General features: G+C 70.8%; 181 protein-coding genes, 7 tRNA genes and 1 pseudogene. 64 read left to right on the top strand and 125 right to left on the bottom strand.

Going from position 1 to position 195,518, the window contains the following annotated elements:
- The 3 genes and pseudogenes from AC067Z_RS10760 to AC067Z_RS10750 all read right to left on the bottom strand — a co-directional run.
- Positions 1–145, bottom strand: a pseudogene (locus tag AC067Z_RS10760) (vitamin K epoxide reductase family protein); the annotation flags it as partial.
- Positions 146–314: 169 nt separating this feature from the next.
- A complete protein-coding gene (gene hisS / locus AC067Z_RS10755; protein ID WP_478789126.1) occupies positions 315–1,577 on the bottom strand; it encodes a histidine--tRNA ligase in 1,263 nt (420 codons plus the stop codon).
- Between the two features lie 11 nt (positions 1,578–1,588).
- The gene (locus tag AC067Z_RS10750; RefSeq protein WP_478789125.1) at positions 1,589–2,296 is read right to left on the bottom strand and encodes an MBL fold metallo-hydrolase; all 708 of its coding nucleotides are present in this window, start codon (positions 2,294–2,296) and stop codon (positions 1,589–1,591) included.
- A 218-nt stretch (positions 2,297–2,514) separates the two neighbouring features.
- On the opposite strand from AC067Z_RS10750, the gene AC067Z_RS10745 reads away from it, so the two are divergent.
- Both AC067Z_RS10745 and AC067Z_RS10740 read left to right on the top strand, forming a co-directional pair.
- Complete coding sequence (locus AC067Z_RS10745; RefSeq protein ID WP_478789124.1) at positions 2,515–3,306, top strand: peptidylprolyl isomerase; 792 nt, start codon at positions 2,515–2,517, stop codon at positions 3,304–3,306.
- Positions 3,307–3,483: 177 nt separating this feature from the next.
- Positions 3,484–4,713, top strand: coding sequence for a DUF349 domain-containing protein (locus AC067Z_RS10740; RefSeq protein ID WP_478789123.1), 1,230 nt, complete (start codon positions 3,484–3,486; stop codon positions 4,711–4,713).
- Positions 4,714–4,856: 143 nt separating this feature from the next.
- On the opposite strand, the gene AC067Z_RS10735 is transcribed toward AC067Z_RS10740, so the two are convergent.
- The 15 genes from AC067Z_RS10735 to pgsA form a co-directional block, all read right to left on the bottom strand.
- Positions 4,857–7,340, bottom strand: coding sequence for a RelA/SpoT family protein (locus AC067Z_RS10735; RefSeq protein WP_478789122.1), 2,484 nt, complete (start codon positions 7,338–7,340; stop codon positions 4,857–4,859).
- 179 nt (positions 7,341–7,519) lie between these two features.
- Positions 7,520–8,062, bottom strand: a complete 543-nt coding sequence (locus AC067Z_RS10730; protein ID WP_478789121.1) for an adenine phosphoribosyltransferase — start codon at positions 8,060–8,062, stop codon at positions 7,520–7,522.
- Positions 8,059–9,159, bottom strand: coding sequence for a protein translocase subunit SecF (secF, locus tag AC067Z_RS10725; RefSeq protein ID WP_478789120.1), 1,101 nt, complete (start codon positions 9,157–9,159; stop codon positions 8,059–8,061). The genes AC067Z_RS10730 and secF overlap by 4 nt, the downstream gene beginning before the upstream one ends.
- Position 9,160: 1 nt before the next feature.
- Positions 9,161–10,930, bottom strand: coding sequence for a protein translocase subunit SecD (secD, locus tag AC067Z_RS10720; protein WP_478789119.1), 1,770 nt, complete (start codon positions 10,928–10,930; stop codon positions 9,161–9,163).
- A gap of 146 nt (positions 10,931–11,076) precedes the next feature.
- On the bottom strand, positions 11,077–11,550 hold the full coding sequence (gene yajC, locus AC067Z_RS10715) for a preprotein translocase subunit YajC (RefSeq protein ID WP_478789118.1): 474 nt from the start codon (positions 11,548–11,550) through the stop codon (positions 11,077–11,079).
- 165 nt (positions 11,551–11,715) lie between these two features.
- On the bottom strand, positions 11,716–12,798 hold the full coding sequence (gene ruvB, locus AC067Z_RS10710; RefSeq protein WP_478789117.1) for a Holliday junction branch migration DNA helicase RuvB: 1,083 nt from the start codon (positions 12,796–12,798) through the stop codon (positions 11,716–11,718).
- Between the two features lie 184 nt (positions 12,799–12,982).
- Positions 12,983–13,591 carry a Holliday junction branch migration protein RuvA gene (ruvA, locus tag AC067Z_RS10705; protein WP_478789116.1) on the bottom strand — a complete coding sequence of 203 codons (609 nt, stop codon included), beginning with the start codon at positions 13,589–13,591 and terminating at the stop codon, positions 12,983–12,985.
- Positions 13,588–14,121 (bottom strand): crossover junction endodeoxyribonuclease RuvC, encoded by a 534-nt coding sequence (gene ruvC / locus AC067Z_RS10700; protein WP_478789115.1) that lies wholly within the window; start codon positions 14,119–14,121, stop codon positions 13,588–13,590. The genes ruvA and ruvC overlap by 4 nt, the downstream gene beginning before the upstream one ends.
- Before the next feature lie 133 nt (positions 14,122–14,254).
- The gene (locus AC067Z_RS10695) at positions 14,255–15,007 is read right to left on the bottom strand and encodes a YebC/PmpR family DNA-binding transcriptional regulator (RefSeq protein ID WP_478789114.1); all 753 of its coding nucleotides are present in this window, start codon (positions 15,005–15,007) and stop codon (positions 14,255–14,257) included.
- A 62-nt stretch (positions 15,008–15,069) separates the two neighbouring features.
- The gene (gene pdxT / locus AC067Z_RS10690; RefSeq protein WP_478789113.1) at positions 15,070–15,660 is read right to left on the bottom strand and encodes a pyridoxal 5'-phosphate synthase glutaminase subunit PdxT; all 591 of its coding nucleotides are present in this window, start codon (positions 15,658–15,660) and stop codon (positions 15,070–15,072) included.
- Positions 15,660–16,568 carry a pyridoxal 5'-phosphate synthase lyase subunit PdxS gene (gene pdxS / locus AC067Z_RS10685; protein ID WP_478789112.1) on the bottom strand — a complete coding sequence of 303 codons (909 nt, stop codon included), beginning with the start codon at positions 16,566–16,568 and terminating at the stop codon, positions 15,660–15,662. Before pdxS ends, pdxT begins: the two co-directional genes overlap by 1 nt.
- Before the next feature lie 115 nt (positions 16,569–16,683).
- Entirely contained in the window at positions 16,684–17,178 is a 495-nt protein-coding gene (locus AC067Z_RS10680; protein WP_478789144.1) for a hypothetical protein, read from the bottom strand.
- A 139-nt stretch (positions 17,179–17,317) separates the two neighbouring features.
- Positions 17,318–18,481 (bottom strand): glycosyltransferase family 4 protein, encoded by a 1,164-nt coding sequence (locus AC067Z_RS10675; protein ID WP_478789111.1) that lies wholly within the window; start codon positions 18,479–18,481, stop codon positions 17,318–17,320.
- Entirely contained in the window at positions 18,478–19,374 is an 897-nt protein-coding gene (locus tag AC067Z_RS10670; protein WP_478789110.1) for a phosphatidylinositol mannoside acyltransferase, read from the bottom strand. The genes AC067Z_RS10675 and AC067Z_RS10670 overlap by 4 nt, the downstream gene beginning before the upstream one ends.
- The gene (pgsA, locus tag AC067Z_RS10665; protein ID WP_478789109.1) at positions 19,374–20,042 is read right to left on the bottom strand and encodes a phosphatidylinositol phosphate synthase; all 669 of its coding nucleotides are present in this window, start codon (positions 20,040–20,042) and stop codon (positions 19,374–19,376) included. Before pgsA ends, AC067Z_RS10670 begins: the two co-directional genes overlap by 1 nt.
- A 265-nt stretch (positions 20,043–20,307) precedes the next feature.
- Here pgsA and AC067Z_RS10660 point away from each other — a divergent pair, with 265 nt between their 5' ends.
- Together AC067Z_RS10660 and AC067Z_RS10655 are read left to right on the top strand one after the other, a co-directional pair.
- On the top strand, positions 20,308–22,518 hold the full coding sequence (locus AC067Z_RS10660) for an elongation factor G-like protein EF-G2 (RefSeq protein ID WP_478789108.1): 2,211 nt from the start codon (positions 20,308–20,310) through the stop codon (positions 22,516–22,518).
- Between the two features lie 176 nt (positions 22,519–22,694).
- Positions 22,695–24,359 carry a hypothetical protein gene (locus tag AC067Z_RS10655; protein ID WP_478789107.1) on the top strand — a complete coding sequence of 555 codons (1,665 nt, stop codon included), beginning with the start codon at positions 22,695–22,697 and terminating at the stop codon, positions 24,357–24,359.
- Positions 24,360–24,403: 44 nt separating this feature from the next.
- On the opposite strand, the gene AC067Z_RS10650 is transcribed toward AC067Z_RS10655, so the two are convergent.
- The 4 genes from AC067Z_RS10650 to AC067Z_RS10635 all read right to left on the bottom strand — a co-directional run bounded on the left by AC067Z_RS10650 (position 24,404) and on the right by AC067Z_RS10635 (position 28,965).
- Positions 24,404–24,961 (bottom strand): HIT family protein, encoded by a 558-nt coding sequence (locus AC067Z_RS10650; RefSeq protein ID WP_478789106.1) that lies wholly within the window; start codon positions 24,959–24,961, stop codon positions 24,404–24,406.
- A gap of 72 nt (positions 24,962–25,033) precedes the next feature.
- Positions 25,034–27,010 (bottom strand): threonine--tRNA ligase, encoded by a 1,977-nt coding sequence (thrS, locus tag AC067Z_RS10645; RefSeq protein ID WP_478789105.1) that lies wholly within the window; start codon positions 27,008–27,010, stop codon positions 25,034–25,036.
- A 105-nt stretch (positions 27,011–27,115) separates the two neighbouring features.
- A complete protein-coding gene (locus AC067Z_RS10640; protein ID WP_478789104.1) occupies positions 27,116–28,375 on the bottom strand; it encodes a hypothetical protein in 1,260 nt (419 codons plus the stop codon).
- Entirely contained in the window at positions 28,375–28,965 is a 591-nt protein-coding gene (locus AC067Z_RS10635; protein ID WP_478789103.1) for a DUF4365 domain-containing protein, read from the bottom strand. The genes AC067Z_RS10640 and AC067Z_RS10635 overlap by 1 nt, the downstream gene beginning before the upstream one ends.
- 121 nt (positions 28,966–29,086) lie before the next feature.
- Here AC067Z_RS10635 and AC067Z_RS10630 point away from each other — a divergent pair, with 121 nt between their 5' ends.
- Complete coding sequence (locus AC067Z_RS10630) at positions 29,087–29,812, top strand: exonuclease domain-containing protein (protein ID WP_478789102.1); 726 nt, start codon at positions 29,087–29,089, stop codon at positions 29,810–29,812.
- A 48-nt stretch (positions 29,813–29,860) separates the two neighbouring features.
- Here AC067Z_RS10630 and AC067Z_RS10625 read toward each other — a convergent pair whose 3' ends face one another.
- Positions 29,861–31,528, bottom strand: coding sequence for a carbohydrate binding domain-containing protein (locus AC067Z_RS10625; protein ID WP_478789101.1), 1,668 nt, complete (start codon positions 31,526–31,528; stop codon positions 29,861–29,863).
- Positions 31,529–31,897: 369 nt separating this feature from the next.
- Here AC067Z_RS10625 and AC067Z_RS10620 point away from each other — a divergent pair, with 369 nt between their 5' ends.
- Positions 31,898–34,180 carry a glycosyl hydrolase family 18 protein gene (locus AC067Z_RS10620; protein ID WP_478789143.1) on the top strand — a complete coding sequence of 761 codons (2,283 nt, stop codon included), beginning with the start codon at positions 31,898–31,900 and terminating at the stop codon, positions 34,178–34,180.
- A 55-nt stretch (positions 34,181–34,235) separates the two neighbouring features.
- On the opposite strand, the gene AC067Z_RS10615 is transcribed toward AC067Z_RS10620, so the two are convergent.
- Both AC067Z_RS10615 and AC067Z_RS10610 read right to left on the bottom strand, forming a co-directional pair.
- Positions 34,236–34,307, bottom strand: a tRNA-Val gene (locus tag AC067Z_RS10615).
- Between the two features lie 39 nt (positions 34,308–34,346).
- The gene (locus tag AC067Z_RS10610; RefSeq protein ID WP_478789100.1) at positions 34,347–34,793 is read right to left on the bottom strand and encodes an SRPBCC family protein; all 447 of its coding nucleotides are present in this window, start codon (positions 34,791–34,793) and stop codon (positions 34,347–34,349) included.
- A gap of 102 nt (positions 34,794–34,895) precedes the next feature.
- On the opposite strand from AC067Z_RS10610, the gene AC067Z_RS10605 reads away from it, so the two are divergent.
- The gene (locus AC067Z_RS10605) at positions 34,896–37,394 is read left to right on the top strand and encodes an SCO7613 C-terminal domain-containing membrane protein (protein ID WP_478789099.1); all 2,499 of its coding nucleotides are present in this window, start codon (positions 34,896–34,898) and stop codon (positions 37,392–37,394) included.
- 49 nt (positions 37,395–37,443) lie between these two features.
- Here the strand turns inward: AC067Z_RS10605 and AC067Z_RS10600 are convergent.
- Together AC067Z_RS10600 and AC067Z_RS10595 are read right to left on the bottom strand one after the other, a co-directional pair.
- Positions 37,444–37,515, bottom strand: a tRNA-Val gene (locus AC067Z_RS10600).
- A gap of 54 nt (positions 37,516–37,569) precedes the next feature.
- The gene (locus AC067Z_RS10595; RefSeq protein WP_478789098.1) at positions 37,570–38,058 is read right to left on the bottom strand and encodes a TIGR02611 family protein; all 489 of its coding nucleotides are present in this window, start codon (positions 38,056–38,058) and stop codon (positions 37,570–37,572) included.
- Positions 38,059–38,248: 190 nt separating this feature from the next.
- Between AC067Z_RS10595 and AC067Z_RS10590 the strand changes: the two genes are divergently transcribed.
- Positions 38,249–38,662, top strand: coding sequence for an SsgA family sporulation/cell division regulator (locus AC067Z_RS10590; protein ID WP_003959770.1), 414 nt, complete (start codon positions 38,249–38,251; stop codon positions 38,660–38,662).
- Positions 38,663–38,853: 191 nt separating this feature from the next.
- A complete protein-coding gene (locus AC067Z_RS10585) occupies positions 38,854–39,411 on the top strand; it encodes a CGNR zinc finger domain-containing protein (protein ID WP_478789097.1) in 558 nt (185 codons plus the stop codon).
- Between the two features lie 27 nt (positions 39,412–39,438).
- Here the strand turns inward: AC067Z_RS10585 and AC067Z_RS10580 are convergent, their stop codons facing one another.
- Together AC067Z_RS10580 and AC067Z_RS10575 are read right to left on the bottom strand one after the other, a co-directional pair.
- Entirely contained in the window at positions 39,439–39,591 is a 153-nt protein-coding gene (locus AC067Z_RS10580) for a hypothetical protein (protein ID WP_478789096.1), read from the bottom strand.
- Positions 39,592–39,689: 98 nt separating this feature from the next.
- On the bottom strand, positions 39,690–40,133 hold the full coding sequence (locus tag AC067Z_RS10575) for a hypothetical protein (RefSeq protein WP_478789095.1): 444 nt from the start codon (positions 40,131–40,133) through the stop codon (positions 39,690–39,692).
- A gap of 166 nt (positions 40,134–40,299) precedes the next feature.
- On the opposite strand from AC067Z_RS10575, the gene AC067Z_RS10570 reads away from it, so the two are divergent.
- The gene (locus tag AC067Z_RS10570; protein ID WP_478789094.1) at positions 40,300–40,815 is read left to right on the top strand and encodes a DsbA family protein; all 516 of its coding nucleotides are present in this window, start codon (positions 40,300–40,302) and stop codon (positions 40,813–40,815) included.
- Between the two features lie 3 nt (positions 40,816–40,818).
- On the opposite strand, the gene AC067Z_RS10565 is transcribed toward AC067Z_RS10570, so the two are convergent.
- The 3 genes from AC067Z_RS10565 to AC067Z_RS10555 are packed head-to-tail and all read right to left on the bottom strand — an operon-like array spanning position 40,819 to position 43,604.
- On the bottom strand, positions 40,819–41,658 hold the full coding sequence (locus AC067Z_RS10565; RefSeq protein ID WP_478789093.1) for a GNAT family N-acetyltransferase: 840 nt from the start codon (positions 41,656–41,658) through the stop codon (positions 40,819–40,821).
- Between the two features lie 59 nt (positions 41,659–41,717).
- Entirely contained in the window at positions 41,718–42,548 is an 831-nt protein-coding gene (locus AC067Z_RS10560; protein WP_478789092.1) for an aminotransferase class IV, read from the bottom strand.
- Positions 42,549–43,604, bottom strand: a complete 1,056-nt coding sequence (locus tag AC067Z_RS10555; protein ID WP_478789091.1) for a chorismate-binding protein — start codon at positions 43,602–43,604, stop codon at positions 42,549–42,551.
- 189 nt (positions 43,605–43,793) lie between these two features.
- Here AC067Z_RS10555 and AC067Z_RS10550 point away from each other — a divergent pair.
- The 5 genes from AC067Z_RS10550 (at position 43,794) to AC067Z_RS10530 (ending at position 44,236) form a co-directional block, all read left to right on the top strand.
- Positions 43,794–43,866 (top strand) — tRNA-Gly (locus AC067Z_RS10550).
- A gap of 37 nt (positions 43,867–43,903) precedes the next feature.
- Positions 43,904–43,977: transfer RNA gene (locus tag AC067Z_RS10545), tRNA-Cys, on the top strand.
- A gap of 1 nt (position 43,978) precedes the next feature.
- A tRNA-Val gene (locus AC067Z_RS10540) sits at positions 43,979–44,050 on the top strand.
- 18 nt (positions 44,051–44,068) lie between these two features.
- Positions 44,069–44,140, top strand: a tRNA-Val gene (locus tag AC067Z_RS10535).
- A 21-nt stretch (positions 44,141–44,161) separates the two neighbouring features.
- Positions 44,162–44,236, top strand: a tRNA-Val gene (locus AC067Z_RS10530).
- Between the two features lie 63 nt (positions 44,237–44,299).
- Here the strand turns inward: AC067Z_RS10530 and AC067Z_RS10525 are convergent.
- The 6 genes from AC067Z_RS10525 to AC067Z_RS10500 form a co-directional block, all read right to left on the bottom strand.
- Positions 44,300–44,416, bottom strand: coding sequence for an MFS transporter small subunit (locus AC067Z_RS10525; protein ID WP_478789090.1), 117 nt, complete (start codon positions 44,414–44,416; stop codon positions 44,300–44,302).
- Positions 44,397–45,758 (bottom strand): L-lactate MFS transporter, encoded by a 1,362-nt coding sequence (locus tag AC067Z_RS10520; protein WP_478789142.1) that lies wholly within the window; start codon positions 45,756–45,758, stop codon positions 44,397–44,399. Before AC067Z_RS10520 ends, AC067Z_RS10525 begins: the two co-directional genes overlap by 20 nt.
- A gap of 157 nt (positions 45,759–45,915) precedes the next feature.
- Positions 45,916–46,191: a TFIIB-type zinc ribbon-containing protein gene (locus tag AC067Z_RS10515; RefSeq protein WP_478789089.1), complete on the bottom strand. Its 276-nt coding sequence runs from the start codon at positions 46,189–46,191 to the stop codon at positions 45,916–45,918.
- A gap of 85 nt (positions 46,192–46,276) precedes the next feature.
- Complete coding sequence (locus AC067Z_RS10510) at positions 46,277–47,224, bottom strand: phosphotransferase (RefSeq protein ID WP_478789088.1); 948 nt, start codon at positions 47,222–47,224, stop codon at positions 46,277–46,279.
- Positions 47,225–47,463: 239 nt separating this feature from the next.
- Entirely contained in the window at positions 47,464–47,646 is a 183-nt protein-coding gene (locus AC067Z_RS10505; protein WP_215183029.1) for a hypothetical protein, read from the bottom strand.
- A 188-nt stretch (positions 47,647–47,834) separates the two neighbouring features.
- Positions 47,835–48,098 carry a hypothetical protein gene (locus AC067Z_RS10500; protein ID WP_478789087.1) on the bottom strand — a complete coding sequence of 88 codons (264 nt, stop codon included), beginning with the start codon at positions 48,096–48,098 and terminating at the stop codon, positions 47,835–47,837.
- A gap of 230 nt (positions 48,099–48,328) precedes the next feature.
- Between AC067Z_RS10500 and AC067Z_RS10495 the strand changes: the two genes are divergently transcribed.
- Positions 48,329–49,543, top strand: coding sequence for a serine/threonine-protein kinase (locus tag AC067Z_RS10495; protein ID WP_478789086.1), 1,215 nt, complete (start codon positions 48,329–48,331; stop codon positions 49,541–49,543).
- A 121-nt stretch (positions 49,544–49,664) separates the two neighbouring features.
- Here AC067Z_RS10495 and AC067Z_RS10490 read toward each other — a convergent pair whose 3' ends face one another.
- From AC067Z_RS10490 to AC067Z_RS10450, 9 genes are all read right to left on the bottom strand, one after another.
- The gene (locus tag AC067Z_RS10490; protein ID WP_478789085.1) at positions 49,665–50,477 is read right to left on the bottom strand and encodes a TrmH family RNA methyltransferase; all 813 of its coding nucleotides are present in this window, start codon (positions 50,475–50,477) and stop codon (positions 49,665–49,667) included.
- 92 nt (positions 50,478–50,569) lie between these two features.
- Positions 50,570–51,799, bottom strand: a complete 1,230-nt coding sequence (gene cobA, locus AC067Z_RS10485) for a uroporphyrinogen-III C-methyltransferase (RefSeq protein WP_478789084.1) — start codon at positions 51,797–51,799, stop codon at positions 50,570–50,572.
- 223 nt (positions 51,800–52,022) lie between these two features.
- A complete protein-coding gene (gene cobT / locus AC067Z_RS10480) occupies positions 52,023–55,676 on the bottom strand; it encodes a nicotinate-nucleotide--dimethylbenzimidazole phosphoribosyltransferase (RefSeq protein ID WP_478789083.1) in 3,654 nt (1,217 codons plus the stop codon).
- 319 nt (positions 55,677–55,995) lie between these two features.
- Positions 55,996–57,267: a precorrin-6y C5,15-methyltransferase (decarboxylating) subunit CbiE gene (gene cbiE / locus AC067Z_RS10475; protein WP_478789082.1), complete on the bottom strand. Its 1,272-nt coding sequence runs from the start codon at positions 57,265–57,267 to the stop codon at positions 55,996–55,998.
- A gap of 144 nt (positions 57,268–57,411) precedes the next feature.
- Positions 57,412–58,053, bottom strand: coding sequence for a GNAT family N-acetyltransferase (locus AC067Z_RS10470; RefSeq protein ID WP_478789081.1), 642 nt, complete (start codon positions 58,051–58,053; stop codon positions 57,412–57,414).
- 164 nt (positions 58,054–58,217) lie between these two features.
- Positions 58,218–59,078: a MetQ/NlpA family ABC transporter substrate-binding protein gene (locus AC067Z_RS10465; RefSeq protein ID WP_478789080.1), complete on the bottom strand. Its 861-nt coding sequence runs from the start codon at positions 59,076–59,078 to the stop codon at positions 58,218–58,220.
- Between the two features lie 74 nt (positions 59,079–59,152).
- Positions 59,153–59,824, bottom strand: a complete 672-nt coding sequence (locus AC067Z_RS10460) for a methionine ABC transporter permease (RefSeq protein ID WP_478789079.1) — start codon at positions 59,822–59,824, stop codon at positions 59,153–59,155.
- Complete coding sequence (locus tag AC067Z_RS10455; protein WP_478789078.1) at positions 59,821–60,879, bottom strand: methionine ABC transporter ATP-binding protein; 1,059 nt, start codon at positions 60,877–60,879, stop codon at positions 59,821–59,823. Before AC067Z_RS10455 ends, AC067Z_RS10460 begins: the two co-directional genes overlap by 4 nt.
- A gap of 388 nt (positions 60,880–61,267) precedes the next feature.
- Complete coding sequence (locus AC067Z_RS10450; RefSeq protein WP_478789077.1) at positions 61,268–61,915, bottom strand: HAD family hydrolase; 648 nt, start codon at positions 61,913–61,915, stop codon at positions 61,268–61,270.
- Positions 61,916–62,002: 87 nt separating this feature from the next.
- Here AC067Z_RS10450 and AC067Z_RS10445 point away from each other — a divergent pair, with 87 nt between their 5' ends.
- Both AC067Z_RS10445 and AC067Z_RS10440 read left to right on the top strand, forming a co-directional pair.
- Positions 62,003–62,362 carry a hypothetical protein gene (locus tag AC067Z_RS10445; protein ID WP_478789076.1) on the top strand — a complete coding sequence of 120 codons (360 nt, stop codon included), beginning with the start codon at positions 62,003–62,005 and terminating at the stop codon, positions 62,360–62,362.
- 2 nt (positions 62,363–62,364) lie between these two features.
- Positions 62,365–62,781 (top strand): hypothetical protein, encoded by a 417-nt coding sequence (locus AC067Z_RS10440; protein WP_478789075.1) that lies wholly within the window; start codon positions 62,365–62,367, stop codon positions 62,779–62,781.
- 36 nt (positions 62,782–62,817) lie between these two features.
- Here AC067Z_RS10440 and AC067Z_RS10435 read toward each other — a convergent pair whose 3' ends face one another.
- The 3 genes from AC067Z_RS10435 to AC067Z_RS10425 all read right to left on the bottom strand — a co-directional run bounded on the left by AC067Z_RS10435 (position 62,818) and on the right by AC067Z_RS10425 (position 65,207).
- On the bottom strand, positions 62,818–63,321 hold the full coding sequence (locus tag AC067Z_RS10435; protein ID WP_478789074.1) for a GNAT family N-acetyltransferase: 504 nt from the start codon (positions 63,319–63,321) through the stop codon (positions 62,818–62,820).
- A gap of 36 nt (positions 63,322–63,357) precedes the next feature.
- Positions 63,358–63,888, bottom strand: a complete 531-nt coding sequence (locus tag AC067Z_RS10430; RefSeq protein WP_478789073.1) for a sigma-70 RNA polymerase sigma factor region 4 domain-containing protein — start codon at positions 63,886–63,888, stop codon at positions 63,358–63,360.
- A 167-nt stretch (positions 63,889–64,055) separates the two neighbouring features.
- Complete coding sequence (locus tag AC067Z_RS10425; protein ID WP_478789072.1) at positions 64,056–65,207, bottom strand: glycerophosphodiester phosphodiesterase; 1,152 nt, start codon at positions 65,205–65,207, stop codon at positions 64,056–64,058.
- 239 nt (positions 65,208–65,446) lie between these two features.
- On the opposite strand from AC067Z_RS10425, the gene AC067Z_RS10420 reads away from it, so the two are divergent.
- A complete protein-coding gene (locus AC067Z_RS10420; protein ID WP_478789071.1) occupies positions 65,447–66,118 on the top strand; it encodes a lysophospholipid acyltransferase family protein in 672 nt (223 codons plus the stop codon).
- 105 nt (positions 66,119–66,223) lie between these two features.
- Here AC067Z_RS10420 and AC067Z_RS10415 read toward each other — a convergent pair whose 3' ends face one another.
- From AC067Z_RS10415 to AC067Z_RS10405, 3 genes are read right to left on the bottom strand one after another with little or no spacing between them, the layout of a single operon-like run.
- The gene (locus AC067Z_RS10415) at positions 66,224–67,768 is read right to left on the bottom strand and encodes an MFS transporter (RefSeq protein WP_478789070.1); all 1,545 of its coding nucleotides are present in this window, start codon (positions 67,766–67,768) and stop codon (positions 66,224–66,226) included.
- On the bottom strand, positions 67,765–68,316 hold the full coding sequence (locus AC067Z_RS10410) for a TetR/AcrR family transcriptional regulator (RefSeq protein WP_478789069.1): 552 nt from the start codon (positions 68,314–68,316) through the stop codon (positions 67,765–67,767). The genes AC067Z_RS10415 and AC067Z_RS10410 overlap by 4 nt, the downstream gene beginning before the upstream one ends.
- 38 nt (positions 68,317–68,354) lie before the next feature.
- Positions 68,355–69,590 (bottom strand): MFS transporter, encoded by a 1,236-nt coding sequence (locus AC067Z_RS10405; protein ID WP_478789068.1) that lies wholly within the window; start codon positions 69,588–69,590, stop codon positions 68,355–68,357.
- Between the two features lie 38 nt (positions 69,591–69,628).
- Here AC067Z_RS10405 and AC067Z_RS10400 point away from each other — a divergent pair, with 38 nt between their 5' ends.
- Both AC067Z_RS10400 and AC067Z_RS10395 read left to right on the top strand, forming a co-directional pair.
- Positions 69,629–70,168 (top strand): CGNR zinc finger domain-containing protein, encoded by a 540-nt coding sequence (locus AC067Z_RS10400; protein WP_478789067.1) that lies wholly within the window; start codon positions 69,629–69,631, stop codon positions 70,166–70,168.
- 71 nt (positions 70,169–70,239) lie between these two features.
- Positions 70,240–70,746 (top strand): HAD domain-containing protein, encoded by a 507-nt coding sequence (locus AC067Z_RS10395; RefSeq protein WP_478789066.1) that lies wholly within the window; start codon positions 70,240–70,242, stop codon positions 70,744–70,746.
- 10 nt (positions 70,747–70,756) lie between these two features.
- On the opposite strand, the gene argH is transcribed toward AC067Z_RS10395, so the two are convergent.
- Positions 70,757–72,184, bottom strand: coding sequence for an argininosuccinate lyase (gene argH / locus AC067Z_RS10390; RefSeq protein ID WP_478789065.1), 1,428 nt, complete (start codon positions 72,182–72,184; stop codon positions 70,757–70,759).
- A gap of 81 nt (positions 72,185–72,265) precedes the next feature.
- Positions 72,266–73,459 (bottom strand): argininosuccinate synthase, encoded by a 1,194-nt coding sequence (locus AC067Z_RS10385; protein ID WP_478789064.1) that lies wholly within the window; start codon positions 73,457–73,459, stop codon positions 72,266–72,268.
- A 141-nt stretch (positions 73,460–73,600) separates the two neighbouring features.
- Here AC067Z_RS10385 and AC067Z_RS10380 point away from each other — a divergent pair, with 141 nt between their 5' ends.
- The 6 genes from AC067Z_RS10380 to AC067Z_RS10355 all read left to right on the top strand — a co-directional run bounded on the left by AC067Z_RS10380 (position 73,601) and on the right by AC067Z_RS10355 (position 79,561).
- Positions 73,601–74,983, top strand: coding sequence for a HEAT repeat domain-containing protein (locus tag AC067Z_RS10380; protein WP_478789063.1), 1,383 nt, complete (start codon positions 73,601–73,603; stop codon positions 74,981–74,983).
- Between the two features lie 42 nt (positions 74,984–75,025).
- Entirely contained in the window at positions 75,026–75,613 is a 588-nt protein-coding gene (locus AC067Z_RS10375) for a pyridoxamine 5'-phosphate oxidase family protein (protein WP_478789062.1), read from the top strand.
- 57 nt (positions 75,614–75,670) lie between these two features.
- Positions 75,671–76,378, top strand: coding sequence for a L,D-transpeptidase family protein (locus AC067Z_RS10370; RefSeq protein ID WP_478789061.1), 708 nt, complete (start codon positions 75,671–75,673; stop codon positions 76,376–76,378).
- A gap of 107 nt (positions 76,379–76,485) precedes the next feature.
- Positions 76,486–77,853: a ferredoxin reductase family protein gene (locus AC067Z_RS10365; protein ID WP_478789060.1), complete on the top strand. Its 1,368-nt coding sequence runs from the start codon at positions 76,486–76,488 to the stop codon at positions 77,851–77,853.
- Positions 77,854–77,861: 8 nt separating this feature from the next.
- Positions 77,862–78,788, top strand: a complete 927-nt coding sequence (locus tag AC067Z_RS10360; protein ID WP_478789059.1) for an FMN-binding protein — start codon at positions 77,862–77,864, stop codon at positions 78,786–78,788.
- Complete coding sequence (locus tag AC067Z_RS10355; protein ID WP_478789058.1) at positions 78,788–79,561, top strand: FAD:protein FMN transferase; 774 nt, start codon at positions 78,788–78,790, stop codon at positions 79,559–79,561. Before AC067Z_RS10360 ends, AC067Z_RS10355 begins: the two co-directional genes overlap by 1 nt.
- Before the next feature lie 113 nt (positions 79,562–79,674).
- On the opposite strand, the gene AC067Z_RS10350 is transcribed toward AC067Z_RS10355, so the two are convergent.
- From AC067Z_RS10350 to AC067Z_RS10325, 6 genes are all read right to left on the bottom strand, one after another.
- Entirely contained in the window at positions 79,675–80,211 is a 537-nt protein-coding gene (locus tag AC067Z_RS10350) for an arginine repressor (RefSeq protein ID WP_478789057.1), read from the bottom strand.
- Positions 80,212–80,218: 7 nt separating this feature from the next.
- Positions 80,219–81,418 (bottom strand): acetylornithine transaminase, encoded by a 1,200-nt coding sequence (locus AC067Z_RS10345; RefSeq protein ID WP_478789056.1) that lies wholly within the window; start codon positions 81,416–81,418, stop codon positions 80,219–80,221.
- A complete protein-coding gene (gene argB, locus AC067Z_RS10340; protein ID WP_478789055.1) occupies positions 81,415–82,320 on the bottom strand; it encodes an acetylglutamate kinase in 906 nt (301 codons plus the stop codon). The genes AC067Z_RS10345 and argB overlap by 4 nt, the downstream gene beginning before the upstream one ends.
- Entirely contained in the window at positions 82,317–83,468 is a 1,152-nt protein-coding gene (gene argJ / locus AC067Z_RS10335; protein WP_478789054.1) for a bifunctional glutamate N-acetyltransferase/amino-acid acetyltransferase ArgJ, read from the bottom strand. Before argJ ends, argB begins: the two co-directional genes overlap by 4 nt.
- Positions 83,465–84,493 carry an N-acetyl-gamma-glutamyl-phosphate reductase gene (argC, locus tag AC067Z_RS10330; protein WP_478789053.1) on the bottom strand — a complete coding sequence of 343 codons (1,029 nt, stop codon included), beginning with the start codon at positions 84,491–84,493 and terminating at the stop codon, positions 83,465–83,467. The genes argJ and argC overlap by 4 nt, the downstream gene beginning before the upstream one ends.
- Positions 84,494–84,624: 131 nt before the next feature.
- Positions 84,625–85,323 (bottom strand): 2-phosphosulfolactate phosphatase, encoded by a 699-nt coding sequence (locus AC067Z_RS10325; RefSeq protein WP_478789052.1) that lies wholly within the window; start codon positions 85,321–85,323, stop codon positions 84,625–84,627.
- Between the two features lie 462 nt (positions 85,324–85,785).
- On the opposite strand from AC067Z_RS10325, the gene AC067Z_RS10320 reads away from it, so the two are divergent.
- Entirely contained in the window at positions 85,786–86,133 is a 348-nt protein-coding gene (locus AC067Z_RS10320) for a DoxX family protein (protein ID WP_478789051.1), read from the top strand.
- An 84-nt stretch (positions 86,134–86,217) separates the two neighbouring features.
- Here the strand turns inward: AC067Z_RS10320 and AC067Z_RS10315 are convergent, their stop codons facing one another.
- Positions 86,218–86,976 (bottom strand): LysR substrate-binding domain-containing protein, encoded by a 759-nt coding sequence (locus AC067Z_RS10315; protein WP_478789050.1) that lies wholly within the window; start codon positions 86,974–86,976, stop codon positions 86,218–86,220.
- Positions 86,977–87,034: 58 nt separating this feature from the next.
- Here AC067Z_RS10315 and AC067Z_RS10310 point away from each other — a divergent pair, with 58 nt between their 5' ends.
- The 3 genes from AC067Z_RS10310 to AC067Z_RS10300 all read left to right on the top strand — a co-directional run bounded on the left by AC067Z_RS10310 (position 87,035) and on the right by AC067Z_RS10300 (position 89,376).
- On the top strand, positions 87,035–87,439 hold the full coding sequence (locus AC067Z_RS10310; protein ID WP_478789049.1) for a DUF5997 family protein: 405 nt from the start codon (positions 87,035–87,037) through the stop codon (positions 87,437–87,439).
- Between the two features lie 312 nt (positions 87,440–87,751).
- Positions 87,752–88,111, top strand: a complete 360-nt coding sequence (locus tag AC067Z_RS10305) for a YciI family protein (RefSeq protein ID WP_478789048.1) — start codon at positions 87,752–87,754, stop codon at positions 88,109–88,111.
- Positions 88,108–89,376 (top strand): RNA polymerase sigma factor, encoded by a 1,269-nt coding sequence (locus AC067Z_RS10300; RefSeq protein ID WP_478789047.1) that lies wholly within the window; start codon positions 88,108–88,110, stop codon positions 89,374–89,376. Before AC067Z_RS10305 ends, AC067Z_RS10300 begins: the two co-directional genes overlap by 4 nt.
- 12 nt (positions 89,377–89,388) lie before the next feature.
- Here the strand turns inward: AC067Z_RS10300 and AC067Z_RS10295 are convergent, their stop codons facing one another.
- Positions 89,389–89,964 (bottom strand): histidine phosphatase family protein, encoded by a 576-nt coding sequence (locus AC067Z_RS10295; protein WP_478789046.1) that lies wholly within the window; start codon positions 89,962–89,964, stop codon positions 89,389–89,391.
- 103 nt (positions 89,965–90,067) lie between these two features.
- Positions 90,068–91,504 (bottom strand): aminotransferase-like domain-containing protein, encoded by a 1,437-nt coding sequence (locus AC067Z_RS10290; protein ID WP_478789045.1) that lies wholly within the window; start codon positions 91,502–91,504, stop codon positions 90,068–90,070.
- On the opposite strand from AC067Z_RS10290, the gene AC067Z_RS10285 reads away from it, so the two are divergent.
- Positions 91,503–92,399, top strand: coding sequence for a DMT family transporter (locus AC067Z_RS10285; RefSeq protein ID WP_478789044.1), 897 nt, complete (start codon positions 91,503–91,505; stop codon positions 92,397–92,399). The genes AC067Z_RS10290 and AC067Z_RS10285 overlap by 2 nt on opposite strands.
- Positions 92,400–92,497: 98 nt before the next feature.
- Positions 92,498–92,689 carry a DUF1918 domain-containing protein gene (locus tag AC067Z_RS10280; RefSeq protein WP_478789043.1) on the top strand — a complete coding sequence of 64 codons (192 nt, stop codon included), beginning with the start codon at positions 92,498–92,500 and terminating at the stop codon, positions 92,687–92,689.
- Positions 92,690–92,744: 55 nt separating this feature from the next.
- Here AC067Z_RS10280 and AC067Z_RS10275 read toward each other — a convergent pair whose 3' ends face one another.
- Entirely contained in the window at positions 92,745–93,998 is a 1,254-nt protein-coding gene (locus AC067Z_RS10275) for a glycoside hydrolase family 10-like protein (RefSeq protein ID WP_478789042.1), read from the bottom strand.
- A 173-nt stretch (positions 93,999–94,171) separates the two neighbouring features.
- On the opposite strand from AC067Z_RS10275, the gene AC067Z_RS10270 reads away from it, so the two are divergent.
- Both AC067Z_RS10270 and AC067Z_RS10265 read left to right on the top strand, forming a co-directional pair.
- Positions 94,172–95,032: a 3-hydroxybutyryl-CoA dehydrogenase gene (locus tag AC067Z_RS10270; RefSeq protein ID WP_478789041.1), complete on the top strand. Its 861-nt coding sequence runs from the start codon at positions 94,172–94,174 to the stop codon at positions 95,030–95,032.
- 186 nt (positions 95,033–95,218) lie between these two features.
- Complete coding sequence (locus tag AC067Z_RS10265) at positions 95,219–95,476, top strand: hypothetical protein (protein WP_478789040.1); 258 nt, start codon at positions 95,219–95,221, stop codon at positions 95,474–95,476.
- A gap of 28 nt (positions 95,477–95,504) precedes the next feature.
- On the opposite strand, the gene AC067Z_RS10260 is transcribed toward AC067Z_RS10265, so the two are convergent.
- From AC067Z_RS10260 to infC, 9 genes are all read right to left on the bottom strand, one after another.
- On the bottom strand, positions 95,505–96,035 hold the full coding sequence (locus AC067Z_RS10260; RefSeq protein ID WP_478789039.1) for an NUDIX hydrolase: 531 nt from the start codon (positions 96,033–96,035) through the stop codon (positions 95,505–95,507).
- Between the two features lie 51 nt (positions 96,036–96,086).
- A complete protein-coding gene (locus tag AC067Z_RS10255; protein WP_478789038.1) occupies positions 96,087–97,427 on the bottom strand; it encodes a transcriptional regulator in 1,341 nt (446 codons plus the stop codon).
- Positions 97,428–98,106: 679 nt separating this feature from the next.
- Positions 98,107–100,635 carry a phenylalanine--tRNA ligase subunit beta gene (gene pheT, locus AC067Z_RS10250; RefSeq protein WP_478789037.1) on the bottom strand — a complete coding sequence of 843 codons (2,529 nt, stop codon included), beginning with the start codon at positions 100,633–100,635 and terminating at the stop codon, positions 98,107–98,109.
- Positions 100,635–101,756: a phenylalanine--tRNA ligase subunit alpha gene (gene pheS / locus AC067Z_RS10245; protein WP_478789036.1), complete on the bottom strand. Its 1,122-nt coding sequence runs from the start codon at positions 101,754–101,756 to the stop codon at positions 100,635–100,637. Before pheS ends, pheT begins: the two co-directional genes overlap by 1 nt.
- Positions 101,757–101,892: 136 nt before the next feature.
- Positions 101,893–103,014: a sensor histidine kinase gene (locus AC067Z_RS10240; RefSeq protein ID WP_478789035.1), complete on the bottom strand. Its 1,122-nt coding sequence runs from the start codon at positions 103,012–103,014 to the stop codon at positions 101,893–101,895.
- Between the two features lie 108 nt (positions 103,015–103,122).
- On the bottom strand, positions 103,123–103,974 hold the full coding sequence (locus AC067Z_RS10235) for a TrmH family RNA methyltransferase (RefSeq protein WP_478789034.1): 852 nt from the start codon (positions 103,972–103,974) through the stop codon (positions 103,123–103,125).
- A 115-nt stretch (positions 103,975–104,089) separates the two neighbouring features.
- Positions 104,090–104,476: a 50S ribosomal protein L20 gene (gene rplT, locus AC067Z_RS10230; protein ID WP_356494212.1), complete on the bottom strand. Its 387-nt coding sequence runs from the start codon at positions 104,474–104,476 to the stop codon at positions 104,090–104,092.
- Between the two features lie 104 nt (positions 104,477–104,580).
- A complete protein-coding gene (gene rpmI, locus AC067Z_RS10225; RefSeq protein WP_018848956.1) occupies positions 104,581–104,775 on the bottom strand; it encodes a 50S ribosomal protein L35 in 195 nt (64 codons plus the stop codon).
- A 122-nt stretch (positions 104,776–104,897) separates the two neighbouring features.
- The gene (gene infC, locus AC067Z_RS10220; protein WP_478789141.1) at positions 104,898–105,545 is read right to left on the bottom strand and encodes a translation initiation factor IF-3; all 648 of its coding nucleotides are present in this window, start codon (positions 105,543–105,545) and stop codon (positions 104,898–104,900) included.
- 353 nt (positions 105,546–105,898) lie between these two features.
- On the opposite strand from infC, the gene AC067Z_RS10215 reads away from it, so the two are divergent.
- Positions 105,899–106,276: a DUF1844 domain-containing protein gene (locus AC067Z_RS10215; protein WP_478789033.1), complete on the top strand. Its 378-nt coding sequence runs from the start codon at positions 105,899–105,901 to the stop codon at positions 106,274–106,276.
- A 1-nt stretch (position 106,277) separates the two neighbouring features.
- On the opposite strand, the gene AC067Z_RS10210 is transcribed toward AC067Z_RS10215, so the two are convergent.
- Positions 106,278–107,015, bottom strand: coding sequence for an SseB family protein (locus AC067Z_RS10210; protein ID WP_478789032.1), 738 nt, complete (start codon positions 107,013–107,015; stop codon positions 106,278–106,280).
- A 23-nt stretch (positions 107,016–107,038) separates the two neighbouring features.
- Between AC067Z_RS10210 and AC067Z_RS10205 the strand changes: the two genes are divergently transcribed.
- Positions 107,039–107,641, top strand: a complete 603-nt coding sequence (locus AC067Z_RS10205) for a serine hydrolase (RefSeq protein WP_478789031.1) — start codon at positions 107,039–107,041, stop codon at positions 107,639–107,641.
- A 295-nt stretch (positions 107,642–107,936) separates the two neighbouring features.
- On the opposite strand, the gene mycP is transcribed toward AC067Z_RS10205, so the two are convergent.
- Both mycP and AC067Z_RS10195 read right to left on the bottom strand, forming a co-directional pair.
- Positions 107,937–109,121, bottom strand: coding sequence for a type VII secretion-associated serine protease mycosin (gene mycP, locus AC067Z_RS10200; protein ID WP_478789030.1), 1,185 nt, complete (start codon positions 109,119–109,121; stop codon positions 107,937–107,939).
- Complete coding sequence (locus AC067Z_RS10195; RefSeq protein ID WP_478789140.1) at positions 109,118–109,975, bottom strand: hypothetical protein; 858 nt, start codon at positions 109,973–109,975, stop codon at positions 109,118–109,120. The genes mycP and AC067Z_RS10195 overlap by 4 nt, the downstream gene beginning before the upstream one ends.
- A 777-nt stretch (positions 109,976–110,752) precedes the next feature.
- Here AC067Z_RS10195 and AC067Z_RS10190 point away from each other — a divergent pair.
- Positions 110,753–111,955: an amino acid deaminase/aldolase gene (locus tag AC067Z_RS10190; RefSeq protein ID WP_478789029.1), complete on the top strand. Its 1,203-nt coding sequence runs from the start codon at positions 110,753–110,755 to the stop codon at positions 111,953–111,955.
- Positions 111,956–111,999: 44 nt separating this feature from the next.
- On the opposite strand, the gene AC067Z_RS10185 is transcribed toward AC067Z_RS10190, so the two are convergent.
- Both AC067Z_RS10185 and AC067Z_RS10180 read right to left on the bottom strand, forming a co-directional pair.
- Entirely contained in the window at positions 112,000–112,641 is a 642-nt protein-coding gene (locus tag AC067Z_RS10185) for an NAD(P)-dependent oxidoreductase (protein ID WP_478789028.1), read from the bottom strand.
- Between the two features lie 2 nt (positions 112,642–112,643).
- Positions 112,644–113,579: an EamA family transporter gene (locus AC067Z_RS10180; RefSeq protein ID WP_478789027.1), complete on the bottom strand. Its 936-nt coding sequence runs from the start codon at positions 113,577–113,579 to the stop codon at positions 112,644–112,646.
- A 45-nt stretch (positions 113,580–113,624) separates the two neighbouring features.
- Between AC067Z_RS10180 and AC067Z_RS10175 the strand changes: the two genes are divergently transcribed.
- Positions 113,625–114,437, top strand: a complete 813-nt coding sequence (locus tag AC067Z_RS10175) for a MarR family transcriptional regulator (RefSeq protein ID WP_478789026.1) — start codon at positions 113,625–113,627, stop codon at positions 114,435–114,437.
- A 78-nt stretch (positions 114,438–114,515) separates the two neighbouring features.
- On the opposite strand, the gene AC067Z_RS10170 is transcribed toward AC067Z_RS10175, so the two are convergent.
- The 4 genes from AC067Z_RS10170 to AC067Z_RS10155 are packed head-to-tail and all read right to left on the bottom strand — an operon-like array spanning position 114,516 to position 119,079.
- Positions 114,516–115,484, bottom strand: a complete 969-nt coding sequence (locus AC067Z_RS10170) for a DUF2510 domain-containing protein (RefSeq protein ID WP_478789025.1) — start codon at positions 115,482–115,484, stop codon at positions 114,516–114,518.
- A 31-nt stretch (positions 115,485–115,515) separates the two neighbouring features.
- Positions 115,516–116,331, bottom strand: a complete 816-nt coding sequence (locus AC067Z_RS10165) for a 3-oxoacyl-ACP reductase (protein WP_478789024.1) — start codon at positions 116,329–116,331, stop codon at positions 115,516–115,518.
- A gap of 4 nt (positions 116,332–116,335) precedes the next feature.
- On the bottom strand, positions 116,336–117,700 hold the full coding sequence (locus AC067Z_RS10160; RefSeq protein WP_478789023.1) for an aldehyde dehydrogenase family protein: 1,365 nt from the start codon (positions 117,698–117,700) through the stop codon (positions 116,336–116,338).
- An 8-nt stretch (positions 117,701–117,708) separates the two neighbouring features.
- A complete protein-coding gene (locus AC067Z_RS10155; RefSeq protein ID WP_478789022.1) occupies positions 117,709–119,079 on the bottom strand; it encodes a glutamine synthetase family protein in 1,371 nt (456 codons plus the stop codon).
- A 77-nt stretch (positions 119,080–119,156) separates the two neighbouring features.
- On the opposite strand from AC067Z_RS10155, the gene AC067Z_RS10150 reads away from it, so the two are divergent.
- From AC067Z_RS10150 to AC067Z_RS10140, 3 genes are all read left to right on the top strand, one after another.
- Complete coding sequence (locus AC067Z_RS10150) at positions 119,157–119,897, top strand: FadR/GntR family transcriptional regulator (RefSeq protein WP_478789021.1); 741 nt, start codon at positions 119,157–119,159, stop codon at positions 119,895–119,897.
- Between the two features lie 176 nt (positions 119,898–120,073).
- Entirely contained in the window at positions 120,074–121,537 is a 1,464-nt protein-coding gene (gene eat / locus AC067Z_RS10145) for an ethanolamine permease (RefSeq protein WP_478789020.1), read from the top strand.
- Between the two features lie 35 nt (positions 121,538–121,572).
- Positions 121,573–122,298, top strand: coding sequence for a gamma-glutamyl-gamma-aminobutyrate hydrolase family protein (locus AC067Z_RS10140; RefSeq protein WP_478789019.1), 726 nt, complete (start codon positions 121,573–121,575; stop codon positions 122,296–122,298).
- Here AC067Z_RS10140 and AC067Z_RS10135 read toward each other — a convergent pair.
- Positions 122,295–123,215 carry a LysR family transcriptional regulator gene (locus AC067Z_RS10135; RefSeq protein ID WP_478789018.1) on the bottom strand — a complete coding sequence of 307 codons (921 nt, stop codon included), beginning with the start codon at positions 123,213–123,215 and terminating at the stop codon, positions 122,295–122,297. The genes AC067Z_RS10140 and AC067Z_RS10135 overlap by 4 nt on opposite strands.
- A 70-nt stretch (positions 123,216–123,285) precedes the next feature.
- Between AC067Z_RS10135 and AC067Z_RS10130 the strand changes: the two genes are divergently transcribed.
- Entirely contained in the window at positions 123,286–124,416 is a 1,131-nt protein-coding gene (locus tag AC067Z_RS10130; RefSeq protein WP_478789139.1) for a TDT family transporter, read from the top strand.
- Here AC067Z_RS10130 and AC067Z_RS10125 read toward each other — a convergent pair.
- The 4 genes from AC067Z_RS10125 to AC067Z_RS10110 form a co-directional block, all read right to left on the bottom strand.
- Entirely contained in the window at positions 124,367–125,101 is a 735-nt protein-coding gene (locus AC067Z_RS10125) for a helical backbone metal receptor (protein ID WP_478789017.1), read from the bottom strand. The two genes, AC067Z_RS10130 and AC067Z_RS10125, sit on opposite strands and share 50 nt — an antisense overlap.
- Before the next feature lie 5 nt (positions 125,102–125,106).
- Entirely contained in the window at positions 125,107–125,694 is a 588-nt protein-coding gene (locus tag AC067Z_RS10120; protein WP_478789016.1) for a helix-turn-helix domain-containing protein, read from the bottom strand.
- 163 nt (positions 125,695–125,857) lie between these two features.
- Positions 125,858–128,485: an ABC transporter permease/substrate binding protein gene (locus AC067Z_RS10115; RefSeq protein ID WP_478789015.1), complete on the bottom strand. Its 2,628-nt coding sequence runs from the start codon at positions 128,483–128,485 to the stop codon at positions 125,858–125,860.
- Positions 128,478–129,653 (bottom strand): quaternary amine ABC transporter ATP-binding protein, encoded by a 1,176-nt coding sequence (locus AC067Z_RS10110; RefSeq protein WP_478789014.1) that lies wholly within the window; start codon positions 129,651–129,653, stop codon positions 128,478–128,480. The genes AC067Z_RS10115 and AC067Z_RS10110 overlap by 8 nt, the downstream gene beginning before the upstream one ends.
- A gap of 336 nt (positions 129,654–129,989) precedes the next feature.
- Here AC067Z_RS10110 and AC067Z_RS10105 point away from each other — a divergent pair, with 336 nt between their 5' ends.
- Entirely contained in the window at positions 129,990–130,895 is a 906-nt protein-coding gene (locus AC067Z_RS10105) for a 5'-3' exonuclease (RefSeq protein WP_478789138.1), read from the top strand.
- A 64-nt stretch (positions 130,896–130,959) separates the two neighbouring features.
- A complete protein-coding gene (locus AC067Z_RS10100; protein WP_478789013.1) occupies positions 130,960–131,802 on the top strand; it encodes a siderophore-interacting protein in 843 nt (280 codons plus the stop codon).
- Between the two features lie 395 nt (positions 131,803–132,197).
- Here the strand turns inward: AC067Z_RS10100 and AC067Z_RS10095 are convergent, their stop codons facing one another.
- Positions 132,198–132,830, bottom strand: a complete 633-nt coding sequence (locus tag AC067Z_RS10095; protein ID WP_478789012.1) for a MerR family transcriptional regulator — start codon at positions 132,828–132,830, stop codon at positions 132,198–132,200.
- A gap of 107 nt (positions 132,831–132,937) precedes the next feature.
- Here AC067Z_RS10095 and AC067Z_RS10090 point away from each other — a divergent pair, with 107 nt between their 5' ends.
- From AC067Z_RS10090 to AC067Z_RS10070, 5 genes are all read left to right on the top strand, one after another.
- Positions 132,938–133,900, top strand: a complete 963-nt coding sequence (locus AC067Z_RS10090) for a hypothetical protein (protein ID WP_478789011.1) — start codon at positions 132,938–132,940, stop codon at positions 133,898–133,900.
- Positions 133,897–134,364, top strand: a complete 468-nt coding sequence (locus AC067Z_RS10085) for an ABA4-like family protein (protein WP_478789010.1) — start codon at positions 133,897–133,899, stop codon at positions 134,362–134,364. Before AC067Z_RS10090 ends, AC067Z_RS10085 begins: the two co-directional genes overlap by 4 nt.
- A 365-nt stretch (positions 134,365–134,729) precedes the next feature.
- Positions 134,730–136,100 carry a cryptochrome/photolyase family protein gene (locus tag AC067Z_RS10080; RefSeq protein WP_478789009.1) on the top strand — a complete coding sequence of 457 codons (1,371 nt, stop codon included), beginning with the start codon at positions 134,730–134,732 and terminating at the stop codon, positions 136,098–136,100.
- A 395-nt stretch (positions 136,101–136,495) separates the two neighbouring features.
- A complete protein-coding gene (locus tag AC067Z_RS10075) occupies positions 136,496–137,464 on the top strand; it encodes an ADP-ribosylglycohydrolase family protein (protein ID WP_478789008.1) in 969 nt (322 codons plus the stop codon).
- Between the two features lie 41 nt (positions 137,465–137,505).
- Positions 137,506–137,901, top strand: a complete 396-nt coding sequence (locus tag AC067Z_RS10070; RefSeq protein WP_478789007.1) for a nuclear transport factor 2 family protein — start codon at positions 137,506–137,508, stop codon at positions 137,899–137,901.
- A gap of 97 nt (positions 137,902–137,998) precedes the next feature.
- Here AC067Z_RS10070 and AC067Z_RS10065 read toward each other — a convergent pair whose 3' ends face one another.
- The 11 genes from AC067Z_RS10065 to AC067Z_RS10015 all read right to left on the bottom strand — a co-directional run bounded on the left by AC067Z_RS10065 (position 137,999) and on the right by AC067Z_RS10015 (position 149,358).
- Entirely contained in the window at positions 137,999–140,827 is a 2,829-nt protein-coding gene (locus AC067Z_RS10065) for a DEAD/DEAH box helicase (RefSeq protein ID WP_478789137.1), read from the bottom strand.
- Positions 140,828–140,998: 171 nt separating this feature from the next.
- A complete protein-coding gene (gene tatC, locus AC067Z_RS10060; RefSeq protein WP_478789006.1) occupies positions 140,999–141,949 on the bottom strand; it encodes a twin-arginine translocase subunit TatC in 951 nt (316 codons plus the stop codon).
- Between the two features lie 48 nt (positions 141,950–141,997).
- A complete protein-coding gene (tatA, locus tag AC067Z_RS10055; protein ID WP_478789005.1) occupies positions 141,998–142,288 on the bottom strand; it encodes a Sec-independent protein translocase subunit TatA in 291 nt (96 codons plus the stop codon).
- Positions 142,289–142,526: 238 nt separating this feature from the next.
- On the bottom strand, positions 142,527–142,724 hold the full coding sequence (locus AC067Z_RS10050; RefSeq protein ID WP_478789004.1) for a hypothetical protein: 198 nt from the start codon (positions 142,722–142,724) through the stop codon (positions 142,527–142,529).
- Between the two features lie 20 nt (positions 142,725–142,744).
- Entirely contained in the window at positions 142,745–142,999 is a 255-nt protein-coding gene (locus tag AC067Z_RS10045) for a hypothetical protein (RefSeq protein ID WP_478789003.1), read from the bottom strand.
- 15 nt (positions 143,000–143,014) lie between these two features.
- Entirely contained in the window at positions 143,015–143,995 is a 981-nt protein-coding gene (locus AC067Z_RS10040) for a helix-turn-helix transcriptional regulator (protein WP_478789002.1), read from the bottom strand.
- 16 nt (positions 143,996–144,011) lie between these two features.
- Entirely contained in the window at positions 144,012–144,968 is a 957-nt protein-coding gene (locus AC067Z_RS10035; protein ID WP_478789001.1) for a helix-turn-helix transcriptional regulator, read from the bottom strand.
- A 135-nt stretch (positions 144,969–145,103) separates the two neighbouring features.
- Positions 145,104–145,478 carry an FKBP-type peptidyl-prolyl cis-trans isomerase gene (locus AC067Z_RS10030; protein ID WP_478789000.1) on the bottom strand — a complete coding sequence of 125 codons (375 nt, stop codon included), beginning with the start codon at positions 145,476–145,478 and terminating at the stop codon, positions 145,104–145,106.
- Positions 145,479–145,535: 57 nt separating this feature from the next.
- On the bottom strand, positions 145,536–146,510 hold the full coding sequence (locus AC067Z_RS10025) for an FKBP-type peptidyl-prolyl cis-trans isomerase (RefSeq protein ID WP_478788999.1): 975 nt from the start codon (positions 146,508–146,510) through the stop codon (positions 145,536–145,538).
- Between the two features lie 205 nt (positions 146,511–146,715).
- A complete protein-coding gene (gene pafA / locus AC067Z_RS10020; RefSeq protein ID WP_478788998.1) occupies positions 146,716–148,077 on the bottom strand; it encodes a Pup--protein ligase in 1,362 nt (453 codons plus the stop codon).
- A gap of 9 nt (positions 148,078–148,086) precedes the next feature.
- Positions 148,087–149,358 (bottom strand): MFS transporter, encoded by a 1,272-nt coding sequence (locus tag AC067Z_RS10015; protein WP_478788997.1) that lies wholly within the window; start codon positions 149,356–149,358, stop codon positions 148,087–148,089.
- 144 nt (positions 149,359–149,502) lie between these two features.
- Between AC067Z_RS10015 and AC067Z_RS10010 the strand changes: the two genes are divergently transcribed.
- Both AC067Z_RS10010 and AC067Z_RS10005 read left to right on the top strand, forming a co-directional pair.
- Complete coding sequence (locus tag AC067Z_RS10010) at positions 149,503–150,552, top strand: LacI family DNA-binding transcriptional regulator (RefSeq protein ID WP_478788996.1); 1,050 nt, start codon at positions 149,503–149,505, stop codon at positions 150,550–150,552.
- A 126-nt stretch (positions 150,553–150,678) separates the two neighbouring features.
- Positions 150,679–151,710: a hypothetical protein gene (locus AC067Z_RS10005; protein WP_478788995.1), complete on the top strand. Its 1,032-nt coding sequence runs from the start codon at positions 150,679–150,681 to the stop codon at positions 151,708–151,710.
- A gap of 93 nt (positions 151,711–151,803) precedes the next feature.
- Here the strand turns inward: AC067Z_RS10005 and prcA are convergent, their stop codons facing one another.
- The 6 genes from prcA to arc all read right to left on the bottom strand — a co-directional run bounded on the left by prcA (position 151,804) and on the right by arc (position 157,887).
- Positions 151,804–152,568: a proteasome subunit alpha gene (gene prcA / locus AC067Z_RS10000; RefSeq protein WP_478788994.1), complete on the bottom strand. Its 765-nt coding sequence runs from the start codon at positions 152,566–152,568 to the stop codon at positions 151,804–151,806.
- Between the two features lie 35 nt (positions 152,569–152,603).
- Positions 152,604–153,449 carry a proteasome subunit beta gene (prcB, locus tag AC067Z_RS09995; protein ID WP_478788993.1) on the bottom strand — a complete coding sequence of 282 codons (846 nt, stop codon included), beginning with the start codon at positions 153,447–153,449 and terminating at the stop codon, positions 152,604–152,606.
- Complete coding sequence (locus AC067Z_RS09990) at positions 153,401–154,006, bottom strand: endonuclease VII domain-containing protein (protein WP_478788992.1); 606 nt, start codon at positions 154,004–154,006, stop codon at positions 153,401–153,403. The genes prcB and AC067Z_RS09990 overlap by 49 nt, the downstream gene beginning before the upstream one ends.
- Before the next feature lie 4 nt (positions 154,007–154,010).
- Entirely contained in the window at positions 154,011–154,229 is a 219-nt protein-coding gene (locus AC067Z_RS09985) for a ubiquitin-like protein Pup (protein ID WP_018848997.1), read from the bottom strand.
- Between the two features lie 119 nt (positions 154,230–154,348).
- Positions 154,349–155,860, bottom strand: coding sequence for a depupylase/deamidase Dop (gene dop / locus AC067Z_RS09980; protein WP_478788991.1), 1,512 nt, complete (start codon positions 155,858–155,860; stop codon positions 154,349–154,351).
- Between the two features lie 260 nt (positions 155,861–156,120).
- The gene (gene arc, locus AC067Z_RS09975; protein WP_478788990.1) at positions 156,121–157,887 is read right to left on the bottom strand and encodes a proteasome ATPase; all 1,767 of its coding nucleotides are present in this window, start codon (positions 157,885–157,887) and stop codon (positions 156,121–156,123) included.
- A 263-nt stretch (positions 157,888–158,150) separates the two neighbouring features.
- Between arc and AC067Z_RS09970 the strand changes: the two genes are divergently transcribed.
- Complete coding sequence (locus AC067Z_RS09970; RefSeq protein ID WP_478788989.1) at positions 158,151–158,462, top strand: ferredoxin; 312 nt, start codon at positions 158,151–158,153, stop codon at positions 158,460–158,462.
- A gap of 4 nt (positions 158,463–158,466) precedes the next feature.
- Here the strand turns inward: AC067Z_RS09970 and AC067Z_RS09965 are convergent, their stop codons facing one another.
- From AC067Z_RS09965 to AC067Z_RS09955, 3 genes are all read right to left on the bottom strand, one after another.
- Positions 158,467–159,039 carry a hypothetical protein gene (locus AC067Z_RS09965; RefSeq protein WP_478788988.1) on the bottom strand — a complete coding sequence of 191 codons (573 nt, stop codon included), beginning with the start codon at positions 159,037–159,039 and terminating at the stop codon, positions 158,467–158,469.
- Positions 159,040–159,282: 243 nt separating this feature from the next.
- Positions 159,283–160,170 carry a tRNA (adenine-N1)-methyltransferase gene (locus tag AC067Z_RS09960; RefSeq protein WP_403870958.1) on the bottom strand — a complete coding sequence of 296 codons (888 nt, stop codon included), beginning with the start codon at positions 160,168–160,170 and terminating at the stop codon, positions 159,283–159,285.
- 99 nt (positions 160,171–160,269) lie between these two features.
- Complete coding sequence (locus tag AC067Z_RS09955; RefSeq protein WP_478788987.1) at positions 160,270–161,517, bottom strand: site-2 protease family protein; 1,248 nt, start codon at positions 161,515–161,517, stop codon at positions 160,270–160,272.
- Positions 161,518–161,637: 120 nt separating this feature from the next.
- On the opposite strand from AC067Z_RS09955, the gene AC067Z_RS09950 reads away from it, so the two are divergent.
- Together AC067Z_RS09950 and AC067Z_RS09945 are read left to right on the top strand one after the other, a co-directional pair.
- On the top strand, positions 161,638–162,549 hold the full coding sequence (locus tag AC067Z_RS09950) for a RecB family exonuclease (RefSeq protein WP_478788986.1): 912 nt from the start codon (positions 161,638–161,640) through the stop codon (positions 162,547–162,549).
- Positions 162,550–162,562: 13 nt separating this feature from the next.
- On the top strand, positions 162,563–163,234 hold the full coding sequence (locus tag AC067Z_RS09945; RefSeq protein WP_478788985.1) for a response regulator: 672 nt from the start codon (positions 162,563–162,565) through the stop codon (positions 163,232–163,234).
- Positions 163,235–163,368: 134 nt separating this feature from the next.
- Here AC067Z_RS09945 and AC067Z_RS09940 read toward each other — a convergent pair whose 3' ends face one another.
- From AC067Z_RS09940 to metH, 3 genes are all read right to left on the bottom strand, one after another.
- Positions 163,369–164,970 carry an ABC transporter substrate-binding protein gene (locus tag AC067Z_RS09940; RefSeq protein ID WP_478788984.1) on the bottom strand — a complete coding sequence of 534 codons (1,602 nt, stop codon included), beginning with the start codon at positions 164,968–164,970 and terminating at the stop codon, positions 163,369–163,371.
- Between the two features lie 510 nt (positions 164,971–165,480).
- Positions 165,481–166,182: an HAD family hydrolase gene (locus tag AC067Z_RS09935; RefSeq protein ID WP_478788983.1), complete on the bottom strand. Its 702-nt coding sequence runs from the start codon at positions 166,180–166,182 to the stop codon at positions 165,481–165,483.
- 109 nt (positions 166,183–166,291) lie between these two features.
- Complete coding sequence (gene metH, locus AC067Z_RS09930) at positions 166,292–169,801, bottom strand: methionine synthase (RefSeq protein ID WP_478788982.1); 3,510 nt, start codon at positions 169,799–169,801, stop codon at positions 166,292–166,294.
- 251 nt (positions 169,802–170,052) lie between these two features.
- Between metH and AC067Z_RS09925 the strand changes: the two genes are divergently transcribed.
- The 5 genes from AC067Z_RS09925 (at position 170,053) to AC067Z_RS09905 (ending at position 175,945) form a co-directional block, all read left to right on the top strand.
- Positions 170,053–170,817, top strand: a complete 765-nt coding sequence (locus AC067Z_RS09925) for an IclR family transcriptional regulator (RefSeq protein ID WP_478788981.1) — start codon at positions 170,053–170,055, stop codon at positions 170,815–170,817.
- Positions 170,818–171,048: 231 nt separating this feature from the next.
- Positions 171,049–171,840 (top strand): MIP/aquaporin family protein, encoded by a 792-nt coding sequence (locus AC067Z_RS09920; RefSeq protein WP_478788980.1) that lies wholly within the window; start codon positions 171,049–171,051, stop codon positions 171,838–171,840.
- Between the two features lie 52 nt (positions 171,841–171,892).
- Positions 171,893–173,422 carry a glycerol kinase GlpK gene (glpK, locus tag AC067Z_RS09915; RefSeq protein WP_478788979.1) on the top strand — a complete coding sequence of 510 codons (1,530 nt, stop codon included), beginning with the start codon at positions 171,893–171,895 and terminating at the stop codon, positions 173,420–173,422.
- Between the two features lie 12 nt (positions 173,423–173,434).
- Positions 173,435–175,060, top strand: coding sequence for a glycerol-3-phosphate dehydrogenase/oxidase (locus tag AC067Z_RS09910; RefSeq protein ID WP_478788978.1), 1,626 nt, complete (start codon positions 173,435–173,437; stop codon positions 175,058–175,060).
- A 213-nt stretch (positions 175,061–175,273) separates the two neighbouring features.
- A complete protein-coding gene (locus AC067Z_RS09905; protein WP_478788977.1) occupies positions 175,274–175,945 on the top strand; it encodes a FadR/GntR family transcriptional regulator in 672 nt (223 codons plus the stop codon).
- A 351-nt stretch (positions 175,946–176,296) separates the two neighbouring features.
- Here AC067Z_RS09905 and AC067Z_RS09900 read toward each other — a convergent pair whose 3' ends face one another.
- The 5 genes from AC067Z_RS09900 to AC067Z_RS09880 are packed head-to-tail and all read right to left on the bottom strand — an operon-like array spanning position 176,297 to position 182,039.
- Positions 176,297–177,328, bottom strand: coding sequence for an ABC transporter permease (locus AC067Z_RS09900; protein WP_478788976.1), 1,032 nt, complete (start codon positions 177,326–177,328; stop codon positions 176,297–176,299).
- Positions 177,325–178,848, bottom strand: a complete 1,524-nt coding sequence (locus AC067Z_RS09895; protein ID WP_478788975.1) for a sugar ABC transporter ATP-binding protein — start codon at positions 178,846–178,848, stop codon at positions 177,325–177,327. Before AC067Z_RS09895 ends, AC067Z_RS09900 begins: the two co-directional genes overlap by 4 nt.
- Positions 178,849–178,850: 2 nt before the next feature.
- Positions 178,851–179,888, bottom strand: a complete 1,038-nt coding sequence (locus tag AC067Z_RS09890) for a sugar ABC transporter substrate-binding protein (protein ID WP_478788974.1) — start codon at positions 179,886–179,888, stop codon at positions 178,851–178,853.
- A 58-nt stretch (positions 179,889–179,946) separates the two neighbouring features.
- Positions 179,947–180,723, bottom strand: coding sequence for an SDR family NAD(P)-dependent oxidoreductase (locus AC067Z_RS09885; protein ID WP_478788973.1), 777 nt, complete (start codon positions 180,721–180,723; stop codon positions 179,947–179,949).
- Complete coding sequence (locus AC067Z_RS09880; RefSeq protein WP_478788972.1) at positions 180,720–182,039, bottom strand: enolase C-terminal domain-like protein; 1,320 nt, start codon at positions 182,037–182,039, stop codon at positions 180,720–180,722. The genes AC067Z_RS09885 and AC067Z_RS09880 overlap by 4 nt, the downstream gene beginning before the upstream one ends.
- A gap of 255 nt (positions 182,040–182,294) precedes the next feature.
- Here AC067Z_RS09880 and AC067Z_RS09875 point away from each other — a divergent pair, with 255 nt between their 5' ends.
- A complete protein-coding gene (locus AC067Z_RS09875) occupies positions 182,295–183,326 on the top strand; it encodes a PAC2 family protein (RefSeq protein WP_478788971.1) in 1,032 nt (343 codons plus the stop codon).
- A 69-nt stretch (positions 183,327–183,395) separates the two neighbouring features.
- Here AC067Z_RS09875 and AC067Z_RS09870 read toward each other — a convergent pair whose 3' ends face one another.
- The 6 genes from AC067Z_RS09870 to AC067Z_RS09845 all read right to left on the bottom strand — a co-directional run bounded on the left by AC067Z_RS09870 (position 183,396) and on the right by AC067Z_RS09845 (position 188,804).
- Positions 183,396–184,355, bottom strand: a complete 960-nt coding sequence (locus AC067Z_RS09870) for an SMP-30/gluconolactonase/LRE family protein (RefSeq protein ID WP_478788970.1) — start codon at positions 184,353–184,355, stop codon at positions 183,396–183,398.
- A gap of 177 nt (positions 184,356–184,532) precedes the next feature.
- Positions 184,533–185,762 (bottom strand): cysteine--1-D-myo-inosityl 2-amino-2-deoxy-alpha-D-glucopyranoside ligase, encoded by a 1,230-nt coding sequence (mshC, locus tag AC067Z_RS09865; protein ID WP_478788969.1) that lies wholly within the window; start codon positions 185,760–185,762, stop codon positions 184,533–184,535.
- Between the two features lie 104 nt (positions 185,763–185,866).
- Positions 185,867–186,694 carry an SCO1664 family protein gene (locus AC067Z_RS09860; RefSeq protein ID WP_478788968.1) on the bottom strand — a complete coding sequence of 276 codons (828 nt, stop codon included), beginning with the start codon at positions 186,692–186,694 and terminating at the stop codon, positions 185,867–185,869.
- The gene (locus tag AC067Z_RS09855) at positions 186,658–187,248 is read right to left on the bottom strand and encodes a DUF3090 domain-containing protein (RefSeq protein ID WP_478788967.1); all 591 of its coding nucleotides are present in this window, start codon (positions 187,246–187,248) and stop codon (positions 186,658–186,660) included. The genes AC067Z_RS09860 and AC067Z_RS09855 overlap by 37 nt, the downstream gene beginning before the upstream one ends.
- Positions 187,249–187,341: 93 nt before the next feature.
- The gene (locus tag AC067Z_RS09850) at positions 187,342–188,046 is read right to left on the bottom strand and encodes a histidine phosphatase family protein (RefSeq protein ID WP_478788966.1); all 705 of its coding nucleotides are present in this window, start codon (positions 188,044–188,046) and stop codon (positions 187,342–187,344) included.
- A gap of 185 nt (positions 188,047–188,231) precedes the next feature.
- Positions 188,232–188,804 carry a hypothetical protein gene (locus tag AC067Z_RS09845; protein WP_478788965.1) on the bottom strand — a complete coding sequence of 191 codons (573 nt, stop codon included), beginning with the start codon at positions 188,802–188,804 and terminating at the stop codon, positions 188,232–188,234.
- A gap of 297 nt (positions 188,805–189,101) precedes the next feature.
- Here AC067Z_RS09845 and AC067Z_RS09840 point away from each other — a divergent pair, with 297 nt between their 5' ends.
- Positions 189,102–190,088: a magnesium and cobalt transport protein CorA gene (locus AC067Z_RS09840; RefSeq protein WP_478788964.1), complete on the top strand. Its 987-nt coding sequence runs from the start codon at positions 189,102–189,104 to the stop codon at positions 190,086–190,088.
- 18 nt (positions 190,089–190,106) lie between these two features.
- Here the strand turns inward: AC067Z_RS09840 and AC067Z_RS09835 are convergent, their stop codons facing one another.
- Together AC067Z_RS09835 and AC067Z_RS09830 are read right to left on the bottom strand one after the other, a co-directional pair.
- Positions 190,107–190,892 carry a ferritin-like domain-containing protein gene (locus tag AC067Z_RS09835; RefSeq protein WP_478788963.1) on the bottom strand — a complete coding sequence of 262 codons (786 nt, stop codon included), beginning with the start codon at positions 190,890–190,892 and terminating at the stop codon, positions 190,107–190,109.
- A 204-nt stretch (positions 190,893–191,096) separates the two neighbouring features.
- Positions 191,097–192,146 (bottom strand): LLM class F420-dependent oxidoreductase, encoded by a 1,050-nt coding sequence (locus tag AC067Z_RS09830; protein WP_478788962.1) that lies wholly within the window; start codon positions 192,144–192,146, stop codon positions 191,097–191,099.
- A gap of 130 nt (positions 192,147–192,276) precedes the next feature.
- Here AC067Z_RS09830 and AC067Z_RS09825 point away from each other — a divergent pair, with 130 nt between their 5' ends.
- Positions 192,277–193,260 (top strand): aldo/keto reductase, encoded by a 984-nt coding sequence (locus tag AC067Z_RS09825; protein WP_478788961.1) that lies wholly within the window; start codon positions 192,277–192,279, stop codon positions 193,258–193,260.
- Positions 193,257–195,428 carry a helix-hairpin-helix domain-containing protein gene (locus AC067Z_RS09820; RefSeq protein WP_478788960.1) on the top strand — a complete coding sequence of 724 codons (2,172 nt, stop codon included), beginning with the start codon at positions 193,257–193,259 and terminating at the stop codon, positions 195,426–195,428. Before AC067Z_RS09825 ends, AC067Z_RS09820 begins: the two co-directional genes overlap by 4 nt.
- Positions 195,429–195,518: the final 90 nt, after the last annotated feature.

Raw genomic sequence — 195,518 nt, 5'->3', positions numbered from 1 at the left:
CGATCGTGATCACCCACGCCGCCAGCAGCCCGGCCGCACCCGTGATCACGAGCATCCAGGCGAAAGCGCGACTCGCGCCGACGGAGCCGTGGGCGTCGTCCCCACTGCTGCCGGAGGAGACGCCGTGGGCCGCTGCAGTCGTCATATCGCCGTTCCATCGTCTGCCGGTGTGCTGAAGCACCGCCATTCTGCCGTACCCCTCCCGGATTTCTCCGTTCGATCGGGATAAGGAACACCCGAAAGCGGTGGTCAGTCACACTGCAACGACCAAGGGGCCCGCGGCAGTTGATGCCCCGGGCCCCTTCGGGTCGCTGTCAGACCAGCTTCGCGCGGAGGTCCGTGACCACGGTGTCCAGGGCGACCGCCTGCTGTTCGCCGGACTCCATGTCCTTGAGCTGGACGACGCCTTCGGCCAGATCACGCTCACCGGCGACGAGGGCGTAGCGGGCGCCCGAACGGTTGGCGTTCTTCATCGCACCCTTCAGGCCGCGGCCGCCGAACGAGAAGTCAGCGGCGATGCCCGCCCTGCGCAGTTCGGTGACGACACCGAACAGCACCCGGCGGGCCTCCTCGCCGAGCGGGACGGCGTAGACGCTGGTGGACTCGGGCAGAACGAGCTCGATGCCCTCCGCCTCCAGCGCCAGGACCGTGCGGTCGACGCCGAGCGCCCAGCCGACGGACGGCAGCGCCGGCCCGCCGATCATCTCGGACAGACCGTCGTAGCGGCCGCCGCCGCCCACCGCGGACTGCGAACCGAGACCGTCGTGGACGAACTCGAACGTCGTGCGCGTGTAGTAGTCGAGGCCGCGCACCAGCTTCTCGTCGTCCTCGAACGCGACACCGGCTGTGGTCAGCAGCCCGCGCACCTCCTCGTGGTACGCCTTGCAGGCGTCACACAGGTAGTCACGCAGCATCGGCGCACCCACCAGCTGCTTCTGGACCTCGGCGCGCTTGTCGTCGAGGACCCGCAGCGGGTTGATCTCGACCCTGCGACGGGTGTCCTCGTCGAGGTCGAGGTCGCGCAGGAAGCCCTGGAGCGCCTCGCGGTAGACGGGTCGGCACTCCTTGTCGCCCAGGGAGTTCAGCAGGATGCGGAAGTTGCGCAGCCCGAGCGCGCGGTACGCCTGGTCGGCCAGGATGATCAGCTCGGCGTCCAGCGCCGGGTCCTCCGCGCCGATCGCCTCCGCGCCGACCTGCGAGAAGTGCCTGTAACGGCCCGCCTGCGGCTGCTCGTAGCGGTAGTAGGAGCCCGAGTACCAGAGTTTGACCGGCAGGTTTCCGACCCTGTGGAGGTTGGCCTCCAGTGCCGCCCGCAGCACCGACGCGGTGCCCTCGGGGCGCAGCGCGAGCCGGTCGCCGCCCTTGGTCTCGAAGGCGTACATCTCCTTCGAGACGATGTCGGTGGACTCACCGACACCGCGGGCGAACAGTTCGACGTTCTCGAAGCCCGGCGTCTCGATGTAGCCGTAGCCGGAGTTCTTCAGCGGGGTGGAGATCGCATCGCGCACGGCCAGGAACGTGGCGGAGCGCGGCGGGGTCAGGTCGTACGTGCCCTTGGGAGCCTGGAAAGTACTCACGAAAAGTCTCGTCACATTCCTCGTCGGGGAGCGTCCACGCTCCCGAGGCCGGCGGCCACGTCCCGCAGGTACGGGTTGGTGGCGCGCTCGCGGCCGATGGTCGTCTGGGGGCCGTGGCCGGACAGCACCACGGTCGAGTCGTCGAGCGGCAGGCACAGCCGGGCCAGCGACTCGAGCATCTCGTCCATGTCGCCGCCGGGCAGGTCCGTGCGTCCGATGGAGCCGGCGAACAGCAGGTCACCCGAGAAGAAGACGGACGGCACGTCCGCGGCCTCGGGCATCCGGAAGGTCACCGACCCCTTGGTATGGCCGGGCGCATGCGAGACGGAGAAGTCGAGACCGGCCAGGCTCAGAGCCGCTCCGTCGGTCAGCTCCTTGACGTCGTCGGGCTCCCCCACGGTCAGCTCGCCCATCAGCGGCATGCCGATGGAGCGGCCGAGCGCCTTCTCGGGGTCGCTCATCATGTAGCGGTCGGCGGGGTGGATCCACGCCGGGACGTCATGGGCGCCGCAGACGGGGACGACGGAGGCGACATGGTCGATGTGGCCGTGGGTGAGCACGACGGCGACGGGCTTGAGCCGATGCTTCCTGAGCGTCTCCTCGACACCCTGGGCGGCCTGGTGGCCGGGGTCGATGATCACGCACTCCTCGCCTGCGGCGGGGGCGACCAGGTAACAGTTGGTCCCCCAGGCCCCGGCGGGGAACCCGGCAATAAGCACGATCGTCCTCAGTTCGGTCGTCGAGAGGGCATGTGGCGGATCGGCGGGCGGTACTGCACGCGTCGATCACAGCAGTTCAGAGACTACCGGCGCTGCTCGTCCCACAGCCAACCCGTATACGGTACGGGGCAAGCTCAGCGGTCGGCATCACGCGACGTGCGCAGCCCCTCGACGAACACGACAACTTCGACGTTCACGACCGACAAGGAGAAGACCCGGTGGTCAGCAGCGATCAGCGGCGGCGGCAGCTCGCCAGGGAGAAGTTCGAGCGCCAGCAGCAGCGTCGGGAGCAGGCGCGGAAGAAGGCGAAGCAGCGCAACGCGATCATCGCCGCGGCGCTCGCCGTCGTCCTCGCCTCCGGCGGGGCCGTCTATGCCTCCGTGGCCCTGAGCGACGGCGACAAGGACGACAGCGCGTCGCAGACGGACAGCTCCCCCAGCGCGAGCCCCTCCGAGTCGGAGAGCAGCGCGCCCGCGCCCGCCATGTCGATCGACAAGAAGGCGAAGTACTCGTTCGCGCTCGAGACCAACGAGGGCGGGATCACGATCGCGATGGACGCGGCGAAGACGCCGCACACGGTGAACTCGTTCAAGTCGCTGGCGGACAAGGGCTACTTCAACGGCACCAAGTGTCACCGTCTGACCACGCAGAACATCTACGTCCTGCAGTGCGGCGACCCGAAGGGCGACGGCACCGGCGGTCCCGGCTACACGATCCCGGACGAGAACCTGACGGCGCTCGGCAAGGCCGGCGACGACGGCACCGTGACCTTCCCGGCGGGCACCGTCGCGATGGCGAACACCGGCCAGCCGAACTCGGGCGGCAGCCAGTTCTTCCTCGTCTACAAGGACACCAAACTGCCGCCCACCTACACACCGTTCGGCACCATGGACGACAAGAGCCTGAAGATCGTGGAAGCCGTGGGCAAGGCAGGAGTCGAGGGCGGCGCCGCCGACGGTGCTCCGAAGAAGCCCGTCACCATCGAGAAGGCCTCCGTCCCGAAGGTGTGAGCGGAGGAATTTCGGCCGCGCTGAGTGCGGACAGCCGGGCAGCCGGTCGCCTAGATTGGCGTTGTGCAGCGCGCGCGTGATGTCGCGCTGTGTAGGGGCGGGCGAGGCCCGTCCAGGAAACTGTGGACGATGCCCGGGGGACGAACTCCCTCGCGGGCATCAGGTTGAGGAGGCGCTGTGAGCAGCGACCCGTGGGGCCGCGTCGACGAGACGGGCACCGTGTACGTGCGTACTGCCGAGGGCGAGCAGGTCGTCGGATCGTGGCAGGCCGGCACTCCCGAGGAGGCGCTGGCCTATTTCGAGCGCAAGTACGAGGGCCTGGTGGTCGAGATCGGCCTCCTCGAGCGGCGGGTGAGGACCACCGACCTTTCTGCCAAGGACGCCCAGGTGGCGATCGACCATCTGCGTCAGCAGGTGGACGAGCACCACGCGGTGGGCGACCTCGCCGCGCTGCGCGTGCGTCTGGACGCACTCGTGGCGACGGTCGAGAAGCGCCGTGAGGAGCGCAAGGTCCAGCGCGCGAAGCAGAGCGACGAGGCGCGCCACGCCAAGGAGGCGCTGGTCACCGAGGCCGAGGAGCTGGCGCAGAGCGAGCAGTGGCGGGCCGCCGGTGAGCGGCTGCGGGCGCTGGTGGACACCTGGAAGGGCCTGCCGAGGCTGGACCGGAAGTCCGACGACGAGCTGTGGCACCGCTTCTCGCACGCACGCTCGGCGTTCTCGAAGCGGCGCAAGGCGCACTTCGCCTCGCTGGACGCGCAGCGCGAGGAGGCCCGTCAGACCAAGGAGCGGCTGGTCGTCGAGGCCGAGTCGCTGTCCGGTTCGACGGACTGGGGCCCCACCGCGGCCCGCTACCGCGACCTGATGGCGCAGTGGAAGGCGGCGGGCCGTGCGCAGCGCGAGGCCGAGGACGACCTGTGGAACCGCTTCCGCGGCGCCCAGGACATCTTCTTCGCCGCGCGCAGCGGGGTGTTCGCCGAGCGGGACGCCGAGCAGTCGGAGAACCTCAAGCTCAAGGAGGAGCTCGCGGTCGAGGCCGAGAAGCTGGTGCCCGTGACGGACCTCAAGGCGGCGCGTGCCGCGTTCCGGTCCATCAACGAGCGCTGGGAGGCCATCGGCCATGTGCCGCGCGACGCCCGGCCCAAGGTCGAGGGCCGGATGCACGCGGTGGAGCGGGCCCTTCAGGAGTCCGAGGAGAACGAGTGGCGCCGTACGAACCCTGAGGCGCGTGCGCGTGCCGAGGGTCTGACGGGTCAGCTGCAGGCGGCCGTGGACAAGCTGCGCGGGCAGATCGACGCGGCGCGCGCAGCGGGCAACAACGCCAAGGCGGACAAGCTCGGCAAGGAGCTCGAGGGCCGTCAGGCGCTGCTGGACCAGGCGCTGAAGGGCCTGGAGGAGTTCGGCGGCTGATCTTTCGCAGCCGCAGCGTACGGCGAAGGGCTCCCCGCCTCATGGCGGGGAGCCCTTCGCCGTACGGGCGCTCTCCGACACCACGAAAGCCCTGCGCATGACCCATGCGCAGGGCTTTCGACGGGCTACGGTCTCGCGGGCCGTCAGGGCCGCCGCGCCGACGTCACGCGGTACACGTCGTAGACACCCTCCACGCCCCGCACCGCCTTCAGTACATGGCCGAGGTGTTTCGGATCGCCCATCTCGAACGTGAAGCGCGAGGTGGCCACCCGGTCGCGGGAGGTCTGGACGGCCGCGGAAAGGATGTTGACGTGCTGGTCGGACAGGACACGGGTGACGTCCGACAGCAGCCGCGAGCGGTCCAGCGCCTCGACCTGAATCGCGACGAGGAAGACCGAGGACTGGGTGGGCGCCCACTCGACGTCGAGGATGCGCTCGGGCTGCTGCGAGAGCGAGTCGACGTTCACACAGTCCGCGCGGTGCACCGACACCCCGCTGCCGCGGGTGACGAAGCCGATGATCGGGTCGCCCGGGACCGGCGTACAACAGCGGGCGAGCTTGACCCACACGTCCTCGACACCCTTGACGACCACACCCGGGTCGGCGCTGTTGCGCCGCTTGGTGCGGCTGCGGGACGGCGGGGTGGACTCGGCGATGTCCTCGCTGGCGGCCTCCTCACCACCGAGGGCCTGCACCAGCTTCTGCACGACGCCCTGCGCCGCCACATGGCCTTCGCCGATGGCCGCGTAGAGCGAGGAGATGTCGGGGTAGCGCATCTCGTGGGCGAGGGTGACCAGCGAGTCGCCCGTGAGGATCCGCTGGATCGGCAGGTTCTGCTTGCGCATCGCCCGCACGATGGCGTCCTTGCCGTGCTCGATCGCCTCGTCGCGGCGCTCCTTGGAGAACCAGGCGCGGATCTTGTTCCGGGCCCGCGGCGATTTGACGAAGCCGAGCCAGTCGCGCGAGGGCCCTGCGCCTTCGGCCTTGGAGGTGAAGACCTCGACCAGGTCGCCGTTGTCGAGGGTCGACTCGAGCGGTACGAGACGCCCGTTGACCCGTGCTCCTATGGTGCGGTGGCCGACCTCGGTGTGGACGGCGTAGGCGAAGTCGACAGGGGTGGCACCTGCGGGGAGAGCTATGACGTCGCCCTTGGGCGTGAAGACGAAGACCTCGTTGCGCGAGAGGTCGAAGCGCAGCGACTCGAGGAACTCGCCGGGGTCCTCGGTCTCCTTCTGCCAGTCCAGCAACTGCCGCAGCCAGGCCATGTCGTTGACGGTGTCCTGGCCGGCGCTGCCCTTGGCGGCGCGGGGCACGTCGGTGCGGACCTTGGAGGTGCCGGCGACGGTCTCCTGCTTGTACTTCCAGTGCGCGGCGATGCCGTACTCGGCGCGGCGGTGCATGTCGAACGTGCGGATCTGCAGCTCGACCGGCTTGCCGTTGGGGCCGATGACCGTCGTGTGCAGCGACTGGTACATGTTGAACTTGGGCATCGCGATGTAGTCCTTGAACCGGCCGGGGACCGGGTTCCATCGCGCGTGCACGGTGCCGAGGGCGGCATAGCAGTCGCGGACCGTGTCGACGAGGACACGGATGCCCACCAGGTCGTAGATCTCCGCGAAGTCACGGCCGCGGACGATCATCTTCTGGTAGACGCTGTAGTAGTGCTTGGGGCGGCCGGTGACGGTCGCCTTGATGCGGGCGGCGCGCAGATCGGACTGGACCTCGTCGGTCACTATGGCGAGGTATTCGTCGCGCTTGGGCGCGCGCTCGGCGACGAGACGCACGATCTCGTCGTACATCTTGGGATAGAGGATCGCGAAGGCGAGGTCCTCCAGCTCCCACTTGATGGTGTTCATGCCCAGCCGGTGCGCCAGCGGGGCGTAGATCTCCAGCGTCTCGCGGGCCTTCTTCTCCTGCTTCTCCCGCTTGAGATAGCGCATGGTGCGCATGTTGTGCAGCCGGTCGGCGAGCTTGATGACCAGGACCCGGGGGTCCTTGGCCATGGCGACGACCATCTTGCGTACGGTCTCGGCCTGCGCCGCCTCGCCGAACTTGACCTTGTCCAGCTTGGTCACGCCGTCGACGAGCAGGGCGACCTGGTCGCCGAAGTCGCGGCGGAGCTGGTCCAGCCCGTACTCGGTGTCCTCGACCGTGTCGTGCAGCAGGCCCGCCATCAGCGTCGCCGGGTCCATGCCGAGTTCGGCGAGGATCGTGGTGACGGCGAGCGGGTGGGTGATGTACGGGTCGCCGCTCTTGCGCTTCTGACCGCGGTGCCAGCGCTCGGCGACCTGGTACGCCTTCTCGACCTGGCGCAGCGTGGACGTCTCGATCTTCGGGTCGTTGCTGCGCACGATCCGCAGCAACGGCTCGAGCACCGGGTTGTACGGCGAGGAGCGCTGCACTCCGAGGCGGGCGAGACGGGCGCGTACGCGGTTCGAGGAGCCGCCGGTGCGGGCCGTGGCGGGCGGCAGGGGCTTGGGCGCGGAAACGGGCACCGGGCTGACGCGCTCGGGCGCGGCGGGCTGCGGCTTCTCGGCCGGCTCGGCCTCGGGCGTGACAGGGGCTGCCGCGGCCTTTTCGGCCTGCTGGTCGGGCTGCGCGGCGGCGGGCTGGGCCTCGTCTGGCAAGGGCACTCCTCGTGCGGTTCCGGGTCCCCCGGTCAGGCCCGGAAAGGCCATGGTATCGACCCCGCTGTTCGGGTGCGCACGAGGCGGTGGGAGTGACCGTGCGCGCGAGACGACGACGGGTGCCCCGGAGGATTCCGGGGCACCCGTCGTATGCCGAGGCGCGGCGTCATGCCGCCGCGTCAGAGCGTGATCAGTGCCTCCAGCGGCGCACCGGCCAGGGCACCGTCGAGACGGGCACGGCCACCGAGGAAGCCGAGCTCCATCAGGACCGCGACACCCGCGACCTCCGCACCCGCCCGCCGGATCAGCCCCAGCGCGGCTTCTGCGGTGCCGCCGGTGGCGAGGACGTCGTCGATGACCATCACGCGGTCGCCCGCGTTCAGGTCCTCCGCGTGGATCTCGATCTCGGCGGTGCCGTACTCCAGCTCGTACGCCTGGGACAGCGTCGCGCCGGGGAGCTTGCCGGCCTTGCGGACCGGGATGAAGCCGATGCCCGCGCCGACGGCTACCGGTGCCGCGAGGATGAACCCGCGCGCCTCCAGGCCGACGATCTTCGTCGCCCCGTGGCGGACGCACAGCTCGGTGAGCGCGTCCGTCAGCGCCGTGAAGGCGACCGGATCGGCGAGCAGGGGCGTGATGTCCTTGAACATCACTCCCGGCTTCGGGTAGTCCGCGACATCACGGATGCGGCTGAGCAGCAGCTCCTGGGTCGAGGCGCTCACCGGCGACGGCCCGACGGACGGCTGCGGCCACGGCCGCGGGGACCGACGACGGCACCGGCGGCGGTCGTGTCACCGGGCTCGTCGGCAATGGAGCCCGAGTCGTCGCCCGGCTCCTGCTCGCCCTTGGCAGCGGCGGCCGCGCGCTTGGCCAGCACCCGCTTCTTCAGGGCCTTCATCTGCGGCTCGCGCTCCTTGAGGTCGGCGACCAGCGGAGTGGCGATGAAGATCGAGGAGTACGCACCGGCCGCGAGACCGACGAACAGGGAGAGCGAGATGTCGTTCAGCATGCCGGCGCCGAGGACGCCGCCACCGATGAACAGCAGGCCCGCGACCGGCAGCAGCGCCACGACCGTGGTGTTGATGGAACGCACCAGGGTGCTGTTGATGCTGCGGTTGGCAACCTCGCTGTAGGTCCAGCGGGTCTGCTTGGTGATGTCCTTCGAGCCCTCCTTGAGGGAGTCGAAGACCACGACCGTGTCGTACAGCGAGTAACCGAGGATGGTCAGCAGACCGATGACCGTGCCCGGCGTGACTTCGAAGCCCACCAGGGCATAGACGCCCACGGTGATGGTGATGTCGTGGATCAGCGCGACCAGGGCCGCGATCGCCATGCGCCATTCGAAGGCGATCGCCAGATAGATCACGACGAGGATCATGAAGATCCCGAGGCCGGTCCATGCCTTGTTGGCGATCTGCTCGCCCCAGCTGGGTCCGACCAGTTCGCCGTTGATCGTCTCCGCGTCGACCTTGAGGGTCTCGGCGAGCTCCGCCTCTACCTTGTCGGCCTGCTGGGTGTCCAGCTCGCTGACCTGGATGCGCAGACCGCCGTTGCCCAGCTCCTGCACGATCGCGGGGTGGCCGGAGGCCGCTTCCGCGGCCTCCTGGGCCTGTGCGACCGACGCGCTCGTCTTCGGCGTGGTGAAGACGGCACCGCCCTTGAACTCGATGCCCATGTTCAGACCCTGGACGACCAGGCCGAGGATGGCCGTGATGGTGATCAGGATCGAGACGCCGTACCAGATCTTTCGCTTGCCGACGAAGTCGTAACCGACCTCGCCCTGGTACAGCCTGGCACCGAGGTTGCCGAGTCGTGACATCTCACGCCTCCTTCGGGTCGGTCGGGGCGGAGACGCGACGGGAGCGGCGCAGCGGGGGCTTGGCGCCGAGCCGCTTCGGGTCCAGTCCGGACCACGGGTGGCCGTTCGCGAAGAACTTCTTGCGGGCGAGGAGCGTCATCACCGGCTTGGTGAACAGGAAGACGACGACGACGTCGAGCAGGGTCGTCAGACCGAGCGTGAACGCGAAGCCCTGGACCTTGCCGACCGTGACCACGAACAGCACGGCGGCGGCGAGGAACGACACGAAGTCGGACACCAGGATGGTGCGCCGGGCACGGGGCCAGGCACGCTCGACGGCCGGACGCAGAGTGCGTCCCTCGCGGATCTCGTCCCGGATGCGTTCGAAGTACACGATGAACGAGTCCGCGGTGATACCGATGGCGACGATGGCTCCGCAGACGGCAGGCAGGTTCAGCGCGAAGCCGATGCCCGGGCCGAGCAGGGCCATGAGCGTGTAGGTCAGGACCGCGGAGACCAGGAGGCTGAGGATCGCGATCAGGGACAGGCCGCGGTAGTAGACGACCAGGTAGATCACGACGAGCGCGAGACCGATGGCTCCGGCGATCAGACCCGCGTGGAGCTGCTCACCGCCGAGCGCGGCGGTAACGGTGGTGACGCTCTGCTCCTCGAAGGTCAGGGGCAGGGCACCGTAGGACAGGATGTTGCCGAGGTCCTGGGCGGATTCCTGAGTGAAGTCACCGGTGATCTCGGCGCTGCCGCTCAGCGTCTGGTTCACCTGCGGGGCCGAGACCACCTCGCCGTCGAGGACGATGGCGAACTGGTTCATCGGGGGCTGCTGCTGCGACAGGCGGCTGGTGATCGTCGAGAACTTCTTGGCGCCCTTGTCGGTGAACTCCATCGTGACCTTCCACAGGCCACGCTGCTGGTCGAGCTCACCCTTGGCGTCGTCGACGTCCTTGCCGTCCACCTCGGCGGGGCCGAGGATGTACTTCTCCCACTGGTCCGCGCTGTTCTTGCCACAGGCGATGGTGGTGTCGCTGGGCTTGACGTTGTCAGCGAGCTTGCCGCGCGCCTTGTCGTCCGTGCAGTCCAGAGCCGTGAACTTCTTCTCCAGTGCGGCGGAGGCCGGGTCGGAGGACGGCGTCGGCGTGGGGCTCTCGGAGGACTTCGGCTTGTCCGAGCCGGAGGGGGTCGGGGTCGGCGACGGGGCCTTGAGGCCCTCGGTCACCGCGCGGCCCTGGGTGGTCGGCGTCGCGGAGGGGGAACCGGAGGGAGCGTTCGCCTCGGGCTTGTCCGTCGCCTTGTCACTGGGCGTGGCGCTGGGCTTGCCGGAGGGCGAAGCACTCGGGCTGCCCGACGGCTCGGGGGCGGCGGGACCGCCGGCGGCCACCGTCAGCACGGGCCGGAAGAAGAGCTGGGCGGTGGTGCCGACCTGCTCCCGGGCCTGCTCGGAATTCGTCCCCTTGGGGATGTTGACGATGATGTTCCGCTCGCCCTGGGTCTGAACCTCGGCCTCGGAGACACCCAGACCATTGACACGGCGTTCGATGATGCCGACCGCGGTGTTCATGTTGGTCTCGTTGATGGCGTTCGCTGCGCCGGGCTGGTTCTTCGCCTCGAGCGTGATGGTCGTACCGCCCGCCAGGTCGATGCCCAGACGCGGCGTGAGCTGACCTGCCCAGAACATACCGCCCGTGAGCGCGACCATGGCGATCAGGATCAGAGCCAGGGCGCGCCCCGGCTTGCTCTGAGCCCCCGCGGGCCTTCGGCCCCTGTTCGGTGCTGCCACCTTCTCGTTTCTCCCTGTCCAACCGCCTGCGCCGGGTGTGCGCCGAGGCGGCCACGAAGTGTTGTGGGGACCTGCCCCCGAGATGCGTCGGCACAACCGGGGGACCGCCCGGCGCCTGTGTGCGCCGCCGCGGTCCCCGATCGTGGCTACTTCGCGTCGGCCTCGCCGTCGGACTTGCCGTCCTTGGTGTCGGCGTCCTTCGGCTCGGCGTCGTCCGCGTCGGCCTTCTTGCCGAGGTCGATCTTGTCGGCGTCCGAAGTGTCGTCGGCGGCGGAGTCACCGGTCAGCGAGGCGGCGTCGTCCGGGACGACGGTGGCGTCGTCGACCTTGACATCGTCGTCACCGTGGACGATGCGGTTGTACTCCTCGTCCGAGAGGACGGCACCGATGGAGTTCTTCGCGAACACCAGGTGCACGCCCGGCGCGGCCTCGAGGAGGACCGTGTCGTCGTTGACCTCCTTGACGGTCGCGTAAAGGCCACCGATGGTCCGCACGCCGGTACCGGGCTGCATCTGGTTGCGCATGTTCGCGGCAGCCTGCTGCTTCTTCTTGGCGGAGCGGGTCATCAGGAACATGGCCCCGATGAGCACGATGAAGGGGAGGAGGGTCAAGATATCCACGGCGGGGAATTCCTTCGCACGACCGCGCTGATGAACGGCCTGATCTACGGGGATGGGCACGCCGACCCGTACAGGGCGGCATCGGCGGAGTCTAAGCGAGTCCGCATCACTGGAACAACGCCCAGCATCCCACCCTGGTTCCTCAGCCGACCAGTCTCCTCGCCGTCACGCCCCGAACAACCCCTGTTGTCCGCTTGCGCCCGGCGCCTGCTGGGGCGCCGTGAGGCCCAGGTGTGCCCAGGCGGCGGGGGTGGCCACCCTGCCGCGCGGCGTACGGGCCAGCAGCCCCTCCCGTACGAGAAATGGCTCGGCGACCTCCTCGACCGTCTCGCGCTCCTCCCCCACCGCGACCGCCAGGGTCGACAGGCCGACCGGACCGCCGCCGAACAGCTTGAGCAGAGCGTGCAGCACGGCCCGGTCGAGGCGGTCGAGGCCGCGGCTGTCGACCTCGTAAACCCCGAGTGCGGCCGCGGCCACCTCACGGGTGATGAGCCCGTCCGCCTTGACCTGGGCGTAGTCGCGCACCCGGCGCAGCAGACGGTTGGCGATACGGGGCGTTCCGCGGGAGCGTCCGGCGATTTCGGCGGCCCCCTCCACCTCGACGTCGAGGTCGAGCAGCTGGGCGGAGCGGTGGATGACGCGCTCCAGCTCGGCGGGCTCGTAGAACTCCATGTGCGCGGTGAAGCCGAAGCGGTCGCGCAGCGGGGGCGGCAGCAGTCCTGCCCGGGTGGTGGCCCCGACGAGGGTGAAGGGCGGCAGATCCAGCGGGATGGCGGTGGCGCCCGGGCCCTTGCCGACGATCACATCGACGCGGAAGTCCTCCATCGCCATGTAGAGCATCTCCTCGGCAGGCCGGGACATGCGGTGGATCTCGTCGAGGAAGAGGACCTCGCCCTCCTGGAGGGAGGAGAGGATCGCGGCCAGGTCTCCTGCGTGCTGGATGGCGGGGCCGGAGGTGATGCGGATCGGCGCGTTCATCTCGGCGGCGATGATCATCGACAGCGTGGTCTTGCCGAGCCCTGGGGCGCCGGACAGCAGCACGTGGTCGGCGGTGGCGCCCCGCTGGCGGGCCGCCCTGAGGACGAGGTCGAGCTGCTGGCGGACCCTTTCCTGGCCGACGAACTCGTCGAGGGTCTTGGGGCGCAGGGCCGCCTCGACGGCACTGTCCTCGCCGTCGGCGTCGGCACCGACGAGCCGCGCGTCGTCGCCGACGGCATCGGTGGTGGTGGTCTCGTCGTCCCAGTTCACGTGACTGCCTTTTCGCTTCTCGGTGTGTGCGGGTGGGTGGGCGGGGCGGGCCTGCTTCCCCCGCCCCGACCTACGGCCCGGCGGCTGGGGGACGTGGTCCCTGACGGGCGGAGAAGATCAGCCCCGCCGGGTGATGAAGGCGTGGGGGCCCCACGCCCGCAGGGCACAGCAGGGGCCCCCCGTGTCACCGGGTCCGGTTGAGTGTCTGGAGCGCCGCACGCAGCAACGGGCCCACGTCCGGGGACGTCCCCAGGGACTCCGCCTGCGGCGTCACCGCCGTGACCGCCTCCTCCGCCTCGCGGGTCGCGTAGCCGAGGCCGATCAGCGCCGCATGCAGCTGGTCGCGCCAGGACTGGGTGACCGGGGTGCCGACGGCCGCCCGGATGCCGAGCGGTTCGCCGAGGCGGTCCCTCAGCTCCAGCAGCAGCTTCTGGGCGCCCTTCTTGCCGATGCCCGGCACCATGGTCAGCGCCTTCTCGTCACCGGACGAGACGGCGATCCGCAGGGCGTCCGGGCTGTGCACGGCAAGCATTGCCTGGGCGAGCCGGGGGCCGACGCCGCTCGCGGTCTGCAGCAGCTCGAAGACCTGGCGCTCGTCGTCGTCGGCGAAGCCGTACAGCGTCAGCGAGTCCTCGCGGACCACCAACGACGTGGCCAGTCTCGCCTCCTGACCGATCCTCAGCTCCGACAGTGTGTTCGGCGTGCACTGGACTGCCATGCCGACGCCGCCGACCTCGATCACGGCGGTCGTCGGGGCGAGTGCGGCGACAGGGCCGCTCACAAAGGCGATCATGTGGTCCGGCCTCTCGTTGCGTGGTGCGCGGCGACCGCCTGCTGGAGGCGGTTCTGCGCGGGGGCGCGCCAGATGTGGCAGATGGCGAGGGCGAGGGCGTCCGCCGCGTCTGCGGGTCTGGGCGGGGCGTCGAGCCGCAGCAGGCGGGTCACCATCGCGCCCACCTGCGCCTTGTCGGCCCTGCCACTGCCGGTGACGGCGGCCTTGACCTCGCTGGGCGTGTGCAGGGCGACGGGAATTCCGCGCCGGGACGCGCAGAGCATGGCAACGGCGCTGGCCTGGGCGGTGCCCATCACCGTCCGGACGTTGTGCTGGCTGAACACCCGCTCCACCGCGACGAATTCGGGCCGGTGTTCGTCGAGCCACTGCTCGATGCCCTGCTCGATGGCGACCAGTCGACTGCCCAGTTCGGCATCGGCCGGGGTCCGTACGACTCCGACGCCGCGCATCGTCAGCGGACGGCCGGCAACGCCCTCGACGACGCCGACACCGCACCGGGTCAGCCCCGGGTCCACCCCCAGAACGCGCACCGGCCCTCCCTTCGTCCTCTCCCGGTCACCGCCGGGAGGTACCCCCTGTTCGTGCAGGTTATCGGCTCGCGCCGACAATGCACCGACGGGCCGACGGGGGTGTCCCCGTCGGCCCGTCGTGGAAGGAGCCGGCTCAGGCGTCGACCTTCTCCATGACCTCGTCCGAGACGTCGAAGTTGGCGAAGACGTTCTGCACGTCGTCGCTGTCCTCCAGTGCGTCGATCAGCTTGAAGATCTTGCGTGCGCCTTCCTCGTCCAGCTCGACCTGCATGGTCGGGACGAAGTTGGCCTCGGCGGAGTCGTAGTCGATGCCGTTCTCCTGCAGGGCGCTGCGCACCGCGACCAGGTCGGTGGCCTCGCTGAGCACCTCGAAGGACTCGCCGAGGTCGTTGACCTCTTCGGCGCCCGCGTCCAGGACCGCCCCCAGGACGTCGTCCTCGGTCAGTTCGCCCTTGGGGACGATGACGACGCCCTTGCGGTTGAACAGGTACGACACCGAGCCCGGGTCGGCCATCGAACCGCCGTTGCGGGTCATGGCGACGCGGACGTCGGAGGCGGCGCGGTTGCGGTTGTCGGTGAGGCACTCGATGAGAACCGCAACACCGTTCGGGCCGTAACCCTCGTACATGATCGTCTCGTAGTCGACGCCGCCGGCCTCGAGGCCGCCGCCGCGCTTGACCGCGGAGTCGATGTTCTTGTTCGGGACGGAGCTCTTCTTCGCCTTCTGGATGGCGTCGAAGAGGGTCGGGTTGCCTTCGATGTCAGCGCCACCGGTGCGGGCCGCGACCTCGATGTTCTTGATGAGCTTCGCGAAGAGTTTGCCGCGCTTGGCGTCGATCACGGCCTTCTTGTGCTTCGTCGTAGCCCATTTAGAGTGGCCGGACATCTGCCTGTCTCCTTCGCGTAACCCTTTACTGAACGAACCCGAGAGATCCTACCGGGATCGCGTCACCCTCCCGCGCGCACACTGTCGACGAAGAGGGCGTGCACCCGGTGGTCGCCGGTCAGTTCGGGGTGGAAGGACGTCGCGAGGACGTTGCCCTGGCGTACGGCGACGATGTGGCCGTCGTGCTCGGCGAGCACCTCGGTCTCGGCGCCGACGGACTCCACCCAGGGGGCGCGGATGAAGACGCCCTCGACGGGGCCGCCTTCGACACCGCGGACCTCGACGGCCGCCTCGAAGGACTCGTTCTGCCGGCCGAACGCGTTGCGACGGACGATCATGTCGATGCCGCCGAACGTCTCCTGTCCGGAGCGCGGGTCGAGGATCTTGTCGGCGAGCATGATCAGTCCGGCGCAGGTGCCGTAGACGGGCATGCCCCGCGCGATGCGCTCACGCAGCGGCTCGGCCATGCCGAACAGCGCGGCGAGCTTGGACATGGTCGTCGACTCGCCGCCGGGTATCACCAGTCCGTCGACCTCGGCCAGTTCCTCGGGCCGCCTGACCGGCCTGGCCACGGCGTCGGCCGCGGCCAGGGCGATCAGATGCTCCCGTACGTCGCCCTGGAGCGCCAGGACACCGATCACGGGCGTGGTCATTACCAGCCCCGGTTGGCGTAGCGCTCGGTCTCGGGAAGGGTGTCGCAGTTGATGCCGACCATGGCCTCGCCCAGGTTGCGGGAGGCGTCGGCGATGACCTTCGGGTCGTCGTAGAAGGTGGTGGCCTTCACGATCGCGGCGGCGCGCTTGGCCGGGTCGCCGGACTTGAAGATCCCGGAGCCGACGAAGACGCCTTCGGCACCGAGCTGGCGCATCAGCGCGGCGTCGGCCGGGGTGGCCACACCGCCGGCGGAGAACAGCACGACCGGCAGCTTGCCGAGCTCGGAGACCTCCTTGACGAGCTCGTAGGGGGCGCGCAGCTCCTTGGCGGCGGCGTACAGCTCGTTGTTGTCGAAGCCGCGCAGCTTGGCGATCTCGTTCTTGATCTGGCGCAGGTGGCGGACGGCCTCGACGACGTTGCCCGTGCCGGCCTCGCCCTTGGAGCGGATCATGGCCGCACCCTCGGCGATGCGGCGCAGGGCCTCACCCAGGTTGGTGGCGCCGCAGACGAACGGCGTGGTGAACGCGAACTTGTCGCTGTGGTTGACCTCGTCGGCCGGGGTCAGCACCTCGGACTCGTCGATGTAGTCGACGCCGAGTGACTGGAGCACCTGGGCCTCGACGAAGTGGCCGATGCGGGACTTGGCCATCACGGGGATGGAGACCGCCTCGATGATCTCCTCGATCATGTTCGGGTCGGACATCCGGGCCACTCCGCCGTCCTTGCGGATGTCGGCGGGCACGCGCTCGAGGGCCATGACGGCGACGGCGCCGGCATCCTCGGCGATCTTCGCCTGCTCGGCGTTGACCACGTCCATGATCACGCCGCCCTTGAGCTGCTCGGCCATGCCGCGCTTCACGCGCGCGGTGCCGGTCGCGGGGGACTGCGGGGTGGGGGTGCTGGACACGGAGACCTCACTCGATGACGACGTTGTGATGCTCACCGATGGAACATCCAGGTACCAGTCCACATCAAGGGCCAATAAACAGGCGGTGGATCGTTTTCGCCGTGCCATGCAAGGTTCAGGCGGGCCGGTCCGCCAGTGCCACCGGCGGCTCGTCGTCCATTTCGAACGCCAGCGGGAACGGAGCGTGGCCCGCCAGCCGGAACCAGCGCACCTTCCGGTGCCGGCGCAGCGCGCGGGCGGCCCGCACCGCGTCGTTGTGGAACCGGCGCGCCATGGGCACGCGGCGCACCGCCTGCGCGAGCTCGCCCGCCGCGTCCTCGCCGCCCGGCACCTCTCGCAGCGCCTCGACCTGTGCGGCCTCCCCGAACACGGCCCGCAGTGCGGCACTCAGCTCGCTCTCGGCGACCTCTCGGTGCTCCTCCTCGGACTGACGGGCGGCATGCGCGGCCTCGTACAGAACGATCGAGGCGGCGGGATCGAGTACCCCGGAGGTCGCGAGCTCCTGGGCGACCGAGGCACGGCGCAGCAGCTGGGCGTCGAGCGCGGCGCGGGCGGCGTCGATACGGGCATGCAGCCGGTCGAGCCGCCCGGCGGTCCAGCTGAGGTACATACCGATGGCCACGAGCGCGACGACGATCCAGATCAGGGTGCTCACGGGCGGCAAGGCTACCGGGCCGTCGGACGGGCGGCGGACCTGGTCACCCTGCCGTGCCCGGCCCGCTCGTGCGCGTCACGTCGCCCCGGTGCCCTCAGTCCCGCGCCGCCAGTCCGAAGCGGGTGCGCAACCCCGTGCGCTCGTCCTCGGCCACCGATGCCGCGCCGTCCGTCACCGTCTCGTACACGGCGAGGATGTCGGCACCCACCGTGGACCAGTCGAAGCGCCGCACATGCGCGCTGCCCCGGGCGCGCAGTTCGGCGCGGCGCTGGGGGTCGCCCAGCAGCCGCACGGCAGCAGCCGCCAGGGCGTCCGCGTCCTCGTTGGCGAACAGCTCCCCCGCCGCGCCCTGGTCCAGTACCTGGGCGAAGGCGTCCAGGTCCGCGGCGAGCACCGGTGCGCCCGCCGACATCGCCTCGACGAGGATGATGCCGAAGCTCTCGCCGCCGGTGTTCGGCGCCACATAGACGTCGACGCTGCGCAGCAGCCGTGCCTTGTCCTCGTCGCTGACCATGCCGAGGAACTCGACGCGCGAGCGCATCTCCTTCGGCAGCGAGGCGACGGCTTCCTCCTCGTCGCCCCGGCCGGCGACCAGCAGCCTGGTGTCGGGGCACTCGGCGAGGATTGCCGGGAGCGCCTTCATCAGGACCGGCAGGCCCTTGCGGGGCTCGTCGATGCGGCCGATGAAGCCGATGGTGTCGCCCTGCCACTCCGCCTTCGGCTCTGCCTTCTCGAAGAAGCCGACGTCGACGCCGTTGGGGATGACGACCGCGTCGCCGCCGAGGTGCTCGACGAGCGTGCGCCGCGCGTACTCGCTCACGGCGATCCGGGCGCTGATCTTCTCCAGGGCGGGCTGGAGGATCGGGTACGCGGCGATCATGGCGCGCGAGCGCGGGTTGGACGTGTGGAACGTCGCCACGATCGGGCCCTGCGCGGCCCAGCACGACAGCAGCCCGAGCGACGGCGAGGCCGGCTCATGGATGTGGATGACGTCGAACGTGCCGTCGTGCAGCCACCGCCGCACCCGGGCGGCGGACAGGAAGCCGAAGTTGAGCCGTGCCACGGAACCGTTGTACGGCACGGGGACGGCACGGCCGGCGGAGACGACGTACGGCGGCAGCGGCGTCTCGTCGTCGGCCGGAGCGAGAACGGAGACGTCGTGGCCGAGGCGGATCAGGTGCTCGGCGAGATCCCTGATGTGGAACTGGACGCCACCGGGCACGTCCCACGAGTACGGACAGACGATGCCGATCTTCACGCGCGGCGCTCCTCGAGGTCGGCGAGCCAGAGCCGCTGCAGCATGTGCCAGTCCTCCGGGTGGTCTGCGATCCCACCGGCAAAGGCGTCGGCCATTGCCTGTGTCATCAAGGACGTCTTCTCCGCCCGCGTACCTGACTCGGGCACCTCGACGGGCGGATGGATGCAGCCCTTCATCACGGAGGTCTCGTCGTACCAGAGGGTCACCGGCAGCAGCAGCGCGCCGGTCTGCTGCGCGAGCAGCGCGGGGCCCGCGGGCATCCGGGCCTTGTCACCGAAGAAGTCCACCTCGACGCCGGAGGCGGACAGGTCCCGGTCGGCGACGAGGCAGACGAGACCGCCGTCGCGCAGCCGCCGGGCGAGCGTGCCGAACGCGGAACCGCCGGTGTGCGGGAGCACCTCCATGCCGAGGCTCTCGCGGTAGGCGACGAAGCGGTCGTACAGGGTCTCCGGCTTGAGTCGTTCGGCGACCGTGGTGAACGGGACACCGAGCCCGCGGGTGACCCAGATCCCGGCGACGTCCCAGTTGGCGAGGTGCGGCAGCGCGATGATGACGCCCTTGCCGGCGGCGAGGCCGTCCGTCACACGGTGGATGTCCTTGCCGTCGAAGCAGTGCTGTGCCCGCTCCAGGCTCCAGCTCGGGAGGCGGAAGGATTCCATCCAGTACCGCATGTACGACCGCATGCCGGCCCGGGACAGTTCGGCGAGACGCTCGGGGCCCGCGTCGGGCACGACGCGGGCGAGATTGGACTCCAGTCGCAGGACTCCCTTGCCGCGCCGCTTCCAGGCCGCGTCCGCGATGGTGCGGCCGAGTGCGGCGGCCATCGGTTCGGGCATCTTCTTGACGGCGCCCCAGCCCAGTCCGTAGAGCGCATCGGTCAGCCGGTCTCGCATCACGCGGCATCCGCTCCGCTCTGGTCGGCGGCCGCGGCCGCTTCCGCCTCCGCGGACTCGCGCCGCACGGTCACCACCCGCTGCCCCAGTGTCACGACGCTGCCGACGGCGACGATCCACAGCGCGATCGGCAGCAGGATGTCGATCCCGGGCACGCCGAAGCCGTGGAGTCCCGCGAGTCCGGCGGCCACCAGGGAGATGACCAGACGTTCGGCGCGCTCGACGAGGCCGTTGACGGCGACGGGCAGACCGATCGATTCTCCGCGTGCCTTGGTGTACGAGACGACCTGGCCGCTCGCGAGGCAGAAGATCGCCACGGCGCACATCATGTTGTTGTCGCCCTGGCCCGCGTACCAGAGGGCGAAGCCGCCGAAGATCGCGCCGTCGGCGACCCGGTCGAGCGTCGAGTCCAGGAACGCGCCCCAGCGGCTGGAGGTGCCCGCCTGCCGCGCCATGTTCCCGTCGACAAGATCCGAGAAGACGAACAGCGTGATGACGATGGTGCCCCAGAAGAACTCCCCTCGAGGGAAGAAGACCAGTGCTCCCGCCATCACTCCGGCCGTGCCGACGAGCGTCACGGCGTCGGGGCTCACCCCGCGGCGGAGCAGAAACGCGGCGAACGGTGTGAGGACACGCGTGAAAAATGCACGCGCGTACTTGTTCAGCATGGCCTTCCCGAGGGTCCGGTGGGCCGAGTGGCCCCTACGGCCACCGGCTGGCCCATCGTAGCCACGACCCGCGTGGCGTACGGCCGGGACCCGGGTAGGGGCTGCGGCGTCCGACGTATGGACGCACAGTGACGACAGTGGAAAGCTCGAAGGACCACCGCGGGCATCGCCGGAGCCTGACCCGGACGCCCGTTCCGGGTCCCACCCGGCTCCCCGCGCCCGCGGCTTTCCCTCCTCGCCGTGCAATCGATCGGGAGGCAAGATCATGGGCGACAAGTCGCACACCCACCCCGGAGCCGCCGGCAGAGCAGTAACGGCCGACCACCCCGCATCCGTACGGAATGTGGTGCTGGTCGGCCACAGCGGTTCGGGCAAGACGACGCTGGTCGAGGCCCTGGCACTGACCGCGGGAGCTGTCAACCGGGCCGGCCGCGTCGAAGACGGCGGAACGGTCTCGGACTACGACGAGATCGAGCACCGCCAGCAGCGCTCCGTACAGCTCTCCCTCGTCCCTCTCGAATGGGGCGGGTGCAAGATCAATCTGTTGGACACTCCCGGATACGCCGATTTCGTCGGCGAACTGAGGGCCGGTCTGCGAGCTGCGGACGCGGCCCTTTTCGTTGTGTCCGCCGCACAGGAGGCCGACGCCGTCGCCGGCGCGACCCGAGCGGTGTGGGAGGAGTGCGCGGCGGTCGGTATGCCGCGCGCCATCGTCGTGACCCACCTGGAGACCGCGCGCACCGGATTCGAGGATCTCACCGGCGTCTGCGGGCAGATCTTCGGCGGCGACGACCCCGATGCCGTGCTGCCGCTGTACCTGCCGCAGTACGGACCCCAGGGGCCCGACGGGCACGCACCGGTCACCGGCCTGGTCGGCCTGCTGACGCAGAAGATCTTCGACTACACGTCGGGCGAACGGAAGGAGACCCCGCCCGACCCCGCCCAGACGACGCTGATCGAGGAGGCCCGGAACCGGCTCATCGAGGGGATCATCGCCGAGAGCGAGGACGAGACCCTGATGGACCGCTACCTGGGCGGTGAGGAGATCGACCTCAAGACGATCATCGACGATCTGGAGAAGGCCGTCGCCCGCGGCACCTTCCACCCGGTCCTGGCGGCCGCCCCGGCGACCGACGGCGGCCGGCAGGGCCTCGGCACGGTCGAACTGCTGGAACTGATCACCGGCGGCTTCCCGACCCCGCTGGAACACCCGGCGCCCGCGGTGACCTCGCCCGAGGGCGCGGCCCGCCCGCAGATCACCTGCGATCCCGGCGGCCCTCTCGTCGCCGAGGTGGTCAAGACCGCCTCCGACCCGTACGTCGGCCGTATCTCGCTCGTCCGGGTCTTCTCGGGCACCCTGCGCCCCGACGAGACGGTGCATGTGTCCGGGCACGGACTGGCGGACCGCGGACACGAGGACCATGACGTCGACGAACGCGTCGGCGCCCTGTCAGCCCCCTTCGGCAAACAGCAGCGCCCGCTCCCCCACGCCATCGCCGGGGACCTCGCGTGCGTCGCCAAGCTCTCCCGCGCCGAGACCGGGGACACCCTGTCGGCCAAGGACGATCCGCTGCTCATGGAGCCGTGGACCATGCCCGATCCGCTGCTGCCGCTCGCCATCCGGGCCCACAGCAAGGCCGACGAGGACAAGCTGTCCCAGGGACTGACCCGGCTGGCCGCCGAGGACCCGACGATGCGTCTCGAACAGAACCAGGCCACCCACCAGGTCGTGCTGTGGTGCCTGGGCGAGGCACACGCCGATGTCGCCCTCGAACGCCTCCGCAACCGCTACGGCGTGCAGGTCGACGTCGTACCGCACAAGGTGCAGCTGCGCGAGACGTTCAGGGAGAGCGCCGGAGGACGCGGCCGCCATGTGAAACAGTCCGGCGGCCACGGCCAGTACGCGATCTGCGAGATCGACGTCGATCCCCTGCCGCCCGGCTCGGGCATCGAATTCGTCGACAAGGTCGTGGGCGGCGCGGTGCCGCGGCAGTTCATCCCGTCCGTGGAGAAGGGGGTGCGCGCACAGGCCGCCCGCGGCGTGGTCGCCGGTTACCCCCTCGTCGACGTGCGCATCACCCTGCGGGACGGCAAGGCGCACTCGGTGGACTCCTCCGACGCGGCCTTCCAGACGGCGGGCGCCCTCGCCCTGCGCGAGGCGGCGGCCGAGGCGCACATCAATCTGCTCGAACCGGTGGCGGAACTGCAGGTGCTGGTGTCGGACGAGTACGTGGGCCCGGTGATGAGCGATCTGTCCGGTCGGCGCGGCCGGGTCGTCGGCACCGAACAGGCAGGCGGTTCCCGCACGCTGGTGCGGGCCGAGGTGCCGGAGATCGAGATCGGCCGGTACGCCGTCGATCTCCGCTCCATTTCCCACGGCACGGGCCAGTTCAGCCGCACCTACGCCCGTCACGAGGCCATGCCCCAGCAGGTCGCCGACCGCATGCGCGAGCAGGGGGAGGCGGGAGCCGCGTAGTCCGGTGCCGCCCGCCGGTCCGCACAGCCGGCGGGCGGCACCCCGGTCCCCCACGCCTGTGCATGGCGATGTCCACTGCCGCGGACCGCCCGCCCCCGATACGCTGAGGTGCCCAGCTCACCAGGTGTGCGGGGCGCGGTAGTTGGGAACAGGCCGCAGTGCGAACGCTTGCGGCGATGGGGGCGGCAGTGACAGACGGATTCGATTTCACACCCGGGGCTCAGGTCCCGCTCATGGGGTCGGCCGGCCAGACCGCGGCGACGCATGCGCTCGCCTCGGCGGCGTACCGCGACAGTCCGCTCGCCGAGGTGCTCAAGGCCAACAGCGAGTGGCACAAGTCCGAGGTGAAGAAGGGGAAGTTCACGCTCTTCGAGCCGAATCTGGGCGAGGCGTTCTCGCGCGCGGTCCAGGTACGGATGCTCGGCGGAGCCCGCAAGCCGCTGGTCCAGTCCTTCGGCACAGACCCGCAGTCGGTGGTCGAGCACTGTCTGGCGGCATCCCGTATCCGCAAGGAGCGGGACGCGAAGCTGACGGCGGTCATGGCCCTGTGCGGGCTGCTGTTCCTGCCCGGACTGCTGCTGTGGATGGGCGTGTTCCAGTTGCGCCGCACGATCGCCGGCGCGGCGAACAAGCGCGCCGGAGCCCTCGGGACGCTGCTACTGGTCGGCGTCGGGGGGCTGGCCGTCATCCTCCTGCTGCGGCTGCCGTTCGACGGAGTCTGGGGCCTCTACATCCGCGGCATGATCGTCGCCCCGGTCGTCGGCTGGCTGCTCGCCAAACGTATCTGCGAGTCCACCGCGAAGGACATGCGCGCCCGCTGGGACAGCCTGCTCGCGGGCGGCGGCATCGGCGCCAAGGTCCCCGAGGCCGTTCCCGGCAATCCCAACGAGACCGCCCGCGAACAGCTGCGCCAGGGTCTGCACAAGCTCACCGCCGAGCAGCAGTCCAACGTCGTCTTCTATGCCGGCCCCAAGGGCATACTCGGCATGGGCACCCGCTGGGGCAGCTGGCAGATGGCCGAGGAGCTCGTCTCCAAGGAACCGGGCAAGGACATCAACCAGTTCCGCAGCTGGGACGTCATACGGGCCATCGAGGGCAAGCTCAAGCTGCTGGAGCGCGGACCGCTCAACTCCGGCGGTTTCCCGACCCCGTCCGTGAAGAACTGGATCGTGTCCCCGGTCGGCGAGAACGCTGCGGCCGTCGCCCGGCCCGAGGGCCCGGACGTGGACACCTTCGTGGTCAGGCCCCACGAGATACAGCGCATCTGCAACCACCAGCAGTTCGGCGGCGGCAACCGGCACTACCTCGGTGTGCAGTTCACGCTGTGGGACGGCCAGTTGGTGATCACCATGATGATCACTGTCACGGTCCTGCACGAGACGCTGCGCGTCGAGGTGACCGGTCATGCCCTGGGCCCGGTGCACTCCCTGTTCACCACCAAGCCCGAGCCCAAGACGGTGACCGTGAGCAAGACGGTCAGGTTCTGGGAGACCGTCGACCGGGTGCTCCCGCTCGTGGACGCGCCCGAGGTCGTGCGGCTCGCGGTCCGCGCGCCCTTCACCTGGTACCCGCCGGTCCTGGACTTCCTCGGCGGCAAGCTGGTGCTGCCCGAGCCGTTCGGGCTGCGCCACGCCTGGGCCGAGAAGCCGTGGCGGCACCGGTTCATGGCCGACGACGCGATGCGCGCGGCCACGCCGGTGCTGCGTGCGGCGCACGCCGCCGCGCTCAAGGTCCTGGAGGAGAACGGCGTCGACACGGAGCGCTTCGGCAACCGCTCGATGATCGTCAGCGGTGCTGTCCAGGACCCGTCACCGGGCAGGGCCGACGTCTACGACGCGTGAGTGCCGCCTGGCCCGCCACCCGGCGGGCCAGGCCGCTGCGGGCGTCAGACGGGCCAGGAGTCCGCGAGCATCGTGCGGGTGTCGGCGAGCAGCTGCGGCAGCACCTTGGTGTGCCCGACGACGGGCATGAAGTTGGTGTCGCCACCCCACCTCGGCACGATGTGCTGGTGGAGATGGGCGGCGATGCCGGCACCGGCGGCGCTGCCCTGGTTGAGCCCGATGTTGAAGCCGTGGGCACCGGAGGCTGCGCGCAGGGCGTGCATGGCCTGCTTGGTCAGCTGCGCGAGCTCGGCGGTCTCCGCGTCGTCGAGCTCGGTGTAGTCCGCGACGTGGCGGTACGGGACGACCATGAGGTGCCCGCCGTTGTACGGATACAGGTTGAGCACCGCGTAGACCTTCGTGCCGCGGGCGATGATCAGGCCGTCCTCGTCGGACTTCGACGGGATCGAGCAGAACGGACAGCCGTCGTCGGCCCCCGGGCCGGTCGGCTTGTTCTCTCCCTGGATGTACGCCATCCGGTGAGGCGTCCACAGGCGCTGGAACGAGTCAGGCGCCCCGACTCCGATCTGCTGCTCCGGCTCAGTCGTCATGCGAGCCAGCATATTCGCCGCCGGTGGCTGCATGAGGCGAGGGGCGGCCCCTGACGGGACCGCCCCTCGCAGCTGTGTTCCGGATCAGACCTGGACGCGGCGCTCCACCACGTCGGCGAGCTTCGCGAGGGCCTCCTCGCGCGGGACGCCGTTCTCCTGCGAGCCGTCCCGGTAGCGGAAGGAGACCGTGCCGGCGTTCATGTCGTCGTCACCGACGATGATCATGAACGGGACCTTCAGCTTCTGCTGGTTGCGGATCTTCTTCTGCATCCGGTCGGAGGAGGCGTCCACCTCGACCCGCAGGCCCTTCTTCTTCGCGTCCGCGGCGAACTGCTGCAGATACTCGACGTGCCCGTCACCGATCGGGATGCCGACCGCCTGCACCGGCGCCAGCCACGGCGGCATCGCACCCGCGTAGTGCTCGAGCAGCACCGCGAAGAACCGCTCGATGCTTCCGAACAGAGCGCGGTGGATCATCACCGGCCGCTGCTTGGTGCCGTCGGGGCCGGTGTACTCCAGGTCGAAGCGCTCCGGCAGGTTGAAGTCGAGCTGCACGGTCGACATCTGCCAGGTGCGGCCGATCGCGTCCTTCGCCTGAACGGAGATCTTCGGACCGTAGAACGCCGCGCCGCCCGGGTCCGGGACCAGCGGGAGGCCCTGCTTCTCGGCCACCTGCCGCAGCGTCTCGGTGGCCTCCTCCCAGACCTCGTCCGAGCCGACGAACTTCTCCGGGTCCTTGGTGGACAGTTCCAGGTAGAAGTCGGTCAGACCGTAGTCGCGCAGCAGGTTGAGCACGAAGGTGAGCGTCGAGTCGAGCTCGTCCGCCATCTGCTCCTTGGTGCAGTAGATGTGCGCGTCGTCCTGGGTGAAGCCCCGCGCACGGGTCAGGCCGTGCACGACGCCGGACTTCTCGTACCGGTACACGGTCCCGAACTCGAAGAGACGCAGCGGCAGTTCGCGGTAGGACCGGCCACGCGCGTCGAAGATCAGGTTGTGCATCGGGCAGTTCATGGGCTTGAGGTAGTAGTCCACGCCCTCGTCGAGCTGCATGGGCGGGTACATGCCCTCCGCGTACCAGTCCAGGTGGCCCGAGGTCTCGAAGAGCTTCCCCTTGGTGGCGTGCGGGGTGTAGACGAACTCGTAGCCCTCCTCCTCGTGCCGCTTGCGCGAGTAGTCCTCCATGACCCGGCGGATGATGCCGCCCTTGGGGTGGAAGACCGCGAGGCCGGAGCCGATCTGCTCCGGGACGGAGAACAGGTCGAGTTCGTTGCCCAGCTTGCGGTGGTCGCGCTTCTCGGCCTCGGCGAGGAAGTCGAGGTGCGCCTTCAGCTCGTCCTTGGACGGCCAGGCGGTGCCGTAGATGCGCTGCAGCATCGGGTTCTTCTCGCTGCCGCGCCAGTACGCCGCAGCATTGCGCATCAGCTTGAACGCGGGGATGAAGCGGGTGGTGGGCAGGTGGGGACCGCGGCAGAGGTCCTTCCAGCACAGCTCACCGGTCTTGGCGTCCAGGTTGTCGTAGATCGTCAGCTCGCCGGCGCCGACCTCGACGTCCGCGCCGTCATCGCTGGAGGCCGAGCCCTTGAGGCCGATCAGTTCCAGCTTGTAGGGCTCGTCCGCGAGCTCCTCGCGTGCGGCCTCGTCGGTGACGACGCGGCGCGAGAAGCGCTGGCCGCGCTTCTGGATCTCCTGCATCTTCTTCTCGATGGCCTTGAGGTCATCGGGGTGGAAGGGCTTCTCGACGTCGAAGTCGTAGTAGAAGCCGTCCTTGACCGGCGGGCCGATGCCGAGCTTGGCCTCGGGGTACAGCTCCTGCACGGCCTGGGCCATGACGTGCGCGGTGGAGTGGCGCAGGATGTTGAGGCCGTCCTCGGAGGAGATCTCGACGGGCTCGACCTCCTCGCCGTCCTTGATCTCGTAGGCGAGGTCCTTCAGCTCGCCGGCGATGCGGGCGGCCACGATGGTGCGCTCGCCGGCGAAGAGGTCGGCGGCCGTAGTCCCCGTCGTCACCACGCGCTCTTCCCGCTCGGAATCGCGTTGGATGATCACACGGACGTCTGACACCGGTCTCTCCTGACTGAAGGCGTACGCACGAGCCGGGTACAGCGCGTGCAATACGGAATCGTACCGAGCCGGAGGGACCGCTCGCGAAACACTTACCCGTGGCCGCTACTCCTCGTCCGGCTCGTCCCCGTCGCCCGCTTCCTCGAAGAAGTCCAGATTCTCCTGGAGCGACTTCAGCAGCCGGTCCCGCTCGGCGTCGTCGACCGGGACGGGCACCACGTGGGAGGCGTCGGCCAGTCTGCGGAAGCCGCCGCGGCTCTCCAGCCTGCCGACCACGCGGATCGGCAGCCCCTCCAGATGCGCATGGCCCGCGGTGCGGTAGGACTCCTCGTCCAGCGCGACCCGTACGTGCGGCACCTCCGCACCGGCCAGCACCCGCAGCCGTACGGTGCCGGCGCCGCGGGGTCCGGAGCGGCGCATCCGCACCACGGCGCCCGTCAGCCGCACGGGCACGGAGGGCTCGTCCTGGAGGTAGCGTGCCCCGGCGGCGCGGAGCGCCGGCAGGTCGCCCGCGGAGAATTCGACGGGCTCCATCCGGGCCGCGCACCCTTGGGGCACTCCCGCGGCCGGCGACCACTCCAGGGCAATGCGGGCTCCTTCCGAGCCTCGGACTAGTGCGATCACGGCCTCGGTCAGCTCTCGGCTCACCCCTGCCCGGACCGCCGCGTCGAACGCCTCCATCCCGCCCGCCGCCCGCTGGTAGTCGACGGCCTCGCGGGCGGCCTGCAGCGCGTGCGACAGCCGCACGGCGACCGCGCGGCCCGTCTGTACGGGGACGAAGGCGGTCAGCGTGCGCCCGCCGGGCGCCGGACCGACCAGCACACCCGCGAGCGATGCCTGCGCCTGCCTGCGGTGGCGCGCGCCGTAGTACCCGGCGCGTGCCCGGACGGCGAGCGCGCCGGCCAGCAGCATCTGGCGGGCCGCGGAGCGCAGCTGCTCCTGCGCGGTCCAGGAGGCGGTGCCGGACGGGCCCTGGGGCACATCGCGCCACCAACGGATCTCGTCGCTGGGCACGGTGAGACCGACGAGCACGTCGCGGGCGGAGGGGGCGGCGCTGCGGGCGAGCGCGGTGATGGCCTCGCCGAGCAGGTCCTCGCAGTCGGGGAAGGCGCGGCTCTCGGGCACGAGAAGGCTGGTGCCGCCGGCCGCCGGGCCGGGCGGTGTCCAGCGCGTGTATCTCCCGGCGGCCCCACCCCGCCGCCGCCAGCCGTGGCGGTCGAGCAGGGCGCCGAGGACGGCGGGGTCGACCTGGGCGGGGTCAGGGTCCGGCTGCCCGCCCCAGGGTCCGGGCGGATCGGCGGTGGGGCGGGGGCGGGTGCCCGGCAGCACGGCCGGGTGGGCGTACTCGTCGAAGGGCCTGTGCATCAGGGTCTGCCTCCCGCTCCGACGCGCGTCATGATCTCGCACAGCGCGCGGTCGTCGAAGATCCGCGTGGTCGGGATCCGCACGGTGGTGCGGCGCCTGCCCGTCACCGGCTGGCCCGCCAGATTGGTCCAGTAGCAGCAGTGCCGCAGGTCGAGCCGGTCGTGGCTGGCGCGCAGCCATTCGTCCTGCGTTCTCGGGACGAGCATCACGACCAGGATCTTGTGCACGGAGACCGGGGTGCGGGCCAGCTTCACCAGATGGTCGTTGTCGAGAGTGAAGGAGAACGCCGGTCCCGGTGGGTGCGGTGGGATCTGGTAGGTGCACTTGAGCTGCACCTTGATGGTCACTTCGTCGTCGACCGTGTGGCGTGCCGAACTGTGGCTGACGTGCCAGTCGATGCCGTTGTCCGGGAACGGCTGCGACAGGGAGCACCCCGCCGCGGCCGCGACCGCATGCAGATAGCCCACCTGAAGTGTCTCCATGCAGGCGGTGGTGGCGAGTGCTCCGCGCAGCGGAACTGTCCGCTGGGGCTGGGGGACCCTCCCGCTTGCAGGGGACAGCCCTCCCGGCTCGGGCTGGGCGAGCGCCATGGCAATGTCCTTCCCCGTCACCTGTGTTGTCACCGTCCGGCGTAGTGCGCAAACAGCCCGGGTATCACCGTTTCGGGCAGGGGTTGTCGCCATCTGCCAGGAACGTGCGAGGAGTTCGGGGATGACGCACTGGTTCGACGGCCCGCTGGCCGCATTTGACACGGAGACAACCGGAGTGGACGTCGAGGTGGACCGGATCGTGTCGGCCGCCGTGGTCGTCCAGGACACGCCGGGCGGACGGCCACGCGTGACGCGCTGGCTGGTGAATCCGGGGGTGCCCGTACCGCCGGGCGCCACCGAGGTCCACGGCCTGACGGATGATCACCTCCAGCGCAACGGCCGGTGGCCGGCGCCGGTGATGGAGGAGATAGCGAGGACGCTGGCGGAGCAGTGCGCGGTGTCCCGTCCGCTGGTGGTGATGAACGCACCGTTCGATCTGACCATCCTGGACCGGGAGTTGCGCAGGCACCGGGCGTCGTCACTGGCGCGCTACCTGGAGAGCGTGCCGCTGTGCGTGCTGGATCCCCGGGTACTGGACAAGCACCTGGACCGGTATCGCAAGGGCCGGCGCACGCTGACGGATCTGTGCGCCGAGTACGAGGTGGTGCTCGACGGGGCGCATGACGCGGCGGCCGACGCGCTGGCGGCGCTCGAGGTCGCACGGGCGGTGGGCAGGCGTTTCGCGGCACGCCTGGAGCGGCTGTCGGCGGCGGAGCTGCACACGCTGCAGGCGGTGTGGCATGCGGCGCAGGCGCGTGGCCTGCAGGCGTGGTTCGCCCGCAGCGGTGTGCCGGAGCCGGTCGATCCGGCGTGGCCGCTGCGCCCGGAGCTGCCGGCGGCCGCGTAGGACTGCCGGTCCGCGGCCGTGCGGTGGCGCACGGCCGCGGAGGCCGGCTCAGCCGGTGAACTGGGCGGTGATGGAGGTGAACTGCCAGTTGCTCTGGCTGATTCCGGAGCAGTTGCTGGTCACTCCGCCGCCGGGGCACGGCCGGTCGCGGTTGACCGACCAGAAGGCGAGCCGTGCGATGTGGTGGGAGTTGGCCCAGTCCTTGATCTGGGTCCAGGCCGCGGTGCTGGTGAGTTCCTGCTGGTCGCTGAGTCCGTTCATGCCGGAGATGCCGATGTGGGCGTAGGCGGTGGCGTCGTCCCAGCCGAACGTGGACTTCAGTTTGTTCTTGAGCCCTTCGGTGGCGTTCACGGTGTTGCCGTACATGTCGGCGCCACCGCCGAAGTCGAACGGCATGATCGTGAAGACGTCGATGTCCGCCTGGAGTGCCTGGGCCCGCTCGATGAGGCGGTTGCCCCACCAGGTGGGTCCGGTGGTGGAGGTGCCGAAGGTGATGACGGTCTTCAGGCCCGGGTTGTTCTGCTTGACGATCTTGAGTGCGTTGAGGATGCGGTCCTGCACGACCTCGTTCTCGAACTCGTCGGAGTTCTCGATGTCGACGTCGATGGCCTTGAGGCCGTAGGCGTCGATGACCCGCTGGTAGGCACCGGCGAGCGCTTCGGGGGTGGAGCAGTTGGGGCCGAGCTTGTTGCCGCTCCAGCCGCCGATGGAGGGCACGATGTCGCCTCCGGCCGCGCGGATGGCGTTGATGGTGGACTGGTCGGTTCCGCCGGTGAGCGGCCGGTTGCCGTCCCAGGCGGGGTTGCAGCCGCCGGAGGACAGGATGAACGCCATGGTGAACCACTTGATGCCGGTGGCGCTCATCACGGAGGTGACGCTCGGCGGGTCGCCCCAGCCGAGGTAGAGGTAGGGCGCGGCCTGCTTGAACCCGGTGCCGCCGCCTCCGCCGGGGTCCGTGGTGACGCCGACGGCGGCCGACGCGGGGGAGACGTTGCCGGCGGCGTCGCGAGCCCGGACGGTGAAGCTGTACGAGGTGTTCGCGGCGAGTCCGGTGACGGTCGCGGTGATTCCGCTGACGGTGGTCGCCAGGGTGCCGCCGCGGTAGACGTCGTAGCCGGTGACGCCGGTGTCGTCGGTGGCGGCGTTCCAGGCGAGCGTGGCGCTGGACGAGGTCTTGCCCGTGGAACGAAGGCTGGTCGGGGCGGTGGGCGCCTGGGTGTCGCCGCCTCCGCCGCCGGGGCCGTCGAGGCTGATGTCGTCCGCGTGGTAGGTGCCTTGGGCGTACCAGCCGTGGAGGTAGATCTGGGCGCTGCTCTGGTTGGCCGCGGTCGTGAACGAGACGGTGAGCTTGGTGTACGCGCCGGCGGACGGGGTCCAGGCGGACGGTCCGCCGGTGACGCCGAGGTGGACGTAGTTGCCGCGGACCCAGCCGGAGAGGGTGTAGGCAGTGTTGGGCTGCACCTGGACGGTCTGCGTGCACGTGGCGCTGTCGGCAGCGGTGACGGCTCCGGCGAGGGCCTTCGTACCACTGTGCACGGGGCTGCTGACGACGGAGCCGAGCCCGCCGCTGCACGACCAGCCCGAGAGGCTGCCGGTCTCGTATCCGGGGTTGGTGAGCAGGTTGGCGGCTTGGGCGGTGCCTGGCAGGCCGATGGCGGCGGCTGCTGCGAGCAACGCCGCGCTCAGGCCGGCCAGGAGGCGAAGTCTGGTACGCACGTGACCTCCCGGTGAAGGTGGGGACGGTATTGCGGACCTGTCGCGGCGCCACGATTGGTCTGGACCTGCGTGGCGGATTGAAGCGGAGCGCGAGTACCGCGTCAAGAGCGTCACGGCAAAGGGAGTTGCCCTCGACAGACCGAAGGACGGCATCGGTCAAGAGGAAGCAAAATCTCCCGGAATTGGTCTACGCCTTTCCAGGGGCCGGAGCGTGGGGGGAGTCCCCTGCGGCACTCCATTGGTACAGCCCACACGGCGGGCCGCGTCGTTGACGCACTCGCACCTACTCAGTTTCTTGAGAAGCGGAGACACGGGACGTCCCTCCCCACCCCCACCTCAAGGAGAGCCGTGTCCACAGGAATCAGGTCCATGCCGCCACCCCGCCGCAGACTTCTCGCCGTCCTCGTCGCGTTCCTGCTGGCACTGGCCGGGCTCACCGGTCTCGGCGCCGGACAAGCCCGGGCCGCGGGCCCGCTCACCGCCACGTTCACCAGTGCCGACAACGGTTCCTGGTGGAAGGGCACGTTCGTCGTCAGGAACAACTCCGGGGCTGCCGTGAACGGCTGGAGCCTGGAGTTCGACCTGCCGCCGGGTGTGACGATCAGCCAGCACCACAACGGCACCGCCGCCGTCAACGGATCGCATGTCACGGTGACTCCGGCGCACTACAACTCCGGTGTCCCGGCGAACGGCACCACCGAGCCGTACAGCTACTGGTTCGTCGCCTCGGGCCCGCTCACCGCACCGACCGGCTGTCTGATCAACGGCGACAAGTGCGACGGCAGCCCCGCCACGCCTCCGTCCGCGCCCGGCGGGTTGACCGTCACCGACACCACCGCCCGCACCGTGAACCTGAAGTGGAGTGCGGCCACGCCCGGCGACCACCCCGTTGCCTCCTACGAGGTGCTGCGCGGCTCCACCGTCGTCACCACCACCGCGACCACGACGGCGACCGTGCGCGATCTGACCCCGGCCACCTCCTACAGCTTCACCGTCCGCGCCAAGGACAGCCGCGGCAACCTCGGTCCGGGGAGCGCGCCCGTCACCGCGACGACGGTCGACCCGGCGAGCGACACCGTCCCACCGACCGCCCCGGGCACTCTGCGGAGCACCGGCAAGACCTCGTCCACCGTCTCCCTCGCCTGGAACGAGGCCACGGACAACAGCCGCGTCGCCGCCTACGACGTCCACCGCGGTACGACACTGGTGACGAGCGTCCCGGCGACCACCCTGAGCACCACGGTCACGGGGCTGACCCCCTCCACCACCTACCAGTTCACCGTCAAGGCACGCGACGCCGCCGACAACCCCTCCCCCGCCTCCAACACCCTGTCCGTCACGACCGACGAGGCGGTCGGCGGCGGCGGCCACGCCAAGGTCGGGTACTTCGTGCAGTGGGGGATCTACGGCCGCCAGTACTTCGTGAAGAACCTCGACACCTCCGGAGCCGCCGCCAAGCTCGATGTCATCAACTACGCCTTCGGCAACATCGACCCGGTCGATCTCACCTGCCTGCAGGGAGTCACCAAGGGAGTGTCCGGCAACCCGCAGGACCCGAACGAGGGCGACGGGGCGGGCGACGCCGAGGCGGACTACGGCCGCGCATTCGCAGCCTCCCAGTCCGTGGACGGTGTCGCGGACGACGGCTGGGGCAAGCTGCGCGGGAACTTCAACCAGCTGAAGAAGCTCAAGGCCAAGCACCCGCATCTGAAGTTCGTCATCTCGCTCGGCGGCTGGACCTTCTCCAAGTACTTCTCCGACGTCGCGGCCACCGACGCCTCCCGCAAGAAGTTCGTGAAGTCCTGCATCGACACCTACATCAAGGGCGATCTGCCCGTGTACAACGGCGCGGGCGGACCCGGCGTCGGGGCGGGGATCTTCGACGGCATCGATCTCGACTGGGAGTGGCCGGGTTCCCCCGACGGCCATCCGGGCAACCACTGGAGCACCGCGGACAAGGCCAACAACACCGCGCTCATCGCGGAGTTCCGCAAGCAGCTCGATGCGCTGGGCGGCGAGCGCAAACTGCTGACCGCCTTCACCCCGGCGGACCCGAAGAAGATCGACGCGGGCTGGGACCTGTCGAAGATCTTCGCCGACATGGACTACGCCAACGTCCAGGGATACGACTTCCACGGCGCGGGCAGCGACAACTCCTGGGAGCCGAACCGCACCGGACACCAGGCCAACCTGTACCCCGACACCCAGTCGCCGTACCCGAACGACTTCAGCATCGACGGTGCGGTGCAGAAGTATCTGAGCGCCGGGGTCTCCCCACGCAAGCTCACCATCGGCTTCCCCTTCTACGGGCGCGGCTGGAAGGAGGTCGCCGCCGGCGGCGTCAACGGTGAGTGGCAGAGCGCGAACGGCGCGGCACCGGGCCAGTTCCCGGAGGAGGCCGGCACCCGCGGCTACCAGAACCTCCTGGCCATGGTGCCGAACATGACGGTCCACCACGACACCCAGTCGGTGGCGACCTACGGGTACCAGGGCGCGAACGGCCAGTGGTGGTCGTTCGACGACACGTGGTCCATCGGGCAGAAGGCCGCCTACATCAAGTCCGAGAACCTGCTGGGCGCGATGATCTGGGAGATGTCCGGCGACACCCCGAGCGGCTCGTTGATGGGCGCCCTCGACAGCGGGCTGCAATAGCACCCGGGAAACGCAGTGAGGCCGGTCCGTCTGCTGACGGACCGGCCTCTCCCGGTGGGCGATACTGGTTTCGAACCAGTGACCTCTTCGGTGTGAACGAAGCGCTCTCCCACTGAGCTAATCGCCCGGGAACGCACTGAACCATACAGGGCGTCGCGCCCTTCCTTCAAACCGCTTCCAGGTACGCGGCCAGCCCCCGCCGCCCGCCGCGCATCATCAGTGCGTGGTTGGCCCGGAAGAAGGGGCGACACGGCACGGCCAGCCGCCTCATCAGCGGCTTGCGCACCTCCACCTCCTGCTCGTACAGCGCCCGCGTGCCGCCGCCGTGCGCACGCACCGTCCAGCGCGACCAGCCTTCGAGATCCCCGCCCAAGGCGATCTCGAGCACCCCGGCGGCCGGGTCACGGCGGTGCGCACGGGCGGTGACGCGAAGGTCGTACGGCAGGAGGGAACGGAAGCGGGCGGTGCCGGACTCCTCCCCGGTGGCGATCACTTCACGCACCTGCGGCCACCACCGCGGGTAGTCCTCCGCCCGCTCCAGCGCCTGGTACACGGCGTCGGGATCGGCGGGCAGGTCCCAGACACTGCGGAAGCGGTAACGGCACCAGTCCATGGCTCCAGTCTGCGCCAGGGCGGGGCGGCCGGAAGGTACTCAGGGCGTATCTGAGTACGCGCGCCCATGGCCGGGCGTTGTGGCCGCCGCCACACTGCCGCCATGGAGAACGTTCCGCCGCCCGCCGAGGAACTGGCGATCCTCGACCGCGAGCTTCAGCAACTCGACGCACGCCGGGCCCAGTTGCTGGCCCGCCGCACCTGGCTGCTCGCCGCGCTGCGGCCGCCCGCCGCCGCGCCGTCCTTTCCGCACGCGAGCGGTTGGCCCGTCGGCCCGAAGCCGCCCGCCGAAACCTCGCCGCCCAACGTGCAGAACGTCCTGCTCACGCTCGGCGGCATTCTGCTCAGCATCGCGGCGATCGCGTTCACTCTCGTCAGCTGGGGCCACATGGGCATCGGCGGCCGCTCGGCAGTGCTCGGCGCGGTGACGTTGGCGGCCCTGGGCACGCCGGTCGTACTGCTGCGCCGGAGCCTCGTCTCGACGGCCGAGTCCGTGGCAGTGCTCGGCATGGTGCTGACGGTGCTCGACGCGTACGCCCTGCACCGAGCCGTGCTGCCGGACACCGACGGCCTCGGGTACACGGCCTGCGCGTCCGCTCTGCTCGCCGCCGGGTGGTCGGCCTACGGTCTGTCCCTGCCCCGCCTGCGTTCCCCGCTGCCGACGGCAGTGGTGGCCGGACAACTGCCGCTCCCGCTGTGGGCGCTGACCGCGGGCGCGGGCGCGCCGCCGATGGAGTGGGCGCTACTGCTGACCGCGGTGCTCGACGTCGCGCTGGTGCTGTGGACGCGTCCGGCGGTGGTGCGCGGGTTCGCCTCGGTGGCCGCGGCCGTCACGGGCGGCTCCGCACTGCTGATCGGCGTCTGGCAGTCGCTGGACGCCGGGACGCCCGCGTCCGCCGCCGTCCCGGCGGTGCTGCTCCTCGCCGGGGCCGGGGTGGCGTTGTTCGCTGCCTGGCGTCTGCCGGCCGCTGCGGTCGCCACGTCGGTGGTGGCGGCTCTGGCCGCGGTCGCCGCGGTCGGCGGCGTGGTCCGTACCGCGGTGCCTGCCGGCTGGGCCGTGCTCGGGTATCTGCTGTGCGCCACGGCCCTGTTGGCCGTGGTCCGTGCCTCGCTGCCGCGCGGCGTGGTGCGCGGGCTCGCCGTCGCGGCGGGCGTGGTCCACGGAGCGGCGGCGTTGTCGGCGGTCCCGCTGACCCTGCTGTCCCTGGCCGGACCGGCGACGCTGCTCGGCGACATCTGGTCCTCGACTCCGGCGGGCACCCGTGAGGCGCTCGCCCTGGACCTCCCGCTGTCCACCCTGCCGGCGACCCCGGTGGTCCTGGTGCTCCTCGCGGCGTCGGCGGCGCTCGCGTCGCGCCGTCTGCCGGCCACGCCGGCCTCCGGCGAGGCGCCCACCGAAGCTGCGCCCGGCCCCGAGGTGCGCACGCCATGGTCTCCGGTCACACCGAAGGCCCCCCGGCCGGGGGCTCTGCACGCGGCCGCCGTCCGTGCCGCGCTCGTCCTCGGCTGGGCCGCGCTGCTCGTCGTGCCCGCCGTACTCGATCTCGGTTACGCGGCGGGGCTCGCGTGGCAGTCGGTGCTGACGGTGGCGCTCCTGGCGCTCGGCGTCCGTCGCGGCCCCGCGGGCGGTTCGCTGTCGGCCGTCGCGTCGACGGCCCTGCTGTGCGGACTGATCGCCTCGGTGAGCGTCGCCCTGCTGTCGCTGGCGACACGTCCGGCGACGTTCACCGTGCTCGGTGTGCTGTTCCTGGCTCTTGTCGCCGCCGCGTTCCGGGCGGCCGGTGCCGCTGTACAGGCGCTCCTGGCCTGCGCGGCAACGCTGGCCGCCACGGGCCTGGCGGGCGCCGGGGCGGCCGCGGCCGGCCTGCCGGCCCACCGGGCGGCTCTGGTGCTGCTGCTCGTGCCTGTCGCGGGCGCGCTCGCCGGCGCACGGCTCAGGCGCCACCCCGTCGCTCTGCCGGTGGAGGCCACCGCGGGGTCGGCGGGCCTCCTCGCCGTGCTGCTCGCCACCGGCGACAGCCCGTCGCTCGCGCTGGTCCTGGCGTTGTGCGGCGTGATCGCCGCGGCCACGGCCGTGCGGGCCGAGCGGCGCCCGGCAGCCGGGTATCTGGCCGCGGTGCTGTTCGTGCTGGCCACCTGGGTGCGGCTGTTCTCCTCCGACGTGGCCTCCCCGGAGGCGTACACGCTGCCGGTCACCGTCCCCGCGCTCGTGGTCGGCGTGCTGCGCCGGCGCCGCGACCCGCAGGCGTCGTCGTGGACGGCCTACGGGCCGGGTCTCGCGGCCACCCTGGTGCCCAGCCTCGTCGTCGCCTGGGGGGACGAGCACTGGCTGCGGCCGCTGCTGCTGGGCGTCGCGGCGCTGGCGGTCACGCTCGCCGGTGCACGCCTGCGGCTTCAGGCGCTGCTCGTGCTCGGCGGCACGGTCCTGGCCCTGGACGCCCTGCACGAGCTGGCGCCGTACGTGGTCCAGGTCGTCGGCGCCCTCCCCCGCTGGCTGCCGCCGGCCCTGGTGGGGCTCCTGCTGCTCGCGGTGGGGGCGACGTACGAGCAGCGGCTGCGGGACGCGCGCAGGCTCCGGGAGAGCCTGGGCAGGATGCGCTGAAAAGCCGAAGGCCCCGGAGACGCGGAGTCTCCGGGGCCTTCGGTCCGGGTGGGCGATACTGGGTTCGAACCAGTGACCTCTTCGGTGTGAACGAAGCGCTCTCCCACTGAGCTAATCGCCCGGGCGCACCGCAAACATTACCCCATGTCAGCGGGTCGCCAGGACCATGTGCGGGTCACTCGTCGATCTTCCACGGCATCGCGATCCCGAACTTCCAGAGGTAGATCCCGACCAGTACGGCGATGATCACCAGGCCGACGCTCGTGAGGATGATGTTCCGCTGCCGGACCTTCGGGTCGAGCGCCTTCTGTGCCGCCTCGGTCACCTTCCGCTTGGTCCAGCGGAGCACCAGCTGCGCCCAGACGAACTCCGTCGCCCAGATCGCCATGCCACCGAAGATCACGACCCAGCCGGGTCCGGGCAGGACGAGCATCGCGACGCCCGCGCCGACGACCGCGAGACCCACGATGAAGACGCCGACCTGCCAGCTGATGTGCAGCGTTCTGGACCGTTTGATGAAGTGTGGCGCCCGCGACCCGAGCTCCCGCTCCTCCTTGCCCCCGTCCGGGGCCGGCTCGGCCGCGCCCGTCGTCACGTCCCCCGTCGCGGAACCCGAGACCGTCGCTGCGACGCTCTCGCTCCGCTCGTCACTCTCCGCATTCATGGTCCCCAACTTACCGGATTGAACTTCATCACCGGAACGGCCGTATAACACAAGGAAATGCGCCGCCGTACGAGCGACATGAAGGATCACAAAACGGTCAGAGGGGTTTACAACGGCACCGTAGGTGGCATGTCGATTTCGCCGACGTGCGAATCCCCGAGCGCACACTGAGCGAAAGGCCCTGGCGCTTATGAACACCACGGTCAGCTGCGAGCTGCACCTGCGCCTCGTTGTATCGAGCGAGTCATCACTGCCTGTACCCGCGGGCCTGCGGTATGACACGGCCGATCCTTATGCCGTGCACGCCACCTTCCACACCGGAGCCGAAGAGACGGTCGAATGGGTTTTCGCCCGCGACCTCCTCGCGGAGGGGCTGCATCGCCCCACCGGTACGGGCGACGTACGAGTCTGGCCGTCCCGCAGCCACGGCCAGGGCGTTGTCTGCATCGCGCTGAGCTCCCCGGAGGGCGAAGCCCTGCTCGAGGCCCCGGCGCGGGCCCTGGAGTCGTTCCTGAAGCGAACGGACGCCGCGGTGCCACCAGGTACCGAGCATCGGCATTTCGATCTCGACACGGAGCTCTCGCACATCCTGGCCGAAAGCTGAGCCAGGCCAAGAGCCGCCCGGCGCCGTCCATCTCGGGGAGACGGCGCCGCGCGGACAATCCCATACGGCTGACACCGGCGCCGTCGTCACGGAATCCACCGTGGCGACGGCGCCGGTGCGCTCTCGGCACGAACCGCTAGAGTCGGCGCAATTCGGCGGGCACCGGCCCGCGGCAGGCCAGGGAGCGAATCGTGCTGATCCCCCACGACACCCGTATCGCGCTCGACGCGGTCGTCGATCTGGTGAACACCGCACCGGAGGGCGAGCAGGAGGACGGGCTCGCGGACGTCGCAGCACTCGAAGGCTTCGTGCGCAGCCACGACATCAGCGACGTGGGCGAGCTGGGACAACGCGACCTCAGAGCGCTGCAGGCGGTGCGGGCACGGTTCGCGGAGATCTTCGCCGCGCCGGACAGCCGCACCGCCGCGGATCTGATCAACCAGCTGGTCACTGCCGCGGGCACCACGCCGCAGCTGACCGACCACGACGGCTACGACTGGCATGTGCACTACTTCGCACCGGGCGCATCGGTCGCCGACCACCTCGCCGCCGACTGCGGGATGGCCCTGGCGTTCATCGTGGTCGCGGGCGAGCAGGAGCGGCTGCGCCGCTGCGAGGCGCCGGACTGCGGACGTGCCTTCGTCGACCTGTCCCGCAACCGTTCGCGCCGCTACTGCGACAGCCGCACCTGCGGCAACCGACTGCACGTCGCGGCCTACCGCGCCCGGCGCAAGGAGGCCGCCGGCTGACCGGCGGGGCTTCGCACACCGCGCGGATCACAGCAGGAACAGATCGTGCAGGGCGCCCATCAGCAGCAGCACGCCGATCACCGCGAGAAAGATCATCAGGGGCGGCTGGGAGAGCGCGAAGAGGCAGCCGCGCGGCTCAGGTGTGGGTGCGGGGGCCTGGCCCCGGGAGGTATCGAGCATCTCGGGGCCGATGATGACGCAGGCGGCGTCCGGGGACCGACCAACACGCCCCCGGGAGGGGGGTAGTTCATCACATCCCGTGCCCGGAGGGAGGCGTACTAGATACCGTGCTTCTTCAGGATTGCCTCGATGTCGCTGAAGTCATCGGCGGGTGCAGCCTTCTTCGGCTGGGAACGGGGCGCTGCCGACGGACGCGCCTGACCCAGTGACGGCGCGGAGGCGGCCGGCTCCACGGAGGCCCCGTGCCCGGCCGCCTCTGCGGCCTTGCGTTCCGCACGGGTGCCGCCCCTGCGGCGCTCGATCACCCGGGTGGTCATGAACAGCAGCCATGCGCCGCCGAGGAGGCCGAAGCCGAGCCAGGCCGACGGGCTGAACGCCGTGTCGACGACCCACTGCACCGCCCCCGTCAGCACCAGCCCCACGGGGATCAGGGAGTAGGCGGCGATCCGGGTCGCGGCGAGGAAACGCCGGCGGTACGCCGTGATCGCGGCGATGCCCAGGCCCGCCGCGGACACCGCGGAACAAATGGTCTCGGCAAGCATCCGGTCCTCCAGGCTTCGGCGGGCAAGAGGTGTTACGTCCCTTCCATCCTGCACCGTCCCCCTCCCCTCGGGCCATGTCCGAGGACGACCTCAGGGGGATATCGGGGGTGATCTCCTCCTCCGGTCCCGGTTGGGCCCTCGGGTGCCCGGCTGAAAGACTGGCGCCATGAGCGACTCCACCACCGCCCGCCCCGTCGTCCTCGACGTCTGGTGCGAGCTCCAGTGCCCCGACTGCCACGCCGCCCTGGAGGACCTGCGGGCCCTGCGCGCCCGCTACGGCGACCGGCTGGAGCTGCGGCTGCGGCACTTCCCCCTCGACAAGCACCGGCACGCCTTCACCGCCGCGCAGGCAGCGGAGGAGGCCGCCGAACAGGGCAAGGGCTGGCCGTACGTGGAGGCTGTGCTGGCGCGCACCGACGAGCTGGCGGCGAAGGGGGAGCCGGTTCTGCTGGACGTGGCACGCGAACTGGGCCTGGATGCCGAGGAGTTCGACACCGCACTGATCGACGGGCGGCACATTCTGATCGTCGACGCGGACCATGCCGAGGGCAAGGCGATCGGCGTGACCGGCACACCGACGTACGTCATCGACGGGCAGCGCCTGGACGGGGGCAAGAGCCAGGAGGGGCTGCGCGGCCGGATCGAGGAGATCGCCGACCGGCTGCTGACCGGCCGGCCGTGACGCCTACTGCAGTGGCTTGACGAAGTTGCGGTGGGTGGCGCGGTAGCCGAGGGACTCGTACAGGGCGCGTGCCCGGGTGTTGCCCTCGTGGACGAAGAGGGCGATCGGCCCCCCGCCGTCGGCCAGCGCGATCCGCTCGGCGAGGAGCATCAGCGCACGGCCGTGTCCCCGTCCGCGGTGCTCCTCGGCCACCTCGACGTCGTACACGTACCAGCCCGGTTCCCCTGGGCGCACCTCGCGCTGCGCGACCCAGACATGGCCGACCACGGTGCCCCGCGCGACCAGGTGCCGGAGCCGGACGCCGGGGGTGGCGAGACCTTCCGGGAGCAGGTTGCGGTGGAGGGTCTCGGACCTGGCGACGGCCTCGTCCCGCGGCACTCCCCGGCCGGTCCACTCCTTGGCGTACTCCTCGACGGCACGCGACCTCCAGCGGCCGAACTCCGGCTCGCTCATGGGCCGGCCCTCGGTCTCCGGTGGCAGGGCGGGCGCCCGGTCCGGAAGGTCCTTGACCATGCTGCGGCCGCGCTCGGTGTAACCGAGGACGGTGGCCAGCCGAAGGGCGGCGCCGGCATCGGCCGGAACGGAGGTGCGGACCTCCGTGCATCCCCAGCCGCGCAGCACCTCCTCGGCCGCGAGTGCGGCGACCGTGCCGCGCCCGCGGCGCTGGTCTGCCTCCTCGATGAGCAGGGAGCGGACGTAGCCGGCGGACGGACCTCTGCCGGGGTCCGTGGCGAGCTCGACGGCGCCGACGGGCCGGCCGTTGACGCACACGTCGTAGGCGCGTGAGGTGGCGCCGGTCCCGTCGCGCTGGATCGGCCCGGTGGGCCGCAGGGTTGTCGTCATCGGTGACTTTCTACCTGCCCCGCGGCCGTCCGACACCAGGTTTTCCAACGGCGCTGTTTCTAGTGCGACTTGGGGTCCGGGTCAGCGGCGGCACGCTCCTCGAAGACACGCATGGCCTTGGCCGTCACCGGCCCGGGAACCGCGGCGATGTCACGGCCGTCGACGCGCACGACGGCCTGGACGTCGCGGAGGGTGGAGGTCAGGAAGATCTCCTCGGCCCGGTCCAGTACGTCCAGCGGCAGGTCGGTCTCCTTGGCTCCCGTCCACTCCACGGCCAGGGCACGGGTGATTCCTGCGAGGCAGCCGGAGGACACCGGAGGGGTGTGGAGCTCGCCGTCGACGACGACGAAGACATTGGAGCCGGTGCCCTCGCACAGCTGTCCCACGGTGTTGGCGAACAGGGCCTCGGAGGCGCCCCGCTCATGGGCTCTGGCGAGCGCGACGACGTTCTCCGCGTACGAGGTGGTCTTCAGTCCGGTCAGCGCGCCGCGTTCGTTGCGCGTCCAGGGGACGGTGATCACCGCGGTGGTGTCGGGACGGCGGCCGCTCTCCCCGAGGGCGACGACCAGCGTCGGGCCGTCGGTGCCACGGTCGGATCCGAGCGGCGAGAGACCGCCGGTGTAGGTGATGCGCAGCCGGCCGAGCGGCATCGGGTTGGCGTCGATCACTGCGGCGCAGGCCCGTCGCACCTCGTCGTGGTCGGGCTCGGGAAGTCCGAGGCCGCGGGCGGAGCGGGTGAGCCGCTCCAGGTGCCGGGTGAGGGCGAAGGGCTGCCCGTGGACCGCCTTGACGGTCTCGAAGATGCCGTCGCCCACGGTCATGCCGTGGTCGAGCACGGACACCCGGGCGTCTTCGGCGTCCTTGAGTTCGCCGTTGACCCAAAGCTTCATCTAGCTGGTCCTTCCGATTGCCTCGTACGCGCCCGACGCTACCGCGAGCAGCCGGGAGGCCTTCAGTTCGGTCTCGGCCCACTCCCGGTCGGGATCCGATCCCCAGGTGATTCCGGCTCCGGTGCCGAAGCGCAGCTGCGGACCCTCCAGTGGGGTGCGGTCGATCCAGAAGGTGCGTATGCCCACGGCGAGCTCGCCGGTGCCCCGGTCCGCGTCGACCCAGCCGATGCCCCCGCAGTACGGGCCGCGGGGCGATGTCTCCAGCGCCTCAATGATCTTCAGAGCACTGGACTTGGGTGCCCCGGTGACCGAACCGGGTGGGAAGGTGGCGGCGAGCAGCTCGGGCCATCCGGCCGCGGGAGCGAGTTCGCCGCGCACGGTGGAGACGAGATGGACCAGTCCGGGGTGGGCCTCGACGGCGCACAGGGCGGGGACCTCGACGCTGCCCGTGGCGCAGACGCGGCCGAGGTCGTTGCGGACGAGGTCCACGATCATCACGTTCTCGGCGTGGTCCTTCTCGAGCAGATCGGCGGCGGTACGGCCGGTGCCCTTGATCGGGCCGGACTCGACGGTGCGGCCGGTGCGGCGCAGGTACAGCTCGGGGGATGCGGTGGCGATCTCCACTCCGTGCGCGGGAAGCCGGATCGTTCCTGCATAGGGCGCCGGGTTTCCCCGGGCCAGGAGGGCGGTGAGCTCGTCGACATCGGCGTCGTCCGGGTCCGGCAGCGGCGCCGACAGGACGCGGCAGAGGTTGGCCTGGTAGACCTCGCCGGCCGCGATGTGCTCACGGATGCGCCGCACACCGGCGGTGTAGGCGGCGCGGTCGAGCGACGAGGTCCAGTCCTCGGCGGCCGGTCCGCGCCAGCGGCCGGGGACCGGGTCTGGCACCGGCCGCGTGCGTACGTCGCCCCAGCGGGCACACGTCAGCCGCCCCTCGAAGTCTGCGGAGACGGCCCAGAACCCGGAGGATTCCAGGGCCGCGGGGTCGCTGGTGACGTCGCGGAGGTCGGTGGCTACAAGGGGGCCGAACCTGGCCAGAGGAGCGTGGTCGTGCACGTCTGTGAGTGTATGACCGGCACGGATCGGGTGCGGATGAGCCGCAGGTCGGTCGCCGGTCCTCCGCCGATGAGCTGCCGTGACGCGCACACACGTCAGCAAGCTGCACAAACGCGTTTTTGTGCTGGCCCAGGAATCCGCTAGAGTTCAACTCGTCGCCGGGACGCGCAAGCGGACCGGAAACGACAGGCGGACGTGGCTCAGTTGGTAGAGCATCACCTTGCCAAGGTGAGGGTCGCGAGTTCGAATCTCGTCGTCCGCTCGAGAATGGGGGATCTTTCCCGAACCCCTGCACTCCGGGTGGAGTGGCCGAGAGGCGAGGCAACGGCCTGCAAAGCCGTCTACACGGGTTCAAATCCCGTCTCCACCTCCATGGACGATTAGCTCAGCGGGAGAGCGCTTCCCTGACACGGAAGAGGTCACTGGTTCAATCCCAGTATCGTCCACTGGTCCGCAAGGATCCCGCGCGATTAGCTCAGCGGGAGAGCGCTTCCCTGACACGGAAGAGGTCACTGGTTCAATCCCAGTATCGCGCACGCAACACGCAGGTTCACCCTGCGCGATTAGCTCAGCGGGAGAGCGCTTCCCTGACACGGAAGAGGTCACTGGTTCAATCCCAGTATCGCGCACCATCCGAAGCCCCAGGTCGCCTCGACGGCCTGGGGCTTCGTCGTGTGCCGCCCGGGCGGCGGAGGTCACCTGGTGAAGAGCTGAGTGGCCTTGCGGATCAACTCGTACAGGCCGTAGCCGAACGGCACGGCCACCCAGAGCCAGGCCGCGGTTCCCAGCGCCCTATGACGGCTGCCGTTCATGGTCCCTCTCCTCCTCCTGGAGCGGCCGCGGTTCGTGGAACCGGGCATCGACGGGGCGTACGAGCTCGTTGGCGACGAACCCCACCACCAGCAGGCCGATCATGATGTAGAGCGAGGTGGTGTAGAGGCGGGGACCGGAGTGACCCGCGGCCTCCTGGGCATCCGCCACCCAGTTGACGATCAGCGGGCCGAGAACGCCTGCCGTCGACCAGGCGGTGAGCAGCCGCCCATGGATCGCGCCGACCTGGTACGTGCCGAACAGGTCCTTGAGATACGCCGGGATGGTGGCGAAGCCTCCGCCGTAGAACGAGAGGATCACCAGTGCGCAGACGACGAACAGAGGCTTCGAGTCGTTGCCGAGCTGGACGATCGCGAGATACATGAGAGCGCCGACGCCGAGGTAGACGCGGTAGATGTTCCTCCGGCCGATCAGGTCCGAGGTGGAGGACCACAGGATGCGGCCGGTCATGTTCGCGAGGGAGAGCAGTGCGACGAACCCCGCGGCGGCGGAGGCCGTCACGGCGGCACCGGTGTCCGCGAAGAAGTCGGTGATCATCGGGGCGGCCTTCTCCAGGATGCCGATCCCCGCGGTGACGTTCATGCAGAGAACCACCCACAGACACCAGAACTGCGGTGTGCGCAGGGCGTTCCGGGCCGAGACGTCGGCCGTGGTGACCAGGGCGCGCGTCTGCCGGGACGGCTTGAACCCAGCGGGCTGCCAGCCGTCGGCGGGGACCCGGACGAGCAGGACACCCAGGGACATGAAGACGGCGTAGGCCAGGCCGTGGACGAGGAACGCCGTCGCGATGCCGGCCCGGTCCGTGCCGAACGACTCGAGCATCCAGGTCGACCACGGGGAGGCGATCAGCGCGCCGCCGCCGAAGCCCATGATCGCGATGCCGGTCGCCATTCCGGGGCGGTCCGGGAACCACTTGATGAGCGTCGACACGGGCGAGATGTAGCCGATGCCGAGTCCGATGCCGCCGATGAATCCGTAGCCGAGGACGACGAGCCAGTACTGGCCGGCGGCAACGCCGAGGGCGGCGACCGGAAAGCCGGAGGAGAAGCAGAGGAGGGAGACGAACATCGCCCAGCGGGGCCCGTTGCGCTCGACGAGGGTGCCGCCGAAGGCCGCGGAGAGACCGAGCATGACGATGCCCAGCTGGAACGGGAGGGCGCTGGCAGTGCCGGAGAGGCCGAGTGACGACTCGAGCGCCGGTTTGAACACGCTCCAGGCGTAGGCCTGTCCGATCGAGAGATGGACGGAGAGCGCCGCGGGTGGGACGAGCCAGCGGCTCCAGCCAGGCGGGGCGACGGTGCCGGACCTGTCGAGGAAGGTCATGGCCGCACCATAGGGATTGGTCATGCCCATGCCTAGACTGCGGACCGAATCCCGTCGACGGTATGCAATTGGCCCTGCCCGAATGTGTGCCACAAGGCCCGCCGCACGGTCGGTGACCGCCCGGGCCCGGGGCGCCCCCGGACCCGGGCGGATCCTCTCAGGAGGAGAAGAGCATCCGGCCGAAACCGCGCTGGTGGTGCCTGCCGTGGTGGCCGTGCTGCGGGGCGCCCCAGGCGGGCGCGGCCGGGGCCGGGTACGCCTGCGGGGCCGGCGGCGCGGGCGGGGCCTGCTGCACCCACTGCGACTCGAGGCGGGTCAGGGACTCCAGCTCGCCGTAGTCGAGGAATATCCCGCGGCAGCCGCTGCACTGCTCGATCTGGACCCCGTTGCGGTTGTACGTGTGCATCGCTGCATGGCACTTCGGACACTGCATCGTCTGCTCAGCCTCTCGCCGATCGGTCGACGTCGCCGGATGCATGCCCGGCGACGAGGACTTCACCCTACGACGCGGACTCGAACTACAACTCGGGCGGGAGTGTGGCAATTCGGGTACAGATATCGATCACCGCGCCCTCGACGTCGTCCGGTTGCCTCTGCTCCGCAGCCGACTTGGCCAGCGCCAGCGCCGCGGTCTGAACGGTCAGCGCGCGGGCGGGCACGTCCAGTTGGGGCCAGGGGTCGGCAGCGTCCGGGACGGCGGGGCCGTTCGCCGCGGTGTACGCGCCGAGGAACCGCTGCCAGATCTCCGGTGGCAGCAGGCCCGCCGCGAACCAGGCGGCGGGACGGGCCAGATCCCAGGCCGGGTCGCCGAGACCGAGATCGTCGATGTCGATGAGCTGCCACCGGCCCGCGGGGACCGGGTGCCGGACGAGCTGGCCCAGGTGCAGATCACCGTGACACACGGTGCGGTGGTGGGGCGAGACCTCCTCGCCCCGCGCCCACGCGGGGAGCCGCTGCCAGGCTCGGCGGATCGCCGGGGCGGCCGGGTGGCCGGCCGCGGCCGTCTCCATACGGGCCACGGCGGCCGCCGCCTTGACCGGGCCGCGCATCAGGGGCAGTTGCACCGGGAGCACATCGGCTGCCACGCGATGCAGCCGCGCGAGGAGTACGGCTGCCTCCTCCCAGGGGGCCCCGTCGGGATCGGCGGGATCCACCGGAGCTCCGTAAGGCCACGCGGTGACCTGGCGCCCCTCGGTGCTCGTGTCACGGAGCGGGAGCGGCGGCAGCAGGATGCCGGTCAGCGCGGGGTGAGCGGCAAAGGCGAGGCGGGCGCGGTGCGCGTCCAGGTCCGTGTCGGGGGCGTGCGCCTTGGCGACGGCATCACCGTGTCGTACGACGACACCGTCGGGGCGGTGCGCGAGGGTCTCGCCGTCCGTCCCGCATTCGCGACAGACGGAGGCTGCGGAGCGGGCGTGGGCCGCGTCACGGGCGAGGCGCCCGAGGGCGCGGACAAGTGGTGCGGTCACGCGCTGGAGCGTACCCGGGCACGAAACGAGGAGCGCGGGGGCCGTCCCGGGGTACGACGCTCACGACCCGGCAACACTCGGCAACTCCCCCGTGAACGGCCCCGCCCATGAAATGCGCGATGGCCGGTCAGCTCCCCAGCTGACCGGCCAAACGCTGCCGTCCGCCGCACCCCCGTCCCCACGGGGCTGTTGGCCGGATGTCCCCGACCCGGACCGCTCTTCCGGGCCCGGGGCGCTTGTCAGCGCCCCAGCATCACGCCCACGGACGACGCCTGTGTGACCACTGCATCCCAGCCGCCGAAGACGACCACCAGCAGTGCCGCGAGGGGAAGGACCATGGCCGTGGCCACCAGCGGGTGGCGCGTGCCGGACGGACGGACGCCGAGCCCGGCGTATGCCTTGCGCGATGCCGTGTCCGCCATGATCCTTCTCCTGTCGTGGTTGGCAGCGGCGAGTGTCTGACCTCGGGGGACGAGTGCTGCACCCGCCGCTTGACATCAACATTAGGGAAGCGGGCGCCCCGGGACGTCATGCCCGCGTACCGATTACCGGGCCTCCCGGAGGATGAGCCCTCCCCCCGTCATGTACTCCCCTGGGTGGAGACGGAGGCCTAGGACTTGGGGACATCCCGGAGGGGACGGCCGTGCTCCGCGTCGTCCTCGCGAGGGACGGGCTGTTCCACCAGGGCCAGTACGCGGGTGGCCATGAAACGGGCCGTGCGCACCACGGAGCCGGACCTGGTGACTTCGCTCACTTCGACCACCCCACGGCGCACCGCTGTCTCGACCCGGCGACCCGCCCGGCTTGCCACCACTTCGTACGTCCGGGTCGTGTCCCCCGCGTCCACCACTATCTCCACGCGGTCACCCTTCATCGATCCAATCCCCCTTCTGCGATTGACCGTTGAGATCTCGCACGATCGTGGGGAGACGGATCCGGTCTCCCCTGACCACTCCTCAAGTTTCCCACCCGGCACTGACAATCGATGCGGACGCGAGGGCGCGGCCAATGAGCGCACCGGCGCGGCGGTACGTAAGCTGTGGCACGTCAAACGGACGACCGGGCAGCGGGGTGGGGCCTCCCACCGTAGGTAGGGGACGGACAATGGCGATGATGCGGCTCCGGCGCGAGGACCCGCGTGTCGTCGGCTCGTTCAGGCTGCACCGCAGGCTCGGCGCGGGCGGTATGGGTGTCGTCTATCTGGGGTCCGACCGGCGCGGGCAGCGCGTGGCCCTGAAGGTGATCCGGCCGGACCTCGCGGAGGACCAGGAGTTCAGGTCACGGTTCGCCCGTGAGGTGTCGGCGGCACGGCGCATCCGGGGCGGCTGCACGGCCCGGCTGGTGGCCGCGGATCTGGAGGCCGAGCGGCCCTGGTTCGCCACGCAGTACGTCCCCGGCCCGTCGCTGCACGACAAGGTGGCCGAGGAGGGCGCGCTGCGTGCGGCCGACGTCGCCGCGGTCGGCGCGGCGCTCTCGGAGGGGCTCGTCGCGGTCCACGAGGCCGGGGTGGTGCACCGGGATCTGAAGCCGTCCAACATCCTGCTGTCCCCCAAGGGGCCGCGGATCATCGACTTCGGTATCGCCTGGGCGACGGGCGCGAGCACGCTCACCCACGTCGGTACGGCGGTCGGTTCCCCGGGTTTCCTCGCTCCCGAGCAGGTGCGCGGTGCGGTCGTCACGCCGGCGACCGACGTGTTCGCGCTCGGAGCCACGCTGGCGTACGCGGCGATGGGCGACTCGCCCTTCGGGCACGGCAGTTCCGAGGTGATGCTGTACCGCGTGGTGCACGAGGAACCGCATCTGCACGGCGTGCACGACGCCCTCGCGCCGCTTGTCGCCGCGTGTCTGGCGAAGGACCCCGAGGAGCGCCCGAGCACATTGCAGCTGTCGATGCGGCTCAAGGAGATCGCGGCCAGGGAGGCGCAGGGGCTGCACGAGGCCCGTCCGCCCGTCCAGCGGGAGCGGATCGAGCTGAACCGGCCGACCTCGCGGTACACGGAGCGGCGGGAACACACCACGGAGCGGGGCGAACGCGGCGAGCACACGGAGCGCCTGGAGCGGCGCACGGGCGGCACCTCGCTGCCCCGGCCGCAGTCCGCACGCACCGGTGCCGGATCACGGCCGCAGCAGCCCCGCAGTACCGGCCGCCGCACCGGCCAGCGGACGAACGGCCGCCAGGGCGGCACCAGACCCGGTACGCGGACGACGTCGACCGGACGCCGGCCCGCCAATCCGCGGCTGCTGCGTCAGCGGATCGTCGTCTTCTTCGTGGTGACCCTGATCGTGGCGCTGGGCATCGCGGCGGCCCAGCAGCTGTAGCTGCCCCGGGTGCGGACGGGCGCGGCCCGCCGTGCGGCCGGCGACGACCTGCCGAGAGCGTCGCCGGACCTGGCGGACCGGCCGTCCTCACACATCAGGCCGGCCGCGCTGTCCCCGCACGTCAGGCCGGCCGCAGCCGCGTGGCGTAGAAGGCCACGGCGGAGGCCGCGGCGACGTTCAGCGAGTCGACCCCGGCGTCCATGGGGATACGGACGTGCTCGTCGGCGGCACGGAGCGACGCAGGGGTGAGCCCCTCTCCCTCGGTGCCGAAGATCAGGGCGAGCCTCTCGTACTTCCGTGCGGCGAGCTCGTCGAGGGTGATCGCCTGCTCGCTGAGGCAGAGAGCCGCGGTCGTGAAGCCTGCCGACCGGAGCAGTTCGGCCTCTCCCGGCCACGAAGCCAGGCGCGTCCACGGAACCTGGAGCACCGCCCCCATCGACACCTTCACCGCTCTGCGGTAGAGGGGGTCGGCACAGCGGGGAGTGAGCAGGACCGCGTCCACGCCGAGCGCGGCGGCGTTCCGGAAGGCCGCACCCAGGTTGGCGTGGTCGACGATGTCCTCGAACAGTGCCACGCGGCGGGCGCCGCCGAGCAGTTCGGCCGGCTCCGGCAGCGGCTTGCGCTGCATGGAGGCGAGCGCGCCGCGATGCACGTGGTAGCCGGTGACCCGTTCGGCGAGAGCGGGGTCGACCGCGTACACGGGGGCCGGGACCTCGTCGATGACGTCGCGCATGACGTCGATCCACTTCGCCGAGAGCAGCATCGACCGCATCTCGTAACCGGCCTGCCTGGCACGGCGGATGACCTTCTCGCCCTCCGCGATGAACAGGCCCTCCGCGGGCTCCCGCCTGCGCCGCAGTTCGACGTCGGTCAGGCCCGTGTAGTCGGCCAGGCACGGGTCGTCGGGGTCGTCGACGGTGATGAGATCAGCCACAGGGTGATACTGCCTTCTCGGTGATGCGGTGCCAACGGCTCGCGCGTGGTTCTGTTACCGCTGGTTACATGATCCGTTCGGAGTTCGACGGCTCAGGCGAGGGGCGGCACGCCGACGCCCACGACATCGCCGACGACGATGACGGCCGGCGGCCGTACGTCCTGCGTCCGCGCGGTCTCGCCGACGGTGGCAAGCGTCGCGTCGACGCGACGCTGGGTGGCGGTGGTGCCCTCCTGCACCAGGGCGACCGGCGTCCCGGGGTCCTTGCCGTGGGCGACGAGCGCCTCGGCGATGGCGCCGATCTTGTCGACACCCATCAGGATCACCAGGGTGCCGGTCAGCTTGGCGAGCGACTGCCAGTCGACGAGTGAACGCGGGTCGTCCGGCGCGACATGGCCGCTGACGACGGTGAACTCGTGCGCGACCCCGCGGTGCGTGACAGGGATCCCCGCGGCCGACGGCACCGAGATGGAGCTGGAGATTCCGGGCACCACGGTGCAGGGGATGCCCGCCTCGGCCAGCGCCTGCGCCTCTTCCATGCCACGGCCGAAGACGAACGGGTCGCCGCCCTTGAGCCGTACGACGGCCTTGCCCGCCTTGGCGTGCTCGATGAGCGCGTTGTTGATGGCCTCCTGGGCCATGAAGCGGCCGTAGGGGATCTTCGCCGCGTCGATCACCTCGACGTGCGGCGGCAGTTCGTCGAGGAGGTCCCGCGGGCCGAGCCGGTCGGCGATCACGACATCGGCCTCGGCGAGGAGTCGCCGGCCGCGCACAGTGATGAGGTCCGGGTCGCCCGGGCCGCCGCCGACGAGGGCGACGAACGGGGCGCGCGTGCGGTGGTGCGGTGCGGCGAGGCTGCCGTCGCGCAGGCCCTCGACGATCGCGTCCCGCACCGCGGCGGAGCGGCGCGGGTCCCGGCCGGTGAGCACGGCGACGGTGACACCCTCGCTGCGGCCCGTCGCCGGCGTCCACGCGGTGGCCGCCTCGGCGTCGTCGCTGCGTACGCACCAGGTCTTGGTGCGCTCGGCCTCTGCGGAGGCACGCGCGTTGGCGTCGGGGTCGCTGGTGGCGACGAGGGCGTACCAGGCCTCGGCGATGTCCCCCTCCTCGTAGCGCCGCCGGGTCCAGGTGATCTCGCCGGACTCGGCCATGGCCTCCACGGAGGGCGTCGCGGAGGGCGAGACGAGGGTGACGTCGGCACCGGCCGCGACGAGCGCGGGGAGGCGGCGCTGGGCGACCTGGCCGCCGCCGATGACGACGACGCGCCGCCCGGTCAGGCGCAGTCCGACAGGGTAGGCGGGGTGCTCGGCGGGCTCGGGCATGGCGGTGCGGCTCCTCGGGAGGACGGTGCGTGGTGCGGGCCGCTGCGGCGGTGAAGCGGCTGGTGGGGGCGCTGGGGACACTGCCCAGGACCAGAGTACGGTTCCGGGGCCTCGGGCGGTTGCCGGTGTCCGGGGGGCGGGCGGCCAGGAGCCGGAGGGGCCGTGGCGAAGGGCCACGGACGGGCCGGACCCGGGACGGTCACCGCCCCGGGCCCGGATCGCGCTACTTCTCCGTGACGCCGGCCGAGTCGAACGTGGCCACCTCGTGCATCGCCCTCGCCGCGCTCTGGACGACCGGCAGCGCCAGGAGCGCGCCGGTGCCCTCGCCGAGGCGGAGGTCGAGGTCGATCAAGGGGCGTAGACCGAGCTTGTTGAGTGCCGCGACGTGACCGGGCTCGGCGCTGCGGTGGCCCGCGATGCACGCTGCCAGCGCCTCGGGGGCGACGGCGCGGGCGACCAGCGCCGCGGCGCCCGCGCTGACGCCGTCGAGCACGACCGGCGTGCGCAGGGACGCGCCGCCGAGGATGAAGCCGACCAGCGCGGCGTGCTCCAGTCCGCCGACCGCCGACAGCACGCCGATCGGGTCGGCGGGGTCAGGCCGGTGGAGTTCGAGGGCGCGGCGGACGACGTCCACCTTGCGCGCGTGCATCTCGTCGTTGATGCCGGTGCCGCGGCCGGTGATCCCGGTCGGGTCGGCGCCGGTGTAGACGCAGATGAGCGCGGCCGACGTGGTGGTGTTGGCGATGCCCATCTCGCCGGTGAGCAGGGCCTTGTTGCCGGCCGCGACGAGGTCGCGGGCGGTCTCGATGCCGACCTCGATGGCGGCGAGCACGTCTTCGCGGCTGAGCGCCGGGCCTGTCGTGAAGTCGGCCGTGCCGGCCCGGACCTTGCGGGGCAGTAGTCCGGGAGTGGCCGGCAGATCGGAGGCCACACCCACGTCGATCACGCAGACCTCGGCGCCGACCTGGTTCGCGAAGGCGTTGCACACCGCTCCGCCGCCGAGGAAGTTGGCCACCATCTGGCCGGTGACCTCCTGCGGCCAGGCGGTGACGCCCTGGGCGTGCACGCCGTGGTCGCCCGCGAAGATCGCGACGGCCGCGGGCTCCGGGATCGGCGGCGGGCACATCCGGGACAGCCCGCTGAGCTGTGCGGAGATGATCTCCAGCATGCCGAGCGCACCGGCGGGCTTGGTCATCCGCTTCTGGCGTTCCCATGCCTCGCCGAGCGCCTTGGCATCGAGCGGGCGGATGTTGGTGACGGTTTCCTGCAGGAGATCGTGCGGCTCCTCCCCGGGCAGCGCACGACGGCCGTAGGTCTCCTCGTGGACGACCCAGGAGAGCGGGCGGCGCTTGGACCAGCCGGCCTGCATCAGCTCCGGCTCGTCGGGGAACTCGTCGACGTAACCCACGCAGAGGTAGGCGACGACTTCGAGGTGGTCGGGCAGGCCGAGCGTGCGGACCATCTCGCGCTCGTCGAAGAAGCTGACCCAGCCGACGCCGAGGCCTTCGGCACGGGCGGCGAGCCACAGGTTCTCGACGGCCAGAGCGGAGGAGTACGGCGCCATCTGCGGCTGGGTGTGCCGGCCGAGGGTGTGCCGGCCGCCGCGCGTGGGGTCGGCGGTGACGACGATGTTCACCGGGGTGTCGAGGATGGCCTCGATCTTCAGTTCCTTGAACTGCTTGGCGCGGCCCTTGGGCAGCGACTTCGCGTACGCCTCGCGCTGACGCTGGGCGAGTTCGTGCATGGTGCGGCGGGTCTCGGCCGACCGGATGACGACGAAGTCCCAGGGCTGCGAGTGACCGACGCTGGGCGCGGTGTGCGCCGCTTCGAGGACGCGCAGGAGGACCTCGTGCGGGATGGGGTCGCTGCGGAAGCCGTTGCGGATGTCGCGGCGTTCGCGCATGACGCGGAGAACAGCCTCGCGTTCGGCGTCGTCGTAGCCGGGGGCGGCCGGGGCGGCGGGCTCCGGTTCGGGGGCCTCGGTCTCGGCGGGCGCGTCGGCTGCCTGCTCGGCACCGGCCGGTACGGGCTCCGGCCCGGCACCGGGGTCGACGACTTCCCCGTCGGCGGCGGGCTCCACGGGGGGCCCGACCAGCTCGGGCCCGACCAGCTCGGGCCCGGCCTCGGGCTCGGGGGCTGCTTCGGCCGTGGGGGCGGTGTCGGCCTCGGGCGCGGTGTCGGGCTCGGGCGCGACGGCGGCGAAGGCCGGCTCCGGCTGCTCCACGGGCTCGGACGCCTCGTCGGCCCCCGGTGCGGATTCCGGTGCCGTGTCCGCGAAGGCGACGGCGTCGGCGAGGGGCTGCGCGTCGGGGGCCTGCGCGGACTCGGCCGAGAGGTCGACGGGGTGCGCCGCGAACTCCGCCTCCGCGTCGGGGGCCGTCGTCGCCTCTGCCGGGGCCGTCGCCACGCCGGCATCGGTCGGCGCGGCGGGCTCCTCGCCCACGGGTGCGTCGACGCCCTGCGCCGGCGCCGCCTGGCGCGGCTCGGAGCCGCCGACACGCGGTGCGGGCACGACGGCTTCCTGCGCCGTCACGGCCGTGGCCTCGGGGGGCACTTCGGCCGTCGCGGCCGGGTCCTCGGGCACGGCCGGCTCCGGCTGGGGGACGACCGTTTCTGCGGGCATGACGGGGGTGGCCACGGGCGTCTGCTCCTGTGGCGGCTGCGGGTCCCAGGGGGCTCCGGCCTGCGGCGGGATCTCACCGAGCTGCGGTCCCGGCAGCTCGGCGGCGGGCTCCTCGCGGGGTACGTCGAGATACTCGACGCCCGTGGCCGCTGCGGCCTGCGCCTGGGCGGTACGGACAACCATCGGGTGCGGCGGGGTCCCGGCGGGACCACGGTCGGCGAGCGAGCGCACCACGCCGCTGTTGGCCTCCGGCACCGGCGGCCCCATGTGGAGCGGACGGCGCGCGGGCGGCGGTGTCGGCATGGCGGAGGTGGCCGCCGCGGGCATGCGGACGCCGTTGAGGTCGACGGATCCCGAATCCCGCCCGCCCATTTCGTGGGCGCCGGTCTCGTGGGCCACGCGCACGGCCTCGGCCGGCTGCTGGGCATGGGCCTCGGTCGGCTGCTGGGCATGGGCCTCGGTCGTTGCGACGGCCACGGCCTCCTCCGGCCCGGCGTCGACCATGACGGCGGACTGCACGTCGACCGGGTGCGCTGCGTGGGCCGCGTCCGCGGGAGCCTCGGTGGCGGCGACCGGTTCGGCCGGTGCGATGCCCGGGACGACCGACATGGTGCCCTGCACCTGCGTCAGTGGTTCCTGCACGGCGTCCTCCTGGTACGGGGCGTCCGCGGGCGGCGCCTCCTCGTACCGGATGTCCTGCACCGGCTGGGGCTGCCCCATCGACGCGTCGATGCCGGGCTCCTCGGCGAGCGGCACCTGCGCCGGAGCGTCGTGCTGCTGCGGCTCCTGGGCGTAGTGCAACCCGTCCTCCGCCGGAGCGGGCCGGGTCACCTCGACGAACTCCGGTGCCGGCACGGCCGAGGCGTCCGGTGCGGGTTCGCCCGCCGGATGGCCGCCGCCGTGGACGGCCGGAGCGGCTTGGTAGTCGTACCCCGTCGGCTGGTACTCCACCTGGAACTGGCCGCTGCCGTACTGCGGTGCGGAATCCGGGTGGCCGATCGGCTGAACCGAAACCGGCGCGGCCGCGTACTGATCGATACCGGCCTGCGCCTGTGCGGCCTGGGCCGCCGCCATCTGCTGCGGGTCGCTCCAGGCGCCCTGGGCTCCCGGCATCAGCAGGAGGTCTTCGTCCTCGGGGGCGTGCTCGGAGGGTTCGAGGTAGGTGTACGCGCCGGGGGCGGGGACGCCCGGCTGCTCCACCATGCCTGCGTTCTCCGGCAGCCCCTCGCCCGGGATCTGGCCGGTGTCAGTCATGCGTACCCCTCGCCCATCGGTTTGCTCCTTCGCCCATCGCCCGGGACGTCCGACCGGCACACCTGACGCCCGTGAACAACAACGAGCGTGTGCGCCGCGCGGCACGATCGACCCCGGACCCCAAGCATTGTCGCCGTCGTTCGCAGCCACGGCAGCAAGATCCGCCGCCGTCCGCTGTGGGCTGCGCCACGTCGCGCGACCCCCCGGTTCCGGCGTACCACAAACGGGAGCCAAAGCGGCCCCCTTTTCCGGACATTGACAAATAAAACGACGAACGCCCGGCTGCGGTACAACGATCGGCCAGCCTACCCCGCACTCCTCACAGGAGGGGGCGTGGGCCTTCCTTTCGGGCGGCCTGGGAACGTGGCCGCGGCTGCCTCCCGCAGAGCAGGAAGACGACGGTGCGTTCTCGCTCCGTCCAGTCGGCGGTGTCCAGTTCGACGGCCTGGAGCAGGGCGCATTCGACCTCGTAGCCGCCCGCCGCGAGTGCGGCTCCGATCGCCTCGGCCTCGTCGCGGGTGGAGGCGTGCGTGACGATCCGCTGCGGCCTGCGGTCGGCCACGGCGGTGACGACGGGTACTCCCCCGCCGCCGATCCGTACGACATCGGGTTCCGGCAGCCGTTCGAGTACGTGCGGGGCACGGCCCTGGACGACCTGGAGCTGCACGCCGAGACGGCGTGCCTCCTGCTCGCTGCGCAGGCACGCGTCGGGGTCGGCGTCCACGGCGATGACGGCGGCGCCGAATCCGGCGGCCTCGGCGGCGAGTGCCCCGCCGCCGGAGCCGATGTCCCACACGAGGTCGCCGATGCGGGGGCCCAGTCGCGCCAGTTGCGCGGCGCGCAGTCCGGCGTACTCGCCCTCACCGGATGCGGCGGGCCGGTCGTCGGCGGGCGGCAGCGCCCAGCCGCGCGTTTCCTGCGGGTAGCCGGGGTCGCGGCCCGCGATCCAGCCGGAGCCGGACCGGGATGCCGCGGCACCTGTGGTGCCCGCGCCGCCGATGACGATGACGACGTTGGGGTCGCGCCACACATGGTCGGCGACCTTGTCGGAGGTGAGAACGGTGACCTGTTCGCGGTCGGTGCCCAGCTCCTCGCAGATGACGAAGGTGCGGTGGACCCCGTCGAGGAGCAGGGCGAGTTCGGCGGGCCCGGCGCCCGGGGAGGTGAGGACGGCGACCTTGGTGTGTGCCCGGCACACATTCACGGCACGGCGCAGGGTCCGGCGCTGTGCGACGACGATCTGGGCGTCGTCCCAGGGCATACCGGCCCGGGCGAATGCGGTGGCCACCGAGGAGACGGCGGGTACGACCTCGACCTCGAGCCCGTGTTCCGGCGCGCGCAGGGTACGCACGACACCGAAGAGGCCGGGGTCGCCGTCGGCGAGGACGACGGCGCTGCCCCGGTGACCGGCGATGCGCCGGGCGGCGAGATCGACACTGCCGAGACGGATGCGTTCGGCGCCGGGCGGGACCTCGGGCAGAGCCAGGTGGTGGGCGGCGCCGGCCACCAGGGTCGCGGCGGACAGCGCGGACCTGGCCGCCTGGGTGAGCGGCGAACCGTCCCAGCCGATCACCGTGACCCGGTCGGCCATCTCGTCAGTCTCCTGGAGTTGTTGCAGGTCGGGGGCATGCTCGCGGATGCGCGTCGCACCGTGAGGGTACCCGTAGCGCTCGGCGGCCGGTCGGGGTGCGTCCGGTGCCCGTGCACTGCGGCTGCCGGTTTCCGGCCGCCGGCGTCAGTTCCAGTCGGTGTAGGAGGCGTAGCCGGCCTCGGCCATGCGGTCGGCCTCGAGGTCCTCGGGCAGCAGGCTCCACACGATCAGGTCGGTGCGGATCTCGGCCCAGCCGCCGTCCTCCGTCTGCGTGCGCGCTATCCAGGCGTTGCGCAGGACGCCTTCGCTGATGCAGCCGATCTTCTGGGCGACCTGCTGGGAGGCGGTGTTGTCGGCGGCGGTCCGCAGCTCCAGCCGCTCGAAGCGGCGGTCGCGGAAGAGCCATTGGGCGACCGCGAGCACGGATTCCGTGGCGTATCCCTCGCCGCGGGCCCAGGGTGCGGTGAGGTAGGACACCTCGGTGGCGAGTGTGCGCCAGTCGGTGTTCTGCAGGTGGACGACGCCGACGAGCCGCTGGGTGAGGAATTCGGTGACGGCAAGGGCGATGCCCCGGCCGGTGGTGCGTTCAGCAGGAGCGATCCTGCGCACCCAGTCCTCGGAGTCCTGCGAGGTGTAGGGGTGCGGCGCCGAGGTCCAGGCCGTGATCATTTCGTCGTTCATCATCTCGGTGTGTGCCGGGATGTCGGCGTCCTCGAAGGGGCGCAGCACCAACCGCTCCGTGCTGATGGACACGTCCGGGAAGGTGTGAGTCATGCGCTGCTCCATGCCGGGACCGTCGAGAAAAGGTCATTGCCGTGTGTGCGTCGTAGCCGTAAAGGCACAGCATGCAACATCGGCTGCGGGCTGTGCATGGCCGGGTGCAGGTACGACGCGGCCCCGCGCACCTTCGTCGGTGCGCGGGGCCGTCGTCAAGTGGCTTTGTGCCGGACCTACTTGACGGCGCCGAAGGCGGGGACGATGCCACCGGCGTACGTGTCCTCGATGTACTTCTTCACCTCGGGGGAGTTCAGGAGCTTCGCGAGCTTCTGCACGCGCGGGTCGTCCTGGCTGCCCTCCTTGACGGCGAGGAAGTTGGCGTACGGGTTGCCCTCGGCCTTCTCCAGCGCCAGGGACTCCTTGGCAGGCTTGAAGTCGGCCTCGATGGCGTAGTTGCCGTTGATGACCGCGGCGTCGACGTCGTTCAGGGCGCGGGGCAGCGTGGCGGCCTCCAACTCCTTGAACTTCAGGCCCTTGGCGTCCTCGATGTCGGAGAGCTTGGCGTCGGTGCCGGCGCCGTCCTTGAGGGTGATCAGGCCGTTGTCGGCGAGCAGCTTGAGCGCGCGGCCCTCGTTGGTGGTGTCGTTGGGGACGGCGACGGTCTGCCCGGCCTTGATGTCCTTGATGTCCTTGGACTTCTTGGAGTACAGGCCGAGCGGCTCGAGGTGGACGTTGACGACGGGGACGATCGTCGTCTTGTTCTTCTTGTTGAAGTCGTCCAGGTACGGCTTGTGCTGGAAGAAGTTGGCGTCGACCTGGCCCTGCTGGGTGGCGGTGTTCGGCAGGACGTAGTCCGTGAACTCCTTGACCTCCAGCTTGAGGCCCTCCTTGGCCGCCAGGTTGTCCTTGACGTAGCCGAGGATGTCGGCGTGCGGCGTCGGGGACGCGGCCACGACGAGCGGCTTGGACGCGTCGGCCTTGGCTCCGGAGCCGGACGCGGCGCCGGGGTCGGAGGCGGTGCCGCAGGCGGTGAGGCCGAGGGCGAGGGCGGCGGTTGCGGCGGCAGCCGCGCTGAGCTTGATGTTCTTACGCACGAAAAGTGCCTCTTTCTGGTGGTGGAACAACGCCCGGACAAGGAGTGCGGGCTGTGTGGGGAGAAAGTTCTGGGTCAGCTCGCGGTACGTCCGCGGCGGGCGAGGAGCCGTACGACTCCGTCGCCGAGGAGCTGTACGACGGTCACGATGGCGATCAGGATCACGACCGTGATGAGCATGAACTGGGTCTCGAAGCGCTGGAATCCGTAGGTGACCGCCTTGGACCCGAGGCCCTCGCCGCCCACCGCTCCGGCCATCGCCGAATAGCCGACGAGGACGATCACCGTCGTGGTGACGGCGGAGACGATCGAGGGCAGGGCCTGCGGCAGCAGCACCTTGCGGACGATGGTGGGGATCGAGCCGCCCATGGACTGCACCGCTTCGACGAGCCCGTGGTCGACCTCGCGGATCGCCGTCTCGACGAGCCGGGCGAAGAAGGGGATCGCTCCGACGGCGAGCGGCACGATCATCGCGGACGGGCCGATGAAGGTGCCGACGACGAGGGTCGTGAACGGGATCAGCGCGATCAGCAGGATGATGAACGGCAGCGAGCGGCCGATGTTCACGATCACGCCGACGACCTTGTTCACCGGCGTGTTCTGCAGCAGTCCGCCCTTGTCGGTGAGGACCAGCAGCACGCCGAGCGGCAGTCCGCCGGCGACGGTGACGAGGGTGGACCACAGCACCATGTAGAGCGTGTCGACGGTGCCCTGGGTGAGCAGGGGCTGCATCTCGGACCAGGTCACTTGGCGGCCTCCTTGACGAGCACCGGGCCCTGGGCCGGGATCACGACGGGTTCGGCGTCGACGACGTCGACCTGGAGGCCCTGCTCGCGCAGGAAGCCGACGGGGACGACGTTCTCCTCGTAGCGGCCCGGCAGTTCGATGCGCATCCGGCCGATCTGCTTGCCGCCGACGGTGTCCATGGCGGCACCGAGGATCGAGATGTCGATGTTGTACGTGCGCGAGAGCTGCGAGATCACCGGCTGGGTGGCGGCCTCGCCGTGGAAAGTGACGTCGATGACGGTGCGGTCGGGGCCGGAGGCGTCACCGCCGACGGGGAACAGTTCCTGGGCGAGCTCGGAGCCGGGGGTCGCGAGCAGTTCGCTCACCGTGCCGGATTCGATGATCTTCCCCTTCTTCATCAGGGCGGCGGAGTCGCAGATGGTCTTGACGACGTCCATCTCGTGCGTGATGAGCAGCACCGTCAGTCCCAGCTGCTGGTTGAGGTCGCGCAGCAGCTGCAGGATCGAGCGGGTCGTCTCGGGGTCGAGGGCGCTTGTCGCCTCGTCGGACAACAGCACCTTGGGGTCGCCCGCCAGCGCCCGGGCGATGCCGACGCGCTGCTTCTGTCCGCCGGAGAGCTGGCCGGGGTACGCCTTGGCCTTGTCCGCGAGCCCGACGAGGTCGAGGAGTTCGAGGGCCTTGCGGGAGCGCTCGGCGCCCGAGACGCCGAGGATCTCCAGGGGCAGCTCGATGTTGTCCTTGACGCTGCGCGAGGACAGCAGGTTGAAGTGCTGGAAGACCATGCCGATGCGGCTGCGCGCCTCGCGCAGTTCCTTCGAGGCGCGCCGGCCGCGGCCGGCGAGTGCTGTCAGATCCTGGCCGGCGACGGTGACCGTGCCGGCGGTGGGACGCTCCAGGAGATTGACGCAGCGGATGAGGGAGGACTTTCCGGCGCCGCTCTGGCCGATGACTCCGAAGACCTCACCTTCGCGGACGTGCAGGTCGACGCCGTCCAGGGCGGTGACGTCGCGGCCTCGCGACGAGTAGACCTTGGTCAGGCCCGTAGTGGTGATCACAGGGTTTCCGTCACTGTCGAGTGCACGGCGCGGTGTCCGCCGGGCACGGGGCATTTCGGTTCAGACAGTCGTCTGCGGGCACGGCTGATTCGGCCGGCGGCCGGGGCAACGCGTGCGCGGGGCAGACTCGGTCCGATGCGTTCTCCGTGAACTCCGGGGACGATCGGACGCGGCGCGGCTGTCGGACTCGCTTCGGGGCGCGAGCCTCAGGCAGGGACCCTCAGAAGGCGCACATTCGACACATACAACGAGCACCGGGCGTCGTGATCGCCTCGGTCGCAAGGGTGCGGCTGCTCGTCGTGGTCATGGCTGCAAGTAAAGCAGAAAGGCGGATGAACGAATCAAGCGTGTCCGGTATACGGACTCGCTTGTCGCACTATGTGGACACCTAGGGTCGAGCAGTGATCATGACACCGTCCGCCGTCACCTGCACGGACACGGCGGAGAGGTCGGTGACGACCACGTCCGCGTCCAGCTCCTCGGCGCGGTGCGTTGTGGCCAAGGCCACGGTGCGCATACCCGCCGCGCGCCCGGAGGCGAGTCCCGCCGGGGCGTCCTCGAACACCACGCAACGGGCCGGGTCCACGCCGAGCCGCCGCGCGGCGAGGAGGTACGGCTCGGGGTCCGGCTTTCCGCGCGTGATGTCATCGGCGGCGATCGTCATCTTGGGCGTGATGCCGACCTCCTCGAGCCGGGCCTCGGCCAGCCGCCTGGTCGCGGAGGTCACGACGGCCCATCGCTCGGGCGGCAGCGCGGCCAGCAGGGCACGGGTCCCGGGCAGTGCCACCACTCCCCCGGCGACGTCCCCGACCTCCAGGTCCTCGATGCGGGCGAGCGCCTCGGGCACCACGTCGGCGGGCAGCAGATCGGCGGCTATCTCGACGGCGGGGCGACCGTGCAGGCCCACGCGGGCGAAGTCCTCCGCCGTGATTCCGTACTCGTGCGCCCACTTCGTCCAGCAGCGGTTCACCGACTCCATGGAGGAGACGAGGGTTCCGTCGTTGTCAAACAGCAGGGCTTCGGCGTGGATCTCCATGGCATCGACCATACGGGCCGAGCCGCGACGCCTGTGCCGCCGGGGGCGCGCGCATCGCGCCCTGTGGCCCGTAATACTCTCGAGTCCATGCTCGACGCCCTGACGATCGCGGTCGCCGTGACCGCGCTCGCCCTTGCCGCATGGTGCGGCTTCGCCGCCTTCCGCGATCAGCCGACCAAGGACTGGCACTTCATCGGCATGGCCGTGGTGTCCGTCCTGGCGTTGGCCCAGCTGATCGTCGGCATCGTCCAGCTGGCGCGCGGCGAGAAGGCCGACGAGGGCACCGCGATCTTCCTGTCGTATCTGATCGGCTCCGCGCTCGCCGTGCCGGCGGCCGGCTTCCTGTCACTGGCCGAGCGGACCCGCTGGGGTTCGGCGACCGTGGCGGCCGGCGCCGTGGTGCTCGCCGTGCTCGAAGTCCGGCTCTACGACATCTGGGGAGGCTGACGATGGCCGAGCCCACCACAAAGGCGGAGCGCACCAAGCTGGTCGCGGGCCCGGGTCTGCTGCTCGTCTGGCTCTACGGGGTGATGTCGGTCGGCGCCGTGTCGCGCTCGGTCTACCAGATCCTGACCGACTTCGACAGCGCGCCGTTGGCCCATGTGCTCTCCGCCGTCGCGGCCGTGGTCTACGCGTTCATCACGTACACCCTGGTGCGTGGGGGCGAGACGGCCCGCAAGGCGGCGCTGGTGTGCTGCGCCGCCGAGCTGGCGGGCGTGCTGGTCGTCGGGACCTGGACGGTGGTGGATCCGTCCGCGTTCCCCGACTCGACGGTGTGGTCCGACTACGGAATGGGCTACATCTTCATCCCGGTGCTGCTGCCCGTCACCGGAATGCTCTGGCTGCGGCGCTCGCGCACCGCCTGAGGGTTCGTCGGACGCCGACGGCTCAGGCGGCGCGCCTCACGCACTGGCGGCGAGCGCTCCCGGTGCCGTCTCCTTCTGCAGGGTGACCAGCGTGAGACGCGGGCCGAGCTGCTCGGTGGAGACGGGCACATATCCGCGGCTGCGGTAGAGACGCAGATTGCTCTCGCTGCGGTGACCGGTGAACAGCTGGAAGCGCTTGGTGCTCGCGTCGCCCGCGAACCGCGCCTCGATCGCGTCGAGCAGCCGGCCGCCGAGGCCGTGGCGCTGCATCCGCGGGTGGACGATGAGCTTGGCGATCCTGGCGGTACCGCTCTCGTCGACACGGCCGCGGACGGAGGCGACCACCTCGTCCCCGAGCCGGGCGACGAGCGCATGCCCCTGGGAGAGTTCGTCACGAAGGTCGGCCAGGGACTGGGTCAGGGGCTCGATCCCGTAGTCGCTGTAGAGCTCGGCCTCGGTCTGGTAGCACAGATACTGAAGCTTGAGGATGTGCTCCGCATCGTGCTCAGCCGCCGCTGAGATGGTCACGCTCATGCCCATGTGCGCATGCCTCCCGCTCACCTGTCCGCCGGTTGTCTACCGCTCCTTTCCCCGATGTTCAGGAGCCGCAACCTCTGCCGCGAGCATTCTGCGCAGGCATCCCAGGCATCGGGAACGTGTCGGCCCCAGACTCCCCTGTGAGATTCCCAACGTCCCTGCGATTTCTCGGTAGGTGGGGTCCTCCGGCGACAACATCGCAGTCAGCAGACGCGGGCAGTTCCCGGGGGTGCGGGCGACGGCGGCGTGCAGGGTGCGACGGCGCTCGGCCCTGAGCGCGGCGCGCTCGGGGCCGCCCGCCGGATCGGCGGGCTCGTTCCCGTAGGGCAGTTCCCGGGCGGCCGTGCGGCGGGCGCGACGGGCCTCGGCCCGCACCGCGGCCTTGACCCAGCGCGCCGCGTCCGGCGGCGGTCCGTCGTCGTCGAGGCGCTCCAGCAGCCGTACCCAGACGGCCTGTTCGAGGTCACCCGCCTCGACGGCGGTGCCGGGCGCCTCCGCGGTGGCCTCGGCGCTGACGAGGGCACCGAGCGTGCTGACGACATGGGCGGGGGTTTCATCGACAACGGTCATGCCCGGCCTGACGAACGGACGGCGGGCGGCGGTTTCCCCTCGCGGGTGCTGTCACCCGTACGGGCTTCGACAGCCGGTGCGCACCCCGTGCCGGCCGGTGTCCGCCGTCAACCGCCCCGGACGCGGTCCGCGGGGCCGGAGCGGGCCCCGCAGACATCCGGAGCGCCTCAGGCGTGGAAGTCCGCCACCGCCAGCAGGCCGGTGTCGGGATTGTCGGTGAAGATTCCGTCGATACCCGTCGCGAGGTACGCCTTGTACGCGCCGAAGACGTCGCCGTACGCGTTCGGGTCGGTCCCGCGGCGGAAGTCCGCGGGCAGGAAGGTGTTCTCGTTGCGCATCGTGTAGGGGTGCAGGATCAGGCCCTTGGCGTGGGCGTCCTTCACGAGCGTGGTCGGCTCGGTGAGCCGGCCGTCCGCGTCCTTGGGGATGACCAGGTCCAGGAGCGGGCCGATGCCCTGGGCGAATCCTGCGATCCACTTCAGGCCCTCGGGGGTGACCAGATCCGCGACCGTGCGCGGGTCGCCGGACTCGCGGAAGTCCCACGGGCGGTCGTCGGGGGTCCACAGCAGGACCACGCGCGGGGTGCCGACGAGGCGGGACATGCGCTGCATGCTGGTCGGCTCGAAGGACTGGAGGAACGTCGGGGAGTCGGCGCGGTGCCGGCCGTAACGGCGCAGCAGCTTCGCCAGGCGCTCCTCCAGGCCGAGCCCGATGCCGCGGAAGTACGTGGGGTGCTTGGTCTCGACGTGCAGCCACACCGGGTGGCCACGGCGTCGGCCCTCCTTGTCCGCCCAACGCAGCACCTCCTCGAAGGTGGGCACCGCCCAGCGGCCGTCGTAGAGGGTGTTCTCCTGGCGGGGGCCCGGGATGCGCTCCTTGGCGCGCAGTGTCTTCAGCTCCGCGAGCGTGAAGTCCTCGGTGAACCAGCCGGTGAGGCTGACGCCGTCGACCGACTTGGTCGTCCTGCGCGAGGCGAACTCGGGGTGCTCGGCGACATCGGTCGTGCCGGTGATGTCGTTCTCGTGACGGCATACGAGATGGCCGTCCTTGGTCGGCACCAAGTCCTGCTCGACGACGTGCGCGCCCATGTCGAGGGCGAACTGGTAGGCGCCGAGCGTGTGCTCGGGCCGGTAGCCGCTGGCGCCGCGGTGGGCGATCACGGTGGGCACGGGCAGACCCCTGTACGACGGGCCGCCGCCCTTGCCACCGGCGGCCTGCGCGGTACCGGCAGCAACGCCGACACCGAGGGCGGCCGTGCCGAGAACCGCTGCTCCCAAGACCTTCCGGCGCGCCGGACCGCTGCTCGCACCCTGTGTCATGAAACGTTCCTCCATGTGATGTCCCGCACCTGTCGAACGACGCCTGATCGTAGGCAGCTACGCCTTACCTACGGCAGACCCTGCACGAACGCAGTGAAAACACGGGTCAACACTGCGTATCTCCTGCGTGAACCCGATGTGCGATCAGGTGTGACCCGCGAGTATCGTCCTCACCTGCACAGACTCCTGAATGAACTGCACCGGCCATCACCGTCCCGTTCCCTGACACGGAGGACCCGTTGTCCCGCTTGACGCTCATCAAGGCAGTGCTCGGGCCGACCCTGCGCCTGATGTTCCGCCCCCGCGTGGAAGGCGCCGAGAGCATCCCGGGGACGGGACCGGTGATCCTCGCCGGGAACCACCTCACGTTCATCGACTCGATGATCCTTCCGCTGGTCACCGACCGGCCGGTGTTCTTCATCGGCAAGGACGAGTACGTCACCGGCAAGGGCATCAAGGGCCGCGCCATGGCCTGGTTCTTCACCGGCGTCGGCATGATCCCGGTCAACCGTGACGGCGCCAACGGCGGCGTGGCGGCGCTGATGACCGGCCAGGGGGTGCTGGAGGAGGGCAAGGTCTTCGGCATCTACCCCGAGGGCACCCGCTCCCCCGACGGCCGTCTCTACCGGGGCCGTACAGGCATCGCGCGCCTCACCCTGATGACGGGAGCGCCGGTGGTCCCGTTCGCGATGATCGGCACGGACAAGCTCCAGCCGGGCGGCGCGGGACTGCCGCGACCGGGCCGTGTGACGGTCCGCTTCGGCGAGCCGATGGAGTTCTCCCGCTACGAGGGCATGGACCGCGACCGCTATGTGCTGCGGGCGGTCACGGACTCGGTGATGGCGGAGGTCATGCGGCTGTCGGGACAGGAGTATGTGGACATGTACGCGACGAAGGCCAAGGCGGCGTGAGCAGCGCCGGGGCGCCGCCCCGGCAGCCTGGAACGCCGGACGGGCCGGCTTCCCCGCGGGGAAGCCGGCCCGTCCGGCGTTCGGGGCCACTCCCCTGGCGTCCCGTCAGTGCTCGATGCCGTCCGCCAGCTTCTGGCCGCGCAGCAGGAACCACGCCGCGACTGCCGTGGCCAGCAGCACCGACGCACCCACACCCGCAGCGAACTGCAGGCCGTCGGTGAACGCGTGCTGCGCCGCGGTCACCAGCGCCGCGCCCTGCTCCTGAGGCAGCCCGGCCGCCGCCTCCGCCGCGCCGCCCAGCGACTCGTGCGCGGCCGATGCCGTCTCGGCCGGGACGCCGGACGGGGTGGCGAAGCCCCGGTAGACGCCGGTCACGATGGAGCCGAGGAGCGCGATGCCGAGGGCCGCGCCCAGTTCGTACGCGGTCTCGGAGACCGCAGACGCCGCGCCGGCCTGCTCCTTCGGGACGCTGGAGAGGATCACGTCCGCGGTGACCGTGAACGAGAAGCCCGCACCCGCGCCGACGATCAGCAGGGCGGCACCGAGCAGCGGATAGCCGGTGGACCCGTCGATCAGCGTGAGTGTGGCGAGCGCCAGGCCGACTGCGGCGAGACCGCCGGCGACCACGGAACGCACCGAGAAGCGCCGGGCGAAGGAGCCCGCGACCAGACCGGTGGCCACCGCCCCGATCGCGGCGGGGAGTTCGGCGAGACCGGCCTCGAACGGCTGCATGCCCTGGACCAGTTGCAGGAACTGGGACAGGAAGAACACCAGCCCGGACAGGCCGAGGATGGTCAGCAGATCGGCGAGGACCGCTCCGGAGAACCCGCGGTGCCGGAACAGCCGCATGTCCAGCAGCGGCGCCTTCAGCGTGAGCTGCCTGCGCACGAATCCGTACAGCGCGACGGCGCCGATCAGTGCGGCGGCGCCCGCCTCCCAGCTCGGTCCGTGGCTCGCCGCCTCCTTGATGGCGTACACGACGCCGACCATGCCGACGAGCGACAAGACGACGCTGACGAGGTCCCACGGGCCGGCGACCGGGTTCTTCGACTCGGGCAGCAGTTTGATGCCGACGAGGACCAGGACCGCCATCACCGGCAGGTTGATCAGGAAGACGGAGCCCCACCAGAAGTGCTCGAGCAGGAAGCCGCCGACCACGGGCCCGACGGCGGCACCGGCGGACGCCATGGCACCCCAGATGCCGATGGCGAGGCTGCGCTCCTTGGGGTCGTGGAAGATGTTGCGGATCAGGGCGAGCGTGGACGGCATCAGGGTGGCACCCGCGACACCGAGCAGCGCCCTGGCGAGGATCATCATCTCTGGGGTGGTGGCGTACGCGTTGAGCACGGACACCGCGCCGAACGCGATGGCACCGACGAGCAGCAGCTTCTTGCGGCCGATGCGGTCGCCGAGGCTGCCCATCGACACGAGAAGGCCGGCGATGACGAACGAGTACACGTCGCCGATCCACAGCAGCTGGTTGCCGGTCGGCTCGAGGTCCTCGCTGAGGAACGGGGTCGCGAGGGCGAGCACGGTGGCGTCGACCGCGACCAGCAGAACGGCCAGGACCAGTACGGCGAGCGCCAGCCACCGCCCCGGGCGGTACACGGTCTCGTCCGCCCTGGTCACGGTCCGGATGGTGCTGCTCATTTCTCCACACTCCGTCGAGCGCCGCCGAGCAGCAGCTCGGCGGTCATGAACTGGAAGTCCTTCTTGGCGACCCGGCCGTCCATGACGGCCCAGGCGCAGGAACCGATCAGCGCGTACAGCGCCTCGGTCAGCCACACGGGGCTGAGGTCGATACGGAATTCGCCCTGGGTCTGGCCTCGCCGGAACAGATCGGAGACACGGGCGTCGAGCCGGGACCAGCCCACGTTGATCTGGTCGCCCTCGAACAGCTGGTTCTCCGTGTAGAGGAAGGCCAGCAGGTCGGCCGCGGGCTCCATCTCGGTGATCAGCCGGCGCAACGCCTCGTCCGCGCCGTCCTCTTCGAGGCGGGCCCGGTCCAGGGCGGCCTCGAACTCCTGGATGCCCAGCGCTTCGAGGGCCCGGACGAGCGCGTCCCGGCCCGCGAAGTGGCGGTGCAGGGTGGCGCGGCCGATGCCTGCGGCCCGGGCGACCTCGTCCATGGTGGCGGTCGACTTCCGGGACAGCAGGGCGGCGGCGGTGCGCAGCACCTGTTCACGATCCATGGCCATGAGACGAGCATAGCCCACATGAGACAGTGATGTCTCATTCAATGCATGGGCGTCCCACTCCGTGGGTCCGGCACGCTCTGCACCGCACCTCCCGTCGCGATCCTCCGCGGGCGCAGGGCAGCGCTGCTCAGGGCGGCGACGACCTCGATCGCCGCCGCCGTCAGGAGTGCGCCTGACAGCGAGTGGGCAGCGAGCGGCCCCGCGATTCCGGCGCCGAGCGCGAACCCGGTGAGCTTGAGACTTGCGCCCGTCGTGAAGACCTGCGCCCGCAGCCTCTCGGGCGCCTCCCTGTGGCGCACGGCGAACAGGGCGGTCAATCGGGGCCCTTCGCCGATGCCGACCAGCACGACGGCCACGGCGAGCGCGGCGGGATCTGCGGTGGCGGCGAGCACGAGGGCGAAGGCGAGGACGAGCGCACCCGCCCACAGGACGGTGTCCGGCCGCAGCGCAGCGGACCGCCGGGCGTACACGGCGTTGGCGGCGAGGGCAGTGACCGCGATGCCGGCGAGCAACAGGGGGCCGCGGTCCGTGTCCCCGAACGCCGCCGCGGCGAGGAGAGGCGTCGCGGCGACGAGCATGCCCTCGCCGACGCACGAGATCACCGAGGTGACGGTCGCCCGGGCCAGCGGCCGGATGCGGAACAGGGCGCCGAAGCCCGCGGCGAGGTCGGCCCGGACTGTGGGCCGCGGGGATCGCGCGTGCGCGGCGGGGCGGCCGACGCGGGGCAGGGCCCAGGCCGACGGCAGGGCGAGGCACACCAGCACGGCGGAGACGACGACCCCGGCGGGTGCACCCGCGGCTGCGGCGACGACCCCGGCCAGCGCGGGACCGGCCAGGCTCGCGGCGTTGAAGGTCATCGCATCGAAGGCGGTCGCACGGGCGAGCCGCTCCGCGGGGACCAGACGCGGCAACTGTGCCGTCCAGCCGCCGGACAGCGCGGGCCCCAGCAGCCCGGCGCCCGCGGCGACGACCCCGGTCGCCACGAGGGGCAGCCGCCCGAGGCTCAGGACGATCACGGCCAGACCCGCCCCGTACAGGGCGAGCGCGAGCGCGAGCAGCCTCCCGGGCGCCGGGGAACGGTCCAGCAGTACGCCGAAGAGCGGGCCGCCGACGGCAGCCGAGATCATCAGGGCCGCCAGCAGAGTCGATCCCACCGCCGCCGACCCTGTGACGGCGAGTCCCGCGAGCAGCAGCGCGGGGCCGGACATCTCGTCGCCGGTGCGGGCGACGGCGGCCCCGCAGACGTACCGCAGCAGTGCGTACCGGTTGTTCATCCGGCCGACGCTACGCAGGTAACTCAAAACCTCACCAGATGCGTTACATTCTCCCTGTGCTGTCGAACCGGGCCCAGCGCACGGCCGCGCTCGTCAACGCCCTGGACTCCGGGTCCGATCCGGATGCCCGGCACGTCGAGCGTGTGCTGCGCGAGTACGGCGAAACCGGCCGCATCGAGTTGTCGGCAACGGATCTCGCCGAGATGCGGGAGTCCGCACGCCTGCTGCGCGAGGTGTACGGAGCCGAGGACCTCGACCGCGCCGTGTCGGCTCTGAACCGCCTGCTGGCACTGAACGCAGGCACGCTGCGCCTCACCTCGCACGGCGGCACCACCGACATCCACCCCCACCTGGACCGCGACGACGACGCGCCCTGGGGCGAGTGGTTCCTCGCCTCGTCCTGCCTGGCCCTGACGGTCCTGATCTGGAACCGGCAACGCCCGCCGGGCGGAATCTGCGCCTCGTCGGGCTGCCGGAACGTCTTCACGGCGGTCGGCAGCGGCCCGAAGCAGCGCTACTGCTCACGCCGATGTGCGACCCGCGAACGCGTGGCGGCCCACCGGCGCGCCCGCGCCTGACCCGAGCACCCCTGACACCGAGCAAGCCTGAGACCGGGCAGATCTGACACCGTGCAAGGAGACAACGCCCCGTGAAACCCATGCTGTTGATCGACGTCGACGGCCCGCTCAACCCCTATGCCGCCAAAGCACAGCGCAGACCGGAGGGATACACCACGCACCGGATGCGCCCGACGGGCTGGACGGACGGCAAACCATTGCGCGTGTGGCTCAACCCCGGGCACGGCACCGAGCTGATGGCGCTCGCCGAGTGGTACGACCTGGTGTGGGCGACCACCTGGAAGGGTGAGGCGAACACCTGGATAGGCCCTCGACTGGGGCTTCCCGAGCTGCCGTTCATCGACTGGCCGCAGATGCACGGACGGGCGCCCCGCGGCACGTTCTGGAAGACGCAGTACATCCTCCGGTACGCGCCGGGGCGCCCGTTCGCGTGGATCGACGACGACATCACACCGTTCGACCACGAGTACGTGGAGCAGAACCACCTCGCCGCCGCTCTCCTCCTGCGCATCGACGAGCGGGTCGGGCTGACCCGGCCGGACTTCGACACGCTGGCGGACTGGGCGGCGGCGCTGTAGCCGCCGGTTCCTACCGCTTGGCCGTGGCCCAGGCGTGCTGTATCACCAGGTCCGCCTTGACCTCGTTGAGCTGGGTCGCGACCGCCGAAGGAGCCGTACCGCCGCGGCCGTTGCGGGACGCCAGCGCACCGGGGACGTTCAGCACCGTGCGGACCTCGGGCGTGAGGTGGGGGGAGATCTTCGCGAACTGCTCGTCCGTGAGCTGGTCCAGCTCGATGCCCTGCTGCTCGCACTCCTTGACGCACTCACCCGCCACCTCGTGCGCCACCCGGAACGGCACGCCCTGCTTGACCAGCCATTCGGCGATGTCCGTCGCGAGCGAGAAGCCGGCCGGGGCCAGTTCCTCCATCCGCTCCCGGTTGACGGTGAGCGTGGCCATCATGCCGGTGAACGCCGGGAGCAGGACCTCCAGTTGGTCACAGGAGTCGAAGACCGGCTCCTTGTCCTCCTGAAGGTCACGGTTGTAGGCGAGCGGGAGGGCCTTGAGGGTCGCCAGCAGCCCGGTGAGGTTGCCGATGAGCCGGCCCGACTTGCCACGCGCCAGCTCCGCGATGTCCGGGTTCTTCTTCTGCGGCATGATCGACGAGCCGGTGGAGAAGGCGTCGTGCAGCGTCACGAAGGAGAACTCCTTCGTGTTCCAGATGATGATCTCCTCGGCGATCCGCGAGAGGTTCACACCGATCATCGCGGTGATGAAGGCGAACTCCGCGACGAAGTCGCGGGAGGCCGTCCCGTCGATCGAGTTGCCCGCCGAGCCGCGCTCGAAGCCGAGGTCCTTGGCCACCGCCTCCGGGTCGAGCCCGAGCGACGAGCCCGCGAGAGCACCGGAGCCGTACGGGGAGACGGCGGTCCGGGTGTCCCACTGGCGCAACCGCTCGGCGTCCCGGGACAGCGACTGCACATGGGCGAGGACGTGGTGGGCGAAGAGCACGGGCTGGGCGTGCTGGAGGTGCGTACGACCCGGCATGGCGACGTCCGGGTGCGCTTCGGCGAGGCCGACCAGCGCGTCCTGCAGGTCGGCGATCAGGCCGCCGACGATCCGGGCGTGGTCACGCAGGTACATCCGGAAGAGGGTGGCGACCTGGTCGTTGCGGGACCGGCCCGCGCGGAGCTTGCCGCCGAGGTCGGGGCCGAGCCGCTCCAGCAGACCGCGCTCCAAAGCGGTGTGGACGTCCTCGTCGGCGATCGTGCCGACGAAGGAGCCGTCGGCGACGTCCGCCTCGAGCCGGTCGAGCCCGGCGAGCATGCGCGTCAGCTCGTCCTCGGTGAGCAGCCCCGCCTTGTGCAGCACACGGGCGTGGGCGCGGGAACCGGCGATGTCGTACGGCGCGAGGCGCCAGTCGAAGTGCACCGACGCCGACAGCTTCGCCAGGGCCTCGGCCGGGCCGTCGGCGAAACGGCCGCCCCAGAGCCGGACGTCACCGTTGTTGCTGCTCACAGCTGAAGCTCCTCAAGGGTGTGGATGTGCCGCCGCCTCCCCACCCCTGGGGTGAGGAGGCGGTTGTCGAACGATTCGTGCTTAGGCGAGGTCACGCTTCGCCGCGATCTTCGACGACAGGCCGAAGATCTCGATGAAGCCCTGCGCCTTCGACTGGTCGAACGTGTCGCCCGAGTCGTACGTCGCCAGGTTGAAGTCGTACAGCGACTGGTCGGACTTTCGGCCCGTGACGACGGCCCGGCCGCCCTGCAGGGTCATCCGGATGTCACCGGTGACGTGCTGGTTGGCCTCGTTGATGAAGCCGTCCAGGGCGCGCTTGAGCGGGGAGAACCACAGGCCGTCGTAGACCATCTCGCCCCAGCGCTGCTCGACCTGCCGCTTGTACCGGGCGAGCTCGCGCTCGACGGTGACGTTCTCCAGCTCCTGGTGGGCGGTGATCAGCGCGATCGCGCCGGGGGCCTCGTAGACCTCACGGGACTTGATGCCCACGAGCCGGTCCTCGACCATGTCGATCCGGCCGATGCCCTGGGCGCCGGCCCGCTCGTTGAGCTGCTGGATGGCCTGGAGGACGGTGACGGGCTTGCCGTCGATGGCGACCGGGACGCCCTCCTTGAAGGAGATGACGACCTCGTCGGCCTCGCGGGGCTCCGCCGGGTTCGAGGTGTACTCGTAGATGTCCTCGATCGGCGCGTTCCAGATGTCCTCCAGGAAGCCCGTCTCGACGGCCCGTCCGAAGACGTTCTGGTCGATGGAGTACGGCGACTTCTTGGTGGTGGCGATCGGGAGCTGCTTCTCCTCGCAGAAGGCGATCGCCTTGTCCCGGGTCATCGCGTAGTCACGGACCGGGGCGATGCACTTGAGCTCGGGCGCGAGGGCGACGATGCCGGCCTCGAAGCGGACCTGGTCGTTGCCCTTGCCGGTGCAGCCGTGGGCGACCGTGGTCGCGCCGTGCTTCTTCGCGGCGGCGACGAGGTGCTTGACGATCGTCGGACGCGAGAGCGCGGAGACCAGCGGGTAGCGGTCCATGTAGAGGGCGTTGGCCTTGATCGCGGGGAGGCAGTACTCCTCGGCGAACTCGTCCTTGGCGTCGGCCACCTCGGCCTCCACGGCACCGCAGGCGAGCGCGCGCTTGCGGATGACGTCCAGGTCCTCGCCGCCCTGGCCGACGTCCACGGCAACGGCGATGACCTCGGCGCCCGTCTCCTCGGCGATCCAGCCGATGGCGACGGAGGTGTCCAGGCCGCCCGAGTAGGCGAGTACGACGCGCTCGGTCACGGGTTTCTCCTTACGGTGCAAACGCTGATGGGTATAACTATGCAGTGCTCCGTATGTTTTGTCAAAGTCGGGGAAACTCGCTGGTGAGGCGTGACCCGGCACGCCTACGCTGCCGGGACGCACCGGCCGGGGAGGGCATGCATGGACGCACGAGGCGGTACGTGGAGGGACGCCGGACTGCGGCTGGCCCGGGGCGCCGCGGTGGCCGATGTGATGGATCCACGGGACCCCGCCGCATGGGCCGCGCTGGACCGGGCCGTCCGCAGCGCCTGGTGGTACGCGGGCGAACTGCAGGAACAGCTGAGGATCCGGCCCGAGACCGCGCTGTGCCACCCCGACGGACGGGTACGGGAGAACGCCCTCGCCCGAAGCAACGGCGATCCCGCCCTGCTGCCGCTCGTCGTGATCCGTTGCGCCGACTGGGTGGAGCCCGTACGGGAACAGGCACGCAGACAGCTCGCCCGTGCCCTGGAGAGCCCGTCCCAGGACACACTGCGCCTGCTCACCCCACTCGTCCTGCGGATCGGTCGGCGACGTGAGGGCGTGTGGGCACGGGAACAGTTCGAGAACTCGCTGCGCCGCGCCCCCGCTCCGCTGCTCACCGAGTTCCTCGACAGCCCCGACACGGCGACCCGGCGGCTCGCCGCCCGCATCTCCCTCGACAACGGAGTGCTCGGCGCCCGGGAGCTCGCACGGCGGGCCACCACCGGCCCGGACCCGGTGCTGTGGCGGATGTGGTCCGACGCGGCTCTCGCCGCGATGGCCGCCCAAGGGCCGGACGACGAGGCCGTCGACATTCTTCTCGGTGCGCGCGCACCATTCGTACGGTCCGCCGGTGTCACCGCACTTCGACGTGCGGGACGGGCCAGCGAAGCTTTCGGCCACCTCACCGACCGGTCCGCCCTGGTGCGCGCCTGCGCGCGCTGGCTCGTGCGGCAGGACGGCGGTGACCCGCACACGCGCTACGTCGAGCTGTGCACCGACCCGGACACCGTCGTTCCGGGCGCCGCGGTCGGTCTTGCCGAGTGCGGGGACCGCCAGGACGCGGAGCTGCTCCGTCCTCTGCTGGCACACCCCGTCGCCGGGGTGCGGGCGCAGGCCGCGGCGGGTCTCCGGCTTCTCGACTCCGCCGACGTCGATGCGATGCACCCCTTGCTCGACGACCCGTCGGCCGCCGTGGCACGCGAGGCATCCCTCGCACTGCTTCCATCGGCACACCGCCTGTCGGCGGACGAGCTCGCCGAGCGGCTGGCGCCGCAGCGGCCCCGGCACACCCGCCAGGCAGCGTTCCGGTTGTTGAAGGCCCGAGGCGGACGGGTCGAACTCCGCGCGGCGGTGGCCCTGCTGGCCGATCCCGATCCGCAGCTGCGGCGGAGCGCGGAGGCCGCCGTACAGGGCCGGGGCTGGCTGCAGGACCTGATGAAGGGCGACGGCGAGGTGGACGCCCTGCTGCGGCAGTGCACGCACCTGTTCAGCGCGTACGTCATGACCGGCATGCGCGACCGCCTCGGTCTCGGCGGATGAAACACCCCGCGGGGCGAGAGGAGGACGGTCGATAATTCGCCCATGGGGAAAACGTACGAACGCATTGAGGGCCGAATCCGCGAGTTCATCGAGCAGCAGCCGGTCTTCTTCACGGCCACCGCCCCGCTGGCCGGCGACGGGCACGTCAACGTCTCGCCCAAGGGGCGCAGCGGCACGCTCGTGGTCGTCGACGGCGAGACGCTCGCCTATCTCGACTTCGGCGGCAGCGGCGCCGAGACCATCGCCCACGTCCGCGAGGAGGGCAACGGGCGCATCACGCTGATGTGGTGCGCGTTCTCCGGGCCGCCGAAGGTGCTGCGCGTGCACGGCAAGGGCGAGGCCGTCTTCCGGGACGACCCGAACTGGGCCGAGTGGATCGGCCGTTTCTCGGACGTCGACGGCCCCGGTGCCCGCGCGGTCGTCGTCGTCCGGGCAGTCCGCATCAGCGACGCCTGCGGGTTCGCCGTGCCCTTCATGGACTACCGCGAGGAGCGCACCCAGCTCGCCGAGCATCTCGGCCGTAAGTCGGACCAGGAATTCGCCGCGTACTGCGAGCAGAAGGAGCACGTCGGCGTCAGTCTGGACGGGCTGCCCGCACTGCCGCTGCCGCTGCCCGCGCGCACGGACTGACCCGTTCGGCGCGCGCCCGGCGGCGGGCGCAGCGGAGCGGACATACGGTCGTTGACCATGCGCCCCCGTCTCGCACTCGGTACGGCTCTGCTGCTCCTCGCCGCCGGTTCCGTCGCCGCCGCACCCACCGCCCCCTCCCCGCTGCCCGCCCGTATGGCCGACACCGGGGGCGGCAGTCAGCTGATCACCGCGGAGGCCCCCACCACCGGCTCCACCACCGGCAAGGTGACCTGGTGGGACCGGCGGCCGGACGGCAGCTGGCGTGCGGCCGGGTCCGCCGCCGCCCGCTTCGGCGCGAACGGTCTCACCGAGGGCTCGGGCCGCAAGCAGGGCACGTCCACCACGCCCACCGGGCTGTTCGCTCTGCCGTACGCCTTCGGGATCAAGCCCCCGCCGGCCGGCACCGGGCACCGCTACCGCCGGGTCACGAACGACTCCTGGTGGTGCCAGGACACCGCATCGCGCGCGTACAACCGCTGGGTGGAGCGACTGCCGGCGGACTGCCGGGCCGCCGAGTCGGAGCACCTTGTGTCGTACCGCACCCAGTACGCCCACGCCCTGGTCATCGGCTTCAACTACGACCGTCCGGTGCGCGGACGCGGCGCCGGCATCTTTCTCCACGTCAACGGCAAGGGCGCGACTGCCGGTTGCGTGTCCGTACCGGTCGCCGCGATGCGCCGGATCCTGGCCTGGGCCGAGCCGGGCCGCTCCCCGCACATCGCCATCGGCACCACATCCGGACGCACGGCCCTGACACGGTACTGACCCGGGCGCCGTTCGCCGGGGACACAAAGACCGCGCCCCATTGAACTGTTGCAGGCTCCGCTCCGTATCCACCTCCGATACGGAGCAGCCGAGGAGCAGCCGTGGTGATGATGCAGAGCGGTCGGGCCGCCAGGCGGCAGACCATGCGCGCGATCCGGCCCCGGCGTTCGCCGGCGGCCGCGCTGCTGGCCGTCGCCTGGGCGGGCGCGGCCGGGGTGATGTGGCTGTGGTGGCAGAACACGGCCGTGGTGACGATGGACACCGCGCAGTGGCTGATCGGCGCGGGCCGGATCACCGGACTGCTCGGCGGGTACATGATCGCGCTCGTGGTGCTCCAGATGGCGCGCGTGCCCGCCCTGGAGCGGGGTGTCGGATCCGACCGGGCGACCCGCTGGCACGCGATGAGCGGCCGGTACGCGATCTCCCTCGTCGTCGCCCATGTCGTCATGACCATCTGGGGATACTCCGTCCAGGGCCGTACCGGCTTCGTGGAGCAGAGCGTCACCGTCGTCGTCGACTTCCCCGAAATGATCAAGGCGACGATCGGGACCGTTCTGCTGCTCGTCATCGGCGTCGTCTCGGCCGGTGCGGTACGGCGGCGGGTGCGCTACGAGACCTGGTACTACCTGCACCTCCTCACCTACGTGGCCGTGTACCTGACCTTCTGGCACCAGCTCGCCACCGGGGCCGAGTTCGTCGCGAACCCGACCGCACGCACCATCTGGTACGTGCTGTACGGCGCGGTCGGCGTGTTGCTCCTCCGCTACCGGATCCTGGCTCCCGTGCTGTTGAACCTCAACCACCGGATGCGGGTGGAGGCCGTGGTGGACGAGGCCCCCGGTGTGGTCTCCGTGCTGATCTCAGGGCGGCGGCTGCACCGGCTCGGGGCGGAGGCCGGCCACTTCTTCCGCTGGCGGTTCCTCGCCAAGGGGCTGCGCTGGAGCGCCAATCCGTACTCCCTCTCCGCCGCGCCCCGTCCGGATCTGCTGCGCATCACCGTCAAGGCCGTGGGCGGGCACAGCACGGCGCTCTCCCAGTTGGAGCCCGGCACCCGGGTATGGGCGGAGGGCCCGTACGGCGCCATGACCGCCGGCCGGCGCAGCCGCAGCAAGGTGCTGATGATCGCCGGCGGCGCCGGTATCACCCCGCTGAGGGCGCTGTTCGAGACCCTGCCCGGCGGCCCCGGGGACCTGACCCTGCTCTACCGGGCGGGCACGACCGAGGACCTGGCGCTGTGGAAGGAGCTGCAGCAGATCGCGCAGGTGCGCGGCGCGCGGCTGATGTACGCCGTGAACGGCCCGGACGGTTCGCGGCCCGAGATCACCACTGAACGCCTCAAGGAGGTGCTGCCGGACATCGATCAGCACGACGTCTATCTCTGCGGGCCACCGGGCCTGACCGAGATGTCGTTCCACGCGCTGCGCGAGGCGGGAGTCCCGTCCCGGCGTATCCACCACGAGTCGTTCGAGATGTGAGGCCGTCAGTGACCAGGAAACACCCACTGCGCCGGATCGTGCTGGGCATCGCCGGCACCGCGTCGGCCGTTGTACTGCTCCTCGCCCTGAAGCAGCCGGGCACCTCGGTGGCCGGAGCATCGTCCGAGGCCGGCGGAGCCGTGCCGCCCGCCGCCTCGGCAACGGGCGGCGGCGGGATCGAGACCGCGGGCGGCCGGACGGTGCTGGGGGACGTGTCCGAGACCCAGTACGGGCCGGTGCAGGTACGCCTCACCATGAGCGGTGGAAAGATCACGGCCGCCGAGGCGGTGAAGACGCCCTCCGCCGACGCCAACAGCCGCAAGATCGCGGCCGATGCCGTCCCCAAGCTCAACCAGGCCGCCGTCACCGCGCAGAACGCCCGGATCGACACCGTCTCCGGCGCGACGTACACGAGCGAGGGCTATATCGCGTCGCTGCAAAGCGCGCTGGACAGGGCAGGCGGCGGTGCCGGGGCCGGGGACAGCGGTGCGCAGGAGGAAGCCGCAACGGGTGGCAACGGGGGTGCGGAAGCCGGGGCGGGTGCCGGCGACGCCGGTTCCGGCGACTCGGACGCGGCATCCTCCGGAGCGGGAGCGGGAGCAGCAACGGGAGCGGGTGGCGCGGAAGCGGGTACGGGTGCGGGCTCGGACGCCGGGGCGCCGAAGACGGTGCTCGGCTCGGTGGCGAGCACCCAGTACGGCGACGTCCAGGTCAGCATCACCGTCAGCGGCGGAAAGATCACGGCCGCCGAGGCGGTGAAGACGCCCTCCGCCGACGCCAACAGCCGCAAGATCGCGGCCGATGCCGTCCCCAAGCTCAACCAGGCCGCCGTCACCGCACAGAACGCCCAGATCGACACCGTCTCCGGCGCGAGCTACACCAGCGAGGGCTACATCCAGTCCCTGCAGAGCGCGATCGACAAGGCGGGCCTGTGATGACGGACCGGGCGCGGCTGCGTCACGTCGAGCACGCGATGGGCACGGTGTTCTCGTTCGACATCAGGATGGCGGCCGACGGTGACACCGCCCGCGTGCGGGCCGGGCTCGCCGCCGCGGTGGCCGGTCTGCACAGCGCGGACGAGATCTTCTCGACCTACCGTCCGGACAGCCGGATCAGTCGGCTCGGCAGGGGTGAACTGGCCCTGTCGGACTGTGGGTTCGAGGTCGCCGAGGTGCTGCGCGGCTGCGAGGACGAGGAGCGTCTGAGCGGTGGCTGGTTCACCGCACACTATGCGGGCGTGCTGGACCCGACCGGTCTGGTCAAGGGCTGGGCGGTGGAACGCGCCGTCCGCATGCTCGCCTCCTCCGGCGCGGAGGCGGTCTGCCTGAACGGCGGCGGCGACGTCCAGCTGTACGGCGGCCCGTGGCGGGTCGGTATCTCCGACCCGCTGTGTCCCGGTGGGCTGGTCGCCGTCGTCGAGACCGACCGGACCCTCGGCGTCGCGACGTCGGGCCCGGCCGAGCGGGGCTGCCACATCGTCGATCCGCACACCCGGCGCCCGCCCGCGGACGGTCTCGCGTCCATGACCGTCGTCTGCCCGGGCCTCACCCAGGCGGACGCCCGGGCCACGGCCGCGTACGCCATGGGGTGGCGCGCCCGTGACTGGCTGGAGGAGCTCCCCGACACGGAGGGCTTCGCCGTCACCGCGGACGGGCTCACCTGGCAGACGAGTGGATTCGCCCGCCACTCGGCGAAGCTGACGGCCTGACACCGACCGCTCCGGCCCCGTCCCGGGCGCCACGTCAGCGTCTCCCCGGGCCCGAAGGCCCGGGGAGACGAAGTGCCGTGTCGGGGTCATGGCCCTGATGCGTCGTGCGCGCCCTAACGGTCGTTCTGGGCGAGCCGCAGCAGATGGTCCGCCAGTGCCTGGCCGCCCTGCGGATCGCGGCTGATCAGCATCAGGGTGTCGTCACCCGCGATCGTGCCCAGGATGTCGTGCAGTTCGGCCTGGTCGATGGCCGAGGCCAGGAACTGGGCCGCGCCCGGCGGTGTGCGCAGCACCACCAGGTTCGCCGACGCCTCCGCGGAGATCAGCAGCTCGCCGGAGAGGCGCCGCATGCGCTCCTCCTTCGCGGACTCGCCGAGCGGTGCGTGCGGGGTGCGGAAGCCGCCCTCGCTGGGCACCGCGTAGATCAGCTCGCCGCCGGTGTTGCGGATCTTCACCGCGCCCAGCTCGTCGAGGTCACGGGAGAGCGTCGCCTGCGTGACGCTCAGCCCGTTGTCCGCGAGGAGCTTCGCCAGCTGGCTCTGCGAGCGCACCGGCTGCCGGTTGAGGATGTCCACGATCCGGCGGTGGCGTGCCGTGCGGGTCTGCGGAACGGCGGGGCCGCCGTGCTCGGTGTCCTGGCCGTCGGTCATCGTCGTCTCATTCCCCGGATCGTCCTTCCCCGCTGCTCTCCTGAAGGATGCCGGGGAGCGCCTGGAGGAACGCGTCCACCTCGGCGTCACCGATGGTCAGGGCCGGCATGAGCCGTACGACATCGGGCGCAGGGGCGTTCACCAGGAAACCGGCACCCTGGGCCGCCTGCTGCACCTGAGGTGCGAGCGGTCCGGTGAGCACGATACCCAGCAGCAGGCCGCTGCCACGGACATGGGAGACCAACGGGTGTCCCAAGGCCTCGATTCCGTCCCGCAGTTTCTCACCGAGCCGCTTCACCTCGTCGAGCAGTCCGTCGGCTGCGAGGGTGTCGACGACGGCGATCCCGGCGGCGCAGGAGACCGGGTTCCCACCGAACGTCGAACCGTGGTGGCCGGGCTTGAGCAGCTCGGCCGCCTCGCCGAAGACGACGGTCGCGGCGAGGGGCAGACCGCCGCCGAGACCCTTGGCGAGCGTGACGACATCGGGCTCGACGCCTTGGTGCGCCTGGTACTCGAACCAGTGGCCGGTCCGGCCGATGCCGGTCTGGACCTCGTCGAGGACGAGGAGCGTGCCGGTGGCCCGGGTGATCTCGCGGGCGGCCTCCAGATAGCCCTTGGGCGGTACGACCACACCGTTCTCGCCCTGGATCGGCTCGATGATGACGAGCGCCGTGTCCTCGGTGACGGCCGCGCGCAGCGCTTCGGCGTCCCCGTACGGGACGTGGGTGACGTCGGAGGGCAGCGGCAGGAACGGCGTCTGCTTGGCGGGCTGCCCGGTGAGGGCGAGAGCTCCCATGGTCCGGCCGTGGAAGCCGCCGGTGGTGGCGACCATGTGCGGACGGCCCGTCAGCCGGCCGATCTTGAAGGCGGCTTCGTTGGCCTCCGCGCCGGAGTTGGCGAAGTAGACCCGTCCCGGGCGGCCGAACCGCTGGATCAGCCGTTCGGCGAGCGCCACGGGCGGCTCTGCGACGTAGAGGTTGGAGACATGGCCGAGGGAGGCGATCTGACGGGAGACGGCCTCGACGACGGCGGGGTGGGCGTGACCCAGCGCGTTCACCGCGATGCCGCCGACGAAGTCGGTGTACTCGGTGCCGTCCGCGTCCCAGACCTTCGAGCCCTCACCGCGGACGAGGGACAGCTTCGGTGTTCCGTAGTTGTCGGTCATCACGCTCTGCCACCGCTGCGCGAGGTCCTGGTTGCCGGTCATTTTTCCCCCTGTCCGTCGGGCACGACCATCGTGCCGACGCCCTCGTCGGTGAAGATCTCCAGCAGGATCGCGTGCTGGACTCGGCCGTCGATCACACGGGCCGTGTTGACCCCGTTGCGTACGGCGTGCAGACAGCCCTCCATCTTGGGGACCATGCCGCTGGAGAGGTCGGGAAGCAGTTTCTCCAGCTCCAGGGCGGTGAGGCGGCTGATCACCTCGTCGCTGTTCGGCCAGTCCTCGTAGAGGCCCTCGACGTCGGTGAGGACCATCAGGGTCTCGGCGCCGAGCGCCGCGGCGAGTGCCGCCGCCGCCGTGTCGGCGTTGACGTTGTAGACGTGTCCGTCGTCCTGCGAGCGGGCGATCGAGGAGACGACCGGGATGCGGCCGTCGGCGAGCAGGGCCTCGATGGCTCCGGTGTCGATGGCGGTGATCTCGCCGACCCGGCCGATGTCGACGAGTTCGCCGTCGATCTGCGGCTGGTGCTTGGTGGCGGTGATGGTGTGGGCGTCCTCGCCGGTGAGTCCGACGGCGAGCGGGCCGTGCTGGTTGAGCAGCCCGACCAGCTCTCGCTGGACCTGGCCGGCCAGCACCATCCGCACGACGTCCATGGCTTCGGGCGTGGTCACCCGCAGCCCCGCCTTGAACTCGCTGACCAGGCCGTGCCGGTCGAGCGCGGCGGAGATCTGGGGGCCGCCGCCGTGCACGACGACGGGCTTGAGGCCGGCGTGGCGCAGGAAGACGACGTCCTGGGCGAAGGCGGCCTTCAGCTCCTCGTCGATCATGGCGTTGCCGCCGAACTTGATGACGACGGTCTTGCCGTGATGGCGGGTCAGCCAGGGCAGCGCCTCGATGAGGATCTGTGCCTTGGGCAGGGCGGTGTGCTTCCGCGTCGGGTTCGTCATGAGCTGTACGCGCTGTTCTCGTGGACGTAGTCGGCGGTGAGGTCGTTGGCCCAGATGACCGCGGACTCGGTTCCGGCGGCGAGGTCGGCGGTGATCTTCACCTCGCGGTAGCGCATGTCGACCAGTTCGCGGTCCTCACCGACGGAGCCGTTCTTGCAGACCCAGACGTCGTTGATGGCGACGTTGAGCCGGTCGGGCTCGAAGGCGGCCCGGGTGGTGCCGATGGCGGAGAGCACCCGGCCCCAGTTGGGGTCCTCGCCGTGGATGGCGCACTTGAGGAGGTTGTTACGGGCGATGGAACGGCCGACCTCGACGGCGTCGTCCTCGGTGGCTGCGTTGATCACCTCGATGCGGATGTCCTTGGACGCGCCTTCTGCGTCGCCGATCAACTGCCGGGCGAGGTCGTCGCAGACGCTGCGTACGGCCGCGGCGAACTCGTCGTACGCGGGCGTCACCGCGGCCGCGCCGGAGGCGAGCAGCAGCACCGTGTCGTTGGTGGACATGCAGCCGTCCGAGTCGACCCGGTCGAAGGTGAGGCGGGTGGCGTCGCGCAGCGCCTTGTCGAGGGTGGCGGCGTCGAGGTCGGCGTCGGTCGTGAGAACGACCAGCATGGTGGCGAGTCCGGGGGCGAGCATGCCCGCGCCCTTGGCCATTCCGCCCACGGTCCAGCCCTGGCCGGTGGCCACCGCCGTCTTGTGGACGGTGTCGGTGGTCTTGATGGCGATGGCGGCCTTCTCGCCGCCGTGCTCGCTCAGCTGGGACGCGGCCTGCTCGATGCCGGGCAGCAGCTTGTCCATGGGGAGCAGGACCCCGATCAGACCCGTGGAGGCGACGGCGACCTCGCCCGCGCCGATGTCCAGCACCTCGGCCGCCTTCTCGGCGGTGGCGTGCGTGTCCTGGAACCCCTTGGGGCCTGTGCAGGCGTTGGCGCCACCGGAGTTGAGAACGACGGCGGTGACCTCGCCGGTCGTGAGGACCTGCTCGGACCAGAGGACGGGGGCGGCCTTGACGCGGTTGGAGGTGAAGACTCCCGCGGCGGCGCGGCGGGGCCCGTTGTTGACCACGAGGGCCAGGTCCGGGTTGCCGTTCTCCTTGATCCCGGCTGCGATGCCCGCGGCCGTGAATCCCTTCGCTGCGGTCACGCTCACGGCGCAACTCCAATCGTGGAAAGACCCGTCGCCTGCGGAAGTCCGAGGGCGATGTTCATGCTCTGCACCGCGCCGCCGGCGGTGCCCTTGGTGAGGTTGTCGATGGCGCTGACGGCGATGATGCGGCCGGCGGCCTCGTCGTACGCGACCTGGATCTGCACGGCGTTGGACCCGTACACGGACGCCGTCGCCGGCCACTGCCCCTCGGGGAGGAGGTGGACGAACTCCTCGTCCGCCAGGGCCTTCTCGTACGCGGCCCGGACATCGGCGGCCGTGGTGCCCGGCTTCGCCTTGGCGGAGCAGGTGGCGAGGATGCCGCGGGACATGGGGGCGAGTGTCGGGGTGAAGGAGACGGTGACCCGCTCCCCCGCGACGGCGCTCAGGTTCTGGATCATCTCGGGGGTGTGGCGGTGGCCGCCGCCGACGCCGTAAGGCGTCATGGAGCCCATCACCTCGGAGCCGAGCAGGTGCGGCTTGAGCGCCTTGCCCGCGCCGGAGGTGCCGGTGGCGGCGGTGATCACGGCCTCGGGCTCGGCAAGTCCTGCCGCGTAGGCGGGGAAAAGTGCGAGCGAGACGGCCGTGGGATAGCAGCCGGGCACCGCGATGCGCTTGGACCCCTCCAGCGCGGTGCGGGCACCCGGCAGTTCGGGGAGACCGTAGGGCCAGGTACCGGCGTGGGCGGAGCCGTAGAACGCCTCCCAGTCGGCGGCGTCCTTCAGCCGGAAGTCGGCGCCCATGTCGACGACGAGCACGTCGTCCCCGAGCTGCTCGGCGACGGCGGCGGACTGTCCGTGCGGAAGGGCGAGGAACACCACGTCGTGACCGGCGAGCACCTCGGCCGTGGTGGGCTGGAGAACCCGGTCGGCGAGGGGAAGCAGATGGGGCTGCAGGGCGCCGAGCGGCTGGCCCGCGTTGGCATTGCCGGTGAGGGCGCCGATCTGCACCTCGGGGTGGGCCAGCAACAGGCGGAGCAGTTCCCCGCCCGCATAGCCGCTCGCCCCTGCCACTGCTGCCAGAACCGTCATCGAACCCTCCTCGTGGATGGCATGACTATACGCAGCTCTGCAGTTTTATGCAACGAAGCGGGGGCGGCGCCGCTGCCCCGTGGCTGACCGGCCGAGTTCGCCTTTAGCGCTTGAGTTGGCCCAGCAGCAGGTCAGCGGGTACTGGACAGGATGTCAGGCACCGCAACGGGGCGGAGCACCGTCAGAGACTCTTCCTGGCGAGCCACCATCGCAAAGGAGAACCTGTCGATTTCCAAGCAGAGATCGACATCGTCCGGGTGGTATCCGCTCCGCAGCCCACCGGCGAGGTCTGCCGCGGCACGAGAAGTCCTCGCGCGGTGGAGATACGGGGCCGCCTCGACATCGCCTCCGGCCATACGTTGACCAATGTATTCAGCGCAGGCCAGGTCCTCGTCGGCCCGGCCCCCCTCGCCGGTGACAACGAACGTCACCGGACCGGAGTCCTCGGTCTGCAGGAACCGCGCCGTCGGGCCGGCCACCACGAAGCTCGCGCACAAGACCAGCGGCGCGTTCGCGACGGCCAGAGCGCCCACGGTTCCTGCCGTCGTCTTCTGCACCAGCGTGCGACCAGCGAAATCGCATGACCTGAGCAAGCCAGGTGAGTTCACCGCGTCGAAGCCCGCTGCCGGAGCTCCGTCCTTCAAAGCCAGCCACCCCGAGCGGCTCTCCTTCAAGGCGAGTGCCTCACTCTCCGTTGAGGCCAGGACGATCCTCTCGACGCCACGCGAGAAGGCCCAGGCAGCCACGGTGAAGGCGCGCATGACGTCGATGACGACCGCAACACGGGGAACGCCGGTCAACTCTGGGATGCCGACGAAGTGATGGTCCATCGCGCCATTCTGACGCCCCTGGATCATCCGAAGGGTGCGATGTCCGAAGCGTGGACCGTAACCGTCATGCCCCCGGAACAGCCCGCTTGCGCCGCTTCCCGTACGACTTCTCTCGAAGTCCTGGCAGGTCAGCGCGTACCGCTACCCTGCGGGCCGACCACAACACTCAACTCGCCAACCGAAGCGCTGAGTCACATGTCCGCCCGCCGGGGACCTCGCCCTCACGGGGTGACGAGAACCTTCAGGGCCTCGCACCGATCCATCGCCCGGAGACCGTGGCCCGCACCTGCTCGCCCAGCTGAAGGCCTGTCCGCCCCCGGGGAGCCGAGGCAGCCCTGGGCCGCAGAAATTTCTTCGCCCGTCCTGTCACATCCGACCGTCGCGCAGTGTCAAGCAAGTGACGAACTCACCTCGGCCGGAGCGAACCTCGCACCGGCTTCCGCCTGATGAGGAGCACTGCTGATGTCCACCACCTACGTCGTCGTCACCCTCCTGGCCGCCGCCATGGCGGGCTTCTCGGCCGGTTCTGTCTTCCTCCGCGCCGAGTGGGTCGTGAAGCCCATGGCCGACTACCACGTTCCCGCCTCGTGGATACCCTGGCTCGGCACGGCCAAGGCCGCGGGGGCCGCGGGCCTGGTCGTCGGCCTGTTCGTGCCGGTGATCGGGGTCGCGGCCGGAATCGGCCTGGTGCTGTACTTCGCCGGGGCGGTCGTCACCGTGATCCGGGCGCGCTGGTACGCGCACATCGCGTTCCCCCTGCTGTACGCGGCGCCGGTGGTCGGCGCCCTGGCGCTCGGGTTCACCGCCTGACCCCGTCACGCGGCCACGGCGTCGGCGGCATGCCTCCCCGTACGCCCGCGTCGGCTGCGCCCCGCGGCGCGGCCGACCCCGGGGTTACGACCGTCGGCGCGGCTTGCCGCCCTTGCCGCGGCGCGGGGCGCCGGAGCCGGACCGGGGGGTCTTGCCGGTCGACTTGCGGGCTGCGGGCGTCCGCCGCGCGTCGCCCGTGTCGGGGCGCTTGGCCTTCGGCTGTGCCGGGGCCGGTCGCCCTCGTGAGCTGTTGACGGTCCGCCCGCGCACGATCCCGATGAACTGCTCCACCAGGTCGGTGGTCGCCTCCTCGGGCCACGACAGCGCGACGCGCGACTCCGGGGCGTCCGAGACCGGCCGGTAGGTGAGGTCCTTGCGGTGGTGCAGGCGGGCGAGCGACTGCGGGACGACGAGGAGTCCCACTCCTGCCGCCACAAGTTCGACGGCGTCCGCCGTCGTGGCGGGGCGCTCCTTCGCGGGCAGTCCCGGCCGCCGCTCCCATACGAGGGTGTCGTCCAGGGGGTGCAGCACGATGTCGTCGGCAAGATCCTCGGCGGACACCTCGTCGACCGCCGCGACGACGTGGTCCTTCGGGACGACGACCACCGTCGTCTCGGTGTAGAGCGGAATCGCGCTGAGGTCCGTCCGATCGATCGGCAACCGCACGAATCCCGCGTCCGCGCCGCCGGCCCGCAACATGTCGGGCGCTTCGGCGGCGGCCACCGTGACGAGGGTCAGAGGTACGTCCGGCAGCCGCTCGTTCCAGATCCGCACCCACTTGGCCGGCGTCACACCGGGGACGTACGCGAGCCTGAACGAGGGGGGTGCTTCCGAGCCTGTCACCGCGCCAGGCTACCGGTCGTGGTCAGAGCCCGCGCACACGCTCGATACCCTTGACGTCATGACGTCGCACAAGACCACCCAGACAATGAAGCCCGCAACCGCGGCGAAGAAGCTGGGTGTGTACCTCCAGGCCACCCCCGCCGAATTCCAGGAGGGTGTGGTCTCGCGCAGCGAGTTCGATGCGCTGCAGGCCGATCCGCCCGAGTGGCTGCAGGAACTGCGACGCAACGGCCCGCACCCCCGACCGGTGGTCGCGGCGAAGCTGGGCGTCTCCATCGCGGGTCTCGCACGCGGCGGGATCACCGAGGCCCTCACGACCGAGCAGATCGAGGCGTTGAAGAACGACGTTCCCGAGTGGCTGCGGCAGGAACGCGCCACCCAGGCCGAGGTCCGCAAGGAGGCGGCGCGCATCAAGGAGAAGAACGCGGCGCGCGCCGAACGGACCGACGGACCGCGCTCCTGACGTCCGCAGGGTGATCCGACGGGCCGGTGCGGGCGAGGCGGTCATCATCGTCGCCCGCACCTGACCTGGAGCGGCGTGGGACCACCGAGGCGTGCCCGGCGGATCGGAGCGGACAGTCCTCGGACGCACGGCCCTTGGACGCCCCCATGTCTGCCCTGGCCTGCGCCCTGCGCGACGACTGGCTGAAGCACGCGACGTCCACCCGGTCGGCCGACCGGATTTTTTCGGTGAGGCGTGTCGATTCCGGCCCGGCCCGTTCGTGTAGAGGGTGAGAACGCGGCGCGACGCCGCGTCCGCACCGAGGAGGCCACCATGCAGGAGTACCTGCTCAGCATCTACCAGCCCGACGGCGACCCGCCCCCGCCCGAGATCCTCGACCCGATCATGCGTGACGTCGAGGCCGTCAGCGCCGAACTCCGGGAGGCCGGCGCCTGGGTTCTCTCGGGCGGCCTGCACCCGCCGAGCACCGCGACGGTGCTGAAGCTGGAGGACGGCGAGGTCCTGATGACCGACGGCCCGTACGTGGAGGGCAAGGAGCACCTCGGCGGCTTCACCGTCATCCGGGCACCCGATCTCGACGCGGCGCTCGAATGGGGCCGCAAGCTCGCCCGTGCGATCACCCTGCCCATCGAGGTGAGGCCGTTGGAGCAGCACAACGGCGGCTGCGGGTGACGAACGGTGAGGACGGGGCCGGCGGACCGGAGGGCACGGGTCCGGTGGGCGCGGCCGCCGTGGAGCACGTGTTCCGGCAGGAGTACGGCCGTGCGGTCGCCGTCCTCGTCCGTGTCTTCGGCGACATCGACATCGCCGAGGAGGCGGTGCAGGACGCGTTCACCACGGCGCTGGAGCGGTGGCCCGCGACCGGTCCCCCGCCCAGCCCCGCGGGCTGGATCATCACCACCGGCAGGAACCGGGCGATCGACCGGCTGAGACGGGAGGCCGCCCGCGCGGACCGGCACGCTCAGGCGGCGCTGCTCCACGCAGCCGAGCCGCCCGTTGAGGAGGGCCCCGTGCACGACGACCGGCTCCGTCTGATCTTCACCTGCTGTCATCCGGCGCTCGCGCCCGCCGCCCGGGTCGCCCTGACACTGCGGCTGCTCGGCGGGCTGACCACCGCGGAGATCGCCCGCGCGTTCCTGGTGGCCGAACCGGCCATGGCCCAGCGGCTGGTCCGTGCGAAGGGCAAGATCCGCGATGCCCGCATTCCCTACCGGGTCCCGGACGAGGCGGAGCTGCCCGACCGGCTGCCCGCGGTGCTGGCCGTCGTCTACCTCGTCTTCAACGAGGGCTACAGCGCGGGTTCCGGCGACCGCCTGGTGCGCGACGACCTGTGCGCCGAGGCCGTTCGCCTGGGCCGGCTCCTGGCCGAGCTGATGCCCGACGAGCCCGAGGTCCTGGGTTTGTTGGCGCTCATGCTGCTGACCGCGTCGCGTCGCCCGGCGCGCACCGGGCCCGGCGGCGAACTGGTACCGCTCGCGGAACAGGACCGGTCGCTGTGGGACCGTGCGCTCATCGCCGAGGGCCAGGCGCTGGTCCGACGGTGCCTGCGCCGCGGCAGCCCGGGGCCGTACCGGATCCAGGCGGCGATCGGCGCGGTGCACAGCGAAGCCCCGGACGCGGCCGGCACCGACTGGGGCAGGATCGTGGAGCTTTACGACGAGTTGACGGTGATCGCGCCCACTCCGGTGGTGGCGCTGAACCGTGCGGTCGCGGTCGCCGAGGCAGAAGGCCCGCGGGTCGCGCTCGCCCTGGTCGACGACGTGGCGCCGCGGCTGCAGGGATTCCATGTGCTGCACGCCGTGCGGGCCGATCTGCTGCGGCGGCTGGGACGCGGGACGGAGGCGGCGCAGGAGTACGCAGCGGCGATCGCGAGCACGGGGAACGCGGCGGAGGCGGCGTATCTGGAGCGCAGGCGGCGCGAGCTGGGCCCGGTGTGACCGTCGCGGGGGTCAGGCCGTCGCTTCCAGGCGCAGGTTCCAGCGGCCGGGGCAGCCGGCGAGGGTGATCGTCGACAGCGGGCGGACGTCGACGTGCCAGTACATCGAGGGATGCGCACGGAGGGCGTAGACGAAGGCCGCGCGTACGACCGCGGGTTCGGCCACGGCGACGATGGAGCCGCCGTCGTCCGCGGGACGGGTGTCCAGCCAGCTCCCTATCCGCGTGATGAAGGCGAGCAGCGGCTCGCCCCCGTGCGGGGCGCTGCGCGGATCCGCGAGCCAGGCGTCCACCGCTGCGGGCTCGCGCGCGGTCACCTCGGCCAGCGTGAAGCCGCGCCACCGGCCCATGTCGCAGTCGCGCAGCGCGGGCTGGGCGAGAGGCGCGAAGCCCAGCGCCTCGCCGGTCGCCCGGCTGCGGGCGGTGGGCGAGCAGTAGCGCAGCTCGGCCGCGCTCAGCGGCACGAGCGCGTGCGCGGCGATCTGCACCTCGTGCCAGCCCGCCTGGTCGAGCGGCCGGTCGTCGTCGAACCGCTCGGTGAGCAACGAGGAGCTGCGCGCGGCGGCGACCAACGTGACCCGGACACTCATGGCGTGATGGTGCTGGGGAACGCCTCGCAGGTCAAGGGGCGACCCGAAGGGCGACGACCGCCGCTCGTCCCGCTCTCGCCGACGGGCTCTCGCAGGCGTCGGCTCACCCCGGCAGCTCCGCCCAGGCGGCCTGCAACCGCTTCACCCCCTCCGTGATCTCGGCGAGACCCGCGACGCCCGCGAAGCTCAGACGGATGTGGCCGGCCGGCGGTTCGGCGCAGAAGTACGGGCGCCCCGGCGCCACGGCGACATCGGCGCGCAGCGCGGCGGCCACGAGGGCGTTCTCGTCGGCGGCCTCGGGCAGACGCAGCCAGAGGTGGTAGCCGCCGGAGGGCACGTGCGGCAGGGCGAGTTGGGGCAGCCGCAGGCGCAGTGCCGCGGTCAGGGTGTCGCGACGGGTCTTCAACTCGGCTGCCACGGAACGCAGATGACGGTTCCAGGCGGGCGCCCCGACGAGTTCGAGGGCGGCTTCCTGGAGCGGCCTCGGAACGAAGAAGCTGTCGACCACGTGAATGGCGCGGAGCCGTTCGAGGACCGGTCCGCGGGCGGCGAGCATGCCGACCCGGAGGCTGGGCGATGTCACCTTGGTGAGCGAGCTCACATGGACGACCACCCCGTCGTGGTCGTCGGCCGCGAGCGTCCGCGGCGGTGCGCCCGCATCCTCGTGGACGAGCCGCCGGGCGAAGTCGTCCTCGACGACGAACGCCCCGGCCTCGCGGGCGATGCGGAGCACCTCGGGACGGCGGTCGGGCGCGAGGACCGCACCGGTCGGGTTCTGGAACAGCGGCTGGCAGACGAAGACGCGGGCGCCGGTGGCACGGAAGGCGGCGGCGAGGAGATCGGGCCGCACTCCCTCCGCGTCCACGGGGACGGGCACCGGCCGCAGCCCGGCGGCACGGGCGATGGCAAGCATGCCGGGATACGTGGGCGACTCGACGAGCACGGGCGCTCCGGGCGGCGCGAGCGCGCGCAGCGCGGTGGCCAGCGCGGACTGGCCCCCTGCCGTGACCAGGACGTCCGCCGGCCCGACGGTCTCGCCCACGCCGCGGGCGAACCACTCACGCAGCTCCGGGAGGCCGTCCGTCGGTGGCCGTGTCCAGGCGCCCGGGCGCCGTCCCGCACGGGCGAGTGCGGCCGCCATGGCCCGTTCGGGCTGGAGCGAGGGATGCAGATAGCCGCCGTTGAACTCGACGACACCGGGCGGCGGCGCGGCCAGCGTGACCAGCACCCCGGATGCGTCGACCGCACGCGGTACGACCTCGGAGGCGGAGTCCGCGCTGAGGGCGACCTCCTGCCAGGACGTGTCCCCGACCGGCGGGGTGTCGGTTCGGGGGCGGGCCCGGAACGCCCCTGCCCCGGGCCGGGTGACGACGAGGCCTTCGGCGACGAGCTGGGCGAGCGCGCGGGACACCGTCACCGGCGAGACGCGATAGCGCTCGACGAGAGCCCGGCTCGACGGCAGCTTTCCACCTGGCGAGTAGCGGTTCAGTTCGCTCCGCAGCGAATCTGCCAGTTCAGCCACACTGCTACGCTCTTGCATGACAGCACAGGATAGCGCTACCCCCACCACATCGATAGCGGTCAGCAGCGGTACCGTCCTCGCCGCGCTGGGCGTGGTCGCTTTCTCCCTGACCTTCCCGTCCACGGTCTGGGGGCTGGACAGCTTCGGTCCCTGGTCGCTGGTCGCCGTGCGCGGAGTCCTGGCCGCCGTGCTCGCGGGCGGGTTCCTGCTCGCACTGCGCGTCCCCCTGCCCGCGCGCCGCCACTGGGCGGGGCTCGCCGTGGTCGGCGGCGGTGTCGTGGTGGGCTTCCCGCTGCTGACGACCCTCGCCCTGCAGACCTCCACCACCTCGCACGCCGCCGTCGTGGTGGGCCTGCTCCCGCTGACCACAGCATCCTTCGCGGCCCTGCGCACGGGCAGGCGCCCCTCCCGGACCTTCTGGGCCGCCGCACTCGCCGGGGCCGCGGTGGTGATCGCGTTCACCGTCCAGCAGAGCGGCGGCGCGGTGCACACCGGCGACCTGTATCTCTTCGGCGCCCTCCTGGTCTGTGCCGCGGGCTACACCGAGGGCGGCAGGCTCGCCGGCGTGATGCCGGGGTGGCAGGTGGTCGGCTGGGCCCTGGTGCTGTGTCTGCCGTTGTGCGTGGCGGGCTCCCTCGTCGCCCTGTCCTTCGAGCCGGTAGACCTCACCGCCCGGGGTGTCACCGGGCTGGTCTGGGTCGCCGCCGGATCGACGTTCTTCGGGCTGTACGTGTGGTACCGCGGCATGGCCGAGATCGGCATCGCACGGGCCAGCCAGCTCCAGCTCGCCCAGCCCCTTCTCACCCTGGTCTGGTCGGTCGCCCTGCTCGGCGAGGACATCTCCCCCGCGGCACCGATCGCTGCCGTCGCCGTTCTGGTGTGCATCGCGGTCACCCAGCGGGCCCGTACCTGAAAAGGACCACGACGGCCGGGGATGCGCGGCGGACCCCCGGCCGTAGACTCGAAACGACCCGCCAAAACGGACCGACCGCTTCTAGGAGGTCACTCCTGATGCAAGCGAACGTGGGCGACACACTGCTGGTGCACGGCAGGACCGTGGGACAGCACGACAAGGTCGCCGAAGTCCTCGAGGTGCTGGGACAGGAGGGCAGCCCTCCGTTCCGCGTCCGCTTCGACGACGGGCACGAGGCGCTGCTGTCACCCGGCCCCGACTGCGAAGTCCAGCACAAAGAAAAAGCGTGACCGGGCGGGTCCGGGACGCGTCACCGCGTCCGGGGCCCGTTCTCCGTGTCCCGCCTCAGTCCTTCGTGCGCACACGTGTCGGGTAGTGGTCGGCCACCACCCGCGACATCGCACCGATCGGGTCGGCCGACACCTCCAGCGCTGAGAAGAAGCAGTGCCCGCCGACCGCTGCGTGGCGTCCTGCGTACGTGAGGTGCCGGGAGAGCTCCGCGGGGTCCTGCCACGCGGCGGGCTGCCCCGGCGCTCCCGCCTTGTACAGCGCCTCACCGATGTACAGATCGACTCCGGTGCCCGCCGCGACCTCTGCCCACCAGGGCACCAGCGTCGCGTAGTCGGCGATGCTGAAGCCCATGTGCCAGTAGACCTGTGGGACGACGTAGTCGATCCAGCCCTTCTTCACCCAGGTGCGGGTGTCCGCGTACAGGTCGTCGTACGTCTGCGTGCCCGCCTCCGTGCGTGACCCGAGGGGATCCGTGGCGGCGTTGCGCCAGACACCGAAGGGGCTGATCCCGAACCGGATCCGCTTCTTCTCGGCCGCGATGCGCGCGCCCATCTCCCGGACCAGCAGTTCCGTGTTGGCCCGCCGCCAGGAAGCCCTGTCCGGGTGCCCGGCGCCATGACGGTCCCAGGCCGCGTCGTCGTCGAAGACCTCGCCGCCGACCGGGTACGGGTAGAAGTAGTCGTCGAAGTGGACGGCGTCGATGTCGTAGCGGCGGACGGCGTCCATCATCGCGTCCTGGACGAACGCCCTGACCTCGGGCATGCCCGGGTTGTAGTACAGCTTCCCGCCGTACCGCACGACCCAGTCCGGGTGCCTGCGGGCCGGGTGCGCGGGCACCAGCCGGGAGATGTCGGCGTGGATCGCGATCCGGTACGGGTTGAACCAGGCGTGCAGCTCCAGGCCCCGCCGGTGGGCCTCGGTCACGGCGGTGCCCAGCGGGTCCCAGCCGGGGTCACGCCCCTGCGTTCCTGTGAGGAATTCGCTCCACGGCTCGTGCGGCGAAGGCCACAGCGCGTCCGCGGTCGGCCGCACCTGGAAGACCACCGCGTTCAGCCGCCGTCGCACCGCGGTGTCGAGATGGACGAGCAGCTCGGCGCGCTGTTCGGCCGCTGTCAGGCCCGGTACGGAGGGCCAGTCGCGGTTCCCCACGGTCGCCAGCCACACCCCGCGGAACTCACGCGTCGCCCGGCGCGGCGCCCCCTCGCGGCCTGCGGGCCCGGCGGAGGCTGCCGAGTCCCCGGCGGCCGCGACCGCGGCCAGGGCTCCCGCCGCGGTCACCACGAAACCCCTTCTCCCCATGCGCCCCATAGGCCACACCTTGTTCCCTTCGATACCGAATGCCGTGTCGGCTGGAGCATGCCCGCCCCGGGCGTCCACCCACCCGCGCATCCGGAGTAACGTCGGGGGGTCGGCGGGCGCCGGAACCGTACGGGGGACCCGCCGGACGAAGGACCAGCGAAAGGCATCAGGTGACGGAGTCAATGGCCGACATTGCACGCGTGGGAGTGGTGGGCTGCGGCCAGATGGGCGCGGGTATCGCGGAGGTGTGTGCCCGCAGCGGTCTCGAGGTCAAGGTGGCCGAGACCACGGGCGAGGCACTCGAGATCGGCCGCACCCGGCTGTACAACTCCCTGACGAAGGCGGCGGAGCGCGGCAAGATCACCGAGGAGGAGCGCGACGCCACCCTGGAGCGCCTCTCCTTCACGACCGATCTCGGGGAGTTCGCCGACCGCGATCTCGTCATCGAGGCCGTTGTGGAGAACGAGCAGGTCAAGACCGAGATCTTCCAGGTGCTCGACCAGGTCGTGACCCGGCAGGACGCGATTCTCGCCTCCAACACCTCCTCCATCCCCCTGGTGAAGCTGGCCGTCGCGACCTCGCGTCCCGACCAGGTCATCGGCATCCACTTCTTCAACCCGGCCCCGGTGCAGGGCCTCGTCGAGCTGATCCCGGCGCTGACCACGTCGGAAGAGACGATCAAGCGCTCCGAGGCAGTGGTGCAGCAGGTGCTGGACAAGCACCCCATCCGCGCCCAGGACCGCTCGGGCTTCGTGGTGAACGCACTCCTCATCCCGTATCTGCTGTCCGCGATCCGGATGTTCGAGTCGGGCATCGCGAGCCGTGAGGACATCGACAACGGCATGGAGATGGGCTGCGCCCACCCCATGGGGCCGCTGAAGCTGTCGGACCTGATCGGCCTCGACACCGTGGCGTCGGTCGCGGATTCGATGTACGCGGAGTACAAGGAGCCGCTCTACGCCGCTCCCCCGCTGCTCCAGCGGATGGTGGACGCGGGCCGGCTGGGGCGCAAGACGGGCTCCGGCTTCTACTCGTACTCCTGACACACACCCCCGCCGGTGCCGCGGGGACATGAATCGAACACATATTCACACGGGGCGCGCGGAGCGTGCTCGCATATGCCATGCGCACACGCTCCCGCCCTCCCGTCAGGGCGAGTTGACTCGGTCCCGCTCAGCAGACGAAGAGCGAAGGGTCCGCGCACAACTACCTGAACAGGAGAAACACCCGTGTCCACCGACCCGGATCACTTAGTGGCCGTCGAAGAACTCGCCGAACTGCGCCGCAGCATCGACGTGGGTCTGGCCCGCATCGACGGCCATCTGGCGCTGCTCGCGCAGCGCAACGACCAGATCGACCGGGAACTGGCCGATCTCGCCGCACGCGTCGGAGCGCTCGAGCACGCCCGATGGCCGCTGCCCGCCGTCGCCGCGCTCACGGCAGTGGGAGCGCTCGCGGTGGCGGTGTGGCAGGCGATGAGCCCGTAGGCCAGGAGCAGCCCTGGGATCTGCCGCACTACCCCAGACGCAGATGGTGGAGCATCAACAGACCGGCCGCCATGTTGGAGGCCGGTACCTCACCGCGGGCGATCATGTCGGGCACCAGTTTCAGCGGTATCCATTCACGGCGCGAGGACTCGAAGTCGTCCTCGGGGTGGCCGGTGTACGTGGCGTCCTCGGCCCAGTAGAGGTGGTGCCGTGCGTCGGTGAGACCGTTGGAGGGCTCGACGGTGAGCAGATGCGCGAGGGGACCGGGACGCCAGCCGGTCTCCTCCTCCATCTCGCGGGCCGCGGCGTCGGCGACGGACTCCCCGTCCTCGACGACGCCCGCCGCGAGCTCCCAGCCCCAGCTGTCGGTGATGAAGCGGTGCCGCCAGAGCATCAGCACCTCGTTGGCCTCGTTGACCGCGGTCGCGACGGCCACCGGCCGCAGCCGGATCAGGAAGTGGTCGAGGTGACGGCCGTCGGGGAGCGCGACATCCGCCAGGTTGACCCTGAACCAGCGGTTCTCATACACGGTTTGTTCGCCTAAGTTCGTCCACTGCACGTTTCTGCCACCTTCCGACGAGTAGATGGCAATATCGCAGCAGGACCTCACTCAGAGGGGAACGCGCAGTGCCCCGTCGATGAGTTGGGCCGCCTCCGCGGCATCGGCGCAGCCGCTCGTCGCCAAGTGCTCCCGAACGGTCCGCAGCCGGTCCCGCAGCCGCCGCGACTCCATCCCCCTGGCCCGCTCGACCATCTGCGCCGCCGTGCGCGCGGCCCGGTCCGCCTCGCCCTGGCGCAGCTCGATCTGGCTGAGCATCGCGAGCCGGTGCACCCGGCCGCGGTCGTGCGCCGGGGTGTCCACGGCCGCCGCCGCATGCGCACGGGCCGCCGGCAGGTCGCCGAGGCTCAACAGCGCCTCCGCCACCTGGACGTTGACCAGCCCCGGCTGGACATATCCCGTCTCGTCCGGCTCCTGTCCCGGGCGGATCCGGTCGGCCTCCGACTCCGCACGCCGGATGCACGCAAGGGCGCTCGTCCCGTCCCCGAGATGCGCGTACGCCTTGGCCTGCATGGCATGGAGATCGGCGGCAAGAGCCGGGGTGATCTGGCGGCCGGCGGCCCGCAGCGCCGCCTCCGCGAAGGCCACCGCCTGCCGGTGCTGGGCCATGAACAACGACTGGTTGACCAGAAGGGCGATCACGTACGCCCCGAGCCCCCTGTCCCCGCTCGCCTTCGCCAGCCGCAGCGCCTGGTGGAAGTAGCGCTGGGCCAGGCCGTGGGCGTCGGAGTCGTACGCGCAGATCCCGGCGACGGCGACAAGCCCCCCGGCGGCACGGTGCAGTTGCCGGCCGAGCGTGTCGTTGTACGAGCCGCGCAGGAGCGGAGCGGTCTCGCTGTTGAGGAAGCCGACGATCCGGGAGCGGGTCGCGATGCCGCCGGCTCTGCGGTACATCAGCTCGTAGTGGGCGCGGGCCGCCCGCAGCATCTCTATGTCGGCCATGCTGACGTGTGTCTGGCCGGTCCGGGAGACGTCCGCGTCCTCGGGAGGGTTCTCCCACTCCCAGACCGGCATGACGGCGGGCGTCCCGGTGACCGCAGGCGCCTCGATGATGTGGGGCCGCTGCTGCTCGTCCGAACGCCACAGGGCGGTGGCCCGCTCCACGAACCCGGACAGGGACGCGGCCTGCTGGGCGGCGGGTTCGCCGGGCACCCCGAGTCCGATGTCGCCGAGCGTGATCACCCGGCGCAGGCGCGCGGCGAACACCTCGCAGATCAGATCGGGCACCTGGCCGCGCGGCCGCTGGCCCTTCAACCAGCGGGCCACCGCGGTGTGTTCGTACCGCAGATCCAACCCTCTGGCCCGGCCCGCCTGATTGACCCGGGCCGCGAGACCGGCGTGGGAGATACCCGCTTCGTCGAGCAGTGCGTCGAGCAGGGTGTTGGGCTGCATGAGCACCCTCCGTTGGCCGGGTCCACCTCAGCCTAGTAGAGGGCGATTCGCACGGGGTGTGAAACAAGTGCGCTTTTCTGCGGCTTGCGTGCTCTCCCGCCGGGCACCGGGCGCCGGTTGACTGAACTGCCTCTCACAGAGGCGGCCGGGCCGCCGGCTCCCCCTCGTACAGTGCGGCGGCCCCTCCCGCGTCGTCTGCCCTGCTGATCTGCCCGACACTCCGCGGCAGGGCGGGCGGCGCCGGCCGCGGGGTCGAACTCGGCGACGCTGATGGGAGGTTGAGGTGGGCGGCCGCGCGCGTGCTTCCCCGGACCGCGCCCGGCCGACCGTCGGCGGGGGCGTTTTCCCTCCCCCGCCCGAACCCACTACCGCGCTTCGCGCGGTGTTTCAGGGGGCTCCGCCCCCGTACCCCCGTGCCTCAAGCGCCGGCGAGGCTGACGTGTCAGCCCGTCTGCGGGTCCCCCACGCCCGCAGGGCGATTGAGGCTACCGCGCGGAGCGCGGTACCGGGGCCGGGGCTTGCCCCGGTTCGGGATGGGGGTACCCCACCCGCGGCCGCCAGGCCGTAGGGGGAGGGCGGGTAGGCGAAGCGCCCCCGCGGCGGGCCCGCACACACACGTGGGGCGCGACCGGTCCGACCGGTCGCGCCCCACGCACGCATCGGGCATGCCGCACAGGCGTCACACGCCCCGCAGTACCGCCCCCGTGCGCTCCGTCGCCAGGGCCACCGCGGCGTCGCGAGCCGCCGACGCCTCGTCGACCGTCAGCGTGCGGTCCGCCGCGCGGAAGCGCAGCGCGTACGCCAGGGACTTACGGCCCTCGCCGATCTGCTCGCCGGTGAACACGTCGAACAGCCGGATGGACTCCAGCAGTTCGCCCGCGCCTTCACGCAGCGCGGTCTCGACATCCACGGCGGGCACGTCGTCCGCGACGACGAGCGCCACATCCTGCGTGGCCACCGGGAAGGTGGAGATGCTCGGTGCCCGCACGACGCCTTCGGACGCACGCTCCAGCAGGTCGATTTCGATCTCCATCGCGCAGGTCCGGTCCGGCAGGTGCAGCGCCTTGACCACCCGCGGGTGCAGCTCACCCGCGTGGCCGACAAGGGTCTCCTCGCCGTCGACGGTCGCATAGAACGCCGCGCAGCGGCCGGGGTGCCACGGCGCGTGCTGGTCGGCGCGGACCGTCAGCTCGGCACCGGCCTCGCGGCCGAGCAGCCGGGCCGCCTCCACGGCGTCCGCCCAGTCGGCCGGACGGCCCTTCCCCCACCAGCCGGCCTGCTCGCGCGCGCCCGCCAGGACGACAGCGGCACGGCGCGGCTGTCGCGGCAGTGCGGCGTCGAGTTCGGCGATCTCCGCGTCCGTGGGACGCCGGTCGACCGGCAGCGCGACCGCGCGCCGCTCCTCGCCCGTCGGCCGGAAGACCAGCCCCGTCTCGAAGAGCGCGAGATCGTGGCTGCCGCGGCCGTCGTTGCGGCGCAGCGCGCCGAGCAGACCCGGCAGCAGCGTGGTGCGCAGCGCCGGCTCCTCGTCGGAGAGGGGGTTGACCAGCTTGACCACGCGGCGGCGGGCGTCGTCCGCGTCGAGACCGAGCTGGTCGAAGACCTGCTCGGAGACGAACGGATAGTTCGGTGCCTCGACGAATCCGGCGCCTGCCAGCGCCCGGCCGACACGGCGATGCAGCCGCTGGCGGGCGGTGAGCCCGCGGCCGGACGGCGGCGTGGGCAGCGTGGAGGGCAGGTTCTCGTAGCCCTCCAGCCTGATGACCTCCTCGGCGAGGTCGTTGGGCGCGGCGAGATCGGGCCGCCAGGACGGGACGGTGACGACGAGCTCGTCCTGCCCGTAGACGTCGCAGCCGACCTCCTGGAGGCGGCGCACGACGGTCTCGCGACCGTAGTCGACGCCCGCCACCCGGTCGGGGTGGTTCGCGGGCATCGCGATCGTGCGCGGCGTGGTGGGCGCGACGATCTGGGTGACACCGCCCTCCGCCGTACCGCCGGCGAGCAGTACCAGCAGATCCACGGTCCGCTGCGCGGCGGCGGCCCCGGCCTGCGGGTCCACGCCCCGCTCGAAGCGCTTGGACGCCTCGGAGGACAGCTTGTGGCGGCGCGCGGTGCGAGCGACGGCGACCGGGTCGAAGTGCGCGGCCTCGATGACGACCTCGGTGGTGCCCGTGATCCGGCCCGTCTCCGGGTCGGGGGTGGCGTCCGCGATCTCGGTGTTCGCACCGCCCATGACACCGGCGAGACCGATCGGCCCGCGGTTGTCGGTGATGACCAGGTCCTCGGCGTCCAGGACGCGCTTGGTGCCGTCGAGGGTGGTGAGCTTCTCGCCGGGCTCGGCGCGGCGCACCCCGATCGGTCCGTCGAGACGGGAGCGGTCGTAGGCGTGCAGCGGCTGACCGAGTTCGAGCATCACGTAGTTGGTGATGTCGACGGCGAGCGAGATCGGCCGCATACCGGCCTTCTGCAGACGGCGCCGCAGCCAGATCGGCGAGTGCGCCTCGGGCTCCAGGCCGACGACGGTGCGCGCGGTGAAGCGGTCGCAGCCGACGGGGTCGGCGACGTCGACGACGGGGCCGTACGAGTTGGGGCCGGGTACGTCGAGCAGCGCCGGGTCGCGCAGCGGCAGACCGTAGGCGGTGGCCGCCTCACGGGCGACGCCGCGCATCGACAGGGCGTAGCCGCGGTCGGGGGTGACGGCGATGTCGAGGACCTCGTCGACGAGCTCCAGGAGCTCGATCGCGTCGGTGCCGACCTCGTGCTCGGGCGGCAGCACGATGATGCCGCCGCTGCCGTCGTCGCCCATGCCGAGCTCGTCGCCGGAGCAGATCATGCCGTGGGACGTCCTGCCGTACGTCTTGCGTGCGGAGATCGCGAAGTCGCCGGGCAGCACGGCGCCGGGAAGGACCACGACGACCTTGTCGCCCACGACGAAGTTACGGGCGCCGCAGACGATCTCCTGCGGCTCGCCGGTGCCGTTGGCCTGGCCGACGTCGACGGTGCAGAAGCGGATGGGCTTCTTGAACTCGGTCAGCTCCTCGATGGTCAGCACCTTGCCGACGACCAGCGGGCCCTTGAGCCCGGCACCGAGCGGCTCGACGGTCTCGACCTCGAGCCCGGCGGCAATGAGCTTGGCCTGGACGTCACGGCCGGTCTCGGTCGCCGGCAGGTCGACGTACTCCCGCAGCCAAGAAAGCGGGACCCGCATCAGATCTCCATCCCGAACGGCCGGGTGAACCGGACGTCACCCTCGACCATGTCTCGCATGTCTTCGACGTTGTGGCGGAACATCAGCATCCGCTCGATGCCGAACCCGAAGGCGAATCCGCTGTACTTGGTGGGGTCGACACCGCAGGCGACGAGCACCTTCGGATTGACCATGCCGCAGCCGCCGAGCTCGATCCAGCCCTCGCTGGAGCAGGTGCGACAGGGCCGGTCGGGGTTGCCGACGGACTCGCCGCGACAGACGTAGCAGACCATGTCCATCTCGGCGGACGGCTCGGTGAACGGGAAGAAGTTGGGCCGCAGCCGGGTCTTCATCCCCTCGCCGAACAGCGCCTGCACCATGTGGTCCAGCGTGCCCTTGAGGTCGGCCATGGTCAGGCCCTCGTCCACGGCGAGCAGCTCGACCTGGTGGAACACCGGAGTGTGCGTGGCGTCCAGTTCGTCGGTGCGGTAGACGCGGCCGGGGCAGATCACGTACACCGGCGGCTCGCGGTCGATGAGGGAGCGGATCTGCACGGGCGAGGTGTGCGTGCGCAGCACGACGCCGGAGTCGGCACCCCCCTTGTCGTCCTGGACGAAGAAGGTGTCGTGCTCACCACGGGCCGGATGGTCCGGTCCGATGTTGAGCGCGTCGAAGTTGAACCACTCGGCCTCGGCCTGCGGGCCCTCGGCAACCTCGTAGCCCATGGCCACGAAGATGTCCTCGATGCGCTCGGAGAGCGTGGTCAGCGGGTGGCGGGCACCGGCCGGGACGCGGTCGTGGGGCAGCGTGACGTCCACGGCCTCCTCGACGAGCACCCGGGCGTCGCGCTCGGCCTCCAGCTCGGCCTGTCGGGCGGCGAGCGCCTTGCTGACGGCGCCGCGGGCCTGGCCCACGCGCTTGCCGGCCTCGGCCTTGGCCTGGGGCGGCAGCGCGCCGATCTCACGGTTGGCGAGCGAGAGCGGCGACGTGCCACCGGCGTGCGCCGTCTTCGCATGGGCGAGCGCTTCGAGATCTGCTGCGGCGGCGAAGGCGGCAAGCGCCTCGTCCCGCATGCGCTCGATCTCTTCCGGTTTCAGTGCCTCGACCTCAACAGGGTCGTACGACTTATTGGGTGCGGACATCTCTTCCCGTACTTCCGATGGGCTGGCTGGGGACCCCGCACGTCGACCAAGGACGACCGAGGACGCAAAGGTGCCAAAGGTCGAGTCTAACGGGGTGTGGGGAGACGAATGAGCCCGTGGGCCGCCCGGTGGACTCCTAGAGGAGGTGGGCCGGAGTGCCGACGGGCAGGATAAATCGGAACTCGGCGCCGCCGCCGGGTCCCCGGCCGACGGTGATCGTTCCGCCGTGCGCCTCGACGATGCCCTTGACGATGTAGAGACCCAGACCGGTGCCACCGCGCTTGCTCCCCCGCCAGAAGCGGGTGAAGACACGGCCCATCGACTCCTCGGGGATGCCGGGGCCTTCGTCGCTCACGGTGACCGCCGTGCCTTTCTCGTCGTCCTTCGCCGATGCCGGCGCCACCTCGATGGTGACGGTTCCCTCCCCGTGGCGCACCGCATTTTCGAGCAGGTTGCCGAGCACCTGGTCGACCTTGTCGGGGTCCGCCCACAGATCGGGCAACCGCGGCCGGATGTGCACGAGGAACCGGTCGGGCGCCTGGCCGCCGGCTATGTGGGCCTGGACGTGCCGGGTGATCGCGGCGCCCATGTCGACGGGCTGGCGGCGGATCTCGAGGCGTCCGGAGTCGATGCGGGAGATGTCGAGGAGCTCGGCGATCAGCCGTGTGACGCGGTTGGCGTCGGCGTCGACGGTCTCCAGCATCAGCCGCTTCTGGTCGTCGGTGAACCTCTCCCACTTGGCGAGCAGCGTCGCGGTGAAGCCCTTGACGGAGGTCAGCGGGGAGCGCAGCTCGTGGGCGACGGTGGCGATCAGTTCGGCGTGGCTGCGTTCGGTACGGCGCCGGGCCTCGGTGCCGCGCAGGCTGACGACGAGGCGGCGCAGCGGGCCGGTGGGCCTGTCGCGCACATAGCGGGCGGAGACGAGAACCTCCCGGCCGCCGGGCAGCAGCAGATTGCGTTCGGGCTGCCCGCCACGGGTGGCGAGTCCGCCGTACGGGTCGGTCAGGGTCCACCAGCGGCGGCCCTTGAGATCCTCCAGCGGAAGCGCGCGCTCCAGGGGTGCACCGATGGCGTCCGCCCTGGGCACGGCGGTGATCCTCACGGCCGCCTCGTTGAAGCAGACGACGCGGCCGTTCTCGTCGGCGACGACCAGCCCGTCGGGGAGGTCGTCGGGGTCGATCCCGCACGCGTCGAGTCCGCCCGCAGGGCGCAGGAAGGCCTCCGGTGTCCGGTTCGGCCTGCTGGTCCCGACGGTCATGTCCCCGTACCCCACCTCTCCGCTTCCGAGTGGGTCCCCGAGCCCGTCACCCTACTAGCTGTTGGTGACGTGGCGACCCCCCGAGCCGGTACGGCCGGTGCGCTGCGGTCAGCGGGAGGCAGCCGCCCGGGCGCCGGCGCGCTGGGCGCGTGCCGAGGCATAGAGACATACGGCAGCGGCCGTCGCGAGGTTCAGACTCTCGGCCTTCCCGTGGATGGGGACACGGACGACGGCGTCGGCGAGGGCGCGGGTCTCCTCCGGCAGCCCCCATGCCTCGTTGCCGAAGATCCAGGCAGTGGGCCCGCCCATGGTGCCCGCGTCGAGCTCGTCGTCGAGGTCGTCGTCACCCGCGCCGTCGGCGGCGAGCACGCGCACCCCCGCGTCCTTCAGCCCCTGTACGGCCTGTTCGACGGGGACGCCGACGGCGACGGGCAGATGGAAGTGCGAACCGACCGAGGCACGCACGGACTTGGGGTTGTACAGGTCGACGGAGGCATCGGTGAGGACGACGGCGTCGGCGCCCGCGGCATCGGCACAACGCAGCACGGTGCCCGCGTTCCCGGGGTCGCGTACGTGGGCGAGCACGGCCACGAGCCTGGGCGCGGCGGCGAGGATGTCCTCGAAGGGCGAGTCGAGGAAGCGGCAGACGCCGACGAGTCCCTGCGGGGTGACGGTCTGGGACACCTCGGCGAGCACGGTGTCGGCGGCGTGGTGGACGCGCGCCCCGGCGGCATGTGCGGCATCGACGATGTCGGCGTAGCGCTCGGCGGCCTCGACGGTGGTGAACAGTTCCACGAGGGTGGGCTCGCCGCCGGGTCCGCGGTGGGCGACGGCCTCACGGACGGCCTGCGGCCCTTCGGCGATGAACAGCCGGTCCTTGCCCCGGAAGTTGCGCTTGGCGAGCCGCCGCGCGGCGGTCACCCGCGGGGAACGGGGGGAGATCAGCTCGGGGGTGGGCATGTGCCTGCGGCTCTCTGACTCGGTCCGGGTACGGAAGGAAGGCTTCCGGCGTCGGTTCAAACACACCGGACCCGCAGGCCTGGGGCCTGCGGGTCCGGTCGGCTCGACGCAACCGTCAGGCAGCAGCCTTGGGGGCGTTGACGTCGCTCGGAAGCGCCTTCTGGGCGACCTCGACGAGCGCGGCGAACGCGTTGGCGTCGTTGACCGCGAGCTCGGCCAGGATCTTGCGGTCCACCTCGATGTTGGCGGCCTTCAGACCCTGGATGAGGCGGTTGTACGTCATACCGTTCTGGCGGGCAGCGGCGTTGATGCGCTGGATCCACAGCTGACGGAAGTCGCCCTTGCGCTTCTTGCGGTCGTTGTAGTTGTAGACCAGGGAGTGGGTGACCTGCTCCTTGGCCTTGCGGTACAGGCGCGAACGCTGGCCGCGGTAGCCGCTGGCCTGCTCGAGGATCGCCCGGCGCTTCTTGTGGGCGTTGACTGCCCGCTTGACGCGTGCCACTTGTTTAACTCCTTGTAGCGGGGCCGTGGTCGGTGATCACACGGCCCGGAAACGAATAGGTCCCGGTCCCGGCGTCCCGTCCCCTGTGCGGGGGACGGCGGACGTCACTTGCCGAGAAGCTTCTTGATCTTCGCGGCGTCGCCCGGGGCCATCTCGGCGTTGCCGGTGAGGCGGCGCGTCAGACGGGACGACTTGTGCTCGAGCAGGTGGCGCTTGCCGGCGCGCTCGCGGAGCACCTTGCCGGAGCCGGTGATCTTGAAGCGCTTCTTGGCACCGCTGTGCGTCTTGTTCTTCGGCATCGCGCCGTTCTCTCCTCATCAGTGGCGCTCCCCCGGTGTGGCCACCGGACTGCGGGAGCGTCAGATCGTGGTTATGGGATCCGGGCCGGACCCGGGGCCGCCTGTGCGGCAGGCCCCTCGGGTCACGCCTCGGAGGATGTGTCGGCCGGAGCGTCGGAGCCCTGGTCCTGCGGGCCCTGGCGTTCCGCCTTGCGTGCGGCCTGAGCCTCACGCGCCTCGGCCATGGCCTCGGTCTTCTTCTTGTGCGGGCCAAGAACCATGATCATGTTCCGGCCGTCCTGCTTCGGGTTCGACTCGATGAAACCGAGGTCCTCGACATCTGCGGCGAGACGCTGCAGCAGACGGAAACCGAGTTCGGGGCGGGACTGCTCACGACCACGGAACATGATCGTGATCTTGACCTTGTCGCCCTGCTTGAGGAACCGGACGACATGACCCTTCTTGGTGTCATAGTCGTGCGGGTCGATCTTCGGCCGGAGCTTCATTTCCTTGATGACCGTGTGCGCCTGGTTCTTGCGCGCCTCACGGGCCTTCATGGCCGACTCGTACTTGAACTTCCCGTAGTCCATGAGCTTGCACACGGGCGGACGGGCGGTCGCCGCCACCTCGACGAGGTCGAGGTCGTACTCCTGAGCGAGCTCAAGGGCCTTGGCAAGCGGAACAATCCCGACCTGCTCGCCGCTGGGACCGACAAGTCGCACTTCGGGAACGCGAATCCGGTCGTTGATGCGGGGCTCGGCGCTGATGGATCCTCCTAAGTAGCACCACACGGATGTCTGGCAGACAGCCATGTAACGTCTGTTTTCCTCAGACCAACCGCGCCGGAACACGAAAAATGCCCCGGACGGGACACAGGCGAATGCTCCGTCACTACCGGAACACCGCCACGGTCAACCGCGGGGCGCACATCGGGCGGCTTCCATCGTCCGTACGGAACGATGGGCGCCGCCTGACCGGTGACCCGCCGCCCTGAGAGCGGCCAGGTGGGAGATCGGAGCCTCCACTTGTGGGCCGGACACGGAAGTGTCCAGCCGGTCGTTACACAAGGTTAGCAGCTCCCCGGGGATGCGGCTAACCGGCGGCCGGAGCGGGCCCCCGTGCCACGGGGCATATCGTGTGCCTCATGAGTGACGCGACCTCCCCCCAAGAGCCCTCCCCCGCCGATGCCCCCGACTTCGACGCCATGACCCGCGACATCGCCGAGGTCCCCGCGGTCGAGGTGATCGTCACGGTCGCGGTCAACCTGATGAGCGCCGCCGCGGTGAAGCTCGGGCTCACCGAGGATGCCGAGGAGCACAAGGACCTGGACGAGGCGCGCAAGCTGGTCCACGCGCTGGCCGGTCTGATGGACGCGAGCGCCACCGAGATCAGCTCGTTCCACGCGGCGCCGCTGCGTGACGGCCTGAAGTCGCTGCAGCTGGCGTTCCGCGAGGCGTCGCTGGTGCCCGACGAGCCGGGACAGGGCCCCGGCGAGAAGTACACCGGCCCGGTCTACGGCTGACCTATTCGTTGACGTACAGGGGCTCGCCCGGAGGGGTGGCCTCGCCGGGCAGCAGTGCCAGGTCGAGGCCCCGCACCAGGCGGGCCCTCAGTACGTCGTCCTGCGCCAGCGCCTCCGCGATCCGGCGCACCGCCTCGCCGGGCACCGCGTCCGCGGCGAGGACCAGCGCCAGCGTGCCGTCCGCGCCTCGGCCAGCTCCGAGGTACCCGCGCAGTACGGCGGGCTCGCCGGCCAGCGCCTCGCGCACGGCCGCGGTCACGGCCGGGTCGGCGAGCGGGTCGGTGCTGGTGCGGCCCTCGGCGAGAGCAAGCAGGGCGGGGCCCGTCAGCTGGTACGGAACGGGTCCGGCCAGGTCGATGACGACGGTGTCCGCCTTCTCGTGCGCGGCCGCCTGCAGCGCCTGGTGCAGCGGTACGGCGACGGGCCGTGCCTCGGGGTTCCAGCGGGCGAGCGAGGCGATCGAGGTGAACGCGGGCAGCGCGCGCCGGTCGCCCGCGGTCAGCGTCGGCACGGCCATGTCGCTGGTCTTCTCGCGGCGCAGGCCGGTCTCCTCGTCCTCCTCGACCTCACCGAGGACGGCGACCACCGGCACGAGGAGCCGGGCGCTCCTGAGAGCCCTCAGCACGGGCTCCTCGGCGGAGCCGTCCACTGACCAGGCGGCGAGTGCCGCCTCCAGGGCCGCGTCGGCGGTGCCGTCGTCGTCGGAGAAACCGGGGTCGGGAATGTTCTTGAGCGCCACGCGTCGAGCCTAACCTCCTGCCCATGACTGCCAGTGCCGGCCTCTCGGTCGCCGTGCTCCGCCTCGGCGGCGGTGAGCCCTTCGCGTACGGCGACGAGCGGACGTATCCGTGCGCCAGCATCGTCAAGGTGTCGATCCTGGCCGCGCTGCCGGAACCCCTGTCGGAACGGGAGCGGGAGTGGGCGCACGCGATGATCGTGCGCAGCGACAACGACGCGGCCACGGCGCTGTGGGAGCGGATCGGCGGGGCCGCTGGGCTGGACGCCGCGCATGCGCGGTTCGGGCTGACCGGGACGGTGGCCGACCGGGCGTGGGGGCTGACCCGGACCACGGCGCGGGACCAGCTCGAGCTGATGCGCGAGGTGTTCGGCGGTCCGCACCCGTATCTGAGATCGCTGATGGCGCAGGTGGTACCGGGCCAGGACTGGGGGGTGTCCGCCGCGGGCGGGGCGTGGGCACTGAAGAACGGATGGATGCCGATGCGGGCGAGCGGACTGTGGGTCGTGCACTCGGTGGGACGGTCCGGGGACCGGCTGATCGCGGTGCTCTCGGACGGGCATCCGACGCGCGAGGCGGGCATCGCACGGGTGGAGGCGGCGGCACGGGAGGCGGCCCGGCTGGGGTGAGGGGGACGGGCCCCTGGGTCCTTTCCGGGCGATCTTCGAGGATCAGCCCGCGGCGTCAGATGCATGGGGCCTCCCCCGGCCCGCCAGGCCGAGGGGACGCATCGCAAGGCGGTGGGGGCACCACCCGGCCGCCAGGCCGGGGGAGATCGTCCTCGTACTGGACGTACTTGGGCGACTCCGACAACACAGCGTGGGGGTACTCCCCCTGGCTCCGCCGGGGGGAGTACCACCGGCCGAAGGCTGGGGGAATGCCGTAGCCGGCGTCGCGGACCCGAGAAGATCGCCCGGACAGGACCTAGTAAGTGCTGCGGCTCCGGTTGCCGCCTCGCCAGAGCACGACGGCCGCTGCGAGGGCGACGGCGCCGAGCCCGCCGGCCACCGGCGCGAGCACGCCCACAGGGGGTCCGCTCCCGTCGTCGGGGTCCGGCCCCCGGCCGAAGTACTGCTTGTCGTAGCCAGAGGCGGCCGAGGTGAGGTCGGCGGGGCGCAGGCCCGAGCCCTCGGTGATCGCCGCCGCGGGGTCGACCAATCCGTAACCGCGCGAGTCGTCACGGCCGCCCTTGGGCGCGTTGCGGGCGGTGTCGCGCAGGAGCTTCTTCACCTGCGCCGGGGTGAGGTCGGGGTGGGCGGAGCGTACGAGGGCGACGGCGCCGGACACGAAGGCGGCAGCGGCGCTCGTTCCCCAGCCCTGGTAGTACTTCCGGTCCGGGTCGGCGATGACGATGTCGACACCGGGGGCGCTCACCGTGGCGTACCAGCGGCGCGTGGAGAACGAGGCGTGGGTGCCGAAGCGGTCGACCGCGGTCACCGCGATCACGCCGGGGTAGGCCGCGGGGTAGGAGATGTGGTCGCCCTTCTCGCCGCCGTTGCCTGCGGAGGCGACGACGACGGACCCTTTGGAGAGGGCGTACTGCACGGCGGCGTCCTCGCCGGCTTCGGGGTGCGCGGACTCGCTGTCGTCGCCGAGGGAGAGGTTGATGACGTCCGCGCCCTGGTCGGCGGCCCAGCGGATGCCCTGGGCGAGTGCGGTGCCACGGGACTTGCGGGCCCGGTCGCGGGCCTTGTCGCTGCCTTCGAGGATGACGCGGACGGGGAGAATCTTCGCCTCGGGAGCGACTCCGACGACGCCGGCCTCGCGTCCGATCCCGTGGCCACGCGCGGCGATGATGCCCGCCATCGCGGTCCCGTGCCGGGCCCATGCGCGGTCACCGCGCTCGGCTCCGAAGCCGATGAAGTCCTTGCCGGGCAGCACGGCGCCTTCGAGGTCCGGGTGCTGGTCGTCGACTCCCGTGTCCAGGACGGCGATCGTGATGCCGCGGCCCTTGGTCGTCTGCCAGGCCTGCTCCGCGTGCAGGGCATCGTTGCCCCACTGCTGGGCACGGATCGCGTCGGCGTGCGCGGGTGTCGCGGCGGGCAGCACTGCGAAGGCAGCGGCCACGACGGCGGCGGCGAGGCGGTGGCGGCCGAGGTGGAGTCTCATTCGGTCTTCTCCGTCGCCCGGCCGGCGGCGGCGGTGCGCAGGCCGCGTTCGATGCCCTCGGCGATGCCCGCGGTGTCGTGACCGAGTCCGGACTGGGCGGCGGCCGTGATCGCGCCGTCGCCCTTGGCCTCGTCGGCGGGCTGCGGGTCGCCGACGGCCCGGCCGTCGGCGAAGCCGGAGACGGCGTAGACGACGACGGGCGCCTCGGTCACGACGTCGACGGTCCAGCTGGCGCGCTGATCCGACCCGAACCCGGCCGCGGCGGTCCCCTTCGCCGGGAAGGTGCGCGGCATCAGGTCCGGGCGCTCGCCGAGCCCTTCGGTGGAGAAGCGGTTGTGCAGCGCGAGCATGCCGTCCCTCTCGGCCTCCGTGAAGACGAGGCCGACGGTGGTGACGCTGCTGGCGGTGGCATCGGTGTAGGTCGCGCGCAGGACGCGTGCGCAGCCGACGGGCTCCAGCGTCTTGACGAGGAGCGGGTCGAGCGCGGGCGCGCAGCCGCTGTCCGGGGCCACGGCGATCCGCGTCCAGACCCGGTCGGCGCCGCCGGGGCCGCTGCCGTCGCCGCGCAGCGTGCGGGGGAACAGCGTGTCGACCGGGACGCTGTGCCACATCGTGCGCACGGTGGCGTACGTGTCCTGCTCGGACGTGTCGGCGCCCGCGTCGCCGGTGAGCCACAGGCCGGTGGCGGCACCGCCGATCAGCCCCAGGCCGAGGACGACACAGACGATCGCGCCGACAGTCCGGGCAGGGTGCCGGGCCCGCACGGGCCGCAGGCGCGTGGTCAGTTCGGCCGGTGTCTCCGGCGGCGCCCAGACATGGGCGGGCGGCCGGGGCGCGCCGGGGCGCGGGGTCATGTCGACGGTCCCGACGGGCCTGCGCCGCGGGGCGGGCGGCACGGGGGGCGGCGGCGCGGCGGCGGGCGCGGGCGGGACGGGACGCAGACGCGTGGTGGTCTCGACCGCGGGGGCGTCCCCGTTGCCGTTCGTGGCGGGAGGCGGCGCCCAGGGCGCGGCCGTGGGCATCGGCGGCGTCGTGCCTGCCCCTGCGCTACGGGCGGGGGGCAGGGGCGCACCCGCCGACCGGGCGGGCGCGGGGCCGCCCGCGGGCGCGGCGGGCGGGGGCACGGAGGCGCGCGGCGCGGGGTCGGTTGCGGTCCGCGCGGAGGCGGCGGGGCTGCCGGTGGACGGAGCGTTTCGGCCCGCGTCCGGGGCGGGCGGCGCGGTTCGGCCTGCGGGGCCGGGCACGGGGCGGCGGGGCTCTCCCACCGTCGGCGTGGGGCCGGGGCCGGACGCAGGCGGAGGCACGGGGGCGTGCGGCGCGGGGGCGGAGGATCCTCCGGGGGCCGTCGGCGCGTCGTCCCCGCGGGGCCTGTCGGGCGGCAGGATCGCGTCGGTGATGCGGGAGCGGGGCGGGGGCTGGGCGCCCGAAGGGCGTTGCGCCTCCGTGCTCATTCCGCCCCCCGTTGCTTGTCCACTCACCACCGACGGATCACCGTTCGGGGCAGGCCCGTTCGCCCGCATGTCACTCTAACGGGCTGTACCCGGCCCGACCGCCATGTGACCGGGGGTCCGTACGGATCTGCCCAGAACATCCCTCTACCCCGTGGTAATCGAGTCTGGCAAGCTCAGGCCATGACTCCCCGTGCTGCAGACCGGGCCCGCTACGACAAGGCCACCGCGCATCTGGACGCTCCGCTCGCCATCGTCGATCTCGAGGCCTTCGATGCCAACGCCGACGATCTGGTGCGCCGGGCCGCCGGCAAGCCGGTCCGGGTGGCGAGCAAGTCGGTGCGCTGCCGGGCCCTGCTGGAACGGGTGCTGGCGAGGGACGGATTCGCCGGGATCATGTCGTTCACCCTGGACGAGTCCCTGTGGCTGGCCCGGGCCGGGTTCGAGGACGTGCTGCTCGCGTATCCGTCGGCGGACCGGGCCGGCTTCGCCGAGCTCGCGACGGATCCCAAGCTGGCCGCGGCCGTGACGGTGATGGTCGACGATCTCGCGCAGCTGGAGGTCATCGACCGCTCCCGGGGCGGCGGCAAGGAGGAGGTGCGGGTCTGTCTGGAACTCGACACCTCCCTTCGTCTTCTCGGCGGCCGGGTGCGGATAGGTGCCCGCCGGTCTCCGCTGCGGGAGCCCGCCGAGCTCGCCGAGCTGGCCCGCTCGATCGCCCGTCGCCCCGGCTTCCGGCTGGTGGGGCTGATGGCGTACGAGGGACACATCGCCGGCGTGGGTGACGCGGTCGACGGTTCGCCACTGCGGTCGCGTGCCGTACGGCTCATGCAGCGCGCGGCCCGGGCGGAGCTCGTCGCACGGCGGGCGGCCGTGGTGCGGGCGGTGCGCGCGGTGGAGCCCGACCTGGAGTTCGTCAACGGCGGCGGGACGGGCAGCGTCCAGTACACGGCCGCCGAGGACGCCGTGACCGAGATCGCGGCCGGCTCGGGGCTGTACGTGCCGCGCCTGTTCGACAACTACAGCTCGTTCTCCGCGCGTCCGGCCGCGCTGTTCGCCCAGCCCGTGGTGCGCAGGCCGGGCGTGGGCGTGGTGACCGTGCTCGGCGGCGGCTATCCCGCGTCGGGTGCGGCGGGCGCCGATCGCCTGCCGGTGCCGTATCTCCCCGAGGGGCTGCACTACGACCCCCGGGAGGGGGCGGGCGAGGTGCAGACGCCGCTGATCGGTCACCCCGCCGACGATCTGCTGATCGGCGACAAGGTGTGGTTCCGCCATGCCAAGGCGGGCGAGCTGTGCGAGCGGTTCGACACGCTGCATCTGGTCGAGGGCGACCGCGTGACGGGCACCGCGCCGACGTATCGGGGCGAGGGCCGCACCTTCCTGTAGCCGCCGACGGTCCGGACGGCGGCCCTGCGCGGGTCCGCTGTTCGTCAGTACGCGACGGTGAAGCGTGTGCGCGGGTGCTTGGGGCGCTCGGCCTCGTCGAGCAGCGCAACCGCGAAGTCCTCCATGGATATGAAGGACCTCCCGTCGTCGTCGACGAGGAGCTCATCGGTGCCCAGGCGGTAGGCGCCGGTGCGCTCCCCCGGTTCCAGTAGGGCGGGCGGGCTCAGGTACGTCCAGTCCGCTCCGCCGCCCGCCGCCCGGCACACCTCCAGTTGGGCGGCGCACGCGGCGGCGATCGGGCGCAGCTCCGCGGGGAACGCCGGGTCACCGGCGACCGTGACCGCTCCCGCGCCGGGCAGGGTGAGGGAGGCGGCACCGCCGACGACGAGCAGCCGTACGCCGGTGCGGGTGACTCCGGTGAGCAACGCCTCGGTGGCCGCCACCAGTTCTTGTTCCCGGCCGGGTGCGGGGCGGGTCGTGCCGATCACGAGGTCCTGACCGGCGCTCAGCGCCGCGACCGCGTCCGGGTCGGCCGCGTCGCCCACGCGGTGGAGGGCGGCCGCGGGCAGTTCGGCCGATCGCGCCGGGTCCCGCACGACGGCCGTGACCTCATGTCCTCGGGACAGCGCTTCGCTGACGGTCCTGCGTCCCACATTTCCCGCGGCGCCGAAGACGATGATGCGCATGGTCAAACTCCTTGGTGTCGTGAGGGGTGTGGACGGGTGCCGGAAGGCGTGTCGTCGAGGTGGGGGCGTCGGGGCATACCGGTCTGCGCGGCGACGAGGGCGGCGAGCACGACGAGTCCGCCGAGCGCCTGCAGGACGTTGAGCCGCTCGCCCGCGACGATCAGGCCGAGGATCGTGGCGACCAACGGGCTGAGCAGGCCCAGGAAAGAGACCGCGGTCGGGGGCAGCGCCCGGATGCCCCTGAACCAGAGCACGTACGCGACACCGGCGCCTATCAGGGACAGATACGCGTACCCGGCGAGGTTCGCGGCGGTCAGTCCGGCCGGAGGCGGACCCTCGACGAGCAGCGCTACTGGGAGCAACAGCAGCCCGCCCCCGACCAGTTGCCACCCGGTCGTGGCGAGCAGGGACACCGGGGAGGTCCACCGCTTGGCGAGGACGACACCGGTGGCCATCACCAGGGCGCCGCCGAGCGCCGCGGCGACGCCGACCGCGTCCAGCCTCGCGTCCGCCCGCAGGACGAGCACACTCACCCCCGTGACCCCCGCGATGCCGGCGACCAGGGTGCGCGGGGCGAGCCGGTCACCGAGCAGCGCGGCCGAGAGCCCGGCGGCGAACAGCGGCTGAACGGCTCCCACCGTGGCGGCCACCCCGCCGGGCAGGCGGTAGGCGGCGACGAACAGCAGCGCCAGGAACACGCCTATGTTCAGGGCGCCGAGGACGAGTGCCCGCCACCACCAGATGCTCTTCGGGAGCTGCCGGGTGAAGGCGACGAGCAGTAGGCCCGGGGGCAGTGCGCGGATCACCGCGGCCAGCAGCGGGCGGTCGGGCGGCAGCAGTTCCGTCGTGACCAGGTAGGTGGTGCCCCAGATCGCGGGCGCCAGTGCGGTCAGCACGACGATGCCGAGTTGGGTGCTTCTCAGTCGATTGCTTAGCACTAAGCCAAAGTACCTCATCGCTAAGGAATTGCCTAGACTGTTCTCATGGCAGACCACGTGGACCTCGTCCTTCGACAGTGGGGCATGCAGCGGCCGGACCTGGATGTCTCACCCATGGCCGTGATCGGCCGACTGTCGCGGCTGTCGCGGCTCGTGACCGCGGAGCTGGCAAGGACGTTCGCGGCACACGGGCTGGACAGGGCATCCTTCGACGTGCTCGCCACGCTGCGCCGCAGCGGCCCGGACCACCGGCTCACACCCGCCGCGCTGATGCGGTCGGCAATGGTCACTTCGGGCGCGATCACCCAGCGGCTCGACCGGCTGCAGGCGCGCGGCCTGGTCACGCGCACCCCAAGCACCTCCGACGGGCGCGTCGTCCACGTCTCGCTGACCGACGAGGGCCTGGCGCTCGTCGACCGGGCCCTGCCCGATCACCTCGCCACCGAACAGCGGGTGCTGGGTGCACTCGGCGGAACCGACCGCGACACCCTCGCGGCGCTGCTGCGGGGCCTGCTGGAGTCACTGGGCGACACCGTCCCCGACAGCGCGCTGAATTCTGAGAATGAATTCTGCGAATCCCCGTCGGTGGAGTTCGGTCCCGGCCCGCTCCGGGTCGAGTACGCCGGCCATGGGGAGACCGGGCCACGGCGCGGCTCAGGACGCCCGAAGGTGATCGACGATCAGATGCTCGCGCGGGCACGGGCCCTGCGCGACGAGGGCATGCCCGTCGCCGAGATCGCCGGGCGGCTCACGATCAGAACGGGCAAGAACGCCGGCCGACACCCTTCGGTTGCCTCGCTCTACCGCGCGCTCGCCGACGAAGGCCCCTCGGGCGGATCCGTTCGTGACATGCCGTGAGGGGCGTCCGACGGATCCGGTCGTGACCTGCCCTGAAAGGCGTCCGGCGGATCCTGGCGGGGACCACGGACGCGTCCGTCAGCTCGGCCCGATGCTGCTGCCGACTCCCCCGCTCGTGGCGTCCCCGATCGGGCGGATGCCGGCCGCGATCCTGTCCATCTCGTCCAGCCCGGGCCCGTCCGGGCCCGCGTCGAACGCGAAGCGGACGACCACCAGCGCCTCGGTGCCGACGCTGGACGGGAAGGCGAGCGACTGCACATAGCCGCCGGGACCCGCCCCGGTGATCACACGCCAGCGCACCAGATAACCGGAGCGCCCGGCGACGGCGAAGTTCTGCGCCTTCACCACGGTGTGGGAGGTGATGCCGCCGTGGATCCGGGTGCCGAGCGCGTCCTGTTCGTACGCCTTGTCGGCCGCCTCCTCGATGTCCCGCTCGGCCGCGGCCCGGGCCGTCGCCGGGGCGGAGCCGGACGGGACCGCCGTCATGGAGGTGACCTGTCCGTGGCGGCAGATCGAGGACCCGCCGCCCGGGCAGTCGTAGGTCTGGTCCGTGTACATGGTCGTGCCGGACCCGATGATGCTCTCGGACTTCTCCCAGCCTTCGGGGATGGGGATCGTGATGCCGTTGAGCTGGTCGACGAGCTGGGTCGCGTCCTCGGCCGCCGTCGCCGAGGGGGAGGCGGTGTCGTCGGGTCCCGTGGTCGCCGGCGGCGCCGTTGGGGACGCGGCGGTCGGTCCGGACCTGGGGTCGGCCGGTTCGTCGTCCTTGCCGAGCAGGACGGCGCCGACCGCGACCGCCGAGACCAGTACGGCGCCGGCGGCGGCCAGCGCGACGGTGCGCCGCTTGCCCGAGCCGTTTCCGCCACCGCCCGCTGCATGCTGCAGCGGCACGGTGTGCGGCCCGAACGCGCCGGCCCCCGGTGTCGCCGTGGGCACCACGGCCTGGGCCGCGCGGGAGTGCGCGGTCCAGGCGGAGCCGTCCCACCACCGTTCGGTGCCGGGCGCCTGCGGGTCCGCATACCAGCCGGGCGGGGTCGTCATGCTCATCCGGCCACCCTATGCGGGGCGGCGAAGCCGCCTACACAGGGGTGACATACGCCCCGGAGATCCCGCCGTCGACGAGGAAGTCGGTGGCGTTGACGAAGGACGAGTCGTCGCTGGCCAGGAACGCCACGGCGGCGGCGATCTCCTCAGCCTCCGCGAACCGGCCGACCGGAATGTGCACGAGGCGGCGTGCGGCCCGCTCCGGGTCCTTGGCGAACAGCTCTTGGAGGAGCGGGGTGTTGACCGGCCCGGGGCAGAGCGCGTTCACACGGATGCCCTCGCGGGCGAACTGCACGCCCAGTTCGCGCGACATGGCGAGCACCCCGCCCTTGGAGGCGGTGTACGAGATCTGCGAGGTCGCCGCACCCATCCGCGCCACGAACGAGGCCGTGTTGATGATGGAGCCGCGGCCCTGGCGCCGCATGTACGGGATCGCCGCCTTGCAACACAGGTAGACGGAGGTCAGGTTGACCTCCTGGACGCGCTTCCACGCCTCCAGTCCGGTCTCGAGGATCGAGTCGTCGTCGGGCGGCGAGATGCCCGCGTTGTTGAAGGCGATGTCGACACTGCCGTAGGTGTCGTACGCGGCCTTGAACAACGCCTCGACCTGTTCGGGGTCGGTGACGTCGACCCGCACGAAGGTGCCGCCGACCTCGTCGGCCGCGGCCTTGCCCGCGTTCTCGTCGATGTCGCCGCAGACGACGTGCGCGCCCTCGTCGGCGAGTCGGCGCGCGGCGGCGAGACCGATGCCGCTGCCGGCGCCGGTGATCACGGCGGTACGGCCGACCAGGCGGCGGCAGGCGGGGGGCTGGGGGGAACCCTCGGGAGAGGTGACAGTCTCAACGGTCATGGCGTCAGGCCTCCGTGCTGATGAAGACGTTCTTGGTCTCGGTGAAAGCGGTGAGGGCGTCGGGGCCGAGCTCGCGGCCGAGGCCGGACTGCTTGTAGCCGCCGAACGGGGTCCAGTAACGGACGCTGGAGTGGGAGTTGACGGACAGGTTGCCCGCCCGGACGGCGCCGGAAAGGCGCAGGGCACGTCCCACGTCGCGGGTCCAGATCGAGCCGGACAGGCCGTACTCGGTGGCGTTGGCGAGCCGTACGGCGTCCTCCTCGTCCTCGAACGGGAGGACGGCGGCGACCGGCCCGAAGACCTCTTCGCAGGCGGCGGGCGCGTCCGGCGCGATGTCGGTGAGGACGGTCGGCGGGAACCAGAAGCCGGGTCCTTCCGGCGCCGTGCCGCGGATCGCCTCGGCGCCGTCGGGGACGTATCCCCGCACCCGTTCCAGCTGGGCGCGTGAGATCAGCGGCCCCATCCCGGTCTTCTCGTCGGCCGGGTCGCCCACGACGACCGACTCGATCGCCGGGGCGAGCAGGGCGAGGAAGCGGTCGTACACGGAGCGCTGGACGAGGATGCGGGTGCGTGCGCAGCAGTCCTGTCCGCTGTTGTCCAGGAAGGACATGGGGGTGGCTGCCACGGCGGCGTCCAGGTCGGCGTCCGCGAAGACGATGTTGGGGCTCTTGCCGCCGAGTTCGAGCGTCACCCGCTTCACGTGGTCGGCGCATTTGGCCATGATCCGCTTGCCGACACGGGTGGATCCTGTGAACACGATCTTGGCGACGCCAGGGTGCTCGACCAGTGCGTTGCCCGCGATGTCACCGGCGCCCGGCAGCACCTGGAACAGGTTCTCGGGGAGCCCCGCCTCCAGGGCGAGTTCTGCGAGGCGCAGGGCGGTGAGCGGGGTGGTCTCCGCGGGTTTGAGCAGGACGGCGTTGCCGGCGGCGAGCGCGGGGGCGGTGCCCCAGGCGGCGATCGGCATGGGGAAGTTCCAGGGCGCGATGACGCCGACGACGCCGAGGGGTTCGAGGATCGTGAGGTCGATACCGCCGGGGACAGGGATCTGACGGCCGTTCAGCCGCTCGACTCCCCCGGCCGCGTATTCGAGCAGATCGCGGACGTTGCCCGCCTCCCAGCGGGCGTTGCCGATGGTGTGCCCGGCCTCGAGGACCTCCAGTCGGGCCAGCTCCTCGATGTGGCCGTCGACGACGGCGGCGAAGCGGCGCAGCAGCCTCGCCCGGTCGGCGGGGGCGGCTGCCGCCCAGGCGCGCTGGGCGCCGGTCGCGCGGGCGACCGCGGCGTCGACCTCGGCGGCCGAGGTCGCCGGGACGGTCCGTACGACCTCTTCGGTGGCGGGGTTGAGTACGTGGTGCTCGACGGTCAAGGAGGGCCTCACATGCGTTCGAAGGAGCGGCGCAGCTCCCAGTCGGTGACCGCGGCGTCGAACGCTTCGAGTTCGACGCGTGCCATGTTCCGGTAGTGGGCGACGACCTCGTCGCCGAAGGCGGCCTTGGCGATGGGGCTGTTCTCCCAGAGCTCGGCGGCCTCACGGAGGGTCGTGGGGACGTGTTCGTAGTCGGCGCTGTAGGCGTTTCCGGTACAGGCGTCCGGGAGTTCGAGCTGCTGCTCGATCCCGTGGAGGCCGGCCGCGACGAGTCCGGCCACAGCGAGGTGCGGATTGACGTCGCCCCCGGGCAGCCGGTTCTCGAAGCGCATCGAACGGCCGTGGCCGACGACCCGCAGGGCGCAGGTGCGGTTGTCGTAGCCCCAGGCGACGGCGGTGGGGGCGAAGGAGCCGGGCTGGAACCGCTTGTAGGAGTTGATGTTCGGCGCGTACAGGAGGGAGAAGTCGCGCAGCGCGGCGAGCTGGCCGGCGAGGAAGTGGCGCATGACCGGTGACATGCCGCCGGGTCCGTCGCCCGCCATGACGTTGGTGCCCGGCTCGTCGAGGGACTGGAGCGAGAGGTGGATGTGACAGGAGTTGCCCTCGCGCTCGTTGTACTTGGCCATGAACGTGAGCGAGACGCCCTCCTGGGAGGCGATCTCCTTGGCCCCGGTCTTGTAGACGGTGTGCTGGTCGCAGGTGACCAGCGCCTCGTCGTACTTGAACGCGATCTCGTGCTGGCCCGGGTTGCACTCGCCCTTGGCGGACTCGACGGTCAGTCCGGCGGCGGCCATCTCGTTGCGGATGCGCCGCAGCAGGGGCTCGATGCGGCCGGTGCCGAGGACCGAGTAGTCGATGTTGTACTGGTTGGCGGGGGTGAGGCCGCGGTAGTCACGGTCCCATGCCTGCTCGTAGGTGTCCTTGAAGACGATGAACTCCAACTCGGTGCCCACGTGCGCCGTGAAGCCGTGCTCGGCCAGGCGCTCCAGCTGGCGGCGCAGGATCTGGCGGGGCGCGGCGACGACGGGCGAGCCGTCGTTCCAGGCGAGGTCCGCGACGAGCAGGGCGGTGCCCTCGTTCCAGGGGACACGGCGCAGCGTGGTGAGATCGGGGTGCATGGCGAAGTCGCCGTACCCCCGCTCCCAGGAGGACATCTCGTAGCCGTCGACGGTGTTCATCTCGGTGTCGACGGCCAGGAGGTAGTTGCATCCCTCCGTGCCGTGCGCGACGACCTCGTCGAGGAAGAAGGGTGCGGCGAACCGCTTGCCCTGAAGCCGTCCCTGCATGTCGGGGAAGGCCAGGACGACTGTGTCGATCTCGCCGCTCTCGACCTGGGCGCGCAGGTCGTCGAGGGAGAGCGGTGGTTTGCGGTCTGCCACGGGGATCAGGCCCTTTCGTCAGCCGGGAGTCATAAGGTATTGCTGAAGACCATTGCTTGGGAAGGGGAAACGGCGAGGTGGCGACAACAGGTGGGGCGACAGACGGGCCGACCGACCGGCTCACGCCCGTGCTGCGCCCCGTGCGCGCGGGCAACGGATTCGAGGAGGCGCTGGAGCAGATCCTCCAGCTCCTGCGACTCGGCCTGGTCTCCGGAGGCGAGCGGCTGCCCGCGGAACGGGAACTGGCCGAGCGGATGGGCATCAGCCGGGTCACCCTGCGCGAAGTCCTCAAGGTGCTCACCGACCAGGGGCTGGTGGAGAGCCGGCGCGGCCGCTACGGCGGCACGTTCGTCCTGCAGCGGGCCGACAGCCCCGGCGAGGACGAACTGCGCCGGCGCGTGGCGGGGGTGGACGTGGAGGACACCCTGCGGTTCCGCGAGGTGCTGGAGGTAGGAGCGGCCGGGCTGTGCGCGGCGCACGGGCTGACGGACGACGGGAGCGAGCGGCTGCGGCGGGCACTGGCCGCGACACAGGACGCGCCGCTCGCCGACTACCGCCGGGCGGACACGCTGCTGCACCTGACCGTGGCGGAGCTGTGCGGTTCGCCGGCACTGACCGCGCAGTACGCCGCCGTGCGGGCGACGCTCAACGATCTGCTCGACTGCATCCCGCTGCTGGTACGGAATCTGGAGCACTCGCAGCAACAGCACGCGGTGCTCGTCGAGGCGGTGCTGGACGGCGACGCGGACGCGGCGCGCGAGGTGATGCGCGAGCACTGCGAGGGGACGGCCGCGCTGCTGCGGGGCTTTCTGGCCTGAGGATGCCGGCGGAACCGGCCCGCTTCCGAGGGGTGAGGGCGGGCACCGGCACGGCGTTCGTCGGCCGATCCGTAACCGCGGCTTTACGCAGGGGGCTTGCGCTGTCGTGGGGGCTGCCGCAATGGTGTCCGAACAAACCTTTGAACTCCAGGACCTTTGACTGCCAGGAGCGACCCATGGCCGAAGGCACCACCCCACGCATCACGACCCCGCCCGCGACAGCCGAGCCCGCGGGCGACACCTATCTGGATCGACGCACCCTGCGCAGGGGCAGCGCGGGCTGGCTGCTCCTGACCGGCCTCGGCGTGGCCTATGTCGTCTCCGGGGACTTCTCCGGCTGGAACATAGGGCTGTCCAAGGGCGGCTTCGGTGGACTGGCCATCGCCACCCTGCTGATGGGCGCGATGTACGCCTGTCTCGTCTTCGCCCTCGCCGAACTGTCGGCGATCCTGCCGACGGCGGGCGGCGGCTACGGGTTCGCCCGCCGCGCCCTCGGCACCTGGGGCGGCTTCCTCACCGGCACGGCGATCCTCATCGAGTACATCCTCGCTCCCGCCGCCATCTCCATCTTCATCGGCGACTACGTCGAATCCCTGGGCCTGTTCGGCCTGGAGTCCGGCTGGCCCGTGTATCTCGCCTGCTTCGCGATCTTCATCGGGATTCATCTGTGGGGCGTCGGCGAGGCGCTGCGCTTCAGCCTGGTGGTGACGGCGATCGCGGTCGCGGCACTCCTGATCTTCGCGGTCGGCGCGTTCACGGAGTTCAGCGCCGGCGGCCTGGACGACATCCCGGTCGACAAGGGCGCGTTCGGCGCAAGCTCCTGGCTGCCGTTCGGCCTCCTCGGGATCTGGGCGGCGTTCCCGTTCGGCATGTGGTTCTTCCTGGGCGTCGAGGGCGTGCCGCTGGCGGCCGAGGAGGCCAAGGACCCGGTGCGCTCGATGCCGAGGGCACTGGCGATCTCGATGGGCATCCTGGTGCTGCTCGCCGTGCTGACGTTCTTCGTCGCCAGCGGCGCGCGCGGCTCGGCCGCCATCCAGGAGGCCGGGAATCCGCTGGTCGTGGCGCTCCAGGGGGACGGCGACCCCACGCCGCTGAGCCGCTTCGTCAACTACGCGGGCCTCGCCGGTCTCGTCGCCTCCTTCTTCTCGCTGATCTACGCCGGCTCCCGGCAGCTGTTCGCTCTCTCCCGCGCCGGATACCTGCCGCGGTTCCTGTCCCTGACGAGCAGCCGCAAGTCCCCGTACCTGGGGCTGCTGATCCCCGGCGCGATCGGCTTCGCCCTCGCGGCGGGCACCGGGAACGGCGCGCGGATGCTCAACATCGCGGTCTTCGGCGCGACGATCAGCTACGCGCTGATGGCGCTTTCGCACATCGTGCTGCGCCGCCGCGAGCCCGAACTCCCCCGCCCGTACCGCACCCCCGGCGGAGTCCTGACCTCGTCCGTCGCCTTTGTGCTCGCGCTGTCCGCGCTGGTGGCGACGTTCCTCGTGGACAAGGACGCCGCATTCATGGCACTCGCCGTGTACGCCGTGGCCCTCGCCTACTTCGCGTTCTACAGCAGGCACCATCTGGTGGCACGGGCACCGGAGGAGGAGTTCGCGGCGCTGGCGGCCGCGGAGGCCGAACTCGAACGGAATTGACGGGTCCACTGACGGATCCTGGGATCGGAGGCACCGTGTCCAAGCCGCTCATCGGCGTCAGCACCTACTGGGAGCAGTCCGCCCGGTGGGGCGTGTGGGAGCTGCCCGCCGCGCTGCTGCCGGCGGGCTATCCACGGCTCGTCCAGTCGGCCGGGGGCATCGCCGCGATGCTCCCGCCCGACGATCCGGCCCTCGCCGACTCCGTGGTGTCGCGCCTCGACGGTCTGGTCGTCTCGGGCGGCCCGGACGTGGAGCCTTCGCGGTACGGAGCGGAACGCGACCCCCGCACCGGCCCGCCCGCGCCGGAGCGCGACGCCTGGGAGCTCGCCCTGATCCGGGCGGCGCTGGCGAGCGGTACGCCGCTGCTCGGCATCTGCCGCGGCATGCAACTGCTGAACGTGGCACTCGGCGGGACGCTCGTCCAGCACCTGGCCGGCCACACCGGTCCGGGCGGTGCGGTGGGTGTGTTCGGCGAGCACCGGGTGAAGCCGGTGCCGGGGACTCTGTACGCGGGCATCGTGCCGGAGGAGTCGTCGGTCCCGACCTACCACCACCAGTCGATGGACCGCCTGGGGGCGGAGCTGGTGCCGTGCGCGTATGCGGAGGACGGGACGGTCGAGGCGGTGGAACGACAGGGCGTCGGGGGGTGGGTGCTGGGCGTGCAGTGGCATCCGGAGATGGGGGCGGACGTGCGGGTGATGTCGGCGCTGGTGAGGGCCGCGGGGGCGCGAGCCCGGCAAGATCCGAACGAGAGGCCCTAGCCCCGGGTCAGCGACAGCAGGTCGCGCGCCGGGCCCGTCGGGCGCCGGCCGTGGGGCCACACCGCCCGCAGATCGCGGTCGAGGCGCGCGCCCTCGACCGGGATCCGGACCAGGCGGCGTGACGCCAGTTCCTCCGTCACCGCGAGTTCGCTCAGTACCGCAGGGCCCGCCCCGCTCACCGCCGCCGCCTTCACCGCGGTCGTGGAGGCGAGTTCGAGCAGTGGCTCGGCGAGGCCGCCGAAAGCGGAGAGCGCCGAGTCGAGGACCTGCCGCGTGCCCGAGCCCCGTTCGCGCAGGACCAGCGGAGCGACGGCCAGTTCCGCGGCCGTGATGGGGGCCTTGCGGCGCCGCGCCCAGGCGTGCGCGGGCGCGGCGACCACGAACAGGCGGTCGTGGCCGATGACCGTCCCGTCGAGCCCGTCCGGTACGGACAGGCCCTCGACGAAGCCGATGTCCGCCTCGCCGGTCAGCAGCCGCTCCGCGACCGCCGCCGAGTTGCCGGCGAGCAGCGAGACCGCCGTGCCGGGACGCTCCGCGCGGAGGGCGATCAGCCAGCCGGGGAGCAGGTATTCGGCGATCGTCATGCTTGCGGCGACCCGCAGCCGCGAATCGCGTCGGCCGCGCAGCGCCTGGGCGCCCGCGTCGAACGCCTCGGCCGCCTCGACGATCCTGCGGGCCCAGTCGGTGACGAGTGCTCCGGCCTCCGTGAGCCGGGACCCACGGGGCGAGCGGTCGACGAGCGCCACGCCCAGTTGGCGTTCCATGGAGCGGATGCGGCTGCTCGCGGCCGGCTGGGTGATGCCGACCTCGCAGGCCGCACGCCCCAGGCTGCCGTGGCGGGCCACTGCGAGGAGCAGTTCCAGTGCTCCCAGCTCGGGCACCCGATGGGCGAGCGGCACACGCTCCTCGTCACTCATAAGACCAGCTTATGGGGTGATAGGGCGAAGGTCCCTGGTGGGGGACGTGCCCGGGTACGACAGTGACGTCATGGTCACCGCCGTCCAGCCCCGCAGCCACCCGTTCACCACCCCCGGACACCCCGGCGCGGCCCGGCTTCCCTCCGTCCGCGACCTCGGGCCGAACTGGTACGCCGCGGTGATGGGGACGGCCATCGTCGGCACCGCGGGTGCAGCGCTGCCCGTGACCGTCCCGGGGCTGCACGCCGCGTGCACCGGCGCCTGGGCGCTGTCGGCAGTGCTGCTCGCCGTGCTGCTGGCTGCCCGTGCGGCGCACTGGATCCACCACCGTGACCAGGCCCGTGCGCATCTGCTCGATCCGGCCGTCGCGCCGTTCTACGGCTGTCTGTCGATGGCGCTGCTGGCGGTCGGCTCGGGCTCGCTCACGGTCGGACGGCCCCTGCTCGGCGCGCCTGCCGCGCTGATCGCAGCAGCCGTGCTGTTCACGGTCGGGACGGCCGTCGGGCTGGTGGTGGCCGTGGCGGTGCCGTATCTGATGGTCGTCCGTCACCGGCTGACGCCGGGCAGTGCCTCTCCCGTGTGGCTGCTGCCTGTGGTCGCGCCGATGGTCTCCGCGTCCTTCGGGCCGCAGCTGGTGCCGTATCTGCCTCCCGGGCAGGGGCGCGAGGCGCTGCTGCTCGCGAGCTACGCCATGTTCGGTATCAGCCTGTTGGCGACGCTCCTGATCCTGCCCGTCGTCTTCGCCCGGCTGGTGCACCACGGCCCGTTGCCACTCGCGCTGACGCCCGCGCTCTTTCTCGTCCTCGGCCCGCTCGGCCAGTCGACCACCGCCGTGAACAAGCTCGCGGACGTGGCTCCCGGAGCGATTCAGGCTCCGTACGCGCACGCTCTGGCCGCGCTCGCCGTCGTCTACGGGGTGCCGGTGATGGGGTTCGCCCTCCTGTGGCTGGCGCTCGCCGGCGCCATGGTGATGCGCGCCGCCCGCGGCGGGCTGCCGTTCACGATGAGCTGGTGGGCCTTCACCTTCCCGGTCGGCACCTGCGTCACGGGTGCGGAGACGCTGGCGCACCACACGGGTCTGGTCGCCTACGAGTGGCTGGCGGCCGCCCTGTACGTCCTCCTCCTGACGGCCTGGGCGGCCGCGGGGTGGCTCACCGTCCGCGGCGTGCTGCGGGGAGAGCTGCTCGCAGCGCGGCGCTGAGCGCGGCGGGGGCCTGCGCCAGCGAGGGGCCGTACCAGGTCAGCAACCGTCCGTCGACGAGGGCGGCGGGCTGGGCGGGAAATGCCTCGGGGCCGTCGTGCGGGCCGAACGCGTACGGCTCGTCGGGCAGCACCACGAGGTCGGCGCCACTCCCCTGCAGTTCGTCCAGGGGGATCCGCGGGTAGCGGTCGGTGTGGTCCGCGTACACGTTGCCGACACCGAGCCGGGCGAGCAGGTCGCCCGCGAAGGTGTCGCGGCCCAGCACCATCCACGGTCTGCGCCAGATCGGGACGACCGCGCGGAGCGCCGGCAGGGGTTCGACCGCCTCCCATGCCTCCCGGGCCTCGTCCAGCCAGCGCGGCGGGGCGAGCCCGCAGCCGTCCGTGAGCACCCGTTCCAGCTCGCGCAGTGCCTGGTCGAGCCCACGGATCTCGGTGACCAGGACCTCGGTCCCGGCGGCTCGCAGGGCAGCGAGGTCGGGCTCCCGGTTCTCCTCCTCGTTGGCGATCACCAGGTCGGGCCGCAGCGCGACGACGGCCGCCACGTCGGGGTTCTTGGTGCCGCCGATGCGCACGACATCGAGATCCGCGGGGTGGCTGCACCAGTCGGTGGCGCCGACGAGCAGTCCGGGCGCGGTCGCGGCGACAGCCTCGGTCAGGGAGGGAACGAGGGACACGACGCGCATGGCGGTCAGCCGCGCGGGTCGGTCGTGGCGGCGATGTGGTCGGCGACCGCGACGACGAGGATGCGCGTGTCGGCGGTGGTGGCGCGCCAACGATGCCGTACGCCGCCGGACAGGAAGAGCGAGTCGCCGCGGCCCAGCCGGTGGGCGCGGCCTTCGGCCTCGACCTCCACCGCGCCCTCGGCGACGTACAGCAGCTCGTCGTTGCGGTGCTGGAACTCGCCTTCCGTCTCCTGCTCGCCGCTGTACTCCACGGCGTGCAACTGGTGCCGGCCACGGACGAGGGTGCGTACTCCGTCGCGCCCCTCGGGACCGGCATCGTCCGCGCGCACGAGGTCGATGGTGCGCGCCGCGTCGGAGGCGGCGAGGAGCGCCTCGGCCGTGGTGTCCAGAGCGTCGGCGACGCGCTGGAGGGAACGGGTACTGGGACGGGCGCGTTCGTTCTCGATCTGGCTGAGGAAGGGCACGGACAGTCCGCTGCGGGCCGAGACGGTGGCAAGGGTGAGGCGCAGGGCACGGCGGCGTTTGCGCACGGCGGTGCCCACGCGGAGAGGGTCTTCCCTCTCCTTGGTCTCCTTCGCGTCCTTCGCGTCCATCGGCGGGCTCCCCTCCCCTGGGTCCTGTCTCACCATACGCAGCATCGGCCCGTCCGTACTCATCAAGCGCAGGAGTAGCGGGATCGCAGCGGTGACGGCCGAAAGGGGTGGGTCCCCGCCGTGCCCGGCGGGGACCCACCCCTTTGTGCGGTGCTGTGCGCCGCTACAACGGCGCGATCCGGTCGGTGATGCCCGGGTTCTTGTCCATCCAGGCCTTCACCGCCTCCTCCTCGTGCCCGGCGCCGCGCTTCTGGATCTCGTTCTCGAGGCCGGCGAGCTGCTTCTCGTCGAGCCGGAAGTCCTTGAACCACTTGGTCAGCTGCGGGTACTGCCGGGGGAAGTCCTTCGAGGCGACGGTGTGGATCTCGTCGCCCTCGCCGAAGGACTTCTTCGGGTCGGCCAGCTTGGTCAGGTCGTATTCGCTGTAGGCCCAGTGCGGGGTCCACAGCATGACCGCGATCGGCTCCTTCTTGGCGTACGCCCGCCTCAGCTCGGCGAGCATGCCCGGGGTGGAGCTGTCGACGACCTCGAACTCCTCCTCGATGCCGTATTCCGGCAGAACCTTGTTCTTGAGGATGTTCATGGTCTCGGTGCCGGGCTCGATGCCCACGATGCGGCCCTTGAACTCGTCGCCGCGCCCCTTGAGGTCGTCGAGGGAATCCACTCCTTCGACGTACGACGGGACGGCGAGCTCCAGGGACGTCGGGCCGTACCAGGACCCGAGGTCGGTCAGTTCGTCGCCGTACTTGTCCCAGTACTTCTTCTGCGTGCTGGGCAGCCAGCCGTCGAACTGGACGTCGATCTGGCCTCGGGAGAGCGCGGTGTACATCGGGCCGACCTCGAACTGCTTGAGGTTCATCGTGTAGCCGCGCTCCTCGAGGACGGCCTTCCACAGGTAGGTGGCGGCGATGTCCTCCTCCCACGGGAACCAGGCGACGTTCAGTGCGCGGGAGCGTTCGTGCTTGCCGCCTTTGCCGGCCTTTCCTGCCTTGGCGACCGGGGCCCACTTGTCGGCGAGGCCCGGGTTCTCCTTCAGCCAGGCGCGGACGGCGTCCTGCTCCTTGCCCTTGCCGGTCTCCTGGATCTTGGCTTCGAGGCCGGTGAGCTGCTCCTCGGTCATCCGGAAGTTCTTGAGCCACTTGCCGACCTGGGGGTTGTCGGCGGTGAAACCCTTGCGCGCCAGGGTGTGCACACCGTCGCCCTTGCCCCAGGAGCCCTTGGGATCCTTGAGCTTCTTCAGGTCGTAGGTGCTGTACGCCCAGTGCGGCGACCACAGAGTGGTGACGACGGGCTCCTTCTTGTCGTACGCGCGCTTCAGCTCGGCCAGCATGCCGGGCGTGGAGCCGTCGACGACCTTGTACTCGCCCTCGAGGCCGTAGTCCTTCAGGACCTTGTCCTTGAGGATGCCCATCATCCCGGCGCTGGGCTCGATACCGATGATGCGGCCCTTGAACTGTCCCGCCTTGCCCTTGAGGTCATCGAGGGAGTCGATGCCCTTCATGTAGGCGGGGACGGACAGCTCCAGCGACGTGGGACCGTACCAGGAGCCCATGTCCTCCAGCTTGTCCTGGTACTTCTCCCAGTACGAGGCATGCGTGACGGGAAGCCAGGAGTCGGTCTGGAAGTCGATCTGCCCACCGGCGAGCCCGGTGTAGAGCGAACCGGCCTCCAGCTGCTTGGTGTCGACCTCGAAACCGCGCTGCTCCAGGAGCTCCTTCCACAGGAACGTGGAGGCGATGCCCTCGTCCCACGGGATGTAGCCCATGGAGATCTTATTGCCCTGGCCGACGTTCGTCGCGTCCGAGGTGGTCTGCGTCTTCGCGCCCCCGAACATGCCCATGCCTCCGGCGACGAGCGCGAGGACGACGATGCCCGCGACGGCAACGGCGGGCTGCGGGCGGTGGTTCCAGACCTTGGCGCCCGCGGCGGCACCGGAACGCGCCTTGGCGAGCGCTCGGCGGCCGACCGGGGAGACCTGACGGCCGAGTGCTCCGGTGATCCGGTCCAGGTACATGGCGAGGATGACGATGGAGATGCCCGCCTCGAAGCCGAGGCCGATGTCCACGTTGCCGATGGCCCGGTAGACCGCTCCGCCGAGGCCGCCGCCGCCGACCATGCCCGCGATGACCACCATGGACAGGCCGAGCATGATGACCTGGTTGATGCCGGCCATGATCGTCGGCAGGGCGAGCGGGAGCTGGACGCGCAGCAGGGTGTTGCGCGGCGTGGTGCCGAACGCCTCGGCCGCCTCGACGAGTTCGCCGTCGACCTGCCGGATGCCGAGCTCGGTCATCCGCACGCCGGGCGGCAGGGCGAAGACGATGGTGGCGATGATGCCGGGTACCACGCCGACGCCGAAGAAGATGATGCCGGGGATCAGATAGACCATGGCCGGCATCGTCTGCATGAAGTCGAGCACCGGGCGGGTGATCGCGCTGACGGCCTTGGAGCGCGAGGCCCAGATGCCGAGCGGTACGGCGATCGCCAGCGTCACGATGGTCGCGACGAGCACGAGCGACAGGGTCGACATGGCGTCTTCCCACAGCTCGATGGAGTCGATCAGTGCGAAGCCCGCGAAGGCGAGCGCACCGGCGGTGAGCCCGCGCAGCCACCAGGCGGCGACGGCGAGGATGCCGGCGAAGAGCAGCGGCTCGGGCGCGGAGAGGGCCGCGTCGATACCGTCGTACATCCCGGTGACGAGCGAACTGATCGCGTCGAACAGCCAGGACAGATGGCGCTGGAGCCAGTCGACACCGCTGTCGACCCAGTCGCCGAGGGGGAACCTAGGCACTGGCCACCGCCTTGCCGGACGCGTCGTCCGCCGAGCCGGCGTCGTCGGTCTTGTCGATGATCACGGCAGCCGGTGCGGGGATGTCCGCGGGCGAGAGGGGGTTCATCGGTTCGCCGAGGACGGCGAGCAGCCGGGCGCTCGGGACGACGCCGATCAGCTCGCCCTCGTCGTCGGTGACGGCGACGGGGGTGCCGCTGGTGGAGCAGGGGGTGAACAGCTCGATGATCGGGGTGTCCGCGGTGACGGTGGCCGGCGCGGCGGCCAGCACGTCCTTCGCGTTGCGCATCTGCTTGCCGCTGTCCGTCCTGGTGCCGTACGCGGTGTGCGGGTCGGCCATGATCGCGCCGGCGGTGAGCACACGGGAGCGGTCGACGTCCTGGGTGAAGGAGGCCACGTAGTCGTTGGCGGGCGTGACAAGGATGTCCTCGGCGGTGCCGAGCTGGACGATCCTGCCGTCGCGCATCACCGCGATCGAGTCGCCGAGGCGCATCGCCTCGTTGAGGTCGTGGGTGATGAAGACGATGGTCTTCTTCAGCCGCTTCTGCAGCTCCAGCAGCTGGTCCTGCATGTCGCGGCGGATCAGCGGGTCGAGCGCGCTGAAGGACTCGTCCATCAGGAGCAGGTCGGCGTCGGTGGCGAGGGCGCGGGCGAGGCCGACGCGCTGCTGCATTCCGCCGGAGAGCTCGTCGGGCCAGGAGTTCTCCCAGCCTGCGAGGCCGACCATCTCGAGGGCCTCGGCGGCGCGCTTGTCACGCTCGGCACGAGCGATGCCCTGCACTTCGAGTCCGTAGCCGGCGTTCTCGAGGACGCTGCGGTGGGGGAAGAGCGCGAAGTGCTGGAACACCATGCTGATCCTGGTGGAGCGCACGGCACGCAGGTCGCGGGGGGCGAGGGCGGTCAGGTCCTGACCGTCGAAGAGGACACGTCCGGCAGTGGGCTCCAGCAGTCCGTTGAGCATGCGCAGCAACGTGGACTTGCCGGATCCCGAAAGACCCATGACGACGAAGATCTGACCGGGTTCGACGGTGAACGAGGCGTCGATGACCGCGGCCGTCGTACCGTCGGCGCGCAGCTCGTCGCGGTCGGTGCCGCCTTCGAGCCTGGTCACCGCTTCGTCGGGTCGTCTGCCGAACACTTTGTACAAGTGCTCGGCCTGCAGCCTGGACACATACACCTCACGCGTAGAACCGAAAAACGGCCCGCCACCCCCGCGGGCAGGCCGTGGAGCGCGGCGGGGTCCGCCCGCTTGTCCGATGCAATGGTTGAAATTGCGACAGGGTTTGCTCCGGGCCCGCGCCTGCCCTGGCCCGACCAGGGCAAACGCAAAGGTGATCCACGTCACGGGCCCGGTGCCAGGAACTGTCGCCGGGGTGTCGTCGCCGGGGTGCTGCCGCCGGGTCGCTTGTCGGTGGGGTGCTGCCGTCGGGTCGCTTGTCGGTGGGGTGCCGTCGCCAGGGTGCTGTCGGTGGGGTGCGGCATCATCGTCCCTGTGACGCGACGCCTGATGCTCCTCGACACTGCCTCCCTGTACTTCCGTGCCTATTACGGGGTCCCCGATTCGGTCCGGGCCCCCGACGGCACCCCGGTCAACGCGGTGCGCGGCCTGATGGACTTCATCGCCCGGCTGGTCCAGGACCACCGCCCCGACGATCTGGTCGCCTGCTGGGACAACGACTGGCGGCCGCAGTGGCGGGTCGATCTCATCCCCTCGTACAAGGCGCACCGCGTCGCCGAGGAGCAGGAGCAGGGCCCGGATGTCGAGGAGACGCCGGACACCCTCGATCCCCAGGTGCCGGTCATCCAGGCGGTGCTGGCCGCGGTCGGCATCGCCCGTGTCGGCGTCGACGGCTACGAGGCGGACGACGTCATCGGCACGCTGACGGCACGCGCCACCGGCCCTGTCGACATCGTGACGGGCGACCGCGACCTGTTCCAGCTCGTCGACGACGCCCGCGAGCGACGCGTGCTCTACCCCCTGAAGGGGGTCGGGACACTGCAGACGACGGACGAGGCGTGGCTGCGCGAGAAGTACGGCGTGGACGGGCCGGGCTACGTGGACCTGGCGCTGCTGCGCGGCGACCCGAGCGACGGACTGCCCGGCGTGCCGGGCATCGGCGAGAAGACGGCGGCGAAGCTGCTCGACGCGTACGGCGACCTGGCCGGGATCATGGCAGCTGTCGACGACCGCACGTCGAAGCTCACGCCCTCGCAGCGCAAGCGGCTCGACGAGGCACGGCCCTATGTGGCCGTCGCGCCGAAGGTGGTCCGGGTCGCCTCGGACGTGCCGCTGCCCGCGTTCGACGCCGCGCTGCCGAGCGCACCGCGTGATCCTGCCGCGCTGGACGAGCTCGCGGAGCGCTGGGGGCTGGGGGGCGCCGTGATCCGGCTGCAGTCGGCGTTGCGGCGCTGAGGACTTCACCCTCCCGGGGTGTTAACTTAGGCAAGCCTAAGCACCAAGTTCCAGGGAGAGCACCGTGGCAGATCGACCGGACCGCAAGGCACCGAAGGTGCACGAGGCGAAGGTGGTGCGCACGGAGCAGCTCACCCCTCACATGGTGCGGGTCGTGCTGGGCCTGGATCGGTCGCACTCGTTCGCGATCGGCGAGTTCACCGACCACTATGTGAAGCTGATCTTCGCGCCGGAGGGCGTGAGCTACCCGGAGCCGTTCGACATGGAGCGGATCCGCGCGGAGTTCCCCCGCGAGCAGTGGCCCGCCCATCGCACGTACACCGTGCGGCACTGGGACGCCGCCCACCACGAGATGACCGTCGACTTCGTGGTCCACGGCGACGAGGGGCTCGCCGGGCCGTGGGCGGCACGGGCGCGGGTCGGCGAGACGGTGCGCTTCCTCGGCCCCGGCGGCGGGTACGCTCCCGCGCCGACGGCGGACTGGCATCTGCTGGCGGGCGACGAGAGCGCGCTGCCGGCGATCGCCGCATCCCTGGAGCAGCTTCCGGCAGGAGCCGTGGTGCACGCCTTCGTCGAGGTCGGGGGCCCCGAGGACCAGCAGAAGATCGTCACCGCGGACGGTGTGGAGATCACCTGGTTGCACCGCGGCGACCGCCCGGCGGGCGAGGCGCTGGTGGCGGCGGTGTCGGCGCTCGACTTCCCGGAGGGGAAGGTCTGCGCGTTCGTGCACGGTGAGGCGGCGTGCGTGAAGGAGCTGCGCCGCCACCTGCGACTGGAGCGGCAGGTCCCCCTCGAGCAGCTGTCGATCTCGGGCTACTGGCGTCTGGGCAAGACGGATGAGGGCTGGCGCGCGATCAAGCGGGAGTGGAACGACCAGGTGGAACGCGAGCAGGAGTCCGCGGCGTAACGCCTCGCGGCGGGGGTGTACCCGGGGGTTCCGCTGCGCGAGGGCGTTCCCCACCCCGCATCTTCCCGAACCGGGGCAAGCCGCGGAACCCGTAGCGCGCTTCGCGCCGTGTCCTCAATCCCCCCAGGGCCTGGCGGCCGAGGGAGGGACGGGCCGTAAATCCAGCCCCGTTGGGGCACCCCCCAGACTCCGTCCGGGGCACCTCACCCACGCCCGCAGGGCGTAGGGGGTGATTGCGGAGCGGGGGCACGGGGGCGGAGCCCGGAGCGGGGGCTTGGGGCGGAGCCCCGGAAACCGCGCGGAGCGCGGTGCCGGGCCCCGGGGCCCCCACGCCGCCAGACGTAGGGAGCGGGAGCCCGGCTTCGGGAAGGCGGGCAAGGGGAGAAGCCCTCGGCTCACCCCGCCCCGTACACCTCGGACGAGTGATGCGTCTGCGCCAGCCTGCGTAGCGCCGTGAGCATCGCGTCCCCCAGGGCCGTGCCCACCACCACCCCCTCCACCAGGTCGTCCAGGCCCGCCCGGCGTGCGACGAACGCCAGGTCCGCCGCGGCCACCCGGTCCGCCGCCTCCGCATAGTCGTCCAGGACCTCCGCGAACGCCCCGTGGCCCACGCGGCGCAGGGCCGCCAGCGCCTCGGCCAGCGCGACAGCCGCGGGGTCGCAGTCGTCGACGCGCCAGCCACGGCGCGCGATCAGCTCGCACACCTGCTCCTTCGCGGCATCCAGCGCATCGTCCTCGCCGCCGTGGGCGTACTGCGGAATCATCCGGTGCGCCACCTCGCCGAGCACCTTGTGCCTCGACATGCCCGGATCGTCGATGGCCGCGAGGATGTCGCGAATGGCCGCGACCGACAGGCCCCCCACATCGAGCAGGGCCCGGATCAGCCGCAGTCTGCGCTCGTGCCCGTCGTCGTAACTCGCCTGGTTGGGGCTCGTCAGCTGTCCGGCCGGGAGCAGCCCTTCGCGTACGTAGTACTTGATCGTCGGGACCGCGACCCCGGCCCTGCGGCTCAACTCACCAATGCGCACCGCGCGTTCACCTCTCCGCCCTTGCCAACTCAACCCCCATCATAGATAGTCTCGCTATCGGATAGCAGACAGCTTCACTATCTATACTCACTACGGGGGGTACCTCCATGTCCAGTTGGACGTCCTGGCACCGGCCACTCGTCGCGTTCGCCGCGTCGATGGCCGTACTCGCCGTGTTCTCGGCGGTCGGAATGGCCGTCGACGACCGCGTACTGGCCGGCTCTCCCATCTGGTTCAAGCCGTTCAAGTTCTCGGTCTCGTTCGTCGCCTACGCCCTCTCGCTGGCGTGGATGCTGTCGTTACTGCCCCGCTTCCGGCGGCCCGGGTGGTGGGCGGGCACCGTCGTCGCCGCGACCAGCCTCATCGAGATGATCCTGATCACCGGCCAGGCGGCCCGCGGGCGGCGCAGCCACTTCAACAACGAAACCCCCTTCGACAAGGCCCTGTTCGACGCGATGGGGGTGACCGTCGTCGTGCTGTGGGCAGGAGCCCTGCTCATCGCCTTCCTGCTCTTCCGCGCCCGGCTCGCCGACCGCGCGTCGGCCTGGGCCCTGCGGTTCGGCTCGGTGCTGGCACTGGCGGGCGCGGGCATCGGCTTCCTGATGGCGCAGCCGACACCCGAGCAGCAGGCTCAGGAGGAGCGCGGGCACGCCGACGTCGTCGGTGCGCATGCCGTGGGCGTCACGGACGGCGGCCCCTCGATGCCACTGACGGGATGGGAGACCACGGGCGGTGACCTGCGCGTACCGCACTTCGTGGGACTGCACGCGCTCCAGGTGCTCCCGCTCGTCCTGCTGCTCCTCGCCCGTCTCACCCCGAGGTTCGGGCGGCTGCATGACGAGCACGTCCGCCTGCGGCTGGTCCTCGTCGCTTCCGGGGCATACGCCGCCGGCTTCGTCCTCGTGACATGGCAGGCGCTGCGCGGCCAGGCCCTCATCCATCCGGACGGTGTGACGCTCACCGCCGCAGCGGCTGTCCTCGCAGCCACCGCGGCCGGCGTCGCGGCTTCCTTGCGCACCGCTCCCCGACCCCACGCACCCACCGACGAACGCAAGGAGATCCTGGCATGACCGGCTTCCTCTTCGAGCTCTCGTTCTGGCTGGCCGCCCCCGTGTGGCTGCTGATGGTCCTCGCCCCGCGCGCGCGGCTCACCGAGTGGGTCGCCGCATCGTCGCTGACCGTCGTGCCGGTCCTGCTGGTGTATCTCGCCCTGGCCGTACCCGTCTTCCCCGAGCTGTGGTCGGCCGTCCGCAGCCCCGACCTCGACACGTTCCGCGATCTCGTGGCCCTCGCCGACGGCGCAGGCGCGATCTGGGCGCAGGTGATCGCCTGGGATCTGCTGCTCGGCCAGTGGATGTACCTCGAGGGCAGGCGGCTCGGTGTCCCGGCGCTGGTGATGAGCCCCCTGCTGGTGCTGACGATCCTGCTGTCGCCGATCGGCCTCCTCGTCTTCCTCGCCCTGCGCGCGGCACGTGAGGGCCGGACCCGGCCCCGGACGCAGTCCCGCGAGGGCGTGGCGGAAGCCCGGCCGTGACACGCTGCGGGCCCCGGACTGTCCACGGACGCACCGCCGCGGACGTCCCGGACTGTCCACGGGCCCACAGCCCCAGACGCCCCGGGCTGTCCACGGATGCCCATGCCGGACGCCCCGGACCAACCTGCGGGGGCGTGCGTCCGGCATGGGCATCACGGTCGCACCGGCGGACGGTTCGCGGCAGCCGACCTCCGAGGCGCTCGGGCCGGTCGACTTCCCGGCCCGATCACACGGCGCGCCGGACACCGCCTGAAGGGACGCGTACCCGTGTGGCGTCCGAGCCGGTGGGGAACGCCTGAGGCATCCCTCGCCGGCCTTCCCCGCCAGGCATCCGCGGCCGTCGACGGCCGGAAGGAGCAGACCCGATGAGCGTCTCCGTCATGCTCTTCACCTCCGATCTGCGGGTCCACGACCAGCCCGCGCTGTCTGCCGCGGTGCGTGCCACGGACTCGGTGGTGCCGCTGTTCGTCCTCGACCCCGGCGTGCACCGAGTGGGGTTCGACGCGCCCAACCGGCAGGCCTTCCTCGCCGACTGCCTGGCCTCACTCGATGCGGGCCTCCGGCAGCGGGGCGGGCGGCTCGTGGTGCGCAAGGGTGAGGTCACCGAGCAGGTGTGCCGGGTGGTCACCGAGACGGGCGCCCGCGAGGTGCATGTCGCCGCAGGTGTCAGTCACTTCGCGGCGCGCCGGGAGGCGGCGCTGCGCCTCGCGCTCGACCGACTGCGATGCGGGCTCAGGGTCCACGACGGGGTGATCACCGCTCTCCCACCCGGCCAGGTGGTCCCGGCAGGGAAGGACCATTTCGCGGTGTTCACTCCGTACTTCCGCAAGTGGGAGGCGGCCGGGGTGCGCGCGCCCATGGCGGCACCGCGCTCCGTTCACGTGCCGGAACTGGCCGGGCTGTCGCTGCCGCGCCGCGACGGCGTCGAGGGGGTGGCGCCCGCACTGGCGGCGGGCGGCGAGCAGGAAGGACGCGCGCGGCTGACCGCGTGGCTCGGCCATGACACCGAAGGGGCCGACGCCTACGCGGACCGGCACGACGACCTCGCGGGCGATACGACCTCGCGGCTCTCCCCCCATCTCCACTTCGGCTCGTTGTCGGCCGCCGAACTGGTGCACCGGGCACGGCGCCGGGGCGGGGCGGGCGCCGAGGCGTTCGTACGGCAGCTGGCGTGGCGGGACTTCCACCATCAGGTCCTCGCAGCGCGGCCGCAGGCGTCGTGGTCCGACTACCGCCCGCGCGGCGACCGTTGGCGCGCCGACGAGAAGGAGATCGCCGCGTGGCGGGAGGGCCGTACGGGCACGCCTGTCGTGGACGCGGCGATGCGCCAGCTGCGCCACGAGGGCTGGATGCACAACCGCGGGCGGCTGCTGGTGGCGAGCTTTCTGACCAAGACGCTGTACGTGGACTGGCGGATCGGCGCCCGCCACTTCCTCGATCTGCTGGTGGACGGCGACATCGCCGACAACCAGCTGAACTGGCAGTGGGTGGCAGGCACGGGCACGGACACCCGGCCGAACAGGGTCCTCAACCCCCTCGCGCAGGCGAAGCGCTTCGACCCCCACGGCGAGTACGTGCGTCGTTGGGTGCCCGAACTGGCCTCCGTCGAGGGGCCCGCGGTCCATCAGCCCTGGAAGCTGGACGACCTGACGCGGGCCCGCATCGACTACCCCGACCCGTTGGTGGACGCCACCGACGCCAGGGCCCGCTTCGAACGGGCCCGCGGCCGGCACTGACGCGGCACGGCACGCCGACCGGCGGACCGGCTCCCCGCTCCCCCGCCATGCCGGTGCGGCTCGCCCCTCACCGGCCTGCCGTCGCCGTGTCCCCGGCCGCGCCGTGCGACCTGGAGCACGAGCCGCAGCCCCCACACCACCGTCAGGGCGGTCGTCGTCCGTCGCCACCCTCCCCCGCGGAGAACGTCACGGTGACGGCGGCGACCACGGTGAAACCCAGGCCCCACGCCCCCTCGACGCAGCAGCGCACCTCTACGCAGGGCCACGGCAAAGGTGAGGAGCATGACCGCGATCACGGCGGCAACGGCGGGTCCGTGGGGGCCTCGGATCGGTCGGGGGCCGGGCTTTCACGCCGGTATCCACAGAGCCTCCACCAGGCCCTCTACGCTGGCCCGATGCAGCAGCCACTCCCCCTGTCCCGTATGTCGCGCGCCATCGGTACCGTCGTCGGCTCCGCCGTCGGCGACGCCCTGGGCGCGCCCTTCGAGTTCGGTGAACCGGGCGTGTACCGGGCCCGGTTCGGCGACGGGCCCGGCGCGATGTGCGGGGGCGGCGGCTGGGACCCCGGCGAGGCGACCGACGACACGCAGATGGCCGTGCTCGTGGCGGAGTCGCTGCTGGAGCACAGGGATGTGGCCGGAGCGGACATCTTCGCGAGGTTCCGGCGCTGGGCGGCAGGCGATCCGAAGGACATCGGACTGCAGACAGAGCAGGTCCTCACCAGCGGTGACTCTTGGGACACGGCCGCCGCGCTGCAGTTCCGGATGACGGGCAGGGCGGCGGGAAACGGCTCGCTGATGCGGGCGGCGACATCGGCCGTGTACTTCGCGACCGCGGGCCGCGAAGCGACCATGGCGGCCGCGCGCCGGATCGCGGCGCTCACGCACGGCGACGGCGCGGCGTGGGAGGGAACGGCAGTGCTCCACGAGCTGATACGTGTCGCCTTGGACGGCGGGGACCCGGTGGCCGCGGTGCCCGCCACACTCACGCGGGTCGACGCGGCCCATCGCGCCCGTTGGGCGACCGTCCTCGCCCCCGGCTGGCACCCGGACGAGGCGACCGAGTTCAACGGCGCGGTGTGGCCGTGCCTCGGGTCGGCTCTCTGGGCGCTGCGGACGACCAGGTCGTTCGAGGAGTCCCTGGCGGCGGCGATCGACCTGGGCGGGGACACCGACACCGTGGCCGCGGTGACGGGGGCGCTGGCCGGGGCGTACTACGGGATCGACGCCGTGCCCGAGCGCTGGACGGCGCCCCTGCACGTACCCCTGCCGGGTTTCGGGAAGCGGGTGCTGCGGTTGCCCGAGCTCACCGGGCTGGCGGTTTCGCTGGCCGTGGACAGCCCGTCGCACCCGGCGGATGATTGAACGAAACGGGACCGAACACAACGAAAGGTGTGTGGTTCGCCATGTCCGAGCACCCTGACTGCGCCCTGGTCCGCCGGGGGTACGTGGCGTTCAGCGAAGGCGACATGGAGACGCTGAGCTCACTCATGACGGCCGATGCCGTTTACCACGTACCCGGTCACAACCCCATCTCCGGGCATCACAAGGGCCGCGAAGCCATCCTCGGGCTGTTCCGGCGCCTGGGCGAGGAGACCAACGGCACCATGCAGGTGCTGGTGGAGGCCGTACTCGCCGACGGCCGCGGGCATGTCATGTCCTTCCACACGTCGCGTGCGGACAGGGGCGACCGCGGGATGGAAGTCCGTCAGGGTCTGTTCTTCACCATCGTCGACGGCAAGATCACCGACATCGACGAGTGCACCGAGGACCTCGACGAGGAGGACGCCTTCTGGAGCTGACCGATTCCGGGCCCGACCGGGGCGACGGCCCCGCCCGCCATCGGCAGGTGATGACCGGGGCCGCGCCACGTCGGCGTGCTGCGTCCAGGGATTCTGCTCAGCCCACCGAGCTGTAGGCCACGACGCCCCGCAGCAGCCCGTCGACCGCCTTGCGCGCGTTCTTCGCGACGGTGCTGTTCTCCCGGGGGGCGGCCGCGGCGATCTGGCCGAGCACATCGATGACCTGCTTGCACCAGCGCACGAAGTCGCCGGCGGGCATCTCCGCCTCCCGCAGCACCTCGTCGAGCCCCTTGTCCGAGGCCCACTGGTACGCGGCCCACGCGAAACCGAGGTCCGGCTCGCGCTGTCCGACCCCCTCCGCCTGGTTGATCTTGAAGTCTTCCTCCAGGGCGTCGAGCCGGCCCCAGATGCGGACCATCTCGCCCAGCGCCGCCTTGACCTTGCCCGTCGGCACCTTCGGAGCGACGGCATCGTCGGACTGACGTGCCTCGTACACCAACGCCGAGACACACGCGGCCAGTTCGGCGGGGCTGAGCCCCTCCCAGATCCCGTCGCGAAGGCACTCGCTCGCCAGCAGGTCCAGTTCGCCGTAGAGCCGGGCGAGCCGCTTGCCGTGCTCCGTGACCTCGTTGCCGCGCAGGTAGTCGAGTTCGGTCAGCAGTGCCACGATCCGGTCGAAGGTCCTGGCGATCGTGTTCGTACGCCCCTCGATACGACGCTCGAGCTGGTGGGTGTCGCGCTGGAGCCGGTGGTACCGCTCGGCCCAGCGCGCGTGGTCCTCGCGCTCGTCGCAGCCGTGGCAGGGGTGCGCCCGCAGCTGAGTGCGCAGCCTGGCGATCTCCCGGTCGTCCGCGGCGGGGGCGCGCTGCTTGCGGTGCCGGTCGGGCACGATGTGCCCGGCCTTGGTCCGCAGCGCGGACGCCAGATCGCGACGCGACTGCGGGGAACGGGCGTTGAAGGACTTGGGGATGCGCATCCGCTCCAACGCCTCGACCGGCACCGGGAAGTCGATCGACGCCAGCCGCTTGACCTGCCGCTCGGCGGTCAGCACCAGCGGGCGGGGCCCGTCGTGGTACTCGAGTCCGCGGTGACCGTCGGTCCGCCCGGCCGGCAGACCGGGGTCGAGCACGAGCGCAAGTCCGGCGAACTTGCCGGTCGGCACATGAATGACGTCACCGGGCTTGAGCTTCTCCAGCGATGCCGCGGCTGACGCCCTGCGCTGCGCCGCACCCTGCTTGGCGAGTTCGGTCTCGCGGTCCTTGAGGTCGCGGCGCAGCCGCGCGTACTCCTCGAAGTCGCCGAGGTGGCAGGTCATTCCCTCGCGGTAGCCCTCCAGGCCCTCCTCGTTGCGCTGGACCTGACGGGAGATACCGACGACCGACTTGTCCGCCTGGAACTGCGCGAACGACGTCTCCAGAAGCTCGCGGGAGCGGTGCCGGCCGAACTGCTGCACCAGGTTGACCGCCATGTTGTACGACGGCTTGAAGCTGGAACGCAGCGGATAGGTGCGGGTGCCGGCGAGCCCCGCGAGCGCGCCCGGGTCCATGGCGCGCTGCCACAGGACGACGGCGTGCCCCTCGACGTCGATACCGCGCCGGCCTGCCCGGCCGGTCAACTGGGTGTACTCACCGGGGGTGATGTCGGCGTGCTGCTCACCGTTCCACTTGACGAGCTTCTCCAACACCACGGAACGCGCGGGCATGTTGATACCCAGCGCCAGAGTCTCGGTGGCGAACACGGCCTTGACCAGGCCCCGTACGAACAGCTCCTCCACGACCTCCTTGAAGGTCGGCAGCATGCCGGCGTGGTGCGCGGCGATCCCGCGCTCCAGTCCTTCCAGCCACTCGTAGTACCCGAGGACGTGCAGATCCTCGGTGGGGATGGCCGCGGTGCGCTCTTCGACGATCTCGCGGACCCTGGCGCGCGCGTCGTCCTCGTTGAGCCGCAGGCCCGCGTACAGGCACTGCTGAACGGCGGCCTCGCAGGCCGCCCGGCTGAAGATGAACGTGATGGCGGGCAGCAGCCCTTCGGCGTCGAGGCGGTCGATGACCTCGGGCCGTCCAGGTGTCCAGATGCGGCTGCGCTGCCGCCGCTCCCGCTCCCTGTCCGCCTCGCGCACCATCTTTCCGCGGCGCCTGTCACGGGGGTTGTACGTGCGCTGGTTCTCCATCCGGGCCAGGCGCACCAGATCGGGGTTGACCTCGCGTCGGCTCTGGCCGCGACCGCCGTGGTCGGTGCCCTCCTCGAAGAGGTCGTACATCCGGCGGCCGGCCATGACGTGCTGCCACAACGGGACGGGCCGCTCCTCGGAGACGATCACCTGGGTGTCGCCGCGGACGGTGTCCAGCCAGTCTCCGAACTCCTCGGCGTTCGACACGGTCGCCGACAGTGACACCAGGGTCACCGACTCGGGGAGGTGGATGATCACTTCCTCCCATACGGCGCCCCGGAAGCGGTCGGAGAGGTAGTGCACCTCGTCCATGACGACGTACCCGAGACCGAGCAGCGACTGGGAGCCCGCGTACAGCATGTTCCGCAGGACCTCGGTGGTCATGACGACCACAGGCGCCTCGGAGTTGACGCTGTTGTCACCGGTGAGCAGGCCGACCTTCTCGGCGCCGTAGCGCTTGACCAGGTCGGCGTACTTCTGGTTGGACAGTGCCTTGATGGGCGTGGTGTAGAAGCACTTGCGGCCCTGGGCGAGGGCCAGGTGGACGGCGAACTCGCCGACGATGGTCTTGCCGGAGCCGGTTGGCGCGGCGACAAGTACGCCCTTGCCCGCCTCCAGAGCCTGGCAGGCCTCGATCTGGAACGGATCGAGATCGAAGTCGTACATCGCGCGGAAGGGGGCCAACGCAGTGGCCTCCTCGACGGCGCGGACGCGGGCGGCGGCATAGCGCTCGGCGGGAGAGAGATCCTCGGTCATCTTGCTCATGAGCCTACCCGCCCCCTCTGACAGTGAGCGGATCTTTAAATGACGGGGGAAACGACGGGGCACCCAACGGTAGGCGTACCCGCACCGGCCCCGGCCCGCACACGCAAGGGGCCGGGGATTTCTCCCCGGCCCCTTGCGGTGCGTGCGCGATCGGCTGCGCCGTCACGTGATGTCGTCGTACCCGTTCAGCCTGTGCCGGCGCTCGTCGGGCTCGCCGGACGCCTGCTCGGGCAGCGCCCTGGAGGCGGAGACCGTCTCGACCTCGCCGAGCGCCGACGGCGTGAGGTCGATGTCGGACGCCTCGTCGTCGTCGAGCTCCGCGTCGGGGTCCTTGCGGCGGCGGCGCCGGTCGTTGAGGAGCGAGAAGCCGACGGCGAGGAAGTAGAGCACGATGATCGGTCCGGACAGCGCGAGCATGCCCAACGGGTCGGTGGACGGAGTGGCGATCGCACCGAAAACGAAAATGATCATGACCGCGGCACGCCACCAGCCGAGCATCCGGCGACCGGTCACGATGCCCGTCAGATTCATCATGATCAGCAGCAGCGGCAGCTCGAAGGAGAACCCGAAGATCAGCACCATCCGGACCGTGAAGTCCAGGATCTTGTCGACGCTCAGGAGGTTCTCGGCCGGGGAAGGTGTGATGGAGAGCAGCACCTTCATGCTCACCGGCATGATCAGATAGGCGAAGTACACACCGGCGGCGAACAGCGGTGCTGCCGCGGCGGCGAAGTAGTACGCGTACTTCTTCTCGCTCTTGTGCAGACCGGGCGCGACGAAGGCCCACAGCTGGTAGAGCCAGATCGGGCAGGACGCGATGATGCCCGCCATCAGCACGACCTTGACCGTCGTCGTGAACGGCGACAGCAGGTCGGTGTACACGACCCTGGCGCAGACGCCGCCCTTCTGCGGGCCGTCCCCCACGCACTCCGGCACGGGCGAGGTGAGGAACTCCATCAGCTCCTGGCTGTAGGCCACCGCGACGACCGAGGCGATGACGATCGCCAGCATGGCCTTCGCGAGCCGGTTGCGGAGCTCACGAAGATGGTCCGCGAGCGGCATCCGCCCCTCGGGGTCCTTCTCCTCGGGTTTCGAGCGGGCAGACTTGAGCAACCCACGTCCTCATCTCGTGCGTCAGGCCACCGTCTCAGTGGCCTTGGGTCAGCGCTGGGGGGTGTCGGTGGGCTCGTTGACGGGGCGAGCGCTGGTGACATCGCCCGGCGCGGCCTGGATCGTGCGAGGCGCCGTCTGACCACCCTGAGCCGTGTCCTTCGGCTCCGCCGGGGTCGCCGACGGCTGGCCCTCGGACTTCATCGCCTTGGCCTCGCTCTTGAGGATGCGGGCGGACTTGCCGAGCGAACGCGCCATGTCGGGGAGCTTCTTGGCCCCGAACAGAAGAAGGATGAGAAGCGCGATGATGATGATCTCGGTGGGGCCGATCTGTCGGAACATAACTGTGTCTACCTTCTCACCGAGGCGGCTTGGGGCTCTTGGCTGCGCGCCGCCCTGGACAGATGTCCGAAGCGACCGCAGCGATCGTAACTCGCACGGGTAAACGCAGGGCAATCCCCGTGCATACTCCCGTCAGCGGACAGTGCCTCATCACCGGAGCCGCCACCAGCAGCGTACCGCCAGTATCAGCTGTACAGGAGGGTGCGTCCGCGATCTCCGTCGACCCCGGGAAGCCACGTCACCGCAGCGACTCCCCCGTACGCGCCAGATCCGTCGCCGCCCGTTCCAGGTCCTCGGCCGCCCGGTCGATCCGCTCGGCGGTGCGGGCCACCTGGCGGCCCAGCCGCTGGGCCTCGACGAAGACCTTGATACCGAGGACGCCCAGGACGGCGATCCCGAGGAAACCGAGGGCGATGGCGAGCATGGGCCAGAACATGCGACGAGCCTAGACCGTTCCTACGCGGTCGTGTGCAGACGCAGGGTCCGCACGCCGCCGCCGGTGAGGAGTTCGACGATGCGCTCCCCGGCCGGTTTGCGGACGGCCGCGCCGCACTCGGGGCAGGTGAACGAGTAGAAGGTGGTACGGCGGCTGCCGCCGATGGCCAGGCGCAGCGCACCGGCGGACAGCTCGAAGCGCGCCCGGCAGTCGGGGCAGGCCGCCTTGAAGAGCACAGGACCGACGGTGGCGGGGATTCCGGGGATCAGGGACATGGGGTGCCGTGCTCCTCAGCCCTGGGCGTCGTGGGCGTTGTCGTAGGCAGCGAGCGCGTCCTGCGCCGCCGTGCGCGCGCTGGCGGCGAGCTCCGGCGGCGAGACGATGCGGCCGTCCCGGCCGAGCCGCAGCGCCAGCCTGCGCAGCGAGGCCGGTGCGGGCGTACGCAGCGTGATGCGCAGCCCACCGTCCGCGAGCTCCTCCGCGCTGTCGTGCGGGTAGTACTCGGCGACCCAGCGGCCGCCGGGGCCGACCTCGACGATCACCTCGGGATCGTCGGCAGCAGGCTGCACCAGCCCTTCGGAAAGATCCCGCAGCTCGATCTCGGGGGGTGCGGCCGCCTCGTCGAGCAGCCTGATCTCGGCGACCCGGTCGAGCCGGAAGGTCCGGCGCGCCTCGGACAGCCGGCACCACGCCTCCATGTAGGTGTGCCCGACGGCGAAGAGGCGGATCGGATCCACCTCGCGCTCGGTGAGCTCGTCACGCGCGGGCGAGTAGTACCGCAGCCACAGCCGGCGCCGCTCGGAGATCGCCCGGTCGACGTCGGCGAACACACCGCCCTCGGACTCGAACGTCACCGAGAGGCGAGAGCTTGCGCCCGCCACCTCGCCCGCGGCGCCCTCGATCTTGGCCGTGGCCCGCAGCAACGCCTCACGGTCGCCCTCGCGCAGCCCCGGAAGGGTGGCCACCGCCCGGGCCGCGACCAGCAGGGCGGTCGCCTCGTCGGCGGCGAGACGCAGCGGTTCGGCGGTGGACTCGCCGGAGGCGGCGGGGTTGCGCCACCAGATCCGCTCGCCGTCGGTGTCGATGTCCAGCAGATCGCCGCCGCGGAAGCTGGTGCCGCACATGGGCAGGACGTCGAGGTCGGAAATCAGCTCGTCCTCGGTGATGCCGAAGGCGCGGGCGACGTCCCCGATGCGGGCGCCGGGGCGCTCGCGGAGATAGGTCACCAGCGACAGCATCCGCCGGGTCTGGTCGATGGCGTTCGCGGCCATGGTCGTACTCGTCCCCTCAGCCCTTGGCCACGGCACGCAGCCGGTCCACCACGTCCGCCCGCAGGTCCGCGGGCTCCAGTACGACGACGTCCGGGCCGAACTCGACGAGCCAGGCGTCCAGACCGTGTCCGTACGGAATCTCCAACTCGTCCCACCCGTCACCGAGTTCCCGGGTGGCGGTGGCACGTGAGCGCAGCGGGTAGCCGGCTCCGGTGCGCAGCCGGATCCGGGCGGAACGGGTCGCGGTCTCGCCCGCCCAGCTCTCGACCGTCTCCCGCACGGTGACGACGTCGGGTACGGGCACGGTGAACGTACCCGTACGCGAGCGCACCTTGCCGGTGATGCGGGAGAGCCGGAAGACGCGTTCGGCGCCCCGGTCCCGGTCATGTCCGGCCAGATACCAGTGGCCGCGCCAGAACTCGAGCGCCCAGGGCTCGACATGACGCTGCTCGGGACGGGCCGCGTTCGCCTTGCGGTAGTCGAAGACGACGGGCCTGCGGTCCCGGCAGGCCAGCATCAGCGGTTCGAAGGCGGCCTCGTGGACGGGGATACGCGGTTCGAGGGCGCTGTGGTGTGCCTCGTACGCGTCCTCGGTCTCCGGCATCCCGGCGGCGCGCAGCTTCTGCAGCGCTCCGCTGGCGGCACCGGCGAGGCGGGCCTGCTGCCACACCTTGGCGGCGAGGCCCAGCGCGGCGGCCTCCTCGGCGTCGAGGGTGATGGGCGGCAGGCGGTTGCTGTCCCGGCGTGCGACATAGCCGATGTCGCCGTCGAGGGATTCCACGGTCTCGATGACGAGGCCGAGTTCGCGCAGATCGTCCTTGTCGCGCTCGAACATCCGGTTGAAGGAGTCGTCGGAGCCGGCCTCCAGGTACGCCTCGATGGATCCCCGGAGCTCGCGCTTGCTGAGCGGGCGCCCGGTCCCGAGCAGGCACAGCGCCAGATTCATCAGCCGCTCGGCCTTGGCAATGGCCATCGACGCCCTTCACCTCTTTTATGAAGTCCCTTACGCCCGTCGACCGTACCGCCCCGGGGTGTCCGGACAAAAGCGAGGGCCCACGCCGTCAGGCATGGGCCCTCGTCACGCCGTGCAGCGCAGCGGAACTGTCCGTCAGACGGCGACCAGGTCGCAGACGAAGATCAGCGTCTCGCCGGGGGCGATACGGCCGCCACCCGCGCCGCGGTCGCCGTACGCGAGGTGCGCGGGGATGGTCAGCTGACGGCGGCCGCCGACCTTCATGCCCTGCACGCCCTGGTCCCACCCGGAGATGACCTGGCCGACACCGAGCTGGAACTGCAGCGGGGTACCCCGGTTCCAGGACGCGTCGAACTCCTCGCCGGTGGAGAAGGCCACACCCACGTAGTGGACGGAGACGGTGTCGCCGGCCTTGGCCACCGCGCCGTCACCCTCCCAGATGTCCTTGATCTCCAGGTCGGCCGGCGGCTCGCCACCCGGGAAGTCGATCTCGGGCTTCTCGATGCTCACTGAACTGCTCCTCTAAATGATGAACGGGGCAACCGGGACAGTCTCACAGATGACCGGTCAGACGGCGCCGATGATGTCCACAACGAAGACCAGCGTGTTCTTGGCAAGCTCGCTGGAGGGGTCCGCGCCGTAGCCGAGGGACGGCGGGATCACCAGCAAGACACGGTCACCGACGTTCTTGCCGACCAGGCCCTTGTCCCAGCCCTGCACCACGGATCCCGTACCGATCTGGAACGCGGTGGCGCCCCCGTGGTCCCACGAGGAGTCGAACTTCTTGCCGTCCTCCCACTTCACGCCCGTGTACTGACCGATGAGGCCCTGGCCGGCGGCGATCTTCGGGCCGGTGCCCTTGATCAGCACCTGCTCCTTGAGCTCCTTCGGGGGCTTCACGCCCTTGGGGATGGTGATGGTGGCGGCCTTGCCGGGCTCGGCCTTGACCGTCGGCATGCCCTCGGCGGGCGGCGCCTGCGTCCCCTTGGCCTCGCCCTTGGGGTCGACCTTCGCCGCGGCGACGACGTCGACGACCCAGACGAGCGTGTCCTCGGCGGTGATGCCCGACTGCGGGTTGAGCCCCTGCCCGATCAGATCGCCGGCCGTGCCCTGGATCAGCACCCGGCTGCCGGCCTTGCGCCCGTCGACGGTCTCGAAGACCTTCGGGGGCAGCTGCCTGCTCTGCTCGCCGACGCGCTCCACGGGCTGGCGACGCGGCTGGTCACCGGTCGTCTGGGCCGACCAGGTGCCGCCGAGGTCGGCGGGGTCGTCCCACTTGCGCACGGAGAAGTCGAGACGGACGAAGTCGCCCTTGGCCGCCTTCGCGCCGCTGCCTTCGGTCACCGTCTCGACGACGGTCTTGTCGGCGGGCTTCTCGTCCTTGGGTACGGAGACCTCGGGCTTCTCTCCGAACTTTCCCTTGACTTCGGCCACACCCGCAGTCGAGTCGTTCGAGGAGTCGGACCCACACGCGACGGCGGTGAACAGCAGGGCGGGCACGGCCAGCAGTGAGGCGATACGGCGCTTGGTGTTGTAGTTCATCAGTCCAACTGTGAGTCGAGGCCATGGGACAGTGGCCGACACTCTACGGGGTGGGGCATTCGCGTCCACCGATCATCGGGCAGCCATATGGGCGGGTCCGGTGCACGACATGGGGCCGCCCGGTGACGCAGGACAGGTGCTGTCCTGGGTCACCGGGCGGCCCCGCGCCCGTGGGTGTCCGGCACCCGCCGGACACCCACAGCTGCTACATCCCGGCGATCAGCTTCTCCACCCGGTCGTCGACCGACCGGAACGGGTCCTTGCACAGCACGGTGCGCTGCGCCTGGTCATTGAGCTTGAGGTGCACCCAGTCGACGGTGAAGTCGCGCCGCTGCTCCTGTGCCCGGCGGATGAAGTCGCCGCGCAGTCGCGCCCTCGTGGTCTGCGGGGGCACCGACTTGCCCTCGAAGATCTTCAGGTCGTTGCAGATGCGCGCCGCCTGGCCCTTGCGCTCCAGCAGGTAGTACAGCCCGCGGCGGCGGTGGATGTCGTGGTACGCGAGGTCTATCTGCGCGACACGCGGGTGCGACATGGTCATGTTGTGCTTGGCGCGGTAGCGCTCGAGGAGCTTGTACTTCATGACCCAGTCGATCTCGGTGCCGATGCGGTCGAGGTCCTCGGCCTCGATCGCGTCCAGCGTGCGGCCCCAGAGCTCCAGGACCTGGGCGACGGTACCGGTGCGGATGCCCCGGCGGTCGACGAAGTCGGCGGCCTTCTCGTAGTACTCGCGCTGGACCTCGAGGGCCGAGGCCTCGCGACCGGAGGCGAGACGCACCTTGCGCTGCCCGGTGATGTCGTGGCTGACCTCGCGGATGGCCCGGATCGGGTTCTCCAGGGTGAGGTCGCGCATGACCGTGCCCGCCTCGATCATGCGCAGCACGAGGTCGGTGGCGCCGACCTTGAGCAGCATGGTCGTCTCGGACATGTTCGAGTCGCCGACGATGACATGGAGCCGGCGGTAGCGCTCGGCGTCCGCGTGCGGCTCGTCCCGGGTGTTGATGATCGGGCGCGAGCGGGTGGTGGCGGAGCTGACACCCTCCCAGATGTGCTCCGCGCGCTGGCTGACGCAGTAGACGGCACCGCGCGGGGTCTGGAGCACCTTGCCCGCGCCGCACAGCAGCTGCCTCGTGACGAGGAACGGAATGAGGATGTCGGCCAGTCGGGAGAACTCGCCGTGCCGGGCGACGAGATAGTTCTCGTGGCAGCCGTAGGAGTTTCCTGCCGAGTCCGTGTTGTTCTTGAAGAGATAGACGTCGCCCGCGATTCCCTCCTCGTGCAGGCGGCGTTCGGCGTCGACGAGCAGGCCTTCGAGAATGCGCTCGCCGGCCTTGTCGTGCGTGACCAGTTCGGTCACGTTGTCGCATTCCGGTGTTGCGTATTCCGGATGCGAGCCCACGTCGAGGTACAGACGGGCGCCGTTCCGCAGGAAGACATTGCTGCTGCGGCCCCATGACACGACACGGCGGAAGAGGTAGCGCGCCACTTCGTCAGGTGACAGTCGGCGCTGTCCCCTGAACGTGCACGTGACGCCGTACTCGTTCTCCAGCCCGAAAATGCGGCGGTCCATGTCTGAACATTACGCCTCGCGGCCTGAACTGAAACCGGGTTGGGCGGCACCGTTTCGATCATTTTCCGATGAGTCCGGACCCGAGGACGCAATATCGTCGGTACGGCCGGGAACTGCCAGAACCCGCTGAGTGGCCGTCAGCACGAGCAACGCGGCGAAACCTCCGGCGCCCGCCACCGCGAAACTCCATGCGGTACCGCCGATCTCGACGGCCGGCCCGGCGACCGCCGTGCCGACGGCCGCCCCCACTCCGAAGGTGGTCACCAACCAGGAGAACGCCTCGGTGACCGTGCCACGCGGGGCATGCCGGTCCACGACGATGAACGCGCAGGCGATGGCGGGGGCCAGGAAAACGCCGGCCAGCGCGGAGAGTGCGGTCATCGCCACAACACCGGGAGTCAGTACGAGCGGTACGTAACCGAGGGCGAGCAGCGCGACGATGACGCGCAGCCTGCGCTCGGGGGCGCCCGCCCACTGGCGGGCGCCGTACAGAGTGCCTCCCAACAGGGCGCCGAGGCCGAGCGCGGCCATCAGCCAGCCGTAGACGGACTCGCGCCCGTGGTCGTCGGCGTAGGCGACACCGGCGACGGTGATGGAGCCGAGGGCCAGACCGACGAAGAAGAACGTGCCGAGCAGGGCGAGCAGCCCCGGCGAGCGCAGAGCGCCGAGCCAATGCGCCTCGCGGGGCGCGGAGCGCCAGTTGCGGGAGGGCGCGGACAGGACGACGGACAGGGCGCCGATGACCCCTATCGCGTTGATGACCAGGAGAGCTGCGCCCGGCGACCAGAGCGCGACGAGGAGGGTGACGAGCAGCGGACCGAGGGTGAACATGATCTCCTGCGCCACGGCGTCCATGGCGTAGGCCCGGTGTACGCGCTCCTCCTGGCCGAGCACGCTCGGCCACAGCGCCCGCAGGCCGCCTTCGAGGGGTGGGGTGAACAGTCCGGCGACGATCACGGCCGCGTACGCCAGGAGCAGCGAGCCGGTCCCCGCGGCCGCCAGCAGCATCATGCCGAGCGCCGAGACGACGGCGGCGGGCAACTGGACCTTCGGCTGGCCATGGAGGTCCACGGCCCGGCCCAGCAGCGGCTGGCCGACGGCGGTGGCGAGTCCGTAGACGGCCGCGAGGGCGCCCGCGAGGGTGTAACTGCCGCCTTCGGCGCGGGTGAACAGGACGATGGCGATGTGCGCCGTGGCGTTGGGCAGCCGGCCGACCAGGGTGCCGATCAGCAGCCGTGCTGCGTGGGGCGCCCTGAGGATGTCTGCGTATCCGGCGGCCATGCCGCTCCCCTCTTCCCCGGCCCGGGGCCGAAGTTTTACGTATAACCTAGCCCTCCATACGTACCATGTCGACAGTCCGCGGGTCCACCGAGCCGCCGCCCCGGGCAATCGCGACACCGGACGGGCGGCCGAGGACGGCACCACATGGCACACCCGACCCCCCAGGGCCGTCCCGTCCCGCCGGAGACCGGCGCCACCCGGCCCACCAGCAAGGACGTGGCACGTGTCGCCGGGGTCTCGCAGGCCACCGTTTCCCTCGTTCTCGGCGAGAAATGGCGCGGCCGCGTCTCCGAACGCACAGCGGCCCTCGTACGCGACGCGGCACAGGAGATCGGCTACCGGCCCAACCTCGCCGCCCGCAATCTGCGCCTCGGGCACACCCGCACCGCCCTGCTCGTCGTCCCCGCACTGACCAACGAGTTCTTCGCCCGCGTCTACACCGGGGCCGCCACCGTCGCCGCAAGGCACGGCTTCGGCGTCGTCCTCTACCCCTCGCCCGAGGGAGTCGGCCCCGCACGGGACCCGTTCGCCTCCGCCCGCGCCGCCCTCGACGGAGTCATCGCCTCCTCCATCGCCGCCGATGCGCTCGCCGCCATCCGCGGCACCGACCTGCCGTTGGTCATGCTGGACAGCGACCCCGCGGACACCGGAGTCGCCGCCCATGTCAACCTCGACATCGCCGACGGCATGCGGCAGGTGACGGAGCATCTGCTCGGACTCGGCCACCGCCGCATCGTCCACCTCGCCTCCGCCGTCGCCTCCTGGACGTTCGACGTCCGAGCCCGGGCACTGCACACGGCCCTGGCGGCCGTACCGGACGCGGAACTGCGCACAGTGCCCGCACCGCTGAACGTGAACTCGGCGCGGGAGGCGGCCGAACGGGCACTGACCGCACCAAGCCCCCGGCCCACCGCCCTCGTCTGCGACGACGACATCCTCGCCGCCGGGGCCTGCAAGGCTGTACGGCGACTCGGCCTGCGGGTCCCCGAGGACGTTTCCGTCACCGGATTCGACGATCTGGCACTGGCCACCGCGCTCGAACCGGAGCTCACCACGGTCCGGCTGCCGGCCGAACGGATCGGCGAGCGCGGCATGTCCGCCCTGCTCACCGTGTTGGACAACCGCACTCCCGCCCAGGACGTCCTGCCCGTCGAACTCGTCGTCCGGGGTTCGTCGGCCCGCCGCACCGCCTGACACGCGGCTACCCGAAACGCCACGGACCCCGCCTCGACCCCGCCCCCTGCCGGATCACGCCACGTCTGACCGATTCACCACGGCACGTATTGAGAGCCCCCGACCAGCCGTGGAACGATCACGATCATGACCGGTGCGCAGCTTCCCCCGATCGACGCAAAGCTGCTCGGCAGCGTCCTCGTCGCCGGCACCGTGCACCCCGCCCCCGTCGACCGACTCACGGTGCGCCACAGCGACCGGCTGGAGCTGCACGACCGCGCAGCGTTCCTCACCGGCGACGCATCGCTCCTGCACACCGTCCCGCTCCCCCGCCACGCCCGACCCGCAGCACTGCCCGACGCCTCGCTGATCGTTGCCGAGAGCGCACGGATCCGGGCCGTCGACACCGACGGCACGACCCGCTGGGAACTCCCCCACCCCGTCTGGCCGGGCAACACACGCGACCCGCAGCCACCCGGCGCACCCGCGGTCAGCCCCGACGGACGCCTCGTGTGCGCGCTCGTCCCGACCCTTGCGGGCACAGCCGAGCGGGCCTACCAGCGGGACACCCTGCTGCTCCTGGACGCAGCGACAGGCGATGTGCTCGCCGAGCGGCCCGTGGCCTCGATCGCGTCCGACATGACCGGGAGCTGGCACCCCGGCGGGCATCTGCTGGCCCTGTCCTGCTGGACCGCCTGGGCCAGCTGGACGACCTGGTGGATCGAACCGCGCCACGACGGCCTCCACATCCGCGGCAGTGTCGGCATGCACGAGATCGTCGGCTTCCTGCCGGACACCCCATGGGCCATCACCGTGCGCCGCGCCGAACACATCGCCGTCAACGACGACCGCGACGAACTCGCCTGCCACGACCCCTCCGACGACGAACAGACCGCCGCGCTGGACCTTTCCGAACTCGCCCTCGACCCCGGCAACGACGAATTCGCCCAGGCCCGACTGCTCGGCACCGGTCACGTCCTGGTCACCGGCCTGGTCTCACACCCGGGACGCCCCACCGCCGCACGGCACTGGCTGTGCGACGCGGCAACCCTGCGCCCCACCGGCCGGCTGCGCTACCCGCACCGGGTCGGCACGGATGTCACAGCGCTCGGCGACGGCACCTGGCTCACCCGGCACGGCGAGAAACTCCACCACTGGGCACTGCCCGGCCGGCCGTGACCACAGGCACCTGTGCACACAGCAGTGCCCCGGACCGCACGGGCGGCCCGGGGCACTGACGTCGTGGCGACGGGATCTTCTCCCGCAGGCGGGCTACTCCCCGCCTTCCTCGGTCTCCTCGATGTCCGACGGAGCATCCGTGGGCGCCGTGGCCGCCTCCTCGGTCTCCAGCAGACGCGACAGCTGCCGCCCGACGATCCGCCTGAACTTCCGCTGCTGCGGCCTCGTACGGTCCAGGACCGCGACCTCCAGACGCTCGGCCGGGATCTCGCGATCACTGCCGTTGGCCTGGCTGGACAGGGCCTGCACCGCAAGCTTCAGAGCCTCCGCCAGTGACATGCCGTCACGATGACGCTGGTCCAGGAAGCTGCTGATCTGCTCGGCATTGCCGCCGACCGCGACCGAGCCGTGCTCGTCCACGATCGAACCGTCGTGCGGCAGCCGGTAGATCTGGTCACCCTCGGCCGACGCACCGACCTCGGCTACGACCAACTCCACCTCGTACGGCTTCTCGCCGGCGCTGGAGAAGATCGTGCCAAGCGTCTGCGCGTAGACGTTCGCCAGTCCACGGGCCGTCACATCGTCGCGGTCGTAGGTGTATCCGCGCAGATCCGCGTAACGCACGCCGCCGATACGCAGATTCTCGTACTCGTTGTACTTGCCGGCCGCGGCGAAACCGATCCGGTCGTAGATCTCACTGAACTTGTGCAGCGCACGGGACGGGTTCTCGCCGACGAAGACAATGCCGTCGGTGTACTGCAGCACGACGAGGCTGCGACCACGAGCGATGCCCTTGCGAGCGTATTCCGCCCGGTCGGCCATGGCCTGCTGGGGTGAGACATAGAACGGCGTCGACACCGGCTATCCGTCCCTTTCTGTCGAAGGCGAAAACATCAGAGCAGCGCGGCGCGCGGGCCGTCGGGCTGGGTGAGGCGGCCTTCGAGGATCGAACGCGCGATCCCGGAGGACTCGTCCTCGGTGAGCCGGCGGAAACCCTCGTCCGTGATGACGGTGACGATCGGATAGATCCGGCGCGCCACGTCCGGGCCACCGGTCGCCGAGTCGTCGTCGGCGGCGTCGTACAGCGCCTGGACGACCAGGGTGGTCGCCTCCTGCTCGGTCAGGTCTTCGCGGTAGAGCTTCTTCATGGCCCCGCGCGCGAAGATCGAACCGGAGCCGGTGGCCGCGTATCCCCGTTCCTCGGAGCGGCCGCCCGTGACGTCGTAGGAGAAGATGCGGCCCTTGTCGCGGTCGACGTCGAAACCGGCGAAGAGCGGGACGACGGCAAGACCCTGCATGGCCATGCCGAGGTTGCTCCGGATCATGGTGGAGAGGCGGTTCGCCTTGCCCTCCAGGGAGAGCTGGACGCCTTCGACCTTCTCGAAGTGCTCCAGCTCGAGCTGGAAGAGCTTGACCATCTCGACGGCGAGGCCGGCGGTGCCTGCGATGCCGACCGCCGAGTACTCGTCGGCCGGGAAGACCTTCTCGATGTCGCGCTGGGCGATCATGTTCCCCATGGTGGCGCGGCGATCACCGGCGAGCACCACGCCGCCCGCGAACGTCGTCGCCACGATGGTCGTGCCGTGCGGTGCCTCGATCGCGCCCTGCAGTGGCGGCAGGGAGCGGTTGCCCGGGAGCAGGTCCGGTGAGTGCGCACCCAGGAAATCCATGAAGGACGAGGAGCCCGGCGTCAGGAAGGCAGCTGGTAGACGCCCGGTGCTACGAGTGTTGGCTTCCACGCGTTTCCCTCCAGATATGCGATGGCCCGACGCAGGGTGTCAGGATCGTCTCCCAACTTGCCGATGGCCGAATTGCAGTTGAAGCACAGTACGCCACGGACCCTACCCGTCTCGTGGCAGTGATCCACATGAACTGCGGGAGCGACAAGACAGATCGAGCAGATACCCATCTGGGACTGGATCATCTCGTCGCGCTCGGCTTCGGTGATGCCGTACTGCCGCTTGAGGTGCCCCGCCCGCCCCTGGATGGCCCGGCAAGCCTTGCACCGGGTCGACAGTCCATCCGATGCCGATGAATTGCGATGCCACTCGCTGTGCGGCTTCACTTCACCGGCCACCCGGCACAGTTTGTGTCCCTGCGGGATGTCAACCTTCTCCCGCACGGCCTTGCCTTCAGCCGCCCGGCGGCGCCGGTAGCGCTCGGCACTGTAAGCAGCCACGCACTCCCGGCACCGCGTCTGGAGGCCATCACGACGATTCCTGTCCGCCGCGAATTGCATCAGGGGTAAGGTCCGCTCCCAGTCGGCGCACCGCTTCCCCTCGCGCAATTCGGACATTCGGCTATTGTCCACCCTTTTGCACGAAACTCCGGACGAAGTCCTCGGCATTCTCCTCGAGTACATCGTCGATTTCGTCGAGGACAGAGTCCACGTCGTCCGACAGCTTCTCCTGGCGTTCCTTGAGGTCTTCCGCAGCCTGCGCGTCCTGCGCCTGCTCCTCGACCTCCTCGGTGGAACGCGTGGCCTTCTGCTGTCCGCCGCCGGTGTCCTTGGTCGCCATACACCTCACCCCGCTCGGTTCGACGTTCTTGATCAGACCCTACAAGCGGGGTCCGACATCGGCCCCGCACTTCCTCAACGTCCGGGGCCTACCTTCATGATTCCCGTACGGGCGTCGTTTCAGCCGCCGGACAGGACACGGACCAGGTCTTCCGCGGTGCGGCAGCGGTCCAGGAGTTCCTTGACGTGGTTGCGAGTACCCCGCAACGGTTCCAGTGTGGGGACTCGTTGCAGAGAGTCACGACCCGGCAGATCGAAGATGACCGAGTCCCAGGAGGCCGCGGCCACGTCGTCGGCGTACTGCTCCAGGCAGCGGCCTCGGAAGTAGGCGCGGGTGTCCTCCGGGGGCTTCGCCTCGGCCCGCTCCACGGCCGGCTCGTCCAGCAGCCGCTTCATCCGGCCGCGGGCAGCCAGGCGGTTGTAGAGGCCCTTGTCGGGCCGTACGTCGGCGTACTGGAGGTCCACGAGGTGCAGCCGGGCGGCGTCCCAGTCCAGGTCGTCCCGCCGGCGGTAGCCCTCCATGAGCTCCTTCTTGGCGATCCAGTCGAGTTCGCCGGCCAGGCTCATGGGGTCGTTCTCGAGGCGGTTGAGGGTGTCCTCCCAGCGCGTGAGCACGTCCTTGGTCTGCTCGTCGGCGTCCGCGCCGAAGCGCTCCTCGACGTACTTGCGTGCCAGTTCGAAGTACTCCATCTGCAGCTGGACCGCCGTGAGTGTCCGGCCGCTGCGGAGCGTGACGAGATGCTGGAGGCTCGGGTCGTGGGAGACCTGGTGCAGGGTGCGCACCGGCTGTTCCACGGCGAGGTCGACCGCGATGAAGCCGTCCTCGATCATGGACAGGACCAGCGCGGTGGTGCCCAGTTTCAGGTACGTGGAGATCTCCGAGAGGTTCGCGTCGCCGATGATCACATGGAGGCGGCGGTACTTCTCGGCGTCGGAGTGGGGCTCGTCGCGGGTGTTGATGATGGGTCGCTTGAGCGTGGTCTCGAGGCCGACCTCGACCTCGAAGTAGTCCGCGCGCTGGCTGATCTGGAAGCCGTGCTCGTGGCCGTCCTGGCCGATTCCGACCCGTCCGGCGCCGGTGACGACCTGGCGGGAGACGAAGAACGGCGTCAGATGGCGCACGATGTCCGAGAAGGGGGTCTCCCGCTTCATCAGGTAGTTCTCGTGCGTGCCGTAGGACGCGCCCTTGTTGTCGGTGTTGTTCTTGTACAGATGGATGGGCTGGGCCCCGGGCAGCTGGGCCGCTCGTTCGGCCGCCTCGGCCATGATCCGCTCGCCGGCCTTGTCCCAGAGGACGGCGTCGCGCGGGTTGGTGACCTCGGGCGAGCTGTACTCGGGGTGGGCGTGGTCGACGTAGAGCCGTGCGCCGTTGGTGAGGATGACATTGGCCAGGCCGATGTCCTCGTCGGTGAGCTGGCTGGAGTCTGCGGCCTCGCGGGCGAGGTCGAAGCCGCGGGCGTCCCGCAGCGGATTCTCCTCCTCGAAGTCCCAGCGGGCGCGGCGCGCCCGGTGCATCGCCGCCGCGTACGCATTGACGATCTGGGACGAGGTGAGCATGGCATTGGCGTTCGGGTGGCCGGGGACGGAGATCCCGTACTCCGTCTCGATGCCCATTACTCGCCGTACGGTCATGCGGCCCTCCTTGCCCGGCGACGCTCCCCTTCGGGAGCGGCGCTCAGATACCGCTGGCTCTCCGGTACGTGTGCGGTGCCCGTCCCCGCACTGCGCGACTCGGCGGTACCGAAGAGCCTAGAACGCCGTCGCGTGGGTGGGGAGATCAATTTCGTCATTGCTCCGGTGTGGTCGGACCTGTCCGGAAAGCAACCGGCTGCGGATGCCCGTCCCCCTGCCCTCGGCGGGGGACCCCCGGCATCCGCAGCCGGTGTGCCTGCTTACAGGTACTGACCGGTGTTCGCCACCGTGTCGATGGACCGGCCGGTGTCCGCGCCCTGCTTTCCGGTGACGAGGGTGCGGATGAAGACGATCCGCTCGCCCTTCTTGCCGGAGATCCGGGCCCAGTCGTCCGGGTTGGTGGTGTTGGGCAGGTCCTCGTTCTCCTTGAACTCGTCCACGCAGGCCTGGAGGAGGTGGGAGACCCGGAGGCCCTTCTGGTTGTGGTCGAGGAAGGCCTTGATCGCCATCTTCTTCGCCCGGTCGACGATGTTCTGGATCATCGCGCCGGAGTTGAAGTCCTTGAAGTAGAGGACTTCCTTGTCGCCGTTGGCGTACGTGACCTCGAGGAAGCGGTTCTCCTCGGTCTCCGCGTACATCTGCTCCACGACCGACTGGATCATGGCGTGTGCCGCGGCCTCCTTCGATCCGCTGTGCTCGCCGAGGTCGTCGGCGTGCAGCGGGAGGGTGGCGGTCAGGTACTTGGCGAAGATGTCCTTGGCGGCCTCCGCGTCCGGACGCTCGATCTTGATCTTGACGTCGAGCCGGCCGGGGCGCAGGATCGCGGGGTCGATCATGTCCTCGCGGTTGGAGGCGCCGATGACGATGACGTTCTCCAGGCCTTCCACGCCGTCGATCTCGGCGAGCAGCTGCGGGACGATGGTGTTCTCCACGTCCGAGCTGACACCGGATCCGCGGGTGCGGAAGAGGGATTCCATCTCGTCGAAGAAGACGATGACCGGGGTGCCCTCGCTCGCCTTCTCCCGGGCACGCTGGAAGACGAGACGGATGTGCCGCTCGGTCTCACCGACGTACTTGTTGAGGAGCTCGGGGCCCTTGATGTTGAGGAAGTAGCTCTTCCCCGCGGGCTGCCCGGTCACCTCGGCGACCTTCTTGGCAAGGGAGTTGGCCACCGCCTTGGCGATGAGCGTCTTGCCGCAGCCGGGCGGGCCGTAGAGAAGGATGCCCTTCGGCGGCCGCAGTTCGTGCTCCCTGAAGAGGTCGGGGTGCAGGTACGGCAGCTCGACCGCGTCGCGGATCATCTCGATCTGGCCGCCGAGGCCGCCGATCTTGTCGTAGTCGACGTCCGGGACCTCTTCGAGGACCAGCTCCTCGACCTCGCTCTTGGGGATCACTTCGTAGACGTAGCCCGAGCGTGCTTCGAGCAGCAACGCGTCGCCGGGGCGGATGGTCATGTCCAGCAGCGGCTCTGCGAGCCGCACCACCCGTTCCTCGTCGGTGTGCCCGATCACCAGGGCGCGCTCGCCGTCCTCGAGGATCTCCTTGAGGGTGACGATGTCCCCGGCGCGCTCGAACTCCATGGCCTCGACCACGTTGAGCGCCTCGTTGAGCATGACCTCCTGGCCGCGCCTGAGCTCCTCGGGCTCGACGCTGGGGCTCACGTTCACCCGGAGCTTGCGGCCCCCGGTGAAGATGTCGCACGTGCCGTCCTCGTTGGCCTGCAGGAAGACACCGAAGCCGGCGGGCGGCTGCGCGAGCCTGTCGACCTCCTCCTTGAGGGCCACGATCTGGTCGCGGGCCTCACGGAGGGTGTTGGCGAGCCGCTCGTTCTGTGCGGATACGCCTGCCAGGTTGGTCTGCAGCTCGACGATCCGCTCTTCGAGAATCCTCGTATGACGCGGAGAGTCGGCGAGCTTGCGGCGCAGGACGGCGATTTCCTGCTCGAGATAGGCAACCTGGCCGGCGGGGTCCTCAGACCCTCGCCCCGGCCGGATGCCGCGGTTGATGTCGTCGTCGTGGGCTGCCACGGTCCTCACCTCCTCCAAGGGGAGCTGGACGCTTCCTGACCCTACCTGTGTGGGTGGTGATTGAAACCCCTAGATCACAAAGACGGAAGGGGTGTGTCCGATCTTCACCCTTGCGCTCTCCCTCGTGCCAGGGGAATACCCAGGAGATACCCACCCAGCAACATCGGAAAGCGGTCGGTTGTATCGTCGAACCGTTCAACACCCGTCAGGGCTGGCGCGACTTGCTTCCTCTTGTGCGCCCGACGAAGGAAACGGCAGGAGATATGACCGTGCAGCACGAGGTTCCCACCGAAGGTGCCGCCGAGGAGCTGGAGGTCTGGATCGACCAGGACCTCTGTACCGGCGACGGAATCTGTGCGCAGTACGCCCCTGAGGTCTTCGAGCTCGACATCGACGGTCTGGCGTATGTGAAGTCGGCGGACGACGAGCTGCTGCAGGCCCCGGGAGCGACAACGCCGGTTCCGCTGCCGCTGCTGAACGACATCGTCGACTCGGCCAAGGAGTGCCCGGGCGACTGTATCCATGTACGTCGCGTTTCGGACAGCGTCGAGGTCTACGGCCCCGACGCAGAGTGAGGAATCACATACTGCGCGCTTCGGGGAGTGCGGTCCGCACGAACTTCCCGCCCTGCCATTGCCACTTGACCTGCTCGTGCTTGTCGGGGCAGCAGCTGGGCACCTCGGGCGACGAGTAGCCGAGCAGGGTCGCGGTGACGGCCCGGTCACGTACGGCGAGCATGCCGACGCTGAGCTTCTCGGTGGGTTCCACCAGCGTGGCGACGACCCTGGCGGTCTTGTCCAGGCCGGCGGAGAGCACGTACACACCGTGCGGCGGGGTGCCGGATCCTGCGTCGCAGCGTGCCGCGACCACCGTCTCGGGGGTGCCGTCGCCGTCGAGGTCTCCCGTTGCCCGCTTGGCGACGACGCTCTTGAGGCCACTGCAGTCCAGGGGCAGCTCCACGGCTGCGGGATCGGGGGCGGGGGCCGCGGCCGCGGCGGTACGGGGCCCCGGGCCGGCCTGGGACGCCGTGGCGGCGTCGGGCTGCAGCAGTCCTGCGCACGCCACGACCGCGGCCATCGCCGTCGCGGTGGCAAGCCAGTGCACCGGGCGGGCGTGAGTGTGCGCGAGGTCCGGGACGACGGAGTTCTGCACGCCGGGAGTCTCCTGAGGGTGCTTCGGAGTGGGGGTGGCTCGCATCGTGCCATACGTCACACACAGGCGGAACAGTGGGGTCCGTAAGTCTTGCGCCAAGTCTTCCGCGCGTCTTCCCCCGTATGTCGGTGCAGTCCGCGGTGGTGACGGCGGGTCAATGCACCGGCGCCGCCGCCCAGTTCCGTGGATGCACGGGAACTCGGCGGCGGCGCGGGCGTGTTGTACCGGTTGGCCGGATTTCGCTCAGCCCTTGTTGGGGCCCTCGTAGTCCTCGCCGTAGGCGCCCTTGGCGGGCCGGCGGCGGCGCATCGGAGGCTCCACGCCGTCGGCCAGACGGCGGGCGGTGACCAGGAAGCCGGTGTGGCCGATCATCCGGTGATCGGGGCGGACGGCCAGGCCCTCGACGTGCCAGTTGCGGATCATCGACTCCCAGGGCTGCGGCTCGGCGAAGCAGCCGATCTCGCGGATGGACTCCACGGTGCGCGCGAGCTGGGTGGTGGTCGCGACGTAGCAGCAGAGGATGCCGCCGGGCACGAGCGCCTTGGAGACCGCCTCGAGGCACTCCCACGGCGCGAGCATGTCCAGGATGACGCGGTCGACGTCGGCGTCGGTCAGGTTGTCCTGCAGATCGCCCACGGTGAGCTGCCAGGCTGGGTGCGGGCCGCCGAAGTAGCGCTCGACGTTCTGCTGGGCGATCTCGGCGAAGTCCGCGCGGCGCTCGTAGGAGTGGAGCATGCCGTGGTCGCCGATGGCGCGCAGGAGGAAACTGCTCAGCGATCCGGACCCGACCCCGGCCTCCACGACGCGTGCGCCGGGGAAGATGTCGGCGAAGGCCAGGATCTGCCCCGCGTCCTTGGGGTAGACCACGGCGGCGCCGCGGGGCATGGACAGGACGTAGTCGGGGAGCAGGGGGCGCAGCGCGAGGTAGGCGACGTTTCCCGTGGTACGGACAACACTGCCCTCGGGAGCGCCGATCAGCTCGTCGTGGGGGAAGGAACCCTTGTGGGTGTGGAAATTCTTCCCGGCCTCGAGCGTGAACGTGTAGTGGCGTCCCTTGGGGTCGGTGAGCTGGACCTGGTCCCCGACCTTGAAGGGCCCGCGACGGCGGGCGGCACCGGTCGGTTCGGACATGTGACCAGCCTACCGGGCCCGAAGGGGCCCCACGGACCATCCCCCGGGCCGGGACCTGCCCCGAACGCGGCGTGCCCGGCAGGATCCGAACGTGAGGCCCTAGGAATGCGGCCGGGCCATGGCGGCCACGAAGGCCCGCTCCACGTCCGCCGTGGACAGTACGCCGTAGATCTCGCCCGTCTCCTCGAGCACCAGGTACTCCGTGGCCGGGGCGGCGCGGAGCCGGTCGAGCAGGGCTTCGCCGGCCAGTTCGGCGGGAACCTTCATCTCCTCCGTGAGGTCCTGGGCCAGGCCGCTCACCGCGACCCAGGGACGGCGGTGTTCGGGCACGCCGACGATGGCGGCCTCACGGACGAGCGCCGTCGGCTCGCCCTGGCCGTCGACGACGACGAGGGCGCGGGCCCCGGCCTCGTTGGCGCGGCGCAGGGCCTCGGAGAGCGGGGTGTCCGAGGCGACAGGGACCGCGCGTCGGGTGAGCGCGCGGGCGGCGAGTTCGGGCAGGTGCTCGCGCAGCCGGGCCATGCGCAGGCTGTTCCCGGCGCCGGTCCAGATGATGGCGGCGAGGATCGCGGCGAGCAGCGCGTCGGTGACGGTCTCCATGCCGCCGATGTCCTCGGTCGCGTTGCCGAGGGCGCCGGTGTGGGTGAGCAGCGGGAGGCCGATGAGGACGGCGACCGCGAGTGCCCGGCCGACCCACGCGGCGGCGATGGTGCCGGCCATGGGCCGGCCGGTGATCTTCCAGACGACGGCGCGCAGCATCCGGCCGCCGTCGAGCGGCAGTCCGGGCAGCAGGTTGAACGCCGCGACGATCAGGTTGGAGATCATCAGGCCGGCGAGCAGAACACCGGGCACGGTGCCGGGCTCGACGAACATGAGCCCGAGGTAGAACACTCCGGCGAGGACAAGGGAGAGCAGCGGTCCGACGAAGGCCAGGACGAACTCGCGGCCGGGCGTCTCGGTCTCCTTCTCGATCTCCGACACGCCGCCGAAGAACTGCAGCTGGATGCGGCGCACCGGCAGCTTGTAGCGCAGTGCGGCGACGGTGTGCGCCAGTTCGTGGACGAGCACGGAGGCGTAGAAGGCGACGGCGAAGAACAGCGACACGAGGTAGCGCGCGCCGCCCAGTTCGGGCAGGACGCGGTCGAGCTGGCCGCCGAACACCCAGGTGATGAGGGCGGCGACGACGAACCAGCTGGGGGCGACGTAGACGGGCACACCGAAGGGGCGGCCCATGAGAATGCCGCCGCCGGGTTCGCCGGAGCGGCGCTTCTTGCCGCTGCCCGGTCCGGGCTTGCCCGTGCCGGACCGCGTCTGCTCGCGCTCGCCGCTCGTGTCGTCCTCGTTCACGGGTTCCCTTCGTCGCCAAGGCTCTTCGCGCTGGTGCTGCTCACTCGATCATGCACGTGCGAGGGTCTGTCGTCGATGGTATGCCGCTCGCTGTCAGTGGCGGGCCGTAGGGTCTGAGTCATGAGTACGAGCCAGCAGCCCGTCGGCGGGCGGCCCGCCGCTGCCGCGGAGCCGCCGTCCGCCGCGGAGCCGACGTCGCTGTCGCCTTCCCGCGCAGGCGACTTCATGCAGTGTCCCCTGTTGTACCGCTTCCGAGTCATCGACAGGCTGCCCGAGAAGCCGAGCGAGGCGGCGACGCGCGGGACGCTGGTCCATGCGGTGCTGGAGCGGCTCTTCGACGATCCCGCGGCGGACCGCACGGCGCCGCGGGCGAAGGGGATGATTCCCGGCCAGTGGAACAGACTGCTGGAGACGAAGCCCGAGCTGGGCGAGCTGTTCGCCGACGACGCCGACGGCGAGCGGCTGACCCGCTGGCTGGGCGAGGCGGAGCAGCTGGTGGAGCGGTGGTTCTCGCTGGAGGACCCGACGCGCCTGGAGCCCGCCGAGCGGGAGATGTTCGTGGAGACGGAGCTGGAGTCGGGGCTGCGGCTGCGCGGGGTGATCGACCGGGTGGACATCGCGCCGACGGGCGAGGTCCGGATCGTCGACTACAAGACGGGCAAGGCGCCCCGCCCGGAGTACAGCGAGGGCGCCCTGTTCCAGATGAAGTTCTACGCGCTGGTGATCTGGCGCCTGAAGGGCGTGCTGCCGCGCCGGCTGCAGCTGGTGTATCTCGGCAGCGGCGACATGCTGACGTACGACCCGGTGATGGCGGACCTGCAGCGGATGGAGCGCAAGCTGCTGGCTCTGTGGGAGGCGATCCGGGAGGCGACGCGGACCGGCGACTGGCGACCCCGGCCGACCAAGCTGTGCGGCTGGTGCGATCACCAGTCGGTCTGTCCGGAATTCGGCGGCACTCCCCCGGTTTATCCGCTGAGCATTTCCCCGGCCGCCTCGCCGGAAGATGGTCAGGGCAGAATGGGCCCGGTCTAAAGAAGGAGTACCCGTGGCTATCCGCGTCCTACTGGTCGACGACCAACCGCTGCTGCGCACCGGCTTCCGCATGATCCTCGAGGCGGAGCAGGACATTGCGGTGGTCGGCGAGGCCGGGGACGGTCTCCAGGCTCTGGACCAGGTACGGGCGTTGCAGCCCGATGTGGTGCTGATGGACATCCGGATGCCCCGGATGGACGGTGTCGAGGCGACCCGTCAGATCACCGGCCCCGGGCGGGACGGCCCGGCGAAGGTCCTCGTGCTGACGACCTTCGACCTCGACGAGTACGTGGTGGAGGCGCTGCGCGCAGGCGCGAGCGGCTTCCTGCTCAAGGACGCCCCGGCCAATGAGCTGGTCCAGGCGATCCGTGTGGTGGCCGCAGGCGAGGCGATGCTGGCGCCGAGCATCACCCGCCGGTTGCTCGACAAGTACGCGGACCACCTGCCGTCGGGCGAAGAGCCGGTTCCGGACACTCTGAACACGCTGACCGAGCGTGAGGTGGAGGTGCTCAAGCTGGTCGCACGCGGCCTGTCGAACGCGGAGATCGCCGCGGATCTCTTCGTCAGCGAGACCACCGTCAAGACCCACGTCGGCCATGTGCTCACCAAGCTGAGTCTGCGCGACCGCGTCCAGGCCGCGGTCTACGCGTACGAGAGCGGTCTCGTGCGGCCGGGCGCCCAGTAGGTACGCCGAGCGACTGGGCAACATCACGGGCGGCACGCGCAGCTCACGTCGTACGGGCCGGGGCCCGGCGGTCGGCTTTCGCCGCCGCCGGGCCGCGGCCCGATTCGGTTTCTGTGCGTGCCGCTGCCCGCCGCTCAGGCGCCGCTGCCGCGGGCCAGCTCCCACAGCTGCAGGTCGGAGCTGGTGTTGAGGGCCCACTCGACACCGGTGACGTCGTCCCGGGCGGCGACGTACTGCTTGCCCTGCCACAGCGGCAGCACCGGTACGTCGTTCGCGACGATCTCCTGGATCTTCTTGAACGCCGGCCCGGCCGCGGCGCGGTCGGCCTCACGACGCGACTGCGGGATGAGGTTGCGGGCCTCCTCGCTCACGTACGGCGAGTTGAGGAAGTTGCCCTTGTCCAGGAACGGCGCGGTGTAGTTGTCCGGGTCCGGGAAGTCGGGGAACCAGCCGAGGCCGTAGACCGCGTAGTCGCCGCGCTTCTGCGCGGGGCGGAACTTGGACCACTCGGTGCCCTTGATGGTGACGTCGAAGAGCTTGGTGGCGTTCAGCTGGTTGCGCAGCGCCTCGAACTCCTTGACCGTGCCCGGACCGTAGTGGTCGGTGGTGTAGTTCAGCTCCAGGTCGACGGGGGTGCTGATACCGGCGTCGGAGAGGAGGTCCGCGGCCTTCTGCCGGCTCGGCTCGCCGTACTTGTTGTAGAACGAGTTCGTGTGCCCGGCGATGCTCGTCGGGATGAGCGAGTAGAGCGGCTCGGCGGTGGAGCCGTAGACCTGGCCGGCGATCTGGCCGCGGTCGACGACGGCCGCGATGGCCTGCCGCACGGCCTTGTCCTTCACCGACGGGTCGTTGGTGTTGAAGCCGAGGTAGCGGATCTCCAGGCCGGGCACCTCGGTGAGCGCGATGCCTTCCTTGGGGCTCACCGACAGGGTCTCGATCTGCTCCGGCGACATCGCGCGGGTCATCAGGTCGATGTCCCCGGACTCGAGTGCCTTGCCCATGGACTCGGCGTCGGCGAAGGACCGCAGCTCGACCTTGTCGTTGTGGAGCTTGATGTCGCCCTTGTAGTTCGGGTTCTTGGTGAAGACGACCTTGGTGATGTGCTCGCCGTCGGTCTCGGGCTTCATGGTGTACGGGCCGCTGCCGTCGGCCTGGAAGCCGTCGCGGAGCTTCTTGCCGTCGTACTTCTCCGGGCTGACGATCGCCGCGACGGGCGTCGAGAGCTTGTACGGGAAGGTGGCGTCCGGCGTGGAGAGGTGGAAGATCACCTCGTTGTCGCCCTTGGTCTCGATCGTGTCGATGTTCGAGAGGAGGGCGGCCGTACCGTTGTCGGCGTCGATGTCGAGGACGCGCTGGATGGAGAACTTGACGTCCTCGGCAGTCACCGGGGTGCCGTCGGCGAAGGTCAGCCCGCTGCGCAGCCTGCAGCGGTAGCTCTCGCTCGCGGTGTCCGTGAAGGTGCAGGACTCGGCCGCGTCCGGGACGGGGTCGCCGCCGCCGCGCGGGGAGTGCATCAGCGTCTGGACGGTCTGCCGCAGCACGTTCCATGCGCCGGTGTCGTAGGCGTAGGCGGGGTCCAGCGGGGCGGGAGAGTCGCTGTTGGCGACGAACTGGTCCGTGGTGCCCACGACTATGGCATCACCGCCGCCGGACCCGCCGTCCGTACTGCCGCAGGCGACGAGCACGGGCGCGAGCAGGCCGATCATGGCCAGCGGCACCAAAGTCTTACGGTTCATCCTGGACGTTCTCCCTCATCCATCCGGCACTGGGATTCAGCGATGCGTGCAAGTCACTCCGCCGCTTCCGCCCGGTCGGGGCGGCGCGATCGGGCCGGGGATACAGTGCGATCGGTCCTGTGTTTCCGGCGGCTTGGTGGCCGACGGAGACACCACGGTGATGCGGCGAAGTTCTCGCCACGAGATTAGTCGGCGACGCCAGGAAAGCGTGAACGGGCCCGAGTTGAGGCGTAATCACTGAGTGATCACAAACGCCTGCATGCAGCACGTCACAGTTGCGGAGATTCCATGCCCTCCGCTAACAAAACGGGCATGACAGAGCGCCCGATAGTGGCCGAACAGGGCATCGATGCGTCATGACCGCGCGCCGGATACAGCACTGACAGTGACGAACGTCACGCGGTGGCACGGATTATCGATTACCGACGAGTAATCCGTGCCGTCACGGAAAATGCATGAACGGATGCCCTGAGTTTTCCGCGCATTCGAGAAACACGGACAGTACACGTATCAGTGCGGTGCAGTGATCAGAGTGCGCAGAAAAACAAGGTCGACTTCTTCGAGGGACTGAACGACGATTCGGCCCGCCGCGGGCTGGATCGGCGCCACGGACGGCACGGCCACGACCCGGCAGCCCGCGGCCTCCGCAGCCGCCACGCCCGTCGCCGTGTCCTCGACGACAGCGCATCGCGCCGGCTCGGCGCCCAGACCGCGGGCGGCGAGGAGGTAGGGGTCGGGGTGCGGTTTGGTCCGGGGCACCTCGTCGCCCGCGACGGACAGCGCGAAGCGGTGCGGGCCGAGCGAGGCGAGGATGCGGTCGATGATGCGGCGGTGCGAGGCGGAGACCAGCGCCGTGGGCACGTTGTGCGCGGCGAGCTCGGCCAGCAGGCGCTCCGCTCCCGGCATCAGCGGCACCCCGCGGCCGATACGGTCCTCGAACTTGTCGTTCAGCAGCACGGTCAGTTCGGCGAGGGTGATGTCCGCGCCCGTGGCCTCGATGAGGTAGCCCGCGCTGCGCGTCATCGGGCCGCCGACCACGACGTCCCGCCATCCCTCGTCCAGCCGGTGTCCGAGGTCGGCGAAGACCTCCACCTCGGCGTCCCACCAGAAGCCCTCGGTGTCGACCAGGGTGCCGTCCATGTCGAGGAAGACGGCCTGCAGTGCGGCGCCATCGGCCGGACGGGTCAGGGACGCGGGGACCGTGCTGGTCATTGGCACACCTCCATGAGGGACGAGAAGGCCGGTCACCCTTCCTGCGGCTTTTCCGCGGGGACAGGTGACCGGCCTGCTCACTGGACCGACCAGTGTACGACTCGTCCGATCAACGTGCGTTGAAATACTTCGCCTCGGGGTGGTGGATGACGATCGCATCCGTGGACTGCTCGGGGTGCAGCTGGAACTCCTCGGACAGCTGGACGCCGATCCGCTCGGGTTCGAGCAGCTCCGCGATCTTGGCGCGGTCCTCCAGATCCGGGCACGCTCCGTAACCGAGCGAGAACCGTGCGCCCCGGTACTTCAGCGCGAACATGTCCTCCACGTCCGCGGGGTCCTCGCCGCCGAAGCCGAGCTCGGAGCGGACGCGGGCGTGCCAGTACTCGGCGAGCGCCTCGGCCAACTGGACGGACAGTCCGTGGAGTTCGAGGTAATCACGGTAGGAGTCGGCCTCGAAGAGCTTGGCGGTGGCCTCGCCGATCCTCGATCCGACGGTGACGACCTGGAGGCCGACGACGTCGGTCTCACCGGACTCCTCCGGCCGGAAGAAGTCCGCCAGGCACAGACGGCGGCCGCGGCGCTGACGCGGGAACGAGAACCGGGTCCGCTCCGAGCCGTCCTCGTTCAGCAGGATCAGATCGTCGCCCTTGGAGACGCAGGGGAAGTAGCCGTAGACGACGGCTGCCTCCAGCATGTTCTGCGTGTGCAGCTGGTCCAGCCAGCCACGCAGCCGCGGCCGGCCCTCCGACTCCACCAGCTCCTCGTAGGAGGGACCGTCACCGGCGCGGGACTGCTTCAGCCCCCACTGGCCCTTGAACAGGGCGCCTTCGTCCAGCCAGGAGGCGTACTCCTTGAGCTGGATGCCCTTGACCACCCGGGTGCCCCAGAACGGAGGCTCCGGCACAGGGTTGTCGGTCGCGACGTCGGAGCGTGCCGTGCCTTCCTCGGGGCGCTCCTCGACGACCGTCGTGGCGGCCCTGACCCTGCGCTGCTTGAGTTCGGGGAGCACGGCGCCGGGAACACCGCGCTTGACGCCGATGAGGGCGTCCATAAGGCGCAGGCCCTCGAACGCGTCGCGGGCGTAGCGGACCTCGCCCTCGTAGATCTCGTGGAGGTCCTGCTCGACGTAGGCACGGGTGAGGGCGGCGCCGCCGAGGATGACGGGGTAGTCGGCCGCCATCTTGCGCTGGTTGAGCTCCTCCAGGTTCTCCTTCATGATCACCGTGGACTTGACCAGCAGACCGGACATGCCGATCACGTCGGCCCGGTGCTCCTGCGCAGCGTCGAGGATCGCGGAGACGGGCTGCTTGATGCCGAGGTTGACGACGTTGTAGCCGTTGTTCGACAGGATGATGTCGACCAGGTTCTTGCCGATGTCGTGCACATCACCGCGGACGGTGGCGAGCACGATGGTGCCCTTGCCCTCCGCGTCGGACTTCTCCATGTGCGGCTCGAGGTGGGCGACCGCGTTCTTCATCACCTCGGCGGACTGCAGCACGAACGGCAGCTGCATCTGGCCGGAGCCGAACAGCTCACCGACGACCTTCATGCCCTCCAGCAGCGTGTCGTTGACGATGTCGAGGGCCGGACGGTCCTGGAGCGCTTCGTCGAGATCGGCCTCCAGGCCGTTCTTCTCGCCGTCGATGATGCGGCGCTGCAGGCGTTCCTCCAGCGGCAGCGCGAGCAGCTCCTCCGCCCTGCCGGCCTTCAGCGACTTCGTGTTGACGCCCTCGAAGAGCTCCATCAGCTTCTGCAGCGGGTCGTAGCCCTCACTGCGCCGGTCGTAGATGAGGTCCAGGGCGGTGGTGACCTGCTCCTCGTCGAACCGCGCGATGGGAAGGATCTTGGACGCGTGGACGATCGCCGAGTCCAGGCCGGCCTTCACGCACTCGTCGAGGAAGACGGAGTTGAGCAGGATCCGCGCGGCCGGGTTCAACCCGAAGCTGATGTTCGACAGACCGAGCGTGGTCTGCACTTCCGGGTGACGCTTCTTCAGCTCCCGGATGGCCTCGATCGTGTTGATGCCGTCCTTGCGGGACTCCTCCTGGCCGGTGCAGATGGTGAACGTGAGCGTGTCGATGAGGATGTCCGACTCGTGGATGCCCCAATTGCCCGTCAGATCGTCGATGAGCCGCTCGGCGATGGCCACCTTGTGCTCAGCCGACCGGGCCTGGCCCTCCTCGTCGATCGTCAGCGCGATCAGAGCAGCGCCGTGTTCCTGCGCCAACCGGGTGACCTTCGCGAACCGGGACTCGGGCCCGTCCCCGTCCTCGTAGTTGACGGAGTTGATGACGGCACGCCCGCCGAGCTTCTCCAGACCGGCCCGGATCACATCGACCTCGGTCGAGTCCAGCACGATCGGCAGCGTCGACGCGGTCGCGAACCGGCCGGCCAGCTCCTCCATGTCCGCCACACCGTCCCGGCCGACGTAGTCGACACACAGGTCGAGCATGTGCGCGCCCTCGCGGATCTGGTCCCGGGCCAGCTCGACACAGTCGTCCCAGCGGGCCTCCAGCATCGCCTCACGGAACTTCTTCGACCCGTTCGCGTTCGTCCGCTCACCGATCGCCATGTAGGCGGTGTCCTGGCGGAACGGAACGTGGGCGTAGAGCGAGGCGGCACCGGGCTCCGGACGCGGGTCACGCGCCGACGGCTGCGCACCCCGAACCCGCTCCACCAGCTGGCGCAGGTGCTCCGGCGTCGTACCGCAGCAGCCACCCACCAGGGAGAGGCCGTAGTCGGTCACGAACTGCTCCTGGGCGTCGGCCAGCCCTTCCGGACCGAGCGGGAAGTGCGCCCCGTCCTTGGTGAGCACCGGCAGGCCGGCGTTCGGCATACAGAGCAGGGGGATGCGGGAGTGGCGGGTGAGGTAGCGCAGGTGCTCGCTCATCTCCGCCGGGCCGGTGGAGCAGTTCAGGCCGATCATGTCGACGCCGAGCGGCTCGAGCGCGGTGAGTGCGGCGCCGATCTCGGAGCCCAGCAGCATGGTGCCGGTCGTCTCGAAGGCCAGCGAGACCAGCAGCGGAAGGTCGGCCCCGGTGGCCTCCATGGCGCGGTGGGCACCCAGGATCGCGGCCTTGGTCTGCAGCAGGTCCTGCGTCGTCTCGACGATGAGCGCGTCCGCGCCGCCAGCGATCAGGCCCTCGGCATTCTGCTGGAAGCCGTCCCGGAGCACGGTGTACGGGGCGTGCCCCAGCGTCGGGAGCTTGGTACCCGGACCGATGGATCCCAGGACCCATCGCTGCTGCCCGGTGGAGACAGTGAACTCGTCGGCCGCCTCGCGGGCGATCCGTGCACCGGACTCGGAGAGCTCGTACACCCGCTCGGGGATGTCGTACTCCCCCATGGCGGAGTGGTTGGCACCGAAGGTGTTCGTCTCCACGCAGTCGACGCCGACCTCGAGGTAGGCGGAGTGCACGGAGCGCACGATGTCCGGACGGGTGACGTTCAGGACTTCGTTGCAGCCCTCGAGGTCCTGGAAGTCCTCGAGCGTCGGATCCTGCGCCTGCAACATCGTGCCCATTGCCCCGTCCGCCACCACCACCCGGGTGGCGAGCGCTTGGCGCAACGCATCGATACGGGTCCGGCTGTCAGCGGAGGGGGTCGGCAGCGAGGCCATGGATGTGCTCCCTGTTGTGCGACGGCTGTCGGCTTTGCGTCTTCCACTGGAAGGCGCACGGAGCCAGAGTAGCCGTGCGGACCGCTCCGACGTGGAGGTGTCCCACGGGCCGGACGACCGGCATGTCTCCGGACGTCTGCGGGCTGCATCACGAGGGTTTGCTCACGCGATACTCAGTCTGCCGTGACCCAGGTTGGCATCGACCGATAGTGTTCAGCATTGTCGAACCGTGTTGGAGAAGGGCCGATCCGATGGCGAAGAACATCCAGTCACTGGAGCGGGCAGCGGCAATGCTGCGGCTGCTCGCGGGCGGAGAACGCCGGCTGGGCTTGTCGGACATCGCGTCGTCACTGGACCTGGCCAAGGGTACGGCCCACGGCATCCTGCGCACCCTGCAGGCGGAGGGTTTTGTCGAGCAGGACGCCGCATCCGGCCGCTATCAGCTGGGCGCCGAACTGCTGCGACTGGGCAACAGCTATCTGGACGTCCACGAGCTCCGCGCCCGCGCGCTGGTCTGGACCGACGACCTGGCCCGCTCCAGCGGCGAGAGCGTTCACCTCGGCGTACTGCACCAGCACGGCGTGCTGATCGTGCACCACGTCTTCCGGCCGGACGACAGCCGACAGGTCCTCGAGGTGGGGGCCATGCAGCCGCTGCACTCCACCGCCCTCGGCAAGGTCCTCTCCGCATACGACCCGGTGGCTCACACGGAGTCGCTGGAGGTCGACCGGAAGGCGTTCACACCGAGGACGGTGACGGACATCGAGGAGTTCGAGTCGATCCTCGACCACACGCGCGCGCGGGGGTGGGCGGCCGACGTGGAGGAGACGTGGGAGGGCGTGGCCGCCGTCGCCGCCCCGATCCACGACCGGCGCCGCATGCCTGTGGGCGCCATTGCCATCACAGGCGCCGTGGAGCGGGTCTGCAACAGCGGAGAACTGCGTTCCGACCTGGTCGCAGCGGTGCGGGACTGCGCACGCGCCGTGTCCAGGGACCTCGGCGCCGGGCGTTTCTGAGCTACGAGGCGCATCATCGGGTAACGATCCGGTTTTGGGTGACACAACCCTTGACGGCGTCTTTATCAGGGTACAAAACTGCCGTTCACCGGTCGGCATTGTCGAACGACTAACGGCAATAAGCGCTAGAGTGTGACAACGCCAGACCGGAAACGCCCTCACTGAGGGCGCGGACCACCGGAGGGACCCGGGGTTCGCCTTCCCCCTGGACGAAGGACAAAGGAGTCGCGGGTGTCCAACTCCGACATCTTCATCGGCGAGATCATCGGTACCGCCGTACTCATCCTGCTCGGTGGTGGCGTCGTCGCCGCCGTCGTGCTCAAGCGCTCGAAGGCGCAGAACGCCGGCTGGCTGGCCATCACCTTCGGGTGGGGCTTCGCGGTCATGACCGCGGTCTACATGACGGGCACGCTGTCCGGCGCCCACCTCAACCCGGCCGTCACCGTCGGCATCGCGATCAAGGACAACGACTGGGGCAACGTCCCGATCTACATCGCAGGTCAGATGATCGGCGCCATGATCGGTGCGGCTCTGGTCTGGATCGCCTACTACGGCCAGTTCCACGCGCACCTCACCGACCGCGAGATAGTGGGCGACCCGGCCGACAAGGCCATCGAGGGCCCCCACAACGAGAACGCCGGCCAGGCCGGCCCCGTTCTCGGTGTCTTCTCCACCGGTCCCGAGATCCGTGTCATCTGGCAGAACCTCGCCACCGAGATCATCGGCACGGTCGTGCTGGTCCTGGCGGTACTCACGCAGGGCCTCAACGAGAGCGGCAAGGGCCTCGGCCCGCTCGGCGGACTGATCGTCGCCTTCGTCGTGGTCGGCATCGGTCTCTCGCTCGGCGGCCCCACGGGTTACGCCATCAACCCCGCCCGTGACCTGGGCCCGCGCATCGTGCACGCCCTGCTCCCGCTGCCGAACAAGGGCGGCTCCGACTGGAGCTACGCCTGGATCCCTGTCGCCGGTCCGCTGATCGGTGCTGCCATCGCAGCGGGTATCTACAACATCGCGTTCGCCTGAGCCGTATCAGCTGCACGAGCCGTATACCAAGAGACCTGAGCAGGAGCAGACCGTGACCGACGCACACACCACCGGACCGTTCATCGCGGCCATCGACCAGGGCACCACCTCCAGCCGCTGCATCGTGTTCGACAAGGACGGCCGGATCGTCTCGGTCGACCAGAAGGAGCACGAGCAGATCTTCCCGAAGCCGGGCTGGGTGGAGCACGACGCCGCCGAGATCTGGACCAACGTCCAGGAAGTCGTGGCCGGCGCCATCGAGAAGGCGGGCATCACCTCCGCCGACGTCAAGGCGATCGGCATCACCAACCAGCGCGAGACGACGCTGCTGTGGGACAAGAACACCGGCGAGCCCGTCCACAACGCCATCGTCTGGCAGGACACCCGCACCGACGCGCTCTGCAAGGAGCTCGGCCGCAACGTGGGCCAGGACCGCTTCCGTCGTGAGACGGGTCTGCCGCTGGCCTCCTACTTCGCCGGCCCGAAGGCACGCTGGCTGCTGGACAACGTGGAGGGTCTGCGCGAGCGGGCCGAGCGTGGCGACATCCTCTTCGGCACCATGGACTCCTGGGTCATCTGGAACCTGACCGGCGGAGTCGACGGCGGCGTCCACGTCACCGACGTCACCAACGCCTCGCGCACCATGCTGATGAACCTGCACACCATGGAGTGGGACGACAAGATCCTGCAGTCCATGGAGGTCCCGGCCGCGATCCTGCCGGAGATCCGGTCCTCCGCAGAGGTGTACGGGCTCGCCAAGGGCGGCGCCCTGGACGGCATCCCGGTCGCCTCCGCGCTCGGCGACCAGCAGGCGGCCCTGTTCGGCCAGACCTGCTACGCGAAGGGCGAGGCCAAGTCCACCTACGGCACCGGCACCTTCATGCTGATGAACACCGGTGACGAGCCGGTGAACTCGTACAACGGCCTGCTGACCACCGTCGGTTACCGCATCGGCGACCAGAAGGCGGTGTACGCCCTCGAGGGCTCGATCGCCGTCACCGGTTCGCTGGTGCAGTGGATGCGCGACCAGATGGGTCTGATCAACTCCGCCGCCGAGATCGAGACCCTGGCGTCCTCGGTCGAGGACAACGGCGGCGCGTACTTCGTACCGGCCTTCTCCGGTCTGTTCGCCCCGTACTGGCGCTCCGACGCCCGCGGTGTGATCGCCGGTCTGACCCGGTACGTCACCAAGGCGCACATCGCGCGCGCCGTGCTCGAGGCCACCGCCTGGCAGACCCGCGAGATCACCGACGCCATGACGAAGGACTCCGGCGTCGAACTGACCGCGCTCAAGGTCGACGGCGGAATGACCTCCAACAACCTGCTGATGCAGACGCTCTCGGACTTCCTGGACGCACCTGTCGTGCGCCCGATGGTCGCCGAGACGACCTGCCTCGGCGCCGCCTATGCCGCCGGCCTGGCCGTCGGCTTCTGGCCGGACACCGACGCGCTGCGTGCCAACTGGCGCCGGGCCGCCGAGTGGACCCCCCGCATGGACGCTGACAAGCGTGAGCGCGAGTACAAGAGCTGGCTCAAGGCCGTGGAGCGGACCATGGGCTGGCTCGACGACGAGGAAAACTGACGAGGAGTAAGAATGACCACCCTGCAGAGCGTCCCTTCCTCCGGGGCGCGCCCGGCCTCCGGCTCGACTGTGTCCTCCTTCAAGGCAGCGAGCCGCGCCGAGACCCGGGAGCAGCTTTCCACGGCGACGTACGACCTCCTGGTGATCGGCGGCGGCATCCTGGGCATCTCCACCGCCTGGCACGCCGCGCAGTCCGGGCTGCGGGTGGCTCTGGTGGACGCCGGCGACTTCGCCGGCGCCACCTCCTCCGCCTCGTCCAAGCTCCTCCACGGTGGTCTGCGCTACCTGCAGACCGGCGCGGTGAAGCTGGTCGCGGAGAACCACTTCGAGCGGCGTGCGGTCTCTCGTCAGGTGGCGCCGCACCTGGCGAACCCGCTCACCTTCTACCTGCCCGTCTACAAGGGCGGCCCGCACGGTGCGGCGAAGCTCGGCGCGGGCGTGTTCGCCTACTCCGCGCTCTCCGCCTTCGGTGACGGCGTCGGCCATCTGCTCAGCCCGGCCAAGGCCGCGGCCGACGTGCCGGAGCTGCGCACCGACAACCTCAAGGCCGTCGCGGTCTACGGCGACGACCAGATGAACGACGCGCGCATGGCGCTGATGACGGTCCGCGCGGCCGTCGAGTCGGGCGCGACCGTCATCAACCACGCCGAGGTCACCGGGCTGCGCTTCACCCGCGGCCGGGTCACCGGGGCGGAGCTCAAGGACCGCACGGACGGCACCGAGTTCGGTGTCGACGCCCGTCTGGTGCTGAACGCGACCGGCCCCTGGGTCGACCACCTGCGCAAGATGGAGGACCCGGACGCGGCTCCGTCCATCCGCCTGTCCAAGGGCGCGCACCTCGTCCTCAAGCGCACCTCCCCCTGGAAGGCCGCGCTCGCCACTCCGATCGACAAGTACCGCATCACGTTCGCCCTGCCCTGGGAGGACATGCTGCTGCTCGGTACGACCGACGAGGAGTTCGAGGGCGACCCGGCGGACGTCGCGGTCACCGAGCAGGACACCGCGCAGATCCTGGACGAGGCCGCGTTCTCGATCCGCGACCAGCAGCTGTCGCGCGATCTGATCACGTACTCGTTCGCGGGCCTGCGGGTACTGCCCGGCGGTCCCGGCGACACCTCCAAGGCCAAGCGCGAGACGGTCGTCACCGAGGGCCGCGGCGGCATGCTGTCGGTGGCCGGCGGCAAGTGGACGACCTTCCGTCACATCGGCCGCACCGTTGTGAACAAGCTGGCCGCCCTGCCCGGCCGGCCGCTCGCGGAGGACATGGAGCCGATCGCGCAGTTGCCGAAGAAGATTCCGCTGCCGGGTATCGCCAACCCGAACGCGGTGGCGCACCGGCTCCTCGTCGACGGCGGCACGCCCGGCCCGCGCATGGCGGCGGACACGGCCCGCCACCTCGCCACCCACTACGGCTCGCTGTCGTTCGACATAGCCCGGCTGGCGAGCGAGAACCCGGCACTGGCCGAGCGCATCCACCCGGACGCGCCGGAGATCTGGGCGCAGGTCGCCTACGCGCGCGACCACGAATGGGCCGAGACGGCGGACGACGTGCTGCGGCGCCGTACGACGCTGACCATCCGCGGCCTGGCGACGGACGAGATCCGCGGTCGGGTGGAGGACATGCTCGGCGACCGCTGATACACCGTGTGTCAGGGGCGGCCCACGGGGGTGCCGCCCCTGACACATGTCCCGACACCGCCGGGCCGCGCCGCCCGGAAGGGACGGCCGGAGGGGACGGCCGCTCCTCGCCGGTTCGGCGAGGAGATCGCCCCGATCGTGCGGAAGGGGGTCCCGAGCGGCCTCCGGGCCGCATAATGGGGGCGATACATCGGATGTCTGGAGGGGTCGCCTGTGGCTGTCACCGACGAGGCCATCGAGAAGATCAAGGGAATGATCGTCTCCGGCGCGCTGCGCCCGGGCGACCGCCTGCCCAAGGAGAGTGAACTCGCCGCGGAGCTGGGCCTGTCGCGCAACTCGCTGCGCGAGGCGGTGCGGGCGCTCTCCCTGATCCGCATCCTCGACGTACGGCAGGGCGACGGCACCTATGTGACGAGTCTCGACCCGCAACTGCTGCTGGAGGCGCTGAGCTTCGTCGTCGACTTCCACCGGGACGACACGGTGCTGGAGTTCCTGGCGGTGCGGCGCATTCTGGAGCCGGCGGCCACGGCGATGGCGGCGGCCCGGATCAGCGAGGACGAACTGGCCTCGCTGAGCGATCAGCTGGACGCGCTGGGCCCGCAGCCGTCGGTGGAGGAACTGGTCGCGGCAGACCTCGAGTTCCACCGCGGAATCGTGCAGTCCGCCGGGAACTCCGTACTGTGCTCGCTCCTCGACGGCCTGTCGGGCCCGACGACGCGGGCCCGGATCTGGCGCGGCCTGACCCAGGAGGACGCGGTCAGCCGCACGCTCCACGAACACCGCGCGATCCTGTCGGCACTGCGGGACCGCGACGCGGAGGCGGCGAGGTCGTGGGCGACAGTGCATGTGGCGAGCGTGGAGCAGTGGCTGCGGTCGACGCTGTAGCGGCGCGGAGCGATTCCCCTCCCCGCCCTCCCCCTACGGCCTGACGGCCGTGGGTACCCCTGGAGCGAGTCTGGGGGCACCCCCACCCCGGAACCGGGGCAAGCCCCGCGCCCCGTACCCCGCTTCGCGCAGTGGCCTCACCCCCCTACGCCCTGCGGGCGTGCCCCCGGACCGGCTGGATTTCGCACAGAGAATCCAGCCCCGCTCGGGGCAGGTTGAGGCCCTGGGGGTTCCCCACGGGACGGGTCCGCGACGGATCCCGCTCCCACCTTGTAGGGGCAGGTCCGGGGCGGAGCCCCCGCCTCCCACCCCGTAGGGCAGGCTCGGGACAGATCCCCCGCTCCCGCCCCCTCAGTCCTGCTTCTCCCCGCTCGCGAAGCGCGAGATCACCAGGGCCACGATGATGATCGCTCCGTTCAGGAACTGGTTCCACAGCGCCGGCACGCCGCCCAGCGTCATCACATTCACCACGAGCTGCAGCGTCAGTACACCGGTCAGCGCCCCGAACAGCGTTCCCCTGCCGCCCTTCAGGCTGATGCCGCCGATCACCGCCGCCGCGAAGACCTGGAAGATCCAGCCGTTGCCCTGGGTCGCCGCGACCGATCCGTAGTGCCCGGTGTACAGAACGCCCGCGAACGCCGCCAGCAGCCCCCCGATCGCCAGGACGATCCAGGTGATGCGGTCCACGCGGATGCCCGCCGCGCGGGCCGCCTCCGGGTTGCCGCCGATCGCGTACAGCGCGCGGCCGTGGCGCAGATACGCCAGCGCCGCGCCGCCCAGTGCGAACAGGGCGAGGCAGATCCACACCGCCGCGGGGGCGCCGAACCAGTCCGTCTTGCCGAGGTAGCGGAAGGACTCCGGCACGTCGGTGATCGACTTGCCCTCGGTGATGCCGATGTGGAGGCCCCGCAGCATCGTCAGCATGCCGAGCGTCGCGATGAAGCCGTTGACGCGCAGCTTCAGCATCAGGAAGCCGTTGGCCGCTCCGATCGCCATGCCGACCAGGAGACAGGTGGGGATGGCCATCCACACCGGCAGCAGTCCGAGCCCGGCGAACCGGCCGCCCTCCGTCGGCAGGACCAGCCACATGGCGATCACCGGCGCGATGCCGATGGTCGACTCCAGCGACAGGTCCATCCGGCCGCAGATGAGGATCAGCGCCTGTCCGAGGACGAGCAGGCTCAGTTCGGAGGACTGCTGGACGACACTGATGAGGTTGTTGGAGGTGAGGAAGACCGGCGAGACGATGAAGCCGATCACCATCAGCACGAGGATCACCGGCACCAGCGAGAAGTCGCTCCACCGGATGAGCCTGAGCCGCTCGCGCGGTCCCGCCGCGGCCCCGAGGTCGTCGGCCGTCAGCGGCCGTATGGTCCCGGTCATTTCTCCGCTCCCTGTTCTCCCACACCTTCCATGGCCGCGACCAGTTCCCCGTCGGTCCAGCCGCTGCCGAAGGCCGCGACCACCCGCCCGTGGAACAGCGCGAGCACCCGGTCGCACACCCGCAGATCGTCCAGCTCGTCCGAGATGATCACCGCGGCCCTGCCCTCACCGGCCACCTTCCGCACGACTCCGAGGAGGGAGTCCTTGGACTTCACGTCCACGCCCGCGGTCGGCCGGACCGCCACCAGTGCGCTGGGGTTGCGCGCCAGCGCGCGAGCGACGACGACCTTCTGCTGGTTGCCGCCGGACAGGCCCGAGACGGGCTGCGCGGGCCCCTGGGTCTTGATGTCGAGCGAGGTGATCATGGACTGGGCGAACTCCCTTGTACGCGAGGGCAGGACGGTCCCGTACGGGCCGAGCTGGTCGGTGACCGTGAGCGTGGCGTTCTCGGCGACACTGCGGTCCGGTACCAGGCCCTGGATGTGCCGGTCCTCGGGGATGTAGCCGATGCCGGCGTCCAGCGCGTGCGGCACGCTGCCGGGCTTCACCGCCATGCCGCGCACGGTCACCCGTCCCGCGGTCGCCCTGCGCATCCCGGCCAGCGTCTCGCCCAGCGCGGTGTTGCCGCTTGCCGCGGCACCGGCGATCCCGAGGACCTCGCCCGCCCGTACCTCGATGTCCAGCGGCTCGAACTCCCCCTCCAGGGCGAGCCCTTCGGTCCGCAGCACGGTCTCGGCCGCGCGGAGTTCACCCACGGGGGCGTGCCAGGCCGAGGCGCTGCTCGTGGCGTCGCCGGTCATCGCGGAGACCAGCTCGTGCTTCGGCAGTCCGGCGACGGGCGCGGTGATCACGTGGCGGGCGTCGCGGTAGACGGTGACCGTGGTGCACAGCTCGTACACCTCCTGCAGATGGTGCGAGATGAAGAGGAAGGCCACCCCCTGTTCCTGCAGTTCGCGCAGCTTGTCGAACAGCCGCTGGATGCCGCGGGCGTCCAGCTGGGCGGTCGGCTCGTCGAGGATGATCAGCCGGGCACCGAACGACAAGGCGCGCGCGATCTCGACGAACTGGCGCTGTTCGACGTCGAGATCCTTCGCCCGGGCGTTGGGGTCGACGCTCACCCCGTAGGCGGCGAGCAGTTCCGCGGCCCGCCGGCGCAGCCGCCGCCAGCCGATGAAGCGGCGGCCTTCCTCGAAGCGGCCCAGGAACAGGTTCTCGGCGACGGTCAGATCGGGGACGACCATCGACTTCTGGTAGACGCAGGCGACCTTGGACTGCCAGGCCGCTGTGTCGCCGAAGGCGGGCGCGGGTTCGCCGTTGAAGGTGACCGTTCCCGCGTCCGGCCGGTGCAGGCCGGTGAGCACGCTGACGAGGGTCGACTTGCCCGCGCCGTTGCGGCCGACGAGGGCGTGCGACTCGCCGGGCGCGACGGTGAGGCGGGCGCCGTCGAGCGCGAGGGTGGGCCCGAAGCGTTTGACGATGCCCTGTGCCTGGACTGCTGCCGCGGGGGCATGGTGCGCCATGGCTAGTTCTTCTTCTCCAGCTGGTTGGCCCACAGCTTGGGGTCGTCGACGTTCTCCTTGGTCACGAGCGGCGCGGGGAGCTGGTCCTCGTAGCCGTTCGGGATCTTGATGATCGTGGAGTCGTGGTCGGTCGGGCCTTCCTCGGGGGTCTTCCCCTGGAGTGCCCGGTCGGCCCAGTACAGCGCGTACTTGGCATAGAGGTCGGCGGGCTGGGAGACGGTGGCGTCGATCTTTCCGGCGCGGATCGCGTCCAGTTCCTCGGGGATGCCGTCGTTGGAGATGATCGTGATGTGGCCGGGCTCGCCGGGCGCCTTGAGCAGCTTCTTCTGTTCGAGGAGGGCGAGGGTGGGCTGGAGGAAGACACCGCCCGCCTGCATGTAGATGCCGTTGATGTCAGGGTGGGCGGCCAGCGTGGACTGGAGCTTGGCGGAGGCGACGTCGCCCTTCCACTCGGTGGCGAGCTCGAAGACCTTGATCCCGGGATAGTTCTCGTCCATGCAGGACTTGAATGCCTCGGAGCGGTCGCGTCCGTTGATGGAGGCCAGGTCGCCCTGGAATTCGACGACCTTGCCCTTGCCCTTGAGCTGCTCGCCCAGGTACTTGCATGCCTTCTCGCCGTACGCGCGGTTGTCGGCGCGTACGACCATGTAGACATTGCCCTTGTCGGGACGGGTGTCGACGGAGACGACGGGGATCTCCTTCTCCTCCAGCGTGCCCAGGGTCTCGGCTATCGCACCGGTGTCCTGGGGGGCCATGACGACCGCCTTGGCGCCCTGGTCGGTGAAGACCTGCACGTTGGAGACGAGCTTGCCGATGTCGTTCTGGGAGTTGGTCAGGGACAGCGCGTCGACGTCGCCGGCCTTGACGCCCTTCTCTATGTAGGTCTGGTAGGAGTTCCAGAAGTCGCTGTCGCTGCGCGGCAGATCGATGCCCACCTTGCCGGCGCCGGACTCGCTGTCCGTGCCGCGGTTGCAGCCCGCGAGGGCTGTGACGGCCAGAAGTACGGCGCAGGCCGCGGCACTTGTCGTACGCACTCTCATTGTCCCGTCCTTCGTGACGTCGGTGGTGGGGCGAGGGGGTGGGGCCGTGCGGTGGTGCTCAGGGGGCGGGGCGCAGTCTCAGGCCCTGCATGCCGCCGTCGACGGCGAGCGCGGTGCCGGTGATGGCGGCGGCGGCCGGGCTCGCGAGGTAGGCGATGGCGGCGGCGACCTCGTCGGCCGTCACCAGCCGGCCGGTGGGCTGACGGGCCTCCAGGGCTGCGCGCTCGGCCGCGGGGTCCGCGGCGCTGTTGAGCAGGCGGCCGATCCACGGGGTGTCGGCGGTGCCCGGATTGACGCAGTTGACGCGGATTCCTTCGCGGACGTGGTCGGCGGCCATGGCGAGGGTCAGGGAGAGCACGGCGCCCTTGCTGGCGCTGTAGAGGGCGCGCTGCGGCAGTCCTGCGGTGGCGGCGATGGAGCACGTGTGGGTGATCGAGACACAGCCGGGGCGCTCGGCCGCAGCGGCACGCAGATGCGGCAGCGCATGGCGGGCGACGCGGACCATGCCGGTCACGTTGATGTCCAGGACGCGGTGCCATTCATCGTCCGGGTTGTCGGTGACGGTTCCGATCGCGCCGACGCCGGCGTTGGACACGACGGTGTGCAGCCCTCCGAACTCGCCGGCGGCCGCGTCGACGGCCGTGCGGACGGCGTCGTCGTCGGTGACGTCGGCCTTGAGCGCGAGGACGCCCGCGGGAACTCCCGCACTCTCCCGGTCCAGTACGGCGACACGCGCTCCCCGCTGCCGCAGCAGGGCTGCGACGGCGGCGCCGATGCCGGACGCTCCCCCGGTGACCAGGGCGCCGATCCCGGCGAAGTCCTGTGCGGCACTCATGAGTTGACCTCCAGGCACCTGCGGCGGGCCCCCCAGACGGGACCGTGCGGATAACGGTGGGCGGCGAGGGACGCCGGCTTCATGCGGGCGGAGAAGCCCGGGGCACGGGGTGCGGTGTACCGTCCGTCGGCGATCACGGCCGGGTCCACGAAGTGCTCGTGGAGGTGGTCCACGTATTCGATGACACGGTCCTCCCAGCTGCCGGAGACGGCGACGAAGTCGAACATGGCCAGATGCTGGACCAGTTCGCACAGCCCTACCCCACCCGCATGCGGGCAGACGGGGACGTCGAACTTGGCGGCGAGCAGAAGAATGGCGAGGTTCTCGTTGACCCCGGCGACCCGCGCGGCGTCGATCTGCACGAAGTCGACCGCCCCGGCCTGCAGCAGTTGTTTGAACACGACACGGTTGGCTGCGTGTTCGCCGGTGGCGACCTTGACCGGCTGTCCGGCCCGTACGGCGGCATGGCCCAGTATGTCGTCGGGGCTGGTCGGTTCCTCGATCCAGTGCGGCTCGTACGGCGCGAGCGCGGTCATCCAGCGGACCGCGTCGGCCACGTCCCAGCGCTGGTTGGCGTCGACGGCGATGCGTACCGAGGGTCCGACCGCGGCCCTGGCGAGCTTCATCCGCCGGACGTCGTCGTCGATGTCACCGCCGACCTTCAGCTTGATCTGCCCGAACCCGTCGGCAACGGCCTCCTTGGCGAGCCGCACCAGCTTCTCGTCGGTGTAGCCGAGCCAGCCCGGCGACGTGGTGTACGCGGGGTAACCGCGTTCGCGCAGGAGCGAGGCGCGCTCGGCGCGGCCCGGCTCCGCGGCGCGCAGGATGGCGAGTGCCTCGTCGGGGGTGAGGACGTCTGTCAGATAGCGGAAGTCGACGAGCGCGACGAGTTCCTCGGGGGTCATGGAGGACAGGAACTCCCAGACGGGCAGGCTGGCCCGGGTGGCGGCGAGGTCCCAGGCCGCGTTGACGACCGCGCCGGCCGCCATGTGCATCACGCCCTTCTCCGGGCCGAGCCAGCGCAGTTGGGAGTCGTGCGTGAGGTCGGTGTGCAGTGCGGCGAGTGCGGCCGGAGTGACGGGCGCGGGGCGCCCGATCACATAGGGCCGCAATGCTTCGATCGCAGCGGCGACGACATCGTTTCCCCGTCCTATGGTGAAGCAGAATCCGTGGCCCTCGCCGCCGTCGTCCAGACGCAGCACGACATAGGCGGCGGAGTAGTCGGGGTCCGGGTTCATGGCGTCGGATCCGTCGAGCTGTTCCGAGGTGGGGAAGCGGATGTCGTGGACCTCGAACTCCGTGACGGTCTGACTCATGCACGCACCCCCGGTGAGACGGACATCGGACCTCTCGTGGACATCCGATGTATAGCGCCGCTCACGCGCCACCGTCCAGGGTCAGGACAGAAATTCCGCGCACAGCTCGGATGAATCGTCGTCACGGACCCCCGAAGGACCAGCTCGCCGGTGGCACCGCGAACTTCACCCGGCCGTGCAAGGGGGCTGCGGCGGGGCACCCGGAAAGCCGTAAGGTTGAGGCCGTACTGAAGAGAACTTCGGAAGGAGGCCTGGGTGATCGAGCTCGAGGGGGTACCCGAGCTGATCGACCCGGTCATGGTGGCCGCGTTCGAGGGCTGGAACGACGCCGGCGATGCTGCCTCCACCGCGGTCGCGCATCTCGACCGGGAATGGAAGGGCGAGGTGTTCGCGGCGCTCGACGCCGAGGACTACTACGACTTCCAGGTCAACCGGCCCACGGTGTGGCTGGACGGCGGTGTACGGAAGATCACCTGGCCCACCACCCGGCTCTCGGTCGTCCGCGTCGGCGGCGACAAGCCGCGCGACCTGGTTCTGGTCCGGGGCATCGAGCCGTCCATGCGCTGGCGTTCGTTCTGCAACGAGATCCTGGGGTTCGCGCACGAACTGGGCGTCGAGATGGTGGTGATCCTGGGCGCACTGCTCGGCGACACCCCGCACACTCGGCCCGTGCCGGTCAGCGGCATCACCTCCGACCCGGAGCTGGCGCGGACGATGGATCTGGAGGAGACCCGCTACGAGGGGCCGACGGGCATCGTCGGCATCCTCCAGGAGGCGTGCACACACGCCGGGGTCCCGGCGGTGAGCCTGTGGGCCGCGGTCCCGCACTACGTCTCCCAGCCGCCCAACCCGAAGGCCACGCTGGCGCTGCTCAACCGTCTCGAGGACCTGATCGAGCTGCGGATCCCGCTGGGCGAGCTGCCCGAGGACGCGCGTGCATGGCAGCTGGGCGTGGACCAACTGGCCGCCGAGGACAGCGAAGTGGCCGAGTACGTCCAGACGCTGGAGGAGGCGCGGGACACGGCGGAGCTGCCCGAGGCGTCGGGCGAGGCCATCGCCCGTGAGTTCGAGCGGTATCTGCGGCGTCGCGACGGCGGCCCCGGCGGACATGCGACGGACGGCGGCGAGGGCAGCACCTATCTGCGGGACACCTCCAGCGGCCGGACCCGGCCGCCGATGCCGCCCCGCACGGAGTCCGAGCCGGATTCGCCTGCGGAGCCCGGAGCCGGACCCGAGACGCGCGGTGACGAGGAGGACGACGGTTCCGAGGACTCGTCCGAGGACTGAGCAGTACGGGAGCGGGGTGGTGCCGGCCGGCACCACCCCGCTCCCGCGTTCGGCCGCCGGCCGTCCCGGTCACACCCGGTCGACGGCGACCGCGTCGTACTCGGTGTCCGGCGTCGGCGGTACGTCGAAGCGGGCGTTGGGCAGGTAGATCCGGTCGCCCCAGGCCGCGGCCGTCGTCGGGATGCGGAAGCGTGGGTCGGTGACGCGGGCGATCGGCACGCCTTGGGTGCACGCGCCGTTCAACCGCACCACGTCGACCTGGTTCAGCTGCTGCTGGACGATGTACAGATGACGGCCGAGGAGCAGCAGACCGTCACCGTTGGGGACGACGAGGTCGCCGAGATCGACCCGGCGGGCGGTGCCGTCGCGCGGCTCGACCCGCATCAGCGATCCACCCTCGACCACCGTGTTCACCACCAGCAGCGCGCTGCCGTCCGGTGTGCGGGCGATGCCGTTGGCCGTGAAATCGGTGCCCTGCTCCCACTCGCCGCCCAGCGGCAGGGTGGCCACCTCGCGCCCGGGCTCCCCCTGGCGGTCCAACTCCAGCCGGTAGAGCTGAGGGTGGAAGGAGTCCGTGAACCATGCGGCGCCGGGCGTCAGCACCACGTCGTTCACCATCGAGCCCGTCGCACCGACCGTGAAGTTCCGCACGAGGTCGCCGGAGCGCACATCGGCGACGCGGATCTCCCGGCTGAAGCCGCCGGAGAGGAAAAGCCGCCGCTCCTGCCGGTCGATCTTCAGGCCGATCACGGAGCGGTCCGCGCCCAGTCCCCTGACGGCGACCCGGCCGCGACCGGTGGCCAGGCTCGCCCGGTACACATCGCCGTTGGCGATCGAGCCGAACCAGGCGTACGGGCTGCGGCCGATGGCGATGCCCTCGGGCTGGAACCCGTTCGGCAGGGGGAAGCGCGTCGGCCACGTCCCGCCGGGGGCGGCTCGGGCCGCACCGGCCATCGGCCCGACGAGCCCGGCCGCGCCGACGGCGGCGGCCGCGCCGAGAACCTCTCTGCGTGCGAAGGAACGTTCCACGGTGCGTCCTTCCGGCAACTGGTGGACTGGACGGCTGCCCTCTGGAGGCGAAGGCCTCCCTACGGCGCTTGTGCCGTCAGCTCATCACATGCCGGGGGGGACCCGTCGGTGGAACGTCCAAGCGGAGTGGCAGGCTCCTGCCCCGGGGCGTGCACGCCCCGGGGCCGCCCTCGGTCCTTACAGCGCCACACCCAGCAGCGCGTCGACCGCGCGGGACACGAGCCCCGGCGCGCCCTCGTCCGTGCCGCCGGCGGACTCCTGCGAGGCGGCCCAGCGGTCCACCGCGACGAGCGCGGCGGGGGCGTCGAGGTCGTCGGCGAGCGCCTCGCGGATCTCCTCGACCAGCGCGTCCGCGGACGGTCCGTCGGGCCGGGAGACGGCCGCGCGCCAGCGGGCGAGACGCTCCACGGCCTCCTGAAGCACCGCGTCGGTCCACTCCCAGTCGGCGCGGTAGTGGTGCGAGAGCAGGGCGAGCCGGATGGCCGCGGGGTCGACACCGTTGCGGCGGAGCGTGGAGACGAAGACGAGATTGCCCTTGGACTTGGACATCTTCTCGCCGTCCAGGGCGACCATGCCCGCGTGGACATAGGCCTTCGCGAACGGGTACTCGCCGGTCAGCGCCTGCGCGTGCGAGGCACCCATCTCGTGGTGCGGGAAGACGAGGTCGGAGCCGCCGCCCTGCACGTCGAAGCCCATGCCGAGGTGGTCGAGGGCGATGGCCACGCACTCGATGTGCCAGCCGGGCCGGCCGGGGCCGAGGCTCGCGCCGTCCCAACGGGGCTCGCCCTCGCGGGCGGCCATCCACAGCATCGGGTCGAGGGGGTTCTTCTTGCCGGGGCGCTCGGGGTCGCCGCCGCGCTCCGCGGACAGCAGCCGCATGGCCTCGGCGTCGAGCCGGGACACCTCGCCGAAGTGCGGGTCGGCCTCCACGGAGAAGTAGACGTCGCCTTCGAGTTCGTAGGCGGCGCCGGCGTCCCGCAGCCGCTCGACGAGCGGGACGATGCCCGGTATCGCCTCCACAGCACCGATGTAGTGCTGCGGCGGGAGCATGCGCAGGGCGGTCATGTCCTCGCGGAACAGGGCGGTTTCGCGCTCGGCGAGCTCGGTCCAGTCATGCCCGTCGCGGATCGCGCGCTCGAGCAGCGGATCGTCCACGTCCGTCACGTTCTGGACGTAGTGAACCTGCCGCTTGGTGTCGAGCCACACGCGCTGCACGAGGTCGAACGCGTTGTAGGTCGCCGCGTGACCCAGGTGGGTCGCGTCGTACGGCGTGATGCCGCAGACGTAGATACGGGCGACGGGACCGGGGTCGAGGGTCACAGGACCACCGGTCGCGGTGTCGTGGATCGTGAGGTCGCGGCCCTTGCCAGGCAGGGCGGGGACCTCGGAAGCGGGCCAGGCATGCATGCATTGAGCCTAACCGGACGCATGTTCCGCATACGAACCGGATCACTGCTCTTGGCCGATCGGGCGTTCTTGCGATCGGCGGCGCGATGTGCCTGGCCCGGGCGCTACACGGGAGGCCAGGGAATCGCAGGCCATTCCCCGGACGGGGCGGGATGGGTGCCGGACCCGAGAAGCGCCGCGACCCGGGCGCGGACGGCGGCGACCTCGGCCGGGGTGAGCAATTCGGCCAGTCGGGTGGCGAGCGGGGATCCGTCGGCGAGTTCCGTGGCCACGGACCCCAGCGTCTCGGCGGCTTCCGCGGGCAACGGCTCCCCCGCCCACCCCCACAGCAGGGTGCGCAGTTTGTCCTCGGTGTTGAAGGTGACCCCGTGGTCGATGGCGTACAGCTCGCCGTCGGCCGTCGGCAGCAGATGCCCGCCCTTGCGGTCCGCGTTGTTGATCACCGCGTCGAGCACGGCCAGCCGGCGCAGCCGTGCGTCGTCGGCGTGCACCAGCAGCGCCGTGCGCCCTTCCCCGACGTCCGCGAAGCCCACGGCCTTCCAGCCGTCGCCGGGCTCCTCGTCCTCGACGAGCGCCAGCAGCGACGCCTCCGGGTCGGCCTCGATCCACAGCTGCACCATGCCCTGGCCGTACGGGCCGTCCCGCAGCACGGTCGGCGGCACGAGACCCCAGCCGGTCGCCTCCGAGAGCTCGTACGCCGCCACCTCGCGCTGGGCGAGTGTGCCGTCGGGGAAGTCCCACAGCGGGCGCTCGCCCGCGATGGGCTTGTACACGCAGTGGGCCTCCTCGCCCTCGTACGCGACGGAGCAGTAGAGCACGGCGTTCGACGCCTCGCGGACCCGTCCGCGTACGGTCAGCTCGCCCTTCGCCAGCAGCGTCAGCACATCGGTGGTGCTCACGCGCCCCTTCGGTATCCGTTCTGGCGAGGGCATACGTGTCCTTCCGGATCGAGCGGCAGACTGCACAGCGGGCACGGCGGCCGGCCGGCGTTCACCACATCCAGCGCTCGCTTGGCGAAGGCCCTCGCCTGGACACCGGTCAGCCGGACACGCAGCATCGGCGGGCCGTTCTCCTCGTCCTGCAGCAGCCGTTCCTCGGCCTCCGCGAGGTCTTCCTCGGACTCCGCGTCGAGTTCGACGAGCGCCTGCGCCTCGACGATCATGCGCTGTTCCTCGCCGTCCCAGGCCAGCGCCATCGTGCCGACACGGAACTCCTCCTCGACCGGGTTGTCGAGCGGCGCGGTGTCGGTGACGTCCGCGGGGACCATGGCCGGGACGGGCGCATTGCCCCCGGTGCGGCGGACCACCTCGTCCAGCAGCTCGTCGATCCGCTCGGCGAGCGCGGCAACCTGAGTCTTCTCCAGAGCGACGCTGGTGACGCGCCCTGCGGCGGAAGCCTGCAGGAAGAACGTACGGCGTCCAGGCAACCCGACCGTGCCGGCAACGAAACGCTCCGGCGGGTCGTAGAGGAACACCTGACGGGACACGTTCTGTCTCCCTTGGGATCGGTCTTCGAATCGGGGCTTCAGGTTTTCACGGGACTTCGGTTTTCGGCCCGTCCACCCTACTGCGCGGATCGATCACGGTGCGCCCGCGCCGCCCCCCACGACGGCCCGGCCCTTCTCCTCGGTGCGCGCCTCGTCCCCTCCGCCGCGGGGCACGAGCGGGCCGAAGTCGCCGGTGTCGCCCAGCCGCAGCAGGAACGGGCGTGTCCGGGTGTAGCGGATCGCGGTCACGGAACACGGCTCGACGTGGATGCGCTGGAAGAGGTCGAGGTGCATGCCGAGGGCATCGGCCACCAGGGACTTGATGATGTCCCCGTGCGAGCACATCGCGTACACGGCGCTCTCCCCGTGCGCCTCCTCGATCCGGGCGTTCCAGTCGCGGACGGCGTCGACCGCGCGGGCCTGCATGGCGCGCATCGACTCGCCGCCGGGAAAGGCTGCCGCGGACGGATGCTGCTGGACGACCTCCATCAGCGGCTCGTCGGCGAGTTCCGCGAGCTTGCGGCCCGACCAGTCGCCGTATCGGCACTCGCCGATCCGCTCGTCGGTGTCCAGGACCAGCCCGGGCCGTGCGTCGAGCAGTGGCTGCACGGTCTCCCGACAGCGCTCCAGCGGGCTGGAGACCACAGCGGCGAGCGGTACTCCGTCGAGCCGGGCCGGCAGTGCGGCCGCCTGCGCGGCGCCGCGGTCGTCGAGGTGCACACCGGGCATCCACCCGGCGAGCACCCCGGCGGTGTTGGCGGTGGAACGTCCGTGGCGTACGAGGATCAGCGTGGCCATGGGGGCCAGCCTACGGAAAGGGGCTGTCGGGCGGGGCGGGAGCGTGCCCGCGGCGCGGGCAGGCAAGGATGCGCGCAGCGATCGTGGATGTGCCGTTCGCGTCGTGGTCCGGCATCGGCGTGACGAAACCCCCTGCCGACGTCGCAGTCGGCAAGGGGCTCCTGCCTGCCCTCGCGGCGGCTCGCTCAGCGGTTGTTGGGGGGCGCTGCGGGACCGGAGGCAGCGGCAGAGGCAGAGGCAGAGGCGGCGGCTGAACCGCCGCCGGAGGCAGCCGCAGCGGAGGACGCGGCGGCTGCGGAACCGCCGCCGGAGGCAGCGGCAGAGGCAGAGGCAGCCGCGGCGGCCGAGCCCGGGGCGATGATCCCGTTGACGGGTTCGACAACCGCGTCGTCCTGGGTGGCGGGCACACTGTCCTCGTCGTCCTTGGTGCCCTTGACGTCCTTGGTGCCCTTGGCGGCGGGCGACTTGTCCTTGTCGGCCAGGACTTCGGGGCCGGAAACCCCTCCCTTGCCCTTCTTCTTGCCGTCGGCCGCAGGCCTCGCCTCACCGTTCGAGACGGTCACGGCACCTTCGCTCCCGGAGTTGCTGACCGCAGAGCAGCCGTTCTGGTGCAGGACGATGACGTCGCCCTGAGCGAAGGTGCAGTTGCTGCCGGTGACCACGACTTCACGGTCGTCGGCCGCGGCAACCGAAGCCGAGAGTCCGACGATGGCAGTGGCTGCGAGTATCACGGCGGCGAGCCTGGGTGTCTTGCGCATTACGTTCTCCATGTTCTGTTCCTGCTCCACGGCAGGAACGAAGGCTGTGTTCCGCCACCGAGTCTTTGCACAGGGCCGGTCATGCGCGCGCCGGGAGATCCATCCGGATGACCGCCTCGGACGGCCGCGGTACTGCTTCACTGTGCCGCGGGGAGACGTGGGTCGAGCGCGGTGAGGAACTCGGCCACCGCCTGATTCAACGACGGGCGACCGGACATGATCGTCCCCAGAGGGGCGAGAATGTGACGCGGATGTCCGCATTCTTTATGTGGCCGACCGACGTGGAGAAATGCTCGGATGATCGTAGATTGCGCAATTTACCGTGCCGGACGCCGCACCGATGGGCCGTCCGACTTCTCCGATGCCCTGGAGGAGGCGAGGGCCACCGGTGACGCGTTCTTGTGGATCGGTCTGCACGAGCCGACGGCGGCCGAGTTCGACCATGTCGCCGAGGAGTTCTCACTGCATCCGCTGGCGGTGGAGGACGCCCTCAAGGCACACCAGCGGCCGAAGCTCGAGGTCTACGACGATTCACTGTTCGTGGTGCTCAAGCCGGTGGTGTACGAACCGAAGAGCGACACCGTCAGCGCCGGTGAACTCATGGTCTTCATAGGGGATTCGTTCGTGGTGACGGTCCGGCACGGCGAGGGCGCACCGCTGGGGGCCGTACGCGAGCGGCTGGAGGCCGAGCCGGGGGTGCTGCGCCACGGACCGACGGCCGTGCTCTACGCGATCAGCGACGCGGTCGTCGACCACTACATCGACGTCGCGGCCGAACTCCAGGTGGACCTGGAGGAGTTGGAGGCCGAGGTCTTCGCACCGGGCGGAAAGAAGGACGCCAGGAACCCGGCGAGCCGGATCTACACCTTCAAACGGCAAGTACTGGAGTTCCGCCGGGCGGCGGGTCCTCTCGCGGCGCCGATGGCACGGCTCGCGGGGGCGTCGGTGCCGTTCGTCCATGAGCACTCGCAGCCGTTCTTCCGGGACGTGAACGACCATCTGACGCGGGCGAACGAGCAGGTGGACGGCCTGGACCGGCTGCTGTCGGACATTCTGGCCGCCCATCTCGCGCAGATGGGCGTGCGGCAGAACGACGACATGCGCAAGATCTCGGCGTGGGCGGCCATGGCCGCTGTCCCCACCATGGTCGCGGGGATCTACGGGATGAACTTCGACCACATGCCGGAGACGCACTGGGCGTGGTCGTATCCGGCGGTGGTGCTGCTGATGGCGGGCGCGGTGTTCGGACTGCACCGGCTGTTCAAGCACCGGGGCTGGCTGTAGGCGCCGGCGGGGATCGGATCAGAACGCGGGGGCGGCGGCGGGCGGCCCGTCCAGGGCGCCGCGGCGCTCCGGCATCTTCAGCGAGACCATGCGGTGCCAGCCACCGAACCGTTCGTACGCGTACATCGCGTGGATGCCCGCGGCGAGGGCGGCCGACTTGGCCCGCGGCCACTGCAGCAGCCTGCCCATGTGGGACATCACCGCGAGGCTGACGTCACGGTAGATCCTGATCTCGCTCAGCGCGCTCTCGCGCAGCACCCGGTGGATCGTGCGGCCGTGGCCGGCGGCGGCGAGACGGAGCAACTCCTCGTGGCAGTAAGCCAGATGGTTGTCCTCGTCGCCGGAGATCATGTGGATCGCCCGGCCGACCTCGGGGTGGTCGCCGAAGTACTTCACCAGCATGATCATCTGGTCGGCGGCGCGCTGCTCGGTGACACGGCTGTGCGACAGATAGACGACGATGTCGTCCTCGGTCAGGGGTTCGTCCCGGCGCAGCTTGTCGTGCGCGAGGCCGATGCCGCTCTGCTCGAGCAGCCTCGTGTAGTCCGTCTCGGGCGGGACGGGCACGGGTTCGAGCTGCCGCTTCTTCAGCAGGGCGTTGAAGATCCGGCCGTGCTTGTCCTCGTCCGCGCCGTGCCGGGTGATCTTCGGGGCGAGGTGGCGCATGCTCTCGGGGACGAGGGCGGCGATCCGCGCGTTCTCCCAGCCGCCCTGGGTCTCGCCGCTGGCGGCGATGGAGCAGAACAGCCGGTAGCTGTCGTCGCTGTCGATGATCTCCTGGAAAAGACTTCGGGCCGAGAGCATGTCTGCCACCTCCGTCAAGGCGTCCGCAAAGAACGAGTCAAATGCGGGACGCCGAACGAGGCAACAGGTGGCGGGAGGAACGCGTCCGAATGGATGACGCGACGCACGGCACAGCGGCAGTAACCGCATGGCGGGTCGCGCGTTGTACCGCATGACGGCCGTGGCGGGGAAGACCCCCGAGCCCCCACCACGGCCGCAGACCTGTCAGGCGAGGCCGGCCCGCTCCAGGGCCTCGGTGCCGGCGCGCAGCGCGGTGATCCGCTCGTCGAGCGTGAAGCCGGCCGGGGCGAGGGTGAGGGTGGTGACCCCGGCCGCCGCGTACGCCTGCATCCGGTCGGCGATCCGCTCCACCGGGCCGAGCAGGGCCGTCTGGTCGATCAGCTGATGCGGGACCGCGGCGGCCGCGCCCGCCTTGTCGCCGTCCAGGTACTTGTCCTGGACCTCGGCGGCTTCCTTCTCGTAGCCCATGCGCTGGGCGAGCTGGTTGTAGAAGTTCTGCTTGCGGCTGCCCATGCCGCCGACGTAGAGGGCGGTGTACGGGCGGAACATGTCGGCCAGTCCGGTCACGTCGTCGCCGAGGGCGAGCGGCACGGTCGGACAGACGTCGAAGCCGTCCATCGTCTTCCCGGCCTTCTCGCGGCCCGCGCGGATGTGCTTGATCGCGGTGTCCTCGAGATGGTCCGCGGACGGGAAGATCAGCAGGGCCCCGTCGGCGATCTCGCCGGTCTGCTCCAGGTTCTTCGGGCCGATGGCGGCGATGTAGAGCGGGATGTGCTCGCGCTGCGGGTGGACGGTGAGCTTGATCGGCTTGCCGGGCCCGTCCGGGAGCGGCAGCGTCCAGTGCTCGCCCTCGTAGGAAAGGCGCTCGCGGGTCATCGCCTTGCGGACGATCTCGACGTACTCGCGGGTGCGGGCCAGCGGCTTGTCGAACTTGACGCCGTACCAGCCCTCGGAGACCTGCGGACCCGATACGCCGAGGCCGAGGCGGAAGCGTCCACCGGACAGCGAGTCGAGGGTGGCCGCGGTCATCGCGGTCATCGCGGGCTGACGGGCCGGGATCTGGAGGATCGCGGAGCCGACGTCGATCCGCTCGGTCTGGGCGGCGACCCAGCTGAGCACGGTGGGGGCGTCCGAACCATAGGCCTCGGCCGCCCAGCAGACGTCGTAGCCGAGCCTGTCGGCCTCCTGTGCGACGGCGAGGTTGTCGCCGTCCATCCCCGCACCCCAGTAGCCGAGGTTGATGCCGAGCCGCATAACCGCTCCCTCTTACTGATCAGTAACGTCCCTTTTCCGGGGACTCTAGCGCGGGTGCCGGGCATCCGGCAGGGGGAGGTTGTCCACAGGCTCTCTCGGCGTGGGCCCTTGGCCAGTAATCTCAGCGCCCATGGAGCAGAGGCATCTCGGCCGTACCGGCCTGCGTGTGTCCCGCATCGGGCTCGGCACCCTGACATGGGGCCGGGACACCGGTGAACACGACGCCGCCGACCAGTTGAAGGCGTTCTGGGAGGCGGGCGGGACACTGGTCGACACGGCCGACGTCTACTGCGGCGGGGATGCCGAGTATCTGCTGGGCCGGCTGGTCGAGCGGCTGGTGCCCCGGCACGACCTGGTCATTGCCACGAAGGCGGGAAGCGTGCCCGACCCCGACCGTCGCTTCGACGGCTCACGGGGACATCTGCTGGCCGCGCTCGACGCATCGCTGGAGAGGCTCGGGACGGACTACGTGGACCTGTGGCAGGTGCACGCCTTCGACCCGCACACCCCGCTGGACGAGACGCTCACGGCGCTCGACATCGCAGTCGCCACTGGGCGTGCGCGATACGCCGGCGTGTCGAACTTCTGCGGCTGGCAGCTCGCGAAGGCCGCGACCTGGCAGTTGTCCGCGCCGGGCGTGAGGACGCGTCTGGCCAGCACGCAGATGGAGTACTCGCTGCTGCAGCGCGGTGTGGAGCGCGAGGTACTGCCCGCGGCGCTCGACCTCGGGGTGGGGCTGCTGCCGTCGTCGCCGCTGGGGCGCGGGGTGCTCACCGGCAAGTACCGGGCGGCGACGCCGTCCGACTCGCGGGGGGCCTCGGACCACATGGCGCCGTTCGTCGAGCCGTATCTCGACGAGGCTGCGAGCCGCATCGTCGACGCGGTGGCGACGGCGGCGGACGGCCTCGCGGCGACACCGCTGGAGGTGGCTTTGGCGTGGGTCCGTGACCGCCCGGGCGTGGTGGCCCCGATCGTGGGCGCACGCAACGCGCAGCAGCTCACGGCGGCGTTGTCAGTGGAGGCGCTTAGTCTTCCTGACGAGATCTGCCAGGCGCTGGACGATGTTTCGGCGCCGGTGCACCGCTACCCCGACCAGGACTGGAGCACCCTGTGACCGCGCCGACCCCGGGGCCGCACCCCGACTCCGAGCCCGAGGCGACCGCGCGGGGCGACGCATCGTCGCCGGGTCCCGAGGAGTCTCCCCGTGCCGAGGCGCAGCCGCCCGGATCCGGACCTGCGCCGGAGGCCGATGCCGCCGATGCGGGGGCGGAGGATGCCGACGGAGCCGAGGGCGACGCCGAGGCCGCCCCGGCCGACGGGTCCGAAGGCCCGGAAGGCGTCGCCGCCGAAGGAGGGCCCAGCGAGGCCGAGGCCGAGATCACCGCGCAGCGGGAGTTGCGTGCGCGGATCGAGCAGCGGAAGGCCGAGCGGGACAAGCCCATCAAGAGCGGGACGAAGCTCAGCGGCAAGGCCGCCGATCTCCTCGCCGCCGTCCGGGCGGTGGAGAGCGGTGACGCGGCCGGCGGCGCCTTCTTCGACGAGGCACCGGCAGCACCTCGCCGGCCTGCGGCCGGCCCTGCCCCCGTGGCCCCCGCGAAGGCGGCACCCCCGCTGCCTCGGGAGGCCTCCCCCGAGACCGTCGACACCGTACGGGCCCTGCTGGCCAAGGGTGGCGCGCCCGAGCACCTCGCGGCACAGGTCGCCGAGGTGTTCGGCGAGTCCGCCGGGGACCGGCTGGCCGAGGACCCGTGGCAGTTGCTGGCCGTGCCCGGCGTCCGCCCGGAACAGGCCGACGGATTCGCGCGTGCCCTGCTGGGCGCGGAGTGCGGGCCGGACGACACGCGCCGGACGGTGGCGCTCGTGACCTGGCTGCTCGAGCGGGCCGCGCTGCAGGGGCACACCGCGCTGGATGCCTCCGCCGTCCGGACCGCCCTCGGCGAACGGCAGGTGACCGACGCGGACGAGGCGGTGCAGCAGGCCGTCGGCGACGGAGCCGTCCTGGTCTTCCAGGAGGGCGTGCCGGACGAGGCGGACGAGCAGGACGCCGCACCCGTGACGGTCCTCCTCGGCCTCGACCGGTATGCGATGGCCGAGGAGAGCCTCGCCGACGGCCTGGCCCGGCTGGTCAGGACGGGACCCTCGGACGAGTGGGAGGGACCAGAGCTGGTCCGTGCTGCCGGAGCGCACGGCCTTGTCGTGCACACCGGCGGCGAGGCCGCCCGCGCCGAGCCGGCCGCCCTGGTCGCGAAGGCTCGCGAGTTCGGACTGCGCGCCGCCGTCGCCACGCACTGCGAGAACGGCAGCCGACGGCTGGGGGCGGATGCCGGTGCCGTCACGGTCCCCGCCCTGCTCTCCGGCGCGGGCGGCCCCGGGCGGGACGAGGACGGGGCGCTCGCCCTCGACCTGCTGGTCGTTCTCGACGCTCCGCAGCTGGACGTGGAGACCGCGGCGGTGCTGGTCGAGTCGATGCCCGACGGCAGCCGGCTCGTGCTGAGCGGCGACCCCGGGGTGCTCGGGTCGGCGGGTGCGGGGCGGGTGTTCGCGGACATCCTTGCCTCCCGGGTGTGTCCGCAGATCGCCTCGCGTACGCCCGACCCCGGTCCGATCGGCGAGCTGGTGTCCGGCATCGGCATCGGGGAGCTGCAGCAGGTGGCGGCGCCCGGCAAGGAGGTCGTGATCGTCCCCGTGAGGGACGCCGGCGAGGCCGTGCACCGCACGGTGCAGCTGGTCGCCGACTCGGTCCCGCGTGCCATCGGCGTGCCGGCCGCGCAGACGCAGGTGATCACCGTCGGCCACGGTGGCTCAGCCGGCACGCGCGCGCTCAACACCGCGCTCAAGCAGCGGCTGAACCCCGGCCCGGGCCGGTTCGGCGGCTTCGACCCGGGTGATCGCGTCGCGCTGTCCCAGGGACCCGGCAGGACGTTGACGGGCACGGTGGTCTCGGCGGATGCCGACGGGCTGCATCTGGACTGCGACGGCACCCGGACCGTGGTCCCCAAGGAGCGGGTCGAGTCGTCGCTGCGCCACGGCTGGGCTCTGACGGCACACCAGGCCGCGGGGATGCGGTGGCCGGCCGCTGTGGTCGTGCTGCCGGGGGACGCCGCCCAGGGGCTGAGCCGACCGTGGGTGTACACCGCGTTCGGCCGCGGGGAGAGGCACCTGTCCGTGGTGCACGGTGTCGACCAGGCGCTCCCCCGTGCCGTGTCCGAGGTACTTGCCGCCGAGCGCACCACCCGGTTGCGCCCCCTGCTCGAAGGGCTGCTCGCGACGCCGGGGGCTTAGGGCGTGGACAAGGGCCCGGCCCGGTACGACGCGATGCGGTCGTACCGGGCCGGGCCGGCGGAGCTCGGGGCGGATCAGCTGAGGCCTCGC

The organism is Streptomyces sp. NPDC043812, from assembly GCF_056436245.1.
This window is presented reverse-complemented; position numbering and strand designations above follow the sequence as displayed.

Excerpts from the sequence above, each read along its gene's own strand:
- rpmI (WP_018848956.1), bottom strand. The coding sequence starts at position 104,775 with ATGCCGAAGAACAAGACGCACAGCGGTGCCAAGAAGCGCTTCAAGATC.
- AC067Z_RS09990 (WP_478788992.1), bottom strand. The coding sequence starts at position 154,006 with ATGTCCGAATTGCGCGAGGGGAAGCGGTGCGCCGACTGGGAGCGGACC.
- AC067Z_RS10470 (WP_478789081.1), bottom strand. The coding sequence starts at position 58,053 with ATGGAGCAGCGCATGACTCACACCTTCCCGGACGTGTCCATCAGCACG.
- AC067Z_RS10350 (WP_478789057.1), bottom strand. The coding sequence starts at position 80,211 with ATGACCGACGGCCAGGACACCGAGCACGGCGGCCCCGCCGTTCCGCAG.
- AC067Z_RS10595 (WP_478789098.1), bottom strand. The coding sequence starts at position 38,058 with ATGAATGCGGAGAGTGACGAGCGGAGCGAGAGCGTCGCAGCGACGGTC.
- metH (WP_478788982.1), bottom strand. The coding sequence starts at position 169,801 with ATGGCCTCGCTGCCGACCCCCTCCGCTGACAGCCGGACCCGTATCGAT.
- AC067Z_RS10570 (WP_478789094.1), top strand. The coding sequence starts at position 40,300 with ATGAGCGACTCCACCACCGCCCGCCCCGTCGTCCTCGACGTCTGGTGC.
- AC067Z_RS10285 (WP_478789044.1), top strand. The coding sequence starts at position 91,503 with ATGACAGCACAGGATAGCGCTACCCCCACCACATCGATAGCGGTCAGC.
- AC067Z_RS10310 (WP_478789049.1), top strand. The coding sequence starts at position 87,035 with ATGACGTCGCACAAGACCACCCAGACAATGAAGCCCGCAACCGCGGCG.
- AC067Z_RS09950 (WP_478788986.1), top strand. The coding sequence starts at position 161,638 with ATGAGTACGAGCCAGCAGCCCGTCGGCGGGCGGCCCGCCGCTGCCGCG.
- AC067Z_RS10520 (WP_478789142.1), bottom strand. The coding sequence starts at position 45,758 with ATGACCTTCCTCGACAGGTCCGGCACCGTCGCCCCGCCTGGCTGGAGC.
- AC067Z_RS09940 (WP_478788984.1), bottom strand. The coding sequence starts at position 164,970 with ATGAACCGTAAGACTTTGGTGCCGCTGGCCATGATCGGCCTGCTCGCG.
- AC067Z_RS10015 (WP_478788997.1), bottom strand. The coding sequence starts at position 149,358 with ATGGCCGCCGGATACGCAGACATCCTCAGGGCGCCCCACGCAGCACGG.
- tatA (WP_478789005.1), bottom strand. The coding sequence starts at position 142,288 with ATGTTCCGACAGATCGGCCCCACCGAGATCATCATCATCGCGCTTCTC.
- AC067Z_RS09825 (WP_478788961.1), top strand. The coding sequence starts at position 192,277 with ATGGAGCAGAGGCATCTCGGCCGTACCGGCCTGCGTGTGTCCCGCATC.
- AC067Z_RS10605 (WP_478789099.1), top strand. The coding sequence starts at position 34,896 with ATGGAGAACGTTCCGCCGCCCGCCGAGGAACTGGCGATCCTCGACCGC.
- AC067Z_RS10680 (WP_478789144.1), bottom strand. The coding sequence starts at position 17,178 with ATGTACCTCAGCTGGACCGCCGGGCGGCTCGACCGGCTGCATGCCCGT.
- AC067Z_RS10005 (WP_478788995.1), top strand. The coding sequence starts at position 150,679 with ATGACCGGTGCGCAGCTTCCCCCGATCGACGCAAAGCTGCTCGGCAGC.
- argB (WP_478789055.1), bottom strand. The coding sequence starts at position 82,320 with ATGACGAACCCGACGCGGAAGCACACCGCCCTGCCCAAGGCACAGATC.
- AC067Z_RS09935 (WP_478788983.1), bottom strand. The coding sequence starts at position 166,182 with ATGACCAGCACGGTCCCCGCGTCCCTGACCCGTCCGGCCGATGGCGCC.
- pheS (WP_478789036.1), bottom strand. The coding sequence starts at position 101,756 with ATGTCCGCACCCAATAAGTCGTACGACCCTGTTGAGGTCGAGGCACTG.
- AC067Z_RS09840 (WP_478788964.1), top strand. The coding sequence starts at position 189,102 with ATGATCGTAGATTGCGCAATTTACCGTGCCGGACGCCGCACCGATGGG.
- AC067Z_RS09885 (WP_478788973.1), bottom strand. The coding sequence starts at position 180,723 with ATGAGTGCCGCACAGGACTTCGCCGGGATCGGCGCCCTGGTCACCGGG.
- secF (WP_478789120.1), bottom strand. The coding sequence starts at position 9,159 with ATGTCACGACTCGGCAACCTCGGTGCCAGGCTGTACCAGGGCGAGGTC.
- AC067Z_RS10580 (WP_478789096.1), bottom strand. The coding sequence starts at position 39,591 with ATGCTCGATACCTCCCGGGGCCAGGCCCCCGCACCCACACCTGAGCCG.
- AC067Z_RS09850 (WP_478788966.1), bottom strand. The coding sequence starts at position 188,046 with ATGGCCACGCTGATCCTCGTACGCCACGGACGTTCCACCGCCAACACC.
- cobT (WP_478789083.1), bottom strand. The coding sequence starts at position 55,676 with ATGACTGACACCGGCCAGATCCCGGGCGAGGGGCTGCCGGAGAACGCA.
- AC067Z_RS09985 (WP_018848997.1), bottom strand. The coding sequence starts at position 154,229 with ATGGCGACCAAGGACACCGGCGGCGGACAGCAGAAGGCCACGCGTTCC.
- AC067Z_RS09835 (WP_478788963.1), bottom strand. The coding sequence starts at position 190,892 with ATGCTCTCGGCCCGAAGTCTTTTCCAGGAGATCATCGACAGCGACGAC.
- AC067Z_RS10495 (WP_478789086.1), top strand. The coding sequence starts at position 48,329 with ATGGCGATGATGCGGCTCCGGCGCGAGGACCCGCGTGTCGTCGGCTCG.
- AC067Z_RS10065 (WP_478789137.1), bottom strand. The coding sequence starts at position 140,827 with ATGACCGAGGATCTCTCTCCCGCCGAGCGCTATGCCGCCGCCCGCGTC.
- AC067Z_RS10425 (WP_478789072.1), bottom strand. The coding sequence starts at position 65,207 with ATGACACAGGGTGCGAGCAGCGGTCCGGCGCGCCGGAAGGTCTTGGGA.
- AC067Z_RS10565 (WP_478789093.1), bottom strand. The coding sequence starts at position 41,658 with ATGACGACAACCCTGCGGCCCACCGGGCCGATCCAGCGCGACGGGACC.
- AC067Z_RS10695 (WP_478789114.1), bottom strand. The coding sequence starts at position 15,007 with ATGTCCGGCCACTCTAAATGGGCTACGACGAAGCACAAGAAGGCCGTG.
- AC067Z_RS09890 (WP_478788974.1), bottom strand. The coding sequence starts at position 179,888 with ATGAGAGTGCGTACGACAAGTGCCGCGGCCTGCGCCGTACTTCTGGCC.
- AC067Z_RS10630 (WP_478789102.1), top strand. The coding sequence starts at position 29,087 with ATGACGCACTGGTTCGACGGCCCGCTGGCCGCATTTGACACGGAGACA.
- AC067Z_RS10205 (WP_478789031.1), top strand. The coding sequence starts at position 107,039 with ATGACTGCCAGTGCCGGCCTCTCGGTCGCCGTGCTCCGCCTCGGCGGC.
- AC067Z_RS09860 (WP_478788968.1), bottom strand. The coding sequence starts at position 186,694 with ATGCCCTCGCCAGAACGGATACCGAAGGGGCGCGTGAGCACCACCGAT.
- AC067Z_RS10415 (WP_478789070.1), bottom strand. The coding sequence starts at position 67,768 with ATGAGCAGCACCATCCGGACCGTGACCAGGGCGGACGAGACCGTGTAC.
- AC067Z_RS10635 (WP_478789103.1), bottom strand. The coding sequence starts at position 28,965 with ATGGCGCTCGCCCAGCCCGAGCCGGGAGGGCTGTCCCCTGCAAGCGGG.
- AC067Z_RS10170 (WP_478789025.1), bottom strand. The coding sequence starts at position 115,484 with ATGAGCATGACGACCCCGCCCGGCTGGTATGCGGACCCGCAGGCGCCC.
- AC067Z_RS10080 (WP_478789009.1), top strand. The coding sequence starts at position 134,730 with ATGAGCGTCTCCGTCATGCTCTTCACCTCCGATCTGCGGGTCCACGAC.
- AC067Z_RS10515 (WP_478789089.1), bottom strand. The coding sequence starts at position 46,191 with ATGCAGTGTCCGAAGTGCCATGCAGCGATGCACACGTACAACCGCAAC.
- dop (WP_478788991.1), bottom strand. The coding sequence starts at position 155,860 with ATGACCGTACGGCGAGTAATGGGCATCGAGACGGAGTACGGGATCTCC.
- AC067Z_RS10405 (WP_478789068.1), bottom strand. The coding sequence starts at position 69,590 with ATGAACAACCGGTACGCACTGCTGCGGTACGTCTGCGGGGCCGCCGTC.
- AC067Z_RS10500 (WP_478789087.1), bottom strand. The coding sequence starts at position 48,098 with ATGAAGGGTGACCGCGTGGAGATAGTGGTGGACGCGGGGGACACGACC.
- argC (WP_478789053.1), bottom strand. The coding sequence starts at position 84,493 with ATGACGGTTCTGGCAGCAGTGGCAGGGGCGAGCGGCTATGCGGGCGGG.
- AC067Z_RS10670 (WP_478789110.1), bottom strand. The coding sequence starts at position 19,374 with ATGCGAGACCGGCTGACCGATGCGCTCTACGGACTGGGCTGGGGCGCC.
- AC067Z_RS10345 (WP_478789056.1), bottom strand. The coding sequence starts at position 81,418 with ATGACCGGCAACCAGGACCTCGCGCAGCGGTGGCAGAGCGTGATGACC.
- ruvA (WP_478789116.1), bottom strand. The coding sequence starts at position 13,591 with ATGATCGCCTTTGTGAGCGGCCCTGTCGCCGCACTCGCCCCGACGACC.
- AC067Z_RS10135 (WP_478789018.1), bottom strand. The coding sequence starts at position 123,215 with ATGAGTGACGAGGAGCGTGTGCCGCTCGCCCATCGGGTGCCCGAGCTG.
- AC067Z_RS10185 (WP_478789028.1), bottom strand. The coding sequence starts at position 112,641 with ATGCGCATCATCGTCTTCGGCGCCGCGGGAAATGTGGGACGCAGGACC.
- AC067Z_RS10280 (WP_478789043.1), top strand. The coding sequence starts at position 92,498 with ATGCAAGCGAACGTGGGCGACACACTGCTGGTGCACGGCAGGACCGTG.
- AC067Z_RS10105 (WP_478789138.1), top strand. The coding sequence starts at position 129,990 with ATGCTCCTCGACACTGCCTCCCTGTACTTCCGTGCCTATTACGGGGTC.
- AC067Z_RS10255 (WP_478789038.1), bottom strand. The coding sequence starts at position 97,427 with ATGCAGCCCAACACCCTGCTCGACGCACTGCTCGACGAAGCGGGTATC.
- AC067Z_RS10070 (WP_478789007.1), top strand. The coding sequence starts at position 137,506 with ATGTCCGAGCACCCTGACTGCGCCCTGGTCCGCCGGGGGTACGTGGCG.
- AC067Z_RS10640 (WP_478789104.1), bottom strand. The coding sequence starts at position 28,375 with ATGCACAGGCCCTTCGACGAGTACGCCCACCCGGCCGTGCTGCCGGGC.
- AC067Z_RS10175 (WP_478789026.1), top strand. The coding sequence starts at position 113,625 with ATGGCAGACCACGTGGACCTCGTCCTTCGACAGTGGGGCATGCAGCGG.
- AC067Z_RS10440 (WP_478789075.1), top strand. The coding sequence starts at position 62,365 with ATGGCCGAGCCCACCACAAAGGCGGAGCGCACCAAGCTGGTCGCGGGC.
- AC067Z_RS10525 (WP_478789090.1), bottom strand. The coding sequence starts at position 44,416 with ATGAACGGCAGCCGTCATAGGGCGCTGGGAACCGCGGCCTGGCTCTGG.
- AC067Z_RS10430 (WP_478789073.1), bottom strand. The coding sequence starts at position 63,888 with ATGACCGTTGTCGATGAAACCCCCGCCCATGTCGTCAGCACGCTCGGT.
- AC067Z_RS10165 (WP_478789024.1), bottom strand. The coding sequence starts at position 116,331 with ATGACCGTTGAGACTGTCACCTCTCCCGAGGGTTCCCCCCAGCCCCCC.
- AC067Z_RS10050 (WP_478789004.1), bottom strand. The coding sequence starts at position 142,724 with ATGTTCTGGCCCATGCTCGCCATCGCCCTCGGTTTCCTCGGGATCGCC.
- AC067Z_RS10410 (WP_478789069.1), bottom strand. The coding sequence starts at position 68,316 with ATGGCCATGGATCGTGAACAGGTGCTGCGCACCGCCGCCGCCCTGCTG.
- cbiE (WP_478789082.1), bottom strand. The coding sequence starts at position 57,267 with ATGGCCGACCGGGTCACGGTGATCGGCTGGGACGGTTCGCCGCTCACC.
- AC067Z_RS10655 (WP_478789107.1), top strand. The coding sequence starts at position 22,695 with ATGGGGGCGGCAGTGACAGACGGATTCGATTTCACACCCGGGGCTCAG.
- AC067Z_RS10435 (WP_478789074.1), bottom strand. The coding sequence starts at position 63,321 with ATGGGCATGAGCGTGACCATCTCAGCGGCGGCTGAGCACGATGCGGAG.
- AC067Z_RS10035 (WP_478789001.1), bottom strand. The coding sequence starts at position 144,968 with ATGGCCATTGCCAAGGCCGAGCGGCTGATGAATCTGGCGCTGTGCCTG.
- AC067Z_RS10320 (WP_478789051.1), top strand. The coding sequence starts at position 85,786 with ATGTCCACCACCTACGTCGTCGTCACCCTCCTGGCCGCCGCCATGGCG.
- AC067Z_RS10275 (WP_478789042.1), bottom strand. The coding sequence starts at position 93,998 with ATGGGGCGCATGGGGAGAAGGGGTTTCGTGGTGACCGCGGCGGGAGCC.
- AC067Z_RS09830 (WP_478788962.1), bottom strand. The coding sequence starts at position 192,146 with ATGCGGCTCGGCATCAACCTCGGCTACTGGGGTGCGGGGATGGACGGC.
- AC067Z_RS10190 (WP_478789029.1), top strand. The coding sequence starts at position 110,753 with ATGACTCCCCGTGCTGCAGACCGGGCCCGCTACGACAAGGCCACCGCG.
- mycP (WP_478789030.1), bottom strand. The coding sequence starts at position 109,121 with ATGAGACTCCACCTCGGCCGCCACCGCCTCGCCGCCGCCGTCGTGGCC.
- AC067Z_RS09960 (WP_403870958.1), bottom strand. The coding sequence starts at position 160,170 with ATGTCCGAACCGACCGGTGCCGCCCGCCGTCGCGGGCCCTTCAAGGTC.
- AC067Z_RS10270 (WP_478789041.1), top strand. The coding sequence starts at position 94,172 with ATGGCCGACATTGCACGCGTGGGAGTGGTGGGCTGCGGCCAGATGGGC.
- AC067Z_RS10355 (WP_478789058.1), top strand. The coding sequence starts at position 78,788 with ATGACGGACCGGGCGCGGCTGCGTCACGTCGAGCACGCGATGGGCACG.
- AC067Z_RS10365 (WP_478789060.1), top strand. The coding sequence starts at position 76,486 with ATGATGCAGAGCGGTCGGGCCGCCAGGCGGCAGACCATGCGCGCGATC.
- AC067Z_RS10025 (WP_478788999.1), bottom strand. The coding sequence starts at position 146,510 with ATGAACTACAACACCAAGCGCCGTATCGCCTCACTGCTGGCCGTGCCC.
- AC067Z_RS10325 (WP_478789052.1), bottom strand. The coding sequence starts at position 85,323 with ATGGACCATCACTTCGTCGGCATCCCAGAGTTGACCGGCGTTCCCCGT.
- AC067Z_RS10125 (WP_478789017.1), bottom strand. The coding sequence starts at position 125,101 with ATGCGCGTCGTGTCCCTCGTTCCCTCCCTGACCGAGGCTGTCGCCGCG.
- pafA (WP_478788998.1), bottom strand. The coding sequence starts at position 148,077 with ATGGACCGCCGCATTTTCGGGCTGGAGAACGAGTACGGCGTCACGTGC.
- AC067Z_RS09925 (WP_478788981.1), top strand. The coding sequence starts at position 170,053 with ATGGCGAAGAACATCCAGTCACTGGAGCGGGCAGCGGCAATGCTGCGG.
- AC067Z_RS10650 (WP_478789106.1), bottom strand. The coding sequence starts at position 24,961 with ATGCTGGCTCGCATGACGACTGAGCCGGAGCAGCAGATCGGAGTCGGG.
- cobA (WP_478789084.1), bottom strand. The coding sequence starts at position 51,799 with ATGCCCGAGCCCGCCGAGCACCCCGCCTACCCTGTCGGACTGCGCCTG.
- AC067Z_RS10195 (WP_478789140.1), bottom strand. The coding sequence starts at position 109,975 with ATGACCCCGCGCCCCGGCGCGCCCCGGCCGCCCGCCCATGTCTGGGCG.
- AC067Z_RS10560 (WP_478789092.1), bottom strand. The coding sequence starts at position 42,548 with ATGAAGCTTTGGGTCAACGGCGAACTCAAGGACGCCGAAGACGCCCGG.
- pdxT (WP_478789113.1), bottom strand. The coding sequence starts at position 15,660 with ATGACCACGCCCGTGATCGGTGTCCTGGCGCTCCAGGGCGACGTACGG.
- AC067Z_RS10040 (WP_478789002.1), bottom strand. The coding sequence starts at position 143,995 with ATGGCCGCGAACGCCATCGACCAGACCCGGCGGATGCTGTCGCTGGTG.
- AC067Z_RS10295 (WP_478789046.1), bottom strand. The coding sequence starts at position 89,964 with ATGAGTGTCCGGGTCACGTTGGTCGCCGCCGCGCGCAGCTCCTCGTTG.
- AC067Z_RS10505 (WP_215183029.1), bottom strand. The coding sequence starts at position 47,646 with ATGGCGGACACGGCATCGCGCAAGGCATACGCCGGGCTCGGCGTCCGT.
- AC067Z_RS09845 (WP_478788965.1), bottom strand. The coding sequence starts at position 188,804 with ATGCGCAAGACACCCAGGCTCGCCGCCGTGATACTCGCAGCCACTGCC.
- AC067Z_RS10575 (WP_478789095.1), bottom strand. The coding sequence starts at position 40,133 with ATGCTTGCCGAGACCATTTGTTCCGCGGTGTCCGCGGCGGGCCTGGGC.
- pgsA (WP_478789109.1), bottom strand. The coding sequence starts at position 20,042 with ATGCTGAACAAGTACGCGCGTGCATTTTTCACGCGTGTCCTCACACCG.
- AC067Z_RS10450 (WP_478789077.1), bottom strand. The coding sequence starts at position 61,915 with ATGGAGATCCACGCCGAAGCCCTGCTGTTTGACAACGACGGAACCCTC.
- AC067Z_RS09910 (WP_478788978.1), top strand. The coding sequence starts at position 173,435 with ATGACCACCCTGCAGAGCGTCCCTTCCTCCGGGGCGCGCCCGGCCTCC.
- AC067Z_RS10075 (WP_478789008.1), top strand. The coding sequence starts at position 136,496 with ATGCAGCAGCCACTCCCCCTGTCCCGTATGTCGCGCGCCATCGGTACC.
- AC067Z_RS10215 (WP_478789033.1), top strand. The coding sequence starts at position 105,899 with ATGAGTGACGCGACCTCCCCCCAAGAGCCCTCCCCCGCCGATGCCCCC.
- AC067Z_RS10370 (WP_478789061.1), top strand. The coding sequence starts at position 75,671 with ATGCGCCCCCGTCTCGCACTCGGTACGGCTCTGCTGCTCCTCGCCGCC.
- AC067Z_RS10290 (WP_478789045.1), bottom strand. The coding sequence starts at position 91,504 with ATGCAAGAGCGTAGCAGTGTGGCTGAACTGGCAGATTCGCTGCGGAGC.
- AC067Z_RS10445 (WP_478789076.1), top strand. The coding sequence starts at position 62,003 with ATGCTCGACGCCCTGACGATCGCGGTCGCCGTGACCGCGCTCGCCCTT.
- AC067Z_RS09880 (WP_478788972.1), bottom strand. The coding sequence starts at position 182,039 with ATGAGTCAGACCGTCACGGAGTTCGAGGTCCACGACATCCGCTTCCCC.
- AC067Z_RS10620 (WP_478789143.1), top strand. The coding sequence starts at position 31,898 with ATGCCGCCACCCCGCCGCAGACTTCTCGCCGTCCTCGTCGCGTTCCTG.
- eat (WP_478789020.1), top strand. The coding sequence starts at position 120,074 with ATGGCCGAAGGCACCACCCCACGCATCACGACCCCGCCCGCGACAGCC.
- mshC (WP_478788969.1), bottom strand. The coding sequence starts at position 185,762 with ATGCATGCCTGGCCCGCTTCCGAGGTCCCCGCCCTGCCTGGCAAGGGC.
- AC067Z_RS10130 (WP_478789139.1), top strand. The coding sequence starts at position 123,286 with ATGGTCACCGCCGTCCAGCCCCGCAGCCACCCGTTCACCACCCCCGGA.
- AC067Z_RS09970 (WP_478788989.1), top strand. The coding sequence starts at position 158,151 with ATGACCGTGCAGCACGAGGTTCCCACCGAAGGTGCCGCCGAGGAGCTG.
- AC067Z_RS10610 (WP_478789100.1), bottom strand. The coding sequence starts at position 34,793 with ATGGACTGGTGCCGTTACCGCTTCCGCAGTGTCTGGGACCTGCCCGCC.
- AC067Z_RS10090 (WP_478789011.1), top strand. The coding sequence starts at position 132,938 with ATGTCCAGTTGGACGTCCTGGCACCGGCCACTCGTCGCGTTCGCCGCG.
- AC067Z_RS10660 (WP_478789108.1), top strand. The coding sequence starts at position 20,308 with ATGGGCGACAAGTCGCACACCCACCCCGGAGCCGCCGGCAGAGCAGTA.
- AC067Z_RS10400 (WP_478789067.1), top strand. The coding sequence starts at position 69,629 with ATGCGTTACATTCTCCCTGTGCTGTCGAACCGGGCCCAGCGCACGGCC.
- AC067Z_RS10085 (WP_478789010.1), top strand. The coding sequence starts at position 133,897 with ATGACCGGCTTCCTCTTCGAGCTCTCGTTCTGGCTGGCCGCCCCCGTG.
- pheT (WP_478789037.1), bottom strand. The coding sequence starts at position 100,635 with ATGCGGGTCCCGCTTTCTTGGCTGCGGGAGTACGTCGACCTGCCGGCG.
- AC067Z_RS10045 (WP_478789003.1), bottom strand. The coding sequence starts at position 142,999 with ATGTCCCTGATCCCCGGAATCCCCGCCACCGTCGGTCCTGTGCTCTTC.
- AC067Z_RS10305 (WP_478789048.1), top strand. The coding sequence starts at position 87,752 with ATGCAGGAGTACCTGCTCAGCATCTACCAGCCCGACGGCGACCCGCCC.
- AC067Z_RS10010 (WP_478788996.1), top strand. The coding sequence starts at position 149,503 with ATGGCACACCCGACCCCCCAGGGCCGTCCCGTCCCGCCGGAGACCGGC.
- AC067Z_RS10380 (WP_478789063.1), top strand. The coding sequence starts at position 73,601 with ATGGACGCACGAGGCGGTACGTGGAGGGACGCCGGACTGCGGCTGGCC.
- AC067Z_RS10240 (WP_478789035.1), bottom strand. The coding sequence starts at position 103,014 with ATGACCGTCGGGACCAGCAGGCCGAACCGGACACCGGAGGCCTTCCTG.
- AC067Z_RS10590 (WP_003959770.1), top strand. The coding sequence starts at position 38,249 with ATGAACACCACGGTCAGCTGCGAGCTGCACCTGCGCCTCGTTGTATCG.
- AC067Z_RS09900 (WP_478788976.1), bottom strand. The coding sequence starts at position 177,328 with ATGACCGGGACCATACGGCCGCTGACGGCCGACGACCTCGGGGCCGCG.
- AC067Z_RS09895 (WP_478788975.1), bottom strand. The coding sequence starts at position 178,848 with ATGGCGCACCATGCCCCCGCGGCAGCAGTCCAGGCACAGGGCATCGTC.
- AC067Z_RS10235 (WP_478789034.1), bottom strand. The coding sequence starts at position 103,974 with ATGCCCACCCCCGAGCTGATCTCCCCCCGTTCCCCGCGGGTGACCGCC.
- AC067Z_RS10375 (WP_478789062.1), top strand. The coding sequence starts at position 75,026 with ATGGGGAAAACGTACGAACGCATTGAGGGCCGAATCCGCGAGTTCATC.
- AC067Z_RS10120 (WP_478789016.1), bottom strand. The coding sequence starts at position 125,694 with ATGGACGCGAAGGACGCGAAGGAGACCAAGGAGAGGGAAGACCCTCTC.